The sequence below is a fragment of the Trichocoleus sp. FACHB-46 genome (assembly GCF_014695385.1).
In the GTDB taxonomy this organism is placed as follows: domain Bacteria; phylum Cyanobacteriota; class Cyanobacteriia; order FACHB-46; family FACHB-46; genus Trichocoleus.
On the sequence record NZ_JACJOD010000041.1, the window covers coordinates 1 to 230,686 of the forward strand.

Consider the following 230,686-nt stretch of genomic DNA (forward strand, 5'->3'; position numbering starts at 1 on the left):
TCGCTTACCAGAGCAGCAAAACCATCTATCAAGTCAAGCATGGGATGCTCTCGGACTACTTGATTGCACAACTCAAGCATCCGTCTGTTCAGATGGCTCTTGCGTAAGTCCTGGCTGTCCTAAATTATGTGTGAGATTAGCGGGTTGTGAGGGGCTGCCTCTCACAACCCATATGGGATGGCTATGGTCTTACGGGGTGATGTGAAAGTGGGACAAGGCTCAATTCCACATCACCCTCACCGCAAAATTAACAGGTCATTTGTCTGGGGTAATGAGGCCGACAAGGCGTACCCCAGCAAACCTGACCCTCAGGTAAGCTACTAAAGACACTACTGCGCGCACCCACCACAGCATTAGCTCCCACTTGTACCCCAGGGGCGATAAAACAGTCGGTAGCGACCCAAGCACCGTTGCCAATTGTAATCGGGGCCGTCACTAGCCCAAAGGCCGTGTCTTGAAAGTTGTGGCTACCAGTGCAAAGATACGACTTCTGCGAAATGACAGAGTGCTGACCGACTTGAATGCGATCGAGGCTGTAAAAAACCACATCATCCCCAATCCAGCTATAGTCCCCGATCGCGACCTTCCAAGGGTAAGTAAACCGAGCGGTGGGACGAATCACCACTCCTACCCCAACCTCTGCCCCAAACAGCTTGAGCAAACTCCGGCGTAACCCATTGGCTGGGTGAGGCGTGAGCGGAAAGGCGATCGCCTGCACCAACCACCAGATCAGCACGTACCAGCCCGGACGACCGCGATCGAACCTAGATTGGTCGTAGCGCCGCAGATCCATCCAGGCTTCAGGTTCTTGCGCGGTCGGCTGACTGGTTTCGGCTGGAGGATTGGCGATCGCGTCGTTGAACTGAGGCTCCAGGCCAGGGTTGGGAGTGGAAGTCATAGAGGAGACTGGGTAGGCGCGGCTTCCGGTTGAGGTGCAGGTTGTACAGCTTTGGGCGTGCTGCTCGTGTTGAGCTTGCCACCACAATCGCGTAACTCGTACAACTTGACGCCGATTTGGTACTCATACTGGCTCAATAAGCGCCCGTAGATGTAGCCCGCTTTGCCATCCAAAAAGCCTAGACGGATGATGTAGAACAAAATAAAGCGTAGCAGCGGCTTAAAGGGTAACTGTACCCAAATCTTTTTCAAGAAACGCTTGCGCTGGACTGAGTCGCCGAACAAGTTAGCGCCGATCGTGCCATCCTCACCATTACCCGTAAGCAAGTTGAGGTAAACGCGAGCTTCCCAGTTGGAGTAGCGGTTGTGGCGCTCTAACCAGTGGAATAAGTCGCGGAAGTCTTCGTGCAGCATGTCGTTTTTCAGGTAGCCGACCTTGCCTTCTAAAACCACATGCTCGTGAACTTCATTGTCCCCTGTGTTGCGGATTTCTTCGGTATTGAGGTTCTCGTAGCGGCCTTTTGCGTGTCGGAAGAGCCGCAGGTTCCAGTCGGGATATTTGCCACCATGACGAATCCACTTGCCCAGGAAAAACACCCGGCGATTCAGGTAGTAGCCGTTGCAGTCGGGTTGCTGAATGACAGCCGCAATTTCATCCCATAGCTCAGGTGTAATCCGCTCGTCACAATCGACGATTAGCACCCACTCGTTGCGGAAGGGTAGATTTTCTAAAGACCAGTTTTTCTTTTTGGGCCAGCGACCATTGAAGTGGAATTGCACCACATTCGCGCCCAGGCTTTCGGAAATTTCGATCGAGCGATCGCTACTTTGAGAATCGACCACAAACACTTCGTCGGCTCTAGCAACGCTAGCCAGACAAGCTGGAAGATTTTCCTCTTCGTTTTTAGCCGGAATTAGAACGGAGACTGGAAGCTTGGAGAGCTTGGAGGTCATGGTAACAATGCCCAGGGTGAACGTGACAAAAAACGAGAAAAAGTAAATGGGAGATTAAACGGGGTCTATCAGTGACAGGTCCGATGGCGCTTCTGATGCCACTGCCAAGCGTGAGACAGAATATCATGCAGGCTGGAATATTGGGGTTGCCAATTCAGCAGCGATCGCGCCTTGTCGCCACTGCCAATCAAACTGGGGGGATCACCCGGGCGGCGATCGTGCTCAACGGCGGCAATAGATTTCCCAGTTACCTGTTGAGCAACTTCAATCACCTGTCGCACCGAAAAGCCATTCCCGTTCCCCAAATTAAATACCTCACTGTTACCACCTTGCAGCAGATACTCTAACCCTAAAAGATGAGCTGTAGCCAGATCAGCGACGTGAATGTAGTCGCGAATGCAGGTGCCATCGGGCGTCGGATAATCAGTGCCAAAAATTGACACAGACTCTCGTTGGCCCAAGGCGGTCATGAGGACCAGGGGTAGTAGATGGGTTTCGGGGTTGTGATCTTCTCCCAGTAGGCCACCCGGATCGGCTCCTGCTGCGTTGAAGTAGCGGAAACACACAGACTTGAGACCATAGGCGACATCAAAGTCTGCTAATATCCGCTCCACCATCAGCTTACTCGCCCCATAGGGATTGATCGGCTGCTGCGGGTGATCCTCCGGAATCGGTACCGTTGTAGGAACGCCGTAGGTGGCACAAGTAGAGGAGAAAACAAACTGTTTAATCGAGGCGGCTAGCATCGCTTCTAGCAGCGTCAACGTCCCCATGACATTGTTTTGGTAATACTTGGCTGGGTCTGTGACCGATTCGCCCACATAGGCATAGGCGGCAAAGTGCATCACCGCTGCAATGTTGTGAGTAGCAAAGACTTGGTCTAGGAGGACGCGATCGCTGGTATCTCCCACCACAAGCTCAACTTTTAGCACCTGTTCTACCAAATCACGGTGCCCGTAGACCAAATTGTCTAAAACTACGACTTCGTAGCCCGCTTGCTGGAGCGCTAAAACTGCATGGGAGCCGATGTACCCTGCTCCACCTGTCACCAAAATCGTGGGTTTGGCTTCTGCCACGTGCAATCCCCCTTAATTTCCAGAACTTTGTTACGAGTCAGGTCGCTTAGTGCCTGAAGCACTGAGTTCAGGTTGCTTGCTGTCTGAGGTGGCTAGCATGCCTTGAATGACAGCCTGTAGATAACCAATTTGACAGTAAGCGTAGACAAAATTATCAAAGCGCTGGGCTGGGTCAGCAAAATATTTGAGGGATTTATACAACCCTCGCACTAGACGCTCTCCACCCCGGCGTAGCTGGCCTGCTCCGGTACGGCCTGACACTTTTTCGCGGTAATGCTCACTAATTCCCTGCCACCAGCCTCGATTCAGGAACCAAGCAGCTTTGGTGCGCTCCAAAGAGACATTGTGAGCCACTAGGGCATCGGGAATGTAAGCAACTTGCCAGTCTCGCTTTAAGGCTTGCTCAGTCAGGTAAAGTTCCTCATTGGAGAGGAGGTTTTTGCCTACTCGCCCTAAGTTGACATCAAACCCACCAATTTGATCTAAGAAAGTCCGACGTACCGAGTAATTGAGGCCACGCGGGGTGAGGTTGGGGTTTTGAATTTGGACGATCGCATCACCCAAGTCATAGTCGCCCAAATTTGCCGCCAATCCGGGAGACAACCAGCGCGGAGCCGTGACATTTGGAGGCCAAAGCAACGTCACCTTCCCGCCCGCGATCGCGAGTCTTTCATTGCTTTGGTAAGCTCGATAAAGCGCACTCAGCCATCCTGGGCTAGCTTCCGCATCATCATCTAGATAAGCAATAATGCTACTTCTAGCCACCTTCGCCCCAGTATTGCGGGCGACCGAAAGACCGGGAACTGGCTCGTAAATATATTGCAAGCGGGGATGAGACAAACGCGCTTCCACAATCTCGCGGGTGCGATCGGTAGAGGCGTTATCCACCACAATCACTTCAAAATGGGGGAAATCCTGCTCCAGCAGGCTATCAATTGCTGCACCTAAATATTGCTCCCGGTTATGGGTACAAATTACGGCAGAAATCTGCGGATCAGGCATATAGTCAAGCTCCTGCAAGTCAGCTCCCAACACTTACTGATACTGAGTGATGCACTTGATTCAGTGACAACTCAGCTACAAAGTGGCTGTCTCAGCTATTTCTATTTACCTCATAAACCCGCAGTTACTAAGTCAATTTTTGATGAAGATATTTAAACTAGCGCAAAGATCCGACGAGGCGTCTGGATCAAAACGGGTCTAAGAATAGAGCCAAAGCCTTACGCAGTCAATACTTAGTGCTCTTGTATATGACTGTGAAGCACGATCAGAGTTTTTGCGAGGCGACCTAGACGAGCTTCGAGTTGCCGCTTACGAGCTAAGAGTTGACGGAGGCGTTGATGACGAGCGATCGCTAAACCCACACTAGCAACCTGCTCTGGCGGACAAGGCTTGGACCAAACTTTGCCATCCCCGTCTAGACCACAGAGTTGATAACCGGGTTGAGGAGATTCACAAGTCACGTTAGTTTGCGGCATGTCGCAAAGTTCTGCCACGTAGCTCATCAGCGAGTCTACCTCTGCGGGTTGTACTCCTGCGGTTTCCTCAGAGCCTGCCTCTGGTTTGCGTGGGTGGGACTCTAGCCAACCGTCTACAATTGGCCCTTCAAGGTAAAGCTCTTGGATTTGCTGCACGACTTGATTCAGCGCCGTATACCAACCGGATGCAGTCCCTTCAATTTCCTTGAGCAAGTTCAAGGCCAGCGCGGGATTAGCAGCATGGCGATGACTGGTAAAGTTAGGAACCTTGAGCCGCGGCAAGCTAGGAGTCTTGTCGTGGTCGGCGGGAAAAGGCTGCACCGCGATCGCTGCCTGACCTGGAGCAGCACTTTGGGGCTTGGAGCCGACCGTAAATGAATAGGCACGATTTCCAGAAGAGGCAGGTTGACCCGGTGCAGCAGCGGGGCCTTTTAGCTGATGGAGGGTTGCCTCGATTCGTTGTAGATCTGGGTTCATAATTTCGTTACCTTACTCCTAGAAATCCGCCCTGATGCGTCGCTCAATCTCTCTGCCGAAATTTCTCTGCTTAGGAGTTGAGTTTATCGTAACTTTTTGACTCCGCAAGCTATTTAACCGACATTAACCTTGACGGCATTGTAACTGGTGACGATCGCAGAAAATTATAATTTTCTCTGAGTTCGAGCAATTCTCATCTGACCTCAAACTTTGCCTTCCCACTCCCGCTCCCACTGATTTTCAAGCCTTGCCATGAACTTACTGCCTCATTCCACTTCCTCACTATGCTTAGTCACTGGCCCCGCTCGCTCTGGCAAAAGTGAATGGGCCGAAGCGCTGGCAATCCAGTCAGGCAAAGCCGTGGTTTATGTGGCTACTGCTCAAACAAACCCTAATGACCCAGAGTGGCAAGCCCGGATCGAACGGCATCGCGATCGCCGTCCAGAAACGTGGCAAACGGTTCAAGAGCCTGTTGAGCTAGGCACAGTGATTCAGCAGGCGCAACCAGACCAATGCTTGCTGGTGGACTCGCTAGGAACCTGGCTTGCCAATCTGCTAGAGCAAGACGAAACGGCTTGGGAGCAAACTCAACAAACTCTGCTACACAGCCTGCAACAAACCCAGGGTCAAATTATTTTAGTGGCCGAAGAAACGGGCTGGGGCGTAGTGCCTGCCTACCCGATCGGACGAACTTTCCGCGATCGCCTCGGCACTCTGGTGCGGTACATAGGAGCGATCGCGGGTGCTACTTATCTGGTGACAGGTGGTTACGTGCTCAATTTGACTCAGCTAGGTACTCCACTATCTAAGGCCTTAGCGGAAAGCGCTAAAGGGGACGCTGAAAAGCGCGAGAGATAAATCGTAATTAAATCTAAAGATATTAGTGACTTCAGACTGAAGCTAAGTTGCGAGAATTACAATCAGGTGCAGATAGCAATAGCATGGGACTAATCCTTGCTATATAAAGACTTTGGTACGTCAAGCTCAACCTTAAGTGAGAAGTCTAAATGTTAAAACACGTGCCATAAATTTAAGCAAATCAAATCAATTTATTCAGCAGTACTAACCTCTTCATGACTTGGTAAAACCAAGCGTTGGTTGCACTTATGGCATCGGAACAGCAAGTTAGACAGTATCTGGCCTACTGGTTTCAGTTAGGTAAGAAAGTTGTGATTGATAATGGCCAAACTGCTTTACTACCAGAACCTGTCATTCAAGGCGATCGCTACAGCCAAGAATTTGAAGATTGCTGGCAACTTGTCCGCGCTCCAGCATCAGGAGACTGCCATCTAGAAGGCACCCATCAAACCATTGCCGAATTGCTCTCTCCTGCCTGGGACATTATGGGTTGTGCCCGTTGCTCCATGCCCGTACCTCTACCCATCATTGGCACCCCTGACTTAGAGTGCCCCTGCATTGACTTACCCAACTGGCCGAACATGGAAGTGCCCCTGCCACGGGCACCCATCAGTAGCCAATCTCGCTTGATTGAAATTCGCGATCGCTTAATGAAAAGCCAGCGCCAGCGGGCAACCGCTGAAGATAATGAGTCGAGAGCTAGTTAAAAATCAGCTAGAAATCAGCTAAGGCTCAGGCCTTAGGTTATGAGGTAGAGATTAGCTCTGTAGCCTGCCGTCGTGGGACTTCATAGGTGAAGAAATCGTAGGCCATTTCTGTGTTGGGAAAAATAGCTCGTGCTTCATCTTGCAAATCACTCAGTTGAATGGCATTGCCCGGAGCATAACGGGGGCTAAAGTGCGTCATGATCAACCGCTTTGCCTGAGCTGCTAGTGCGACTTGAGCCGCCATTGTGGAAGTGGAATGTAAGCGTTGATAAGCCAACTCTGCATCCTGATGGGCAAACGTAGCCTCATGGATCACCACATCCGCCTCCTGAGCTAGCTCCACCGCGCCCTCACAAAAAATTGTGTCTGTGCAGTAAGCAATCTTCCGACCCGCTTCTGTGGGGCCACAGAGTTCGGCTCCATTAATTTTGCGGCCATCGGGTAGCGTCACCGTCTCACCCCGCTTCAGCTTGCCGTAGAGCGGCCCTGAAGGAATACCCAGAGCCTTCGCCTTTTCTACATCGAAGCGCCCCACTCGATCCTTCTCCACCACGCGATAGCCAAAACTCGTAATCCGATGCTTTAGCGGCCCACAACTGACCACAAACTCATCATCCTCATAGAGCACTCCCGGCTGCACCGTGTGGACCTTGATCGGATAGGAAAAATGCGTTTGTGAGTAACGCCCGCTGGCTCGCAGGTATTCATCTAGTCCGGGTGGGCCGTAAATATCAATCCGAGTCGGGCTTCCTGCCAATCCACAACTCGCCAATAACCCCATCAAGCCAAAGATATGATCTCCGTGCATATGGGTGATAAAAATGCGGCACAACTGACTAACTTTGAGGTCACTGCGTAGGAACTGGTGTTGAGTGCCCTCCCCACAATCAAACAGCCAAACTTCTGCTCGTTGCGGTAAACGCAGGGCCACGCTCGAAACATTGCGCGATCGCGTGGGGACTCCAGAGCTAGTTCCTAAAAACGTTATCTGCAAAGCCGAGTTAACTCCAATGTTTCTAGTTGTGGCGTTTTGACGGGTGGCGTTTCCACTTCTGGCATGTTCACTTCTAGCAACGTGCCAATTGCTTTTCCAACTATAGCGGAGAATCCTGATGCCACGGCAAAGAGAGCATTTAGGGCAGCGATCGCTGTTTCTCCACCACCGCCTGCCGAAATCCCAGCACCACAAAGATATTCGACAGAGTCAAGAAAAACTCCGCCCCCCCATGTAACCAATCAATATCCGCCAAATTTGCCTCATAAGCCACCTTGGCATAAATCCCTGCCGGAATCGTCACCGCCACAAACAGCAACGTCAAATAAAACCCAATGAGAGCCAACCGAGGCGTTTGCCCAGACCGAGTCAAAAACCAGAGAAACCCCAAGTAGGGAAAGAGCGAAATAGCGAAAAGAGATTCTTTAGACATGGAAGTGTTGAGGAGTTAGGGGTGAGAGGTGAGGAGTGAAATGTGAAGGATGAGGAACGAAAGAGGAGTCATGAGTTGGGGTTACGAATCTGCTTGGATATCGAAACACTCACAAATAGACCCGTCTGGAGGGGGTCTGGGGGACGCAGCCGTCCCTCAGCGGGGGTTTGGGGGCGAGTGCCCCCAAGGTTCGGATTTTAGAGTTGGAACTATGACCGAAATTATTCTGAATCTAGAGGCGTAACCACATCACCCTTCCGGCTCGCCCGCCAAATCCACCACCCCGCCAAGCACAACGTAAAATTCCCTGCCACCGTCATTGCCGCTTGCAGCGTCACCAACCACTCCAACGCAGCCACATTATCAAAAAAGTGCCAAGTACAAGCACACATCGCACTCACCAAAGCAGGCAACATTCCCAAGGAAAGCGATCGCCAAGCTCGATTTTGGCTCACCTCCGCATAAGTCCAAATCAACCAAATTGCCGCCATCCACTCCAGCACACTAGAAATGTGAATAATCCAAGTGGGAATTGAAAGTGCATGCATGTTAGCCACCCATCACCCAAACTGCAAGTTCAGACACAAACTTGTGTCCCTAACTTTTTATGCTACCGCTTCCGGAACTCCGGTATTGTAAGGGTGACAGTACGGGAGTCAGAGGATGGAATCAGTACGGGCGGTCTTGTGTGGCTATTATGGCAAAGGCAATGGGGGAGATGAAGCCCTGCTAGCCTCGCTGCTGCAAATGCTCCCTAACCATGTCACCCCAATCGTGCTGTCCGGCGACTCTGCCCAAACTCAAGCGGCTTACGGCGTAGAAGCCTGCGATCGCAAAACGCCTCAAGTTCTAATTCCCGCCCTCAAGCAAGCCAACGTACTCATTTGGGGCGGTGGTAGCCTGATGCAAGACGTAACCAGCGCCGCCAGCCCAGTTTATTACGGTGGGTTAATGGGACTCGCGCAGCGGTTTGGCCTCAAGACCATTGCTTGGGCGCAAGGTATTGGCCCTCTAAATCGCAGCTTTACCCGCTGGTTAGCTCGTCAAGCCTTTACCAACTGTGATGCCGTAAGCGTGCGGGATCAAGGGTCTGCTGCTCTTTTGTCTGAATGGCAGGTACCATTCCTGCTCGCGCCTGACCCCGTGTGGGCCTTAGAAGCCAAACCTGTTGAAGGACTGTGGGATCTGCCAGCCCCACGAGTGGCTGTGGCGCTGCGATCGCACTCCTCCTTGACCCCAGAGCGACTCGCAATCCTGACCCAAGCTTTGGTGGATTTTCAAAAGTCGACCCAGACTTGTATTTTGCTCGTACCCTTTCAAGCTGCCCAAGACTTAGCGATCGCCGAAACCATTCAGCCTCAACTACCTGGACCCAGCAAAATTCTCAGTTTGAGTGATCCCCAGCAGCTTAAGGGTGTGTTTCGGGGTGTGGAAATGGCGATCGCGATGCGCTACCACGGGCTGATTATGGCCGCAGCCGAGGGGTGCCGCTGTTTTGCCCTCAGCTACGACCCTAAAGTGAGCCAACTGATGAGTGAACTAGATATTCCGGGTTGGGATTTGCTTGGCAACTCGCAGCATGCCCCGATCCCAAGCGATCCCCGCACCATTAGTCAAGCTTGGGTCGAGCATTATGCCAACGGTGCTCCTCTCTCGGCAAATCAAATTCATTCCTTAGTGGATCGGGCTTTAACGCACCGCGACTTGTTGTATCAAGCTCTACAAGGTTTGTAGAGTCTGCCTGAGCAAGCTGACTAAATCAATCTAAAAAATTAGATTGCTGAGGAGTTGCTGCTGAAGTGGGAAATATTTCTTGGATTTGGGCTTCCTAATCAACGTTGGATTTCGGACAATTTTCAACCATTGAGAATGACCTTAATTAATTTAATCTTGAGAAAAATTAATAATAACTTTCAAAATCCCTGATTTGAGGCTAGACCTAGGGCCTTGATTCCGCTAGATTTTTTAATGTTCGGTGTGCTCTCTCTGTTGAAAAACTCCTTAACCCTGAGTCGATCGTCCGTCCTTAACTTTTAGTTTCGGCTAATTTTCAATTTTTAATAATTTCTTGGGCAATACAGCCGTAATGGTTTTCGGATGCTAGCCTACAAGATTAACTAACAATTTCGCCTGTGTTGCAGATACTGAAGTTCTGACTTGGTCGAGCTGAGGTTGCAACGTAGGTCAGGCTATCTATTTAGCTTGTTACGGATTACGGAGAATTGAGTGGCTCCTGCCTGCTAGTCCCGAAAAGGCGGTGCTCAATCTGGACTAGGATTCCTTACCTTTTGGATGAGAGTGATGAGTGAAGCTGACACCCCAACGAATGGCCCAGAGCTACCGAAGCCAACCGATTTCAACGTTGTTGATCCTGCCCCTGCTGAGTTCAGCGCCGAGCCGACGGATTTGCCGCCCCAACGGTCCGAGATGCTAGAAGAAGACTGGCAAACCGTCGATTTCCCGAACGCTATCAGCATTGATGCGATCGCCCATCCTGTCGTTGAAGTTGCATCGGAGAGCCGCGAGCCTGAATCTGAGTTGGAGGAGTCGCTGGTTTCCCTCTCCCTTCCGGAGGTGAATGAAATTGTCACCATCATGCAAGAGCTACAACAGCGCAACGGCTACTTGCTGAGCCGCGTGACTCAGTTGGAAGTAGTTCTAAACGAGTGCCAAATCACGCTGGAAGCTCAAGCCAGCCGCACTCAAGAGCAAGAAACTATTTTGGCGCAGCAAAGCGAGGAACTGACCGCAGCAGATGAGCATATTGCCCGCTTAATGCACGAACTGGAATGTTCTCATCAAGCGGCTCAGCGCCAACAGATTTTAGTAGAAACTATCACGGCTCAACTAGAGAATAGCCAGGAACGAGTAGCTCAGCTAGAGCGCGAATGTGCTTTGACACAACAGCGTTACAACGAGCAAACTCACGCTGTGATGCAAGCAGAAAATATCTGTCGAGACTTGCGATCGCGCCTGCACCGCCAACAGCGCTACACATTGCAATTCAAAGCAGCTTTAGAAAAGTGCTTGGATGTTAGCTCTCCTTGCCATGAAGCGCATCCTGACCTAACGGCTGCTAGTGCGATCCCTAGCCCGACTAAAGCTCGTTCCCCGCAAAAACCTGCTGCTGCCTCAGACCCCGCCTTTTTGCCCAAAGTAGACTCGATTCAGCCCTGGTCAGCGCAACCTTGGCTGCTGGATGCCGATTTGGAGGGGGAGGGAGACTTTGCTGCGTCAGCGTCACCTCTGAGTTCTACCACCGCAGATGCTGTCTCTGATTGGTCAGGAGTTGGGTCTGACTTGTCAGACGATTCTTTGCTAGAACTGCCATCCGCGATCGCGCCTATTTTGCAAGATTTGTTGTCATCTCCTGCTACCGATACCTCAGATCCTGATGATCTCAGTGCCAATCATCCTTTATGGGATCAAGCGATCGCGGATTCCCAGGCTCAGCTTTCGATTAGTTACAACCTCAAAAAGAAAATATCAGAAGCCACTGAGACCGCAGAGCAAGCACTTTCTGAGCAATCCTCGGCTGAAGAGATTGTGACCTCTGAAACCACCGAATCTGAAACCACCGAATCTGAAACCGCTAAGTCTGAAACCATCACATCTGAAGCGGTTGCAGAAGACGAACTCATCATTATCGCTGATGAATTGATCAGTCCTACCATCATCGTTGAGGCTAACCCGGTTGAGGCTAACCCGACAATTGAGGTAGAGGCGATCGCCCCCTTTGATGTAGCAGGTTGGCAAGAGGATTTGCCAGAGGAGCCAGAGGATCTCGTGGAGGCTACATTGCTGGAGCCAACTACAGCTGGAGAAGAGGTCGTCACTCCACTCACGTTCGGTACCAATCTTCCTGAAGAAGAGGAACTTTGGCACGACTTAGCCAAGCTGATTGATGTTGCAGAAGTAGCACCTGCTGCTACACCTAGCGCTACGGCAGAGACCGTCGAGCCACCCACAGACAAGTCGAAGGCGATCGCAGCCCCGGCGGAGTCAACCAGTACAGCCTCTTTTACCTTTTCATCTAGTTGGCCCTCCCCCACCCTGTATCCCCTGCGATCGCACAAAAAACGCGCTTCAATGGCGGCGGTAGAGCTACCCAGCTTTCCTCAGCCTCGTTCTTAATTGAATTGAGACCTAACCCCCAGCCCCTTCCCTACGAGGGAAGGGGAGCAAGATTTTCAGAACTCACGTTATCAACCTTTCTTGCCTGCTAAAGGGCTACTGGTGCCAAGGTGGGCAGATGGGGATATCTCAGGTGGCTCAGACTGAGAGGCAGAGAGGTTGGACAGCGATCGCTTGAGGCTAACTTGAGGACGACCTAGGCCCGCCGTTAGCGCATAGTTCCAGCTCAAAAACCACAACCAAAAGCCAGGGTAGTGCGTCTCTAGCCAAGGTTGGCTCCAGCGGGTCAGTGACGGTAGCCAACTACCCACTAAGCTACTCATTAGGGCAGCAACCGTAAAGTTTACATAGCTACCAATCCAGCGGAAAAAGTCTTTCGGGCCAGCCAGTTGCCAGATCCAGATCAATAGGGCAGGGTTTTGCCATGCGGCTTGGATCGCCATGCGGTTAAATGATACCCAATCAGCTCGGTCCTTAATAAAGGCATCTGCTACCGCCGGAGATTCCGCTGCCAAAATGCCAAAGAAGGTATTCAGCATGGCATTGATGCGCTCTGGCGGCAGGAATCGGTGGGTGGGCACCATCATGCCTTTAGAGAACAGCCAGGTAACGGAGACATTGCTTTGAAACGTATGGATGCGGTTGAGGTGCTTAGCGCTGAGCAAATCATGCTGCAAAGCCGTGTCGAGCAAGTGAGTTAAACGGCCCAGATTCCGTACTAAGGAGCCGAATCCGGTGAAAACCAAGGGAGACTGCAACGAAGCAGCATCCCCGATTGCCACTAACCGATCGAACGCGACTTGGCGATCGCGACTGCCTACCGTGAAGTGACCTGGAATATAACCAAACGTCGGTTTACGCCACACTAGCTGATCCATATCGCAGCGGCGGTACTCAGGCAGAATCGTAAAAAAGTCCTCGTACATCTCTAGCAGCGAGCCAGGATTATCAGGATGTACCTGATGGTAGTGGAATAGATAAATCGTGAGCTCCTCGCCGTGAGCGGGAAACAATTCCCAAATCAGTTGTCGCCCTTTGGAAATGTCGCCATGACTGTTGAGGACATCGCCATACTTGGCATCCCAAACTTCCGGCTCGAAACCACTCGCGATCGCGGCTCCTACCGTGGGGCAAACGCTGTCAAAGGCTCGACCGCCATTCAGTTGCCAAGCGATCGGGGAAGCCGTACCCATTGCATCGACGAGTAAGCGACCCGTGACTTGTTTGGGCGATCGCGTCGGTAAGTGAGTCAGCTTTACCGTCACTTGCTCAGCACTCACATCAGCTCGGACAAACTCAGTTTCATCCCAAACTTCACCCCCTGCCGCTCGGAATTTGTCGCCACAAACTCGCAACAGTTTCTCGGCATCAATTCCCACATTCAAAACGGTCGGCGTGTGCAGAATTGGAGCCTTGGCTTGGGGCGGATTGTTGGCATCAAAAAATTTATGGAATCCGTCGATGTATTCCCTAGCAATCACGGATTCAAAGTCAGCAGGCGTGAACAGCCCTAAATCAATCAAGCTCTGGAATTCATCACGAGAAATATTCCATTCTCGGTTCATACGGCCAAAGGGCAAGCGCTCCACCAACAGCACCCGGTAGCCCAGCCGAGCCATCACCGCGGCATGGATCACCCCCAGCGCGCCACCAATATAGATCAAGTCGTAATCGAAAGTACTGGGGTTTTGCGAATCTGAATTGCTTCCGCCTAATCCTCCCTTGCTCGCTTCTGATCGAAAAATGACCTGTTGCGGTTGCTGAGGATTTCGGACACCCTCACGCCAGCGTTGCTCCCACCAGTAAACGCGAGTTAAGTCATATTCCCCATTCGGCATTTTCTGAAAGAACTTCACCGTTTGGGGATAGCGAGGAGCCAAAGCTTCAAAGATCGATTGCTGCGTTAGGTCGATCGCAGGTGGCACAGGATATTGATTCGGAAACTGCTGCCTAATCTCGGTCGTAAGTTGCTGGAGAAATTTCTGCTCTCCTGGAATTGCGCTCTCTGCCCACCGGAAAATTTTTAAATAGGTTGTTCGCTGTAACGACCAGACAAAAACTGACAGCTCTGGGTCTAGGGCACTCGTTGGATCTGAAATCGTCTTAGATGCCGTTGTAGTCCTGGAGCATCTAATGCGGAAGCCATTGGGCGTCACAATCTTCTCGCCCAGCTCTGAGTGAAAGTCTTGTTGTAGCCACTGACACACAGCTTTTGTGTCTGGGGTAGGAACTTCAAGGTAAAGAATTTCTTTCATCGTGGGGATTATTTGGGGGATTTACTCCAGCAAATTACGTAGCAAGGCAGGGTTGACAGAACCCCAAATTACGTTAAACTTCCGAATACTAAATTACTTAAGAAACTTTACAACATTCTCATATAGCTTCTAGGCGGCGATCGCCTTAATTAACTAGCCATGAATTATCCCATCCCTGTGAATTCTGAAGAAATTGTTGCGCTTCGCCAGGAGCCAGTTGACGAAGAGCTGGTGGCTGCCGCGATCGCGGGTGTGGTCCTGATTACACGCTCTGAAGGTCGTTCTCTAGAAGATTTAACAACAGAGGTCCTTACAGACGACAGCTTGCTCGATGCGGCTCAGCGCCGTTGGCTCAGCGACATCGTGGCTCAAGCCTGGCAAAGCCTACCATAGTTCTGGAACGAGTTCTTTACTTATGCAATTAAGAGCGTTAAAGCGAACCAGCGGCTAATGCAGGATCTGAGTGCCCAAATTATTCGAGCTTGGCGCGATCGCGTCGGCCCTAAACTATTGCCGCTGCTCTCTACAGTGCGACTCGGTGGTTTGGTGCTCGCAGGTTTAGCTCTCTGGGGCTTTGCCGAAATAGCCGATGAGGTTTTAGAAAAAGAAACGCAAGCATTCGATACGACAATTTTGTTGAGTCTGCGGGAGCTACATAACCCCCTGCTCGATCGCCTCATGATCGCAATTACGTTTCTGGGAGAGCCAACAGAACTAACTATTATGAGTTTGGCCCTAGGCGCTTGGCTGCTCTGGCGAGGTCAACGCTCTGAAGCAACTACATTGGCGATCGCGGCAGCAGGGGCAGCGGGACTCAATGTTTTGCTGAAGGATGTGTTTGCGCGTGCCCGTCCCGCGTTGTGGGCCAGGATTGTGGATGTGAAATATTACAGCTTTCCTAGTGGTCACGCCATGCTATCGGTGGTGGTCTATGGGTTGCTGGGTTATTTGCTAGCGACTCACTTTAAGCGGTGGCGTGTTGGAATTCTGATCTCGACAGCAGTTCTAGTTGCCGCGATCGGGTTTAGTCGGCTCTATTTGGGCGTTCACTGGCCCACCGATGTTTTGGCAGGTTATGCAGCGGGTTTGGTCTGGTTACTAACCTGCATCCTCAGCATCGAAATCTGGCGACACCGAGGCACAATACGAACTCAAGAGGCAGCACGCCCGAAGTCAACCAGTACTAAGTGAGTAAAAGCGAAGTAAGAAAAGTGGTCATTCTACCAGCCCTCACCTTAGGCTGGAGAAGAAGAGAGTCTCCACAGCTATTTTGGTTAACCCAGTTAGCAATAGAGCAGTTGCGCGGCCTTGAGGCCCTCTTGAATACAATGGACAGTTCATCTTCCAGTTAATATGCAGAAAATTTTCACAGCTCACGAATCTGACACTCTCTTTGCAGGCAAAACTACGATTGGGGTGCAGACGCTATTTTTAGGTGAGCGGATTGACATCAAAGTCTTAGAAAAAGGCGATCGCTTAGCCGTTTTACCTTTAGTGGTGACCGCAGGAGAGCAAGGTTGTGCAGTGATATTTCGTTATGGAGCTGTGGTGCTCTTTAACTTAACTCCAGAGGAAACTGACGCTTTTCTAGCCAATCTTAAGCCTTCTGTAATTGAGCCGTTTGACAAACCGGAAACGGAAGCCGATCAGATTCAGCTCAGCCCCGCTGATGCCTCTCGGGTTAAAGACGGCATTATTCTCCTGAGCGAGTTTACAGTAGAGCGACTGCAGATTGTAGCTGATGTTTTGGCTAAAAGCGTGGTTCTGTCCCACTACGAAGCCAGCATTTCTGATTTCTTCGATCGCATTGAACCCCTAGCAGCTGACCTACAATACCAAGGCCGAGGCAAACGCCAAGACCGAGAATTGCTGCGCCATATCGGGGGCACGTTGTTGATTCAGCACAAAATGGTGGGACTGGTAGCCTTTGGCGAAAAGCCAGAAACCCTTTGGGAGCGCCCAGAATTAGAGCGCCTCTACCTCCGCATGGAAGATGAATATGAAATTAGCGAACGCAACTTAGCCTTACAACGCAAATTAGAGTTGATTTCGCGCACCGCTGAAACTGTGCTGGATTTACTGCAACGCAATAGTAGCCAGCGAGTAGAGTGGTACATCGTTATTTTGATCGTGGTCGAAATTCTGCTGACCCTGTATGAATTGTTTTTCCGAGGCTAACCACGCGGCTCAAACCGCTTCAACACAGTCAGCACAAAAAGCACCATGAGGGCAGCGATTAAGCTGAGGGCTAGCAAACCACAACCTGCGGCAATCCCTAACCCTGCTGAAACCCAGATTGCCGCAGCAGAAGTCAGCCCTCGGATACGCACTTGCTCAGATTTGTGCTTCGCCTGCTGGAGGATTTCCCCTGCCCCTAAGAAGCCGATTCCGGCGGCTATGCCTTGAATGACGCGACTAAGAGCATCGGCACTGGCTTCGGTTTGCCCTAATTGGATAGGAATGAGCACTAAAAGCGCCGAGCCAAAACTAACGAGCATGTGGGTTCTCAGGCCAGCGGGTTTATGGTGAATCTCCCGCTCAAAGCCAATGACGCCACCAACGAGCAAAGCCAGACTTAGTCTGGCAACGATGTTGACTAAAGCGTCCCAAGTAATTGGATGAATAACAGTCAAGGTTTACCAACAAGCAATCAGGATTGTAGCTCTCCACTGTACTATTCTTTCGAGCCCTCAGGTGAGCTAGCGATCGCCTCTAGAATCGTACATAGCTGAAACCAACGCACTTCTGTAGTAGTTAACATCAGTTCCCTTGCCTATCAACCCAAAGAAGCCTGAATTAATCTCTTGCCAACCTGGAAGAGCACAGGAGGGTGCGGGTGACGCAATTTATACAATCAACTTTATTAATAGTTACTTTCTGAAACATTTGAATAAATTAAAGAAAGTTCATTTTAAGATAGGGCTAATGTTAAAGCTTTTCACTCTAGGGAGTCTCCACTTCCTCCCAGAGATAGAAGCAGTGGAAGAGCATAAACGCTGGTGAGTTGGGTGCATCTCCGTGTCCAGTTGTTTTTCTGCCACCGTCCTCTAAATAACTGCGAAGTTTCCGGGAGGGTCAGTGTCATAGAACAACTTATTAGTTGGCAGGAGTAAATAGTGCACATAGAAACCCAAACGGCAGCAGTAAAAGCAACAGCAAGTTTTGATCAACCATTATTAGACCCTTTTTTTACGCTATCTCTAGATTTGCTTTGTGTGGTGGGTTTCGACGGCTATTTCAAGCGCTGGAATCCAGTTTGCGAAAAAACCTTGGGTTTTCCTGCTGCTGAGCTACTCGCCACTCCTGCAATGCAATTTGTGCACCCTAGCGATCGCGCTTTGACCAAAGCTTATATCCAGCAACTACTGCTGAGTTCAGAACCCATTTGTTTTGAGAATCGCTGCTTGTGCCAAGACGGTTCCTATCGTTGGTTATCTTGGAAAGCTCAAGCGCTGCCAGAGCAAAAATTAATTTATGCCACCGCCCACGACATTACGGAACGTAGGCGATCGGCGAAACAACTGCGCTCCAGTGAGGAAAGATTTCAGCTCCTGGTAGAAAGCGTCAAAGACTATGCCATTTATATGCTCGACTCAGATGGCGTGGTCATTAGTTGGAACACAGGCGCAGAGCGGATCAAAGGCTACAGTGCTGAAGAAGTGATTGGTCGGCATTTCTCTTGTTTTTATCCACCCGAACAAGTCCAAGAAGGCAAACCTGCGTGGGAGCTACAGCAAGCTGCTACCTTGGGCCAGTGCGAAGTAGAAGGTGAGCGGGTCCGCCGAGATGGCTCCAGATTTTGGGTGAATGCGCTCATGATCGCGCTGCGGGATAACCACGGCCAACTCCAAGGCTTTGCGAAAGTGACGCGAGACATTACGGAGCGCAAGCAAACGGAATCGATTCTGCAACGAGCCTTTGATCAACTAGAAAAGCGGGTCCACGAGCGGACTAGCGAGCTATCCCAAGCGAACTTCATGCTCAAGCAAGAAATTGCCGAGCGGGAGCAGATGGAAGCAGCGCTCAGGCAGTCAGAGGCGCAACTGAAGCAGCAAGCTCAACAGCTAGAGTCCACCTTGCATGAGCTACAACGGACTCAATCTCAACTGGTTCAGTCGGAAAAGATGTCCAGTTTGGGCCAGTTGGTCGCAGGGGTGGCGCATGAGATCAATAACCCAGTCAGCTTTATTTACGGCAACGTCAAGTATGCTGACGAATATGTTCAGACAGTGCTGCATTTACTGACGCTCTATCAACAACAATGTCCCGATCCGGTGGATGAGTTGCAAGCGGCCCTGGGAGGAATTGACTTAGAGTTTCTGGCGACAGACCTGCAAAAACTGCTGCAATCGATGAAAGTTGGGGCGGAACGGATTCGCGAAATTGTCTTGTCTCTACGGAACTTCTCACGCTTGGATGAAGCGGAAATGAAAGCAGTAGACATTCATGAAGGTCTCGACAACACGCTTTTGATTCTGAAAAATCGGCTCAAAGCCCATGCGGGTCATCCTGGAATTACGGTGCTGCCAGAATATGGCGATCTCCCCCTCGTGGAGTGTTACGCCGGACAGCTCAACCAAGTCTTCATGAATATTCTGAGTAACGCGATCGATGTTTTGGAGGACTCCCAAGACCAGTCTGCTAAGCAACCAGGGGTGATCCATGTTTGCACGACTGTGCAGGCCGATCAGTGGGTAGTCATTCGTATTGCTGACAACGGGCCTGGCATCAGTGAAACGGTGCAGCGGCGACTCTTTGATCCCTTTTTTACCACCAAACCAGTCGGGCGTGGGGTGGGATTAGGCTTGTCCATCAGCTACCAAATTGTGGTGGAGAAGCATGGAGGTCGCTTAAAGTGTCACTCCATTCCGGGTCAAGGCACAGAATTTGTGATTGAAATTCCTAGCTCGGCAGCTCTCAGGTCCAGCCCACCTCTGGCTGAACCAGTGCAACTCCAGCCGCGATCGCGAGACAAACAATCCGTCCTAAACCCCCTGCCCTCTAAGCAATGTGTGTAGTGCTGAGCCTGGTGGAGGATTTGTCCTAAAATTGGACAACGAGCAGGTCAGTTAGGGAAGTAGCGGTCATGGGTGTGTCTATTGAGGTTAGTAGCGACAACTTTGCCGCTGAGGTCGTGCAAAAGTCCTACGAAAAGCCAGTCGTAGTCGATTTTTTTGCTCAGTGGTGCGGCCCCTGCCAGATGCTGAAGCCAATCTTAGAGAAGTTGGTGCAGGAGTACGATTTCGTCTTAGCCAAGGTTGACATTGACCAAAGCCCAGATTTAGCCAATACCTACGGTGTGGAAGGGGTGCCAGATGTCAAAATCTGGATGCAAGGTGAAATGCGAGATGGCTTTGTTGGTGTTTTACCAGAACCCAAGCTGCGATCGCTGCTCTCAGAGTTAAGCCTAAAGTCTGAGCTAGAGCAAGGGTTAGAAACGCTACAGACTGCGATTCAAACGGGGGACGTAGCTACAGCTAAGCAACTGCTGCAAGCCTTGAGCGAGGAATATCCTGAAGATCGCCGCTTAATTTTGGCGGGTGCCAAGTTTCTAGTTAGCCAAAATAAGTTCGAATCAGCGACCAAGTTATTGACTGCAATTCAAGCCGATGACAAAGAGTATTTCGCTCAAGCCCAGGCCATAAAGGCCTTAGTTCAGTTTCAGCAAATAGTGACAGAATCCGCCGCTGAAAATGAACTAGATGAACTGTTTTTTAAGGCGATTCGCCTGACTTTAAATGAAGATTATGCCGCAGCCTTAAATCTATTTTTAGAGGTAGTCGGTCGAAACCGGAATTATCGGGGGGATGGTGCCCGAAAAGCCATGATCATGATCTTTGACCTATTGGGGGATGCTCATCCTTTAACAAAGGAGTATCGTAAGCAATTACTGTTGGTCTTGTACTAGTTGAGCTGGCCCTGGATGAGACAATGGCGAAGCCATTCAAGTGATAGATATTCTAGAAGTTTGTGGTTTTACGGTTGAGGGATTCGCCACCAAAAACTTCAGGATGAGCAAGCTAAGTTGCTTGAGCTAAAATTTATCAGTTTTAACTGTTACTTCTAGCGGCTGGCTTTAACAGTTAGCTTCATTAATAAATATTGTTAATTTAATGAGATGACTCAACTTTAGGTTTGAGCAGATGTTGATCGAATAGGCTTGAGCGCAAGTGGAATAGTCAGTGAAATGAAAACTAAGCGATCGCTGAATTGCAGACTCAGCTTGCATTAGATAGGTTCTTCTTCGCGTACAAATTTTCTAATATTTCTATCCGCACAACGATGAAACTTTGCCAGTAGAATTGAGAAAAAGTTCCTCAAAAACACCGAGAAAAACTTTTAAATAGTATAAAATTGTTGTTTAAAATTGGGTTTACTACAAGTGGAATCATCTTTTTTTACGGTTTACCAAACCCAGTCAGGGATTGAACTGCGACCAGGCTGTGATGATTCAACAGCCGAAGCTCGTTTGATTTGTACCTGTAAAAACTACGAAGCTGCCTACGAAACGGCTCAGTCAATTGCTCATACTCGGAGCTTGCCGTTAATAGATTGTGTCTACGCTAACCCGATGTCCTGATATTCATTAACCTAAACTTCATTCCAGCCGCTCCTAAAAGTAGCCCGATGGCTTGTGTCCAGTAACTCCAGCCAGACGGATTAATGCCACTGGGTATAGTGAAGCTATCTAACCCATAAGTTGCCTGCTGGATAAACCACCAGAACAAGTAAACCCATACAGGTAACTCAAGCGGCACAAAAACGACTACCAAGGGCAGAATAGAGTCAATTTTGGCTTTGGGAAAACCAACTAAGTAAGCGCCCAAAACTGCGGCGATCGCACCATTGGCACCAATAAATGGAGCCTGTAGGGTTGGGTTAATCAAGACTTGTAAGCTACTAGTCATGATCCCGGCCATCACAAAAAAAGCTAGAAATGCTCCATGTCCCAGCGTGGCTTCAACTTGGGCTCCAAAAACTCTAAAAAAAAGTAAATTTCCCAGCAGTTGGGCAAAGCCTTGATGCAAAAATAAACTCGCTACGAGGGAAGCAACAAGCAAGGGTAGCGCCAACCATTGACCCGCGATCGCGTCTTGACTCAGAGCAGCTATCCGCGCTGGCACCACGCCCCAAGTCTGTAAAAAATCATTTAAGGCGGGCGAACCTAACTGCAACTCCCACAAAAATAAACCAACACTAAGTCCAATCAAGCCATAGGTCACAATCGGGTGAGAGCGCCGGGGTAAGTTATCACCGATGGGAATCATGGCGAGAGCAGACTCAAGGTTTCAACTAGCCTACTCTAGGTCTGCAAATAGGTCAGCTAAAACTTGGTTGGAAAACAGAAAGCCTTCTGGATCGCTGAGCTTGATCCGAGCTTCTGGCGGTAGCGCTTCTAAAGGTAGCTGGGCGATCGCTTCCCATTCCACTCCGACGACTTCTACCCAGCCTTGTGCATAATGCGACTGCAAAGAATGGCAGATTTTATCTAAGCTAAGTTTGCCAAATTGCTGAGCTAACTCCACCAAACTTAAACCTTCGGCAAGACGGAAACCCAGCATCAATGTGTCGAGGAGAAGGTCTTGGAAGGATGCGGAAGGAGGAGAGCTAGAGAGGTTGGATTTTTGGGCTTTGACCCATTCATAGTATTCGCGGGTTTTGCGGGGGCGGGTGAAGCGTTGCCCTTGTAGGTAACTAGCGGCTCCCATACCAAAACCATAAAAAGGCTGGTTTTTCCAGTAAACGCGATTGTGACGACACTGGAACCCCGGTTGCGCGTAGTTGGAAACTTCGTAGTGTTCGTATCCCGCAGTGCTGAGCAGTTGTTGGGCTAAGCGATACATTTCAGCCGCAGATGTATCGGAGGGTAGCGGCTGGTCTCCGGGTTGATATTGCCGACCAAAGGCTGTGACAGGCTCTACAATCAGGTCGTAGCAGGAAAGATGCTTGGGAGCTAAAGCGATCGCGGCTTCTATGGAGGCTTGCCACTGATCTAGGGTCTGATGCGGTAACCCCGAAATTAAATCTAAACTAAAGTTAACCATCGGCGCTTGGTGGATTAGTTCCACCGCCGCATAAACATCTGCCACCGAATGGGTGCGACCACAGAGCGTTAATAATTCCGGTTGGAATGCCTGCACACCTAAGCTAACTCGATTGATTCCAGCCGCTCGATAGCCTTGAATTTGAGCCAGATCAAAGGTGCCTGGGTCGATCTCAATCGAGATTTCGGCATTCGCAGCGATACCAAACTTATGCTCTAACGTTTGCAGAATGCGATCGAGCTGGGCTACAGAAAGTAGAGACGGAGTCCCACCCCCAAAAAAAATGGTTTCTAAAGGCTGAATAGGAACGGCTTTATCTAATATAGGTAGCTCTACAGGCAGCTCAATTTCTTGGCAGAGCACTTCCACATACTGGGTGATCGCCCCAGAATTCTCACCCCGAGCCTGATCCCCCACCACAGATACTGGAAAATCACAGTAATAACAGCGCCGCCGACAAAAAGGGATATGCAGATAAGCCGCTTTCGGGCGATCGCGATCGAGGGTTGGAGTCAAAGAATTTGTGTTGTCTAACAGCAATTTAATGAATGATTTAGGACTGTTGTTTTAACCAAAAATCTAATGAAATCAATACATTCACGATTAAGCGTTATCCTGCCAAACTAAAACCGCTGAGATAAAGCAAGCAGAAAAGTTATTTCATGAAGTGCAATTTCATCAAAAGCTCGAACAACAGCTATTACAAAGTTAAGGAAGTCGAAGATATAAAATAGAGCCATGTAAATTTTTAGTAGCTGAGTGAGTTCAAGTCGCTGCTGAAGCCCTTCCAAATATTGAAAGTGAATTCAATCGGCTTAACACGGCGCTCACCGATCGCTTAACTCTCTTCTAGTCCCTCCCAGAGCTTGTCTATTGGGACTAGACATTCATCCCATCCATCCCAATGGGCTATACATATGCTCGATGCACTGATCATCTTTTCATTCATACTAGCAGGGGGGGGGATCGGCTTCTTCAGCGTTGATCTCCTACCCAACACAGCCTTAGCCCAAGTCAGCAATCGTGAAGGTTTGAGCTTGGTCACCGCTGGCTTCGGAGCCTTGATTGGCATGGCTTTTGGCCTTGCGGCTCAGACTGCCTATCGGCGGCTAGAAAAACAAGTTCGGCAAATGCCCGTTGATATTTTGCTCAGTCGTTCTGTCGGGCTAGTCTTGGGGCTTTTGGTCGCCAACCTGATGCTAGCGCCCATTTTCTTGCTACCGATCCCCTGGGAATTTGCTTTTATTAAGCCATTAGCAGCCGTACTTGGCAGCATTTTGTTTGCGTTCTCTGGGATGTCCTTGGCCGATACTCACGGTCGAGCCTTGCTACGGCTGATCAATCCCCACTCTGTAGAAACTATGTTGCTGGCAGAAGGCACCTTGAAACCTGCCGCCACTAAAGTTTTGGATACTAGCTGCATCATTGACGGACGTATTGAAGAACTTCTTGGTACCGGGTTTCTAGAAGGCCAGATTTTGATCCCGCAGTTTATTTTGCTGGAACTGCAACAAGTGGCTGATGCCTCTAGCGATCAGAAACGGGTGCGTGGACGCCGGGGTTTAGACATCCTCAATCGCATGAAGGAATCTTATCCTGAACGACTGGTGATTCATTCGGCAGACTACGATGATGTCTCGACTGTCGATGCGAAGCTGGTGCGGTTGGCCCAGGAAATTAACGCCACTTTGCTCACCAATGACTACAACTTAAATAAAGTCGCTAGCCTCCAGCGTGTGCCAGTCTTAAACATCAACGAATTGGCCCAATCGCTACGACCTGCTTATTTGCCAGGAGATTACCTAGATTTGAAGATCCTCAAAGAAGGCAAAGAACCTGCTCAGGGTGTGGGCTACCTGAACGACGGCACAATGGTAGTGGTGGAAGAAGGGGGCAACCGGATCGGGGATGAACTGCAAGTGGTGGTCACGGGAGCCTTACAAACCTCGGCGGGTCGAATGATTTTTGCTCGACCCAAGTCTTCAATTGTGGCTTAACTGATGGCAAGAGCCACCAGAGTCAAGCTGTGCGATCGCTGTGCTAATTCTGCGGCTGTGCTCTACCGCGTCAAGCTAGATGAGTCTGAGCAATGGCGGTTTGTCTGCGATCGCTGCTGGCCTGAAGTCAGCCAAGGCAATCCATCTTATGTCTATGGCGGCACTTGGAAAGCCCAAAAGCGTCGGTAGAAACCATTTTCTTTTATTCTGATGCCAGGGCATCTCCATAAGTTCGAGATCAGTTTGAGGAATCAGGGATGGGCGATCGCTCGTCCCTTTTTGCTAGAGGCTAACTGTGACGTGGAAATCGGGAGTTACGTGGAAATTGGGAGTAGGAGCGTTGAGTAACCCAGCGGGTCAGGATTCTAAGTGGCTCAATTCAGATTTAGGTTGGAGCTTGGGGCTACTAGTTGCGGCTTGTGGTCTATGGGGGATCAACTTGGGTGGGGTGCCGCTGCGAGACTGGGACGAAGGTACTTATGCAGCGATCGCCAAAGCTATGTACCGCACTGGCAATTGGCTCTACCCCATGATCAACGGTAGTCCTTATCTCAACAAGCCACCGCTGCTGGAATGGTTGATTGCCAGTAGTTACCAGCTATTTGGGGTGAGTGACTTTACGACTCGGTTACCCGCTGCGCTTCTGGGTGCATGCGCCGTACCGCTGTTGTATTGGGTTGGGCGACAAGTGTTTAGCCAGCGCCTACCAGCTCTGTTCTCGGCTGCCGTATATCTCACTCTGTTGCCTGTGGTGCGGCATGGACGACTGGCGATGCGTGATGGCATCAGTGTCACCTTCTTGCTGCTGTTATTGGGATGTCTACTGAAAGCGCGACAGGATCGCCGTTGGGCTTTAGGAGTGGGCATTGCACTAGGCTTGTTGGCTCTGACCAAAGGAATTTTGGCGCTATTGCTGGGAGCGATCGCGTTCAGTTTTCTGGTCGTAGATCGGCAGTATGCTTTGCTTCGGAGTCCCTATTTGTGGTCTGGAATTGCTTTGGGATCAGTGCCCGTCTTCGCTTGGTATGCGGCTCAAGTGCAGCACTACGGCTCTGTTTTTCTACAAGTGCATTTCCTGGCGCAATCGGTAAATCGGGTTTGGAAATCGGTCAACAGCAACACTGGCCCTGTTTGGTATTACCTTTTAGAATTGTTGAAATACACTTGGCCTTGGCTGATCTTCTTACCCAGTGGATTGATTTTGGCGTGGCAGAAGCGGCAACTGACTTGGAGCCGTTTGATTTTAGTAGGAATCGGGATCTACCTGAGTGCTGTTTCAGTCATGACGACCAAATTGCCTTGGTACGTGCTCCCGCTCTATCCCTTCGTGTCTTTAGCCTTGGGGGCACAACTGGAGCAGCTTTGGCACCGCGATCGCCTTTATTCCAAAGTAGCCGCAGGATTCTTAGGACTTTTAGCGATCGCTGGTTTCGCGGGGGGAGCTTATGGCAGTTGGGCTGATTCTCAACCTGTTTTGTTGGCGATCGGTGTAACGGTCGGTGTGAGCTTTGGTTGGGCTGCTTGGTGGATTCTACGGCAGCAGCGGCAGTTCATCACAGTGTTGCTGGTGGGCTGCTACCTCAGCCTAGGACTGCTGATGAGTTCACCGCTTTGGCTGTGGGAGCTGAACGAGGCTTATCCGGTGCAGCCAGTCGCAGCCTTAATTGCCACTCATACCCCACCGGGAACGACTGTTTACACCTCATTTCCCAATCATCGTCCCAGCCTGAATTTCTACAGCGATCGCCTAGTGTTGCCTGCGGGGCTACCAGATTTGCAGCGGCTCCAAGCCACCCAGCATTATCTGTTGCTAGATACCGCGGTGCTCAATAGCTTGCAGATTTCTAGCCAACGAGTTTTAGGCAATGCTGAGGGGTTTGCCTTAGTTGCGCCTTCCACTGCTCCAACTCCTTAAGAAGTCAGTTGCCAGATTTTAATCGTGTTGTCCCAACTGCCACTGGCAAACAACTGCCCGCCCGCACTCACCGCGATCGCACTGACGGGGTTGGAGTGGTCGGTTAAGTTGCAGATTAAGTCTCCGGTGCCAATACTCCAGATTTTGATTGTCTTGTCGCTACTGCCACTAATCAGCATGCGGCCATCCGGGGTAATGGCGATCGCGTTCACCATATCGGAGTGGCCTGTGAGCGTGCGGACCAACTCCCCTGTACTCAGATTCCACAAGCGAATGCTTTTATCTTTGCTGCCACTCGCCAAGATTTGTCCATCCGGGGTAATCGCCACCGAATTGACCGAGTTGAAGTGTCCATAGAGCGTACGAGTCAACTCCCCGCTGCCTAAATGCCACAGCTTAATTTGGTTGTCTAGCCCGCCACTGGCCAACAACAAGCTATTGGGACTGATCGCAACCGACTTCACCATGCCCGCAGTTCCAGATAAGGTGCGGAGCAGCTCTCCCGTTCGCACCTTCCACAACCGCACTGTTCTGTCTTCACTGCCACTTGCTAAAAGCAAACCGTTGGGGGTGATCATGACAGAGTTGACATCTCTAGAATGTCCGACCAGATTGTTGAGCAGATCACCAGTCTGGAGGTTCCAAATCTTGACCGTCGTATCGTCACTACCACTGACCAGCAGTTGTCCGTCCGGGCTAATCGCCACAGAATTGACTGCCTTGAGGTGACCTGGTAAGGTGCGGATCAAGCTGCCCGTTTGCAGATTCCAGACCTTGATTGTGTCATCCAAGCTGCCGCTCGCAAGGATTTGTTTGCGAGAACTCATAGCTAGTGACATCACCCAAGAAGAGTGCCCTGTCAACGTACCAACACACCGCCACAGAGCTGCTTGGGACTGGCGTGGCCCCGAAAAAGTGCGCCCCGCAGAGGGGTTTGCAGTTATAGGTTGAGAAACTGGCTGGGAAACTGGCGTGGACGAGCTTGGTCCAGAAGTGAAACTAGAAATAGAGTAGCCAGAAGGCCGTGATGTAGGTGGCTGGGAAGTTAGAGGTCGCGATCGCGGTGGTTGCGAAGTGGGAGGAATACTGGATAGTGGTGGGTTAGATGGTTTCGGTGCCGAGTCCGGTAGGGGAGCGGCCACAGCTTGTAAATCTTGCAGCACTTCGTCCACCGCCTGATAGCGATCGCTAACTAAATCCTTGAGCAGCTTGTCCAGAATTTGTCCTAATTGTTGGCTGATATTGGTCCCTTTCTTAGCCAGGTAATCCCGCCACAGCCATCGTCCTTGTAAAGGATCGTAGAGATCCTCTGGCTTCACGCGGGTCATTAAGTAAAGACAGGTCGCACCCAAGCTGTACAAATCACTGGCTGGGTAGGCTTTGCCGCTCCGCAGTTGCTCAATCGGTGAATAGCCCTCGGTGCCAATTTTGGTGCCTGGTTGTGCCAAGGTGACATCTCTCAGCAGCTTGGCTACGCCAAAGTCAATCAGCACCAATTTATGGTCTAACTTGCGCCGCACGATATTGGAAGGTGTGATGTCTCGGTGAACGACCTGACACTCATGCACAAACCGCAAAACGGGCAGGAGGTCAGCCAAAACATCCCGAATTTTTTGTTCGCTAAACCTGCCTTGTTGCTGAAGTTCCTGGCTTAAATTCAGCCCCTCAATAAATTGCTGCACTAAGTACAAGCGCTGCTCTTGCTCAAAGTAAGCTAACAAAGCTGGAATTTGAGGATGCTCACCCAGCTCATGCAGCCGTACTGCTTCTTGATCAAACAAACGAATTGCTTTATCTAACGAGCGGGCACTTTGCACCTGAGGCGAAAACTGCTTCACCACGCAACGAGTCTTGAGACGGTCTTCATCGATCGCCAAATAAGTACGCCCAAAACCGCCTTGCCCAATCGGCTGCAAAATCCGGTAGCGATCTCTGAGTAAGGGAATCAACTTTGTCTCACAGCTCTGGCAGACAGCGGCACTATCAGAATTTTGGGGTTGCTTACAGTTCGGATTCAGGCAACAAATCATACTCAGACGGCACCCAACGGATCTGCATTGATCTTCATTGTCCCAGGGGGATTCTCACGCTGACTTAAAATGTAACGAAATAGTACGAGGCAGCGTGATAAAACCAGATTTCACGAAAAAACCCCTGAGCGTAAAGCTGCAAGGGTTAAATTATTCTATATTTCTGCTGGGAGTACCGCTAATTTCAATCTAACGGCAAGCTGCGATCGCTCAAACTCAACCACCTGCGATCGCTGGAATGATGCTCACTTCGTCGCCATCGCTCAGTGGAGTCTTTTGCCCATCCAAGAACCGGATGTCTTCGTTATTGACGTAGAAGTTGACAAAGCGGCGCAACTCACCTTGGTCATCACAAAGACGAGCTTTGATGCCAGGGCAGCTTTGCTCTAAAGACTCCAAGAGTTCACTAATGTTAGTACCCGCACACTCAACAGTGGCTTGGTTATTGGTCAGCTTTTGCAGAGGAGTCGGAATCAGAACTTTAACGGACATAGGACAAATTGAAAGGATGAAAAAGGATGAGATAGGGAAAGAATAGAAAGACGCTAGCGTCTTTCTATTCTTTCTAGACTAATACTTGTTGCCACTCTAGGCGATCGAGGGTGCGGGAGCGCTCTAAAGCTCGCTCGAAGCTGTCGAGTTTGGGTTCGATAGTCAGGGGTTCGTTAATGCAGCCTTGTAACGCTTCTTGAGTCTTGAGGCCATTACCCGTAATGTAAACAACGGTGGTTTCATCAGGGTTGATCTTACCTGCTTCTACTAGCTTCTTCAGCACTGCGATCGTGGTGCCACCTGCGGTTTCGGTGAAGATGCCTTCAGTTTCAGCCAGCAGTTTGATCCCTTCAATAATCTCTGTGTCGTTGACCGACTCGATATTGCCGTTGGTTTTCTTCGCCACGTCTACCGCATAGACACCATCAGCAGGGTTACCGATCGCGATCGACTTAGCGATCGTGTTTGGCTTGACAGGAGAGATAAAGTCACGACCTTCGCGGAAAGCCTGAGCAATAGGAGAGCAGCCTTCAGCCTGAGCGCCACTGAAGCGCACTGGCTTCTCATCTACTAAACCAACTTTGACGAATTCTTGGAAGCCTTTGTAGATCTTGGTAAACAGAGATCCAGAAGCCAAAGGAGCGACCACATGATCGGGCAGTTCCCAACCGAGTTGCTCAGCAACTTCGTAACCGAGGGTTTTGGAACCTTCGGAGTAGTAAGGACGCAGGTTGATGTTGACGAAGCCCCAACCGTGGGTGTTGGCAACTTCCGAGCAGAGGCGATTCACTTGGTCGTAGTTACCTTGCACTGCCATCACCGTCGGGCCGTAGATCAAGGTACCCAGGACTTTTCCTGCTTCTAGGTCAGAGGGGATGAAGACGCAGCAATCCAGACCTGCATGAGCCGCGATCGCAGCCGTGGAGTTAGCCAAGTTGCCTGTGCTAGCACAAGAGACAGTGGTGAAACCCAGCTCACGAGCACGAGTCAGAGCGACAGAAACAACCCGATCCTTGAAACTCAAGGTGGGCATGTTGACAGCATCATTCTTGATATAGAGCTTTTTGAGACCGAGGCGACGCGCCAAGCGATTGGCTTGGACAAGAGGAGTCATGCCAGTGCCGACATCAATGGGGTTGTCGGTGGCTACGGGTAGGAAGGGCCGATAGCGCCAAATGGAGTTGGGGCCAGCTTGAATACTGGCGCGAGAGACTTGCCGTTGGATAGCGCTGTAGTCGTAGGCAACTTCCAACGGCCCAAAACAAAACTCACAAACGTGGGTGGCTTTAAGTTCGTACTCTTCGCCACATTCTTTACACTTCAATGCCCTGAAGGTGGCAGCAGTGGATAGGGTGGGTGTGTGAGTTGCCTGGGTCATGGTCACAGCTCTCTTGTAATCAAGAATTACGGTCTTTGAAGTTCTGTCGCGTCGGCAGTGGTTCAGATAGTAACACGCCTTTTAAAACAGCGTCAAATATATCCGACTTATTTTGTCGGGATTAAGCTAACTCCCTATGGCCTAAGGCTTTTAGCCAATTCCATCAGGATTTGGCCTATACTTTACTCGCAATTGACTAAGTAATGCAGAGAAATTTTTGTGAGCGATCGCTCATATTGCTGTTAAAAACCGCAACGCAATTCATCACCCACCGCTGACAGGCGGAATTAGCACCACTTCATCACCCGTTTGCAATGGTGTATTGGGTTCGACAAATTGCAAATTCACACCGAAGCGAGTTAAGTCACGCCAGCGCTCTAGTTCTGGATGCTCTTGGATCAGGCGATCGCGCACCTCAGCCACCGTTGCCCCGGTTGGCAGCTCTAAAGCCAGTTCTGGTAATCCGTAGGCTTCCTGGTAAGCCGCGAATAGTTTTACAGTCACAGTCACCGTTGCTTCAGCCATAGCCACTTATCTGTCAGATCTCATTACATTTACAGTAAGTCGCGATCGTGACATCCAACTCGTTTATGGAATTTGCTGAATTACTCTGAGCGTAGAGCTTTTACTGGATCGAGTTGACTGGCGCGTAAAGCAGGAGGCAAACCAGCCCCAATTCCCACTAAAACCGCTGAGCCTAACGCCAAAGCTGCGGTGCCAGATTCAAACTGGTAGGGCAACTTAAAAGTTTTTGCCACCGTTGCCGTCAGGCCATGCACCATCCCTAAAGCCACAACACCACCTACCACGCTGAGCACTGCCGCTTCCAAGACAAATTGCAGCAGGATGTCCTGCTGAGTCGCTCCAATCGCCCGACGTAAGCCAATCTCAGCCGTTCGCTCTGTCACTGAGGCGATCATAATGTTGGCGATGCCTACACCACCAACCAGTAACGAGATCAGTCCTACCACAGCGAGTGCCTGCGAAGCGAGTTCCAGGGTTTGCTGCTGCTCCACAATATCCTCGACATTGTTCCAAGCCCAGAACTTCTTACCGGGGAATTTCTGCATCAGTAGTTGCTCGGCTTGCTTACCTAGATTCTCTAAGTTTTGAATTTCGTCAGGGCGAAGCCGCAAACCACCAACGTCCTGGCTGCCTGTCAGCGCACTGTGCAGCGCGATCGAAATCCATATTTCCCCTTCTGGTGGTTCCTCGCTCTCTGTTCGAGTTGGCACTACTCCTACCACAATGTAAGGACGACTATCCACATAAATCCGTTGACCGATCGCGTCTTGGGCCGCAAATAGCTTTTCGGACAGAAACTGATCGATCACCACAACTGGACGATAATTGGCAAAATCTGCTGCCGTAAAAAAGCGACCTGCCACCAAATTGCGTCCAGAGGTCAGCAGAAATTCTTGAGATACCGCAGTCATAAAAGGATTTGCTTCTCGGTCTTGAAACAGCACTTGAGCTGGGCCTGACCAATCCGCGGCGCTAATTGCCTGTAAGTGGGTCAAGCGCGATCGCAAAAATTCCATGTCTTCAGCTTTTAACTGGGCAGGTGCATCACCTCTACTGTTCCAGCTAGGATATAGCGTGATTTGAGGGGCATCTCGCTTTGCCAATTCTGCTGCAATGATCGCTCTGCTAATGTTGCCGACTTGCAATGTGGCATAAACCGCGCCAACACCCATAAATACTCCTAGCAGGGTCAGAGCAGAGCGTAGTGGATTTCCAGCTAAAGAACGGCAGGTTAATTTCAACAAATCAGCTAAAGCAAGACTCATGACACCACCTGCATTTCATGGTCAAATTTGCGATCGCGCTCCATCATGACTAGGGCGAAGCTGGAGTAACACTGGGTTTAGCCTCGGTTTGCGGTGTGACCTGCATTCCTGGTTCTAGCGGTGGTTCTGGGGGTGGCAAAATGACTTTCTCGCCCGGTTGCAATCCTGATTTCACCTCGACCGTGACTAGACCCTCCAAACCCAAATCAACCGATCGCTTTTCAGCTTTGCCCTCAGCGTCTCGAATCCAAACAAACGGGGTCGCTCCAGTGCGCTGAATTGCCTCGGTGTTGAGCGCTACCACATTGGGACGCTCTTCAATTACCAGTTCCACATTCACCTGACTGCCTGGAATTAAACTGCGGGTGGGTCGATCTAGGCGAACCGTCGCGGGAACCGTGGATTGGTTCGACTGGCTAGAACCACGACGGCTGTTTTGTTCTTGGGTGTCAGGAGCGATCGCTTGGGGATACAAACTTTGCACCCGTCCGGTAAATACCTGTTTATCTGGCCCAATCACGGTAATTCGGGCGGGTTGATTCACCTTTACTCGCACAGCATTTAGCGTGGAAAGTTGCAGCGTTACCAGCTCTTGACTCGGATCACCTAAGGTCAGCAAGTCGGTGCGTAACTCCACACCATCCCCATCTTTAACTTTCACGTCCAGAATCAGGCCATCAATTGGTGCAGTCACCACCGTATCCCGCAACTGCTGCTGAATCCGCTGTTTCTCTAGCTGTAGACTTTCCAGTTCCAAGGCTCCTGTGCGGATACCCGATTCTGTATTGCGTAGCGTGGTTCGCAGTTCTCGCACCTGAGTTACTTGCTCTTGCACTCTTTGCTGAGCCAGTGCTCCTTGTTTTGATAAGTTTTCGAGTTTTTGCTGTTCGCGTTCTTCGTCCGCGAGTTGTTCTTGCAGTTCTAAAATCTTTTGGCGATCGCGTTCTAGGGTCAGGGTTTGCTTCTGAATCTTGACTTGTTGGTTGGCTAAAGCCGTTTGGCGTTCGGGGTACCGCAGCACCACCAGTGTTTGACCTGCTTTTACAGTGTCTCCCGGTTGCACCAGCACTTGCTCGACCGCGCCTTCTGTAGGTGATTTTAAGGTTTGTTGCGATCGCAGTTCTACAGTGCCACTTTCGTTAATCGTGGTTTCGATCGTGTCTCGCTCTACCGTCACTAAAGGTGCTACGACAGGCTTGGCTGCTTGGCTCCAAAATTGGCTATAAACCAGCCAACTTCCTATACCCGCGATCGCTAAAATCCCTGAAACGGCAAGCGATCGTATACCCCGCCTAAGCTCTTTTTGACTTCGTTCCGCAATCATCAGCACCCCACCTCTGGCCTACGTCTAGGCACTGGAGATTGCACTATAGCTTAGTGAAGCTTGAATAATTTCACATCACCTAAATAGGTTAAGGTTTAACCGCTCAACAGCTTTAAAGCATCTGTTCTATGCGGCGAAAATCGCGTTCTACTTCGGCCCAGAGCGATCGGTTGTGAGGATCTGTCCGGAGAGCTTTTTTTAGGTAAATTCTGGCTTTATCTAGCTGCTTTTGGCTGACCAAGTGCCGACCCAAGCGTTGATACACGATCGCCTGCCACTGTCGCACTTCTGGGTCTTGGGGGATGCGTTGGGCTAACCCTTCTACAATTGTGACAGCCTTGGGAAAGCGCTGATCCCTCAGTAATTGCTGGAGCTGTTCGTAAACTCTCTGCTTAAGTTTTTGTTCTGTTTCCGAAAGCTGCGGATTAAACTCAACTCCAGGTTGCTTCTTGGTTACCTTAACCTGAGTTTCCGATGTGGCTCGTTTCACCGTCACTTTTGGCGTGGGAGGCGGAGACTTAGTGGAAGGAGAAGTTGCGGCGGCATTGCTAGCAGTCCCTTGGCTCTGACTGGCTTGTCCCTCTGAGGACTTCACTGTAGTCAAGAGGAGTTTGTAAGCTGCCGTCAGCTCAATAAACTTTTCCTTAGCACGCTGATCTCCTGGATTCACGTCAGGATGATACTGCCGCGCTAGACGGCGGTAAGAAGCTTTGATTTCGGCAAAGGAAGCACCGGAGCGCAGTCCTAGAAGACGGTAGCAATCTGCAACGTTCATCGAAATGAAAAAATGGCAGAATTATCAGATTCTGCCATTACTAAAGATAGATTGACATCTCAGCAAGAATCAAGAAATCCGTGCAGGCTTCACAGGTGCTTGATTCCTACTGGGTAGTTAAGGGGTGCGATCGTCTAGGACGCGATCAACCAAGCCGTATTCTTTGGCTTCGTGGGCTGACATGAAAAAGTCCCGATCCATGTCTTTCTCGATCTTCTGCAAGGTTTGGCCCGTCTTGTCAGCGTAGATTTGGTTAAGCTGACGACGAATCCGCAAAATTTCTCGTGCTTCAATCTCAATGTCGGTAGCTTGACCACGGGTACCACCAGAAGGCTGGTGAATCATGATCCGCGAGTGGGGCAGGGCTAAACGCTTCCCTTTCGTTCCGGCGGCTAGCAGGAAGGAACCCATAGAGGCCGCTAGACCCACACAGATGGTCACTACATCGGATTTAATGTGCTGCATGGTGTCGTAAATCGCCATGCCAGACGTAACCATCCCACCAGGGGAGTTGATGTAAAGGTAAATATCTTTGCCAGGATCTTCTGAATCCAGGTACAGCATCACCGCAATGATCTGGTTGGCAATCTCATCATCCACATCCCGCCCTAGGAAAATAATCCGTTCGCGATAGAGGCGGTTGTAGATGTCGATCCACTGGGTAAATTGTTCCCCCGGCATCCGGTAGGGAACCTTAGGAACGCCAATAGGCATAGTATGCTCCGTCAGTCAATGAGGTGAGAGGTGGGCAAGTGAGGGGTGAGCAAGTGAGCGGATGAGTAAGCGAGGGGGTCAATAAGTTCTTAACACCTCATTCCTCTCTCCTAACTCCTCACAGTCTAGATAACGCCTGCGGGCAGAGGAGGATGAGCGAGGTCTTCTTTTTCTAAAACTCGATCAATCAAGCCGTAGGGGACAGCTTCCTGAGGAGTGATATAGAAGATCCGATCCATGTCCTTGATAATTTTTTCGGGAGATTGGCCAGTATTTTCTGCCAAAATATCGACCATCGTTCTTTTGTTAGCAAGCACCTCTTTCGCCCGAATTTGAATATCGGTCGCTTGGCCGCGAGCATAGCTCTTGGGTTGATGCAGCACGATTGTGGCATTGGGTAAGCTAGCTCGGCAGCCTTTGGTCCCAGCAGACAAAAGCATGGCCGCCATCCCCATTGCTGAACCCAAGCAGATGGTGTGAATGGGAGGCTTGATGTACTTCATGGTGTCGCAGATGGCGAAAGCTTCGGTTTCAAAGCCGACGGGTTCGCCATTGTAGCTAGAAGTCCCAGTGGAGTTGATATAGATTTTGATGGGTTTTTCTGGGTCTTCGTACTGTAAGTACAACAATTCCGCAATGATTAACTCAGTTACGGCGGGAACTAGCGGCATCCCTAGATAAACGATCCGCTCCTTGAGCAACAAGGAAGGTAAATCGGGTGGGGGGGTCCGAGAGAACGCATCTCCGTAGTAGGGAGATTGAACGGCTTGGATCGGTAAGTTCATAGCCTGTGCGTGTCTTTGCCTGTAATAATGGCGCTATTTTTAACAATAGTAGCGTGCCCTTGAGTCTGAACGCCGGACTGCTGCTTTTCGAGCCGAAATGGCGCGGTTCGAGCTCGATTTATGCAGCGAATCACCTCCTGATTCCGTAGCGTTGGCTGTGGATGGTGAGGTTACTACTACCCTCCTCTATTTGCCTGCCCAGGAGCCTCGGTTATGAAAGTCAGCTTGCAACCTGTTCTCAACGATCGCCATCTAGATGCGACGCAACCGAGTAGCCAGCGGCAATTGGCGATTTCGGTGTCGGCCATTCCAGAGGCTAGCGATCGCACAGTGCCTCTCAATTTGTGCTTGATCTTGGATCACAGCGGCTCGATGAATGGGCGGCCTCTAGAAACGGTGAAGCAGGCGGCGCAACAACTGATTGATCAATTGTCTCCGGGCGATCGCATTTCGGTGGTTGTGTTTGACCACAAGGCCAAAGTGCTAGTTGCCAATCAGGTGATCGACGATCCGGTGGGCATTAAGGGCAAAATTGCTCAACTCAAAGCTGGAGGTGGTACGGCGATTGATGAAGGGATGCGCTTGGGCATTGAGGAATTAGCCAAGGGCAAAAAAGACACGGTTTCTCAAGCTTTTGTCCTGACTGACGGCGAAAACGAGCACGGGGACAATCAGCGCTGTCTCAAGTTGGCCGAATTAGCTACTAGCTACAATCTGACTTTGAATAGCTTGGGCTTTGGCGATCACTGGAACCAGGACATTTTAGAAAAAATTGCTGATGCTGCCGGGGGCAGTTTGTCGTACATCCAGCATCCCGGCGAGGCAGTGGAGGTCTTTGGTCGCTTGTTTAGTCGGGCGCAAGCGGTGGGCCTAACTAATGCTTATTTGCAATTGTTTTTAGAGCCGCACGTACGGTTGGCCGATTTGAAGCCGATCGCGCAAGTGGCTCCCGATACGGTGGAGTTACCTGTGCAGCAGGAGGGAGCTTGGTGTACGGTGCGCTTGGGCGATTTAATGACCGATGTGCCCCGAGTGATTTTGGCGAATTTGTATGTGGGTGCTTTGCCTGAGGGGCAGCATGCGATCGCGCGGGTGCAGGTGCGCTATGACGACCCAATGCAAGGGCAAGAGGGACTGGTTTCGGAAATGGTTCCCGTGGAAGCGGCGGCCTTGAGTGTGTTTCAGCCTGCGGTGGATACGGAGGTGCAGCATCACATTTTGGCGTTAGCGAAGTATCGGCAAACTCAGATTGCGGAGGCGAAGTTGCAGCAGGGCGATCGCGTGGGGGCGGCAACGATGTTGCAAACGGCGGCGAAAACGGCTCTACAAATGGGCGATCAGGGGGCAGCAACGATTTTGCAGACGAGTGCGACGCGGTTGCAGTCGGGTGAGGAGTTGTCGGAGGCGGATCGGAAGAAGACTCGAATTGTTTCTAAGACGATTTTGCAAGCTTGATTTTTGGGTGTTTTGGTATTTGGGAACCGAGCCTTGGGGGCACTCGCCCCCAAACCCCCGCTGAGGGACGGCTGCGTCCCCCAGGCCCTCTCCAGAAAGGTTTAGAACTCACGCATTTACCCTCTTAGATTTTTCTTTTTAGATGTCAGATTCGCTCTGATTTTCCAAACTTGGGGCTAGGGGCTGTCCAGAAAAACCATCCTGCATCAACTTAGTCGCCCTATTGCCCAGTGTCCAGGGCGTTATGGCTTGGGCTTAACGCTAGGTAGTGGCGAAGTTAGGTTGAACGATATCTGCTATTTCTACCAAAGGATACTGGTGTCACCACAATTTCGGTTAGATATACTACTAAGTAGATGCACAACGACTTCTAATCGTCAAAGTTTAGTACTCTTCAGGCTCCTCAACGGTAGTCGTGGTCTAGGTTGCCGCTACTGAGTTGCCACTTATAGATAGAAGCAAAATTATTTGTCGCTGAAATTGGCTTCTTGCACAACCGCTGCTAATGGCACAGTGAAGGTAGGTGAGAGAGGCTAACTTTAAGTCAGCGGAATGCCGTTCTGGCAGAACTTTGCCAAGGATAGGTATCTTTTAGCTACCTAGCTATAAGCTTCCAGTAACTTAACCATGCATCCTAAAACCACAACGATATCAAAACGTTTGTGGAGCATTGTGATGAGACATATTGAAGGGAAGTTCAAGGGATTTGGTGGGCTTGATCTCTATTACCAAAGCTGGCATCCAGAAGGGCAGGTTCAGGCTGTAGTCGTCATGGTACATGGCTTAGGAGCACATAGCAGTCTGTTCGGCCAGGTTGTGCAGTATTTGGTTAGACAGGAATATGAGGTTTATGCCTTTGATCTGCGGGGTCATGGACGTTCCCCTGGGCAGCGAGGACACATTGGCGCTTGGGCTGAGTTTCGGGAAGACCTTCAGGCATTTCTTCAACATATTCAGACCCTACGCGCCAGTTGCCCTTGTCCTTATTTTCTTTGGGGCCATAGTTTGGGTGGCACGATCGCGCTGGATTATGCCTTGCGATCGCCAAATTCCTTGCAGGGATTGATTGTATCTGCACCAGCTCTAGGAAGAGTCTCTGTATCTCGCTGCAAGCTGATCGTGGGGCGGCTCCTATCAGGAGTGTTTCCCCGCTTTAGTTTACGACTAGGGATTCCTTCAGACCTAGGGTCCCGTGACCCAACGCTTCTCTCAATTTACACCCAAGATCCACTGCGGCATGAGTATGGCAGTGCCCGATTAGCCACAGAGTTTTTTGCGACCGTAGATTGGATCTACAAACATGCCTCGGATTTGCAAATTCCTCTATTACTGCTGCATGGCAGTGCGGATCAAGTGATCCACCCAGAGAGTAGCCGAGTTTTCTTTCAGCAAGTTATGTTTTCTGATAAAGAACATCATGAATACCCAGGGTGTTATCACGATCTTTATGTGGATGTTGATTACCAAAAGGTATTTACTGATTTAGAGAACTGGCTAGAACGACATCTGGCAGGAAGTCCATCCTGTGAGGCTTTAGGGCTGTGTGTGGTGCGCTACTAATTTACCGTTGGCTGAAGTGGGCGTTTGAGCTCGCCTAAACTCTAGTAGGTTCGCTTGGTAGATTCGTCTATCAAACCCTTCAGAAAATCCTTGAACTTCATGATTTTTCAGGTGATGTTGCGCTGAGAAACTATCACCTGAAAATCTATGAAGGAAGATAATTACTCTGGCTTAACTGGTCTTGCACCTTATATGTAAACTGTTTTTAAGCTTAGGATTAAAGTTTAATTACAAAGAAAATGCGATCGCTAAATCTTAGAGTTCTAAGAGGTAGACCTAGTGATATACATAATTTGTTTGTCTAGTTACCAGCTCAATCGGAACAGAAAAAACGCACTTACTTGCCGTTTTGAGTCTCTCTTTTGGAGGATAAGCTATTGGGGATCAAGAAGAAAGGCTATATATAGCCCTTAGCTTTAACTTTGTAAAAGGTTGATTTGCTTTTGGCTTTGTTCAAGAAATGTATAAAAATCAGCGAATTGATGTTCTTGTAGCTACACTAAATATTATCTGAAAATCTATTGCTGTCAGTTTGTTAGGTATGGTACTGCCCAGACTGAAGCTGTATAGAAACTACTGCTAATTACTACCAAGTTATAAGGAGACACTGGGAATTGACTAAGACTCCGGCCTTAGAAGTCGCATTCTTTATTTTCTAATGGGTCTGCATCTAGCATCTCTGAAGCGTTGTTGAATCCTTGACGATTAAACCTCGATCAATTGTTTAACTTTTAGGATAGTTTAAGAAACTTGTAGCGCACTGTTCTCGTTGCATCCTTTGCGCTCCCAAATTTCTCTTCTAGAACTATTGCTTTGGAGAGCTGAAACATATCATTCGTGAGGAGAAGGGTTTTTACTCTTCGAGGAGATCTCCCACATGGATAAGACTTACCAGGCTCCTCCTAGCTCTGGCAGGGTCGTTCTGGGACGCACAATCCCCTCATTACTTGATGAGGCTTGTGCCCAAGCCCCAAATGCTCAAGCTTTGAACCAATGGACTGGCACAAATTGGCAATCCCTTTCCAATCACGGCTTTCGGGCAGCTGCTGAAGCCTGTACGTTGGGTTTGCTAAGGTTAGGGTTAGAGAGCGGCGATCGCGTCGCTTTATTGATGTATAGCGATGTCAAATTTGGCTTGGCTGATATGGGTTGCCTATGGGCAGGGTTGGTTGATGTACCCATCGATCTCACTCATACCCTAGAGCAAATTATTTTTGTTCTCCAACACAGTGAAGCTAAGGCTTTAGTCATTGCTGACCTAGAGCTGTTGGTCCAAGTCACGCCACATTTAGGAGATACTCCTCACTTACGGCATATTATCGTGGCGGATGCCCCTGAGGATTGGGCAGAGCAGCGATCGCAGTGGCTCCAATCGTTTCCCGTTTCACTGATGTCTCTGGGTGAGTTGCAAAGTACCCAACCCATCCTAGAGACAAGTGAGGCAACGCCAGCTCTACAGGCGAATTCAAAACCTGAGGATTTGGCCACAATCATCTATATCCCGGATGAGGCGGGGCAACTGCAAGGGGTCATGCTAACCCATGAAAACCTCTCTATGAACGCTTTTGCCGCTTTCTCAGGCATTACTACACTAGGCAAAGGTGATGAGGAAACAGTGCTTTCCTTTCTGCCGTTAAACCATGTGTTAGCGCGGACGATGCTCTATGGACATATCCTTTATGGACACAGCATCTACTTCTCCAGTGCTAGCCGTCTCACCAAACATCTCCAGGAGGTTCAACCCACCATCTTAGTGACTGTACCCATTGTGTTGGAAAAGACATATAGCAAGATTGTTGAGAGGGGGAGTAAAGCTGGTTCTCTATTCACTCGTCTGATCTTTCTCTGGGCGCTAGGTTTAGCCAAACGTTATGAAATTGGCCGCCAACCTAACCTTCTATATGCTCTACTGCTCAGGGTAGCCGATTGGCTGGTGCTGTCAAAATGGCGATCGCTCTTGGGGGGTCGCCTTAAATATGTGATCTGTGGCGGAGCAGCGCTGAAGGCAGAATTAGCCAATGTCTTTGCCGCCGCTGGCATCCCGATTCTACATGGGTATGGTCTCACCCAAGCCAGTGCGGTGGTGTGCTGTAATTGTGGTTCCTTTAACCGAGCGGGAACGGTGGGACTACCGATCGCAGGGATAGAGGTGGCGATCGCGGAGGATCATGAGGTTTTGGTGCGTGGGCCTTGTATTACTTCCGGGTATTACAAAAATCCAGAAGCCACACAGAAACTCGTTGATCAGCAAGGCTGGTTGCATACAGGGGATTTGGGCGCGTTTACAGAAGACGGCTTTCTAAAAATTACAGGTCTGAAGAAGTCTCTGTTTAAACTCGCAACGGGCAAATATATTGCACCACAACCGATTGAGCAGCGATTGCAACAGTTTCCCTTGGTGGCTCAAGCGATCGCCGTGGGTTCCGCCCAAAAATTCTGTGCTGCCTTAATTGTTCCAGACTCACAGGCTCTCCATAGCTATGCCTTGGGAGTGGGGATTGATCTCCCACCCGATGCTCTCCTCACACATCCTCACGTCATAGCGCTTTACCAAGCTTTGGTCGATACCGCCAACTGTCATTTACCTTACTGGGCGATCGTCAAGCGCTTTCAACTGATCAACAATCCATTTACCGTAGAAAACGGCTTATTAACTCCAACCGGGCAACTGAACCGTACCCAGATCAATAAAACCTTTAGCAAAGAAATTGATGCTTTGTACGGGGAATCAGAGCCAAGCCGTGGGAAAGATCAGGATAAGCAGAAAGCAGCCTCTATATCTCCTCAAGCTTCTGAGACTGACCTGTCGAACGTGTATCCGTCTGTTTCACCTGCTGCTTGCCCTGCCTTTGCCCAATCCCTACCTCGGATTAATCGTTTAATTACGTTCATCCTTTGGACGAGTTTGACTGCGCCTCATTCACTCACAAAATTGCCAATCTATTAGCTCATAACCCTCAATGCAAGGGCCTCAACGCAAGGGAGAGTTTCTCAATGTTTAAGCCATTTCGAACCGCCGCCGTCCTGGGTGCAGGTGTAATGGGAAGCCAGATTGCTGCTCACCTCGCCAATATCGGTCTGACTGTGCATCTATTGGATCTGCCTGCCAAGACAGGGAATAAAAATGATTTGGTAGAAGGCGCGTTTAAGAAAGCCCGCAAGCTATCTCCACCGATCTTCTTTACGGATAAGGTGGCTCATCGCGTCATCCTGGGTAACTTTGAAGAACATTTTGATCGTCTAGCCAATGTAGATTGGGTCATTGAGGCTGTTGTTGAGAATCTAGACATCAAGCAACAACTGATGCAACGGCTGGAAGCGGTCATGCGGTCAGATGCTGTAATTTCTACTAATACCAGCGGATTGCCGATTCATGCGATCGCGGAAGGTCGAGCAGAATCCTTCCGCCAACGCTTTTTAGGCACCCATTTCTTCAATCCACCCCGCTATCTAAAATTGCTGGAAATCATCCCGACTCCGGAAACAGATCCGCAAGTAGTCGCACGCATGCGCTGGTTTGGAGAGACCCGCTTAGGCAAAGGTGTGGTGATTGCCAAAGACACACCCAACTTCATCGCCAACCGCATTGGCATGTATGCCACGATGCAAGGCTTACGAGCATGGACGGAGCAAGGATACACCATTGAGGAGGTCGATACTCTCACCGGGACTCTGGTAGGACGACCCAAATCAGCCACCTTTCGCACCGCTGACTTGGTGGGTTTAGATACCCTGATGTATGTGACAAAAAACCTTTATCCTGCCATTCCCCACGATGAAAACCGCGAGATGTTCCGGGTGCCAGAAGTGCTGCACAAACTCGTCATGGCAGGGGCGATCGGAGCCAAAGGGGGACAAGGATTTTACAAGAAACAGAAGGGTGAAATTCTTTCAGTTAATCCCGAAACCATGAGCTACGAGCCTGCCAAGCCAATGGATTTGGGCGAGGTAGAGAAGTTGGGTAAGGTTTCAGGTTTGAGCGATCGCTTGCAAGCTCTGTACAAAGATCCTGGTCGTGCAGGGCAGTTCTTCCGCACCACCACACTGGACTTACTCGGATATAGCGTCCGTCGTATCCCTGAAATTGCTGATAGCCCTGCTGATATCGACCGAGCTATGTGCTGGGGGTTTGGCTGGGATGTTGGCCCCTTTGAGATTTGGGAGATGCTAGGCTTTGAAACCGTACTGGCAGATATGAAAGCAGCCAATATCTCGGTGCCCGAATGGGTAGAGGCCATGCAGAGTAGGGGCGAAGCATTCGGGCAATACTCTTTGCAACCAACTACTAAGCCTACTTCCGAATGCTTCGCCCCTACAGTGGAGAAAATTGATTTAGAAGCTATTAAAACAGACCCACAAAAAACATTGTGGCAGAATGCTGAAGCCGCTTTGCTGGATTTGGGTGATGGTGTAGCGCTGTATGAATTCCGCTCTAAAGGCAATACCCTCAGCTTCAAAGTAGTAGAAGGGTTAGCTGAGGTTCTAGATATCTTAGAAGAGCGGGACGACCTAAAAGGCATGGTGATTGGCAACGGTAGCGCTCATTTCTCTGGCGGTGCAAACCTCGCTGAAATGGGAATGACCGCCCAATCGGGCAACTTGCAAGCATTGGATGACCTGATTGTGGAGTTCCAGTCAGTTCTCCAGCGCATCCGCTATGCCCCCAAACCTGTAGTCATTGCCCTGCAAGGGCGAGCCTTGGGAGGTGGTTGTGAGCTAGTGATGGCTTGTCCTCATGTCGTTGCTGCCGCTGAAACCTATATTGGCTTGGTAGAGGTAGGCGTGGGTCTAATTCCAGGGGCAGGCGGCATCATGAGGACTGTGGCACGAGTGGCAGAACGAGCCGCTAGCGACTCTCCCAGCGACATTCAACCGTTCCTCAAGGCCGCTTTTGAAACGATTGCGATGGCTAAGGTTTCTACCAGTGCCTACGAAGCCCAACAGATGGGATACCTCCCTTGTGATGCCCGCATTTTGATCACTGGAGAGAATCGCCTAGAAGTGGCTAAAGCTGAGGTTATCCATCTCGATCGCGCTGGGTATGCACCACCGCCAGAACAAACCGCCATTATGGTCCTGGGCCGTCCCGCCAGAGCCATGCTAGAACATATCGCTTATGTTTTCCAACAAGGTGGTTTTGCTAGCGAATACGATCGCTACCTAGCAGGAAAGTTGGCTTATGTGATGACAGGGGGCGAACTCTCCGCTCCCGCTCTAGTGCATGAAGATTACCTGTTGCGTCTAGAACGGGAGAATTTCTTGCCGCTCCTCAGCCAACCCAAAACCCAAGAGCGGATCACCCACATGTTGAAGACGAAGAAGCCACTGCGGAACTAAGGAGAAACGACCATGCAAGATGCATATATTGTGAGCAGCGTTCGGACGGCAGTGGGCAAAGCGCCTCGCGGTACCCTCCGCAACATGCGTCCTGACGATATGGGGGCGATCGCAGTCAAGGGAGCGATCGCCAGGGTAGAAGGACTAGAACCCAAACAGATTGACGATATCATCATCGGTTGCTCCTTCCCGGAAGCTGAACAAGGATTTAACTTGGGACGGGTGATTGCTCAACGGGCGGGATTACCCGACACCGTCGCAGGCTGCACCGTGAATCGCTTCTGTGCTTCGGGATTACAGACGATCGCGATGGCGACTCAAGCCGTGATGACAGGACAAGCGGACGTAATGGTGGCAGGTGGTGCAGAAACCATGAGCCTGATTCCGATGGGAGGTCACGCGATGGTTCCCAACCCAGACCTGATGACTTCAACGCCGCAAGTCTACTGCACAATGGGGTTAACGGCTGAAAATGTGGTGCAGCAGTATCACGTTTCGCGTGAAGATCAAGATGCCTTTGCTCTGCGATCGCACCAGCGAGCTTTGGCCGCCATTCAAGCAGGGAAATTTGAGGAAGAAACGATTCCGCTCCCCATTCACGAAACGCTATATGTAGATGGCGAAGCCAAAACAGTAGATACGATCTTTCAAGTAGATGAAGGTCCACGTGCGGATACGAGTATGGAAGCTTTAGCCAAACTGCCTTCTGTGTTTCGCATGGGCGGTAGTGTCACGGCTGGCAATTCCTCGCAAATGTCCGATGGGGCTGCTGCCACAATCATCATGAGCCAACGCAAGATGGATGAGCTAGGCGTGAAACCAATGGGACGATTGTTAGGTTTCAGTGTGGCTGGCGTACCTCCGGAAGTGATGGGGATTGGGCCTGTAGAAGCAATTCCCAGGGTACTCAAGCAAGTCGGTTTAACCCTAGATGACATTGGCTTAATTGAACTCAATGAAGCCTTTGCCGCTCAATCTCTAGCTGTGATCCGTAAACTGGGTCTCAACGAGGAGATCATCAATGTCAATGGTGGCGCGATCGCTCTAGGACATCCTTTAGGTATGACTGGAGCTAAACTCACCGCTACAATTCTTCACGAGATGAAACGACGCGGTGTGCGCTACGGCTTGGTGACGATGTGTGTCGGTGGCGGCATGGGCGCTGCTGGCGTGATTGAAAACTTGATGCTTTAGCAATTAAACAGACCCCTCCCTAACCCTCCCCCACGAGGAGAGGGAACCGAATTAATTGATATACCCCTCACCGATACGGAGAGGGGGCGGGGGAGGGGTTATTAGAGGTAATCGAATCGCATCTTTATCTAAATCGATTTGGTGAAGGTCATGCTTCCTATTCCTTTGGCGATTGCCCTCTCTCTTTCCCTTGTTCTCTTTCTGATTCTCGGTTATATAGGAGTACCTCTCTGGGCTTGGTCTCTCTATACGGCGGGTGTTTTAGCCGTTTTTCAAGCTTCTATCTGGTTATGGATCGGGTTCGGGATTATAGCCCTAGTGCTGAATCTCCCTCTGCTGCGGCGATCGCTCCTTACAGTTCCCTTGATGCAAGCAATTCAAACGCTGAAGCTATTACCCAGTATTTCTGAAACCGAGAAAGCCGCGATCGAGGCAGGAACAGTTTGGGTCGATGGAGAATTTTTCTCTGGTGCACCTGACCTGAAACGGATGAACAGTGAGCCCTATCCAGAACTGTCAACCGAAAGTCAAGCATTCCTAGATGGGCCTGTAGAGCAAGTTTGCCGGATGGCGACGGATTGGGAGATCAATCGCCGTAAAGACTTGCCGCCAGAAGTGTGGCATTATCTCAAACAAGAGCGCTTCTTCGGCATGATGATTCCGCAAGAATACGGCGGGTTGGGTTTCTCCAACTTGGCCTACAGTGCGGTGATGGTGAAATTAGCATCGCGATCGTTTATTCATACAGCCACCGTTGGAGTCACCAATTCTCTTGGCCCCGCGAAACTGCTACTGAATTACGGCACCCCAGAGCAAAAAGATTATTATCTCCCTCGATTAGCTAAGGGCGAAGAGATGCCTTGTTTTGCCCTCACTGAACCTACTGCTGGTTCTGATGCTGCCAGTATCACCTCAGAAGGCATTGTGTTCCGGGGTGGAGACGAAAAACTGTATCTGCTGTTGAACTTCCGCAAGCGATATATCACATTAGGAGCGATCGCCACCCTAATCGGCTTGGCCTTCAAACTCCGTGACCCCGAAAATCTCCTGGGTAAGGGTGAGAATGTCGGTATTACCTGCGCCTTGATTCCAGCGGATACTCCCGGTCTAGTACTGGGTAAACGCCACGATCCTATGGGAGTACCGTTTTACAACTCTCCGGTAGAAGGGCAGAATGTGGTCGTTTCCATTGACCAAATTATCGGTGGCAGTGAACAGGCAGGCCAAGGCTGGAAGATGTTGATGCAAAGCTTGGCGGCAGGCCGAGGCATTAGTTTCCCTGCCTCTTGTACCGGAATTGCCAAATTGGTCACGCGAGTTACTAGTGCCCACGCGGTAGTTAGACGTCAGTTTGGTTTATCCATTGGCCGCTTTGAAGGCGTGGAGGAACCCCTAGCCCGGATTGCTGGGCTGACCTACCTGATGGAAGCTGCTCGCATCTACACCTGCGCCGCCGTGGACAATGGAGAAAAGCCAGCTGTGGTTTCCGCGATCGCCAAATATCAATTTACCGAGTTATCCCGTAAGTTAGTCAATGATGGCATGGATATTCTGGGTGGTTCAGGGATTTGCAAAGGCCCGCGAAACCTTTTAGCCAACGTCTACACCGCTATGCCCATCCCGATTACAGTAGAGGGCGCAAATATCCTCACTCGCACCTTGATGATTTTTGGACAGGGAGCAATTCGTTGCCATCCTTACATTTATCAAGAAGTTACGGCTTTGAATGAGGGAGATGCGATCGCCTTTGATCATGCGCTTTGGCATCACATCGGCTTGATGGTCCGCAATACCATCCGGTCGATTGTGCTCAGTCTTTCCCGTGGAACATTGGCTCAATCTCCCGTATCTGGCCCCACGGCACAGTATTATCGCAAACTGGCTTGGGCATCTGCCACCTTTGCTACCCTCACAGACATCGCTCTGATTGCTTTTGGCGGTTCCTTGAAGCGACAGGAGAAGCTGACGGGGCGTTTTGCCGATGTGCTCTCCTGGATGTATCTAGGTATGGCTACCTTACGCCGCTTTGAGGCAGAGGGACGCAACCCAGAAGATCTCCCTCTGGTGCATTGGTCAATGCAGTATGCTTTTGCGCAAATTCAACTGGCATTTGAAGGATTATTTGCCAATCTATCAATCCCTATCCTTGGCCCAGTACTCCGAGGGCCAATTCTTTGGTGGTCTCGACTCAATCCCATCGGCACCCTGCCAACAGATGAACTCGGCGGCACACTGGCTCAAGCGGTGGAGATACCCGAAGGAGTACGCGATCGCTTAACCACCAATATCTACGTTCCCTCGCATCCGGATGAAGCGCTAGGACGATTGGAGCAAGCCTTCCAGCTATCTATCCAAGCCGAAGCTATCCTCAAAACCATTAAAGCGGCTATCCGCGATGGCAAACTCCCACCTGCTAAGCCCGAAAAGTTGATCGATGCCGCTTTGGAAGCTGGAGTGATTACAGCAGCAGAAGCCACTCTAATCCGAGAAGCCGAATCTGCACGTAATGAAGCTATTCAAGTAGATGCCTTCTCATTGGAGGAATACCAGCAAGGTGCACAACTCACCGCTTGGCCCACCAAAGAACTGATGCACCACGCATAATTCGCACTTTCTAAAAACTCGTAGGGACAAAGCATCCAGCCAGCAGTGTAAACCACCGACTGTAAACTCTGATCTGAATGCTTTGTCCAGTGCAAAGTTGAGCTAACTCAATAGTCTCGATCTGTCCTCAAGGACATAGCATTTGGAATAACACTCAATTGTTTTCCCTTTTAATCACTGTCCAAATGCTACGCCCCTACAAGGGAGGTTTAAGGTGCTATGTCTTCTGCCATCAATGCCACGCATGATCCAAATTTGCGGAGTTGGGTGGAGTCCGCTAACCAACCCAATACAGACTTTCCCATTCAAAACCTACCGTTGGGGGTGTTTCACAGACGCAATAGCACTGAATATCCTCGTCTGGGTGTGGCGATCGGCGATCAAATTTTAGATCTCCTCCAGTGTCATGAACGTGGGCTTCTAGAAGGGCTGCCTGAAGATCTGCAAGCAGCTTGTGTAGACTCTAATCTCAATGCTCTAATGGCTTTGGGTAATTTAGCAGCATCGGTATTGCGGCAGCGCTTGAGTGAGCTGTTGCGATCGCCTCAGCAGGATGCTTCTATGAACCCCAATCTTCTCTTGCCCATGTCGGAAGCGGAGATGCTATTACCTGCCGCAATCGCTGACTACACAGACTTTTATGCGTCTATTTTTCATGCAACCAACGTCGGCAAGCTGTTCCGTCCTGACAATCCTTTGCTGCCTAATTACAAATATGTACCGATCGCTTATCACGGACGCGCTTCTTCCATTATGGTCAGCGGTACAAACATCAAGCGCCCCAACGGTCAACGCAAACCACCAGAAGCTACAGCGCCGAGCTTTGGCCCCAGTCAAATGTTGGACTACGAGCTGGAAATCGGAGCTTTCATAGGAGTTGGCAATGAATTAGGGGAGGCGATCGCCATCGATCAGGCTGAGGATTATCTCTTTGGACTGTGCTTAGTTAATGATTGGTCTGCTAGAGATATTCAAGCTTGGGAATACCAACCTTTAGGCCCATTTCTAGCTAAGAACTTCGCCACTACCATTTCTCCGTGGGTCGTGACTACGGAAGCCCTAGCTCCTTTTCGCTGTCCTGCATTTCAACGCGCCGCAGGAGATCCAGAGCCTCTACCTTATTTATCTTCTGAGCGCGATCGCCAACAGGGAGGCATTGCCATCACTGTCGAAGTATCTCTATGTTCTGCTCAAATGCGAGAGGCAGGCATTGCACCCTTGCGGCTTAGTCAGGGTTCGTTTCAGCAAATGTATTGGACCTTGGCTCAGATGCTCACTCATCATGCCAGCAATGGTTGTAATCTCCGTCCTGCTGATTTGCTTGCTAGTGGCACTATCTCTGGAGCAGAGCCCGGTTCTCAAGGATGCTTGCTAGAGATTACTCAACGCGGCTCCCAACCCATCGAACTACCCACTGGAGAACAGCGATCGTTCCTAGTGGATGGAGATGAGGTAATTCTACGGGGTTACTGTGAGAAATCTGGATATGCTCGCATTGGTTTCGGCAATTGCCAAGGGAGAGTAACAGGATGATGTTTAAGGGCAACCACAAGGGATTGCCCCTACAGCTTTCAGGGTCATATTGTGCAAGGCATTTTTCCGAATTAACCAGGAGAATCGGTTACGCTGCTACCTGGATTGCGGGCTCTTCAGAAGAAGCTTCGGTGGGAGCACCATCTTGCACTAAGGAAGGCATCTGACCGCTTTTCTGTACCAGGCTACCGACCATTGCCAATAAAGCATTGACTTTGCGCGATCGCCATTCATCCACAAGTTCAGCCACTTGAGCAGCAGGTAAGCGACGCTCTAGCGCTTCATACAGATAGGCGGCATGTCCAGTTTCATCCTTGGCGATACTGAACATCCCTTTCTTCAGGCTGGCACTCCGTAGATCATCGTCAGGGAGAACTTGAGCCATCCGGGCAAAGTCTTTGCTGGCATCGAGTTCCAGAATATAAGTACTAGCCATGAATACAGTCCAATCTATATTTTCTGGCTTGAGGTCAGCCTGAGCATAGCCCTCAAAATAGGCAGCAAAGAAAGGACTGCGGCGCTCTTCAGGTTTGCGATCTTCGGATTGCTTCGCCAGTTGTTTGAAATCGATCACTTGCTTGTTGAGCTGCTTCAACGCTTGAGCAAAGATTTGCCCATGTCGCCGTTCATCTGCGGCATGACGGCCTAGTTTCTCCGCTAACCAGGTATCTCCTTCGGCAGCAGCGCGATCGCGTAATGCTTCTAGAAACGGCACAGAGCCCGACTCAGCCAGTTGAAATCCCGCAACAATATTAGGTCGTGTCAGAGGATCGCGAATTTGTCGAGCGTAGACATAAGCCGTAGCCGCAGATCCGACTAAATGGAGAGCGTAAGTAAAAATATTCATTCTGGAGTTCACATTAAACAGCTGCCATCTCTTCCTGCTCGTGCTCAATCTTGGTGCCGAGGGCTTTGAGAAACTCAGCCAACCAGCGCGGATGAGCGGGCCAAGCAGGAGCTGAGATCAAATTGCCATCAGCGATCGCGTCATGCACAGCAATTTCTACATATTCTCCTCCAGCCCGATTCACGTCGGGGGCGCAGGTAGGATAAGCCGCACAACGCTTACCCGCCAACACACCAGCCGCTACCAAGACTTGCGGGCCATGACAAATAACCGCGATCGGTTTGTTGTGGCCCGCAAAATGACGTACAATCTCAATCACCCGCGAGTTGAGGCGAATATACTCTGGCGCTCGTCCCCCTGGGATCACCAAGGCATCATAATTGGCTTCGTCAATGTAGTCGAAGGTGGCGTTGAGTTCAAAGTTGTGCCCAGGTTTCTCGCTGTAGGTTTGGTCACCTTCAAAGTCGTGAATCGCGGTTCGGATTTTGTCGCCTGCTTCTTTGTGGGGACAAATTGCGTGCACGGTATGCCCAACCATTTGTAACGCTTGGAAAGGCACCATCACTTCATAATCTTCGACGTAATCGCCCACCAACATCAAAATTTGCTTGCTTGCCATCGTGATTAACTCCTGCCAGATGCCCTGAATGCTTGCAGCTCTAAATTATTGTCTAATCTAATCGGTTTGCTGCGTTATAGATGACATTGGTTAAAACTTGTATCGTTGCGCTACTCATTCATGCTAGCTTGCGATCGCATCCATAACCACCCAACCCTTAAAGGTGCTAGCGGTGCCGCTTGTGAGTGTCCCAGTCATGGAAAGTTAGGTACAAGACCCGCCTCTACCAAACCCGCCAAACTTTTAGCAACGTCAACCCAACGATTGGTTAGAACCCGCACAATTTTTGCAGTTCGACTCAGTTAACTTGGTAGCAGAAATCTCAGTAGTTGGCTTGGCAGAAAAGGAAGCGAGAGTTTGTTCGATAAAGTTTAGGCGCTGGCGATGCTGCAACCAAATGCGGCAAGCTTCTTCAGTCAGTTGAGCTTCTTCAGGGGGCAAGGATTCTTCGAACTGATTCTGGGCTAGAACCTTGGCTACCCGACTTGCTTGTTGATACTCTACCCCTGCTTTAACCAGCTCCGCATGGAATAGCCGTGTTTTTTCTTCAACGGATACAAAAAATCTAGTTGACATGAACAACTGGCGCGATCGCGGTTAGGAGGGGGCAACTACTACACAGTTTCGCTACTAGTTGACACGATTCGCATCCGCCTAAAGATTAACTTCGGACCCACATCAAAATCTACTCGTTATAGCCCTCTCATGGTTGCCCTAGATCTCGCCTAGATCTCATAGTGCCAAACTTCTTCTTCTTGCAGCACAATGCGCTGGAGGGATAGGCGACGAATCAAGCCCTGTTGCTCTAGCTGATTGAGAGTGCGGGTAATGGTGACGCGAGTGGAGCCGAGCATGTCAGCAATATCTTGGTGGGTGAGGCGCAGATCGATCAGTTGTCCTTGCTCAACTTGACGACCAAACTTTTTGCCTAACCAATTCAGTAGCTTCAGCAGCATCATATCAACGCGACGATGGCTGCGAATTAGCGTCAACTCTCCAGCTTGTTGAATATGAGCCAGCAAAGCGGATTGAGTTTGCAGCCAGTTGTCGGTTTCCAGTCGAGTTGCCTCTACTTTTGTCAAACACTCCAATTGATAGGGGTCGATTTGGGCTAACGCTTTGCCCACAATTTCTCCTGCTCCCCACAAGCCTAGCGTGACGACAGTGCCATCCTCTAACCAGCTCAAGGCTCTAACTACACCCGTCTCAATCTTCCAGCAGCTCTCCGTTTCCAAAGGCAACAGCGATCGCGGCGCAAAATGCCGGGAATTCGTTGATGAGGCTTGAGTTCGAGGTAGCACGGAGATAGACATAGCCTTCAAAAATACTATATCCCGATAGACTAACCGGGGTTTAGGTAAATGTCAATTTTTTGATAGCAAATTTGAATGAGTTTATTCAAGTTTTTTATCTCTAGCTTGAGAACCTAGCTTCAGAAGACAGCTACAAAAGCTAGATGCCCGCCCCATTGAGAAATTCTTCAATCATCAAGTCAGAGTTGGCTTTCTCACTTGACACCCCTACTTCGCTTGAGGCAGGAAGTGAAGTAGCAGACGATTGCAACTGCTCGATCTGTTGTTCTAAGAATTTAACTCGCTCAAACAATAGCTGAATTACTTCCGCTTCCACATCTCGTAAGCCGCTATTGCCTGGGATTCCAGCACTTGTGCGATCTTGAGGAATTACCCGCCCAGGAATACCCACGACAGTACTGTAGCTAGGAACATTTCGCAGCACCACTGAGCCTGCACCAATCCGGGTGTGATGACCAATTTGGATATTGCCTAACACCTTGGCTCCCGCACCAACCACAACATGCTCTCCTACGGTTGGGTGCCGCTTCCCGGTTTCCTTGCCCGTTCCGCCTAAGGTAACTCCTTGATAAATCAAGGCATAGTCGCCCACTATGGCTGTTTCCCCAATCACCACCCCCATCCCGTGGTCAATAAAGACTCCCTTGCCAATCTCGGCTCCCGGATGGATTTCGATTCCAGTTAGAAAACGGCTGAGTTGAGAAATGAGTCGAGGTACCAAAGGCACTTTCAGACCATATAACCAATGGGCTAAGCGGTGGAACTGTAGAGCTTGAAGTCCGGGATAGCAAAACAAGATTTCCAGCCAATTGCGGGCCGCTGGATCTCGCTCATAAATTGTCCGAAAATCCGCTAACACCATAGTTGCTCGACCTCTCAAAAGCTCAGGTAGTTTTTCCTGGAGACTAAGAACCAGCTAAACCCGCATAAAATAAAATATACGGTAACTCTATCAAGTTATAGTATTTTAGATCAATGGCATCCTATCATGCCTTGCAGTTATAGAGCGAGCTGGCCTAGAAAACCAGTGATTGTGGAGAGTGATTGTGGAAAGCGATCGCCCCTCCTCTTCCACCAAACAACCGTCATTCTTCAGATTTAGCTTCTGTAGAATGAAAAATTCCTGACTTTATTTAGAGCTTGTATTTAGCGATACAACATCCAGCTAGATAGAGCATTTCTATAGAAGAAATATATTGACTCAATCGTTTTGTTTATCGATATCAAGCGTTTGCAGATTGATTTGTTAGCGGAATTGCTTGAAAGCTATACATTTGCGGTTTTCCTGTCAGTAAATTTAACTGAGTTCGCAGCTTGAACTACCTGCTTGAACTTTGGTTTTGCCCATGGCATTGTCTTAATTAATCACTAACTACAAAAAGCCTATCGATTAACCGTAGTTTTAAGGTATACTGCCTAAGATTCTACTGGAGAGGGTCCTGTTAGTGCCTACATTCATCGCTCTGGGGCAGTTGGCAATCAAGTGCAGCAGGTAAGCTCCTGTACTGCTAGAGCCACTGAATCATTGCTCAAAACTTAGTTCTTGCTGTGAATTATGGACTCAATTGTTCGGAGAAGTGCTGTTTCCTGCTTAATTACAGTGTCCTTACTGTTTAGTAGTGGCTGTTCCAAAGAAGCTACTAATAGTTCGGGTGCTGATACAGGAAAAAAAGTAGTTCGTATTTCTATTGGCACTCAAGATCAAACCATCAATACAGTGACAGGTGGCTCGGTAATTCGTGAAGGAAAACTGCTAGAGAAATACTTACCTAAAACCGGAAAGTACGCCAATACAGAATACAAAATTGAGTGGTCTAGCTATACTTCTGCGCCACCTCTCACCAACAAAATGTTGGCGAACCAAATTGATATTGGGATGATGGCAGACTTCCCTTCTACCATTAACATCACTACATTTCAAAAGAAGGGAAATGGGGTCAAAACTAAATACATTGCTACCCTCGCTTACAGTCCCAACGGCGCGGGTAACGCGGTAGTGGTCCCCAAAGACAGCCCTTACAAAACACTGCAAGATCTGAAGGGTAAAATGATTTCTGTACCATTCGGTTCTTCGGCCCACGGCATGATCCTGAAGTCACTCAAAGATGCAGGAATTGACCCGCAAAAAGATGTCACCTTAGTCAGCCAGTCGCCTGAAGTGGGAGGCAGCAGTTTACAGAAAAGCCAGATTGATGCCCATGCGGACTTTGTGCCTTACGGCGAGTTGTTTCCATTTCGCGGTTTCGCCCGCAAGATTTTGGATGGTGCCCAAGCAGGCACACCCACTTTTCACGGGGTAGTGGTACGTTCAGATTTTGCTGAAGCCAACCCAGAAATTGTGGTGGCGTATCTGAAGGCGGTGCTGGAAGCAAACAAACTCTTCCGCGAGCAACCAGAAGTTGTTGCTAGCAACATTCAGAAATGGTCTGGGATTGAAAAAGAAGTGGTTTACATGTTTCTGGGGCCTTCCGGCATTCAAAAGCTTGATCCCAGAATTCAGTCTTACCAGTTGACAGCGCTCAAAAATAGCGTCACCACCCTCAAGCAAATTGGCAAGTTAGATGCCAGTGTCAATCCAGATGATGTCGCAACTTGGGCGGATGACAGCTATCTGAAACAGGCAACTAAAGAACTGGGCGTGAGTGAGGCGGAACTTGGCACTCTTGCTGATCAGAATGTGATCGGTGGTAAAGATGCGCTGACCCAAGAGCCGATTACAGAGCCTAAGTTAGCTGCTCAAGTCTGGGTCAAAGGCGAAGATAAGGTAGTTAACTTTGCCTCGATTAAAAACATGGTGACGGCATTGGATAAGCTCAAAAAAGAGGGTAAAACTCCTAGTGTCGTGTTTGTCCACGATCGCACCAATGGCTGGAAGTTGTTTGCCGAAAAGTCCTTCTACGTGCAGAACGGTGATGAAGTAACGGCTTTCCTGTTAGAACCCGATGCCCAAGCCTTTGCCGAGAAAGCAGGAACTAAGGTCGCTGACTTTAATGGCCTACAGACGCTCTATGCTCAAAGTGCTCAGCCCGCCGCGATCGCTGCTAAATAAATCGTATTTATCCTGAAACATCACACTTTGTCTATTTTGGGTATTGCCTGAGTTCCTTTCACGGAAAGATGTCGCATGTCTAGCTCCTCTTCTTCTAAGCGTTCTAGCAAAACTACCTGGCTCAGCAGCTTAAGTGGCTTTGTAAGCCAACTTCGAAGCCAATCTCAACGTAGTCAGCGGTCTGCTCGTTTGTCCTTTCCTACAGGTAAAGTACTCAGGCAATGCCTTTCTCTGGTTCTCTTTTTTGGGATTTGGCAATTGCTCTGTATGGCGAAGTTTAATTTCTTTGTCAGCTTTGAGTTTTTGCCATCTCCATTAGAAGTCTTTCATGCAACTGTGGAATTCTTCACGGGCAACGCAATGGTGCATATTCAGGCCAGCGCAATTCGAGTGTTAGTTGGCTTTAGTGTTGCCACTATATTAGGGGTGAGCTTAGGAATCTTAATCGGCTGGTTCCAGAAACTAGAAGATTTAATCTTTCTACCTCTAGAAATCTTGCGGCCTATCCCAGCCGTTGCCTGGATTCCCTTAGCAATTTTGATGTTTCCTACGTCCGAAGCAGGGATGATCTACATCACCTTTTTAGGAGCCTTCTTTCCTATCCTCATTAGTACAATTCGGGGGGTGGAGGGAACCGATGTGATTTTGCTCCGAGTGGGGCAATGTCTAGGAGCCAAGCAATGGCAAATCTTTAAGGATATTGTGGTTCCTGGTGCCATGCCTTGTATTGCTAGCGGTCTGGTAATTGGCATGGGAAATTCCTGGTTTTGTTTAGTGACGGCTGAAATCTTGGCAGGTCGCTACGGTGTGGGTTATATCACTTGGGAGTCTTATGTCACTTCCAACTATCCCCCCATTGTCATGGGTATGTTGTTGATTGGTTTGATGGGATTGTTTAGTACTTACTTAGTCGATCGCTTGACTGGCTTACTCATGCCCTGGCGGATCACTCAGAAACAACGAACTTAGCTTCATAGCGCTAGGGATTGCTAATGAATTCGTGAGTGTGGAGAGATGGCAGAACTATGACAAAGTTAGTAGAAAGAACGAGCAAGCCTTCAGTCAAAGGGCTAGTAGAAGTTGAACAGTTGTCAGTTTCTTTCAAGCGTCAGGGACATCATATTCCGGTTCTGGAATCGATCGATTTAAAGATTAATCCTGGTGAATTTGTCTGTTTACTCGGCCCCTCTGGTTGTGGCAAGTCAACGATTTTGAACTCTATTGCTGGTTTTATTCGACCTAATCGAGGTTATATCTCGGTTGATCAACGCTTAGTCGATCAACCTGGAGCCGACCGAGGCTTTGTCTTTCAGCAATATTCACTATTACCTTGGAAAACGACCTTTCAGAATATCGAGTTTGGCTTAAAGATTCGCGGCTTATCTAAGACAGAACGCGAAGCACTGGTACATGAATATCTAAATCGAGTTGGGCTTTATAAGCATCGCCATTCTTATCCCCACCAGTTGTCCGGCGGAATGCAGCAAAGAGCCAGTATTGTGCGAGCCTTAGTGAATTCTCCTTCTGTGTTGCTGATGGATGAACCATTTGCGGCACTAGATGCCCAAACTCGACATATGATGCAGGAGCTACTGCTCAGCATTTGGAACGACTTAAAGACAACTGTTATTTTCGTAACTCATGATATTGAAGAAGCGATTTTTCTGAGCGATCGCATCTTTGTCATGGGTGTAAATCCAGGCCGTATTAAGACTACCTTGACGGTGCCATTACCTCGCCCTCGCCACACTGATGACATCTTATCTCCCGAATTTGTGCAACTCAACCGTCAGATCTTTGATCTGATTCGAGAAGAAACGTTGAAGAGTATGGATATTTAGAAGGAGGAAGGTAGTTTAGAGCTGAGCTTTGGCGGTTTGGAGGAGGTCTGATTGAACCCATTGGTTGAGATCGATCGCTTTTAGGCTCTCATTTCCTGGAATCAAGCTAAGTTGAGCGATATGTTGGGCGATCCAATCAGGCCGAATGGTCATTTCTGAAAAGAAACGGTTTGGCAGTTGCTTCTGGAAGGTACTGCTGAGCAGTTGCACAATAATTTCGGTCTCAAGTTGGGTCCAACGACTAATCAAGGGTAAAGCCGCAGAGGTGTTAGCGCACCAATATTGAGCCGCTTGCAAGGCTTTCAAGTAAGCAATCACGATCTCTGGATGTTGTTCTGCTAGAACTTCGCTCACTACGACAGCATGAAACGCCGGCAGACCGCTTAAGTCATCGTCCAACAGATAGCGGAACTTTCCTTGCTGGCAAGCGATCGCGTGGAAGGGAGCAAAGTGAGCATAACCATCGGCGAGTTTGGTTGGGTGTTGGAAAGGACGATTTAAGTTTGCTTGATCGAGTGCGGCAATGGTTACGTCTGATAAAAGGTTGGCCGTTTGGAGCGATCGCATCACCATGCCGTGAGCGGAGGAACTGAAGGGAACCGCAATCACTCGCCCCCGCAAATCTTCTACACTCTGCAATTTAGATTCATGCGGCACAATCACAGCATTGCAAGAGCCATCTGGATTAGCTGAGACAAAACTGACCAAGCGAGTTTTAGAGACTGGATGAGGAGAGTCTGAGGGAGACGTGGCACTGAGCAGGGAAGGATAATCACCCAATAAGCCAATATCTAGTTGCCCTGACTGTAACCCTTGAATAATGGGGGCACCCAAAGAGAAATCTTGCCACTGAATTTGATATTGAGTAGAACTGTAGCGACCGCTCCTGGGTAAGAAATGTTCTAGCAAGCCCAAGCGCTGAATTACTAAACCTCCTGTCACCGTGGGAATCGTGGCATTCTGTATCCCAATTCGAATGGTGATCGTTTCAGGATGGTGAGTTTGATGAGATCGCGTAATTAAACTGGGCGATCGCAGGCGCACTGAGGGTTCAGTTGCAGGAGACGCAGCCGCTAACTGAGAGGTAGAAGTTTGAGCGGGTTGAACGAGAGCCACAAACTTTTGGATCGGATTTAAGCTTGGAGATTTACGACTGGGGCGATCGCTGGGTGGTATAACTGACTGACTTAAGCGCTGGGGTAGTAACAGAAACACATTCCCTGGCACAGGAAATTCTTGGAGCGGAATGCTCGTCAAAATACGGGATTGTCGCTCAGACTTGAATTCTAAATCTGAAGCAAATCCTACATAGTTTCCTTGGGTTAAATAAGTCCGTACCAAGCTTAAAGTATCAACGGTTTCAATTTGAGGAAAGTCAGCGAGCAACAGCCCCAATTCGGTTAGCCGAGATTCCAAAACTAGACGATTTGCAGAACTAGCAGGTAGTACCACCCATCTTTGCTTTTGCAACTCCTTTAAACTTAACCATTTCTGTTTGGTTAGAGGATGGTTTGTTGCCACAATCAAAGCATAGTGAATGGGGGCGATCGCTGTAGCCGAGATTTCAGAAAAATCACCCAAATCAATTTCTGAAACACCTAGATCAATTTGGTTGCTCGTTAAAGCTCGATGCAGACTTTCGGCTGAATTAAACACAACACACTGAGTTTGAATATCAGGATACTGCTGACGATAGCGAAAGAGTACCTCTGGGAGCCAGTGTTCCGCGATCGCAGTAGTGCAGCCAACCTTCAGTTGACCTAATTTTCCTTGTTTAATTTCCTCAATCGTCTTGAGTAGATGGTTCTCTAGATCAATCAGCTTTTGGCCTTCGGCAAATAGAAATTGACCCACTTCTGTAAGCTGAACCTTGCGACCTAAACGATGAAAAAGTGAAGTGCCAATTTCTGACTCTAAAGATTTAATTTTGGCGCTTACCGCAGGCTGAGTTAAGTTCAGAGTATCTGCCGCCTCAGTAAAACTTAAATATCGAGCAACTTCCAGAAAAACTCGAACTTGATAAACCTCCACAGCCCTACAACCCTTATTTGAAAATTTCTTGATTTTGCCGATATCAAAGTATTCTATCAGTCAATAAAAGATGTGGATAGAGGAACAGTGATTCTTGATTCAAAATAAAAACATGAGTTTTAGTTTTTTCGTGTTTGAGATTCAGTAAGATTTAGCTCAAAGATATTCTCGCTAACAATTTTTACTGTTGAAGTAATAGATTATCGCTACTAGAGGGATAGGTTGAGTGGATACTCAATGGCTGAAGACGGATATTCTAGTGATTGGCGGCGGTACGGCTGGAACGATGGCTGCGATCAAGGCTAAGCAAGCAAACCCGGAAGGAGATGTGTTAGTCCTGGAAAAGGCTAACATCCGTCGTAGTGGGGCGATCGCGATGGGGATGGATGGCGTCAATACCGCTGTGATTCCTGGTCACTCTACACCTGAGCAATATGTGCGAGAAGTTACGATCGCCAATGATGGTATTCTCGACCAAAAGGCAGTCTACCAAACTGGGAAGCTGGGCTACGAGACGATTCAAGAGCTAGAAAGCTGGGGCGTAAAATTCCAAAAGGATGCTCAAGGCAACTATGACTTGAAACAAGTGCATCGGGTGGGTAAATATGTGCTACCAATGCCCGAAGGGAAGGATTTAAAGACGATTTTAGCTCGGCAAGTGAAGCGCCACAAAGCCAGAGTCACCAATCGCGTCATGGCTACGCGGATTTTAGTCAAAGACGGTCGGGCGATCGGAGCCGTTGGGTTTGATGTCCGCAATGGTGATTTTGTGGTGATTCAAGCCAAGGCTGTCATTCTCTGTACTGGAGCTTGTGGGCGCTTGGGCTTACCTGCTTCTGGTTATCTCTACGGCACTTACGAGAACCCTACCAATGCAGGAGATGGCTACTCAATGGCCTACCATGCAGGTGCCGAGCTATCCAACATCGAATGTTTTCAGATCAATCCTTTGATGAAGGATTACAACGGTCCCGCCTGCGCTTATGTAGCTAGTCCGTTTGGGGCTTATACTGCCAATGCAGAAGGACATCGCTTCATTAGCTGTGACTACTGGAGTGGCCAGATGATGCTGGAGGTTTGGAAGGAACTGAACTCTGGTAAAGGCCCTGTGCAACTCAAGATGACTCACTTAGATGAGGACACAATTTCTGAGATTGAGTCGGTTCTTTGGGCGAATGAGCGTCCTAGCCGAGGGAGATTTCACGAGGGGCGAGGTGAAAACTACCGTACCCACGGAGTCGAAATGAACATCTCCGAGATTGGTTTGTGCAGCGGCCATAGTGCTTCTGGGGTCCGGGTAAATGAAAAAGCTGAAACCACGGTGCCTGGCCTTTATGCGGCGGGAGACATGGCGAGCGTACCTCACAATTACATGATTGGAGCCTTTGTCTTTGGTCGCTTAGCAGGTACCCATGCAGTGGAATACGGCCAAGATTTAGAGCATGTTGAGCCTGACCAAGAGTTTCTGGAAGCAGAGAAACAGCGTATCTATGCTCCTTTGAGCCGTCCTGACGGTATCCCGCATACGCAGGTAGAGTTTAAGCTACGCCGCTTGGTGAATGATTATCTGCAACCTCCGAAGGTGGATCACAAAATGGAGATTGGTCTCAGACATTTTGTGCGTTATCACGAAGCCCTAGACCAAATGGGAGCCCGCGATCCCCATGAACTAATGCGCTGTATGGAGGTTCATTTTATCCGCGACTGTGCGGAGATGGCGGCAAGAGCTTCTTTGTATCGTCGAGAAAGCCGCTGGGGTCTGTATCACTATCGCGTAGATTGCCCAGAAAAGAACAATGAAGAGTGGTTCTGCCATGTCATTGTGCAGCAAGATGAGACAGGGGAGATGAATCTGTTCAAGCGGCCTGTAGAACCTTATATGGTGCAGGTAGATTTGGAACGAGAAGTTTATGATGTGGCGGTTCGTTGAAACCGAAGCCTCGGGGCACTTGCCCCCAAACCCCCGTCGAGGGACGGTTGCATCCCTAAAACTCCCTTCAAAAGGGCTTTGACAGCGTAAGTGAAGCATAGAAAAGGTGGCTACTTAAGAGCTGTAGCAACAAGTAGAGAAATGGAATATAAGTTTGGAGAGTATATATGGCGTTAGCAACGCAGCGAGTAGATGTACCTGTGATTGTAGATGAGTCGAAGTGCTTGGAAAAGTGTACAGCTTGTATTGAAGTATGTCCACTAGATGTCTTGGCGAAAAACCCTGACACGGGGAAAGCCTATATGAAATATGACGAGTGTTGGTTCTGCTTACCCTGCGAGAAGGAGTGCCCTACCAATGCGATCACTGTGAAAATTCCATTCTTGTTGAGGTAAGGAAGAGAGATGTCTGTGGAGACGAATCAAGAACTAGAACCGTGGTTGGAGATGTTGCGATCGCCTGAGGTAAGCGATCGCTTGGTCGCTGTCAAAACTCTGCAACATTTAGGGGATGAGGCAGCTCTCACTCCACTTATGACAGCCTTGCAAGATGAAAGTACTGTAGTGCAAAAGTTGGCGGTGACAGCGCTTTGGGAGTTGGCGAACCCAGCCGCAGTGCCAGCACTAATCAGTTGTTTGGCTTCTCCTGATGAGGAAATTCGCGAGGAGGCGCAATCAGCTTTAGGTGAGTTGGTTTCTCCCGACCATCTACTGTTGTTACTGGATGCTTTGCAGCAAAAGGATACTAACCTACAGTTCCATGCGCTGGTGCTGCTGCGCAAAATTCATGATGTGCAATCTCTTCCTTATGTGTTGCCATTTTTTGCTGCCGAGCTACCAGAACTACGGGAAGCGGCAATTACGACCTTGCGCTACCTAAACCAAGTCGATCGGTGCCAGCCTGCTTTGGCACTCCTACAAGATGCATCAGAAACGGTACGACGAGCGGCGGCTTTGACCTTAGGGCATTTGACCGATGCAGAAGTCGTGCCTTTGTTGAGCCAAGCTCTGACGACTGACGCTGATTGGCAGGTACGCCGGAATGCAGCTAAGTCTCTTGCAATTCATGCAGCACCAGCCGCCATTCCGACGCTTCAACAAGCCTTGAGCGATGAGCATTGGCAGGTACGAAAGGCTGTGGCCCAAGCACTTCAGCAGACACCTGATCAACAGGTGATGCCTGACTTAGTCAGAGCTTTAGCCGATGAGTATTCTGATGTGCGGCGAGAAGCGGCGATCGCTCTGGGCAACTTATTGCATCCTGCGGCCATCAATCCCTTGAAACAGGCGCTAGATGATCCAGACAGAGATGTATGCATCTACGCCCAACGAGCCATCCAAAAAATTCAGAACTCCCTCAACACGACTCCTAATGTCTAGCCACTCTTCTCCTTTCCGTTCTCCTAGTCTCGCCGAAGCACCCTCTGAAGCTGCTCCTGATCCATCATTGCTGGTACGTCAATCAGAGGTAGTGGCTCGCCTCAAACAGATAGTAGAACCTGTTTTACAGAATGACATTGTCAGCCTGGGTATGGTACGCAATCTCCGCATTGTGGAAGATTATGTTTATCTGCGGCTGTATGTTGGGACTCATCAACAGGAACTAGAAGCCGAAGTGCGATCGCGCTTGTCTGATTTAACTTGGTGCAAAAAGCTCTATATTCAGCTCTGCACGATTCCAGGTGTTAAAACCACGTTGGCGATTTCTAGTGGCAAAGGAGGTGTGGGTAAATCAACAGTGTCGGTAAATTTGGCAGCAGCACTGGCCCAACAAGGAGCAAAGGTTGGAATTTTGGATGCTGATGTCTACGGTCCTAATATTCCGCAGATGTTGGGGCTAAACCAGACAGAAGTACAGATTGTGGGGACTCCAGCAGGGCAGCGATTTATCCCTCTAGAAGCCCACGGCATCAAAGTAATGTCAGTAGGGCTATTAGCAGAACCCGATCATCCCTTGGCTTGGCGCGGGCCTGTGCTCCACAAAATCATCACTCAATTTATCCAAGAGGTAGAGTGGGGCGAGTTAGATTATTTATTGATCGATCTCCCCCCTGGCACTGGAGATGCCCAAATCACGATTATTCAGGAGAGCCCAATTCGGGGTGTCTTGTTGGTTACGACTCCCCAGCAAGTTGCAGTTGCGGATGTCCGCCGGAGTATCCATATGTTTCGACGGGTGGGAGTTCCGGTGTTGGGCATTATCGAGAACATGAGTTATTTGGTTTGTGGTAGTTGTGGCGATCGCACCCCTATTTTTGGCAGTGGCGGCGGCCAGCAGTTAGCAACTGAGTTGCAAGCGCCTTTACTCGGAGAAGTGCCGATCGCGGCTCCTATTTGTCAAGGCGGAGATGCAGGCCAACCGATTGCGATCGCAGACCCCAACGCCTTGGCGAGTCAGGTATTTCAACAGATTGCAGCTGGCATTCACCAAACTTTCCAACTTCCGGGGATGGGTAACTAATGGGGAACGGTAGCTGTGGGAGTTGTGTCTACTTCTACAACTCTCCTCTTACCCCCAGGCTCACAGCATGCCTCGTTGGTTCCAATTCTGGCTCTCCCTCAGTGTCCTCACGATCACCATTGCCGAAAATCTTGTCCTCCCTAGCTACCAGGCGATCGCTCAACTGCCCCCAGTCGCAGCCTGTAATTTGGAAGTGCCACGAGACAACGAAGTCTTGACGCTTCTGGATCAAGCCCGCATTGAGTTAGACAACAAAAACATAGAAGCTGCAACTCGCTACTTGCAAGCAGCCTTCCCTAATGCCCTTCAACTGAGCAATGCTCACAAAACGGAACTGATTCAGCAGTGGCTTTTAGATCCCTACGAAGGACATTCGATTTCACGGTTACAGCGGTTGATGCAGCAAGCGGAGATGCAAAAGTCATCGGCTTCCATGCGACCTCTGCTAGACCAGCTCTTGCAGCTCACCAATCGCCTCACCGCCAGCCATAGTTTCGTCAAAACTAGCGCTCTCGCCGCGATCGCCCATCATTATGTAACGCTGGGTCAACCTCAACAGGCAAAATTGGCACTCAGCCAAGCACAGCAGGCAGCCCGCTCGATTCAAGGCCCCATTTTTACAGCCCAAGCCCTTACGGATGTATCAGCAGGCTATGCGACGCTGAGTTCAGGCAGTGCTGCCAGTAAAAACCAAGCCCAAACGGCTCAGGCAGTCTTAGCTCAAGTTGAGCAAGCGATGAAGCAGATTCCACCTAAAACGTCTGAGTCTTTGCAAGCCGCACTTTGGCCTCGATTAGCAGCCATCTACGCTCAGATTGGCGACTATGCGAAAGCCAATCAAGCCGTTGCTAGATTGCCTAAAAATTCTGAGTCCCAATCTTTTGCTCAGCGTGGCGTGGTAGAAGCTTACACTACCGCTCAAAACCTTAGCACCGCCGAACAACTGGCTCAAACGATCGCCACACCTGTCCAGAAAGGATTGGCTCTGGGAAAACTCGCCGTTGGTTATAGCCAAGCTAAACAACCTCAAAAAGCCACTCAACTGCTGCGTCAAGCGGTGCAACTCGCACAATCGCCCACGGTGGCACGCGATTCGATTGCCCAGGAAGCCTTGCTAAAAGCGCTTGTAGAATCCTATTTGCAAGTAGGACAGCGAGATGAAGCTTTCCAGTTAGCCAAAACTGCGCTGAAAGGGTCTCAGACTGAAGCTATTAGAGCTGTGGCGATCGCCTACGCCCAAGCTGGGCAAACCAACTCAGTGCGGCAACTCTTATCTGAGCGGCTCCGCACCATTCAAGCGATGCCGCCAAGTTGGGATCGGCAGTTGGTGTCACCGAGCTTGCTGCAGCTGGTGATGGATACGCAACAGTTTGACTGGGTTCGTCAGGAATGGCCTCGCCTTGCCGCCCTGGATTACGGTCTACAAGATGATCGGGTAGTAAAAATGGCCACTGCTTACGCCCAGTCAGGACAGCACCGTCAAGCCCTTCAGTGGGCGAAGCAGTTGCCCATCAGCGATCGCCCTTTATTACAGGTTAAGCTAATGACCGCGATCGCCCGTGAGGCTCACCGTCAAGGTGAAACCCAATGGGCAAATGAATTACTCCAGCAAACTTTACAAAGTCTCGACCCATTGCTGCGAGCCTACGACGAGCGAATTAAACGCGAAGGAGGCGATCTCCTCGAACGCGATCGCTTCAAACCCCAATCTTTAGCGCTGATTGCCCTCGTCTACGCTCAGAGCAACCAAGCAGAACCCACTCGCAGATTGCTTCAGCAAGTCAGCCAACTGGATGTCAATATGAGCGATCCAGCGATCGCACCTCCAGACCCCAATCCCTTCGCCCTCTTTATGGCAACCGAGCAATATGTCGGCGCTTTACAATTGGCTCAAGCGACTAAAAACCCAGAAATTCGGGTCGCCCGATTACAAGGCAGCGCTACTGCATTACTGAAACAGAATCGGTTTGATTTGGTGTTGCCAGTGGTAGATCAAATCACCGCTGCCGATCGCAAAACTCAAATGCTGCTGGCGATCGCCCAACGCTACGGTGAACTTCAACAAGTAGACAAAGCCTTGCCAATTCTGGCGCAAGCCTTCCGTGTCGCCCAAACTATTCCTGGTGAGGAATCACGGGTGGATCGCTTCGGAACCGATGGCGCAACTGTCATGGAGGCATCCGATGACCGGGGCAGTATGCTAACGGCGATCGCAGTGCAGTATGCTCGCTTCCAGCAACCCACCCAAGCCCTGAAAGTTGCCAACACTTTGCAAGCCAAAGAAACTCGTGAGCAAGCCCTTCAAGCCGTAAAGTGTGCTTCTAGTCTCAAGGTTTGATCCAACTTGTAACCATCGTGCTGTATCAACTTTGCCCCACAACTGCTTAGAAATCGGGTTAGAGCGATCGCGAAGCTACAAACAGCAGAGTGCGCTCAAATTCCAGTGCTGCGCCTCAGACCAGAATTCGATATTGCTTAGACTGCCTAATCTCAGCAATCAGTCATTAGCTGGAAAATTGATGGACTTAAGAATTGCTTAAATCTCCCTATGTATCAATACTTTCATCCGTTTAAGTGTTCACAATAAAGGTGAAGTAATGGGACGAAGGGATCTACGTGAACGGGGACGAGTTTATTGAACAGATTCACGATGTGCAGCAACGAGTAGCAGAACTCCAAGAGGATGCTACCCAACTGCCATCGCTGCAAAAAAGCCGATTGACAGAATCCCTGGAGAGGCTGACCGCAGCTTTAAGAGATTTGCAAGTTGCTGAGGAAGCCATTCGGCTGCTGCTGTCTGCTGTACAGCAATCGCGCGACTCCATCATCATTACCACGGCCCATGTCGATCCGCCAGGGCCAGAAATCGTCTATGTTAATCCAGCCTTCAGCGAGATGACTGGCTATGCCAGCGAGGAAGTGCTTGGCAAAACTCCTCGGTTACTCCAAGGCCCTGATACCGATCGCGAGCTGCTTCGAGACTTACGCCAGCATTTGATTGATGGAGAACCTTTTCACGGTGAGGCAATCAACTACCGAAAGGATGGAACCGAATATTATGTGGAGTGGAACCTCACGCCGATTCGGGATGTTCAGCAAACCATTACCCACTTTGTCGCAATTCAACGAGATATTAGCGATCGCAAACGCTTAGAACAAGAACGAGAGCATTTATTACAGCAAGAGCAAGCTGCGCGGAATGAAGCAGAAGCAGCGAATCGGACCAAGGATGAATTCTTAGCGATGCTCTCTCATGAACTAAGAACTCCCCTGACACCCATTTTGGGTTGGGCTAAGATGTTGAGAACTAAGCAGCTGTCAGAAGCCAAGCGCCAAGAGGCGTTAGATGCGATCGAGCAAAGTGCGAAACGCCAATCTCAAGTCGTAGACGACCTGCTCGATCTCTCTCGGATTGTCCAAGGTAAATTAACTCTCAATCTCACTTCAGTATCATTGGCAACCCCCATTACTGCGGCGTTAGAAACGGTGCGTTTGTCTGCGGAAGCGAAATCTATTCGCATAGAGACAAAACTAGATCCAACGGTTGAGCCAGCCATTGGTGATACAGGCAGACTGCAACAAGTGTTTTGGAATCTGCTTTCAAATGCCATCAAATTCACCCCTTACAAAGGTCACATTCAGTTAGAACTGAAGCAAGTTGAGCAATATGCTCAAATCACGATTACCGATAGTGGGCAGGGAATTCATCCGGAGTTCTTACCGTTTGTATTTAATCGGTTTCGTCAGCAAGACAGCTCAATTACACGGCAATTTGGTGGCTTGGGGCTGGGCCTGTCCATCTCGCGGCAGTTGGTAGAAGCGCATGGGGGCACCATTACAGTCAATAGCGCTGGAGAAGGCAAAGGGGCAACTTTTACAGTGCGGCTTCCCCTCATACCGCACACTTCCCCAACGGAGGCTCCTAACTCATCAACCGACCGAGCGCAGAGTTTGGCAGGCACCCAGGTTTTGGTCATAGATGATGAACCTTTTACGCTAAAGTTCATCACTTTTGCCCTAGAAGAAGCAGGTGCAGCCGTTACTGCTGTCACTTCTGGGCAAGCAGCCCTGCAAGCTCTGAGCCAATCTAATTTTGATGTATTGCTGAGTGATATTGGGATGCAGGAGATGGATGGCTATGCTTTAATTCGGCAGATTCGTTCTTCTCGGCCAAATCGAGATCTGCCAGCGATCGCCCTCACCGCTTATGCGACTGAAGACAACTGCCAAAAAGTATTGTCGGCTGGCTTTCAACAACATTTGGCTAAACCCGTCGAGCCAGAAACTTTAATTGCAGCGATTGCGTTGGCCTTGGAACAAACGTCAACTCTATCGCGGAATAGTTAGGGCTGTCTTGAGAATATCTTTGGGGGAATCTCGAAGCGATCGCCGGAGGTGGGATACCCGGCGACTGAAGAAGTATGAGCTCCCAAGGTTAGAATTAGCAGTAGACGGTTAACACCATGAGAAGTACCTATGTTCGGCCATGACATCATTGTGATTGGTACATCGGCGGGTGGGCTGAAGGCACTAAGCAAAATTGTGGGTAACCTACCTGCTGACCTCAATGCTGTCATCTTTATTGTTCAACATATTGCCCCAGATAAGCCTAGTTTGCTGCCCAGCATCCTAGAAGATGTTTGTGATTTTCCAGTTACGCATCCTCAAGATGGGGAGAAGTTTCAAAAAGGGCGAATTTACATTGCCCCACCCGATCATCATTTGTTGGTGTATCAAGGGCAAATGCGAGTGGTGCGGGGACCGCAAGAGAATCGATTTAGACCCGCGATCGATGCCTTATTCCGCTCAGCGGCGCGTGCCTATGGCCCTAGAGTTGTAGGCGTGGTGCTCACAGGCTATCTGGATGATGGCACTGTAGGTCTCCAAGCAGTTAAAAAGCGGGGCGGAGTTGCTATAGTGCAAGATCCTCACGAGGCACAGTATTCTAGCATGCCTAACAGCGCCTTGAGGTATGCCTCAGTAGACCACTGCCTATGCTTGGCGGAGATTGCAGAATTATTGGTGTCTTTGACGAAGGAACCCGCAGCGGAGGAGAAAACGTACCCAGTCACTCAAGAAATAGAGTTTGAATCTAATATTGCTGAACAGCAGATGAATACGCAGCAGTTTCTAGAGAATGTTGAGAAGATTGGACAGCGTACAACCTATAGCTGTCCTGAGTGTAACGGCAGTATTTGGCAAATTGGTGATGGGGATTTACTGCGGTTTCGCTGCCATATAGGGCACGCTTTTACAGCGAATATCTTTCTGTCTGAGCAGACTAAGAATATAGAAAATACTTTATGGTCGGCTGTGCGAGCTTTGGAGGAGAAAGTGACGCTCTCACGCCAAATGGCTCAACGGATGAAAAATATCAATTTGTCTACCGTAGCAACAAAATACGAAAATAACGCGCAAAAAATAGATGAAGAGGTGTCAGCGCTGCGGAACTTGATTCTTACGGGCTTTGCCACAAAACAAAATATATTCTTCAAAGATGAGGAGTTAGAGGAGGGACTGTAACCTGGCAATCGCCCTCTATCCTTCAGTATCTCTCCCTAAATCCCTCTCCGTTTGGAAAGGGGTTATGAATTCTTATCTAACCCTCGCGCTAGAGATACTTTGTTGGTTGGAGATGTCTAATAGGAGAGCACAAAAGGAAAGTTGGCGATCGCCAAGCTAGCCGAATCGATTGAAACTCATGTTGTTAATTGGCACCAGTGGTTGGGTCTATAAACATTGGATGGGATTGTTCTACCCAGCGCAGATGCCTGGTGAGCAGCAGTTACCTTTCTATGCAGAGCAATTTCCTAGCGTAGAAGTCAATTTCTCCTTTTATCGTTTACCAGAGCGATCGGTGTTTGAGCATTGGCGGGCGCAAACTCCGGATAAGTTTCTATTTGCCGTTAAGGGTAGCCGCTATCTCACTCACATGAAGAAGCTGAAAGATCCTGAAGAGCCCTTAGAGCGACTAATGGAGCGAGCTAGCGGTCTGCAAGAAAAGCTGGGGCCGATTTTGTTCCAGTTTCCTCACACCTGGCATCTCAACCTCGATCGCCTGCAACCATTTTTAGACTTGCTCCAGAATTATCCGCAACAGCAGTACACATTAGAGTTTCGCCATACTAGTTGGCTGATTCCAGAAGTTTACCAACGATTAGAGAAGGCACGAGTAGCGCTGTGTCTCCCTGTTAGTCCCACTGTTCCCTTAGACATTTGCCTCACTGCTCCCTGGACTTACATTCGGATGCACTCTGGTCAGGAGGGTACAGGCTACAGCGATGCGGAATTGCTAACTTGGGCGGCCCAAATTCGTTCGTTCTTGGCGCAGGACATTAATGTCTATGTCTATTTCAATAATGATCCAGAAGGCCACGCCATCTACGATGCCCAACGCCTCAAGATATTGATTGATTCCGATGCCAAACAATGAGCGATCGCCCCACAGTATCTATTATCTATTCCCCTTCCCGGCGAGGGAAGGGGCTAGGGGTTAGGTCTACGCTCTCTGGCAAAGATACCGATCGATCGCGTCATCTAGAGATGGCAACAAGATACCGCGTTCACTGCTGAGGGCACTGTAAACGGGTCGAGAAGCAGCCCAGCCCAAATCTTTAGTAGGACGAGCTTCGATCACCGCTGTATCTAATCCAGCGAGATTTGCCACAGTTTGGGCTAACTCGGACCAAGCGATCGCGCCTGAGTTCGCCAAGTGCCAAATACCGCATTCTCCATCAATCAGGAGATCTAGCGTGTTATTGACGAGATCGGGGACATAGGTGGGGGATACCACTGAATCTTCCGCTGCGATAAAAGGCTGACCGGAAGCTAGAGTTCGCAGGGCGATCGCCAGAAAGTTATGTTCATCCCAAGGACCGAAAAAGGCGCTAGTGCGAATCACTAAGGAACAGGGATGGTTGGCAAGTACCCGTTGTTCGGCGATCGCTTTGCTGTGTCCATATACATTTAGAGGTGCCACTTCACAACTTTCGACATAAGGTTCCGCTCGGTTGCCATCGAACACTAAATCCGAAGAGAAGGTGACGAAGGCAGCCCCATGATTTGCACAGGTCTCCGCTAAAATTGCCGCTCCATCTGTATTAATGAACCGACATAGGTCTGGTTCTCGTTCTGCATCATCAACCCGGACATAGCCTGCTGTATTGACCACCGCCCAAGGTTTTAGCTCTGCGATGACGTGATCGACAGAATCTGGATTGGTGATGTCCATATCCTGACGAGACAGCAACTGGTAAGGAATGCCACGGACTTCACAAAGGCGGGCAAAAGCCTTTCCGAGCGTCCCAGTTGCACCCGTGATCAAAAGCGGTGGCGTTGAGGCAGCAGAAGTTTCAGCACCCCGTAATACTTGGCTTCCAACGCTTGACTTCCAATGCTTGGCTTCTGACTCCTGCTTATTGGCTCCAGGCTCCTGATTCTTACCTTCTAGCTGCTGATCTCCTGGTTCTCCGGTGTAGTTCACAGGCGGATATAGCAACCGTTCTGGGCGTTGCCACCAGCCGGGAACAGCGAGCAAAGGATGATGAAATTCGTTGCCTTCAGCTAGCTGACGTAGCATCTGAGCTAAGGCAGTAGGCCGAGGCTGAGGTGATCTGAGGTCAAATACACCGGGTTCGTAGTAGCCGTCCGATCGCGTTAGTAGGCTATTCCAGTCGTAAGCTCCTAGCAGCGACCAAGCAGTAACGGCTCGGATATCTACACCGTCAGTTCGCAGTTGTTGGGCTGCTTCCCAGATTTCCTTGAGCCAGCGCAACTGTTCTTCTCTGGTGCAACCCAAATGTACCTCTGTCACCGCGATCGGTAACTGGTAGCGCTCCCAAACCTCTTTGAGTAGGGTCTGGGCATCGCAAATTCCCTCTACACAAACCCGGACCGCTTCTACATCAGCATACTGATGTTTGCCGTTGCCTCCGTGGGTATGAGCAGGATAACGTTCTAGCCGCTCATCTAAAAAGCGATCACTCGTGAGATAGCGGTTAATGCCCATAATGTCCGGTGGGCAAGGATGGTCCACAAACCAAGTGAGTTCGGCTTCGCCAATCCCAACTAGCTCTCGCAGATATTCCCAAAGTGGATGCTCGTGATTGACTCGACCGCAGAGTAGATCAAGACTGAGCCAGCGGCGATTGTTCTCGAATTCTGCCTGGTAAGCCAGCAGAGGAGTGCTGAATATCTTGCCTAAATCTTCGGTTTGTACCAGTTGGGCGCTCGGATTAATTTGCCGAACTGCCTGCATCGAAAGCACAACGGCGCGGCATTGATTGAGTAGTGCCTGGATAAAAGCCAGCCCATCCCGCTTGTGAGGGTACCAGTGGCCGTAGAGAGCACTGAAGCGAGCTGTGGTCAGGGGTTCATTCACCGGAGTGTAATGAGTGATCCAGGGATAGCGAGTTGCGACCGCGTGAGCAAATTCCGCTAGCTTTTCCGGAAAAGCGGGATCAAGCAAGCTGGTATCCTTGGGACCACTACCATGATGCACAAGCCCCAGAATGGGCCGAATACCTAGATCATCCAATCGCGCTAATCGCTGGTCTAACCAAGACCAATCTGCTTGCGCTAATCCATTGGGAGCAATTCGTTCCCAGAGGGCAGGATAGCGGATGGCTGTAATGCCTAAAGAATCGAATAGATCTAGATCTTCGATCCGATTAAGGTGACCGTTACGTTCTAGTTGATCGAAGTATTGGTCGCCGATACGATTTACGGTGCATTCAATACCAGCCCACAATTCCAGGTTGGCGGCTGAATTTGCGCTATTGGCTACTGAGTTACTAGACGCAACATTAACTGGAGAAGACTGCTCCTCACTCCTCGTATTCGCTATCATGCTTGTTTATTCTGGGCCATGCTAGAAAAGTGCATTAAAGGTCAATTAGCAGGTGGATCTTTCGTTGATGACTGATGAAAGACCCACCGCTAAAGTAGGCGTTCTAGTCTGCCTTAGTAGATAAGGATTTGCTGGAACCATTCTTCTCTATGTTTTTAGCAGGAGATGAATTGGCAGCATGGGTGAGGGAAGTTTGATCCAAGTTGATTTCGGATCTGCGATCGCTGCTAGGAGATTTAGCCGATACGCGAGCGGCAACGCTCTCTTCGGGGTGCCAACTGGGTCGCTCTGTGATTTTGGCGTAGACGGATAGGGCTTGAGCGACTACTTGATCCATGTTGTAGTACTTGTAGGTAGCCAATCGCCCCACGAAATGTACTCCAGGTGTTGAGTCGGCTAGTGCTTTGTACTGCTTGTAAAGCTCCGCATTCTCAGGGCGGGGGACTGGGTAGTAAGGATCTCCCTCTGCCTTGGGATATTCATACACTAGGCTGGTCTTAGTATGCTCCTGACCCGTGAGATATTTGAACTCAGTGACACGAGTGTAGAGATGTTCGTTGGGATAGTTGACTACAGCGGCAGGCTGATGCACAGATTCATTCAGCGTCTCATGCTTGAAGTCGAGGGATCGGTAAGGTAGCTTACCGTAGCGATAATCAAAAAACTCATCCACGGGGCCAGAGTAGATCATTTCCTTGAAAGGAATCATCTTTTGAATTTCCCGGTAGTCCACATTCAACATCACTTTGATGTTGGGGTGAGACAGCATGTTTTCAAACATGCGAGTGAAGCCGTGCAATGGCATTGCTTGGTAGGTATCGGTAAAGTAGCGATCGTCTCTGTTGGTGCGAGTCGGAACGCGAGCTGTGACCGACTTATCGAGTTCCGAGGGATCGATGCCCCATTGCTTGATCGTGTAGTTGCGGAAGAACTTCTCGTACAGTTCCCGTCCTACTTTGCTAACTACTACATCTTCGGAGGTGCGGATAGATTCTTTAGGTTCCGCAACTGAGGCAAAGAAATCATTCAGTTCAAAGGAAGTGAGATTTAAGCCATACAGCTTATTAATGGTGTCCAAGTTAATGGGCATGGGCACCAATTGACCATCAACACTAGCTAGAACTCGGTGCTCGTAACGCCGCCACTCGGTGAAGTTGGACAGATACTCAAAGACATCACGCGAGTTGGTGTGAAAGATGTGAGGGCCATACTTGTGTACTAGAATGCCCGCATCGTTGTAATGGTCGTAAGCATTGCCACCAATATGATTGCGGCGATCGCAAACCAGTACCTTTTTGCCTAACTGGCTTGCCAAGCGCTCCGCCAGAACGCTACCTGAGAATCCTGCACCCACAATTAGGTAGTCGAACATTGAAATACCTCTCTTTTAGTAAATGGTTGGAGCTTTCGTTGCCATCTTGGTTATCGCTGAAAGCTCTAGTTTCGGCATCTGAGTCATTCGTCTTCACAGTGCCTGTCGGCACCTATGACTCATCACCGCAGGTTTGTAAATGTCTGTATTTGTCTTATGTCTTAAATCGCTGGCATCTAGTCATCTAAAGCTTGAAGACTAGTAACGAACTGGGCTAGCTAGACACTCGAAACAGATTCTGAGAGAACGGCTGTCGGCTTGGGCGTTGACTCGACCTGCTTGCTCGCGATCGCTGACTCAATCAGTTGCAACATTGCTGCCCAAGTTTTATCCCAAGAAGTCTGGGCCAAAAAGGCATCCACTTGATGCCGCCATTCTGTATCTTGCTGAGCCTGTTGCATGGCTGCTTCGGTGGCTGTCACAAACTCAGATGCTGTGTCAGCGATATGAACTAAGCCCTGCTCCCCGTAAGGTCGCACCACATCTCGAATCGAGGTAGAAACCACAGGCTTGCCAGCAGCGAGATATTCTGGAGTTTTGGTAGGGCTGATAAAGCGTGTCGATTCATTCAACGCAAAAGGCAACATAGCGACATCCCATCCCGCTAGATATTGCGGTAGCTCTGGATAGGATTTGCCCCCTAAATAGTGAATGTTAGGGTGGCGGGGCAGAGTCTCTGGATCGATTTTGACTACAGGACCAATAATCACTAAATGCCAATCAGGTCTGGCTTGAGCAATGCCATCTATTAGGTCCAGGTTCATTCGTTCGTCTATAACACCATAGAAACCTAGACGAGGATGAGGAATAGCTGCTTGGTCGGCTGGATCTGTGGCGATCGCTCTGGCTTGGGCAAAGTGTTCTGCTTCAATGCTGCTAGGGAAGGCGTAGGCATGAGGATGCTGATGGCGTTTCGCTTCGTACAGGCTTTGGCCACCTGTAAATACCAAATTAGCTCGTTGGAATAGTTGGTCTTCAAACTCTCTGAGTTCCGGGGGGGCTCCCTTAAAGGCAGCTAGTTCATCCATACAGTCATAAACGACTGCTGCGGCCTGCAAATGACTGGTGAACGCCAAGGCCATCGGCGTGTAGTACCAGAGAATCGGGTTGGCGATCGCATACTCAGCAAACAGATCATCTATCAAGCTCTGTTGCATGGCAGTGACCATCTCTGCTTTCAAGCCACTGGGGAGATGGGGCACAACTACTGACACGCCACACTCCCGTTTGCCGACTTCCAGCCACCAATCATCTCCTGCTTCAAAGATGGGTTCCTCAACAAAAAAGACTCTACGTCCCTGAGCACAACGACTTAAAAGATGTTGCGGTCGCTGATAAACAAAATCCCACCGTAAGTGGGACAAACAAACCAAATCAGATGTACCTGGGAAGAACCATTCAACATCTGAAAGAGAAAAGCTAGCAGTCTGCGATTCTGATGTTGATGTATCTTGCAAAGATAACTTTCTTATAGGTCTCATCTTAGTACTATTACTGATTGATGCGGGGTCAGGTGGAGTCATGATTCAACCTAGTTTTATTTAGGTGGAAAGCTCTAATCTTAATTCACAATAATTCCTTATTACTTTTAAAAGCTTCTATTCAACGGTAGATGTGAAATCTATCTTCAGACAGAGATAAGTATTAAAATAACTTGTAGCTTCGAGTCTTTATAGGCGCTAAAGTGATTTAATATCAGTGTTTTTGGCTTTTTATCTAGTTTTGTTGCAATATCTACAATTAGGGACACCCAGATTTACGTCATTAGTAGGATATGAAGCTTTTGAGAAATCTGAGTTAATTGCCAAATTGGATGCCAAGTTAAATGTCAATTACTAGATTGATGCAAGTAATTAGATTTGGCTTTGAATTTTGTATTGACTCATTTTCAATCTAAGGATTTGCATGTTATTGATTGATATAAAAATTTTATTTTAGAATTAAGACAAATTAAGTTTTTAATTCTGAAGCGTTTCTTAAATAGAAATACCCAAAGAGATCCACATCCTATCTATCAAGGCACACCAATCTCATGATTTTAGTAACCGGGGGAGCAGGGTATATTGGCTCCCATGCTGTTATGGAGTTACAACGAGCAGGTTATGAGGTGATGGTTTTAGATAACCTCTCTTATGGCCATCGGGAAATTGTTGAGGAAGTCTTACAAGTAAAACTAGTAGTAGGGGATATTAGCGATCGCGCCCTACTCGATCAACTATTCTCTACCTATCCTATTACCGCAGTTATGCACTTTGCGGCCTACATCGCTGTAGGTGAGTCTGTTACAGATCCCGCTAAGTATTACCGCAACAACGTTACAGGCACTCTAACGCTCTTGGAAGCGATGATCGCAGCGTCTGTAAAGCAGTTTGTGTTTTCTTCAACCTGTGCGCTGTATGGCATTCCTAAGTTTGTGCCAATCACAGAAGAGCATCCGCAAGACCCCATCAGTCCCTATGCCACCACAAAACAGACTGTGGAGCACATTCTCTCGGATTTTGATGTAGCTTATGGTCTGAAGTCAGTTCGCTTCCGGTACTTCAACGCGGCTGGAGCGCATCCCAATGGTCAACTCGGTGAGGACCATGCGCCTGAAACCCACTTAATTCCTCTTGTGTTGATGGCTGCCTTAGGTAAATTACCCGCCATCCAGATTCTAGGGACCGATTACCCTACACCAGATGGCACTTGCGTCCGTGACTACATTCACGTCAGCGACCTGGCTCAAGCTCACGTTCAAGGATTGCAGTATCTGGAAAACGGTGGGGCCAGTGACGTGTTCAACTTGGGTAATGGCCTAGGATTCTCAGTCCGCGAAGTGATTGAAGCCGCTCGCGAAGTCACTGGCCGAGAAATTCCTGTAGTAGAGCGCGATCGCCGCCCTGGAGACCCTCCGGTTTTAGTAGGTAGCAGCGACAAAGCCAGCAATGTGTTGGGTTGGAAACCCGAATACGCTGACTTGAAACAAATTTTGACTCACGCTTGGCAATGGCACCAACAACGGCACGGTCAGCATACGCCTGTGCCACAGTAGCCACAATGTGAAGCTTATGAAGCTTTGAAAGCAAGCTCAAGTCCTAGCAAGACCTAACCACCAGCCCCTCTCCACATCGGAGAGGGGCCTTAGTTCTATATGGCTCCCCTACCCTATCAGGGAAGGGGCTGGGGGTTAGGTCTCACAGTTTTTAAGATTCTGGAACAGAAGGATATCTCACAGTCAGCACTGTAGAGTCTTCCTCTGCCAGCCAACCATGAGAGAGACCGGGCAACCACAGGGCGTAATCCCCTTCTTGAGCCAGCACTACCTCGCGATCGGGGAACTGCAAGCGAAAGCGACCCTTGATCAAAATTGAAAGCGTCGTCGCTTGGTGATTGACCCCCCATTCTTGCCTACTGTCCCCAGCGGAGTGAGTCCCCCACTTAACCTCCACAGCCGACGTAGCGCGGGGATCATCGGCTGGCGTCACAAAGTACCCCATAAACCAACCGCGACGGGTTTTTCCTTCGGTGTAACTATTGCCAACAATAATTTGTGGTGAATCAGCCATTTCTTTAAAAATTTTCAATAACAATTTGGTGAATTATAGCTTTGAGAATCGTCAAGTTTTGTGTTGATAGTTAGTAGTGATTGTCACAGTATTTATTCAGATTCAATTCAAAAACGTACTATAAGTATTCTTAATTTCTTGCTAAAAGGATTTTGGTTTGGTAATCAAAGGTAGTTTTGAACCTGAATTCAGGCTTCTATCTCAGGAATGATTGTAATTAGGTATGATTTAAATAGGTAGTTTGACTAGACCTTGATAAAAGCGGTTTATGTCAGGGAATGCAGTAATTCGCTCGGACACAAGAGTAGGGTTACTGTTGATGAATTTTCACTGCTCTGAAGTTCCCCTAATTAAAAATTCCTTCCCGAAGAAATAAAGGCTCGAAAAATTTTTAGTTTCGAAGCTGATAAATAGATAAATCAGGGGTAGCAAAGGGCATTCTTCGTTAAGTAGCTAGGGTTCAAGTTTGATGAAATTACTCGGCAGAAGCCTCGAAATCAATGCCCCCTCTGATTCCAGCGCGATCGCGATGTTTCGCCAGCTTGAAACGGGGTATCCTCGTCCACAGTTACAGCGAGCTAACTGGCTCAACCTCAATGGAGCCTGGAAATTTGCCTTCAATAATGAAAGCAACTGGGTCCAGCCCACCGATGTCGCCGAGTGGACCCACACAATTGAAGTTCCCTTCGCGCCAGAATCACAACGCAGTGGTATCGGTGACACAGGGTTTCACCCCAACTGCTGGTACGAGCGCGACTTTGAATTAAGCCCAACTCAAAGCGCTCATCCTGCTCGTGTGTTGCTACATTTTGGTGCAGTTGATTACCACGCTCGCGTTTGGGTCAACGGTCAGTTCATTGGAGAACATGAAGGTGGTCACACTTCCTTCAGTTTTGACATCACCCCAGCTTTGCGCCCTGAAGGCCCTCAGCGAGTCACTGTTTGGGCCCAAGATGACCCCCAAGACCTCGCCAAGCCCAGAGGTAAGCAAGACTGGTTGCTAGAAGCTCACAGCATTTGGTACCCCCGCACCAGTGGTATTTGGCAGACTGTCTGGATTGAGACGGTGCCAGAAACTTACTTAGAAAAAATTCGCTGGACTCCCCACTTTGAGCGCTGGGAAATTGGCTTTGAAGCGCTGATTGCTGGCAACACCTGCGATGATTTGCGCCTCAGTGTCCGGTTGACAGTAGATAGCCGCTTACTCGTGAACGATGTTTACGAAGTGATCAATGGTGAAATTCATCGGCGGATTGCCCTGTCTGACCCTGGCATTGATGATTACCGCAACGCTCTACTTTGGAGCCCCGAAAAACCAACTCTGATTGATGCTCAGGTACAGCTCTGGCGTCACGGTGAGTTGTTAGATGAAGTCAAGTCCTACACGGCGATGCGGACTGTCTCAATTCAGCGCGATCGCTTCATGCTCAACGGGCACCCTTATTATCTACGTCTGGTGCTGGATCAGGGCTACTGGACTGATACGCTCATGACGCCGCCCTCGGATGAAGCACTGCGCCAAGATATTGAGCTGACCAAGCTCATGGGCTTTAATGGCGTCCGCAAGCACCAAAAAGTTGAAGATCCTCGCTTCCTCTACTGGGCCGATGCGATGGGCCTACTAGTTTGGGAAGAAATGCCTAGTGCCTATCGCTTTACGCCTAAAGCCGTAGAACGGATCACAAAAGAGTGGACAGAGGTGATCGAGCGGGACGCTAGCCACCCTTGTATTGTGGCTTGGGTTCCTTTCAACGAATCTTGGGGTGTGCCTAACCTCACTGAAACTCGGGCACATCAACACTATGTCCAGGCACTTTATTACTTGACCAAAACCTTAGACCCCAGTCGCCCGGTTATTGGCAATGATGGCTGGGAAAGCACTACTACTGATATTCTGGCGATTCACGATTACGACAACAACCCGCAAAGATTAGCCAAGCGCTATGGCCCAGAAATCAAGATTTCTGATTTGCTGCACAATCAGCGACCCGGAGGACGTGTCTTAACGCTGGACTGCTATCCTCACCAAGGCCAGCCGATTATGCTGACCGAGTTTGGTGGCATTGCTTATACCCGTCCCGCTGATACGGAAGCTTACAAAGCTTGGGGTTATGCCCGCTCATCAGACACCTCGGAACTGCAACAGCAATACAGCGCTTTGCTTTCAACTGTGAATCGGGTTCAGATGTTTAGTGGTTTCTGCTATACCCAGTTGACAGATACATTCCAGGAAGCCAATGGTCTTCTGTACGCCGATCGCACGCCGAAGTTTCCGCTAGAGGCGATCGCATCTGCAACTCTAGGTAGGGACAATCCAGAAGTGGAGAGATCTATACTGCCACCATCAGTTACAACCCCGTGGTCCAGTGCAGAAAATGTACCTCCAGGAACTCCTCAAGCCGGATGGTCGCAAGCTCACCCTGTACAGCAGATGCCCCATTGCAGCGGGCATCCAGGCTCCCAGTCCTGGTAACGAGCCGATTCAGGCAAATCCTCATCTCCGTTGGCATCCATTGCGGGGTGAGTGGGTGGCTTATGCCAGCCATCGTCAGGGGCGAACTTTTATGCCACCCCCTGAGTACAACCCACTCGCCCCCACAACAAACCCCGAATTTCCTACAGAACTTCCGCAAGGCCAGTACGACATTGCGGTATTTGAAAATCGTTTTCCATCAATGGCAGTCCAGGCCCACGATCCACCGCATCTTATTGTGGATACCCTGCCTGCTAATGGTGCTTGCGAAGTGGTGGTCTTTACCCAAGACCCGAGTAAATCGCTCTCTAATTTAGAACTGGATCACCTCGATTTGCTGCTGCAAGTCTGGGGCGATCGCACGCGAGCTTTGGGCGATCAAGCTCAAATTCAATATGTACTCCCCTTCGAGAATAAAGGGGTTGAAGTTGGCGTGACGCTGCACCACCCACACGGGCAGATCTACGCTTATCCTTTTGTGCCCCCGGTGCCTGCCCGGATGCTAGAACAGCAGCAAGCTTATTACCAGCAGCATCAGCGGGGCCTCCTACAAGATTTAATTCAGCAAGAGATTGCCGACGATCAGCGGATTCTTTATCGAGATGAGTGGGCGATCGCTTTTGTGCCGATCTGTGCGCGTTATCCCTATGAAGTGTGGGTGGCTCCGATTCAACCTGTGCCGACTTTGGGCGAGCTGACTCAGGAACAACGGAGGAGTTTAGCGAAGGCGCTGAAGACCGTTACTCTAAAATTCGACGGTTTATGGAATCGGCCTTTTCCTTACTTAATGGCTTGGTATCAAGCTCCTACTGACGGTCAACTCCACCCAGAATCGCATCTACACGCGGAGTTTTATCCGCCCTACCGCACTGCTGATCGACTCAAATATCTGGCGGGTACAGAACTGGCGGCTGGAATGTTTGCTAATGATGCCCTTCCAGAGGAAAAGGCTAAAGATCTCCAAGCCGTGGTGGTGAATTTGGCAGAGTCAGCCTACGCCTAGCCTGACAGCTGGGTAATTTGGCTTAGTCCTGCCGCTTAGTCCTGCCAAGGGCTGATGTTGTAGATGCAAGTTGCAGCTATCTCAGTAATTAAAGAACCTCAACAACCCATCAACCATGGTCATGCAACCAGGAACGGAAATTTCTGAGAAGCTTACGAGCATTCGAGATACTTTAGAGGAAACTGGAGCGGCTGGAGTTCGCTTACGTGGCACGGATTGGTTTGCTTGGGCAACGGGAGGTGCGTCTAACACCGTGTTGTTAGCGGCTGAGTCTGGGGTGGCTGAAGTTTTGGTGACTCCCGATGGGGCTTGGGTGCTCACGGATGAAATTGAAGCCCAGCGTTTTCGAGATGAGGAGTTAACAGGCGATCGCGGTGAATTTTATCAGTTACAGGTCGCCCCCTGGGCAGAATCGACCAAGCGCGAAGCTTTTGTAGCGGAGGTGACTAGAGAGGGGAAAGTTCTGAGCGATCGACCTGTGAGTTTATTGCCTCATAGCCCTGAAATGCTTTTACCCACTGCTTTGGTACAGCAGAAACGCACTCTTCTACCTAGTGAACTCGATCGCTACCGTCAAGTAGGACGTTTAGCTAGTGAAGCGATGACAGAAGCGCTCACTCAAGCCAAACCTGACTGGACTGAACACCAACTGGCAGGAGTAGGAGCCGCTGCGCTATGGAAGCGAGGGTTACATCCCGCTCTAACTTTGGCTGCTGGAGAACGCCGTCTGCCGCTTTATCGCCATCCTACTGCTAGCGCCGCACCGATTGGTCAAGTGGCAATGATGGTGTTTTGTGCTCGCGGCTTTGGACTCTATGCCAATCTGACTCGGTTTATTTGCTTCGGTTCTCTAGCGGCTGAGCAAAAGGAACTGCATCGGCAGGTTCGAGAGATTGAGGCGGCTGCTTTAGAGCAGTGCCGTAGAGGTACGCCCCTCAATCAGGTTTATACCAGCTTGCAACAGGCTTACAAACAGCAAGGGTATCCTCAAGCGATTTACGAGCATCATCAAGGGGGAACGACGGGTTATCTGGCGCGTGAGGTGGTGGCTAATCCAGCTACCACTGATTGTCTTATGGCAAATATGGCGATCGCTTGGAATCCCAGTCTGCGGGGAGGCAAAATTGAAGATACTTTTGTGCTGCACCCGGATGGCAGTTTAGAGGATCTTACCTTTGACCCGAACTGGCCTAGTGTTGAGGTAGAAGGGCGATCGAGACCTGTTCCGTTAGAACTTTAAATTCTCAACTATAAGCTTTCATATGGACTTTCAACAGATCTTTAATGCTGCGCCCAAAGTTGAAGCGAGTGCGCCGGGACGAGTTAACCTGCTAGGCGAACATACCGACTATAACGACGGCTTTGTATTGCCAACCGCTATCCCGCAAAAAACCACTGTTTATCTTGGCCTAAGCCCTGACGATCAACATCACTTCTATTCGCAGGAGCTAGAAGAACAGATCGATGTGAAAACTTCTGATCCTGTCCCGGAAAGCTTTGCTAGCTATATCTTTGGTTGCATTGGCGTACTGGAGAAACAGGGAATTACGGTGCCACCGCTCAATGTCTATGTCACCTCGTCTGTGCCAATGGGGTCAGGACTTTCGAGCAGTGCAGCTTTAGAAGTGGCGATGTTGAGAGGGCTGCGATCGCTGCTACAGCTTGATCTTGATGATGTTCGCATTGCTCAACTAGGACAGGAAGCCGAGCGACAGTATGCAGGGGTGCAGTGCGGCATTATGGATCAGATGGCCTCTAGCCTTGCGGATACAAATCATCTCCTGTTTCTGGATACTCGCACCCTCGATCGCGAACTTCTTCCTTTTCCGTCAGGGGCCGAGATTTTAGTGATCGACAGTGGTATCCCTCGCACATTGGCAGGCAGTGGCTATAACCAACGGCGGGAAGAATGCGAAGAGGCTGCGAAACAATTAGGAGTTGGGGCATTGAGGGATATCAGTGATGTCGAGGCGATCGCCCATCTTCCTGAACTCCTCAAGCGGCGATCGCGTCATGTGATTACAGAAGATAACCGCGTGCTAGAAGCTCGGAAGGGTGTATCAGCCGAGCGCTTTGGCGAACTAATGAACGATTCCCACGCGAGCTTAAGGGATGATTATGAGGTCTCCATTGCAGGGTTAGATCATCTAGTTGAAATTTTGCAGAAAACCCCTGGTGTATTTGGTGCCAGGCTGACAGGAGCAGGGTTTGGGGGAGCTTGTGTTGCCTTGACGGTGGCAGGAAAAGCCAAGGCGATCGCGCAACAAGTTTTGGAACAGTATAATCGCGCAGAACAAATAGGTCGTGTTTTAGTTCCCTAGCCTGGATGGCTCTCAATCATTACATTAAGAATGGTACAAGGGCTTTCTTTAAGGCAAGCAGTGTGATAGTGAATACAGCATCCTGTAAAAGAGATCCTATCTTTGTCTAGACGACATTTGAAGAGGAGTACAGCATACTTTATAACAACAGCATTTGTGGTGTGAGGTGTATCGCTGATGAGAGCCTATGGATGATTGCCAACCCAGACTATTAAGATCAATCGTTTGATCAAATCTTTTAGTAAGAACTCAGAACTACAAACATAAATAAGTTGGTAAAACATTATGCAGCTCCAAATTGAACCGAATAAGTTTCCCTCCAAAAGCAGTCTTTGTCAGCTCTGCGGGCAATCGTTTGCCATGAAAGAAGCGCAAGTGATTGTCTGTAACGAACAAGGCAAGAGTCAAGGCCAGGTTTGTTCAAGTTGTATTGGCAGGGGATTTAACTGGATTCAGCAACAATTTGAACTGCTACAGTAAGCTTCAAATACAGAACTTTAACTTTTTCAGAACAGTATCCCAACTTAACTGAATACCATGCCGTTCAGCATGATGTTTACTCGGTTGGCGAATTCACATCCTACAATTTCCCTTTAGATCCTTTCAAATTAGGATTTAAGGGGAAATTGCTATGTGGATTGACTTAAGCCATTGCCACGCTTTTCCAAAGTTTGGATCCTTTGAAAATAGCTGTAAGCTAGTCGGTGAAAAGAGATCAGTCGTGGAGCCGAGAAAAATGGTAGAAGCAACAACCACAATCACTGGATTCCACGCTCACATCTACTATGGTCCTAAAACTCGTGATGTTGCAGCGCGGGTACGGGAGGGACTGGCTGCTTTTGAGGTGCGTTTGGGACGGTGGCACGATCGCCCGATTGGCCCTCATCCTCAAGCGATGTACCAGATAGCTTTCCTACCCGATCAGTTCGTAAGGGTTGTTCCTTGGCTGATGCTACATCGCGAGGGGTTGGATGTTTTGGTGCATCCGGAGACAGGCGATGATGTCTTGGACCACACAAACCATGCTCTATGGCTAGGCAATAAATTAGAACTGAATATTGAAATTCTGCGTCAAACTAGCAGCGCCTAAGCGCAGCCTCCAACTTCTAGATTGCTCAATTCCTGTAAAAACATAATTTCTATAGAAGCAACCGCTACCTTTGATCTACCTTTGGATAGGCGACTATAGCTTAATGGGCCAAAAACCTCAGTGTTTACATTGAATTATTAATTAAATAATCGCTTGGCGCTACACATTTGGTTAGTCAACTGTATTTAGACAGAGAATCCAATCAATTAAATTTATCAACTCAAGAACTATATATATTTGCTTCTATCTTCTTTAGAAACTAGCTTATAAATATAAACAATTCAGTATGACAAGTTGCTATGGATACACATCCTATCGCTAATGAGATTGATTGGAATCCGATTCTGCTACGCTTGCAAATGAAGGAATCACGGCCTACACCAGCTTACCCAGGAGATTTGAAGGCGGCATTACTGAATCACGCAGGTCTCTTTAATCACCCCAAGGGTGAAGCAGCATACCAAATGGCAGTAGAAATTGCTCGGCTTACGACCTGCTGCGATCCAGAAGTCGTTTATTGGTTCTCACGCATTGTATCGTTGATGGATGCTTAGGCAGTTAGCCTAACTGGTGACCCCATCTGTGTCTCATCAAGTTTAGAGATACAGATAGGGCAACGCTTACGATGATTGATGCCTCGTCTCAGGCTTGCTGATTAACGATAGGCGAGTTAATCAGGCCACAGCAGCGAATTCAGCTTTGACAGCGACGTAGGCCCAGTCAAGCCAGGGTAGGAGAGCTTCGATGTCGGAAGTTTCTACCGTGGCTCCGCCCCAGATCCGCAGTCCTGGAGGTGCAGCCCGATAGGGAGCAACATCATAAGCAACACCTTGCTTTTCTAAAGTTTTCGCCCATTTCTTGGCAAAAGTCGCTTGGTCTTCCGCACTGAGATTTGTGAACCAAGGGTCAGCTACTTTTAGGCAGATCGAGGTGCAAGAGCGAGTTTCTGGTTTTTCAGCCAAGAAGTCTACCCAATCGCGTTGCTCTACCCAACGAGCGATCGCGCTGAGGTTGGCTTCACTGCGCTGAATCAAACCAGATAAGCCACCCACACTCTCGACCCAATTCAAACTGTCGATCGCGTCCTCTACACACAGCATCGAAGGTGTGTTGATGGTGTCACCTTTGAAGATGCCTTCAATCAACTTACCTTTTTGGCTGAGCCGGAAAATTTTCGGGATTGGCCAGGTGGGTTGATAGCTCTCTAGGCGCTCGACAGCACGAGGAGAAAGAACGACTACGCCATGTTGAGCTTCGCCACCCAAGACTTTCTGCCAGGAGTAAGTCAGGACATCGATTTTGTCCCAGGGGATGTCCATTGCGAATACTGCGGAGGTGGCATCGCAAATGGTCAAGCCTTGGCGATCGCTGGGAATCCAGTCACCATTGGGCACTCTCACGCCTGAAGTAGTGCCATTCCAGAGGAACACTACATCGTGGCTAAAATCCACTTGGCCCAAGTCGGGCAGACTGCCGTAGGGAGCTTTGATCAGGTTGACATTTGGTAATTTCAGCTCATCTAAAACATCTTTTACCCATTCCTGACCAAAACTTTCCCACGCTAAAATATCGACGGGGCGCGGTCCTAGCAGTGACCACAGGGCCATTTCGACCGCACCTGTGTCGGAAGCAGGCACAATGCCCAGCCGATAATCTGCGGGAACACCCAAGATTTTTTTAGAGCGATCGATGACTTCTGCAAGTTTAGCTTTGCCGTCAGCAGAGCGATGGGAGCGACCCACACAAGCATTTTTCAAATTGGTCACACTCCAGCCAGGGCGCTTGGCACAAGGACCAGAGGAAAAATAAGGGACGGTGGGTTTGGTGGTTGGAGGAGTAGGATGTTCTGACATGGGTGCTGAATGCAGCATTCATTAGGGTAGGTAGTCATTATATATATTTCTTTTGCACCTCCAACATCCGGTGTTGCACTGGCTTAGCGAAATCACAAAAACTTCTGACCTTCTACACTAGAAATCAGTGTTCAGTGGGGGGATATAGGCACAGTCATGAAAGAAATTACGCGGCGTCAGTTTATTACGACTGCTGCCTTGGCAACTGGCTTTGCCTTAGCAGTAGAACCTATTTCGGCCAAAGTTATTCGGACAGACGCGAAGGGATTGATTGCGGGTGCCGTAAAAATTCCGGTCAAAGATGGCAACATTCCCGCTTACAGAGCCATGCCTGCCAGAGGCCAAAATTTTCCTGTTATTTTGGTAATCCAAGAAATCTTTGGCGTGCATGAGCATATCCAAGATGTCTGCCGTCGCTTTGCTCAGTTGGGATATGTGGCGATCGCTCCGGAATTATTTGTGCGGCAAGGCAATGTCCTGACGCTAAGCAGCGTGGACGAGATCCGGAAGGTAGTGGCAAAAGTGCCAGATGCTCAAGTGCTGTCTGATCTCGATGCCACGGTGAATTGGGCGGTGAAGTCTGCTAAGGGCAATAGTAAGCGTTTGGGGATTACGGGCTTTTGCTGGGCGGTCGCATGACTTGGCTCTATGCCGCACATAATCCGCAAGTGAAAGCAGGCGTGGCTTGGTATGGCCGCTTGGTAGGCGATCGCAGCCCTCTTACACCCAGACATGCGGTTGATATTGCGCCCCAACTGAAAACCCCAGTTTTAGGACTTTATGGTGGAGAGGATACCGGAATTTCTCTAGAGACAGTGGAGGAGATGCGCGATCGCCTGAAATTGGGTCGCAGCAAATCCCAAATCATTGTTTATCCTGATGCACCTCATGCCTTTTTTGCCGATTACCGTCCCTCTTATCGCGAAAGAGACGCGAAGGATGGTTGGAAACGGCTTCAGGCTTGGTTTAAGCAATATGGTGTGTAATTTTCCCAAGCAATATTAGGAGACAGCATCATGATTGAGCTTTATTACTGGACGACTCCAAACGGACACAAAATCACTTTGTTTCTAGAGGAAACAAATCTGCCCTATGAGTTGGTGCCGATTAACATTGGTGCAGGCGATCAGTTCAAGCCCGAATTCCTCCAGATTGCTCCTAACAACCGGATTCCCGCGATCGTCGATCGTGAGCCTGTGGGAGGTGGTGATCCAATTTCTGTGTTTGAGTCTGGAGCGATTCTGTTGTATTTAGCGGAAAAAACTGGCCAGTTCATTCCTGCCGATCTCCGAGGTCGTGTCGAAACGTTGCAGTGGTTGTTTTGGCAAATGGGTGGATTAGGGCCAATGGCAGGTCAGAACCACCACTTTAACCAATATGCGCCAGAGAAAATTCCTTATGCGATTAATCGCTATGTAAATGAAACTGCTCGTCTGTATGCAGTACTCAATAAACAATTAAGCGATCGCGAATTTGTTGCAGGAGAATATTCGATCGCGGATATGGCAATTTATCCCTGGATCGTGCCCTACGAGATGCAAGGCCAAAAGCTAGAAGACTTTCCCAATATCGAACGCTGGTTTAAAGCGATTAAAGCGCGCCCAGCTACGATCCGAGCCTATGAAAAAGCGGCAGCTTTCAAAGACCAAGCACTCAATATTGAGCGATCGCGGGATCTATTGTTTAATCAGTCTGCCAACACAGTGCAATAGATTTTCTAGCCTGTGATCCCATAATCTTCATCTCCGCTCTTTAGACAGAGGGTTGCTTAGATAGCAGTCGTTACTCTGCTTATGGGGCGGTCGTTTTTTATAACTTCAAATTCAAACGGTCGAGCTGGTTCAATTTACTCTTCACATCTAGGTTTAAGCGCCATGAAAAGACTCAACTACTTTAATAAAGCTACTACTCTTGTGGGAGCAGCAGCCCTCACATCACTGATCAGTTTTCCAGTGCTGGCGCAGATGACTCCTCGGCCTAGCACCCCAGCTAATCGATCTGCTCAAAGCACAACAAATCAACAACGGGGCGCTGCAACTGCACCCACCGCTTTAGACCGCGAATTTGTCCTGATGGCAGCTCGCGGAAATAATGCTGAGATTCAAACCTCTCAGCTAGCCTTGCAAAAGTCATCTAATCAGATGGTGAGAACCTACGCGCAGCAGATGATCCGGGAGCATACTCAGGCAAACCAACGCCTGTCTCAAGTCGCAGCCCAACATCGGATCACGCTACCCACTGATCCTGGTCCCCTCAATGCAGCGATCGCCCAGCAACTGGCCCTGCTCTCTGGCACAAACTTCGATCGCGCCTATATGGGTGTCCAAGAAAATCTGCACATGCAAGCGATCGCTTTGTACCGGACAGAAATTCAGCACGGAAAAGCGGCTGATGTGAAACAGTACGCCTCGGCCCTGCTGCCCAACATCAACAATCACTATCAAATGGCTAGTCGTGCCATGACGGCAAATAGACCAGGAAACACTGGCCGACCTCTCCAATAATCGTCCCATCTACTTGTAACTGGGAGAAGCTGAGGGATGCCTTGGCTTCTCTTTTTTGTATTGCCTGAGATTGCCGTGTGATATAGGCTTCCAATCAACTTTGCAATCCCGCAGACCCTTTCATTCCCTAGATAGAACGCGATGTTTCTAGAGCAAGCCCTTTAGCCAGAGGTCAGCAATCTTTTCGCTACTTAGGATGAATGCAATCGTTAGCAGTTCATCTGCGGGTAGGGCTTCAGCCATGCTAGAAAAATCGATCGCCGAACTAGCTGATGTAGTACGCCAATGCGCCCATCCTCTCTCAGGTTCTGCTTCAGATTACGACCCGTTGATGGATCTAGGTGGGAATGCTCGGTTTGTCTTAATTGGCGAGGCGACACATGGCACCCATGAGTTCTATGAGCAGCGGGCTGAAATTACCAAGCGGTTGATTCAAGAAAGAGGCTTTGCAGCAGTTGCAGTAGAAGCTGACTGGCCTGATGCTTACCGAGTTAACCGCTTTGTCCAAGGCATGAGTGAGGATGCCACCAGTAACGAAGCACTGGGTAACTTTCATCGCTTCCCGACTTGGATGTGGCGAAATACAGACGTGCTGAATTTCGTTAACTGGCTGCATCAATATAATGCAGCTTTGCCGCCAGAGAGGACTAAAGTTGGTTTCTATGGTCTTGATCTTTACAGCCTCTACAGTTCCATTGAAGCAGTGCTGAAGTATCTCGACCAAATTGATCCAGAAGCATCTCAGAGAGCGCGTTCTCGCTATGCTTGTTTCGAGCATTTCGAGGAGGATTCTCAGAGTTACGGATATGCGACTAGCTCTGGCATGGCAGAATCCTGTGAAGGTGGAGCGGTAGATCAACTTTTAGAGTTGCAAAGACAGGCGAGTGAGTATACGCGCAGAGATGGCCCCTTAGCCGAGGATGAGTTCTTCTATGCGGAGCAGAATGCTCGACTGGTCAAGAATGCTGAGGAGTACTACCGCTCCATGTTCCGAGGGCGAGTGTCTTCTTGGAATTTGCGCGATCGCCATATGGCAGAAATACTTGACCACTTATCGGCCCATCTAGAGAAACAGCAGCAACCCGCCAAGATCGTGGTTTGGGCACATAACTCTCACTTAGGCGATGCTAGAGCTACCGATATGGGGGAAGCGGGTGAATGGAATGTCGGTCAACTGGTGCGAGAGCGTTACGGTGAAGATGCCGTGTTGGTTGGCTTCAGCACCTATACTGGCACCGTCACAGCAGCGACCGATTGGGATGGCCCTGCTGAACTCAAGCAAGTCAGACCTGCACTGCCCAATAGCTACGAAGCGCTCTTCCACGAGACTGGATTACCCCGCTTTTGGTTGAATCTCCGCCAAGATAATCTGGCGATCGCCCAGCTACGAAAACCCCGCTTAGAGAGGGCGATCGGCGTGATTTACCGTCCTCACTCCGAGCGGCTAAGCCACTATTTCCACACCCAGTTACCCAGCCAGTTTGATGCCATCATTCATATTGATGACACCCGTGCGGTCGAACCGCTAGACCGCGATGAGCCTGTCGAGGATAATGAAGTGCCCGACACTTATCCCTCAGCGCTCTGAACAAACCAGTAAAAATTTCAATTCAAATTCTAGCGATCGCCCTTCGACACGTTTCCAAATCTTGTGTTTGTCGAAATTCTGAATAAGCGCATAGACTGTGGGCTAGCGATATCTCTTTGTATCATGAGCTTAGTCAGCTAGCGCCTAGATTCACCGGTGCCGCATGATCAAACTGAGGTCATTAGGCAAGCTCCGCGGCGCAGTGTCGGGTGCAATCGCTAGTTAGACGCTGTCTGGGGAACGGGCCAGCTTAACTCCGCCAAAGGTAAAGAACACGAGCGTTGGTTCGTTGGAACCGCGGTATGCATCCTGCGCATTGCTCAGCTTTGCAGCAATTGCAGTATTTGCCAGGCGTCTATTTCAGTTCCTTCCCAAACGGGCTTGGTAAGCTCAGCGATTGCATACTGCTTGCCGCATTTGCGAACTACCAACGCATCGTGACAAGAGTCTGGCACGGTGGACGGATTGTCCCATTGCCCACACCCATGTTTGGCTGCTCGTGTTGAAGGTTCCAACGGTCTGTGCTGGTTAATGCGCCTCAATGCCATCCTCAAATTCGGAGATCAGCAAGCCAGTGTCCTGAGCAAAATGCCAAGCCTCCTCTGCACCGAAGCGCCAGACCCTCTGGTGCCTAGACGTCTTGCTCCCCAGTTCATTCCATCTCAACTGTTTCAACTCTTCGTAAGTCACGGTGTCTCCTAACTCAGCTATCAACTTGCGGTGAGGTGCCTAACGCCCGGCATCACCCGCCCGCGCAACATACGTGAGAGGCATTGTGATACGAGTCGGGTGCATGTGGTTGTTATGCCTCGCCGTAGGGGATTACCGCCCCCGGTAAACGCTCCTCCGCCTAGACTTCGCCTTGGCTCAGGGTTGAATGGTGGATGACCCAATACAGGCCGGCCACGAAGACACCACCGAGCAGGGTGGCGAACACCCACACCATCGGTCCCACCAGAGCCGTCCTACGTCTGCGGCGCTGAAGTACACCGACATCGTGGCCAACTCCGACTGCGAACAGGACGTTGAGTCCGACTGCGAACAGGACGTTGAGGATGACGTGCAGCAACATCACCGGTGTGGCTAGCGCCGAAAATAACTCCCAGCTTTCAGTGTCCATATTCCTCCACAAAATACAAAAAAGGCATAACTATTACTAGGTGTACTTTTTCACCTAAGATCTCCTATGAGGTGATCAGATGACCTGTCTCTCCATAATTAGCTTTTGAGGTTATTATGCGGAAAGTTTTCCGCATAATAACCCTGAACAGTACGCTTCGGTAGAAAGGCGAAGTAAATGTTTCGCCTTTTTAGCTCCTGAACTCAGCCTAAGATCCCATAACAGCTAATTAGCCTGACTCGAGGAGAAATTTGTGGAGTAATAGGATAAAAATCAAGTGATTATATTCAAGTTAAGGCATAGAGCGATCGCCCTTCCAACCACAAAACTCACCACTCTTGACTAGCAAGTCAAGTGTTGTAGCTAACAGCAGGAGTGCTTTAGTTCTAACCTTGACTTTGCAGAGCTTGCAGCTTGGCTCGAACTGTTTCAATGCGTTTGCGGTTAACCCCTAAATCCGATTTGCCCAAGCGCGAGGCCGATCGCACGTGAATCACTTGCTGAACTTCATCCAGGTAAAATTCCACGTCATCCACATAGCCCATCAAAGCGCTTTTGAATTCTGCGTACAAGTAGTTAGGCCTTTCCGTAACGATGGTTGTACGCTCCAGATTTTGGATCACCGTTTTGAGGTCAGCGATCGCTTGGGTTGCTGTGGAGGTGTAAGTCAAAGGGGCAATCTGACAAGTTGGGCTTGTACTTTGGCTATTGACACAGTTAGGGGTATTTGGGCAGGGTGCTAAGCTACCATTTTGAACGCCAAGATTAGTGGGCCGTTTGCCAGCAAACACAGTTCTTCCTCCAATGCATTAACCAAGACCTTTGTGAGCTTACCATCCCTAGCCCTTGCCTCTGCTAAACTTCCCAACAGGTACCCATGATTTGCTCATAATTTGATAGAGGAGATTTGGTTATGGCTGATCCATTAACCCCTAGTATTAGCGATCGCATTTGCAAACATATGAACGAAGACCATGCCGAGGCGATCGTGCTTTATGCCAAAGCCTATGCTGGAGCGACCAGTGCCACTGCGGCGGAGATGGTTTCGATTGATGCCCAAGGGATGAACTTGATGGCTCAGGTTGAGGGAGCGATAACCCCACTTCGGGTTGAGTTTGACCACGAACTGCAAGACTCGGAAGATGCTCACCAAACTTTGATTGCCATGGTAAGACAAGCTCGGACCCAGCCCCAGTAGCACGTTCGACAACTGCCGCAGTCCTAGGCTGCAACACATTAAGATTGAAGAGAAGACTTTAGTACAGATGTACGTTTATGGTTCAGTATACGCTAGCGCAAAGCCCTGAAATTATTCTGACTGTATCTGGCAAAGATTCTGCCAAAGCCCGTGAAAAGGCAATGGATCAGCTGATGGAGCTGATGGATTCAGGCAAGTTACCGACCGATTTGGCAGAAGGATTTGGCCCTCAACAATTTATTGAAGTGAAAGAACCAAGCTCAACGGTCTCCGCCGACGAAGATGCTGTCACCCAGGCAGTGCAAATTCTCAGCAACTTGGCTACGCTCAAGCTGAAGGTGCAAGAATTGCGTTCTGAAGCAGTCAAAGTGCGAGAGCAGGTCGATATTCTGTTTACAGATGAGTCGGTGAGCGAGGAGGCGATCGCCAACCTCAAAGAAGGCTTCAAAACCTTGAAGACTTTTGCTCAAACCAACCTCCGTTACCGAGAAGCTAGAGCCCAAGCAGAAGAGGCGCGGACTGTACTGGACCAAGCGCTCCAATCGCCGGACTCTAAAGCTTCATCGGACCCTAAAACAGATAAACCGAGTGACGCCAAAGCGAGTGACAAAACTACTGACACTAAGGCCGAGAAATCTGGCAAATAGTGTGCTCAGATCGTTCCTTGTGCTTTAGCCGCTCCGGGTAGTTGCCACCAAGCTAGCTGCGGGTACTCATGGTGCTCCTCGTGATAGCCAAAGTGATAGCAGGTAATGAAAGACCAGAAAACTGGAAGGGGGTTACTTTGGGCCCGATGGTGATTTTTGTATCCTCCTTCTGGTTCTCGGTGCGGCAGGTAGGTGCCAAAGAAAAACAGTTGTACCGAGCTGGAGATCGAAGGAATGACCCAAAACAGCGTCATGTTTTCTGCTGGCAAAGCCAGCGTCAAGCGAATGGTGTGAAAGAGCGCAACTAAGGCCAATATTCTGACCCAGCTCCAGTGGGATTTCATGAACTGAAAGTACCAAGCAAAAAAATTCTGATGCTTGCCATTATGAGAATCTGGGTCTCGTTCGCTCACTGGATGCTGATGATGTTGCCAATGTTTTTGCTTTAGCTTCTCGAAAGAAAACAGGGCATAGCAAGATAAAGCAATCGCTCCCATTCCATCATTAATCTTGGAGTTTTTGGGATATACCGCTCCATGCATCGCATCATGCGCGACGATGAATAGCCCTGTGTAGAGAAACATTTGCCAAACCATCAGCGGCAGTTTCCACAACAAGGGCCACGCGGAGATATCTAAGCTCAACAAGCAAGCTAAACTCGTCGCCCAAAGGCTTAACATGCCTATTGCAGTGATCAGGCTACGGTTTGCTTCTTTCGCGGGGTCAGCGATCGTTACCTCTTCTTTTAATGGGGCAGCGGGTGGGGATACTTGCTCAGAGGAAATCAAATCTTCAGCTCCAGATAACGATTGACTTAAGTAGGCAGATACAAAGCTAAGCAGCCACCGCTCAGCGTGGGTAAACAATTTCTATGAAGAATATTTACTTTAATCCCGTCTGCCTCCTAAACCAAGGCTTTCTGGCAGAACTAATGCAAAAAGTGGAGTTGGATGTGTCGATTTTCCAACTTAACCATTCCGAGACTCTAGATGAATAGGACATTGGGCCATAGCAAAACCTTGTGGTCAGACTGGCAACTTAAGCTGAGTTAAGGCCACCAGTCTAACGACAAGGTTGGATGCTTATGACTTATTCAGTGATTAACAGTCAGTTACTAACGAGCCAGTGACTAACGAGCGATGTACTGGGGTAAGAAGTGCAGCACGTCACGCAATACACTGTAACCGTTCAAATCCCACAACAGATATGCCAAGAAACCAATCATGGCTAGACGACCGTTCCATAGCTCGGCTTGGGGATTCCAACCAAACAAAAAGGCGTTCCGATCTTTGCCGTTATAAGCGTTAGCAACAGTGGGTAGATCAGCAGAAGGACGAGATTCCATATTTACATTCCTCAACGAACTTGTTAACAAACTTGTTATGTCCCTATAGTATCGAGTTGCCTCTAAGCCGCAGTCTGCCTAGGGTGCGAAACTATAGGCCCTCCTTCTGACCGATGTAAAGAAACTTTAAGCTAAAACGGCTCTAACTAAAGATGAGTACAGGCAAGTACAAGCCCGAACTCTACAATTCGACAGAGGCTGAGTCGGCAAAGGCAGGTGCGTTAAAATGGCTCAACTTTAAGGATTGGGGTTTAAGAATCGAGGGCTGATTGAGCCAAGATTTACTTTGCTGCACGCGATCGCTTGAGAGAGCCATGACAGAAAACACCACCGCAGAAGCTCAACGGCTAGAAGCAACTCGTCAAAGACAGGCGCATTGGCGCAGATGGGGACCGTATCTCAGCGATCGCCAGTGGGGAACTGTCCGGGAAGACTACAGTGCTAGCGGGGCAGCCTGGGACTATTTCACCCATGACCAAGCGCGATCGCGGGCTTACCGTTGGGGAGAAGATGGCATCGCAGGCATTTCGGACAATCATCAACGGCTTTGTTTTGCGATCGCCCTTTGGAATGGCAATGACACAATTCTCAAAGAACGGCTGTTTGGCTTGACTGGGAAAGAAGGCAATCACGGTGAGGACGTTAAAGAATACTATTTCTACCTCGACAACACGCCGACGCATTCCTACATGAAATGCCTCTATAAATATCCACACCAGGCATTTCCTTACGAGCAATTGGTGGCCGAGAATGCTTGTCGGGGTCGCGATCAACTAGAGTTTGAGCTATTGGAGACAGGCATTTTTGACGAAGAACGCTATTTTGATGTCTTGGTTGAATATGCTAAAGCGGCTCCAGAAGACATTTTGATTCGCATCAAGGTCAGCAATCGCGGGCCAGAAGCTCAAACCTTACATTTATTGCCGACGCTGTGGTTTCGTAACACTTGGTCTTGGAGTACGGGGTCTGGGAGTGAGAAGCAAGCTTGTCCCTCCCTTCCCAACTCCGACAAGCCCTTACTGTCTAAAGCGAAATCTAAGGACAAGGACAATTACAGCGTCATTGCCGCCTCCCATTCCAGCTTGGGTGACTACTGGTTGTATTGCGACCCACCGACAGAGCTGCTATTTACCGAAAATGAAACCAATACGGAGCGTATTTTTGGGACGCCTAACGTTTCGGCTTATCTCAAGGATGGCATCAACAACTATGTAGTTCAGGACGAGCACACTGCTGTCAATCCTGAATTGGTTGGCACCAAAGCCGCAGCACACTATATCTTGCAGGTACAGGCAGGCGAGACGCAAACTATTCAACTCAGATTAAATCAAGTGGCTCCAGCGCTTGTCACCGCTTCTCCCTTGGGAGCTGAGTTTGAGCGGGTTTTTAGCGATCGCCAGCGGGAAGCTGATGAATTTTACCAACGGGTTTGCTGTTTCACGCGATCGCCCGATTTGCAAAACATCCAGCGTCAAGCTTTTGCGGGCCTATTGTGGAGCAAGCAGTTTTACTACTACGTGGTGGATGAATGGTTGAAAAACGTGCCTGCTGAGCCATCCGTATCCCCGGAGCGGCTGAAAGGGAGAAACTCTGAGTGGATTCATTTATTTAATGATGACATTCTCTCCATGCCCGACAAGTGGGAATATCCCTGGTTTGCGGCCTGGGATCTGGCCTTTCATGTGATTCCCATTGCCATGATTGATCCAGAACTGGCTAAATACCAACTGGATCGCCTGACGCGAGAATGGTACATGCATCCCAACGGCCAACTGCCTGCTTATGAATGGGCGTTTGGGGATGTGAATCCTCCTGTCCATGCTTGGGCAGCGTGGCGGATTTACAAGATTGAACAGAAACTATACGGTCGGGCCGATAGTGTTTTTTTAGAGCGAGTATTCCAAAAGCTACTGCTCAACTTTACTTGGTGGGTGAACCGCAAAGATGCAGCGGGCAATAATGTCTTTCAAGGCGGCTTCCTCGGTCTAGACAATATTGGCGTATTCGATCGCAGTTCCGAACTGCCTACCGGAGGTCGCATTGACCAATCGGATGGCACCAGTTGGATGGGCATGTATAGCTTGCATATGCTAGCGATCGCCTTAGAGCTATCAAAAGCCAATCCCATCTACGAAGATATTGCCAGCAAGTTCTTTGAGCACTTCCTCTACATTGCGGAGGCTATGAACCGCATGGGCCGAGAAGAAGCCTCCCTCTGGGATGAAGCAGACGGCTTCTATTATGATGTGCTCCATTTCCCAGACGGGCATCAAGTGCGCTTGAAAGTTCGCTCCATTGTTGGCCTGATTCCTCTGTTTGCAGTGGAGGCGATCGAAGCGGAACTCCTAGAGCAGTTTCCTGGTTTCTGGAAGCGAACGGAGTGGTTTATTCGCAATCGTCCCGATCTGACACAAAATATTGCTTGTATGAAACGGCAGGGGGTCGGCGATCGCAGGCTTTTGGCGATCGTTTATCGCGATAAACTGCGGCGGATTCTAGAGAAAATGCTAGACGAAAAGGAATTCCTCAGTCCCTATGGCATTCGGGCTCTGTCCCGTTATCACGCCGAGCATCCTTACATTTTTGAAGCGCAAGGCCAGGAACACCGCGTTGATTATGAGCCAGCGGAATCCACTAGTGCCTTGTTTGGGGGCAATTCTAACTGGCGTGGCCCGATTTGGTTTCCCATCAACTTCTTGCTAATCGAATCGCTGCAAAAGTTTCATCATTACTTAGGTGATGACTTTAAAGTGGAATGCCCGACAGGTTCTGGGCAATGGATGAACTTGTGGGAAGTCGCCAGCGAAATCTCCCAACGACTCATAAAGATTTTTACCCAAGATGCCGCCGGTCGTCGCCCCGTCTATGGAGACACAGAAAAATTTCAAACCCACCCACACTGGCAAGATTTGATTTTGTTCTACGAATACTTCCACGGTGACAATGGTGCTGGAATCGGTGCGAGTCACCAAACTGGCTGGACTGCTTTGATTGCTAAATTAATCCAGCAGGTGGAAGAGCACGAAGATTAGGGCATAGCCTTCAATCTAGAGGTAATTCTTCCTGCAACTCCGCCCGATACTCAGGCTTGAGCAACAAGCCCCACTGGGCGTTGTAAGGATGCACTTTGGTCGTAGGCTGCTCGGCTTGCCAGAGCGGTCGTGCTTCGTTGGCCCACTGAAAAATGCTGCCTTCCAAGTCATAAACCTGCGTGAAGCCTGCTTGCGCCAACTGAGCCGCAACTTTCGCACTGCGATACCCGATCGAGCAGTAGACAACTAGGGGTGTAGCCTGATCAATCTGGCCTAGAGCGGCCAAGTCAGGCGCAATCGGATCGATTTGCTGAGCAGTTGCCAAATGGCTGACTGCATACTCAGCCTGAGTTCGAGCATCTAATAGGAGCGGTTGCGATCGGACAGGATTGCTGAGCCATTGAGCGAGTTCTGCGGTCGTGATCCACCGAACCTGCGGAAATTGCATTGCAATCGAACGCCTGATTAGCTTGAAGATGAGCGATCGCCCCATGCCCATGATTTAGATTCTGGCCTCTGGCAACACCAGCATGGCATCCCCAAATGAATAGAAACGGTACTGTTCCGCGATCGCCTCTTGGTACAACGCCATCAAGCGCGGACGACTTACCAACGCACTCACCAGCATCAGCAAACTGGAGCAAGGCAAATGGAAATTGGTAATTAATCCCTCCACGACGCGCCATTGATAACCAGGGTAAATAAATAGATTCACCTTGCCTTGGTAGGGCTGCAATTCACCAAACTGGTTGCCATTCTGCTCAGCTTGCTGCGCCACTCCTTCCAGGGTGCGGACGACCGTCGTACCCACAGCAATCACGCGCCCGCCTTGGGCTCTGGTCCGCTGAATTTTGGCGACTGTCTCGGCTGGAACTTCTACCCACTCGCTATGCATAGCATGTTGGGTAATATCCTCCGCTTCGACGGGCCGAAAGGTGCCGACTCCCACATGTAAGGTAACGAAGGCTTGGTCAATGCCTTGAGCTTGTAACTTAGCCAGCAACTCAGGGGTAAAGTGCAAGCCTGCGGTTGGGGCTGCGACAGCTCCAGGTTGCGCGGCATAAACCGTTTGGTAGCGTTCTGGCTCTGCTTCCGATTGGGTAATGTAGGGTGGCAAAGGTACTTGGCCGAGTTCGTGTAGGCGTGTTTGCAATGACTCCCCATCGGGCACCTCGAACTGCAAAATCCTCCCTCCCGTGGGCGCATCCGTCGCTAAGACCGTGGCCTTTAAGCTCGGTGGCTCAGTTGGGTCTGGACCAAACTCAATTGCCGCTCCGGGTTTCAGCCGCCGACCGGGTTTGACTAGAGCCAGCCAGCAATTAGGTTGGGGTTGGGGTTCTAGGAGCAAAACTTCGATCGCGGCACCCCCTGGCTTACGACCGTACAACCTGGCGGGAATCACACGGGTATTGTTGAGCACTAGTAAATCTCCCGACCGGAGGAGATCTGGCAAGTCTCGAAAGATGCGGTGGCTATGCTGAGTTGGGGAATCGAGGACGAGCAACCGTGCCTGATCCCTTGGCTCTACGGGGTTTTGAGAAATCCTTTCTTCTGGTAACTCGTAGTCATAGGCGCTCAGTAATTGGTCGGAGGTAGGCTCGGACGCGATCGCCGGAGTGACAGGCTGATCTGAGGAACTAAAATTGTGAGGTTTGGCCGTGAAGTTCATACCAGCGTAAGGCTGCGACAAGCAATGAAGGGCAAAACTTATAACAACATTGGGTGGAACCCCCCATAGGAGGTCGGGGGCTTCTCCCCTATTGGCTTCAGCAAATCCCCGTAAGAATAGAAATGTAGCATTCGCTGGGTCCGAAGAAACATGGAATATCTCTACTACCTTGGCAATGCCAGCCTCACCCTAAGAGTCGTCGAACACCTACATGGCACCACGCTAATGCCTGTTCGATTCATGACTGTAATTCATCAGATTGATGGCTGGGTCGTCAAGGTCAAGATGAATCGCTACTTGAGCCCACAAGAAGATGGAGATTTCCGAGCTTTCTTGAATGAGCTAGGCATTCCCTACGAGCCAGAAATTCGTATTCAAATGGCTTTGTGGAGCCTGGAAACGGGTCAGTCTGCCATTGATGTGATGCGGCGCTATCAAGTAGCGGTGGTTTCTCACGGTAGCCCCGATCGCGGTGAAATTGAAGAGTTCCGTAAGCAGTTTGTTCTAGGACTGGGCTATTGTCCTGAGACGCTAGCTTAAGCTGCAACACGTGGCAATTTCTTCTGGCTGGCTATCATCTCCCAGCAGGTGTTGGAGTAGCCTGATAACGGCAAATTAAGTGAAAGCCGCTTGGATATAATCTTTTAAGCTTAGTTGATAACCTTCGATCGCAATAGGTTGCCCTTGGGCGATCGCTGCTTGACTCTGGTTAACCACATGATTCATTGCTAATATCGCAGCCTGAACTTGATCGACACCAAGCTTTTCAGGTTGCGATCGCGCTTTTGATTCAGTTTGATACGCCACCAGCGCCACATCAAAGCGGCAAGGTAGTTTTGCAAGTTCTGGATAATTGGACAAAAATAATTCTGCTGTCTGCCAAAGCTTGGCTTGCTTTTGGGTCGTGATCGCTAGCAAGCCGTCCGTATCCCAATTGTTGTCGCTACGAGTTTTAACTTCCACAAATACAAGCGTGGCTGAACGCGATCGCATCTGGTCAGGTGATATAGGTCTAGATGCTATGGATTGTTGGACCGCAGGTTGTTGGGCAATTAGGTCAATTTCGCCCCAACGACAATGCCAGCGTTGATGCAGCAGTCCCCAACCTTGAGCTTGCAACCATGCTGCAATAAAGGCTTCTCCTAGCAACCCGATTTCGCTCTTAGATTGAGACGAGCGGCGCGATCGCGAGGGTCTAGGCGTGTCAGAATTCATGCACTTTACTTAAATTTGCTTGCAGGAAGAAGCAGTCAGACTTTAACCTTCGTTACGAGTCTAGTGCTTTTTCACCAAGGAGACCGACAGCTTCGGGTAGGATCAGGGATGGGACCGCTCAGGTCAGTCTAGGCTGCGCTTAGCGCTAGCCTATAGATTGATGTGGCTCCCAGACTCACTGATTCGTCACAGTCACTTAGTAAAGTACGCGAGATGGACAGAAGGTACGGTTTCCCATTGCTTCAGCACCCAATTCAGAAACCAGTGAAAACAGCCTGGTATCAACGCCTAGCCACTGCTTGTTTCAGCTTATGCTGGATGACTCTGGCGGGGTTGCTGGTTTGGGGGGCGATCGCGGCTCCTGCTTTGGCTGAGGACTATAACAAAGCTTTCTTGGTGGGGGCCGACTTTTCGGGCCGTGTTTTAGTAGACTCCAGCTTTACTAAGGCCAATATGCGCGGCATCAATCTCAGTCAGAGTGATTTGCGCGGAGTGAGCTTTTTTGGGGCTAATCTGGAAGCTGCCAATTTGGCAGGGGCAAACCTCAGCAACGCCACGCTAGATACGGCTCGCCTGTCAGATGCAAATTTAACCAATGCGATTCTAGAAGGAGCCTTTGCCTTCAACGCCAAGTTTGAAGGAGCCGTGATTGACGGCGCAGACTTCACCGACGTGGAGTTTCGACAAGATGCCCAAACTTTGCTCTGCAAGGTGGCGAAGGGCACTAACCCAGCGACAGGACGCAACACCCGCGACACGCTCTATTGCAACTAACCCAACTGCGGCACTTCTAGTAGATCGGCTGGGGTGACGCAGCGTTGGCGATCGAGTTCTTGCAGGTAGCGTCTTTCGTCGTAGAACAGCTTCTGAAACCGCAAGGCTTCGACATCGAAGGCCGCATCTAGGCTTTGTTCTAAAGAATCTAGGATTTGTACTTGGTTGGGGTCAGCCAAGATCGCTTGCGTGGCTTCTTCCCACATCTTCAGCAAGTGACGGCAACGTTTCTCGCACATAATCCGCTCTAGGCTAGCAGTGGCAGTGCGAATCGCTAGACTCGGACGGAGAATATCTAACTTTGCTGTTTCATCGAGTTGCAGAATGTGCAGAACTCGCTTAATTTCCTCTGGCGACTCAGTGCAGCGGTCTTGCAGGGCCGTGAGTAAGTCAACTTCTGTGTGCTCCTCCCAACTGGCGTAAGACTGAGGCAGTTCGGTCTGAGGCTCTTGATTTTCTGTTTCTTCAATGTCTAGGATCTGCCGCCACAGAAAGCGGTAATGAGACAAGCTAAACTCCAGTTCACGCTCTTTAAGGGCGTTATGCACTTCTGGACGATGAGCGGGGCAATGAATGTAGATACGGAGCAGTTGGGCTTCTGCTGCTTCTCGCAAGCTGTAATCGGTGGGTTTTTCCCATTTTTGCGATCGCCCGTGCCAACGCTGCCCCCGAACTTGGGTGCGGAGGTTTTCTTCCAGTTGCAGCGCAAACCTGGCATCGCCTTGACTCAAAAACCCCGCACACTGATGAATATAGTGGGTTCGTAAAGGGGTATTGGGTAAATTGCCTAGGAGCTTGACGATCGCCTGAATCGACTGCTGGAACTGATCAGCTTGCTTCAGGTCTTGGCCTTGGAGCGCTTGTTGAATTTGCCAATCTAACCACAGGGGCGCTCTTTCCAGGAGGCTGAGGTAATGCTCTGAAGAATGCGTGTGCAAGAACTCATCCGGGTCTTTGCCTTCGGGAATGTTGAGGACTCGCAACTGCACCTGACCTTGGTAAGCCAAATCAGCCACTTCCCCGATTGCCCGTTCTGCCGCTTTCACCCCCGCCGCATCGGCGTCAAAGTTGAACACAACTTGCTTTGACTCGCTATAGCGCAGTAATTGTTTGACTTGGGCCACACTCAATGCGGTACCCAAAGACGCGACGGCGTTGGTAATCCCGGCGGCATGCAGGGCAATTACATCAAAATAACCTTCTACGACTACCGCTTGGTCTTGCTTGGCGATCGCAGCGCGGGCCTTGTCTAACCCAAACAGGGTTTTGCCTTTGTCAAATAGATCCGTATCGGGGGAGTTGAGGTATTTGGGTTGCTCATCGCTCAGGGTGCGGCCCCCAAACCCAATCACACGACCTTGAATATCCAGAATCGGGATCATCAAGCGATCGCGGAAACGGTCGTAGTAACCACCCCCAGATTTGCGCGGCAAAATTAATCCAGCTTGGTCTACCAACTCCACCGGGTAGTGTTTCTGCTCTACCAAATAGCCGTACAGCGTTTCCCAACCCGCCGGAGCGTAACCGAGTTGAAACTGCTGAATCGTTTCTTGGCTCAGGTGCCGAGAGTTTTGTAGGTAATCTAAAGCGACCTTTCCTTGAGGTTGTCGCAGTGCATGCTCGTAAAATTTGGCCGTCAGCGACAAAATCTCGTACAACTGCTCCCGCACCGAAAGCTGCCGTTGCAACTCTTGGCGCTGTTCTGGAGCCAAAGTTTTGACATTTACTTGGTAGCGGCGAGCCAGATCCAGCACGACATCGCTGAAGGAGTTTTTACCCAACTCCATCAGAAACTTGATCGTGTTGCCACCCGCTCCACAGCTAAAGCAATAGTAAAACTGCTTGCTGGGACTGACGCTGAAGCTCGGAGACTTGTCATCGTGGAACGGGCAGAGCCCGACAAAGTCTTTGCCCTGTTTCCGCAGCACGACATGCTCAGAAACTATATCGACAATGTCAGCTTTTTGCTTGACTTGCTCAATAGTGTCAGGATGCAGCCGAGGAATGTCCATTGACGCTGTGCCGAAAAGTAGAACTCACTTACTATTGTCACCGCTCTCTCAGTTTCAGCCAAGCCGTTGTGCTTTGAGAAAAGCCGTGCTGTGACTTCATTTGCCTAAACCCGTTGGTACAAAAGGCTGAAGTTCGAGTATTATCACGGTGATCTCGCCTGGAAGCTGTATTCTGGCTTTGGGTTGGGCATAATCAATTCGTTAAGGGTAATTTCATTTATTCAGAGTCATGGGTAGAGGGCCGTTCTAGAGGTCAAGCTACAGCAGTTTTATTAAACAGAAACTAAATATCAATAATTTTTAGCTCTAGAGGAAACAGCGCAGATGGGACGAATCTTTATTTCGGCAGGTCATGGTGGAAACGAGAACGGCAGAATCGATCCAGGCGCGATCGCGGGCGGCACCACAGAAGCCAGAGAATTGATTCTGCTGCGGGATTTGATCGTCGCCGAACTGCGATCGCGAGCGTTTGAAGTTTTGGCCGTACCCGATGACCTCAGCCTAGCGGGGACCATTGCCTGGATCAACAGTCGCGGGCGCGTGGGTGACGTAGCCCTAGAAATTCACGCTGATGCCTTCTCTGACCCCTCTGTGAGGGGAGCCAGTGTTTTCTATATTGCCAATAATGACGAGCGCAAAGCTCACTCAGAGCTGTTGTTGCTGGCGCTGCTGCGTCGAGTGCCCCAACTGCCAAGCCGAGGAGCTAGACCCGACACTGCTACCGGAGTGGGCAGCCTAGCTTTTTGCCGCCAAATCATTCCTGCTTCTCTGTTAATGGAAGTGGGTTTCTTAACCAATCCAGACGATCGCTTTTTGATTCAAAACCGTCGCCGCGATATTGCGTTGGGTCTGGCTGACGGCTTAGCAGCTTGGAGCCGAGCGGTAAGTGGAACAACTCCTACGCCAACTCCCACACCAACCCCTACGCCTACGCCCACTCCCACGCCCACACCTTTGCCGACTGGCACCTATACTCCCGCCAACATCAATATTAATGGCTCTATTTATGGTGAACAGGGCATTGTGGTCAATGGCAATGCTTACATTCCAATTGACTTGGCCGATCGCCTGCGGGTAGATTTGACCAAAGCCCCTAATATCCGCCGGATCAACTACCGCAACATTGTCTACATCCGAGCGGTCGATCTGCGGGAGGTTAATATTTCTGTGGGTTGGGATAGCGTCAGCCGGACAGTGATTTTGCGATCGATCCTTTCAATTTGTCCCGGTCAACTCGATCGCATCATTAGCAACGGCAACACTTCGGAAGTCCAGCTAATGATGTTCCTCAAATCTAACAATGAGAATGCTTTAGCTCAGTTTCCCGACTTACCGAAGCTGTACCGAGAAGAAGCCAGCGTGGAAGGCGTAAATTACGATATTGCTTTCTGCCAAATGTGTGTGGAGACGGGCTTTTTACGCTTTGGTAGTGAAATCAAACCTTCGCAGAACAACTTTGCTGGCTTGGGAACAGTCGGTGGTGCTGAGGTGGGTGCGTCTTTCCCCAGTGCCCGCATTGGAGTTCGGGCGCATGTGCAGCACCTCAAAGCCTATGCCAGCACCGAGCCTTTAGTTCAGGATGTGGTTGACCCGCGCTTCCGCTTTGTCACTCGCGGTATTGCCCCTTTGGTGGATCAACTGAGTGGTCGCTGGACTGCTGACTTACAGTACGGCACTAAAATTACCGCTACCCTGAGAAGGCTCTACGAAACCGCAGGATTACTGTAAGGCTCGTTGAATTTACTAGTTGCGATCGCGCTCAACTGTTTCTAACGCAAGATATCGAGTTTGCAACACTCGAGACTGAGCGGCCAATACCTGAGATTGAGTTCGCAGCCTTTGAAATTGTGCTTTTAGCGCTAGAGATCGGGCTTTAAGGCGGTCGTGGTCATCCTTAAATGCGATCGCTTGTTTGGATAAAGGGTAGGTGTTATCTGTGCCAGAAATACGAGGCTGCGGAGATGTCCATCTCCGCAGCCTTCCCAGATCTCTAGGGCTACCATCTCGGCCATAAATTAGTTGAAGCAACCTGGCTAGAGCCTCTCTGATAGGCTCATCCTCATTGAAAATTTTTTTCGCGATCGCTTGATTATAAGAAACTCGATCGGAGTTTAAGGCCTGACATAGTTCTTGATTGGTATGCTGCAATTCCTGATAGCAGGATTTCAACTCCTTAGCCTGGCTCCACAACTGCTGATACAGAACCTTCTTTTGTGCTTTCAGTTGTGTTGCTTCTGCTTCTAGCTGCTTGACCTTTTCCTCAATTTGTTGAATAAAAAGGTTTAGATAGTCCTCAAAGTTGGACTCTTTACTATTTAAAGGCTCATCTTGCAGCTGCTGAATTTGGGCTTTTAGTTCCCTCACCGCCATTAAAATGTCAACTTGGATTTGGCCCTTAGTGGGTTGTGTTTGGTTATCCATACTTCTAGCGATCGCTAGATTTAAACTAGCAAAAGAATACTGATGCTCACAAATTTAGAACTCATTACAAAAACTTGATTCGTCCTTTTGGACGAATCAAGTTTTTGTGTTTATGGCTACTAGCATTTTCTACTTAGTAGCTGAACTCTTCAGACGAGTTGAAATATTTTTAGTTGATTCCACTAAAATCACACCTACTGTCCCGCTGGATATTGGTTGACAAACTGAGTCAAAGGTCAATGGCGATCGCGCAACTTGCCCAACCATCGTTAATCTCTCCCTAGGTTTATGGGAGTCCTGGCAAATTTGATTTGATGAGTTGAAGTCTACTGGAGGGGTTCTGTTACCCAAGTAGATTCAGCTTCTGTATCTGATTTGCTAAGCTGAGCTAGCTTCCAACTTTTCTGGTCAGGTTGCTGTTGCAGGTAGACCTCGAACGGATTTTTTTCCTGAGTGACTTGGCGGCTAGGAAACTTTAAGGTGAGGTCGTAAGTTCCTTGGAGATGGTAAGCAGATAAGCCTTGAATCTTTAGCGAGTCTTGCTTAGCGATCGCGACTTGCTTCACTTCTACTTTGGGGGGCTTTTTGAGCCGGAGTTGTTGGGCGAGGGTTTGCTGGGTTTGGCCGACTTGTAGAGCGATCGCTTGTTGAACGACTCGGTCACTCAGCCCCGGAATGCCGTTGCCACAAGCCGTTAATAGTCCTACCAGAACTACTGCCAAAATCGCTCGGATCATAAACTCCACTCTCCTCTGAGTTCCAATTACAGCAAATCACCCTCAATATAGTAATTTTGTAGCTGCATTTTTAAGCAAAACATTCCTATGTCTAATAAAACACTGGATTTGACGAATCAACTGTATGACTATCTGTTGTCCAACTCTTTGCGTGAACCGGAGCTTTTAGCGCAACTGCGACAAAAGACCGCTGAACATCCGATGGCTCAGATGCAGATTGCTCCAGAGCAAGGGCAGTTTATGGCGCTGTTGGTGCAGCTAATGGGGGCTAAGAAAACGCTGGAAGTGGGAGTATTTACAGGTTACAGTTCCTTAGCGGTGGCGCTGGCTTTACCCGCTGATGGCAAAATCATTGCTTGCGACGTGAGCGAAGAATATACCGCGATCGCCCGTCGTTATTGGCAAGCCGCAGGGGTGGCTAACAAAATTGAGCTGCGGATTGGCCCAGCCGTAGACACCCTAGACCAGCTTTTAGCCGCTGGTGAGGCCGAAACCTTTGATTTTGCTTTTATTGACGCTGACAAGAGCAATTACTGGAACTATTACGAGCGATCGCTGCAACTCGTGCGTCCGGGTGGGTTGATCGCGATCGATAATGTGCTTTGGTCTGGACGGGTGGCAGACCCGAAAGTGCAAGACAACCGCACCGAGTCGATCCGCGCCTTTAATGCCAAGCTACACCAAGACCAACGCATCACGCTCAGCCTGGTTCCGATCGCGGATGGCTTAACCTTGGCTCTAAAGCAGTAGCCGAACCAGCATTAACTAAACAAGAACCAAACCCCTGCCCAAGCGACCAAGACGCCTAAAATGGCCTGTCTGCTGACCACCTCACCCATTGCGATCGCGATTGGCAAAATGAACAGGGGACTGGTGGAACTGAGGGCTTGGGCTACCCCAACTGCCGTAAATTTGAGCGAAGTTTGTTGCAGCCAGATGCCCAAGTAGGTGCTGAAAAAAGAGGTAATGGCGATCGCGCCTAGCCAAGACATTCCCTTCCGGCGATCGCGCTCAAATTCTAGGGTTTGCATCACCAATCCTGCTTGCCGTCGCACTAGTAGCCACACCAGCATCACCAACACCCCGGTGGCTAAACGGACTAGGGTGCTCCACAAGGGGCTGATAGTGCTCTGAGTTAAAGCAGCACGAGATAGCACCGCCCCTCCTGCTTGGCCCAAGGCTGCTAGTAAACCGTAACCAACTCCTAGTAGAGGATGCGTTGGTTTGCCTGTCGCTGAATTGGCTGTTTCGGTAGGCGATCGCTCACTCACCACCCAAGTCACACCGACAATGGTAAGAAAAATCCCCAACCAATTGCTCAGTTTTAGGGTTTCTTGCAAAAACAGTAAGGCGAGGAAAGCGGAGAGCGGGGGTGCTAAAGCCTCCAGTAGCAGAGTTCGCCTTGGCCCCAGTAAATTCAGTGCGGCAAAGTAATAAGTGTCGCCAAAGCCAATCCCTACCACTCCACTCAGGATCAATAGTCCCAAAGCTGTGCCGTTGATGTCGGGTAAGCCGCTGCCTTGAAGCCAGAGGGTAATGGCGAGGAAGGCGATCGCAATCACGCCTTTCAAAGAGTTCAAAACCAAGGGAGGCACCCGCTGCCCAATGCGAGTGTAGATGACAGACGCGATCGCCCACAAAAATGCCGCACTCAGCGCGGCTAGTTCGCCCTTAAATTGGGTGAGCCAAATTAGCATGGGATTTGTGGAGCTGATGAATCCCTATAATCTCCCAACCTTGAGGTCTTGGAGAATTTCGTTAGCGGCTTGGATGCCAGATAGCGCTGCCCCTTCCATAAAGCCCTGCCATTCGTAAAAAGAGTTGGCATGTTCTCCGGCGAAATGGAGATTACCGACGGGTTTGCCTTCGTTGCCCGCAATGCTGGTAAATTGTCCGGGCGTGTAGCAGGTGTAGCTGCCTTTGGTCAATGGGTTAGAGGGCCAAGGCTCTAGGTGAACGCGGTATTGACCATTGATTTTAGTAGCGACTGCTTTTGACCCCGGATACACTCGATTGAGATCCGTAAGGAAGCGATCGGCCTCGGCTTGCACATTGCTGACTTTGAGACGCAGAGCGCGATCGCCACTAGAGTAGTCGGTGAGAATCGCCTGAGTACTGGTGGCTTTAACGGGGTTGGTTTCCCAGGTGGATTGATGATTGGGTAAGTCGGAGTAAGAGCTGCCGTTGCTGCTAGGGAGCCAAGGCCGACCGTTGAAGCCGAGCATCATCTTGGCATTGTTACCATAACCCAGCTGTTGGATGGCTTGAACCTTCCAGGCAGGCAGACCCAGGCTTGGATCCAACTCGACTTGACGTAGTGTCGTGAAGGGAATGGCCAAAACGACCGCATTATAAGTAGCGGTTGTAGTGCGGGAGCCACTCTGGAAGGTGAGTTCAATCTGATTGGTGCCCGTTTTCCGCACCCGCAGCAGTTTCATACCCAGTTTGACTGGACTTTGTAGGCGATCGCGCAACCCTTGAGTGATTTTGTCGTTGCCCTCCACCACGTGATAGCGTTCATCACTAAAGACACCAAAAGGCGTGAATTTAGAGCGGCGATCGGCATGGATAAACAGGAGGAAGTTTAAGCAGCTTTGTTGAGCGATCGGTAAGCCATATTCCGCTTCATAGGCGGCTTTGATCGCTGCCTTCACCACATTACCCGCTTGGCGGCTGTCCAGATAGGCTTGTAAGCTGGTGCGATCGAGTCTCACATCTGCCTCGGTGTGGCTATCAGCGCTAGGCTCACCGGAGAGCGTCCGTAAGTCTGCTTGCATAGCCGACACCAAAGCTCGAAACTCATCCACTACGACTGATTCTGGGTAGCGCTGGCCGTTGAAGTAGTAGAAAACTTCTCCTGGTTGTTTGTTGACATCTTCCAGCGTCAAACCAAATTCGCGAGCATAGCCGATCAGGGTTTTGTGCAAGTTATCAATAAACTCACCTCCCCGCTCTGCCACCTGCCCAGGAAAGAAGTTGTTATCCAATGAATAGCAACGGCCCCCGACGCGATCGCTGGCTTCATGGAGGGTGGCAAGAATGCCGTTACGTTGGAGTTCGTAGGCACAAGTCAATCCCGCAAATCCTGCGCCGACAATCCCTACAGTGGCACTTGATTTTGGTTTGGGTGCGGCACTGACCTGACCCATGTGACCCACAATCGCGCCTGCAATTCCCAAACCGCCTAACGCTAACAACTCCCGGCGATGCAGCCGTTGGCGATCGGCAGCTTCCTCAATCGCGGCGAACCACTCTAAACCTTGGCTAGTCGAAATCTGCTGCCGATCGCAAAATAAAGCAACCCGGATAGCCCGCGCCAAATTGTCGAAGAGAGGGGAGTGACTCATAAGCTTCCTTAACAGCAGTTTTCTTAATAGCGAGTGAGGGAAATAGTCCCTAACTGGAGTTTGTTAGATCTGCTACACGTTAGCCAAAAACTGAAGCGACTGTCATCGTGAAGGAGCCATAATTCTCCTGCTAAGAACCCCGTAAAGTTATTTTTGCTCGTATGGCTTAGCGCCTTTTTGCTTTAATAAAGCAGCAATCTCTGGCTGGTTTGTGGCGATCGCGTGATCCAGAACAGAGTAATAGCCATATCTCAACCGATGAGGTTCCACAAAAGTTTCGCGACTCGCTGCATCAACTCTTGCCCCCTGTGCTAGTAGAAGTTTCACGATCGGTAATGAGCCTCGCCGCACTGCAAACATCAACGGAGTCCGCCCTAAGTGATGGGTAGGATTGACATTGACTTTTTCAGACAGCAGTCGTTGCACGATCGCCGGATTACCCCGCCAAGCGGCATAGTGTAATGCGTTCTCTCCATAGGCATTAGCTGCTTTTGCATTCGCACCTTGTTGCAGTAACAGTTCCACCAGTTTTTCATTGCCGTGCCCTGCGGCGACCATTAGCACTGTTGTTCCATTGCTGCGATCGCGGTCGTTTGGATTGGCTCCTCCTTGAAGGATTAAGCGGATTGTTTCTATACCCTGATCGCTGACTTGAGGAAACCGATCTATGTGGCTAGTCCAATCTAGAAAGCTAATGTATGAGTTGCTGAATAAGGCTTCTTGCAAAATAGAATCTGTATTCCCATCTTGCTGATTCGGGTCTGCACTGTGCTTCAACAACAATCGAACCAGCGGATCATTTCCTGTACGTACAGCTTGTCGCAGGGGTGAAACACCGTCATTAGCATTAGGGTCTGCGCCCCGCTTAAGCATGAGTTGAATCAGCTCTGGCTGATTGCTCTGAACAGCTCTCAGCATTAATTCAGAGCGCTCAATGTCTTGAGCCGATACAGACTTTAATAACCGTTTGGCTTGGGCAAAATCTTTGTTGAAGAAAGCGGCCTCTAACGCTTCTACTGGGGTCAGAGTAGGCTGTAGTTTCAATTGTGAAATAGGTTTTGGTTGACCGGGTGGAGTAAAGGAAACTCGATAGCCACAAGCCGTGAGTAGAATCGCTAGGGCGATCGCTGCACCATTCTTGCCAAGACATCGATTTATCTTTTTTCTGGGAATTCTATCTGTCATAAACATCGTTCTCAGGCTGCATGAAAATTAGCCAGTCGCCTCAAGACCTGATCATTCATCATCGACAACCAGGGAGATGGATGATCGCGATCGCTTGTTTGGCAGTTGGTGTGGCAGCAGCCCTTAAAACCAGCATTATTTCAGAGATCTCCTGTCAACGAACTGCAACACTATCAAACTGTACTCTTACCTATCGCTCATTGAACGGGCTTACTTCAGAAAGCGGTATTCAAGTCAAATCCGTTTATAAATCGCCTATCTGTGTACCTCCTCAGCTTGGCTGGACAGGCTGCTTTGGCGAAGTAAATGTATTAGAAACTCAGCGGAGTAAAGTTTATGTTTTGGGGATGGAAGCTGATCTCCTAGCTGAGGTTGTAGATCAATTTATTCGCCAGTCCAATTTGTCTCCATTACAGCTTGAGGTTTATGGTTGGTCGTTGAACCATCCTCCTTATAATCTTGTATTTTTTATTCTGCCCTTTGTCATGTTTATTCTGCTGTCCGATTGTTTAAGGCAGGAAAAAATTTACAGGTGCCAGTTTAATAAATCGAGCGGTTGGGTGACGATTGCCTGCACACAGTTCTACGGCACAAAGGTAGTCATCACAGAGCTTCCCATCGCAGACATTGAAACAGTTCATTTACGTTGGTTTATCCCTAATTGCCTGATCCTAAAACTAAAATCAGGCAAACAGGTGCGAGTTGCGGAATTTCTTTGGATACCCTTTCAGACAAAGCGATCGCTCGAAAAAGGCCGCCAGGTAATCACGGAGTTCCTTCAGTGAGAATTTTGAAACAAACCTATCAAGAACTTGTGCTCTGCCATCGGCAAACAGGTCGCTGGTTGGCCGCAGGTAGCTGGCTGTTACTCTGCTTAGGGGCGATCGTCGGGTTTAGTTTTAAGCCAAAAATTGTTTGTCCAGGTGGCACCCAAACTCCAAGCTGTAGATTAACGTACCGCTCGTTTACAGGTTTAGCACTAGAACGAGACATTCAGCTAAAAGCGGCTCGCTCCGAAAGCATCTGTGGGTTTAGCCGCACGCAAAAATCGAGTTGTAATGGCTTTACCGTAATCTTGACGACTGATGCAGGAGACATCTCTTTTCCAGATGGCTATCTCCGCTTTAACGAGAAAAGAGCGAATCAATTCATTCAAAATCCCAGCAAGATCTCATTTCAGATTCAGTCAGGAGTTTTGCCCGTCATAGATCGGCCATTTCTCTTTGTGCTTGGGTGTATGGTTATTGTTGTAATATTGCGGGCGGTAGATACGTCACTGGCAAAAGAAGAAATTTATACTGTGAGATTTGATAAGACGAAAGATTGGGTTACGGTGACGCGCAGACAGCACTCTGGTAACCCCCCAATTGCAGTGGCTGAGTTTCCAATCTCGGCGATCGCATCTGTGAATGCAGGTCGAGATTATCTTGCTCTAACGCTAAAATCTGGGCGAGAAGTTCGGCTTGCTGCTGCAATTTGGGGCAAAAAAACTATGATAGAGCCTATCGGTGGATCTCCGGTAGAAGTGAATCAAGCTTTTAACGAAACTCAGAAGGAGATCTCTGCCTTTCTACAAAATTGAGTAGGGGCAGGCGATCGCCCGAAATGCGCCTAAAGCTCTAAAGCCAATCAAAGATAACGGGCAACTTGAACTGTGATTTCATTTAGAGGCTTTTGGGGCAATCGATTCGCCTTCAAGACACGGCTGAAGTTGACTGATGCTCCAGCTTGTAATGCCCCAGGAATTTCCAGCGGCAAAATTCCTTTGTAGAGAACCTCCTGGCTTTGCTGATCTACCAGTTTGTATTCCACTAAAACCAGAGGGATAGGCTGATTATTGCGATTCGTCACGCTACCTGACACGGCAACCAAGCCATTGCCTGTAGGCTCAACCCGCAAATTGGAGAACATCAGTGGTGTCAGCCTAGATACGACAGGCGATCGCGGGCAAACTGAGCCATTTAAGTCAATCACTGCTCCTGCGGAGTTCAGCATCCAGCAGCCCTCATACTCTTGAGCGATCGCTGGTTGGCTAAACCAGCCAAGTTCCACTAACAGTAAAGCTAAGACAAGGAACAAACGTAAAAAAATCAGCATGGCAGGATTTCAATAGTCGCGATCGCAGCTCACTACTACAGTGGCAACTTTAATCTAACCTGGATCGCAACTGAGCTTGCGGATGGAAAGATTCTGTGCTGCTAAATGGAAGGCGGCATAGGATTCAAGAGCATATTCGAGTAAATGAAAGAAAAGTAGCATTTCTGGGTATTTTAGTAGCAGTAAGTTGCCCCCTTCGACAGGTTCGCTAGTTTAAGACCCATAGGGAGACACTTCCAGCTATGCCAGAGACAGATTTATCAATTGTTGATTTGACTGACATTCAAGGAATTGTTGCTCAAGCCAGTGAGCTATTTAACCTCATTGACTCTGACAACGCCTTTGGTAGCATTACCTTTCCATCTATCCTGGACCGTGCCAGCAGCATTTCTCAGTTCGTACGCTCTCTAGCAGCAGGTCAAAAAGATACAACAGGTGCATCATTTGAGGAGCAGCTTGAATCTGCTGAAACTATTCTGACAGCACTTCAGTCTAGTTTAGGTGGCATAGTTGACCTTAACAAACTTGCTGATTTGCTCAAAGGCATAGACAGTGCTAACTCGAAGATCAACATTCCCATCGAGAACGCTGGCTTTGAAGACCCAGCTCAGGAAGACTTTACCTTTACCGTTGAGCCACCGCCTGGTTGGGACGTTTACGACCCCAATGACATTATTCCTGATGTAACAACTGACGACTCTTCGGCAACGGGTGTCTTTAACCCCTCCCTCAACAATTACCCTGGTGGCGTTCCAGAGGGAGATAATGTTGGCTATAGCTTCTTAGTTGATCCTGTGGGGAGTGGAGAGGCAGGTTTAAGCCAAACTCTCGATACGCTGCTTGCTCCCAACACTCGTTATACTCTTTCGGTTGCGGTTGGTAATCCCACTGGTGATGATCCAGTTCCAGGAATTTCCTTCCCAGGCTTCTCAGGCTACCGCGTTGAGCTGCTGGCAGGTGGGCAAGTTTTGGCAGTGGATGACAATTCTCTGCATATTCCAGAAGGGGAATTCAAAACTTCTAAGATTACTTACACCTCTTCTGCCACTGATATGGTAATCGGTCAATCCTTAGAAATTCGCCTGATCAACTTATTGCAGGGACCAGGGATTGAGGTTGATTTTGACGATGTGCAATTGACGGCCAAAGCGCTTCCTGTAGGCAGTAAAAGCTCCCACAACTTGAGCGAGGAACATGGCAGCCTCCTCAATCCGCTGCATCCGTCCTCTAACTTGACCCTCCCTTTAGGAGCCGTTGATAGTTCTAGTTTGCTTGGCTAATTCTGCTTGAGATGAGCGATCGCATCTCTCTCATCTCTTTTTGCTAGAGAATTAGAGATACCTGTAGGGGCGAACGGTGGTTCGCCCTCATAACTCTTAGAGCCGTAGTTGATCCAGCAATGTCTTGACTTGGTGGGGGAAGACGAGAGTATTGGCACATAAAATCCCGGAAGCGGCAACTGCGGGGACACCAATTCCTGGACTCGTGCTGTCTCCTACCCGATACAAGCCTGCGATCGGAGTTTGGGGTCCAGGAAACATGCCTTGTCCAGCGGCGATCGCGGGGCCATAGGTGCCTTGGTAACGGCGCAAGTAACGGGCATGGGTGAGAGGAGTACCAATTAGTTCAACCACAATGCGATCGCGTAGATCTGGAATGACCCGTTCTAGGGCATGAAAGAGAGTTTGAGCTTTCTCTTTTTTGCGCTCCTCGTAGTCTTCATCTCGCTGCCAGCCTGGAAAGGGTTCTAATGTGTAGGCATGAACCACATGATGACCTGCTGGAGCCAGATCAGCATCCCACACGGATGGAACTGAAATCATGCAGGTGTTGCCCGGAACGGTGATATCTTGCTCAGAGCTATGCACCACCACATGATGTCCGGTGAGAGCGTCCAAACCATCGGCTCGGATACCGAGATGTAAGTGCATGAAGCTTTCTACTGTTGGTGTGGCGATCGCTTCCTCACGATAGGCCGTAGGCAAATCCTCCAGCTTGAGTAGCTTGGTGTAGGTATCCCAAAGCGTGGCGTTAGAAATCACAACCGGAGCTTTCAAGCTTTCACCGTTACGCAGTTGCACTCCTACGGCTTTGCCGTTCTCAACCAAAATTTGCTCCACGTGAGTTTTGAGCCGCAGTTTGCCGCCCCATCGCTCTAAGCCTCGAATCAGCGCTTGGACGATCGCCCCACTGCCACCGACTGGGTAATCAATCACCGATCGCGATCGCTCTCCCAACATAAAGGCTACTTCTGGGGCGATCGTGCCTGCTGCTTTCAGTCCTGACAGCAAAAAACACTCCAAATCAATTGACCGCCGCACCCAAGGATCTCGCACCGTTTGATCCATAATTTTGCCGACTGAACTTTGAATCATGCCTAGCTGCGGCAATAGCTTGATCAAAGCGGGAAGGTAACGGGTGGCTAGGATGGGTCCAATTTGCCAATCAGCTCGCAGCGCGATCGCTGGAATGCCCCGCAAGGCTTCGTAAAGAGCTAACAATCTGCGTTCAAATTGGGCAAGTTCTTGAGCGCCTTGAGGAGTAATGTGGGCCACAGCGGCTCGATAGCGTTCAGGATTGCAATACGCCGGAAATGTGCCTTCAGGGAAGTGGTAGTGACCCAGCGGATCATAAGCGATCGCCTCTATACTCTCTTCCAAAACATCCAAAACTTGGCGTAATGGGTTCAAACTGTTGGGGTCGCTCAATCCTGCATAAAATGATGGACCAGCATCAAAATGAAAGCTTTGGTAGGTAAAGCTCTGAGCCGCTCCTCCAGGTAGGTTATGGCTTTCGCAAACCAGCACTCGCTTGCCATAGCGTGCCAAAAGAGCCGCAGCAGTCAGGCCACCAATCCCACTGCCAATCACAATTACATCAAAATCTTGAGCTTCAGAACCTTGCATGGAATTTTCTTGAGAGAACAGACATCAACCAGTAGAGAGACGAGCTAAGCGCGATCGCTGGGCTAAGGTTAGGCACCGTAGCACTCTGACAGAGATTTGATGATTGAGGAATCAGGAGATTTCGCGACCACCCATCAAAGCTTCTGTGAGCAATTACTAGCAAGAGAACGCATATAGGACCCGACTTGCTATGAACATATTATCGACTGAAGAATTAAAAACCTTGGTAGAACAAACCCAAGGTGTTTGTGTTTCGCTATACATGCCGATGGTTCGCCTCGGTTCTGAAACTCAGCAAAACCCAATTCGCTTTAAAAACTTGATTCGGCAAGCAGAGAAACAACTGGCTAACCAGGGTATGCGCTCTACCGAAGCTGTAGATCTGCTCAAACCCGCTCATGACCTTGATCACGAGGACTTTTGGCAGCACCAAAGCGACGGATTAGCTATTTTTATCGCCAATGGTGTGTTTCGGTACTATCGTCTACCGACTAGCTTTAATGAGTTGGTAGTCGTCACCGATCGCTTCCACATCAAACCCCTACTGCCATTCTTGACAGGCGATGGGAAATTCTATTTGCTGACCCTGAGCCAAGAAGATGAAGTGAAATTCTTTGAGGGCAGCCGTTTCAGCCTTCAAGAGCTTGAGGTAGAAAACATGCCCAAAACCTTGAATGAGGCGCTGCATTACGATGGGCTAGATCAGGGAATTGAGCAGCGAATCGCGACTTCTCGGGGCGGCACCAACAACTCATTCCAGCAACCGGGTACTTTCCACGGTCAGGGCAATGATGGCGCAAAGCAAAATGATATTCTGCAATTTTTCCATCGCTTAGATGAAAGCTTGCATGACATATTGCGCAACCAAAAAGCGCCCTTGGTTTTAGCAGGGGTGGAATATCTCCTGCCGCTCTATCGCGAAGCCAATACCTACCCTCACTTGCTGGAAGAAGGGATTAATGGCAACCAAAAAATCTCTCACTCCGAAGAACTCCATGCCGCTGCTTGGCAGATTGTGGAACCTCTCTTTCAGCAAGCCCAACAGCAAGCAGTGGAGCACTACCGGGAGCTGAACGGCACTGGCAAGAATTCTCACGATCTGAAAGAGGCAGTTTCTGCGGCTTACTATGGGCGGGTGGAACAACTGTTTGTCGCCGTGGGTGTGCAACAGTGGGGCACCTTTGACCCTGATGCCAACCAGATCCAAGTTCACACTGATGCCCAACCCGGAGATGAAGATTTGCTAGATTCTGCGGCAATCCAGACCCTCCTAAATGGTGGGATAGTCTACGCCGTTGAACCAGATCAAGTCCCTGGAGAAGCACCTTTAGCCGCTGTCTTCCGCTATTAATTAGCAGGAACTCACGAGCTTTAGAACGAACTACAATCTGCCTCTAGAATTTGTCAGTCTCCCAGGGAAGCCTTAGCATGAGGAGTCTTGGGAGACGTATGATATAACCGCAGATGATCGTTACAGCTATTGTCATCCACAAATCAACCATAGGCACCTGTGGGCAAAAATCCTAAGAGTCGCTTTAGGCGTGGATCTGCTTCTTCATAGCAATGACTGGGCATCTGATAATTCATGAATGACCCATACTTGTGTCCGATTAAGCGCTTGGCATAAGTCACTTGTGTAATGTAGCGAGTCACTGCTGAGGAGTTCCGCGAACCACGATGCCAAACTTGGTTATTGAAGCACACCGCGGATCCCATCGCTCCTAAGCAATGCTGGATAGAACCTTCGTAGCCCGTAATATCACCATTGCAAAACTTACCAAATAGATGAGAACCGGGAATGACTTGAGTAGGTCCGTTTTCTGGAGAAAGCACATCTGTCAGGTAGTAATTAACGGTGAATGCCAAAACATTCAAACGGATGTTAGTCAAGGGTTTGCCATCTAGAGAGAGCATATGCGGCGTATCATCTTGATGCCACACATTGTTTCCTAAACCATCTGTTCCAGCAGGGATTTTGAACGAGTTGTTGTGAATGACATGGACAGTATTGGCATTAGGAATACCATCACTAATTGAGTAACCTGGCCCATTCGCCCCACCGATGAGATGTTCAGCAAAGGTTGCAATTGGTTCCAGAGCAAATAGATCGAGGTTAGCTTTGGATTGCTCAAACATCCGCATCATAATCGTTCTAGAGCATTGATAGTTGTCTCCCTCCGCTTGTTTCAGAGCCGTATCCAAATCACTCCTCAGTAACCTACATTGCTCTGGCGATAGGACATTGGGAATGACTAGAAAGCCATTGGTATGAAAATAATCGACCCACTGCTCTAGCTGCGCTGCGGTGGGCTGCCCCATCGTCAAATATTCCGCCATTGCCTTAAACCTTCCCACAAAGTCTGATTTTGCTCATTGGTGCCGATTGTGATCCGCAGCTTATCCTTTAGGCCAGGCTGATGGAAGTAACGTATCCAAATGTCTTGTTCCCTTAGCGCTAGAAAAATCTGCTCAGCGTTTTTCTGAGGCGGCTCTACCAGTAAGAAATTAGTTTGGGAATTCCACACCCGGAAGGCTAAGTGCTGCAAATCTTGAGCAAGCTTGGTTCGGGATGCTTTGACTTTAGCGACACAAGTATCTTTATAAGTTTGGTCTCGCATCGCTGCCGCACCCACTAGTGCAGCGATCGCGTCAATATTGTAGGTATCTTTCACCTTCAGTAATCCCTGCAACAGTTGAGGCTGAGCAATGCCAAAGCCAAGCCGCAGCCCTGCTAAAGAGTATCCCTTAGAAAGGGTACGGAGGATAATCACATTCTCAAACTCTTGTACCAGGGGCAATGCTGTCTCTTCAGCAAAGTCTACATAGGCTTCGTCAATTACCAATACCCCGGTTAATCTCGCGGCTAACTCCCGCAGCTCGGCGATCGCTACTCCATGCCCAAAGGGACTATTGGGTGCAGTAATGAAGGTTACGGCTCCATTAGCTGCGACCAGTGACTCAATCGGCAAATGCCCATCTGCTGGATCAGCAACTTCAATGCGATCGGCGGGTTGGATCTCCGTCAACAGGGGATACAGCATGTAGGTGGGCGTAGGGTAAACCACTTGGCGTTTGCCCTCAGCGCAAGCTCGCGCGACTACATGCAGGAGTTCGTCACAGCCGTTGCCCACAATGATCCAGTCAAGGGGAATCTGGAGTACTGCTGCGATCGCTTGCCGCAACTCATTGGCATTAGCATCCGGGTAACGCCGCAAGTACTCCAAATCTAGGTTTTGCAGAACGGCACGAATGGTGGGTGAAGGGGGATAAGGATTTTCGTTGCTATTGAGTTTAATGCTGGGGCTGCCAGGTTTAAGGTAGTGGCTAGGGGTATGGCCTTTCATGGCCTCAACATTCGGGCGGAAATAACTAGACATGGCTGGGCAGCATGTAGACTGGTCGCAAATAGGACACCCTCAAGTTTAGATGTTCCAGTTGCCCAACTGTCTGCCAATGAATCTGCCAATGAATCTGCCAATGAAAAACCCCTGGGCGTCTTTCCGTGTTTCGACTCCAGGGGTTCTTCAGTTCTGACTTTGCTCCTCACACATTTATATCATCGTGCTAAATCGGTAGAAACGGTATCTGCCTTATGACAGATTTCAAACTGGCTCACTACACAGTTCGTTCTAAAGTCATCCTATCAATCGCTCAGCTCGCCTGGAGCAGGACAGACAAAGCTGATAAGCTGCTGGGTTTGAGGATGGGTAAAGGCCAGTTGATAAGCATGAAGATGATAGCCACAATCTCCGGGTACGGGTAATTTCTCGGTCTCTGTTGCGGGTGGGCATTGTGGAACACCTCCCACATCGTAAAGCGGATCGCCTACCAACGGATAACCGACAGACGCAAGGTGAATCCGGATTTGGTGAGGTCGTCCAGTCTGAATAGTTACTTCCAGCAGCGTGCTGGCGGCGTTGCGTTTAATCACTCGACAGTCACTATGAGCAAATAGTCCATCTGGCGTGGCCCCATAGATGTACCCTAAAACCGGATGCGGAATTTTGCCGATGGGTTGGGTAATGGTGAAGTGAGGCTCTAGATTTGGAGCAGGGCCAATCAAAGCTCGATAAACTTTATGAATTTGGCGATCGCGCATTTGCTGGCTCAAATTAGCTCTAGCCAAGGGCGATCGCGCAATTAGCATTAAACCTGAAGTGCCTCGGCCCAAACGATGAATGGGGACGGGTTCTATTTGGAGATAGCGTTGTTGTAGTTGCCATAGCAAGGTATGTTCTAAAAAGCCGCCGCCCGGTAACACGGGCAGACCAGAAGGCTTTGCGACAATCAGCAAATCTGAATCTTCGTGCAGCACCTCAAAATTCAGCGGCACCTCAGGTTCTTCCCAAGGGGGGCGGTGATAGGCCAAAGATTGTCCGAGTCGTAACTGGGTATTAGCTTCAACCTGTTTGCCGTCTAGCAAAACTTGCCCAGCGGCAATCCGTTCCTGCCATTCTGCTTGACTAGAGTGGCGATAGTGTTGGGTGTAGTACTGCAAAACGCTCAAGCCAGCTTTGGTGCGACTCACTTGTTCTCGATAAACCCAACCCCGATTCATAACCGTTTGGCCTGAGGCTTCCATAAACCAGTCCACCTTAGACTGTACTTCTGACTGTAACAGGCATCAATCACTAGGCGTTATTAGGTATTAGTAGGCATTAGAGCGATCGCAAATGAAATCAACCGATTTGCAGCGAACCGTTTCTCCCACAGACAGTAGACTGCTGACAAGATAGACAGGTAACGTTGGACTCAGCAGTCTAGTCAAGGCAGGGTAGAGCAATGGTGCGATTACAGTTGTGGCAGTGGGTCGTATTAGCACTTCCGATCGTCAGCATTGTTGGTTTTCTGCTCATCGCCGCAGGCGTGCAAATCCACGAATGGCATCTGAACTGGATTTGGGCTGTATTTACCCTCGGTTTGGTCGCTTGGCGGTGGCTACTGGTGCAGTGGACTCGACCTGCGATCGCCCAGCTAGAAGCAGTGATGGCGGAGATGAGCGCCGAACTAGAATCTTCCTCAGATGTAGCTACTCAGTTGCCTGGGGGTAAAGAAACTGCCAGTACAGCAGAGGCAGCTTTCCAAGAAGTTCTGCAAGCTGCCCAAAGCGATCGCCCCATTTGGGAAGATTGGCAAACCTTCTGGAACCGCTGTCAGGATTTGGTGGCCGCGATCGCTCACATCTACTACCCAGATGTAAAATATCCCCTACTCAACATCTACGTGCCCCAAGCCTACAGCTTAATTCGGGGTACGGTGGATGACCTCGATCAGTGGATGCAGAAGCTCTCACCAGCCTTGAATCAGGTAACGGTGGGCCAAGCTTACCAAGCCTACGAGGTGTATCGAAAACTGGAACCTTCGGCTCGGAAGCTATGGCAAGTTTTAGGCTGGGCCCAATGGTTTTTGAATCCTGCTGCTGCCTTGGCGAAACAGGCCAGCCAACGCTCTAATAACCAAGCTACCCAGGAACTCCTGGTGAATTTAAGTCAGATGCTCCGGGAAGCAGCGCTACGAAACTTATGTCGGCAGGCGATCGCGCTTTACAGTGGCGACACCTTACCCACTGCAACCTTCTCTACCGCTACCCCAACCCTTCCCCAAGCCAAAACCCAAACTCTCCGTGATATCCTCTCCCAAACTGAATCGCCGGAAGTGGTGGCACAAAAACCCGTCAATATGTTGTTGGTCGGGCGCACCGGAGCGGGCAAGAGCAGCTTAATCAATACGCTATTTCAAGCTGAGCTAGCCGAAGTAGATGTTTTGCCCAGCACTGATCAAATTCAGAACTACCATTGGCAAGCCCAAACAGGTGAAACTCTAACGCTGTGGGATACACCAGGATATGAGCAGATTAATCGGGCTGAGCTACGCGAGCAAGTACTGGACTATGCCACGACAGCGGATCTACTCCTGCTGATTACGCCTGCTCTCGATCCAGCTTTGCAAATGGATGTGGACTTCCTGAAGGAGATCAAAACAGAGATCGCAGACTTACCTGTGATTGTGATTGTCTCCCAAGTCGATCGCCTACGTCCAATGCGTGAGTGGACACCACCCTACGACTGGCAATGGGGAGAACGCCCTAAGGAAAAGGCGATCCGAGAAGCCACGCAGTATCGCTCTGAGCTATTAGGAGAGTTTTGCGATCGGGTGCTTCCGGTTGTAACTAAAGATAGCAAAACCAATAGAAATCCTTGGAATGTTGATGCGCTCTCAATGGGATTGGTGGAAGCGATCGCTCCTGCGAAGCAACTGCGTTTGGCTCGTTTTCTGCGCGATCGCGAAGCTCGTACAGTGGCAGCAGCCAAAATTATTGACCAGTACACCTTCCAAATGGCAACGACTCAAGGACTCACCGCATTACTCAAAAGTCCAGTTCTCCAGTTTGTCTCCACCATGACCACTGGATCTCCAGCCTTAGCCCAGTTGCTCATGCAAAAGATTCCAGTTGAGCAGTTGCCTGTAGTAATCGGCAAGTTACAGATGGCTTATGATTTATTCTCGCTATTGGGCACAGGAGACACCAAAACTCGCAATTTTGACTTGCTTACTCTCTGGCCTTTATTACTAGACAATCCTGCGTCTCCAGAGCGAAACGCTTGGGCTTTTGGTCACGCCTTAGTGGAGTACTGGGCCCAGCATCTCACTGTAGAACAGCTCCGAGAGCGCCTTGAATTCTATCTGCAACAGATTTGAACTGGCTGCATCAATGATTAAGCGGTGCGTTGCGCTTCGCTTCACACACCCTCTACAATCTTACTTCTGGAGGGGGTCTGGGGGACGCAGCCGTCCCTCAGCGGGGGTTTGGGGGCAGGTGCCCCCAAAGGTTCGGCATCTAACTCAAAAAAGGATTACCAGAGACCCGGAACACCAGCGCTACCGTCATCAGTTGTCGCACCTGTAGTAGGGCTAGACTGCTCAGCATCTTGAGTGACACCAGGAGAAGTTTGGCTTGGCTGAGTAGTAGTAGAGCGCTGAATTTGAGTTTCGCTCTCGGTAGTACGCCGAATCGTGGTGCCAGACTCGCCTGTGGTCTCTGCACCGGAACCACCAGGAGATTGCATTTGCTCCATTGTGGAGCCACCTGTAGGCTCATCGGTAGGAGTTGCTTCTTGGGTATTCACCGAGCCGCCAGTTGAGTTATTAGACTCGCCTGTGGTCTCTGTACCGGAACCACCAGGAGATTGCATTTGCTCCATTGTGGAGCCACCTGTAGGCTCATCAGTGGGAGTTGCTTCCTGGGTATTCACCGAACCGCCAGTTGAACCACCAGTAGACTGACCCACAGAAGGAGCGCTGCGATTGTAGGGAGCCTCGTTAAAAATACTAGGGCTAGGGTTAACTTGGGCAGCAGCAGGGAAACCCACTAAAGCAGTCGCACCAACCACACCTGTCAGAATTGCGAGAGTTTTGCTCAAATACTTGTGTCCGTTCATCTGTATCTCCTCTACCTTTGTACTAAAAAGTGAATTAGGACTTAATTGCTTTTGAATGGATGTTTTGGTTTTCTGGTGCCAATGCAGCTTATGGCGACCCCAGTATTTACGAAGTGTAAATAGCTTGTGACGACTGTTTGTCTCCCTTCAGACTGATGTTGCTCTCTCTCAAGGTTGAGCTTGTTGACAAGAGGTTGAAAACCCGTTAGCTTTTGGCAGAAAATCACGAAAACTTGACTTAAGCTTCCTACCGCTTTAGGGCATAACTTTGACAGGGGTACCTAAGCTTACTTTTTGGAAAATTTCTTCGACATCTTGGTTGTACATGCGTACACAACCATGCGAAGCTGCCTGACCGACTGATTTTGGATTAGGGGTGCCGTGGAAACCAATCCAATTCTTACCATTGGTCCAAAAGCCAATCCAGTGCCGACCTAAAGGGTTATCCGGATCTCCTCCCTTCACTGCTTCACCCGTAAAAGGATGAATCCAAATCGGATTCCGCAGCTTTTGCTGTACTCGCCAGGTTCCGAGGGGAGTTTCCCAACCAGGCTTTCCGACCGCGATCGCATAACTTTTAACGGCAACATCTCCTTGATAAAGCGTCACTCGTCGTTTACTGCGGCTAATTTCTAAACGGATGGGTTGCTCAACCGAGGGATTGGCTGGAATGGTGCTTGGGGTTAAGGCTGGTGTTGATGGTGAGGTTGGAGTTAGGGCGGGTGTTGGCGTTGGCGTTGGCGTTGATGTTTTTGGTGTTGGTGCTGGTTCTAGGCTTGAAGCTGGTAAGGGGGAAGTTATGACATCAGCAGCTTGAGATATTTGAGGGATAGAGATAGGAGCTAGTAAGCTCAACAGCAAGGACAAGATAGCTGGGCGAGTTAAGTACTTCAACATTGTGCAAAACAAAAGTGGCAGAGAGTTTCCATCGATTTTTCTGTAATATTTTTCTATAAGTAATGAGATCAGCGATCGCGACCTTTCTGACTGCATCTCTGAGGTACGGTCAAGTACTGCTGTAGATAGAAGCAGGCTGGAAAGTAAATCCGCATCCCCCACAAGCAAGAAATCCCCAGCCTTGCCTCCTGCTTGACTGGGGATTTCTTGTTAATTCAAACGATTTAGAAATTAGCCGAGCGATCGCTCTACCATAATCACATAATCACTGAAGTCTCTTTTCTCTCTTTCCAATCTCTAGGATGGCAGCACAATTATTGGTAATTATTCAGGATTAAGCGATACTTCCAACAAGTGAAAGGGAGGATGGTCAGGATTGGCTTTTTTCAAGAGAGGGAGAGAGACATTGTAGACCGGAATATTGCTACTGGTGTGCCCCTGCAAATGACCGTTGTGGGCGTGACCATGAAAAGCCGCTGTGACTGAGTAACGAGTTAGAGGCTCCTCCAAACGACTAGAACCTAAGAAGGGAAAGATTTCCGGTGGTTCTCCCTCGATAGTCTCTTGAATTGGGGCGTAGTGCAGAATAGCGACTCGGTGGGGCGTTTCTAAGCGAGCTAAGGCCGCTTCCAGCTTCAATGCTTCATCCACTGCTTCATGCACAAACCGCTTGATGCTTGCTTCTCCCCAAGCTCCTAAGGCTTTAGAACCAAAGCCACCACCAAACCCTTTAACCCCAGCAAAACCAACTCCTTCAATCTCGCAGGCTTCCCCATCTAGAACTTTCACTCCAGCCTGTTCCAAGATCTCCCTGACTTCATCTTGCTGGCCTGACTCATAGTCATGATTGCCAAATACGGCGATCGCGGGGATTCTAGCTCCGGTCAATTCCTTAACCAAAACGTGAGCTTCCTCAGGCAGGCCGTAATCCGTCAAGTCACCACATAGCAATAGGATGTCTGCCTGCTCACTGGCTTGGGCAAATAGTGGGTACAACTCTCCCTGAGAGGTTTTGGTGCAGTGAATATCTCCTACGGCGGCTATCCGCACAGTCTGTTTTGCGACAGTATTTTCTGCGATCGCCATCCGTTCCTCTCACTTCAAATCTCTACAGCTTCTGCCCCCGATTATGTCGTGGGTCAGCCAGAGTTACCTATTTCTTCAGGCGCATTTTTCGAGTTGCCAGGAGTGATATCACAGGATTCCGTAGGAGATCATTTCGCTCTCCGGATTGAGGTCATTATTTCGTACTTACGTCAGGGTAGAAAATACTACTGAAATCGCCTAGAATTTTACCTTATTTATGTTTAGGTATGTAGGTGGTAGCTATTTATAATTTCTATTTCTAGAGAACCACAATGCCGTCCCACGCCCTGCACCTAGCTGACCTCGATCCGCATGTCCGCGACTTTTACTGTCGTTCGCTCCGAGTCTTGCAACAAGCTCAAGTGCCCTTTTTAATTGGCGGCGCTTATGCTTTTGAGCGCTATACAGGCATCGCGCGACCGACGAAAGATTTAGATTTGTTTGTGCATCCGCGAGATGTGCAGCGAACTTTTGAGGTGTTTGGAGCGGCGGGATACGAAACAGAACTGTCAGTACGTCATTGGTTAGGCAAAGCCTTCTGTGGTGATAACTTCGTGGACCTGATCTTCAGCTCCGCCAATGGCTGTGCGCCAGTCGATGACGCTTGGTTTGAGCATGCCATCACCGAAGAAGTGTTGGGAATGACGGTACAAATTTGTCCCATTGAGGAAACGATCTGGTCTAAGGCTTATGTAATGGCCCGCGATCGCTTTGATGATGCGGATATTGCCCATCTATTGCTAGCTTGTGGCGATGAAATCAACTGGTCACGCTTGTTGTCTCGGTTTGGTGACCATTGGCGAGTGCTGTTTAGTCACTTAGTTCTATTCGGGTTTATTTATCCCGGAGAGCGATCGCGAGTGCCAGAGGGAGTGATGAATCAGCTCACCCAGCAGTTGCAGCAAGAAACGAACGCCGCACCAATCTCGACTAAGCTATGTCAGGGAACACTATTAGCCCCGTTGCAATATCGACCTGATGTTGAAGAATGGGGCTATAAAGATGCTCGGCTTCATCCTCCCAGCAATCTCTCCCAAGCTGATGTTGAACAGTGGACAGAGCACTTAATTCAAGAGAAAGAAGCTTAGGTGGCCTAATGCAGCCTAATGCAGCAGTTGGGCCTGGATCTGGGCGACAGCAGCCTCAGTTAAATCAATACATTGCTGATCCCGGCTGTGAGCTTCAGACCGGAAAAAGACTAAGACAACTTGCAACTGCTCGATGATCACAGGCAAACCTAAGCCTGCCTTGGCACCGAAAGCTTTGGCAATTTGGTGTCGCAGAAAGTAGGATTCTGACTCGGCAGAAACATCTACCATCCACTCTGGAGTTTGAGAGGCCCAAACTCGACCAGGCAATCCTTCCGCAGCATGCAAGACAAACTTTTGGCTACAGGCGTGAAAAGACTCCCAATCCAGTTTGCGATCGCGGCTCAACCGAGTCTGAGTTTGCCAGGTTGAACTGATCTGGAGCACTTTGTCATCGATCGCTATCCAAGCCTCGCCATACTCCCAGTTCATCGTTTCACAAGCCGTTTCGAGCATCGCCGCCAGAACAAAATCAAACTCTGATGAATTAGCCCTTGGAGAAGTAGCCAGTGAGGGTGGACAAGCTTCGAGAACGGGTTTTGGCTCGGTCATGGATTAAGGTTTCGCCTCAAGGGTGGAATCAGGACTGCCGCTCTAGGGAATGAATTCTAGTGGGACATCTGTGCTGCCTTATTGTCAGAAATTGACTCAAGATTTTCGGTAGCGAGGCCGACTGTTTGAGAGCAGGTTAGATTAGCGATAGTATTGCTTGCGTGGCTGCGATGCTTAGATCTAGGGTTTTGAAATCATTCTGGCCTGGTAATCTCTAGGACACTGGGCCTGATTTTGATTAACCTTGAGAAAATAAGCGATCGCCCACCCCGACTCACAGACAAGGACGAGACCAATGAAGCGCCAAAATCAAGACATTTTTGCCCTGGTACCGCGTGGCGGTATTGCCCTCTCTATCCTCCTACTGTCTGTTGGTGTCGCCAATGCTCAACCCACGCGCTCCAAAACATTACTCCCCCTGGACTCCAGCGTAATTGCTCAGCAGTTGGGTATCCCACAGTCGGGCGAACTCATGGCGCAGGTGCCGTCCAACGAAGTCGTCGCAGAGCAGGTGCAGGCGGAAGTCAACCGCACTTTGGGACGGGCACTTACTTTATTTAATGTCTTGTTGACTGTTCTGATTGTGCTGCTCGGAACCGCGATCGCCACACTCTGGTTTCTGCGCCGCGCTGTGATTAACGAAATCGCCATCCGCGCCAAAGAGCAAATCGAAGAACTGGGCACCTTGGAAGTCCAAGTCACCAAGGCCACTGAAGATGCCAGAGATGTCTTAGATGCGGCAGAAGCGATCGCTGAGCGAGTGGAGCATGAAACTAAGAATCTGCAAAAACGCATGGCCCAAGAAAAAGGGAACCTTGCTGATCTTGCCACCGATTTGACCGAAACTAAATCGCAACTACTAAACGAGCTACAAGCTCAACTGCAAACCGCAAAGCAACGATTAGCTGAATTTGAGTCAGACTTTACGACGCATATTGCCGAGCTGCAATCGGGCAGTCAAGAGCGTCAGGCTCGCACTCTAGAGACTTTTGCCACCGCAGAACGCGATTTTGCGGGCCAACTCACCCAACTGCAAGCGATCGCCCAACAGCACAAAGACGCGATCGTGGCTGATTTAGAAGCCGTCAAAGCCGAATTTACACCCCAAGTCACCGAGCTGCATACGGTAGCCCAGCACCAGCAAGCAGAAGTGCTGAAAAAACTGCACCAATCTGAGCAACACTTCGTTGGGCAACAAGCAGAGGTGCTAGAAAAATTGCATCAGTCGGAGCAGCAGTTCAGTGGGCAATTGGCACAGTTTGTCGCCACCGCTCAACAACGCCGAGATGTGACGCTGCAAGACCTAGAAGCAGTCAAAACCGAACTTACCCCGCAACTCACCGAGCTACACGCCATCGCTCAACGGCAACAAGAACAAGTTTTGCAAGACTTGCAGCGATCGGCCCAAGGTTTTACGGCTCAGCTCACCGACTTGAAAAATACAATCCACCAGCAAAAAGAGCAAGGCTTGGGCAATCTGGAAACCGTCCGAGCTGATTTTGCCGCTCACTTGGCGCAATTGCAGACAGCAGCGCAACAACAACAAGAGCAAGTGCTTCAAAAACTCCAGCAGTGGCAGCAAGACTTTGCCATGCAACTCACCGATTTACAGGTCAGCTTGCAGCAGCAGCGTGACCAAGGCGTAGGCGACTTAGAAACCGTCCGGGCTGACTTTGCGGCGCAATTGGTACAGTTGCAAACTGGGGCACAGCAACACAAAGACACGATTCTGCAAGATCTGGAGCAGCTCAAATCTGGATTCGGACCTCACTTGGCGGAACTTGAAGCTGCCACCCGCCACGAGCAGGAACAAGTGTTGCAACAATTGCAGCGATCGCAACAGGACTTTGCCGTGCAATTGGCAGCACTTCAAGCCGCGGTGCAACAACAGAAAGATCAAGGCTTGGGCGACCTAGACCGCGTCCGCTCAGACTTTGCGGCTGATTTAGCCCAACTGCAAACCAGTGCCCAGCAGCACAAAGAAACGGTATTCCAAAGTCTGGAGCAACAGAAAACCGATTTTGCCCCGCGTCTGGAACTGCTCTACACCAATGCCCAACGGCAGCAGGAGCAACTGCTACAACAACTTCAAAAGTCGCAGCAGGACTTCGCCAATCAACTGGCAGGGCTGCAAACTGCGGTGCAACAGCAGAAAGATCAAGGCTTAGGCAATCTAGAGCAAGTGCGGGCCGACTTTGCTGCGCGATTGGCTCAGTTACAGCAAGATGCTCAGACCCAAGCGCAACAAAAGAGCGTCCAAATTTTGGGCAACTTGGACCGAGCCGAAACCGAATTTGCTACCCAGTTGGCACGACTCCAAGCTGACAGTGGCAATCATAAAGACGCTACTGTCCAGAATCTAGAGCAGTTAAAGTCAGAATTTGCCGCCCGCCTAACCGAATTGCAAACTGGGGCGCAGGCTCAGAAAAACCAAATCTTGCAGCAACTCGCAGAGATCTCGCCGCAACAGATCGCGGAAGGTTTCATGTCAGATATGCAGCAAAAATTGCAAAGCCTGAGCGAACAGATTGCCACTGTGACAGCCGCGCAATCGCAGCTCCAAACCCTCCGCGACCAAATTACTGCTTTAGAATCTGCGACTCAGCCGCAATTACAGGCTTTCGCCGAGCAAATTACAACCCAAATTACGACGGTACAATCCGAAATCCAACCCCAGTTGCAAACTCTAGCTGAGCAACTCATCACCCTCCAGACCAACCGCCCAGAGCTATTCTTGCGGCCTGATGAATTTGTGGAGCAGGGCAATCGCGCCTTTGAAGCCGAGCGGTATGAAGAAGCGATCGCCGCCTTTGATAAAGTCTTGGAACTCAATCCTAACCATACAGGTGCAATTTACCAGCGCGGTCTAGCTCTGAAGGAATTGCAGCAGTACGATGCCGCCTTTGCCGCCTTTGAGAAAGTGGTGCAAACGGAACCCAACAACTACAAAGCCTGGTTGAGCCGTGGCTTAACGTTGGGCCGCTTGAAGCGTTATGAAAACGCGATCGCCTCCTTTGACCATGCCTTAGAGCTAAAGCCCGACTATCACGAAGCCTGGGTCAACCGAGGGGTGGCGCTGGGCACCTTGCAGCAACCCAAAGAAGCGTTCAAGTCCTTCGACAAAGCGGTGCAGTACCAACCGGATGACGCTGTAGCTTGGATGAACCGCGGCTTGGCGCTACTGGAAGTGCAACAGTACGAGGAAGCGATCGCCTCGTTCGATAAGGTGATTGAGCTGAAACCAGAGTCCCCCAAAGCTTGGGATAAGCGTGGTTATGCCTTGGTGCAGTTAGGCCGCGATCCCGAAGCTCTGGAAAGCCTAGACAAAGCTCTGAACCTGCAACCCGACTATGCCAGTGCGGTCTACAACAAAGCCAACTGCTACGCGCTGCAAGGGGAGGTAGACCCAGCCCTCAAACACTTGCAACGCGCGATTGAGCTTGACTCGAAGTACCGCGAAGAAGCCAAGACCGATATCGCCTTCGATCGCCTCTGGGAAGATGAATGGTTCCGCCAGTTGATTGAGGCTTAGATATGACTCAGCAATTACAAACCCTCAACACAACTGCCACCACTACAGAAATTGGCGGCACTGTGCAACAGTATCTGTGGAATTATCAAGGTCAAGAATTTGCGATCGCCTACGAAACCCTAGGGCAAGGCGCTCCTATTTTACTACTGCCTGCATTCAGCACCGTCTCCACGCGGGCAGAAATGGCGGGATTAGCCAAACGCTTAGCTTCCGAGTTTCAAGTCGTGGCGATCGATTGGCTGGGGTTTGGGGAATCGGCTCGTCCGCCAATCAACTACGAACCCGCTGTCTATCACCAGTTACTCCAAGAATTCGTCGGGGCCATATTTCAGCAACCTGTTGCAGTTGTAGCCGCAGGACATGCCGCAGGCTACGCGATGAAGCTGGCCCAGCGGCCTGGAGTTTTGTCTCGTGTAGCACTAGTCGCCCCGACTTGGCGTGGTCCGCTCCCGACGATGGGCGTGCAGCCCAAAGGCGCAGGTGTGGTGAGAGGAACAGTGCGATCGCCCCTCTTGGGTCAAGCATTGTACAAACTCAACACCACCCCGTCTTTTTTGGCGTTGATGTATCGCCGTCACGTCTATGCTGACCCCGCCAACGTCACCCCAGATTTGGTCGATCGCCGTTGGCACAGCACTCAGCAACCCGGAGCCCGTTTCGCCCCTGCCGCCTTTGTCACCGGAGCCTTAGATCCCGTCCGCGATCGCGCTGATTTCCTAGCTTGGTGCCAACCTCTGCCCACACCGCTGATGGTGGTAATCGGAGAGCAAGCGCCGCCTAAATCCAAAGCAGAAATGGAAGCGATCGCCGCCCTACCTGGAGTCCAAACCCAAAAACTAACAGGCTCGCTGGGTTTACATGAGGAATATCCTGCTCCACTCGCCGAAGCAATTTTGCCGTTTTTGCGATCGCCTGATTGATACCAAAAGCAATCGTTATTTGGACGAAAAGCCTCCAACAATGGATGGGCTTGGCGACTATAATCAGATTTTGTTCTTGACCTGTTGAGCTAGCTGTGGCGAACAGGTGCACCTAACCCATTGTTAGCTTGGCCGTTACTGATTAACCTATGTCTTCTGAGCAGTCCCGACCCGAAAATCAAGCCAATTCTACCCTAGAAGAAATTCGTGCCAACCGCCTGCAAAAGGTGGAGCAACTGAAACAAGCGGGACTGACTCCCTATGCCTACCGTTGGGAAGTTACCCATCACGCTGCCGACCTCCAAGCCAAATTCGCTAACTTGCCTGATGGCGCGGAAGATCCGTTAGAAGTCGCGATCGCCGGACGAATTTTGGCGCGACGGGTGTTTGGTAAGCTAGCCTTCTTCGCCTTGCAAGACGAAACTGGCACCATCCAGCTTTATTTAGACAAAAAGAAAATTCAGTCAGGCATGCCAGAAACGCCGGATGCCTTCAACTTGCTGAAACAACTCACCGATGTAGGCGACATCATTGGCGTGCGCGGCAACATTAAGCGGACCGAAAAAGGTGAGCTGTCTATCTACGTGAGCGAATACGCCATTCTCACCAAGTCACTCTTACCGTTGCCTGACAAGTGGCACGGTTTGACTGATATTGCTAAACGCTATCGCCAGCGCTACGTAGACTTGATCGTTAACCCAGAGGTACGCGAAACCTTTCGGCGACGGGCGTTGATTACCGCAGCCATGCGACGCTATTTGGATCAACAAGGCTTTATTGAAATCGAAACTCCGGTGCTTCAGAGTGAGGCGGGCGGTGCAGAGGCGCGGCCTTTTGTCACCTACCACAACACCTTGGAGATGGACCTGTACCTGCGGATCGCCACTGAGTTGCACCTGAAGCGGCTGATTGTGGGTGGCTTTGAGAAGGTGTTTGAGTTGGGTCGAGTGTTCCGTAATGAAGGGATTTCCACACGGCACAACCCCGAATTCACTACGATCGAGATTTACCAAGCCTACGTTGACTACAACGACATGATGGCGCTGACCGAGGCGTTAATCACTTATGCGGCTCAGTCCGCTTTAGGCACACTCCAGATTACCTACCAAGGTGAGGCGATCGATCTGACTCCACCTTGGCGACGGGCAACAATGCACGAGTTAGTACAAGAGAAAACAGGCATTGATTTCAGTCAATTCCAAACCTTAGACGAAGCTAAAGCAGCAGCACGTCAAGCCAAGATTGGCGGAGTTGATGAGTGTGAATCCATTGGCCACATCCTCAACGAAGCTTTTGAGCAAAAGGTGGAAGCGACGTTGATTCAACCAACGTTTGTGCTCGACTACCCCGTAGAGATTTCACCGCTCGCCAAGCCGCATCGCTCCAAGCCCGGATTAGTTGAGCGCTTTGAGTTGTTTATTGTGGGTCGAGAAACAGGCAATAGCTTCTCGGAGTTAACTGATCCGATCGATCAACGGCAAAGGCTGGAAGCGCAGGCGGCTCGCAAAGCAGCAGGCGATCTGGAAGCCAATGATGTGGATGAAGACTTCTTGACGGCGCTGGAGTATGGCATGCCCCCCACGGGTGGTCTAGGAATCGGCATCGATCGCCTGGTGATGCTGCTGACCGATAGCCCTAGCATTCGAGACGCGATCGCTTTTCCACTCCTCAAGCCCGAAAGCAGCCTGATTGAAGGGCACAAGTACGATACCAAGACTCAAACGCTAGAGATCGTTCTGCGTGGCCTTGCTTACAAGTACCATGACGTACCCGCAGTGGTGTATCAAGGCTTGGAGACCGCCACCTCTAAGGGGCAATACTTTAACGAGCACATCAAGCCCAAATATACCTGCGAAAAAGTAGGTTAGCCGAAGATACCTAACCCCCAGCCCCTTCCCTACTAGGGAAGGGGAGCTAAAGTTAAAGTCCCGCTCCGCCCTGGAGAGGGGTTGGGGGAGAGGGATTAATTCGAGACTTCTGCCAGCTCGATCACGCGGCCTTCCCAGTCCTTGACTAAGAAGTTCAGGGGTTTTTCGCGGCGAATTTTGTGCTTAATGCCTCGCGTTTGCACTCGCATCAGCACTTGCTCTAAACAGTCGCGATCGAAGCAGACGTGGCGTTGGCGATCTTTTTGACCGAGGCTGGCTCCAGAGATCACATGCACCTGGGTGTTTTTCTTGAGTTGGTACCAGAGGCCATCGGTGCCATTGAAGTTGCGAGTTGCAGTCGCCGGTCCCCCTAAACCTGGAGACATATAGAGTGGGTCAACGCTGGTTGCGCCCAGACTTTGCTCATAGTTGTAGTAGTAGTGCAATGGCACCTCAGCAGCAGCCAAGCCCAGCACTCCTTCATAGAACTGACGACCGGACTCCAAGTCGGACACCATTATGGTGTGCACCTTTGGGGCACTGGTAAGAAACATCCACATCGCTCCGGCATAAGCTGCCAAGAGCAAAACCATAATTCCTTGCGTTGACAAGAGGCTGTCTAACGGCAGGGCTGGGAAAAAAGCTCCCAAAGTTAGAGGCTGAGACAGGAAGGGCATCACACTCAATGCTAGAACCATGAATTAAGTGAGGGACTTAAGCCAGTTGAACAGAATTCTAGAGATGGTGGCTGACACACATCGCTAGTGATCTTAGTCTATCAAGGCTAAACCTACCTCATCCAAACTTCAAAAAAGGCTCACTTGTGGCGGATTGAGAATTGAACACCAACTGTTGCTTAGTTGCCACGGCCTCGTTTTCAGAAAAAGAGTTTTAATTGGGGAAAAGCGTAGATTATAGTAAGAGTCAATTCCGATTAGAGACTCAGCCAGTCAGTGACTGAAAATCGTGCAAATTCCTACGTTTCCTGAAAGCAATCATCCGATTGTCCAATCGCTCTTTCATCATAGCGATCAGGAGTTGTTGACGCTGTTTCAGCGCCATCCTGATTCGGGGCGATATTTTACGGCTATTTTTTGTCGCTACAGCCCGATTGTTTACACTCTAATTCGGCACTCAGCGCGATCGCCCGTGCAGGCTGACTACCTCTTTGCCATTACTTGGCGGCACGTCTTTCATGAGCTAGGTGGGTTAGATTTGCGATCGAGCCAGCTCTCGAATATTGAGAACCTGACGTTGCAAAATTGGCTGATTAATATGACAGCTTTTTGCATCAACCAAGCCGAATTACCTCCGGTCGAATCGGTGCATTACTCTTTGCAAGGCGCTTCACCGCCGCTGTGGTGCTACGTCGAGCAAGCGTTAGACCAGTTGCCTCCAGTGCTGCGGCTGATGATTTTGATGGCTCAAACCTTTCACTGGAGCGAAACTCGAATTTCGGCTTACTTGCAGGCGGAGGGGGAAGCAATTTCGCCCGCAGAAGTTAAGGTGCGGTTGCAAGAAGGCTACCAACTCCTAGAAGAAGCTCTCCCAGAAGATATTTGTGAAATTTATTTAGGTGGGAATACTAGGGATCGGACCGATGGGTTCGACTTTAGTTCGATCACGTTGGAACCTAGTGTTGAATAAAAACCGTTCGTCGAATTTAGCTGAATCGAGTCAGCTTTACGGCGCTGGGTGCCTGTGATTCCATCAAGCTTGGTTGTGAGGAAATTGTCATGAGTCGCCGTTTATTAGCAGTCGTCCTTGCGTCCGCATCACTGTTGACAGCTACAGGTACAGTTTGCCTGTTCAACTTGAGCGAGGCTAACGCTGCCAGCTTAAATGAACAGTTAAATATTCCTGTCAATAACGGCACTCAGGGTGAGCTGCGAGATGAAGCCGATCGCTTGGTTCGCCTAGGCGGGCAGTACGAACAACAAGGCTCACTTGAAAAGGCAATCGCCTCTTGGCAACAAGCGGTGAAGCTCTACCAACGCATTGGCGATGTCTCGGCCACTGGCCTGACCTACGACTTTATTGGCCTGACCTATGCTCAACTCGGCAGAATCCGGGAAGCAGAAGACGCCCTGCGTCGACGTTTAGCGATCGCCCGTGACAACCGCGACTTTAGAGGCCAAATTTACGGCCTAAATAATGTGGGGACTGTTTTGTTGCGTCGTGGAGCCCCACAAGCCGCTGCCAGTGCCTTTAACGAAGCACTAACGATCGCGCAGAATATCAATAGCTTGGAAGGTCAGGGCTTGTCTTTGAGCAACCTGGGCTTGGCAGCTGTAGCGACCGGAAACTACAACCAAGGGATTAAACAACTAGAATCAGCCCTGACTTACCGACGTCAGGCAGGCGATCCTAGTGGTGAGGCCAGCACCTATAACAATTTGGGTGATGCTTACCGAGGAGCGCAACGGTATCAAGATGCAGCCAATGCCTATGGTGTGGCCCTACGGTTGGCTCGCACTAGTCGCGATCGCCCCAATCACCTTCGGGCCATTGATGGCTTAGTCGCGTCCTATCGCCCCTTGGGTAACTACACCCGCGCCTTAGAGGTTCTCGATCAGCGTCTTGCTTTAACCCAAGAGCAGAGCAACCTGCGTCAACAGCTCGCAACATTGCGATCGCTAGCCGAAATTTATCAAGCCTCAGGGAACCGGGAAACGGCCCGTAATTTCTATCAAAGAGCGATCGTAGTGGCACGGGCGCTAGAAGATACCAGAAGCGAATCTTTGCTCCTCGATCAACTCCGCCGTCTTTAGCGCTCCCCCAAGTTCTTAGTGGGCGATTCTCCTTGAGGGATGCTTCGCGATCGCCTGCTGAGGAGAAGCCCCGGTGATTTAACAGTGCATGGCCTTGTTAGCTTATGTCTTCCGTAATGAAGTACTAGCGGTTTTATAATTACGAGATGCAAAAGCTTACGATAACCCGACCTGACGACTGGCATCTGCATCTCCGCGACGGTGCCGCGCTGAAAGCAGTTCTGCCCCATACAGTGCGTCAGTTTGCCCGTGCGATCATTATGCCGAACCTGAAGCCTCCAGTGCGCTCCGTGGCTGATGCTGCTGCCTATCGCGATCGCATTCTTGCCGCTATTCCGACTGGTAAACAGTTTGAGCCGCTGATGACACTCTATCTCACTGACAACACCAGCCCTGAAGAAATTATCGCGGCCAAAGCCTCCCAGTTTGTCAAAGCGGTCAAGTACTACCCAGCGGGCGCAACGACCAATTCAGACTTCGGTGTGACGGACATTGGTAAGTGCGATCGCGTTTTTGAAGCGATGCAGCAGGTAGACATGCCTTTACTCCTGCATGGGGAAGTAACCGATCAAGATGTTGATATGTTCGATCGCGAGAGAGTGTTCGTCGAGCGACATTTGATCCCCCTCAAGCAGCGATTTCCTCACTTGCGCGTGGTGCTTGAGCACGTTACCACCTCAGATGCTGTGCAGTATGTCCTGTCTGCCAACAATGTCGCTGCAACGATCACGCCACAACATCTGTTATTTAACCGCAATATCCTATTTCAAGGTGGCATTCGCCCCCATTTCTACTGCCTACCAGTTTTGAAACGTGAGGAGCATCGCTTAGCACTTTTGCAAGCGGCAACCTCTGGCAATCCTAAGTTTTTTCTTGGCACCGATAGCGCCCCCCATCCTCGTGATAGCAAAGAAAGTTCCTGTGGCTGCGCGGGTTGCTATTCGGCTCTGCACGCGATGGAGTTGTATGCAGAGGCGTTTGAGAGTGCTGATGCACTGGATAAGCTTGAAGCGTTCGCTAGCTTCTATGGACCAGATTTTTATCAACTCCCGCGCAATAGCGAACAGATTACTTTGACTAGAACGACTTGGCGCGTTCCCGACGAGGTTCCATTTACTGAATCTGGGCTTGTACCTTTACGGGCAGGCCAAGAGATGACGTGGCAAATGGCGTAACAGAAGCATGATCCCTACTTCTCGACCAACTTTCCGCCGTCTCTTTCTCAAGTTCCTAGAAGTGAGCGATTCTTCTTAAGGGATGCTTCGCCGATCGCCTGTTTATGCAAAACTCAGCGATCGCTTCTATTCCCCACAACGAAACAACTTGGTCGTGGTCGAAGCTCCTCCTCAACTAGAGGCATAAAACCTGCATGATGACTTGATTAAACGTGTGGTTGATCTACCAGGAGATGTGGTGCAAATTCGTGATGGAGAAACCCTTATCAAGGGCAAAATCATTGCAGAACCTTGTATCAAGGAAGCTACCTACAACTACGGACCTGTAACGGTTTCTCAGCGTCATTGACCTTGCTTGCCCGCCGCTAGTAACCTCTCATATACAATCTGAAGTCTTCGGTCGGTGTGCAACGGGATTGTTAGGCAGTATGAGGCACTACTCCTACCCACTGAGGAGAGCTACGTGACATGAATTCAACATGCATGTCCCCCTTCCCTCCTCTGCGGAGAAGCAAGCTAGGTAGGGAAGGGGTTTGGGGTTGGGTGCAAAAAGAATTAGTTGACGAGAACTTGGCCGTTATTTTGGATGCGGATGGCTTCTTGGTCGCTACCCAGTCGAGTGGTCTCATCTAGAGCAAAGCCGATCGCGCCTGCTTGAGCACCAACGATCGGGGCGATCTGTACTAAGCCTCGGTCAGGACGAAGGGTGGTGATCGTCACGGGAACAGGTAAATCTTGCAGCATGACTTCAGCGCCACCTGCGAGCGATCGCGGCTGTGTATGACCAATCACTTCATAGGTGATTGTAGTACCCGTCTTGTTTCTCAGCATCACATCGACTCTGCCGTTGATCGGAAGCACCGTGGCGATCGCATTTCCGAGGCTTTCGGGGAGAGGGGGTTGAGCAGGAGCTGTTGTGCCGACTCTGCCAGAGGAAGTTCCAGGTAAAGTGGTGGATGGGTTAATTCGATATAGCTGGTTGTTAATGCTGCCTGTTGCATTGCCCGTCACGTTACTAGTCGTGCTACCAGTAGTATTGGCACTCTGGGTAAAAGCATTAGCTTGACAACCGGAGGGAACCAGCCGAGTGCTGTTGTAGGGTTCTTCGTAATAGATGCGAGGGCAAGGATTCACCGATGAGCGGGATGAGCGGGTTTGAGCCGTGACTTGATTGATTAGCGGCAAACCTACTAATAAGCCTCCCACAACCACCCCCACGGCTCCTAGGGGGAGTTTTTTGACGGGATTAAGTTGAATCATGGTTTTCTTCTACAAGCCATCGAGTTAAAGATTGAATTTAAAGCTGTTTAAGTCAGCAATTGATGATCCAATTTCTTTGATCATGAAAGGCATATTGTCGATTGATCAGCTATCTATTGGCTGATCAATCAACTTCAAAGTAGGTAAAAAAAAGATCGCCCTCCCTAAATTGAGAGCGATCGCAGACAAAATATTAACTCTGAAGAATCAGGCTGAATTTTGCTTAAGCGTGATCCCACATTTGGCGAATTTTGCCAGGCAAGAACTCAGCGATCTCTTTGATCCGATCTTCCGAAAGCTCATCTTTGGCTGCGGAAAAGACTGCTTTAAGAACGGTGTCTACATCAGTTTCCTGTGGGATGCCTGCTTCTTGGCGAATCCGGAACAGAAAGGTATCTTCTTTGATGATCAGGGGAGGACGAACTCGACTGAGGAAGCGCACCAAAGGATTTGTGTCGATCCACAAGTCAGCTACTTCATTTTGCAGCGCTTTCTCGTCTGTTGGCTCCATCGGTTCATGCAGCTCTTCAGCCACACGATCGACCGCTTCATTGGTCATCATGTCGCGCATGGTGCGGAACACGACTTCAGTAATGTCTCTGGCGTCGTATAGGTCAGTCAAATTGGCCTTGACCATGACCCGCTCTAGGAAAGGCGAGTCTTTGTCAGCGATCGGAACTGCTGGACCACTCTCCAGTGCTTTCGGTGGGTCTGCGTTCATTTCGTCCAACATTTGCCGACCTTTTTCGGTCAACTCTGCTTTCTTGAAGGAAATGAGATGAGGTAGAGGACCGTCAGCAGCCCCAAAGCTGTTAGCAATTCTGAAATCGAACTCTTTAGGAGCAACTGCATCAGGAACATCTTCCTGGTTGCCGTAGGCATTGCCTGTAAACTCAGCGTTAATGTACTGCCGTTGGTTTAAATAATCTAAGTGACCGAGCACATCTTTCGGGGTGATTTTCAAACCCGCAAAGTCCGTCTCGGAGAAATTTACTTCGTCGGGACCAGGACCGCGATCGCACTCATCAATTTTTTTCAACATGATGTAAACTACATCATCTCGGATGTCAATTGGCATAAAATTCTTCCATACTTCAATAGGGTTCAACGGCTGAAGCATTGATCTCTATTGATTTAGGCTTGTTAAACCCAGTTTTTATCAAAGCAGACTCAGAAAAAGCTCTGAACAACCCTGCCAAGAATTTCATCAGATTGAATTGCTACAGCCATCGCTATTGAAATTAGTAGGAGAAGGACAACTCTTTCATCTGCCACAGGAAACATTCACTAGGAGGAAATCTGCTAACCTGACGCAGAGCCGCTCCTAAAATAATTAATGTTAATTGATGTCTCTAATTCGTTTCCTTCTCAAGAGAGAGGAAGATCCTCCAAAAAGAGGAAGCTTTGGAGTTAAAGGTTATGTAGGACTATCGTTTAAGTCATGAATAGCTTATTGCAGGGGTTGCAGTAAGATTCGGTTCAAGTTAGTCCTTTGTGATTTTGACTTGTGCAACATGTTACTGAAGGGCAGCCTAAGCTCTAAATTATCGGGTCACTCTTTGAGCCTAGCGAAATTATTCTAACGATATTATTGCGATCGCTACCCATAAGCCGTAGTAGTCTACGCTACTTTTGTAGGCTAGCAGTATCTTTATTGAGTCCTTAAGAAGGTACTTCACCAGCGAAATTAATGTTGTGCAATTGCATGGTAAGTGGCAATTGTCATCAAGATGCAAGAGTACCCTGAGGGGTACTGCGGTACCTTAACTAACTTTTCCAGAATAGGAGGTAGTTCAGTCAATATTCTCTTACGTGAAGCAGGAATTTATTATGACTAGAAGAGTTGCAGGCGTTGTTGTGATTGACGGCACTGATGATGAGAGCTGGCCATTCAGTGATGAACGTGGACATCTAGAGCAGGGGGTTGATGTCATTTTGGATGAGGGCCAGCCAGCAGGAATCGTTCAGGTGCCTCACTTACGCTGGGGCGGTGAGTGCCGAGTTGAAGTCGAGCTACGGGCTCAGGTAGTTCAAAAGAATGCGGTTCAGGTCACGGGGACCGCCAAATTATTTGAAGGAACTTCCGAGAATACAGATGACTTGGAAGACCAGCAGCAAGTGAATTTCACCGTTCCTAAAGGTGGCACTCCCACACGTCGCCAGATTAACTTGAGGAGTAGTGGGATTGGGGGTGGCGATCACGCTGAGATCTACCTAACTCTCACTAACTCAATTTATGAAACTCCCGACTAAAAACGAAGAAAAAGGACAAATTTTCGAAGAGTCTGCACTTTTAGAATAACTGCGTGAAAGTGCCAATTGAGACCTTCAATAGCTGAGCATCATTTAATCCGAACGAATCGTGACGTAAAGTTTGAGAAACGATCGCTCTTCTGAATCAGCGGAGGAGCGATCGTTTTTATTTGGATCGTTTTATTTGAACGGAGGTTAAATCCTATGAGCAAGCGAGTTACTTTGCCTGTTGCAATTTCGCAGCACGAGTTTAAGCTATGACCGCTTCTTCCAAAGAAGCAGAAGCAGCCGTAGGCAGATTTCTTAAGCCAACCCAAACCTTGTATTCATTTCTCATGCAGGTAATACAAACTTGAGCACCGTGTTCCGACAAACCTATTGCTAATCCAAAAGCTTTTTGCCTATCTTCAGCCTTATAGGTCGTGCAGAGACGGTACAGCTCGTTGCCAGAGTACATTCCCTCACGGATCTCGTTGTGATGCCAAAACTTAAAGGGATGTACTAGCTCATGGGACAAGACTAAAGGCAACATGAAACCCTAACCAAGCTTCAAACGATTCTCTTCTTTGATAGATCAAGAATGGGAAGTATACATCTATACAAAGAGGGAGTTACTGAGAAGCCCTCGTATGCTCTTGTCTAAAATAGCACTAGCCATAGGGAATACTCGGTACTAGCTTAGTGGCGATCGCAGCCTAGGGAATCGGAGCAACAGAATACGAAATCTCTTGACTCTGGCTTGTTTTAGTAGAGGGTAAGGTTGGCTAGATAGAGCTTGCAGTAGTTTGCCTTCCCCTTAACTAAATCCGTGTGCTTGACTCATGATCTTTTTCAACTTAGTTCTTTGGATATCAGCGATCGTACTGTTAGGGCTGAGTTTAGTAACTGCTTGGTGGTACAAATTTTGGCTACTTGAGATTTTAGGGACGGGGTACTTGTGGTTTGCTGGGGCCACTCTGTTGCTATGGATCAGTCTGCTGCTGATCAAACCCTTACGACCCAAGCGGGGGCTACAAATTGTGCTAGCGATCGCGCTGATCTTTTATGCTCAATTTACACTGAGTTGGTATATTCCTAGACTTCAGGACATGAAGTCAGGCGGGGCACCTGTGACTGTCATGACTTATAACGTTAACTATCAGTTATGGGATACCACAGCTACCGAAAAATTGATCAGAGCTTATCCTGCGGATATTTTTAGCTTAGTTGAGCCGACTAAAGAGCAAGCGACCGAGCTATGGAATGAAGTTAAAGATCTATATCCTCACTACTACCGAGCCACAGGTGGCAACCTCAGCTTGTTTAGCCGCTATCCCATTCAGGCTGCAAAGACAGACAACCTCCAATCAGCCCATCAAAGTCTTTTTGCTACTCTAGAAATTTCGGGTAAAACCATTCAAGTCGTTGCGGTTCGACCACCTGCGCCTCAAAATAAAAACTATTTTAATCGTCGTAACCAAGTTCTACGGACCTTGGCAGCTTATACGAAACAACAGAAAACACCATTGATTGTGATGGGAGATTTCAATACAACGGCGTGGTCATTTTATTTGCATGAGTTTACTCAGCGATCGGGACTGCGTAATGCTTCTGTGGGGCATGGTCTGCATCCCACCTGGTATTATGCCACCTCTGGGAAGGCGACTCCCTCAACCCACAAGTTTTTCCAATTCATCAAGGTTCCTCTCGATCATATCTTTGTCAGCCCTGGCATACGAGTTGATCAGGTGATGACAGTACCTCCCGGCGTTTCGGATCACCGTCCCCTGATTGCTAAACTTAGAGTTTGATGTGCAATGGCTGGGAGGGCTGGCAGGAACAGAAGGTATGCTACTTTCCGGGCCACCAGTGATATCGCACGAGTGATTGCCCAATTAAAGGTTCGCAGCCAATCTGATTATTGTTTGGATCAAGTCCATAGGGATCAGGCGACAGTACCTGGAAATTGCGATGCGGTATGTCATTACAAGTCAAGCTTGATAATTTTGGTGAAAGACAGATATCAGGATATGCAGGACTGCAATCAGCTTGTGATTGGCTCTGAGCACACAATTGAGTCAGATTAACAATCTGCCCCGCTTCTGTCTGGGCGTAGCAAGTTAAAGAAGCCAAGTTTGCAGGTTCTAGAGGATATTCGGTATTCTCAAAGAGAGAGCGACCAGAAGCAGCTTCAGGGCAGGCTAGGAGTGCGATCGCGTATAAGCTAGTAGCCAAGCTTAAATATTTCAGCATTGTATCTACCTAGTTTTAAGGCAGCGTCATATAGTTTTTCAAGAAGTTACGAGCTGATTCTGTATCGAGTCGATAAGTGACATTCGTAGCTCGGCAGACGGAGTCTCCAGAGACGGTTATCGCAGCAACAACATTTGTAGCACCTAGGAAATTAGGTCCACCGGAGTCGCCAAAACAAGCACCACCATCCCCTGTAGCAGGATTTTGTGACATGCGTAGTACCGTGGGGTTAATGGCACTGAAGCTGGAAGTAGAAACCATGCGTAAATTGCTGCGGCCAAAACTCGGCTGCCCACCTCCTACTTGCCGCTCTAGCGAACCGTAACCTACTGCCGTAAATTTCTTATCCTTTAAACCATTCTTGGCAGCTTCTTGGTCAAAGAAACCTGCTGTCGGTAATTGAGCAGGGGTGATTCCAGTAACTGGTTGATCTAGCTCAATAACTCCAATATCCCCCGTATCCGATTGGCTCTTGTTGTAGCCCGGATTGATATGCATTTTCCCTGGAAAACGAGTGGCACCTTCCGTCAGATCGGAGTCAAAGGAGACAAATGCTTGAGTGATGCCACGGGACTCAGCTGCTTCAATACAGTGCGCTGCGGTTAAAAAAATCTTGGGAGAAATGAGGGTTCCTGAGCAAATTGCACGGAGTCCTCTTCCCGCGTCTACCATCATGGCACCTACATTCGGATGTCCGTTGCCATCTGGTTCACCGTAGGTGATTGCTTGGGCTGGGGCGATCGCAAGCAATAAAATTCCTAAAGTCTGGGCGCAGATAAGCATGTTTCTTGGCACAGGATTTCCTCAAAATTGATGAAGTGACTCAATGCTCTTTAGCTTTTCAGCCGGGGAGCTGGGCTTGCAGATTGCATCTATCTCGTTGAGTTTATTATCACGATGCTAGTTGAGCGATTGCCTCCTCCAACTGCATGAGAGATTTTTCATCCTGTAAGGTTAATTACTTCTGGGTGACATGACGCTTTAGAGTAATAGAGGGAAACAGGCTAATTTCTCTTTCCTCAGGAGGCAGTAGCTTTAGCACCAGATATGGCGGTTTTGCATAGACTCTCGGATTTTATTGACAACAATGTTGCGATCGGTGATGTCATTCCCAGCTATTGGTATGAGGGGCGTTGTCCTCAAAGTGGTACTTGGTTGAGATTACCTCGTACCTCCTTGGCAGAAGCGATCGCTTGTGGTCTGATGCAACAGCTAGCTAAGGATACGGTTTACTCGCATGAGGGCAAAATGTATGGGGTGCTATTGGTAGAACTGCCATCTAGAGAACAGCGAGTTCTGAAAGCTTTTTCTGGGTTGCTGAACGGTCAAGGTCAAGTTGAAGGATGGGTGCCTCCAATTCCTGGGCGTGATCAAGTAGCAATGGTAGAAGTTCAGACAGTGAGGGAGCTAGATACCCTGAAACAAGAGATCATCACTCTGCAAGAATTACCAGAACGGAAACAGTACCAACAGTTATGTCAGGACTGGGAACAACGCTTCAAGAGGATGAGCGATCGCCATCAAAAACGCAAACAACAACGGAAAGAGAAACGCCAAATTCTCTCAGAGACGCTGATTGGCAAAGATCTCGCGATCGCGCTGCAACAACTCGATGAAGCCAGTCGCCAAGATGGGATAGAACGACGACAGCTTAAACGGGAAAGAGATATGGCGTTGCGATCGCTGCAACAGGTAATGTCAACAGCAGACAGCAAAATAGGAGAACTAAAACAACAGCGTAAAGCTCTATCTCATCAACTGCAAACCCAAATGCAGCAGGCTTATTATTTGACCAATTTTGCTGGGCAATCTCTCTCCTTAGAACAATTGGTGTTGGGGTCTGCTCCGATGGGGACCGGAGACTGCTGTGCGCCTAAGTTACTGCATTATGCAGCCACTCACAATCTCAAGCCTTTAGCGATGGCGGAGTTTTGGTGGGGGCCAGCGTCGGTTAGCGGAGATAAAGTTCAGGGAGAGTTCTATGGTGCTTGTGCAGAGCGATGTCAGCCATTAATGGGATTTCTTCTTGCCGGATCTACTATAAGCCCCCCTAGCCTTCTAATAGTGGAGGGAACAAAACAGCTAATTTTCCCCAGTATTGAAGGGGTAGGGGAGCCGAATGCAGAGAGGTTAACTATTCTCTACGAAGATCAGTGGCTAATTGTTGTTGATAAACCTGCGGGACTGCTCTCTGTACCTGGACGCTATCGCGATCGCCAGGATAGTGTGCTCAGTCGCTTACGGTATCTCCTGCCGGATGGTACGGCTCTTTTGCCTGTGCATCGGTTGGATCAGGACACTTCAGGCATTTTGGTGCTGGCTCGCGACCCAGAAACGCATCGACAACTAAGCCAGCAGTTTCAAGCGCGGCAAGTGCAGAAGGTTTATGAGGCAGTCTTAGCGGGTCTCGTTACCAGGGAGCCGGGTGTGATTGAGCTGTCGTTGTGGGGAGATCCTAGCGATCGCCCTTATCAAAAAGTAGATTGGCAGCAGGGTAAACTGAGCATCACCCGCTTTCGCGTTATAGCGAGAGAAGGAGATTATACTCGTCTAGAGTTTTTTCCAGTGACAGGACGGACCCATCAGCTCAGGGTGCATGCGGCTAATTTACAAGGATTGGGGATACCAATATTGGGCGATCGCCTATATGGATGTAACGCAGATTCTAGTCGGTTACATCTCCACGCCAGAAAGCTCCGCTTCCAGCATCCCCAATCTGGTAAAACGCTACATCTAAAATCTGAAACTCCTTTTTAGAGGGTTTGTCGTTGTTCACAGAGCCGCTGATGAGCCGCAGTGAAATCGTCGGTTGTGATTTGAATGCGAGTGGGGTCAGTCAGACCTTGCTTGCGATAGCGACGGATGGCTTCTAAAGCGGCTTGGTTGCTCAATAAAGTTAGATCAGCACCGTTCCAGCCTTCGGTTTGAGCTGCCCAGTGGGCTAGATCGACTGCGGCTAGAGGGCGATCGCTATTGTGAACTTGCAAGATGGCGAGACGGCTAGCCTGATCGGGTAAATCAACTTTCAGTTGCAAGTCTAGGCGGCCCGATCGTAATAAGGCAGGGTCTAAAGCTTCTGGACGATTCGTGGCTCCGATCAGCAGAACATTGGGGCATTCGTGCAGACCGTCTAGTTCCGTGAGGAGTTGACCAACGACGCGATCGCTGACGCCTGAATCTCCAAAACTGCCTCTGGCTGGGGCTAGTGTGTCAATCTCATCAATAAAGACCACACAGGGAGCGGCTTGTCGGGCTTTGGTGAACAGTTCCCGCACTGCTTGTTCGGAAGCACCGACCCACTTGCTCAGCAGTTCCGGGCCGTTAACTGCAATAAAGTTAGCACGGGCTTGAGAGGCCACTGCTTTAGCCAGCATGGTCTTACCTGTGCCTGGAGGCCCCCAGAGCAGGATGCCGCGTGGCGCTTTGGCTTTGGTGCGTTGATAGAGTTCGGGATAGAGCAGCGCTCCCTCAACCGATTCTTGTAGGGTTTGCTTCAGGCTCTCCAACCCACCGATCGCATCCCAGGAGACGTTGGGTGCTTCTACCTCCACCGATCGCAAGACCGCTGGCTTGATCTCCTTAATCGCCTGGAGAAAATCTGCTTGGGATACCGTCAAACTATTAGAAATAGGACCATCTAAAGCAGGCGCATGCCGTCGCAGAGCAGTATAAGCAGCTTTTTGGCATAACGCTTTCAGGTCTGCGCCCACCATGCCTACAGAGAGATCCGCGATCGCCACCAAATCTACGGAACGCTCTAGCGGCATAGTCTGACTCAAAATCTTGAGAATCTCTAATCGTCCTACTCGGTTGGGCACCCGGAACTGCACTTCCCGATCAAAGCGTCCTGGACGGCGCAGAGCGGGATCAAGATGATCGGGGCGATTGGTGGCAGCGAGAACAATCACGCCTTTGCTCTTGGCAAAACCATCCATCAAGCTCAGCAGTTGGGCAACTACCCGCTTTTCCACCTCTCCTTCTACCTTGGCGCGATCGGGAGCGAGGGTGTCAATCTCGTCAATGAAGACGATGCAGGGGGCCGATCGAGCAGCTTTCAAGAAAATGCTCCGCAGGCGTGCCTCGGCTTCTCCATAGTACTTGCCCATCACTTCCGGGCCGACGATCGCGATGTAGTTCACCTCTAGCTCTTGCGCCAGGGCGCGGGCTGTCAGCGTTTTACCTGTGCCAGGAGGGCCTGCAAGCAGCACTCCCTTAGGCGGCTCCAATCCCAATGAAGTGAGTAAATCTGGACGTTTCAGCGGTAGCTCAACTAGCTCTCGCAGTTCTCTAATCACCTCAGACAACCCGCCCACACCTGCCAGAGAGACAGGGGCAACGCTACCAGCTGGGGGAGGTGTAATAATGACTTCGTCCGTCGTCGAAGATGGCGGAGGTGAAGTAGGTCTGGACTGGACTCGACTCGCAGAAGTAGAGTTTTGACGCTCAGCCGGGGCTTCTTTGCCACTTTCCGAGGGGGGGCTTTTGGTAGAGCTACGCCGCACCTCTGCCTGGAACTCTTCTGGCTCAGCTCTGCCTTCCAGCGTTCTGACAATCTCTAACAGACCCTCAAATCCTTGATCTAAGAGGTCTTCAAATTCTTTGAGTAGGTCATCCATAAATTTTTGTCCGCATCGCGGGCGGGGGCTGGCTGGAAAGTGGCTGGAGAAAGTGGGCAATTGCTTCCCACCCGCTCGGTGTTCTCAGGGGTGCTTCCAGTATAGACATCCCAGTTCGGAGCAGATTGACGAGTGTGTAGGGGTCGTTACACTCAAGCGTGGTGCCCTAAACTCAGCGACCTGAACACTTGATAAAGCAGGGTGAGAATAATAGGAATGAGGATAGGGATGGCGACCAGCAGCCCTTGCTTGCCAAAGTGGATTTCTTGGCCATCGGCTTTGAGCACAGCCACAACAGCCACAATGCCCATGATTACCCAGACAAAACCAAACGCAATAAAGAAGGTGAATGGAATATCCTGCATACTCTGCTCCTATGTTTTTTGGTTCACTTCTCTAGCGATTTACTTCTAGGCTAGCTTTGAGACTAAGGTTTGCCCTCTTTCCTTCGATACGCTAGCTTCGCTCATAGATTTTCTGACCTAGAGGGGTGATCGCCTGAGCTCAAATTTAGGAGAGAACTAGTAGAAAATCCGTCGAATGGTGATTCAGGATTAATCTAAATCAGCAGAAAATTTTCAAAGGCATCATTCAACAAAAGCTGCCTGAAGCAATAGTCAAGGAGTTCTATTGGCGCGCTCACCAGACTTTCGAGAACCCTCATTGCCGCACCCGCTCCAGCGAGTCCTGGGCAGTTTAAGTGCTTACCGCTGGACTGCGATCGGTGCTTTGTTCAGCACCCTACTCCTGACCGCTGCCTACGCGGTGACGCCTCAACTATTTCGTTGGGGCATTGATGCAGGGATTGCTCAGAGAAATTTGCGGGTAGTTCTCTATAGTGCGGGCTGGATGGTGGGGGCCGCGATCGCCAGAGGTTTATTCAACTTTGGTCAAAGCTTTTGGGCGGAGGCAGCATCCCAAGGAGTGGCCTATGATTTGCGGAATAAAATTTTTAGTAAGATTCAAAACCTCAGTTTTAGCTACCACGACCAATCGCAAACCTCACAACTACTGACTCGCGTCACCAGCGATATCGAGCAAATTCGCACGTTTTTAAGCACCAGCTTGATGCAGGTCATTAGTGCGATCGTGACATTAGTGAGCGTCGCTGTAATTTTGCTGCTGATGAATTGGCGATTGGCACTGATTACGCTGACTGTGGTGCCGATGGCGGGATGGCTGATGGCCCAATTCCTCAGCAAAACGAGTAGCTTATTTGGGCAAGTGCAACAGCAACTCGGTGATTTGAATGCAGTATTGCAGGAGAACTTGTTTGGCGTGCGAGTGGTGAAAGCGTTTGTGCGCGAGTCTACCGAAACGGCACGCTACACAACGCTGAATGACGCTTTGGTCAAGACCAACATGAAGACCATTCGCGCCATTCACGACACGTTTCCTTTTATCTTTTTGCTGAGTAATTTAGTCACCGTAGTTGTCGTGGGCTACGGCGGTGCAGCGGTGATTGGCGGGCGCTTCTCGATTGGAGAACTAGTCGCGTTCAACTCCTACTTGCTCCTGATTCTGCAACCGATTCTGTTGATTGGTTTTGCCGCCCCTGCGATCGCCCAAGCTGCTGCCTCGGCGGAACGAGTGTATGAGGTAGTAGATGCCAGAATTGAGATTCGCGATCGCCCCCATGCCAGCTTGTTTGACAGTTGCGTGGGCAGAATCACCTTTGAGCATGTTTTCTTCCGCTATCCCGGAGCTACAACCGAAGCCCTAAAAGGCGTTTCTTTTGAAACCAAACCCAAAGAACTGATTGCAATTTTGGGCATGACGGGTTCTGGCAAAAGCACCATCATGAACCTGTTACCGCGTTTCTATGATGTAACCTCTGGCTCAATCCGGATTGATGGTCGAGATGTGCGAGACTTCACCCTAGAAAGTCTGCGATCGCACATTGGCATTGTCTTCCAAGAAACCACACTATTCTCTGGCACTCTCTACAAAAACATTGCCTATGCCAAACCAGATGCAACTCTAGAAGAAGTGATTGAGGTGGCAAAAACCGCCCAAATGCACGACTTTATCACCAGCCTGCCGGATGGTTACGAAACCATTGTGGGAGAACGTGGCGTAGGCTTATCGGGAGGCCAAAAACAACGGATTGCGATCGCCCGAACTCTCCTGACTGACTACAAAATCCTCATCCTAGATGACAGCACCTCTGCCGTCGATGCCAAAACTGCCGCCCAGATCCAAACGGAACTTGATAACCTGATGCGCCAAAAAGCTTGCACAACTTTTGTGATTGCCCAACGCATTAGTACTGTCCAGAACGCCGATCGCATTTTACTCATGGATAAAGGCAGATTAGTCGCCCAAGGAACTCATGAGGAGCTGATGTTCAATAGTCCCCTCTACGGAGCAATTTTAGAGTCTCAGGTTAAGCAAAAGGAGAGAGTATGACAAGTGCAGGGCCAGTTGTCGCAGCGGAGCAAAAGGCGAGCCGTCAGCTCTCAACCTTGCAGCGCTTTCTGCAGTATCTTCGACCTTATAAAAAAGAGGTTCCGATCGCTCTCCTTTTAGTAGCGATCGGCGCTGCAACTCAGTCTATTGGCCCGTTCCTCATTGGTTGGTCAATCGACAACCTCATCATCCAAGGAAATCTATCAGGATTGCTGTTGATGCTAGCATTGCTAGCGTTAATTTATATCCTGGGCATCACAGCGATCCGAGGTCAGATCTTGCGGGTGGGCTGGATTATGCAGCGATTGCTGGGTCAACTTCGCCAAGATATTTTCACCAAGATTCAGAGTCTCCCGATCAGCTTTTTCGATCGCAGTGAAGCGGGCGATTTGATGAGCCGTCTGCTAAATGATGTGAACACCGTGAATCAGGCATTTGGCCAGACGATCGCGCAAATGCTGGGTAACACATTCAGCTTGTTCGGCATCATTATTGCCATGTTCTCGATCAACTTCAAGTTAGGGTTATTGAGCAATCTAGCAGTGCCCCTGATGATCTTTACCACTAGCTTTTTTGCGCGCTGGGCCAGAGCTAGGTTCCGCGTCACCCGCCAGACCATTGGCGATCTCTCTGCCAAGTTAGAAGAAGGCATCACCAGTGTCCGAGAAGCCCAAGCCTTTAACCGTGTAGAGCTGAATATTGCAGAGTTTGATTTGGTAAATGCGGCTAACCGGGATGCCAATGTCCAAGCGGTCGCGATTACTGCGGCGTTTCTCCCCTCCATCGATTTTCTCAATACATTGGCGACGGCTGCGGTATTGGCTTATGGCGGTTACTTAGCAGTAACTGGAGCTGCCACTGTGGGAGTCGTTACGGCTTTCTTGCTGTATGTGCAACAGTTCTTTCGCCCTATTCAAATTCTCAGCCAGTTTTATACTCAAGCACAATCAGCCCTAGCAGGTTTGGAGCGGATCTTTTTGCTACTCGATGAACCCTCCCAACTCCAGGACGCTCCTGACGCTACAGAAATGCCACCGATTCAGGGAGAAGTGGCTTTTGAAAATGTCGCCTTCGGTTATAGCCCCAGTCAATTAGTGCTAAAGGAAGTCCATCTCTGTGCCAAACCAGGCCAAATGATTGCTTTGGTGGGGCCAACGGGAGCAGGGAAGAGTACAATTATTAACTTGATTCTGCGCTTCTATGATGTGACGGGTGGGGCAGTCAAAATTGATGGAGTAGATATCCGTAGTGTCACCCAAGCCAGCCTGCGCCGCCAGATTGGCATCGTTTTGCAAGACAATATTCTCTTCAGCGGCACTGTGGCAGAGAACATTGCTTTTGGTTCTCCTCATGCGACTCAAGCAGATATTGAAGCTGCTGCTCAACTCGCGAATGTGCATGAGTTTGTCATCTCCCTACCCCAGGGATACTCAACCCAATTAGGAGAGCGAGGAGCACCCCTCAGCCAAGGACAACGGCAACTAGTCAGTATTGCTCGTGCTGTCTTGATCAACCCCCGAATTCTAATTCTCGATGAAGCCACCAGCAGCATTGACACCCGCACTGAAGCTTTAGTCCAAGATGCGATCGCCCGTCTCCTAAAGGGTCGTACCAGTTTCGTGATCGCCCATCGCCTCAGCACTGTCACCCAAGCCGATCAAGTTCTAGTGATTCAGCAGGGACAAATTGTAGAATCTGGCACTCATGCCGAACTAATCGCTCAACAAGGTATCTACGCCAACCTCTACGCCCTCCAACTCGGTGCACCCGCAGCAGCCTGATTAATGCTGATCAATGTATTGATCTAAGCTGCATAATTTAAGTAGCGATCAGGAACGGTGCTGCCATGCCGATTGATCTCAACCGCATTGATGCCATTCAAGACTACGACGAGGCGATCGCGGTCTTAGAAGCATTTGTTGCAGAGCTGACCAGAGAATTTGCTAGGTCTAGGGTGTGGTAACAAACCAATCAATCAGCTTACGAGCAATGCTTGGCTTGGACGGAACTGGAGGCAAGTTGCGTTTATGAAACCAAGCGGCATCAGTTAACTCTTCTGGTTGCACGACGATCTCGCCACTGACGTAGGTAGCCGTGAAGCCAATCATCAAGGAGTTGGGGAAGGGCCAAGGCTGCGATCCAAAATAACGGATATCCTTGATCTCAATGCCTACTTCTTCTCGTACTTCACGCGCTACAGTCTCTTCCAATGACTCTCCTGGTTCTACAAATCCAGCTAGCACACTGTACATGTTGGATGGAAAGCGAGGAGCCCGCGCTAGTAATACTTCCTCATCCCGCGAGATCAGGACGATCACGGCGGGAGAGAGACGCGGGTAATTCGTTAAACTGCATTTAGGGCAACGCTTTACTCGCTCGGTAGGTAGTTGAGTCGTGGGAGTGCCACAGCAACCACAATACTGATGGGTCCGATCCCACTCCATGATCTGGATTGCCCGACTGCTCACGCTATATAGCTCTTCGCCTAAAGCACCATATAGCTCGCGGAGCCCTCGCACAGCCATATTCTCTGGGATTGCTGTCTCTTGGGGAAGTTCTGCGGAGTAGCAAGGTTGACCGTCTAGGGTGCCGAGAAACTGAGTCCGCACAGGCACTAAGCCGATCGCCGCCAAGTTGATCAGGTGGGGGATTGTGGTGTGAGTACCATTGATCTGAACCAGTAATTTGTTACCCAGAAACGCAAACCACCAAGCAGGGCTAGATTGAACTTCGGGGGCAGCAGTGCCAGGAATAAACGTTCGATGCATAACAGGAGCACATCACGGCCTCTATCCTATCACTGCGATCGCGATGACCTAGCACTCTGAACTAACACGCTACTATGAACTACTATGAATTGGATGAATTGGGCTGTCGTTGCACCACCGCAGTCACAATGCCAATCCCGAACGCTGCGAGGAGAGCAAAACCTAAAAGTAATTGGCTATCCTCGAAGATACCTGCGCCCGCTGCCACCCAAAGCGGTTTAGCGACGAGAATGCTGAAGACTAAAGCCAGCAAATAGCTGTGCCAGCGCACTTGAGTCAGGCCAACGCCGTAGGCAGCAAAATCAAATAAGCCAGTCATAAGAAAACCCGTCATCAGGAAAAAGTTGCGCTCTAAATGGCGTTGAGCCAGACGATCGACTTTCTCCATAAATTGCTGCCCGACAAATCGCTCCACCAAGCTGCGTCCATAACGACGGGCAATGTAGAAATTGAAGGTACAAGAAGCTAAATCTGCTAAGGCTACAATCAGCAGCCCTTCAGCAAAGCCAAACAGGCCGCCTGCCAAAATGGCGTAGGCCGTTCCCGGCAGCACTGGCAAGATGATGCTAGTAAAGCGCAGTGCAAATACGATCGCAGGTGCCCAAACTCCAAATTGATCCACCTGCTGACGAATTCGCTCAATTCCCACTTGGTTGAGTAGGCCGATCGCTAAAACAATCAGAACTCCGATTAGCACCCAGCGCAGTAGGTTGATCCATTTGTTCTTCATACAGCGTTCCCTTCTCAGACTTTACATGGTGGCATAAAAGCACCCTGGATCGGACTGAAAGCGCGATCGCTAAGATGAGCCGCTCGGAGGATTTATGAGAAAGGGTAAGCCGCCTATGTTGATTTGTGACATCTGCAACAGAAAGTTGATGCGACATCGGAAATCATGTTAATTATAAAGAAAATCTTAAGGGGTGGAGGATGCAATGATGACTCCCAAAATGATGCGTCAGCTCTGGAGCTTAGTGGACACGACACAAGTCAGCACTCTGCTGCAATTTGATGATTCTGCCTTGGCGCAGTTACTCCTCAAGCAACTCACCGCAGAGCAGCCCATTGATGCTCAAACCGCCCGCAGCCTCAATACTTACATTCAAGCGAAGTTGCCTTTAATTCGTGATACCGCTGAAAGCCGCCTCTGTGCTCGGTAAAGTCATCCATTGGCGTTTGCGACAACAGCACCGATTATCCAGCCCCTTTGCGGACTTCATTTAAATAAATATATTTATGCATTCCTGGTTCGGCGTCGCTTTGGTAGCGTATTTGATCGGAGCCGCGATCGAAGGAATTACTACTGCCAACCAGCTCTCCCATTTGGTTCCAGAACTCTTAAAAGGCACACAAGAGAAGCCCGCAGAGTGTCCTGAAACACCTGTAGAAGTTTTACAAGTTTTTTTAGTCATTACCGCTGTCAGTGTGGGTGGAGCCTTTTTCTGGCCCTGTCGCTTGTTGCACCGCTCTATCAAAGAACAACATCACAGCTAGGCCCGCCCATACTGGGTTGGAGTAGAAACATGCTGGGCTCATGCTGGGCTAGAAACGGTAAGGCTCAACTCAAGATTTACCCAAAACATAGGGCAGAAAAGCCCGTCGAACTTCCGAAGCTCCCCGTAAACTTGGCTCGATGGTGGCGGTGAACCATGAGGGGTCACCCGTCAAAAAGTGAGCATGGATGTCTACTAACTGCCCATAGCGCGTCGCAATTTCTTGGATAGCTGTGTTGATACGTCGAAGATTAGTGCGGGCGATCGCCGGATCAACTCCTGAAAAGTTGCGCTGATCATCTCCTAGAGTGGGGTCGTACACATTACCTAACAAAATCGGACGAATCGGCAACTGTTGCACAAAGGTGTCAAGGTCATTAGCAAATGTGGTGATCCCTGGACCCGAATCACGAATTAGTCCTCCTAGCAAATCATTGCCACCAATGGTAATCAACGCGATCGCCTGACCTTCAACCTGTAATCCCTGCACTTGAGATGGTAGCCATCTGACGGTTGCCCCATCCTGCGCCCGATGCTCTAGGCGAGCTGTTCCTTGTGACTGCAAATCCTGACCTTGGAATTCGGGAAACAGGCGATCGTCATTACGCACTAGCAGTTGCCCTGGATGCACTCCGTACTCGTTGTACCGCCCACAATCTAAAATCGAATCGCCAAAGGTGTAGAGAGTTACCATTGCTTGCTCACGCCTAACACAACCAAGAAGAGCCAGAACTCCTGCCTCTCCAGCGATCGTCCGGATAAACTGTCGTCGCGTCGATCGAAATGGAGTCATCATAGTCTCCTCCAGACTGACATTAACATGGGAGGTAAAAGAGGAGATTGATCAGAAGATAGATTTATCCGCGTCACGCCCAATGATGATCACACTGGATGCTTAGAGAAGTGAGCATCTATCTTCATCCACCCCGACTCGCGCAGGAATCTAGCAAGGTCCTTAAGAAATCCGCATCACGTCCATTATCTGTTTTAGTGTATTGGGCGGGATCAGGATTCACTAAAACTTCAGCGGTCGCTATACCTGCTGGCGCTGGTTCAAAACGAACCTTAAAGACACAAAGACAAGTCCAACTAAGATGCAGATAGAGCCAGGGAGATTCATAGAAAACAAACTATTTATTCTCCATCGCCTCTGGAATTACCCCACCGATAAGCTTACCGAACTCATCTTGTGAGTAAATCTTTTCGCCTGAAAGGGATGCAGATACAGCGGGCATAGATTGAATTGTTCAATCCTCTCGCTTAGCAGTTCTCATAGTCTTAATTTGGTTCCTTGTACTCAATATATTAACTCAAGTACTTGAAAATTCTTGCTTAGTAAGACAAGTCGCAGTAAAGGGTTTAACACTTACTATTTTAATCACATTGAATGTATTTAAAGATTTTGCAGAAATTAATACGTTTTAGTTGTCGGTAAGACATTACTTTAGAGTTCTCTATGGGATGTTTGGCCTTAGATGTCTTCAGTCGGGTTCATTTTTGAATCGTAGGTTGAAGACATTGGAATAGTTGCGAAGAGTTTGTCAAAAACACCTACTCCAGCAGCTTTCTCCGTTTTTCAATAATTAGCTGACTGCTATATGCGCAGCTAATGTTGCAAATCAGTAAGAGTGCCCCCAATCATCCTTAAAAGTAATGTCAAAAGAGCAGCATCTATCAATTGACCATTTCCAGAAAGACTCAACTTCCCAAGTTCTTCCAAGCTTACCTCTCTTGAGTAGCCATAAGTCTGGATGGAACAATGTTTGTCTAGCGCAATACTGCGAACCAGCTTGGGAACTACCGGAAATGTGTAGCTCTCAACATATGATTATTATTTATGCTCCGAAAAAGACGACCAATGTAGAATTTTCTACTGAAGGCTGTTTGACGAAGCTACAGTATCACCCAAGTGATCATATAAAGGGCTGTGTTGGGAGCGTACCTGCAAGCCTACCTTTCAAACTTGCTTGGGATCAGGAAATTTCAAGTACTCATCTTTATCTTGAGCCTACATTTGTTTCTCATGTAGCTCATGAAACAGTTAATCCCGATCGCGTTGAGATTTTGTTTGAAGCAAAGAGACCTGATCTTTTAATCTACCACATTGGTCAGGCACTGACAGCCGCACTGGAATTTGATGGTAGTAGAAGTGGCTTCTATGCAGATTCGATGGCAATTGCACTATCAGCTCATTTACTTCAACACTACTCAACTCGCAAGCCTAAGCTGCGAGAATATGAAGATGGTTTATCTACATACAAATTAAACCAAGCGATCGCTTATATGAATGATCATTTAAGTGAAAAAGTGTCTCTGGCGGCGATCGCGGCTGAATTGAATATGAGCCAGTATTATTTCTGCCATCTCTTTAAACAGTCCGCTGGTATGAGCCCCTATCACTATCTGACGCAACAACGAATAGAACGAGCAAAGCAGTTGTTAAAAGAACCAAGATGGACAATTACGGAGGTGGCGCTAGAATGCGGATTTACTACTCAAAGCCAGTTGGCTAAGAATTTTCGTCAATATACGGGGGTTTCACCTAAACAGTTTCGAAAAAAATAACAAGATTGTGCTCAAAACCGCAAGAAAATGTTTGACCTCCAATGCCGAGACTGACTACCTTTATTCTAGCGTCTGGTCAACTTGCTTCATTGAAATTCATTGCAGCTGCTAAGGATCTTAAAGATATGAAGTTTAGACAAGTACCTTTCTTTCTTGATTGGAGAAATAAACTAGGTGAAAAGATCAGGTTAGTTGTAGGAATAATTCTAGTGATTCTTACTATGAGCTTCATGATGACACTTAACAGTTTCAACATGGCTGTTGCTCAGGATCAAGATTATCAAAAGCTATGTAGTGGTTTTGTTGATGGTAACTACCGCGATAGCATTTCAGTTCCTTTTACTTGGAAAATCCCTGCTTGCCAGAGGTATGCAGAAAGCATAGGTGCAGATTACTATCAACTGGGTTGTCTTAGCCCTAACGGGTTTTCTTGGGGGGAACCGAACGGTGGTCCTCCAGGCAGAAATAGGTGTGAGTGGTCCTACTAAAGACTAGTGGGTGGGGCGTTCAAAATGATGAGAGCATTTTACTTTTGCAGCCCAAATCTCTATCCTGTGATTCTTCTCCTGGCTCGCGATAAGAAAGATCGTTAATAACATTAGGGTCAAAAGATTAACGTTAGTAAGAATAAATTACAGTCCTCTCTATTGGCGGCGTATTCAGTGTTTAACTTCAGCACACTCCATAAGAATTTGAGGCCTAGTATAGGTAAGCCAGTAGCTTTTCTTCTACTTGTCATTGCTACTATCTTCACCCTTCTGATCTTAAATAGTGCCCCCCTAACAGCTCAATCTTCTCATTATAATTTTATTCCTCAAGGAGAGAGTGACGAGCTAATAGCTCAGTTGGCTCTACCTGCCTCCCTGATAGTAGGTAGTGTTATCTCTGCGCCTGCGCCATTAAGGGGTCAAAAGAATCGTTCAAGTGGAAATTTTAGTGTTGCATCTACTAGTGGTAAGCTCTACTGGGCGGTTCTTGAGAATGGAATTCCAAATCCTATGATCTCCTTCAATGTAATGCAAGACCGATCGATGGCAAGAGATCCTGTTCTCTATAGAGGTCTGCATGATACTGCAACGACAGGACCACTTCCAACCCGCTCCATTTACATTGCTAACCCAAGTGGAGCCAGAAGAAATTTTCAAGTCCTAGTGTATAAAGGCTTGCGCTAGTCCGTTAGTTAAAGACACAGTGCAAATCCCTGAGCCAAAAGTACAACGCTGATCTCATGGATTAATTCTAACTTTATATGTAGGGGTTTTACATGTTCTACTTTAGGTTGCTTTGTAACAACTGGAAACATAATGCACCAAGTTTAGTAGTCGCCTTTTTGGCCTTGATTACTGTTCCTACTCTGCTTATGCTTCTTGGTAACACACTGGTAGCTATGTCTGCTCAACCTAATCTGTACAACACCGCTTTCCTAGAAGGAAGTGAAAAATTGCTGGCTCAGTCAGTACCCATAGCTGCTGTGGTTTCTGCTCCTAGACCTCTACGTTTTCAGAAAAATCGTTCAAGTGCAAATTTTAGTGTTGTATCTCCTAGAGGTAGTCGCCTACGATGGGTAGTCCTTGAGAACGGCGTTCCAAATCGCAATATCCGTTTTAGTTTGAAGGAAGACCGATCCGTTGCAACTGATCCTGTCATTTATATAGGTGTGCGTCATGGTTCCATCACACGAAGTATTTTAGTTCGCTCCATCTACATAGCTGATCCAACTGGAGCTAGGGGTAATTTTCAAGTTGCAGTTTACGAGATTCCTTAATACTTTGATTTTGAACAGAGAGTGATTTGTTCCAGCAGGCTTATAGATTGTAGAACTAGGCCCAAGAACTAACACATACGGAGTGTTAGAGTTTGTGCCTTAGCTCAAGTTGTTAAGAGTCACGATTGCTTTGTCTCAGTGAAGAGGCAATCGCAAACCCTCACAATTTTTTGCTAGAACAGAATAGCAGGCCCATTTTTCAGGTTCCATGACTGCCACAGGCATCAACCCTTATCTAGCTGACAACTTTGCCCCGATCCGTAGCGAAATTACCGTCGAAGACCTCCCAGTGCTGGGAGAACTTCCGACTGACCTCAACGGCATGTTTGTCCGCAATGGTCCCAACCCGCAATTTCCGCCCCTCGGTCGCTACCATTGGTTCGATGGGGATGGGATGTTGCATGGGGTACAGATTCAAAATGGCAAAGCCAGCTACCGCAACCGCTACATCCGCACGATGGGATATGAAGCCGAGCGAGCAGCAGGCAAAGCCTTGTGGGGTGGCATGTTGGAACCCACACCTCCCAACAATCCCTATGGCCCTGTCAAGAACGCTGCTAATACTGCCCTAGTCTGGCATCGCGATCGCCTACTCGCCACTTGGGAAGGAGGCGCACCCCACGCCGTTACGGTACCTGAGCTAGACACCATTGGCCCCCATACCTACCAGGGTAAGCTTACTTCTGCCTGCACAGCTCACCCCAAAGTAGACCCCGTAACGGGTGAGATGTTGTTCTTTGGCTACTCTCTATTTCAACCGCCCTATTTGAAATACAGTGTTGTTTCTCCTGAAGGCGAGCTGGTTCGTACTGTTCCTATCGACTTGCCTGTGGGTGTGATGATGCATGACTTTGCCATCACTGAGCACTACACGATTTTTCTTGATTTACCCATGGAGTTCCGTCTGGAACGGATGCAGCAGGGACAACCTCCCTTGGTATTTCGGCGCGATCGCCCTAGTCGCTTTGGCATCCTGCCCCGTCATGGAGACAACAGTTCTATTCGTTGGTTTGAAGCTCCCAGCTGCTATATCTTCCACACGCTCAATGCTTATGAATCCGGCAATGAAGTGATTTTACTGGCCTGTCGGATGAGCGAGGTAGATGTCCTCGGTGCTGCCGATTCACCTATGCATGACGAGAGTGACCTCTCTCAGGATGATTCTGCTGCTCCTTGTCTGTATCGTTGGCGCTTCAACCCCAAAACAGGTGAGGTTCATGAGGAGAAAGTGAGCGAGCTCCCTGGCGAATTTCCTCGGATTAACGAGCACTATACAGGTCGCCCAAACCGCTATGGTTATTTAGCGAAAAGCGCTCAGGGTTCTATGCCCCGGTTCGATGGTTTCATTAAATATGACTTCACGACTGGAGCGACCCAAGTTCATGAATTTGGCAGAGGACGTTATGGCGGTGAAGGTGTTTTTGTACCCCGACCTAACGCTACGGCTGAGGATGATGGCTGGCTGATGACCTATGTGCATGACCAGACCACAGACACCTCCGAATTAGTGATGATTAACGCTCAGGATTTCGCTGGAGAAACTGTTGCCCGTATCCCTCTACCGCAGCGAGTTCCCTACGGGTTTCATGGCATTTGGGTTCCATAAACTCATTAGATCTGGCTTCATTCAGGCTGCGATTGCCATGAGGATGACATTGACTGAAAGTTAGACCTAAAATGAGGCATCACTTTAATCAAAGTTGATTTAACAGGATTTAATGCAAAAAGTATCATCTCCGCCCTCCACTTTAATCGCTGCTGGTTTTCATGCTCTTTCCGATCCGCTGCGTCTCCAGGTTTTGGATTTGCTCAGAAGTCAAGAGCTTTGCGTTTGCGATCTCTGTGAGGCTTTAGCAGTCAGCCAATCCAAGCTGTCTTTTCATCTAAAGGCGTTGAAGGAGGCGCAACTTGTCCAAGCCAGGCAGGAGGGACGCTGGATTTATTACAGTCTCAACTTGCCTCAGTTCGTAGTTTTAGAACAATATCTATCCGAGTTTCGTCGTTTCAGCCCGATCTTACCTGCTCGCAGTTGTCGAGATAACGCTTAACTCCTATCGAACTTACTTTGAGCCATATCGTTGCAAGTCTATCAGTAACAAAACCTGCTTGACATATCAATTTTTATTGAAATAATGGATATAGTTTCGGTATTAAGTTGGGCATGCGGGCAGCAAAGACTGTGTCAAAGCCAAGGCAATGGAAAACAAAGCACTTGACACTTTTTGCCTGTCGGCGGGAAGCGATCGCGGAAGCGGTAGGGACGTTTATTCTGGTGTTTGCGGGCACTGGAGCTGTCATGGTGAACCAGATCAGCGATGGTGCCGTGACTCACCTCGGCGTTAGTTTTGTCTTTGGTGCCGTTGTCGCTGCCTTGATCTATACGCTGGGGCACATTAGTGGAGCGCACTTTAACCCCGCCGTCACGCTAGCATTCTGGGCCAGCGGCTTCTTCCCCCGCAAGCATGTCATAGCTTATATTCTGGCTCAGTCTTTCGGTGCCGTGGTTGCCTCAGTCGCACTGCTAGCCTCCTTGGGGCCAGTCGCTAACTTAGGAGCAACACTCCCCTTAAACGACAATTGGCTGCAATCGTTAGTGCTGGAAACGATTTTGACCTTTATTCTCATGTTCGTGATTCTGGGGTCTGGTCTTGATCGCCGGGCTCCCATTGGTTTTGCGGGAGTAGCTATTGGACTAACGGTGGGACTAGAAGCCGCCTTTATGGGACCGATTACAGGAGCCAGCATGAACCCAGTGCGATCGCTTGGCCCCGCTTTGGTTTCGGGTCTATGGCAACATCATTGGTTGTATTGGGTGGCTCCCATCTTGGGCGCACAATTGGCTGTCTTAATCTACCGTCAGTTGTCTAACAACTTTCAAGACATCATTCGAGATATTACCTAGTGCTTCGCTCCATCAGATTTGTGGTGTTGGGCGGGCGAAGCCCGCCCAACACCAACCAGCAAAATTAATGTGGTGACTTCCTAAAAACACTATTGAATTGGAGCAACTTGCGATGAAACGTGTGATGTTTGTGTGCAAAAAGAACTCTGCCCGTTCTCAAATGGCTGAAGGCTTTGCCAAAAATTTAGGTCAGGGAGTCCTAGAAGTGACGAGTTCAGGGTTAGAGGCCAGCCAAGTACGGCCAGAGGCGATCGCAACAATGCAAGAGATTGGGATTGATATTAGCGATCAAACTTCTGATGCTTTAAGTGACTTCAATCCAAATAATTTTGATGTGGTGATCTCCCTCTGTGGTTGTGGTGTGAACTTGCCACCTGAATGGGTAACAAGGGAAGTCTTCGAAGACTGGCAGCTAGATGACCCAGCCGAGCAGCCTGAGATCTTCCCAAGAGTCCGAGATGAAATTAAAGTACGGGTGACTCAGCTAGTCGCATCCCTGAAGGAAGCAACTGCACCTCTTGGATAGTGATTTACCTAACTATTTCGTCTTTATTTAGAACAGCCACATCTCTATGACATCCTTCGATCATCCCCCTAGAATCTTGTTCTTGTATGGTTCCTTGCGCGATCGCTCCTATAGCCGCTTGTTAGCAGAAGAGGCCGCTCGGATTATTCAAGAATTTGGGGCTGAGGTAAAATTTTTCGATCCGCGAGAACTCCCTATTTATGGCAGCGTGCCGGATACCCACCCCAAAGTGCAGGAATTGCGAGAGTTGAGCCAGTGGTCGGAAGGCCAAGTTTGGTCTAGCCCAGAGATGCACGGTCAGATTACGGGCATTCTGAAAAACCAAATTGACTGGATTCCCCTCAGTATTGGAGCCGTTCGCCCCACCCAAGGGAGAACTTTGGCGGTGATGCAGGTGAGTGGTGGGTCTCAATCTTTCAACGCTGTTAATACGATGCGGCTGCTTGGTCGCTGGATGCGGATGTTCACCATTCCCAATCAGTCTTCAGTTGCCAAAGCCTATCAGGAATTCAATGAAGATGGCACCATGAAAGATTCGCCCTACCGCGATCGCGTGGTGGATGTGATGGAAGAACTTTATAAGTTCACTCTACTACTACGACATCAGGTAGATTACCTCACCGATCGCTACAGTGAGCGCAAGGAAAAAGCTGCTAAGCAAGTCGCTGAAGTGGCGAACCAAGCCTTAGAAGCGACTCGTTAGGATAAGTTGCGTCGGTATAGCCACCGCGATCTCTCAGCAAATTTCTAGTTGAATCAAACTCTATAAATCTCGTAAAGCCTTCCGCTATCTTGGTTGGGCAGGCTTAGGTGGTCTTGAGGCTCTCGTTAAATTTCTGAGAGCCTCATTTTGTTGTGTAACAACTTAGATTCTTTATTAATAAATGTTGCAGCTCTTTGATCCCATTGCTAGCTTGTGAAAGTTCTGTTTCTCACCGAGGTTCCTCTCGTATTTCAAGACTTGCCGAGAAGATAACTTTAGGGAGTTATTTGGTTCGGTATCAGCTCACAACAAGACCTCAATTTTGGAGGCTTTGGTTATGGATATTCAAGGAAAAACAGCCCTTGTGACTGGGGCTTCTCGCGGGATTGGTCGTGCGATCGCTTTGGAACTCGCTCAGCAAGGGATCAAACGATTGCTCCTAGTGGCCCGTGATCAACAACGGTTAGCAGCGATCGCCACAGAGATTGAAGCGCTGGATGTAGAAGTTGTAACTTTGGCTCTAGATCTATCTCAACCTGTAGCAGTCAGCATTGCGATCGCTCAAGCTTGGCGAGATCATGGCCCGATTCATCTGTTGGTCAACTGTGCTGGCATTGCCCATCAAGTGCCTTTTTTGCAGTCGAAGCTAGCAAATGTCCAGGACGAGATCGCTGTCAATCTAGTGGGGATGTATACCATTACTCGTCTGATTGCCCGACGCATGGCCGCCCAGCGACAAGGACAAATTGTGAATGTTTCTAGCTTGATGGGCAAGGTCGCGGCCCCAACAATGGCTACCTATTCCGCCACCAAGTTTGCAATTTTAGGATTCACTCAAGCCTTAAGGGGTGAGTTAATGGCTTACAACGTTCAGGTAGCAGCCTTGTTACCCTCTCTGACGGAAACAGACATGGTCCGAGACCTCCACTGGTTCCGCTGGGCCGTTCCCATGACTCCCCAGCAAGTAGCGCGGTCATTGGTGACTGGGCTTCGTAAGGAATCTGCTGAGATCTTAGTCGGATGGCAAGGTCATTTAGTCGCCTGGTGCCAACGGATTGCGCCTGGATTATTAGAGAAGATTCTGCTAATCTCGGCTCCATTGCCGCGCCGGGGATATCCCATGCAACATATCCCTGCTACGGATAGTTCAGCAGAACTCTAATCTCTAAGCTAGCCCCAAGTGCTAGGAAATGTATCCTAATGCTTGGGGCTAGCTATGCTCTAGACAGAAGCTTCGTACAAGGCAAAAGTCTTGGCTGGAATCTCGGCTGACTCATGAGCTGTCAGCTTTTCTGGCAGAGTCGAACTAGATCCTAGCCATTTGGGTTCAGAGCTATCGAGAATCTTTCGCCAGTTTTGGCTATGTGGATCTGCCTCAAAGCTAGCAGCGCGATCGCCAAAGTTGATTACATAAAAAACTTGGCTCCCCTCTGCATAGCGATGCATCAGGATCAACTTATCAGTTTCGCGGCTAGAAACTTCTAAGCAATGTTTATCAAGCTGCTTCAGCGCAGGAATGGTGCGGCGTAGGGTGATTAAATGGTGATGGAACTCCCACAACACCTGATGTTTCCCTGTATATTGCTGTTCCCAATTCAGCTTGCTTTTTTGAAATGGTTCTGGAGACTGCGGATCGTAAGGATCTCCAGCCATTCCTACTTTCTCAAACTCTTCTTCCTTCGATCGCTGCACCATCTGAATTAGTTCTGGGTCAGAATGACTGATGAAGTAGAAGAAGGGCGCTTCCTCGCCATATTCTTCGCCCATGAACAACATCGGGAGATAAGGAGAGAGCAGAATTGTCCCTGCTGCTAACTTTAGCCCCTCAAAAGAGGTGAGTTTTGGCAATCTTTCAGCCAATATTCGATTGCCTACTTGATCATGACTTTGGATATAGACAATAAACTTCTCAGCAAGTTCAGCCGCCGATGAATTGCCGTGGCGACGCTTACGGTGGGGTGCGTACTGTCCGGAATAAACAAAGCCTTCCCGCAAAGATTTTTCTAAATCCTGACATCGGCCAAAATCCTGGTAATAGTGCTGCTGCTCCCCCGTTAACAGGGTATGTAGGGAATGGTGAAAGTCATCACACCACTGAGCATCAAGTGCGTAACCACCTTGTTCTTTGGAGCGAATAATCCGTACGTCGTTCAAGTCACTCTCGGCAATTAAAAAGAGTCTTCTTCCCTGTTGCTGAGAGAGAACTTCGACGCGATCGCTCAATTCATCCAAGAAGGGTTTAGCACCGAGATCAAAAATGCCCTGGACTGCATCTAAGCGCAAGCCATCAATGTGAAATGTCTCCAACCAATACAAAGCATTGTCGAGGAAGTAATCAGTGACACCATCGCTGTAAGCGCCGTCAAAGTTGAGGGCTTCTCCCCAATCTCCGCCATATTTTTTCGTGAAGTAAGGGCCGAAGTCACCCAAGTAGTTCCCTTCTGGTCCCACATGGTTATAGACTACATCCAATATCACGGCTAACCCTGCTTGATGGCAGGCATCGACTAAGTGCTTGAAGCCCTCTGGCCCACCGTAGGAATTTTGCACTGCGTAAGGATATACCCCGTCATAACCCCAATTTCGCTCACCGGGGAATTGCGCCACGGGCATGATCTCAATCGCGGTAATGCCGAGTTCTTTTAAGCGAGGAAGATGGGCGATCGCGGCTTCAAAGGTACCTTCAGGCGTGAAGGTGCCGATATGTAGCTCATAGATGATCAAGTCTTCCTGAGCGATTCCTGTCCAACCTCCGTCGGTCCAAGCAAAGGCAGACTGTTCTATCACCGCTGATGGACCGTGCACTCCTTCGGGTTGGAAATAAGAGGCTGGATCAGGGCGATCGCTCTCACCATCCAATTGATAGACATAGCGTGTTCCTGGTGTGACTCCTTCAGCCACTACCTGCCAGTAACCGTATTCCAGCGGCTGCATGGGTAGCACTTGCTCGTTAGGAGACCAAATCTTTACAGCAACTTTTTCGCGCAACGGTGCCCAAACGGTAAACTGACACCGAGCGTCATTTAGGTAATGAGCGCCTACTTTCACAATGAGGGATTTCCTGTATTGATGTTTCTGATTATGATTCGCGTCCAGAAGACCAAGTATCGCGCCACTTCACGGTGCCTTCGCTGGCAATGACCCAACGGCGTGAGACAATGTTTTCCCGGATGGGTGACTGGCCTTCGCGTAGCAAAACATATTTGTAATTAATCAGCTTGCCAGCACTTTCATCAAACGGAATTTCGCCAAACCAGGTGTTGGTGTTGATGTACTCCAAGGGATAGGCTTTCGCAATATCCCAGTTACCCAGTTCTGGGCAGTCACCAATTACGGCAATTCGCTCACCCAGCTTGGTTTGTACACCGTTGAGTTGCGCCCGCACAATGGTTTGTCCCTTCACTCGCTCGCCCACATGACTCAATACGATGACATCACGAGGTTCTAGTTCTAAATTGATTAGTTTGCCATCTACTACCTCAAACTTGCGTCGGGTCAGAATGCAGGTATGTTCACCATCGGGTAAATCGGTGATGACCTCTGGCACTTGGCTGGTTTCACCCCGATTCATCGCTACGAAACAAACAGAATCACGGTAACGCCGGATATAACAATAAACATTGGGTGTGAGATATCTTTGCCACTGCCCCCCCATTGACACCGCAGGGTTGAGGCGACGCAAACCAGACAGCAAACGGATATCCCGATATAGCGGTGTATCGGTATCCCACTGGCTCATCATGGGACGGTTGTAAGGATCATCGCCACCATTGGTATCATCATGTAGATACTGCTCAGTGCCGTAGTAGATGCAAGGAATTCCCCGACAAGTCATGATTAGAGCGATCGCCACCCTCACCAGATCTGGATCTGAATTAAGGCTTTGAAAGCGTGGCATGTCGTGATTATCAATAAAGGTAATCAGTTCATTTGCACCCTTATAGCGATGATCAAGGTCAAAAATAGTTTGAATCTCTTGAAACCCTAGATCTGATCCCTGTGCCAAGGTGGAGCGAATGGCTAGACAGAGGCCAAAGTCCAGCATGGTCATGCCAGATTCGTTGGCAAACTCAACCGAGCGATCGCTGAATGGACTGCTGAAAATCCACTCGCCAAAGATAAACACATCCGGTTTGTGGCTCAGAATATCGGCGTTGAACTCCTGCCAAAACCAAATGGGCATGTGCTTAACTGTGTCTACCCGTAAAGCATCTACACCTCGATCGAGCCACTGCTTAATCGCTGATTTGATGTAGTTACGGTATTGGATATTGTTTTCATTGAAGGTCGCCAAACCGGATAACTCGCAGTTTTGCACCTGCCATTCATCTTCCCAATTGGTTACTTCACCATAATGGTGATACCAATTGTCTTTATCATCATTGAAGTCGGCAATCTTGATTCCGTCGTCATACAGTTCTCCTTTCTTGCCGCTGAAGTCAGGATTGCTGTGGTTACAGACAATATCGAGCACTAACTTCATTCGGCGCTTGTGCATCTCCTCAATCAAGCGATCGAAGGTAGTATTTCTCGTCTCCTGCGTGTTGTTTAGGGAAGGGTCTTCGCCCTCCGCAATAAAACGAGGGTTGATGCGCTTAAAGTCTTTAGTCCAGTAACCGTGAATTGCTGCTTGTGCTACAAACAGTTCTTCTACCTGCTCAAATAACGGTGTGAGCCAAATTGCCGTCACACCTAGATTTTTCAGATAATCGAGTTTATCAATTACACCCTGAAGATCTCCGCCCCAGTACTTGCCCCAATCTTGCCGTTCTGGATCGTATAGTTCGGCATTGGGACCCTCGCTGTTGTCAGGATCGCCATCATGAAAGCGATCGACCACGATGAAGTAAATAGTTTCCTGGCGGAACTCAATATCCCTGGTGTAGAGAAACTCTAAATCAATTTCACTATCGGGTTTAGGAGCCGCTACTACCAGCGATTCAACTTTCTCCTGAGCATCTGTAACCTCATACTGTTCGGTAGAGAGTTGAGAGGGAGGCGTTGTGACCATAAGATTTTTTATACTTTTATAGATTTTTAATGAATTTTAGCGTCACTAGTCTGTAGAGAATGTAACGAATCAAGTCTCTATTTGTATATCTACCTATGGGTAGGCGATAGATAGAGCTTCTATTAGTAACGATCGCTGCTAAGCAATTTTTGGCTCCCTTATTCTTAGTAGCTCTTAAGGTGGACGTTCACCTAAATCAGAGACAGCTATCCTTCTGAGCATGGCTTGACAAGATCTCTTTTTTGAATGACCAAGGACAGTTATGGTTACGGAAAATCCCATTCAACTACAAAAGCATCTGAAAGGAGTTGACTATTCTGTTATTAAGGAAGACCTAGTAGGCGATCTTGAGTAGGCAACCTCGCATGAACGATATTCAGCGAGTTGGTGACTTGGAGATTGTCCAAGACTTGGAGTTTCAGCGCCGCGCTTGGGCGATACAACGTCTTAGCTGGATTGGGTGGGGGCTAATTGCGGTAGGAGCACTAGCGGGCTTATTCGGCTCAGGTCCCCTTAGTCGAGGTAATGTTAGTAGTCCAAGCGATTCGCTACAGTTGGAGTACGACCGTTTCGGACGCTTCCACGCCCCAGCCAAGCTGAAAATCATCTTGGGAGCAGGCAGTGAACAGAACGGTAAGGTGAAGGTCTGGTTGAGCCGCTCTTACTTGGAGTCAACCGAAGTGCAACAGGTGACTCCGCAGCCAGAGTGGGTGGAAGCAAGCCCCGATCGCCTGACTTATGTTTTTCGCACGACTGCTCTCGATCGCCCTACAGCCGTGACATTTTACTTACAGCCAGATCAAGTAGGTCTGCAAACTGGTCAGGTTGGAGTCGTTACAGGACCAACCCTTAGATTTAATCAATTAATATATCCCTAAATAATGAACTCGGTGCTACGGGCTGTTGTGCTCTACGTTATTTTGATGCTGCTCTTTCGCCTCAGTGGGAAGCGTTCTCTGGCCCAGATTACAACTTTTGATTTTGTGCTGGTATTAATTGTAGGAGAGGCCACGCAGCAAGCACTCTTGGGCGAAGATTTCTCTCTCACCAACGCCTTCTTAGTAATCTTAACTTTGGTTGGTCTGGATACCGTTATGTCCCTCTGGAAACAGCGATCGCCTCAAGTTGAGAAATGGATTGATGGGGTTCCTGTCATCATCGTTGCGGAAGGAAAGCTATTACAGGACCGGATGAAGCAGGCACGAGTAGATGCCGATGACATCCTAGCAGCCGCGCGAGAATTGCATGGATTAGAGCGCATGGATCAAATTAAATATGCCGTTTTAGAACGGAGTGGGGGAATTTCAATTATTCCTAAACCCTAATTTTATGAACTTGGAGATGCTACCGAACTGGAGACAGAGAGGGGTTTGGGGGTCATGCCTAGACGCTGCAACATCTGCTCATCATGGTTATGGTCTGGGTTGGGAGTCGTCAACAAAACTGGTCCTGTAAAGATGGAGTTGGCACCTGCAAAGAAGCAAAGTGCTTGCAACTCATCGCTCATTTGTAAGCGTCCTGCTGAGAGACGCACCATTGCTTGAGGAAACAGAATCCGAGTCGTGGCGATCGTTCTAACTAACTCGATTGAATCTACAGGTGTGGTGTCTTCAAGCGGAGTCCCAGACACCGGAACTAAACAGTTAATCGGGATAGATTCTGGAGTGGGTTCTAGGCCACAAAGCGCCTCTAACAATTCCAGGCGATCGCTCACAGATTCGCCCATACCCAATATGCCACCGCAGCACACAGAAATCCCCGCTTCACTTACCGCCCGAATCGTCTCTAATCGGTCCTGATAAGTACGGGTGGTAATTACTTGCGAATAATAGGAAGGGGAAGTATCCAAATTGTGATTGTACGCAGTCAAACCTGCTGCCTTAAGTTGTTGCGCTTGGTGTGGCTTCAGCATGCCTAAGGTGCAACAAACTTCTATATCCAGGTCGGCAACTTGGCGGACCATCTCTAACACGCGATCGAACAAGGGGCCATCTTTCACTTCTCGCCAAGCAGCACCCATGCAAAAGCGAGTAGCACCATTTGCCTTAGCCACGCGAGCTTCAGCTAGTACCTCTTCAACATTCATGAGGGCTTGAGGTTTGAGATCGGTTTGATTGTGAACGCTCTGGGAGCAGTAAGCACAATCTTCTGGGCACAAACCAGTTTTGATATTGCTGAGCGTGCATAGCTGAACTGCATGCGGATCGTGATGCTCTCGGTGAACCCGTTGGGCCTCAAAGAGGAGATCTGGTAACGGCTGTTGGTAAATCTGGGTAATCCGATCAAGAGTTGCAGACATGGCACACGTCGTAGCGAGATAGTTTCAGAGAGTTGAAGTAATTCACACCCCTAGTAGAGATTATCAGTCTCGATCCAATTTGAGCTACTGAGTGTTGGAGCAGGTTAAATCAGTTCACGGTAGGAGCAGCCACCCAAAGTTAACTTTAGTTAAAAATATCTACCCCAATCTACATGATATTACGCAGAAAACAGGTAATCAGCTAAAATACAATCACATTATTTTTGTGTAATCACAGAAAATATACTGAGATGTACCTGCTCACTAGCGACTGATGGAAGCAATGACAAGCTTACATTGACCTTAATTTACTTGCTGTTGGCGAGCGGCGCTTAAAAACCACAGCTCAACCCTCAATTCAGGTTGACAGGATACTTTTTACCGTGAACAAACCCAATAAATTGAGATTAAGGATTGGAACTTAGCTAGAAATTCTAATCAGGTAGAGCAGTGTGGGGTTTAACCAGAGGCATGAGTTAACTTTCAGGTTTTCGATAACTTGATTTAGCAGGTCGCCGTGAAAACTAAGGTTTTGACAGTTTTAAGCGCAACAGTAGCATCAATCAAATCAGGTCCAGGCTGGAGCTTAGTTGATTGCCCAGAGCCTAGCTCCAACCCTCGCTTGCCAGCAAATCTAGCTGCTAGCAGTTCTACAGGTTCAGCGCTGCTCGTGCGATCGCAGAAAACGGCACAGCCTACTTGCTATGAACTTGAGAAACAATGGTTGTTAGTCCAGAAATATAACGCCTGGCAACCGCGCTGCGTCAGCGGGACCTTTCCTAATCAGCAAGAGTTAGGGATGCGTCTGGCGGCTGAACAGAACTTACGAGTAGAGACAACTAGCTCTCTAACTTACCATCCCGCCTTTGACTGGCAGCTAACAGCATGGCCGACCGATAGCCATACCAGCTTGTCGGATACAGATAGCCTAACGCCTTGTTTAGTTTTAGATCAGGCTGGACAGTACAAAATTCGGTTTGTCGTTGCCGCTCCTGATAACCATCCCCAGCCCGCCCCTACTACTGAAAGAGCCGATCCAGTCATTGTGGGTGATTTCACGATCACAGCTTGCGACGAAGGGATTACCGCAAGTGCGATCGCGCTTGCCAACTTTACAGTCAACGGCACTCCCACACAAACGGCTCAGGAACCATATTTATTTTTGGTAGCCGTTTATGCGGGGTTAGCTTGTTTATGAGGGATGGGTTGCGTTACCGCTCTTGGCCGAGCTTGGGGGCTTCGTTCTGAGCATCTAGAGGAGTATTGCTGCGAGCAAGCCGCCACTTAGAACCATAGTGCTTGGAATAAACCTGGGTAAACTCCGCCCCAAACAACAGAATTTGGGCTGAGTAATAAACCCAAACTAAAACCACTACGAAAGAACCCGCTGCCCCATAGGGAGAGGCAACACCACTATTGCCTAGATAAAGGCCGAGCAGCCACTTACCTACAGTAAACAGTAAAGAAGTGACAATGGCACCATGCCACACATCACCCCAAGGCACTCTGACATCTGGTAGCACTCGGTAAATCAAGCCAAAGAGGAGAGTGATAACCCCGAAGGAAATCACAAAATTGACGAGCTGCCAGAGGATGGCGAGACCAGGGATCAAATGGCCAAAGAAGTTGCCAATCCCTGCCAGCGCCGCACTCGCTACCAAAGAAACTAGTAGCAAAAAGCCAATCACCAGCACCATAGCAAAAGAGGTGGCACGGGCTTTCACCATACCTTTAACACCTTCCTTAGAAGGTGGAATTTCCCAGATGGTATTTAGCGCATCTTGTAGCTGGGCAAAAACGCCGGAAGCTCCCAAAAGCAGTGTCACTACACTGATTACCGTGGCAACGATGCCAGAGGAAGGGTGGGAGGCACTCTGGATCATGGTTTGAATGGCCTCAGCACCTTGTCGGCCAACTAGACCTTGAATTTGTTCGTCTAGTTGGTTACGAGCAGCCTCAGGACCGAAAACGAAGCCCGCGATCGCAATCACAATGACGAGCAGGGGCGCGAGAGAAAACACCGTGTAATATGCCAACGCTGCCGCTAACAAGGGCACTTTATCTGCTTGCCATTCAGTTACCGTATCTTTTAGCAGCGTCCAAACTGCCTTGAGGTTCATCGATGTCACTCCTAAAATTTATTCGCTTTGGTTTCTACTTAGATTTCTTAGATTTCTAAATATTTAACTGCGATCGCAGTGAATAATAGTTATTGGTAAGCAATTAAATAAGGTAAGGGCGCAACGTTGCGCCCCTGGGAAAGTTATCTGATGCTTAGTCAGGCTTGCGATGCCAATTGCCGTCATCGCCCTTCTCGTAGTCTCGCTTCACAGCTGCCCAAGCCACCCGGAAAGCCCGTTCTTCCTCGCCTTCGTATTCGTCAAAAGCGTGGTTAAACGCTGCTAGGAAGATTTCCTGGGCATGGTGAGGCAGGTGATGCTTAACTGCATCGGGTAACTCCTTCACTTCGGTGTAGGGCATAAAATCCCTCCTACATTTCACAAAGTAGATTAAAGTGAGCGCCTCATGTCCCTACGAAAGGAAGCCTAGCGCCAAATACGCTCGCCGTTTTCGTCTACCCGCGCTTGGCGAATCACATCAGAAATTTCTTCAGCATCCTTCACATGATGCAGGGGCTTTTGCGTCCCATCGGGTTCATCCACTACAAAGTAGGTAGGAACGACAATGTGATCCCCAGTGATGTCTGGCGCATCTACTGCAACTTGCTGCGCTTTTTCTTGCAGACTCTTAGAATCATCAATGCGATCGCCAGGGTTAGCCGTTAGATTACCCTTACCTACGCGATCCATTTCCTCTTTCTGCTCTCGCTTTTGTTGCGGATCGACTTCCTCAGGAGTCATCGGTTGATTGATACCTGAAGGATCGGGATAAGATGCAGAATCTTTATTCATATTAAAAATTCCAAAATTTCAAAACTGCAATTAAATGCCTATCCGTAGATTAAAAAAATAGCAGCGCGATCGCCTCCAACCAACGGGATAGCTTATCTGAGTAACAGGGAAGAGATTAGAGAAAGGAGGAGAGAGGAAGGATGAAGGAGCAGGAATGAGGAAGTAGAAGCCAGAGAATAAAAGAGAACGTAGGCTATAGACGTGTCTAAGCTCTCGAAACACTGACAACAAAACTCGTTTGGAGGGGGTCTGGGGGACGCAACCGTCCCTCAGCGGGGGTTTGGGGGCGAGTGCCCCCAAGGCTCGGATTTAGTTAAACCAAAGCATCAACTAAACATCTCAACTACAAATCCCGCCCTAACCTTGTCGCAAAATCCCAAACACAGACGTATAACCGTGTAGAAACGTGCTGCCACCAATCGGCCCAATTTCCCCATTACAAAAGAAACCACTCAAAGGTATATTGCCAAAATAGCGGCTGAATAAATGCGAGTCGAAATTGGCTTCTCCATAAAGCCCCTCACCTCGACCCAAACAAGAAAACATTAAAGCCGCCTCAGAAGTTGGGCTGTCGGAATTTTGTTGGCAATAACGCTCCAGCAAATTGCGGAGATCGTCCGCCGAAGCTTCAGCATCGCGTAAATGAAACCGAATCCGTTGACCAGGCCGTACCCGATCGCCGATCGCGATCGCTCCTACCCTTGGATCAACCCCCAGCACCTGCCGGATCAAAAAATCCCCCTGCTCCAGCGTTTGCTTAAAGGCATTGCGAGCCACCCCCACAAACAACGAATGCTGTGCCAGCGATCGGTCCTCTTCGCTCATCTCTTGGATCAGCTCTTGCAGCACCGTTAGAGGAGTACGGCCTTGACCATTGCTTGCCCCTAGGTCCTCCTCGGTTTGAGCTTCGAGCCCTAGTAAGATATTGCGCTCCCCTTCCGTCACCCGGTAGGTAGGGCCAATGGGCCGACAGCCTTGAGCTACAATCGTTTCCACCACAATTTTGCCGCTGAGAGCGACTCCTACAATGCCCTCTCGTAGGAGTTCGTAATTGCAAAACAGACCGTTGTTACCGCCCATCGCATTGGCACTGGCAAGACCGCCAACCTTAATCGAGCCAGGGTAAGCAAAATCTAGCCCCTGCAACAAATCATTGAGCTTAGAAGACATCGGGTCAACCAACAGAATGAAATGAGGCTGATCCTCTGGCAAGACCCCAATCACTTTTACCCAAGCATCCGGCGAACTATCCAGATCCGGCAATTCCTCCGCTGTCACATGAAAAGCCTGAATCTTCACCTCTGGCAAGTAAGCCAGACTCAAGCTCAGAGCAGGCTCCATCTCCACTTCTTGAGCCTCTCCACTGGAATCAACTCCAATAATGCCACCCCCACTACAGCCGATGAGGGTAGGCACCGACAAACGTTCCTTCAGGAGAGGCATCAGGCGGGAATACTCACTGGCAAAGGCGGCTGAGATGAACAAAATGCCAAAATTCGCTGCAACGCCTAACTGCTCCTGTGCTCGTTCCACCACTTCCTCAATTGCCGCCTCCAAAGAAGAACGAGTTGACAAGGCATTTGCCCATTTCATCCGATCGGCTGTGGGTGCTTCTACCATGACAATTTCCCCTTCTCCAGTGCAGCATCCTTTCCAAAGTTTAGACCGCCACGAGTAGAGGCGATCGCACCTATTTAGCAGGTGTTGGCATCAGGACTTCACCTAATCCCTGTCAACTAGGATACAGGTCTAAGAACGACGAATATTCAGACAACACCAATCCTGCCGCCGCCACAACGTCGCCACAATCCAATCATTTTGCTCCAGCGTATCGGCGATCGGCTTCACCTGGTCCAGCAAAATACCGCTGAGAATCCCCCAAGTAGTCGCTTTAGCCAAAGCCGCCATATCAGGGATCATATCCAAGATGACCTCAGCCAGAATATTACACGTAAAGCCATCCACAGGCCCCTGAGTCATTTGAATCAAGCGATCGAGACTGCCTGTTTCAACCAACAGTCGGTCCGGATCAACCTGATTTAACTCCACATTTTCGTGAACCGAGCGAACCGCTAGCGGATCAATGTCAACCGCGTAAGCTTTCCGCGCTCCCAACAACACTGCCCCGACCGAAAGAATGCCAGAGCCACAACCAATATCCGCCACAACTACATCTGTCGCCCCTGGCCCCATCCGCATCTCTAATGCTTCCAGGCAAAGCTGAGTCGTTGGGTGCGCCCCTGTTCCAAACGCCACCCCAGGATCTAGACGTAGAAGCAAACGATCTTCCAGAGTTGCCTCATCCGGTAGTGGCAGCCAGGCTGGATAGATTAAGAAGCGATCGCCAATCTTCTGCGGTTGCCAGTGCTGCTTCCAGCTACTAGACCAATCCTCCTCATCAATAATTTCCCATTGCACCGCTGGAACAGGCATCCCCACAGCCAGCGCATCTTGACGCAGCAACAAAGCCAACGCTGCCAAATCCAACAGGTGAGCTTGCTCCTGAGGCAAATACGCCTTCACCAAACAAGCATGGCCTCTAATTTCACTAGACGTACCTTTACAGCCAAAATCCTCTAGCCGCCAAAAAGCTAAATCGTCCAGCGCCGGATCGCAAAGAACCTGAATTTCCCACCAGCTATTTGCCAAGATTGCCGCCCCAGATCAAAGTTATGCTCAATCAACCCATCCACTCGGAAGTATTGTACGCGCCAAAGCAACTGTAACAATCTCCGTCAACTATCTTCTCAAAAGATCGAGATTGACGCAGAAAGAATCTCTACAGCCACAAATTTTTCAGAGCCATATTTCAGATCTATAACTGATATCATCCACATCACCGACTTCAAATTCCACCATCTCGAAACACCTATAACCAGACTCGTCTGGAGGGGGTCTGGGGGACGCAAATCTCTCAGCGGGAGTTTGAGGGCAGGTGCCCTCAAGGCTCGGATTCTACTCAGGTTCAAACATAAAAAAGGCAGTGAGAACCAAAATTGATCCCCACTGCCCCATCTAAATCACTAAACGTCTAAGCGATCGCTTTACAGCGTAACGAAACCTACAACGTCACCGTGTAAGCATCCCGAATCCCCGGCACCTTCAGGATCTCAGCCAAAATCCCATCTGGTAGTGGATCATCAATACTTAGCACCATCACCGCATCACCGCGCACAATCTTGCGGCCTACCTGCATACTCGCGATGTTGACATTGAAGCTGCCCAAGAGAGAGCCAATCTTGCCAATAATCCCTGGCATATCACGGTGCAACGTAAACAGCATGTAACGGTTAGGTGGCACGTTGACTGGAAACTCGTCTACATTCGTAATCCGAATTTCATCACCGCCCAATAGCGCCCCTGTCACCGAATGCTCACCGAGCGATCCCTTAGCAGAGACCACCAAAGAGCCTGTATAGTCCTTCACCGACGCATCACGAGTTTCCACCACCCGAATGCCGCGTTCCTTGGCCTCAATGCTGGCGTTCACATAGTTGACCCGCTCTTGCAACGCATGCGAGAGTAAACCCTTCAGCGCCGCAATCACAATGGGTTGCGTATCACTGCTAGCAACCTCGCCTTGTAAACGGATATTCAGGCTTTCCACCCGACCGCCAGCCAACTGAGCCACCAAATTGCCTAAGGTTTCAGCTAGTTGCAAATAAGGACGCAGTTTCTCTAGAACTTCTGGGCGCAAACCGGGGATGTTAACCGCAGAACGAGCGGGTAGACCTAAAAGCACATCGCGGATTTGCTCAGCCACATCGATCGCCACGTTGACTTGAGCTTCTTCAGTCGAAGCACCCAAGTGAGGCGTCAAGATCAGATCCTTACCTGCCGATCGCAGAGAGGATTCTCCCAAAGGCTCAGCTTCGAATACGTCTATGGCTGCACCCGCAATTTTGCCAGTTTTAACGGCCTCCACTAAAGCGTCTTCATCAATGATGCCGCCACGGGCACAGTTGACGATGCGGGCGGTGGGCTTCATTTTTGCCAACGACTCTGCATTGATCAAGTGAGTCGTTTCTGGCGTTTTGGGTAAATGCAGCGTAATGTAGTCGGCCTCGCGTAGTAGCAAATCGATTTCTACCAGGCGGCAACCTAGCTGTTCTGCCCGTTCTGTCGAAACGAAAGGATCGTAAGCGAGCAGTTTCATGCCCATCGCTCTGGCAACTGTGGCAACATGCGCCCCAATTTTGCCTAAGCCCACAATCCCCAAGGTTTTCTTGTAGACTTCTACGCCTACATAGGTCTTACGGTCCCATTGACCGCTTTTGATCGATTGATTAGCGTCAGGAATATAGCGAGACAGAGACAGCATCATTGCTAGCGTGTGCTCTGCCGCTGCGATCGTGTTGCCTTCGGGCGAGTTTACCACCAAAATCCCACGACGGGTGGCAGCAGGCACATCCACGTTGTCTACACCAACGCCAGCGCGACCAATAATCTTGAGTTGCGTGCCAGCTTCAATAATTTCTTGCGTGACCCGCGTACCAGAGCGGATCATTAAGGCATCGTACTCCGGGATAATCCGGATCAGTTCTTCGGGGGGTAAGCCAGTTTTGACATCAACTTGGGCTACCTGGGAGAGAATATCAATTCCAACTTGGTCGATGGGATCGGAGACGAGAACCTTTGACATGGTAGGCAGATTTAACGCGAAAGGGAGAACTTGCCCCACTGAACAAGTCAGCAGCAATTGAGCGGCAGCGTTGTAACGGCTTACTATAAAGACGATTTGCCACAATAGGCCATTGTAGAACTAAAGCGTCTCACCGCTGCTGATCCCCCAAAAGTTTTTTGATCTTGATCAATACTCTTGAGAGAGATTTCCCAGAACTGGGGTAATAGAACGCCTCTGGCTTCCGACTTCCGGCTCCTGACTTCTCTGCGTTCTGCTATTACTAGATCCGGTGATGAAATTCTCAACCAAGTTATGAACTACCTTGTTGCTGTACTGAGCGATCGCATTCAAGCTGAAGCAGCTTACTCAGCTTTAGAAAAAGAAGGACTCAAGCCTAATCAAGTGGCGATTTTGGGCAAAGGGTATCAGAGTGCCGACGAGTACGGCTTGTTAGACCCCAACGCAGACGCTCGCAAGCAAGCCATGCTAATGATTCTGTGGTTGGCTCCCTTTGGGTTTGCAGCAGGTTATGTCTTTAACTTCATTACAGGCATCGAATTATTTAGCTGGGCTGGAAGCCTGGGTAACCATCTAATCGGTGGTGTCCTAGGTGCCATTTCTGGGGCAATGGGCGGGGCGGTGATCGGAGGCGGAGGAGGTTTGCTGATTGGGGGTGGCGATACCTTGCCTTACCGCGATCGCCTCGATGCTGGAAAGTATTTAGTAGTTGTGCGCGGCTCTAGCGCTTTACTCAACCGGGCCACTCGCACTCTCCGCAACTTCCCCACTGAGAATCTGCAAGCTTATACCGAGCCAGGCGTGGAATGAGGAGCATCGAATCCAGCTTTTTATAGATTGCTTCCGTCCTATGAGCGCGTTAGCCTACCACTAGACTGCTGAGATTGATTTGCAAGCTGAAAGCTGGATCAGCTTGTTGTCAAAGTTTGTCGTCAAAAAGAAGCTGGTAAAAGCGAGGCTAAAAGTACATGAGCTTTGACTATGACTTGTTGATCATGGGCGGTGGGTCAGCAGGACTTGCAGCCTCAAAACGAGCCGCAGCTTATGGAGCGCGGGTGGCGATCGCAGAGCAAAGCGCAATGGGAGGAACCTGCGTCAACCGGGGTTGCGTGCCCAAAAAGCTAATGGTCTACGCGGCTGATTTTCCGCAGTTGTTCCAGGATGCGGTCGGGTACGGCTGGCAATCAGTCCAACCCCAGTTCGAGTGGTCGAAGCTGATGCAAGCGATCCGGCAAGAACTGCAACACATCCAACAGTCACACCAACAAGCGCTAGCCAAGGCAGGGGTAGAGGTACTTACAGGTCGCGCCACCTTTGTAGACCCCCACACGTTGGCAGTTGGCGATCGCCAAGTCACGGCAGACAAAATTCTGATTGCGGTGGGGGGCAGACCTACCAAGCCCAACTTTCCGGGAGCCGAGCACGCCCTAACTTCTGACGAGATGTTTCAACTGTCTCGGTTGCCTCAGCAGATTGCCATTATTGGGGGTGGCTACATTGGCGTAGAGTTTGCCAGCATGCTGCGAAATTTCGGCTCAGAAGTCACCTTAGTCGATAATGCTGAGCAAGTCTTGTCTGGGTTTGACTCAGATCTGCGTAACGAAGTGCAAGCAGGATTGATTCATCGTGGCATCAAGTTTTGCGGCAATAGCACCGCCAAAGAAATTACATCGGAAGCCGCAGGGTTGTGTCTGCAACTTGCAGGCGATTGTTCTGAGTCGCTGACGGTAGATACAGTACTGTGCGCTGTAGGACGCACGCCAAACACAAAAAACTTAGGTTTAGAACAAGTAGGAATTACCACTGACCCTAAGGGCGCGATCGCGGTGAATGAATATAGCCGCACGCATCAACCTAATATTTTTGCTGTGGGGGATTGTACTAATCGCCTAGCGCTGACCCCGGTTGCCAAGATGGAAGCGATCGCCTTTGTGGAAACTGAATTTGGCGGGCAACCCCAGCCAGTCAACTATGATTGTGTGCCGACAGCCGTATTTGCACGTCCAGAGGCGGCATCTGTAGGCTTAACTGAAACGAAAGCCCGGGAGCAGTTTGGGGATGCGGTGCGTTGTGAGTCCAGCCGATTTCCACCCTTATATGTCAGCTTGACGGGGCGACCGGAAAAAAGCTTGGTGAAGTTAGTCCTAGATAGCCGCTCCGATCGCGTCTTAGGAGCGCATATGGTGGGTGAGGCCGCTGCCGAAATTATTCAAACCTTGGCGATCGCGATCAGAATGGGAGCAACCAAACGGGATTTCGACCAGGCGATCGGTATCCATCCTTCCAGCGCGGAAGAATTTCTCACCCTTTGATTTTTCCCTTTAATTTTTGAACTGGTCAAAAAAAGTCCCCAGATTAGAAACTAGGGACTCATAGGAGTACGGAGCACTGAGTTACACTTGCCCTCGGACATCAAGCCCTTAAGACTTCAAGCCAGGAGGGAACTGTTGTTACTTAACTTAACGTTGCCATCTTGTTTCCCCCTCTATCAAGGGAAAGGGGCTGCTGTTAAAGCATTATGTGGGTAAGAACACAAGTTGCTAGACCTAGCTAAAGGAGAGATGCTAGGCCATCAGACGATTCAACCGTAGAGGGAGTGCAGATTGAGTTGTGACTTGCATTATCCAATGTAAGTCATCAATAGGAGGCGACCATGACAGGAATAGAATACGGTCTGGTCATCGTACTGCTACTAGCCGTATTTCCGTTTTCAATGGCTCAGATGGGCGTTGCTTTAGACCAGGAAGATATTGAGAGCTTCTTTGCCTGGACTTGCATTGCATCTTCGATCGCGGGATTACCTGCTGTAGCAATGTTATTGGCTTGAGGGAGGCAGCGATGCTGACTTGCCTCTATTTACTAAGTTGGTTTCTCTTTTTGGGCGTTGCTTCTTGGTGGAGCCGACAATCTCGCGCGAACGGTTCCAACCGCTAGGCACAAGAGTTGCGACCTACCGTTTGCTGTACAGCGATCGCTCTGGCTCGTTCTGCCATTTTGCTAAGGTCGAGATTGTTTTGCTCGTCAATTAGATTCTCACGTTGCAATAGCTCAAAGATAATGTGCGAGAGCATCATCTCCACTTGTGCGGCTTGCGCACTTAGCCAGTCATGAGTTGAAGCGTCCTGAGGCGAGGTCTGAATGCACTCGTGCGTGTAGCGATGAAATTCTTTCACTTCTTTTAATAAATGAACTAAGTAGCTAGGGCATTGGCAAGCAATGACATCGGCTGCTTCACAAATGGCGAGTAACTGCTCATCAGAAAATTGCTGTGACACTTGGATGGTTTGGCTAGGCTGAGTCATGGTGGCAAGTAACAGGGATGGTGTTTACAGGAACGAACCGAATTGTGACGAAATCTATCGATGAGGAATCATCGGGCTTGCCAAAGCTGAATGAGACGTGAAGCTGAGACAAAAAGCTTGCCTGTGGAGCTACGGCAGCTACTAAATCTAATTAAAAGACTGAAAAAATTAAATATGCCAGTCCTAAATAATTGATGAAATTGGCGCATTGTCAGATTTATAGCGCTCAAATGGTCCTTTCACATATCAATTGAATTTGATATTAGGAACTAACAGAAGCTAAATGAGCAGTTGGTAAATTTTAAGATTTAAATGAAGGAAAATTAAAGGTAGGCCAGTAGCTCAAATATATCCAAATCCCCAAAGAGCTAGAAGATTTATTAATGAGCTTGCATCAATGCTTGTTACTAGATTTAAGTTTTGCCAAAGATTTCGCTCAGGTCAAAACCTAACCTAATATATCAGTTTTTAAGCTCGTTTTACCCGAGCTGCACCATCAAATTTTTAGTAATCTAAGCTACTAAGGAAGCTAGCGATTCTAGCTTTTACCTTACTTCCACCCTTAGGTAGACTTTAACGTAACGTAACTATGTAACTGCCTATACAGGCATCTGTTCAAGCCATGTTTTGTAAGGGTTTTAGCGTTTTCTATGCTTCGGCGATCGCCCCCGATTTAATGTTTTTTGTAACTTATGCGACGCAAAATTCCTCTTAGCTTACGGTAAAACCTAAATGTTTAAAGATTTTGCAAAACAACTTATTGCAACACCGTAAACTTTTGAATAATTCATCTTCTATTCTTAAGGTAACTAACGTAGATTTAAGTACTTTTGCAGTAGCTTTTGCCTACAGTTTCACTTTTTTGTAATTTAGCCCTAGTCCTGATTCAATTCGCCTTCATGACAGCCCAACCGCCTCCTATCGGTAAAGACTTGGACCTCAACAACGTGACGCTAGAAAAGTTGCTGCGCCACATGACCGGAATGAACGGGCGGCTGAGTCGTCTTTATGAAGCCGCTAATGTCTCTCCTGCCATCCCTATAGAGCTAGTGCCTACTGCTTTCAAGGAAGTGGGCATGGCTTCAGAGGAATTACAAGTTGCCATTGAAGAGTTGCAGCGGCAAAACAATGAGTTGGTAGGCCTACAACAGCAACTCGTTCAAGAGCGCGATCGCTACCGAGAACTGTTTGAGCTAGCTCCTGATGCTTACTTAATCACTACAACAGACGGCGTCGTTCGCGAAGCCAATCGAGCAGCGGCTTCCTTACTCAATGTGGCCCAGCGTTTTCTTATTGGCAAACCATTTCTGAGCTTTATTCCCCTAGAACAGCGGCTCCCGTGGCAGCGGAAAATGATGCAATTGCGGTCAATGGAGCGATCGCAAGACTGGGAATTACCCCTCCAGCCCCGCGAGGATAGCTGTGTCACAGTCAAAGCCACTGTTTCTGTTGTGCCCAATCTCGGACCCAGCCCAGAGGCCGAACCTTATTGCCTGCAATGGCTGATTCGTAGCCTACCAGCGGAACGCAATCCTGTTAAATCTCTCTTGGCAGGGCAAAGTCGTGGCTCCGTCGGGGATGCCTCCGTGCATAAGTACGTCAAAGGGGAACTTATTCCTTGTAAGGCAGATGCCATTTGGCAGGTTCAAGAAGGATTGGTGAAGTTAAGTACCTTCTCAGAAAATGGTGAAGAAGTGCTACTTGGCATAGCAGGCCCTTCAATGACTTTTGGCTCTGGCTTAACCTCGCTTCATGTCTACCAAGTAACAGCGCTTACAGATGAAGTGCAGTTAGGAGCGATTACTTGGCAGGAGATTGCTACCAAACCAGAACTCGCCCAATCTTTGCTCTCTGACATCAGCCAACGCCTACAACAAAGCGAAGCATTTTTAGCCGTAGCAGGACGGCGACGGGTCCAAGACCGCTTGGGTAGTTTTCTGCTTTTGTTGAAACAAGAAATAGGCCAGCCTGTGTCTAATGGAGTACGGATTCCAGTTCGGTTAACCCATGAAGACTTAGCCAATGCTTGCTGCACCACCCGCGTCACGGTAACGCGATTGCTAGGAAAACTACAACAACAAGGCAAAATCACTCTAGATCCAAAGCACTACATTATTTTGCACGACTAAAACTTCTAAGCTTCATTAGCTGACTTGATATATAGCTCATGTTTGGCGGCTGTTTCAGGCGGTTTTGAGGTAGGTTGCTTAGCGATGTAAATTTCGTCACTCCAGTAAATTATCTCTGTAGATATAAACCCCCAAGGGTCTAATCAGACCTCTTGGAGGAACACACCGAGTATCAGTTGCGGCTACAAACAAAGTATGCTCCTTTTCGTTACAGGATGTCAGGAGCAAATTGCCCAGGTTGTCGCTCAGTAAGTAGTTCTCTTCTACATAGCTAATTTGCAAGGAGAAGTTTATGCCAGGTCAAATATGTTGGTTATCCCTCACAGGTGGAGATGGGGAGAAAGTACTGCATTTACGCACCCATCCCAGCCAACCTTGGAAGCCTTATACTGCTTGTCCAGGTCTTGCAGTTAGTGACTACAACATTCCTGGTGGCTCTAAGGGCTGGGCGACTTACCAAAAACTGTTACGAGCAGGCTGGACTTTAGTCCCATCGGCGCAAGCAACGCAACAACTAGTGCCAGCTCAGTAAGATTTCAGCTTAAGACTAAGTTTTAGCTCATGCCTGATGTGCTGAAGATAACTTAGACAAATTGATCGAGCTATATGCGATCGCCCTATATTCACCCTATCACTCACACTCCTATCATCCACACTCCTATCACCCACAATCACTATTGAGTGTGGCTGCTGAATAATACCAACCTCAACCATAGAAAAACGGAGACGTTTATGACTGGTCGTCACTCCTCAATTTCAGGACGAGCGGAAGAGTCCGCAGGGGATTCTGGCCAAAAGCCAGTGGGGGCTTATACGAAGGAGCAGTACTTACAGAATTGCTCCGTGTTTGATCGCACTTGGGAGCAGGCGATCGCTAACTCGGTTGGTTTGCCTGATACAGGAGTCGGCTCAGCAGTTACGCAACCTCGATTTCACCTTAGTCAGCAAGTCTACTTTGTGGGTGGGCAAGGAACGGTGAAATATTGCCAACCTTATGCCCAGACTTGGGCCTACTTAGTAGAGATGGAACTTGGCCCCGAACCAGAGATGGGTCGGATTGGCAGCGAAGCAACGATTTTGCTGAATGAGGCAGAAATTTATGCTTCGGTGGATCTGTGTCTGGTCGTAAGTTAGATTATGCCTCCTTTCGTCTCTCTGTCGTGGTGTAGATACATGCACCGAAGACAATGGCCTAGAGTGAGGTCGAACAGTTCGAATTTTTTAAAGCAGCACTTAATATGCCAGATCTCGGAGAACAAGCCATCAGTAAGGTGGCAGAAGTAGGAATTTCTAGCCAGCTTGATGAAGTAGAAGAGATTAATGTTGATATCCGCACTGACCCCCTGAAGATGATGCAGGGGCAGGTGGATTCAGTGGCGATCGACGGCAAAGGGATGGTAATGCAGGAAGATCTGCGCATGGAAGAAATGCAGATCACCACTGGTAGCATTTCTATCAATCCTTTGAGTGCTGCTTTTGGCAAAATTGAATTACAGCGACCGACGGAAGCAGATGTTCATGTCGTTCTCACCGCAGAAGACATGAACCGCGCTTTTAACTCAGACTTTATTCGAGAGAAACTGCAAAACTTGCCCGTGACCATTGATGGTCAGCAAACGACCGTAAATGCTGAGCAAGTAGGATTTTGCATGCCGAGTGCTGGTAAATTTGCCATCAGTGCCAACGTGAAAGTAGCAAGCTCTGGTGAGAGCAAGCAAGTTGCTTTTACGGCCACTCCTAAGGTTGCGGATGGAGGCCAACGAATTGCTCTAGAAGATGTGGAGTACTCGGAAGGGGAAGGTTTATCTCCAGAACTCACCACTGCCTTGTTAGAGCAAGCAACCTCTTTATTAGATTTACGCAATTTTGCGTTAGAAGGCATGTCCCTGCGGTTAAAGCAGCTGAATGTGCAAGAGGGCCGCTTAACGCTAGAAGCCAATGCTCTTGTAGAGCAGTTTCCCTCCGGAGAGAGTTAAATAACCGAACTTGGCTAAACATCGCATCGTCTTCATTTTGGAGTCATGGGATGTTTAGCTGTTTTTACTAGTTGGATCATGTCTAAATTGTAAAAACAGTAAGATTTGAGTTATTAGTAGTTGAAACCTAAGGAGACCAATTATGGTTCAGACCCCCAATATTCCACCTATTATTGAAAGCGAAGAAAGCGACTATCGTGATAATGGCATCGTCAGTACTGTGGCGATCGCGGGCCATCCTTTGCATCCATTAATCGTAACTTTTCCGATCGCAGTTTTGGTTTTAGCCGCAGGCACAGATTTCGCCTACTGGCTGACCCAGGATGCTTTTTGGGCTAGAGCTTCTTTTTGGTTATTAGCCGTTGGTTTGGTCTCAGGTGTGGTAGCTGCAATCACCGGGATGCTGGACTTCCTGAAGATCGAGCGCGTTCGCAAGCGCACAGCAGGTTGGGCGCATATGTCTTTGAATGTGGCAGTGCTGTTACTCTCGATCGCTAACTTTGCATTGCGCTGGGGCAATACCACAGGTGCAATTTTACCAACGGGGATCATTATTTCAACGATTGTCGCAACGCTCTTAGGTCTTTCTGGTTGGTATGGAGCTGAACTCGTTTACCGCCATAAAATTGCTGTCATTGGTTATACTGATAGACAAAGCAGCACTTAGAATTGATTGAAGCTTTTTAAGCAGCTTAAAGTTTTCGTGGTAGGTAATATCGTAAGACGAGGGATAGGTTTTTACCTGTCCCTTTTTTGTGTTTTCTAATCATGTTTTACGTGGCTTTTCAGGTTATCTTTAAATGTTTTGCAAAGGAAATTTGAGATAAGCCTTCTATTTCCAATGATTTGAAAGTCTCTGCTTTAAGACTGAAAATCAAATTTCGGGATCTTATTATGATTGGGTGTATTAAATAATTTAGAAGCTAGTTGGCGTTTTGCTTGATTAATTCTTGTGGTTTCAGTAAACTACATGGCACTTGTATAAGTATTTCTCTCTACTAGCCGCCAGTTCTTTAAACTCAACTCTCTTTAAAAATAAATCCATTTTTTACCAAGGATCACATGAATGCCAAGTGCAACGAGAGCATGTTGGCTCAGCGACTTGAAGTAGTAACCCAACACGCTGAGAAACTAGTTGATAAGGCTCAGAACCTACTCGAGCAGCATCCAGAGATCCTGATCGAGTGTTTAACAGAACTCCAACTGGCTCTAGAAGAACTGCGCGTGGCCGAGGAGGAGTTGTGCCAGCAAAATGAAGAACTTCAGATAGCTCGGGCAGTCATAGAAATTGAGCGACAACGCTATCTAGACCTGTTTGAGTCTGCGCCCGATGGCTACTTGGTGACTGATCTCTATGGAGTTGTGCAAGAAGCCAATCAAGCCGCAGCTCGCCTACTCAATATTGACCCGATGTATCTGGTTGGTAAGCCGATTGCAAGTTTTGTCCCAGAAGAGGCTCGGCGTGGGTTTCGCTCTGTGGTTAATCAGCTACCCCAAATTAGCCGGGTGCAGGAGTGGGAAGTACAGCTGCAGGGCTGGAGGGGCGATCGCTTTGATGCAGCCTTGACCGTGGAAGCAGCTCGTTGCCCCTCTGATGGCAAAGCGATCGCCCTACGGTGGCTGGTGCGGGACATTACCAGCCGCAAGCAAGCTGAAGCAAAAATTCAGCAGTTACAAATGCAAAATCTCCACCTCGTCGAGGCTGATCGCCTAAAATCGCAGTTTATGGCGACGATGTCTCACGAACTCCGCACTCCGATGAATGCGATTCTGGGGTTTTCCGATTTGCTCTTGCGTCAGTTTGACCCAGGGCAACAGGGACAGCAACGAGCCATGCTGGAGTGCATTTTTAGAAATGGCAAACATCTGTTGGGCATGATTGAGGAAATCTTGGACTTCTCCAAGCTTGAAGAAAACCATTTAAAACTCAAGCTAGAAGTCCTAGATTTAGCTCAACTGGTACAGGCTACCGCAGCAGAAATGTCTGCTCTAGCTGAGGAAAAGCATCTGAAGTTCAAACTGCATGTGGCCCAACCCAATATTGCGATCGTCAACGACTCAGGCCGACTGCGGCAGATTTTAATCAATTTGGTTTCCAACGCAATTAAGTTCACTGACAGTGGCAGTGTCTATTTAGAAGTGCACGAGTTGTCGAGAGAGCGAATCGTGATTACCGTCAGTGATACGGGCATGGGCATTGATCCCGTCAACCAGGCGCATATTTTTGAAGCTTTTCGCCAATTAGATCAGTCGATCGCTCGACGACATAACGGCACAGGTTTGGGCCTCTCGATCACCAATGCTCTAGTGCAACTAATGCAAGGCAAAATTACAGTCGAGAGTCAGCTCGGGCGAGGCTCAACCTTTCGCGTAGAACTGCCGCGCCGCCTCAGCCTAGGCTAAAGCTGCCTGTAGGGGGACGAGCTTCTAGATATATTTTGATACTTTCGAAGTACCCCCTCATTTCAACTTACTTTGACTCAGGCTGCTAACCACAATGCTGATAGTAGTAAAGATCTAGCTATACCGTTTGCGATTGTGATCGGTGCCTCGGCGGGTGGGGTGGAAGCGCTTGTGCGACTGGTCAAAAAACTACCTGCAAATCTCTCAGCGGCAGTTTTTATAGTGGTGCACTTCCCGCCTTACGGTAAGAGTGTTTTACCTCAAATTCTCAACCGTTCTGGATCTTTGCGGGCTAAACATGCCGAAGATGGAGATGGCATTTTGCCAGGGCACATCTACGTTGCGCCCCCAGGCTACCATTTGCTACTCAGGCAAAATTCTATGTTTCTGAGTCATGGCCCCCGTGAGAACGGCCACCGACCTGCCATTGATCTGTTATTTCGCTCAGCCGCTAAAGCTTACCAATCGCGTGCCATTGGCGTAGTGCTATCCGGAGCTTTGGACGATGGCACCGTAGGTTTGGAGCTGATTAAATCCAAAGGTGGCATTGCGATCGCTCAAGACCCAAATGAAGCCGTATTCGATAGCATGCCTCGTAGTGCGATCGCGAATGTAGAGATAGATTATGTGTTGCCTGCTACCGATATCGCCTCCATTTTAACTAAGTTAGTGTCTAGCCCTCTGACAGAGAAACCTATGCCCCCCGATGAAACTCAGATCGAACAAGAAGCGGAGGTGGTTGCCGCAGATAAAGCTGCTTCAGAGCAGGGTGAGAATGCTAACAGAGCTTCAGCTGTCACTTGCCCGGAGTGTGGAGGTGTGCTTTGGGAAATCCGCAACGATAATTTGGTGCGCTTCCGCTGCCACGTGGGGCATGCTTACTCCCTGGATAGCTTAATCTCAGAGCAAGCCGATATGGTAGAACAAGCTCTCTGGGCCGCAGTTCGAGCCTTAGAAGAAAAAGCAGCCTTGGCGCGGCGGATGTCCTCTCATGCTCGCCAACAAAATTATGCTCACACCGAAAATCAGTTTCAGGAGCGGGCCCATGAGGCTGAGAAAAGCGCTAATTTATTGCGTCAAATTTTATTTCAAAGCTCCAGAAATTCAGAAGCCAACCAAGCCAGCTAAACGATAACCCGCTAGCTCGGCCCTCTTTCCTGCTTCATCCCTCCTGCTTTATCCTGCCTCTTTCCCTAATTCCCCCTCCTGCTTCCTGGCCATACAAACTCAGCGTCTGCTGCATCTCTCCCCAGATCTGCTCCTGCTCTTGCATGGCTTGTCGCACCTTTTCTTCTGCTTGGTAGGCTGTTTCCGCTGCATGTCTAGCTGCTTCTGCTGCTTCGCGTGCCACTTCGGCAGCTTGCCTCGCCTGTTCAGATGTTTTTCGTAAAGCTTCGGTCATTTGCCTTAGCTCTTCAGCCGTCTGCCGCAGTTCTTCATTAGTTTTCCGAGCCAGTTCCGCTTCTTGGCGTAAGGCTTCTCGGGCTTGCCTAACCACCTCTGCTTGATTGCGCCACTCTTCTACAGTTAATCGGTTGGTCTCATTCGCTTCGCGCTGTTCTTCTTGAGACTGCCGCAGTTCTTCATTAATCTGTCGCTGGTCTTCGGCAGTGTCTTGCGGGCCAGTTTGGGCTCGCCATCCCTGCTCTTTGCCAGCGGGCCATCCTGCTGCCAAGGAGTCTGCGCTGGTTGGCTCTTGTTGCATTGCGATCGCTGCTCCTCGCTGGGTGAGATCTCGCTCCACTGCCTGAGTTGCTTAGCAGGACTTCGGCACTATCTGTCAAAATTAGAAGCAGTAGGCTAAGCAGTAACGGTTAACTTGCAGACTTCGGTCTTACTTCCTTTATGATGCTGTGAACCATGCCAACTCAAAAAATTTGCCTTCAACAGCATCTTTCTTCGTGCTTCCATCTTAAGCCATGAACTATTCCAGCGAAAACTCAGAGTTTGAAGCGTTACTACAGTACATAAAGCAGAGCCGAGGCTTCGACTTTACAGGCTATAAACGCTCCAGCTTAATGCGCCGAGTAAGTAAGCGGATGCAAACGGTGGGCATTGAGAAGTACGACGATTATCTGGATTATTTAGAAGTCCATCCAGATGAGTTTAATTCGCTTTTTAATACGCTGTTGATCAACGTCACCTCATTCTTTCGCGATCGCCCGACTTGGGACTATATCGGCAGCACCATTATCCCTCGCATCCTGGCTGACAAAAAATCTGGCGACCCGATTCGGATTTGGAGCGCTGCTTGTGCTTCAGGTCAAGAAGCTTATACGATCGCGATCGTCATTGCCCAACTGATTGGGATAGAGCAATTTCGGGAGCGGGTAAAGATTTACGCCACCGATGTCGATGAGGAAGCGCTGAGCCAAGCTCGCCAAGCAATTTATCCAAAACGAGATTTGGAGGGCTTATCTCCAGAAGAGATCGAGCTGTTTTTTGAGCCCGTGGGCAACTTTTACGGTTTTCGGAAAGAATTACGGCGATCGGTCATTTTTGGCCGCCACGATTTAACCCAGGACGCTCCCATTTCTCGGGTTGATTTACTCATCTGCCGCAACGCCTTGATGTATTTTAATGCCGACACGCAGGCTCGAATTATTACTCGCTTTCACTTCGCCCTCCGAGATCACGCATTTTTGTGTTTGGGCAAAGCAGAAATGCTCCTTACCTATGCCAATACCTTCGCTCCAGTCGAACTGAAACGCCGGATCTTTACAAAAGTACCCAGATTAAATTCACGCGATCAGCTCCTGCCCATGAAAACAGGAAATAGTAGTACGAGTAGTGAGCCTGACAATAGCTATCACATTCAAAACGTCGCTTTCGATCGCGGTCCCCTAGCTTCTTTAGTCGTGAATGCTGAAGGTTTATTAACCTTGGTGAATGAACAAGCGCGGGTGCTATTTAACCTCACAACTCGTGATATTGGTCGGCCTTTACAAGACCTAGAAGTCTCTTACCGTCCCCTTGAGTTACGCTCTTGTATCAACCAAGTGTATAGTGAGCGTCGCCCCTTCAGCTTCAGAGACGTAGAATGGTTGGCTGCTCAAGGAGAAAAGGTATTTCTAGATGTCCGAATAGAACCCCTGCTAGATCAAGAAACCTACATCTTGGGCGTTAGCATTACCTTCACAGATGTCTCCCGCTACAAACGACTGCAAGGGGAGCTAGAGCATTCCAACCAAGAGTTAGAGACGGCCTATGAAGAGCTGCAATGTGCTAATGAAGAGCTAGAAACGACGAACGAGGAATTGCAATCCAGCAACGAAGAATTGGAAACGACGAACGAGGAATTGCAAGCCACCAACGAAGAGTTGGAGACCATGAATGAAGAGTTGCAAGCCACCAACGAAGAACTCTATACCGTCAATGACGAACTGCACCGCCGCGGCGATGAGCTGAATCAAGCAAATGCTTTTTTAGAATCTATTTTGAGCAGCTTGAAGGGCGGTGTGGTAGTGGTAGACCGAGACTTACATATTCAAATTTGGAACTATAGATCTGAGGACTTGTGGGGGTTACGCACTGGAGAAGCCTTGGGCCAAAACTTTTTGAATCTAGATATTGGTCTGCCTGTGGAGCAATTGAGACAATCAATGCGGGCTTGTCTCACAGCTGACACGACTAGCGCTACTGAAATCACGCTGGATGCCATCAATCGTCGTGGCAGACAGATTAAATGTCAGGTGAGCTGCGCCCCTTTATTGGGTATCACGAGCGAAGTTCAAGGCGTGATTTTGCTAATGGAAGACCGCAGCGAAGGAGAGTTGTAAACGGTTTCAGCCGTCAAACCTGCTAAGGCTGGCTTCGTCAGCGGTAAGACAAACCAGAACTTAGCACCTGTGCCAGGTACACTCTCCACCCCAACTCGGCCTCCATGAGCCGTAATAATTTGCCGACAAAGATAAAGTCCCAAACCGATTCCGGTCAAATGAGGATTGTCTAACCCCCGGACATAGAGCTTAAAGAGGCGATCGCAAACCTCTGGTCCCATGCCTACGCCGTTGTCCTCAACACTACAACGAATTTGTTGGTCTTCTACCGTCGCCTTCAAGGTCAGCTGCAAGCCAGGAGCATTGTGCTTTAGCGCATTAGTAATCAGGTTTTTGAAGACTTGCTCCAATTGTTGCGGGTCAGCAATCAGTGGCGGCAAATTGGCTGGCAAGAGATTGCAAACGGTTGCTTGGTTTCGCACCAACAACGGCTCCAAGTCTTCTAAAATGCCTTGCACCAAACCATCTAAGCGCACCGCCTCATAGGATAAAGCCATTGGTTGACTTTCACTCGTTTGGTCTTCCAGCAAGGAGTTGATCAAATTCAATTGGCGTTCGTTGCTTTGCACCATGCGATCCACCATCGATCGCATCACTGGCACTGAGTCTCCTGGCTTGTTCTGCAAGTTCTTCAAAATCAACGACATGCCCATAATCGAAGTGCGGACATCGTGAGAGAAAGCATGCAAGAAAATATCCTTGAAGTGGTTTAAGTCTTGCAGCTCCTGCATTTTTTGTTGCAGTTGAGCGGTGCGTTCTTCAACTTGAGACTCTAGGTTGGTGTTGAGCGCTTGTACTTGTTGGTAAAGCTGACCTTGCTGGATGGCGATCGCCACCTGAATCGCCAATTGTTCTAGCAAATTCACTTCAAAGGGTTGCCACTGGCGAGGATGCTCGCACTGATTCGCCACCAACACCCACACTTCATCGCCCAAAATAATCGGCACACCCAAGCTCGCTTTCACCTGATACTGCTGGTAAAAAGCAGCAATTTTCGGCGTTGACTGGCTCAGAGCTACATCATTGACCACACGGCTACAGCCTGAGGCAAATAAAGCTCGGAATTCTTGCACGCCTTCCTCGTCGTATTCCAAACACATCACCGAAGGCCAAGCATCACACACCGATTCCGCCAAAACATAGCCCTGCGCCTGATTGTCCAGATGACCAATATAAACACGGTCTGCCTGAAGAAAGTGCCGTACCTCAGTAACGGTGGTGTTGAGCACCTGATCTAGCTCGAGCGATCGCCTAATTTTGAGGGCAATTTCCGTCAGTAACTGAGTACTGCGGAGGGCTTCATGGACCTGCTCCGAAGCCGCTTGCAGTTGAATTTCTGTTTGTTTGCGCTCGGTAATGTCTTGGACCGTTCCCGTGACACTGTGGTCCGAAAAGGCGAGTTTCTCACACACCAGGCGCTCTGTGCCATCGGGGTACAAAATTCGATAATCAATTCGGCAGGGTTGGCGCTCCACCATTGCTTGTGCCAACGCTTGCTCAACACGATCGCGATCGTCAGGATGGATAGCTTGTAGCGCCTGATCCGGATCGGGAGGAAAGGTTTTGGGCACAAACCCCAGAATGCGATATAGCTCGTCGGACCACCGTAATTGCTGCTGGCCCCAATCTAAGTCCCAGTTACCGAGTTGAGCAATCCGCTGGGCATTGGCTAAGCTGGCTTCACTTTTCTGCAACAGCTCAGCAGTGGTTTGGCGCTCGCCCACAGCCCCAGCCAAAACCAAAGCGGTAGTCGTCACCACTCCCATAAAAGCTTGCAAAAACAGCACGGCTTGAGTCAGGTGCTCGGCCTTAGCGAAGAAAGGCCCATGCCCGTGAAACGCCTCAAAAATTGCAATGCCAGAGACCACCAAGCTAGCTAATACTGCCCCCGGCGGCCCAAAGCGCAGCGCCCCCCATACCACTAGAGGAAACGGTAAATATTCCAGCGGATAATGAGCGATCGCTGCTTGGGGCTCGGAGCCAAAAACAACCCAACTCACGACACACAAGAGACTTAACCAGACTGCTCCCTCAACCCGCTGCCCAGGCTTCTGAAACAAAGCTGGCCACTGGCGACAAATCAGCAATGCGGGTGTAGCGACCAAAATGCCCATACAGTCGCCCAACCAGAGCGTCCACCCGTTTTCCCAGGCTTGACTCCACTGCATCCAGCCCAGTGAACCCTCAATCAGGGTACTCCAAGTCGCATTAATCAGTGGGGCACACAGCGCAGCAACAATTAAGCCCCAGACATCTTGCAAACGGTCTAAGCTAGGCCGAAATCCTAAACGCCGCAGGGCGATCGCCGCTACCACTGCTTCTGCCACACTGCCCCAAGACGAAACAAAAGAATGACCCGCAGAGCCGCCCAAGGACTGCACCAGCAAGAAATCCCCTAGAATCACGCCTGGCCATAGCCATGATCCCCGTAATAAAAACGCAGCTAAGGCAATGCCTGCGGGAGGCCAGAGCGGTGTTGCATTGGCATTCAGCCCGATCATAGAAATCGAGATTTTAGCCGTGGCAAAGTATGCGATCGCCAATAGAGCGACCGAACACAAATATTGCAGAACTTGAGGACGCTTTAAGCGCATAGGTGCCAGCCAAAAAGCAAAGATAACGGGCAGGAGGTTGGTATCGTCTAACTACGCTCTAAGCCAGGAACTCAGGGCCACACCAAGTGAGAAGGCGAATAGAAGCAAATGCAGTGCTATCCCACCTCTGGCCGAGCAGCCAGTCACTTCCTCTCTAGATTGACCCACTTACGAGCAATTTCACTTCCTCCAGTAGGATGAGCCAACCCGAATCACCAAAACGGGTGTTGTACGTCCGGCGATCGCCCTCCATTGTTTGTAAAGATTATGCTATGGGTCGCATCCTTTTATGGATGAGTCAGCTTGAAGCTGATTTAATCGATTTATTCAACCACATCACCCTGTCAGCCACACCACCCGACACTGTGATTTTTTTGTTTGTCCTTAAACCTTTATGAATGTGTCCTCCAATTCTGCTGCCTTACGAATCCTGCTTGTCGAAGACGATCCCATGATGCAGTTGGGGTTGGAGCAAGCCTTGGCTGACTACCCCGAATTTGCAGTCGTGGGTCAAGCGGATGATGGTTACCTGGGCGTGGAAGCAGCAATCCGACTCAAGCCAGACTTAGTGGTCATGGATATTGGATTGCCTCGATTAGATGGCATTGCCGCAACTCAACAAATTAAAGCAGCCTTACCAGAAGTCCGGGTGGTGGTGCTGACCTCCCACACCACTGAAACTGAAATCGTGGCAGCCCTCTCTAGTGGAGCCGATGCCTACTGTATTAAAGGTTCTAGCGTCGATCGCCTGCTGACCGCGATTAAAGCCGCCCAAGAAGGAGCTACTTACCTCGACCCGCAAATTGCCCGTCGAGTCATTGAGCATCTTAAGCCTCCTGTCTCATCAAGCCACTTGGGGCAATTGTCGCAACGAGAACTAGACGTACTGCGGCTGATGGTAGACGGTAAAACGAATCCCGAAATTGCTGAAGCTCTGTACCTCAGTCCTAACACGATCAAAACTCACATTCGCGGCATCATGAATAAGCTGGCAGTAGACGATCGCGTGCAAGCTGCGGTAGTTGCCTTACGCTCTGGCTTGGTCTAGCCCCTTTATCATCTTTTTAAGCTTCAAATGCCTGCTACAAGCAAACAACATGTCCCGGAATGGGAACTTTGAGAAAAAGCGCACAGAATAGTTATAGATGGCTGTTCTCACACAATTAATGCGCGGCTCAGTGGCAGGAGATTAGAAGCAATCGCATGGCTGGCACTCATAACTTTGGCTTAGTGGCACTTTCAGTCGCGATCGCTGCCGTGTCGGCCACCCTATGGCTGACAGTACAGGCAAAAAAGCCATTCTCATCTCTAAGACAAAAGCTAACTATAGCTTTACGCAACTGGCTTGCTGACTCGTCTTCTAGCCATCTAGGGATACAGCAGCAAGCCCTACCAGCAACTGAACTACAGCCAGCGGCAACAGCCCTCAAGATCAACCAAGGTTTTCTAGACCAAATCTTCGACCGAGCTGCTGATCCGATTTTTGTCAAAGATCAACAGCATCGTTGGATCCTCGTCAACGACGCCTTTTGCCAAATCATGGGCTATCCCCGTGAGGGCTTGCTTGGCAAATCTGACTATGACTTCCTGGCTCAAGCAGAAGCAGGGCGGATTTGGGATGATGACAACTTAGTGTTGACCACAGGCCTAGAACACGAAACCGAAGAAACCTTAACCGACCGCGCTGGAATCGTCCGAACTCTATTAACGAAAAAAATTTCCTTTACCGATGCTGCGGGCAATCCAGCCTTGCTCGGCATCATGCGAGATATCACTGAGCGCAAACAGATGGAGTTAGCACTGCAACAAACCGTCGAGCGGGAGCAAGCTGGTGCTAGAGTGATTCAGCGCATGCGCCAAACGTTGGATTTGGCTAACATCTTCAATGCCACAACCCAAGAGCTACGACAGGTAGTCAACTGCGATCGCACCCTTGTCTACCGCTTTAAACCGGACTGGAGCGGAGAACTTGTTTCTGAATCGGTTGCTGCGGGATGGCGGACTCTATTACTGGCTCAAACCTTCGAGCCCGAACTCACGAAGGCCGCAGTGATTAACCCTAACTGCCATGCCAGAGACCTCGGCAACGACACTAGCCTCATTCAGGACAGCTACTTACAGTCCAGTCAAGGCGGCGTTTATCGCCGGGGTACTAGTCATCTTGCGGTTTCAGATGTTTACACAGCTGGGTTTGACACCTGCTATCTCGACCTACTGGAGAGCTTTCAAGCTCGCGCCTACGTGATTGTGCCAATTTTTTGCCATAGCCAGCTCTGGGGTTTACTCGCAGCCTATCAAAACTCAGGCCCAAGGCATTGGGAAACCGCTGAAATCCAAATGGTAGTTCAGATTGGGATTCAACTAGGAGTGGCAATTCAGCAAGCCGAACTCCTAGCCCAAACTCAGCAACAGTCAAAAGAATTGCAGGCGGCGAAAGAAGCAGCAGATAAAGCGAACCAAGCTAAAAGTGACTTTCTCGCCAACATGAGCCATGAGCTACGCACTCCTCTCAATGCCATTCTCGGTTTCGCGCAATTGATGCATCATGCCAAGGGGATCACTTCTGAGTACCAACAATACTTAGACATCATTAGTCGGAGTGGCGAACATCTCCTGGAATTGATCAATGACATCTTAGAGATGGCAAAAATTGAAGCGGGTCGGAGTACACTTCATGAAACTAGCTTCGATCTACACCGCTTGCTTGACAACTTGACGGAAATGCTTCAGTTGAAGGCGCGATCCAAAGGATTACAGCTTACTTGCATCCGTACCACAGATGTCCCCCAACTGGTTAAAACTGATGCCAGCAAGTTACGTCAAGTCCTGATCAACTTGCTGGGGAATGCGATCAAGTTTACCGATCGCGGCCAAGTCACCCTCCGAGTCAGTCTGAATCAGAGCCACCTCACCACAGATTTCACTTCTCAATTGACCGACTCTAAATCGTCCAGTAAGACTCGCCTCATTTTTGAGGTAGAGGATACGGGACCTGGGATCGCCCCCGATGAGCTTAATCAACTGTTTGAAGCATTTTGCCAAACAGCAGCAGGCTTAAAAATTGCTGGTGGTACTGGTTTGGGTTTGCCGATCAGTCAAAAGTTTGTGCAGCTCATGGGAGGTGAGATCACGGTCGAAAGTCAGCTAAGCCGTGGCAGTCTCTTCCACTTTGATATTCAAGTAGAAGCAGAGAATAGCCCTCCGATGGCAACAGAATCCTCGGCTAGGCAGCAAATCAGTGGCTTAGCTTTGGGGCAACCCCTCTATCGGATTTTGGTTGTGGAAGATAGCTCTACCAATCGATTTTTGCTTGTGCGGCTCCTCAGCCAAGTGGGGTTTGCGGTTGAAGCGGTAGAAAATGGTCAGGAGGCGCTAGCAGTGTGGCAACATTGGCAGCCCCATCTCATTTTTATGGATATGCAAATGCCAGTAATGGATGGTTATGAGGCGACCAAACGAATTAAACAGTCGCTGTCGGGACCCAAAACCGTTGTGGTGGCTCTGACTGCCAGTGCTTTTGAGGAGCAACGCCAAGATGTTTTCTTAGCAGGCTGTGATGATTTCGTTCGCAAACCTTTCCGCAAAGAAGCCCTCCTCGCAACCATTAGCCAGCATTTAGGCGTGCAGTATCTCTACGAAGAACTACCAGCGCTAGTAAACAATAGTGCTGCCAAAGCGGCGCAGATTGCTACACAGAAGGTTGATGTTAGCCAACAACTTGCCGCCATGCCGACAAATTGGGTGGCTCAATTGCATTATGCTGCTTCTCAATGCAGCGATCGCTTGATTACTGAACTCCTACAAGAAATTCCGACTGAATTTACCGCCCTAGCGCTGACCCTAACTGAATTATCTGAAAATTTTCGATTTGACCAAATTACCACCCTGACCCAGTCACAGGAGCAGTAGTACTTCATCAAATTGGGTTTGTGGGGTTGTGGTGCACAATTCGCTCAACCCACACAAATTTCACGTTGGAATACTACTATAGGAGGAATGGAATATCCGCAACAAGACTGTCTAGAAAAAGGCTGCGAGTCAATCTGAGCCTAGCGATCGCCCAATTTCTACCCTTGGCTCAGTTCTGAATTAGATTAGCTTTGGGCATACTAAAAAATAATTCAATTTTTTTTGAACTTAATTGTATTAATCGAAAAATCAAAAAGTAATCGCAAGTTAATGAACTTAGTATGATCACAACCTTTAAATTTGCTTGAATCTAGATTAAACGTTTCTAGAATTTATGAATGAAATTACGAAGAAGCACTGTGATGATTGCTAATCACGGCACCGCTTATAGCAGCTAATCAAGCTAATCAAAGGGAAGTGAGAAGGCAAAAATCGTAATGAATGCTACCCAGACTGAGCCTATTCCAGCAGACATTCTTGTTGTAGACGATACCCCAGAGAATCTACGCCTTCTTGCCACTATTTTAGCTAAGGAAGGATATAACGTTCGCAAGGCCCTTAACGGTTCAATGGCGCTCACGGCTGTACAAACTGTGCAACCAGACTTAATTTTGCTGGACATCATGATGCCCGGAATAGATGGGTATGAAGTCTGTTATCGCTTGAAAAGCAATCCACAGACAGCCAGAATTCCCATTATTTTCCTAAGTGCCTTGAGTGACGGTCTTGACAAGGCTAAAGCGTTTGATGGTGGCGGTGCAGACTACATTACTAAACCCTTTCAAGTCCAAGAAGTTTTGGCAAGGGTGCAGAATCAACTGACCTTAAAAGCTGTTGAACGCAAGAATGAGGAACTACAGGCTCAATTGGAAGCTAGGGTCAAAGAGCGCACTCACCAACTAGAAACGGCGAATCAAGAACTACAGCGAGAGGTCCAAGAGCGACAACAGCTCCAAGCAGAACTGCTAAAAATGGCCCTCAATGATGTGCTGACAGGTTTACCTAATCGGGCTTTGTTTATGAAGCGACTGGAGAAAGCCCTCCATCAAGCCCAGACAGATGTAGCGTATCAATTTGCGGTTTTGTTTCTTGACTGCGATCGCTTCAAAGTAGTCAATGATTCTCTTGGGCACTTCGTGGGGGATGAGTTGCTAGTCGCGATCGCCCGTCGCTTAGAGCAATCCCTGAGTTCCCAGCACACACTGGCTCGCTTAGGCGGAGACGAGTTTGCTGTACTTCTGACAGAGGTAGACGACCTCAATAGTGCAACTCAAGTAGCCGATCAGATCTTGGCTGCTTTAGCTCAACCGTTCCAACTAGCTCGGCATGAGGTGTTTATCAATGCCAGTATTGGCATTACCCTCCACCAACCCGGATATGAGAAACCTGAGCACTTGCTGCGTGACGCAGACACGGCTATGTATCGAGCCAAAGCGCTAGGCAGAGGACAACATCAAGTTTTTGATCCGGTCATGCATACGAGGGCGCTCCAGCTTTTGCAGCTAGAAACAGACTTGCGCCGTGCCATTCAACAGCAAGAGTTTGTGGTCCACTACCAACCCATTGTCGAACTTAACCATAACCAACTGGTGGGGTTTGAGGCGTTAGTTCGTTGGCATCATCCTCAGCACGGCTTACTGTCGCCGGCAATTTTTATTCCAGTTGCTGAAGAAACAGGCTTGATTACTCAGATTGGTCATTGGGTGTTGGGAGAAGCTTGCCAACAACTTTGTAAGTGGCAACAAGGTAATCTGGATGGTCCTAATCTCTCGATCAGCGTTAATTTATCGGCACGGCAAGTCGCTCAACTCGACTTAGTCAAGCAAATAGATCAAGTCTTGGCCGATACTCAAGTCAATCCTCAGGCGTTGAAACTGGAGATTACTGAAAGTGTGATTATGGAGAACCCTCAATCTGCCAGTGTGATGTTTCAAGAACTGCGGGAACGACAGATTCAACTCAGCATTGATGACTTTGGCACTGGGTATTCTTCTCTGAGTTACCTACACTCTTTTCCTCTGAATATTCTTAAAGTCGATCGCTCGTTTGTGCAGCGGATGACAGATAGCTCTGAAGGCTCAGGGTTGGTGCCTCTGATCATCAACATTGCCCATTCCCTAGGACTCACTGTAGTCGCGGAAGGCATTGAGACGGCTCAACAACTGGCTCAGCTTAAAGCGCTCAATTGTGATTGTGGTCAGGGTTATTTGTTCTCTAAGCCTTTGACGGTGGAACAAGCAACTGAGCTAATTGTTAAAACGCCTCCCTGGTTAGACTCGAACCTCAATTCAGTGCCTTTAGCTGAAATTATTTAGTCAGTTGAGCAGCATAAAAAAGTCCCTGATTCTAGAACCAGGGACTAAGTGAAAACTGAGCCTAAAGAGGTTTTATGCGATCGCTTCAGCTAAAGCGGGTGCTTCTGTCTGACTGACTTGCACTTGGCCGTCTTCGTCAACATCGACTAAGGCGATCGCGCCACTATAGATACGGCCTGAGAGAATCGCTTCGGCCAAGGCATCTTCTAGTAGACGAGTGATGGTTCGACGTAGCGATCGCGCGCCATAGGCAGGGTTGTAGCCTTCTGCCACTAAGCGATCTTTCATCCGCTCCGTGATTTGTAGGGTAATGCCCTGCTCCTCAGTGAGGCGATTCGAGAGTTCGCGCACCATCAGATCCGAAATTTGCTTCACTTCTTCACGAATGAGTTGACGGAAGACAATGATCTCATCCAGACGGTTGAGCAGTTCCGGACGGAAGTATTGCTTCAGTTCCTCGTTGAGGAGAGATCGCACGCGGTTGTACTGCGCTTCGGCTTGAGTCTCGGTTGTGAGATCGAAGCCAAGACCACCGCCACCTTTCTCGATCACACGAGAACCAATGTTCGAGGTCAAGATCAGCAGGGTGTTCTTGAAGTCTACGGTGCGGCCTTGAGAATCAGTCAGGCGACCATCTTCGAGGATTTGCAACAGTAAGTTGAAGACATCGGGATGCGCTTTCTCGATTTCGTCAAACAGCACAACGGTGTAAGGCCGACGGCGCACTGCTTCGGTGAGCTGACCACCTTCGTCATAACCGACGTAGCCCGGAGGCGAGCCCACCAGTTTGGAGACGGTATGGCGCTCCATGTACTCAGACATGTCGAGGCGAATCATCGCGTCTTCGGAGCCGAAGAAGTAGGCAGCTAGAGCCTTGGTCAGTTCTGTCTTACCAACTCCGGTAGGGCCAGAGAAGATAAAGCTCGCGATCGGACGATTGGGATCTTTCAAACCTACCCGTGCTCGACGGATGGCGCGAGAAACCGCCGTTACCGCTTCTTCTTGACCAATCAGGCGTTGATGCAGCGTATCTTCTAAGTGCAGCAACAACTCGGATTCTGACTCAGTGAGCTTGTTGACAGGCACCCCGGTCCAAGAAGCCACAATCTGGGCGATGTCTTCCTCATCGACCACAGGGCGGCTAGAGAGCGCATTATTGACTTGCTTCTCAGCTTCCGTGACCGATTGAATCTCAGCTTCCAAAGCGAGTTCGCGATCGCGCAGTTGACCCGCTTGGTCAAAGTCTTGAGCCGCCACCGCTGCATTCTTGTCCTGAGTCACTTGCCGCAACTCTTGCTTCAGCGCTTTGGTGGCTGAAGTCTTGGAGTGGCTCAAGCGGACTCGTGAACCTGCCTCGTCAATCAGGTCAATGGCTTTGTCGGGCAAGAAGCGATCGGAGATGTAGCGATCGGCAAGCTTCGCAGCTGCTTCTAGTGCCAAATCGGCAATAGCGACTTTGTGGTGTTGCTCATAGCGATCGCGCAGTCCGTGCAAAATCTCGATAGTTTCGTCAACAGACGGCTCACCGACCATAATCGGCTGGAAACGACGCTCTAACGCAGCATCTTTCTCAATGTGCTTACGATACTCATCTAGGGTGGTGGCACCAATGCACTGGAACTCACCCCGAGCTAGGGCAGGCTTGAGCAAGTTGGCCGCATCCATGCCGCCTTCCACGCTACCCGCACCCACCAAGGTATGAATTTCGTCAATCACGAGAATGACGTTACCCGCTTGCCGCACTTCCTCGACAATGTTCTTGAGGCGTTCTTCAAAATCTCCGCGATAACGAGTGCCAGAGACTAAAGAACCCATACTCAAGCTGATCACCTGCTTACCAAACAGAGTATCAGGCACAGCATGATCAGAAATCCGTTGAGCTAGACCTTCGGCGATCGCGGTTTTACCGACACCGGGTTCCCCGATTAGAACGGGGTTGTTCTTGGTGCGACGACCCAAAATTTGCACTGCCCGCTCAAGTTCTTTCTGGCGGCCAACCATCGGGTCAAGCTTGCCATCAATCGCCATTTGAGTCAGGTTGGTACCAAACTCTTCCAAGGTGCGGAGCTTGCTGGGACGCTTGTCAAAACCGTTTTCTTGGGGACGAGTTGCCGCTACAGCAGGAGTATTGCCAATCGCTTCTAAAACCCGCGATCGCACTTCATCTTTGTCAATGCTCAACCGCTCCAGAACCTTAACCGCAACTCCTTCGCCATCACGGATTAAGCCCAGCAATAAGTGTTCCGGGCCGATGTAGTTGTGCCCTAACTGACGAGCTTCTGCCAGAGCAGCTTCAAAAACTCGCTTGACTTTGGGGGTGAATGGCAGTTCAGCAGGTACAAAGCCAGACCCCCGACCAATAATCTTTTCAACTTCAGCCCGAGCGTCTTTGAGGCTAACACCCAGGTGTAGCAGGACTTTAGCGGCAATTCCCGTTTTTTCGCCAATCAGTCCTAGGAGAATTTGCTCGGTTCCCACGAGGTTGTGTCCCAGACGACGTGCTTCTTCCTGGGATAACATGACTGCCTTAATGGCCTTTTCTGTAAAAAGTTCGAACATGGTGAGTTTCCCTTACCGAGCGATTTCGGCTGCAAATAAAACGGCTGCACCGAGCAGTCCAGTAGATGGTTTAGCAGGGCTAGAAATGGTCAACATCAAGATCTGCATCTACTAACGCCCCAGTCACTCAGCCAGTAATCCAACAGGCAATCACCTCCAAGGAAAAGTAGCCTGTATGAAGTTTTGTTGATTTCCTTAGACTTACTGTAACGCTCCCTTACCCCTTTCGTGGTGAGGAGAACCGAAGGTGTAACCGGGTAGTTGCCGCCTATGGTCACTACTCCAACCCGACCCAGAGGACGTTATACTCAGCGATCGCGCCTCATCATCTCTAAAGAACCTTGGAAGCAACGGATCGCTGTTGATTTAGCCGACAATAGAAAGATGCTCGAATTACATTGTCATACCACTTTCTCCGACGGTACGCTTACCCCTACAGAGCTAGTGGAGCTAGCCGCCAAAACGGGAGTCCAAGCGTTAGCCATCACTGACCACGATACTTTAGGCGGTTGGGACGAAGCCTTGGCTGCTGCCCCCATCCATGACTTAGAAATTGTGCCTGGGCTAGAACTCAGTACTGTGCATTGCGACCGCTCTCTACACATCTTAGGCTTCTACCCTGATCGCGACAAATTAGCAGCACCTTTAGCAGAGCGCTTAGCGGGTCGCAAGCGGCGGGCCGAGAAAATGGTAGCTAAGCTCGCCGAAGTAGGCTACCCGATTCAGTTACCCCACCTGGGAGAAGGCATGGCTCCGGGTCGCCCCCATATTGCCGCAGCCTTAGTACAAGCTGGGCATGCTTCCTCTGTGCGGGAAGCGTTCGATCGCTGGTTGGGAGATGACAAGCCCGCCTATGAGCATTACGAGAAATTCTCCGCGATCGATGGCATTCAGTTATTACGCATGTGTGATGCCGTTCCGGTGTGGGCACATCCTTATCTATTCCGAGGTGGAGAGGTAGAAGAAACGCTCCCCGGATTAGTCGCAGCAGGTCTAATGGGCATAGAAGTCTATCATCCGAACCACAGCCTGAAGCAATCGCGGAAGCTAGAGAAGCTTTGTATTCAGTATGGGTTACTGATGAGCGGTGGCAGTGACTTTCATGGCCCCCACCCCGACAGCAAGAATTCAAACAATACATCCTTAAATAGTTTGCGGATCTCCCTCTCTCTACTTCAACCCATCAAGCAAGCTGCATCAAACCTCCGGCAGCAAAAGAGCTGAAGCGGAGTGGAGCGATCGCCCTCATCCAATCTCTTTATTGGGTTCGAGCTGCATTAGCGGCTAGGCGATCGACTAAGTTGGGTGCGACTAACTTCAGCCATTGCCCCACTTTGCCTTTCAGCGTCATCACCTCTTCTCGCTGTCGTCGCTTCATCGCGCGGATAATTTGCTGCACGCATTCCTCTACAGGCATCGTATCTTTCCCCTCGTCCCTGGGACTATGTCCTAAAGGTTGGCCATCTGCACCTAAAGCCCGTTCGCGGATATCCGTAGCAACAAATCCTGGAGACACAATCAAGACATCTACGCCTGTTTCTTGCAGTTCGATGCGAAGCGTGTCAAAGAAGCCTTGCATGGCATGTTTACTCGCCACATATCCCGATCGCGTGGGTACTCCTTGCTTGCCGCATAGAGAAGAGATCGCCACCAACAATCCTTTGCTGGTCTTTAGGCAAGGGAGAGCATGGTAGGTACAGTAGACGGCACCTAAATAATTAACTCGCATTACTTGCTCAAAAATAGAGAGGTCTGTAACCTCCTCGAACCGAGCGATCGCGCCGATACCAGCATTATTCACAAGGATGTCAATTCCGCCAAACTGCTGAACGGATTCATCAATTAAACGTTTGCAAGCATCCGGGTCAGTTACGTCTATTGGAACTGCGATCGCGCGTCCTCCTTGTTGTTTGCAGGCTTCTACAGTTTCTGTCAGAGCTACCTCATTCCGAGCAGCTAAGACTAAGTTGGCTTGCTGTTGGGCCAGCGTAATTGCGAGTGCTCGGCCAATTCCATCTGAAGCACCTGTAAGGATAACTGTTTTGTGATTAAAGCGCATAAGTAAGGGTGCATTTCAAAAAGATCTAAAGGCATCCTACCGCGCAAAATCTAGCTCGGTTAAGTTTTGTATCCAGAGGCAATGGCCCGAAAGGGTTTTATTGAAATCAAAATAGTAGAATTACTGGCTTTAGATTTTGAAGATAGGGTCAGCAGCCTTCAAAGAGATGAAAATACTTAAATCCGATTGTTTGTATAGCCTGCAAGTTAATAACAAATTAACAGTCATAGTAGCTTTGCTATTTATTTCTTAAGCTGTTTCATCTCGATTAAAAAATCCTTATTTACACTGATTTTGATTCATAAAGCCTATGCACTGAGAGAGTCTTAACTACTTTAAGAGCTTTGCATATTGTGCTGAGAAGACATACGCTATTCTGCTGAGTCGTTTTTTTGATTTACAGCGAATACTAGTTTTTAAGGTTCCTAGAGCAGAAAGCTTTAAGTTGATGATTGTACTTAAAATTTCAGGTTATCTCTTTGAAGTTGGCGCGAATTACTGATACTTAAAGCCTAGTATTTTGGCTAACTGTTAATAACATCTCTGCTCAAGCTTGTAGTCAAGAGAATAAGAATTCTAGCTTTCAAAGGTTCCCGCAGTCTTCCACATCCTGGTCAAAAGGATTAGTCAAAGTAATACAAGAGGCATTATCCAGTGAAAAGAGTGAAGTCGAACAATAGAACTAGCGTCAAGCCTAAATTTAATTACCGCTCCCTAGTTGCAGGATTGTTTATTGCAGGTGGTGTGTTTCAACTGGTTACTCCGGTTCTAGCAGCTCCCGCAGCAAACACAACGATCAGCAACACAGCAACTGCGAGCTATACAGATCCAAGCACTGGCACGACTCTCAGCGCTACCTCCAACACTGTTACCGTGACAGTAGCCGAGGTTGCAGGTATTGACGTCAGCGCTTTAAACACTCCTGGTTCTGCTCAACCTGGTGGCACGCTTAACTACGACTTCAAAATCACCAACACTGGTAATGACCCCACTCGGTTCGTATTACCTAGTACTGCAAGCATCACTGGTACAGGTGCAGCAGGCGCATCTATCAGCCAGATCATCACTGCTGGCGCTGACGGCGTATTGGGCAACGCAGATGACCAAACTATCGCAGTTGGTGGTGCTCCATTACTGACTGGTTCAATCGCGGCTAACGGGATTATTAATGTCCGAGTTGTCCTCGCGATCGCCGCTAACGCTGCTCCTGGAACGGTTACGGTGGAATACGGTAAATCTGTCGATCCTGCCAGCACCAACCAAGTGTATGCAGCTAATGGAGCTTTAGACATCTACACCAATGACAACACTGATCCGAGCACTGTGCCTGGTGAAGTAGCAGGTGCTCCTGTCAATGGCACTCGCGAAGATAGCGCCACTCTAGATGGTGTGATCGGTAACGTCGCTGGTGTCCTGAATGGAACTAATGGCAATGCGGCTGCTACAGGTGATGGCACCAATAACAACACTGACTTCACCAACAAAGCTGTAGCACCGACCGATAGCAAACCCGGTAGCACTGCTAACGATCCAGGTGTAGTCACCTTCACCAATACGCTCAGCAACACTGGTAATGCTCCTGCTACCTTCTTGTTACGCCCTGATGCACCGGGTAGCACTGTACCTGCTGGAACCACGGCAACTATTACTGCGGGAGGTACAACTGGAACCTTCACTTGGAATGGTACTGCTTGGACTGGTACACCAGTTACTGTAAGCGTCGCTCCTGGAACGCCTGTTAACTACACAGTTACTGTAGATTTACCTGCTGGCACGAAGCTCTCAACTGATCTCACAACTCCAGGTGATCTCACAAGCCCGACTGCTGCTGTGGTTGGTGGCTATGCAATGCCTATCCTCGCCTTTGTAGATAGCAACAATGATGGAATTGCTCAGGTAACAGAGCCTCAAAACCTCACGATTGAGCGCACTTATCTAGGTTATGTAGCAATGTACAAAGAAGCTCAAATCCTAGAGGCTGATGGTACCACCGTTGTTCAGGCTTTCACCACAGATGCTACTGCTTTAACAGGCAAACTCACGCCAGGACGTATTGTCGAGTACCGGATTTCCTACAAGAACATTTCCGAGACTGCTGCGGCCACCACGGGTAGTTCCATTCTCAATGCCACCAATCTCCAAATTGTAGAGGATGGCACCACAGGTGGTAACAACTGGGCGCTCGACCAAGATGGAAATACCATCATGGATACAGTTCACGTTTCTGGTATTGATGCTGGTGGAACAATTGTTACGACTGGTACTGATCCCAACATCACCAAGTATGTAGACACTATTTCTTCCTTAGCACCTGGTGCATCTGGCAAACTCGACATTCGTCGCAAGATGAGCAACTAAGCTCCGTTAGTCAAGATTGGGGCACTTTAAGTGGAGTGTCCCAATCACCTCTCCCTTCCCCCATCTCCCAACAAGTCCCTCACACTACTGCGAGAATTAATTATGAAACGCTCCTCTCTCATCGGTTTAAGTGCGATCGCCCTCGTTGCTTCCATTCCCTTCGTTAACGAACTACCTGTATCCGCTAGTTGGCTAAATCCTGGTACTAAGATTGCTCAAAACAATCAACGTCAAGCTCAGATGCAATTAGTTCTGAGCGCTGACAAAAAAATTGTGCAAAAAGATCAGCAAGGCAAAGAAAAAGTTACTTGGGAAGCGCTGAAAGGCAATGTAACCGTGCAGCCAGGAGACGTGCTTCGTTACACCTTGACTGGCGAAAACAAGAGCGATCGCCCCATCAAAGACCTCAAGCTAAATCAGCCTGTGCCTCAAGGTATGGCTTATGTCATGAGTTCAGCAGCAATCAGCCCTAACGCTGGAACTCAAATCACCTATAGCATCGACCAAGGCAAGAGCTTTGTGGCTCAACCCAAAGTGTCGGTCAAGCAAGCTGATGGCAAAGTCGTCATGAAGCCCGCTCCCGCTGAAGCTTACACCAACATCCGTTGGACAATTGGCTCAGCAGTAGGTGCCAAGAGCACTCTGAAAGCAACTTACCAAGTCAAAGTTCGCTAAGCAAGCTTGAGGGCGAGCGCTCTACACTTTCAGATTCGCCCTCAAATTCTCTTTTTATCTCTTTTATTTAAAGCTTTCAAGTTATTTTATATGTCCAACAAGCAGTCAGAGAAGTTTAGAACTGACTGCATAGGGATACTTGTGCCTTTGCGATCGCTACCCCTTCTGGGCTGACAAGGAGATCCGTTACTGTGATGCCACTTTCCAAAAAACATATATTTTCAGTTAAAAACTGGAGCCAGCGGGCAGTTGCGATCGCGGTGGCAAGCAGCTTACAACATTCACTTCCTGTTCTGGCTAAAGGCATTACAACGACTCAACTCTCTAACCAAGCCAGCTACACCTATAGCGATTCTGTTACCCAAAAAACCTTTCAAGGAAATTCTGCCCCAGTTAGTACCAGCATTGATCGCTTAGTTGATCCCTTTGGACGTATTCGTGGCTGTGCTGGAGAGATGCTGAACAGTTACAACGGTTTCAGCCTGGGAATTTATGAAACGAACCCTAGCGATCCCACGGGTGCAAGTTTACACGGTTTGGTATCGCTCACCAAAACTGAGCTACCTGATGTTGCCAATAACATTATCCCTGCTGGGATTGCGCCTAATAGTGAAAATAGTAATCCCTTCTTTTTTACTAACAGTGATGAAGGCACCTACAACTTTCTCCTTGACCCGAAGCGCGGTCAGCTAGATGTAGGCAAAGCTTACATTCTCGTGATTAATCCACCCGAGAATGGTGGTTATAACCAACGCCGGATTCGCCTCAGCATTACTGCTCGCACCAACGATACTGTCTCTTACACTGCTACATCACTAGACGGTAAACCCATCAGTAGCACTGATAATCGCTCCTCTGTGAGTGAGACTATTAATATTCAAAATGCTGAAGGTGCAGGTTTAGTCTTAGCGTTGCTCGATGTTGATGTTGACATATGTCAGTCTCAAGGCGTTCAAATTATTAAAACAGGCGATCGCGCGGCAGCAGAGCCAGGAGACACCGTTATCTATCGGCTCTCGATCAAGAATTTGGCGACTGCGGCGATCGACAATGTCGTGATTACAGATACTCTCCCCACTGGGTTCAACTTCCGAGCTGACTCAGTTCGCGCTGAAATTGCCAACCAACCAGTTGCAGTCACAACGAAACAGAATGGCTCAACTGTTACCTTTCAGCCCAATGTTTCCTTAGCGCCTCAAGCTGACAATCAAAGCGCGGTTTTAAACATTGCTTACGCCGCTGTTCTCACGCCTGATGCAGTCCGTGGTACGGGTCTCAACTCTGCGGTTGTCAGTGGCGATCGCGTAGATAATCGCCAAGGGGTGAAAGATGGTCCTGCAACTCACCGTCTTCGTATCCGTTCTGGTATTTTGTCCGATTGCGGTACCATCATTGGTCGTGTCTTTGTAGACAAAAACTTTGATGGCGAACAACAACGAGGTGAACCCGGTGTCCCTAACGCTGTCGTGTTTATGGATGATGGCAACCGCATCACCACCGACCCCAATGGCTTGTTCTCCGTATCTAATGTGATTTCTGGTTATCGTACTGGGGTACTAGACCTCACGAGCGTCTCCGGTTACACCTTTGCCCCCAATCTCTATGTCAAAGAACGCAATAGCCAATCTCGCCTAGTGCATCTACAACCAGGTGGCTTGGTCCGAATGAACTTCGCAGTGACCCCAGCTTCCAGCGAAACCAAAAACCAGTGAATATACTACTGCTCTCACAGGGATAAGTTAAAAGGCTGACAACAGTCCAGTAAAACAGCGCAAGTGTTTAGAAGGCTTAAATCTTATCTTAGGGATATCCAGTTTTTCCTACCGCACATAGCCGAGTTTCCTAGCCTGAAACACTCCTAGTTATCTGCCAGCTCTGTAGGAAATCTTTATTTCACAAACCTCTATCCGCTGTGAGCAAGAGATGACTACGAAGCCTACAGGTTCTAAAATTAACGCCCTAAAGCTTGGTTTGCTCGGAGCTATCACCGGAACTGTAGGTCTAATTGGGTCTCCCTTGGCTGCCCAGGCAAGCACAGAATTTGAGGTTTCCCTTCCAGAGACATCTATACAGCCAGTTACTATTTCTTCAGGCAATGGAGCATTTCACCCTCTAATCTTCTCACCTCAATTATCAGATAACTTAATTACGGCTCAAGCGATCGCTCCTGTTGCAACGACTCCTGATGCCAAGCCAGAGGCTACGGCTACTGAGACTGCCCCACCTTTGCCAGCGACCACGACTCCCAGCGCTGAAGCATTACCAGTTCTAGAAAATATTCCTGAAAGTGCTCCGGTTGATGCCGCTCCTGCGGTTACACCTACCCCTACTGCAACTCCTGAGAATACCAGCCCTGTTGCTCCTACAGAAGTCAAGATTCTCACGCCTACTACCAACACAGTTCTAGATATCCCTGCGACGACAGTAATTCTACAATTTGTGGAAGGTATACAGGTACAACTACAAGCAAATGGAGCTACTGTTAGCACCACCTCAATTGGTCGTACAGAAACAGATACCAAAACTGGTATCATCACCCAAACTTGGTATGGTGTGCCTTTGAAAGAGGGAGACAATACCATCACCGCTCAGCCTACTACCAATGGAGTTTCTGGTACTCCCGTGGCGGTTCAGGTACAAGTTCGGGGTAGCGCCACCCAACTGAGTATACAGACGGTTGAGACTCGTATCCCTGCGGATAGCCGTTCTACCGCTACAGTGCAAGGGCAATTACTAGATGGCAAAGGTAACCGTTCTAATCGAGATGCGATCGTTACCTTAAGTACTAGCGCTGGAGAATTCGTTGGTGCCGATGCGAAAACCGATGAGCCTGGGTTTCAGGTACAAGCCCGTCAAGGCCAGTTTACAGCCAACTTGCGCTCCAGCTTACAAGCTCAAACAGTAACAGTCCGGGCCAATATTGGTGAGTTAGAAGCTTTTACCCAACTTCAATTTGAAACGAATCTGCGTCCCTCGATCGCAACAGGTGTAATTGATGTGCGGTTGGGCAGACGAGGCAGCGACTACTACGGTAGCTTCCGCGATTATCTCCCTCGTGATGGCGATAACTCTACAGAGCTAGATGTGCGCGGGTCTGTATTTGCCACTGGTAAGGTAGGCGATTGGCTGTTTACAGGTGCTTACAACAGCGATCGCAACCTTAACCAAACCTGCGATGCTAACAGCCGCCTATACCGAGATACGCAGTTTTGTGAGCAGAACTATCCCGTATATGGCGACAGTTCTCGTGTTGATAACCTCACGCCTTCTAAAGATAGCCTGTACTTGCGGGTTGAGCGCTCCGCTAAAATTGCGGGTGCCGCTCCTGACTATGCCATGTGGGGCGACTACAACACCAATGAGTTTGCCACCAAATCTCAACAATTTACCGCGTTCACTCGCCAGTTGCATGGTTTCAAAGCCAACTACAACATCGGTGATCTGCAAGTAACTGGCTTCTACGGCAACAACGTCGAAGGCTTCCAAAGAGATACGATCGCACCCGATGGCACCAGTGGTTACTACTTTCTCTCTCGTCGCCTCCTGGTTCCTGGTAGTGAGAATGTTTTTATTGAGCTAGAAGAGCTGAATCGTCCTGGCACAGTGCTCGATCGCCAGTCTCTCAACCGAGGCTCTGACTACGACATCGACTACGATCGCGGTTCTGTCATTTTCCGCAAACCCATCCTCCGGACTGATATTAGTGACGAAGGTGAGGTATTGGTTCGTCGGATTGTCGTTACTTACCAGTATGAAGGTCAAGGTACCAGTAACATCTACGGTGGTCGCGTTCAATATCACCTAGACCGTACCCTCAATCATGAAAGCTGGCTCGGTGCAACTTATCTCAAAGAAAACCAAGGAGTACGGGATTTTGAACTCTACGGAGCAGATGCCCTCATCAATCTAGGTTCTAAGGGACAACTGATTGCAGAATACGCTCATTCTAAAAACGACTCTGAAGTGATGGGCAAGGTGAGCGGTTCAGCTTACCGTTTAGAAGCTCAGGGAGAAATCGCTAAAGGCATTCAAGGCCGAGCTTATTACCGAGCCGCTGACCCAGGATTCGCCAATGATGCCACGATTAGCTTTGTCCCTGGTCAAACTCGCTACGGTGCTCAGGTTACAGGCAAGCTTTCCGCCACCACCAACCTCCGGGCACAGTACGACCATGAAGATAACTATGGCGTTGCGCCCCGTCCCCTCGATACTTTAGAAGATTTGTTTGCGCCTCATTCTACCGCCATTCCTGGTAGCCAGATGGATAACTCTCTCACCACAATCTCAGCTGGTATTCAACAGAAAATTGGCAAATCTGATCTCACAGTAGATTGGATTCACCGCGATCGCGAAGATCGTCTCTATCCTGATCTCAGCGGCACTTCTGATCAGTTGCGTTCTCGCGTGACGGTTCCTCTCGCCAGTAACCTCACCTTCCTAGCCCAAAACGAGATGACTCTTTCAGGCAAGGTAGATAGCGTCTACAACGATCGCACCCTTGTCGGTCTGGATTGGAAGCCGATGCCTGGAGTCGATGTGCGTCTGGCGCAGCAGTTCTTTACTCGGGGTCAATATGCTGGAAATTCTATTACCAGCTTGGATGTCAACAGTTCTTACAAGCTCGGTTCTGATACCACCTTGACCGGACGTTATTCTTTGCTAGGTGGCGCTGACGGCCTGAAGATGCAGGGTGCAGTGGGCCTCAACCAGCGCTGGAACATTGCTCCAGGTCTCCGGATGGATCTGGCTTATGAGCATGTGTTTGGTAATTACTCGCGTCGCACGGCTGCGGGTTCTCAGTTCCTTCAGCCCTTTGCATCAGGCCAGAGTGCTTCTTCTCTGGCATTGGCTTCTGGAGATAGCTACAGTGTTGGTTTAGAATACACTGACAATCCTAAGTTCCAAGCGAGTGCTCGTTACGAACACCGCTCCTCCTCTGAAGGCAGCAATACTGTAATCTCTGCGGCTGCCACAGGTAAAATCACTCCTTCTCTTACCGCTTTAGTTCGCTACCACCAAGCGAGTGCTGCCAACCAAAAGTTATCTGATTTGGGAGATACCAAAGATCTAAAAATTGGTTTGGCTTACCGTGATATCCACAGCGACAAATTCAATGCGCTGTTGCGCTATGAGTATCGCCAGAACCCCTCCACAATCCCAGATTCTCTCTTGCTGGGCAATGGCACTGGTTCTGAGGAGCATCTCTTCGCGGCAGAAGCGATTTATGCACCCAATTGGCGCTGGGAGTTCTATGGCAAATACGCGTTTCGTCATAGCTCCACCTATTTAGCTAAAGATTTAGTGGGTACTAGCAGTGTCTCCCTAGCCCAGCTCCGAGCCACCTACCGTTTAGGCTACAGCTGGGATGTGGTTGGAGAAGCTCGCTGGATCAATCAACCCAACACAGGTTATAGCGAAACTGGGTTCAACATTGAGGCAGGCTACTATATGACTCCCAACTTGCGCCTAGCAGCAGGATATGGATTTGGCCGTGCTAGCGATCGCGATTTCAGTGGTTCTCGCTCAGTGGATGGTCCTTACCTCGGCCTCACAGTGAAACTGAATGAATTGTTTGATGGTTTTGGTTTACAGAAAGCACCTCAGCCTCAGCAACAGCCCCAAACTAAGCCAGTTGCCTCACATTCTTCTAGTCATTTAGCGCATACAACTGCAACCTCGGAAACAACATCTACAACATCCGAATTAGTTCCGGCTGCATCTGCAACTGTTAGTGGTAGTGGGGAATGATAAAGCTATGAAACTTCAACGCTTTCCTAATCTCAAGCTCCTGGCTTCTGCTGCGCTGGCCCTAGCGGGTGCCACTTTAGGGATTGCTAATCCAGCGATCGCCGCTCCCCAACTCACGATTACTCCAATTACCTGGAACGTAATTGGTTTAGATAGCGTTGCCTCTCAAATGCTCGGTGGAGCAGGCCCTGATCAGTTTCTAGAAGGAGCGCGCGTTTGTAATGTCGGTGATGCTACTGCAACCAATGTCACAGCTTCCTTTGTAAAAACTGGAGGCAGTAGCTATATCAGCTTAGTAGGAGCTAGTACACTCTCTATCCCTTCGCTACCCGCAGGCCCTACGTCCCATCCTCCAGGGAATACAGGCCCCACGCCCAGTAACTGCTCTGACTTCTATTTCAACGTAAAAATTGCTCGTGATAGAGCATCCTATTCTACCCTTGCTAACGCTAGCACCAGGCAGCAGTTTTATATTTCGGCCACTGGCACGGGGTTAGGAACTATCACGACACCTCAAAACCGAGAATTGTATGTTGAGAAGCTCGTTTCTCAATCACGAAACGCAGTTGATAGCATTTCTGGCCCCAGCACCGTCTTTGTAGGAGACATTGTTCAATATACAGTCAAGGGACACACAGCTCCTGGTGGTTACGAACAGCTGTCATTCCTACCTGTTTTACCTGGCTTTTTTCAGCTACTTTCCGTTTCTACGACCTACTCATCTCCGTCTGGCTCAACCAATAACGTTGTCTATGCCGATGCTTGCGGTTGGGAAAACAATCCCAGTAGTACTTACTATCACAACAACCTAACCTGTAATAACCCAGCCATTCCCAGTGGATATGTGGGTGAGAAAGTAGGTGATAACGTCACAACCGTTTATACAATTAAAATTTTATCAGCGGGTAGCGGCGCATTAACTAACATTATTTATGACTTCTCTGGAAGTAGTTACCACTACAATGCTGACGTTGGCACAGGCGCAAACTTATTTGCTGTGACTGCCTTTGCACCTTCGACTGGCATTGACTTGATGGTTCAGAAGACCCGTGTTGGCACTTTTGCCAATGGTATTAACGGGCAATACACACTGAACGTCTCAAACGCAGGGACACTCTCTACTACTGGAACCATCACCGTTACAGATGTACTGCCTGCATCTCTAGACTATGTTTCTGCGACTGGCAATGGTTGGACTTGTAACTATGTCTTAGCCAATCGAACATTAACTTGTACCAGCTCTGGTCCTTTAGCTCCTAAAACAAATAGCAACATCACGTTAACCGTTAAGCCGAATACAACAGGCACAATTTCTAACACTGCTACAGTGGCCACAGCCAATGATACGGTTGCTAGTAACAACACATCTAATGACACAACAACCGTTAATGCGCCTGTTAACTTGGCTGTTACTAAAACGGTTGGGATAGCGAGTAGCTCTGGCACCCCGATTACCAGTACTAGCCCTAATAGCAATATCACCTATACAGTTAAAGTTACCAATAACAGTAGTTTTGATGTTATAGGAGCAAAACTCAGCGACATTGTTGACCCAGCCATTACCGTTTCGACTACTTCGGCACCTGTTTGTAACCCTAGTGGGGGCAGTACTTGTACCCTGACTACAACAGGTAATGACGTTAGCGCGCTTCTCAACTTAAAGAGCGGTGGTACTGCCACTATTACTATTACTGGAACTGTGGCATCCTCAGCAACTGGCACCATTCCTAATACAGCTCAGGTTGCTCCACCTGCTGGATACGTGGATCAAAATCTTACAGATAACGCAGCATCCGCAGATGTGAACGTCAACGCTTCGGATTTAACGATCGCCAAAACTCACACTGACAAATTTCTGTTAAACCAAAACAGCAGTTTTCTACTCACTGTTAAAAACATTGGCTTTTCAGCTACATCGGGCACCATCACCGTAACTGATCAGTTACCTACAGGTTTAACTTATCAATCAGCGGCAGGAGCAGGTTGGTCCTGTAGCTTCAATGCCACGAACACTACAGTGACTTGTACCACTAGCAACGTCATTGCTGCTAGCAGTTCTGCTAACCCCATTACCATTACAGTTCGGCGAGATTCATCCGCAGCTACTACCAACACAGCTACTGTTTCTGGAGGTGGAGATAAAAATAACACCAATGATTTTGGTAGTGATGCGATCGCTGGTGTTTCTCAACTACGCTTAGTCAAGCGAATTACCGCAATCAATACTACGAATAGAACAGGTTTTGTAGACGGCACAGGTACAACCGATGACAACGCTACGAACTGGCCTTCCCCAACTAGTACCTCTTTGGCTGGGGTGATTAATGGAGGTGCTGTACGGTCTGGAGATGTAGTAGAATACACCATTTACTTCCTCTCTGATGGTGGAGCGGATGCCCAAAACGTAGTGTTATGTGATCTTGTGCCTCTGAATCAAACTTTGGTGGCAAATGCCTATAGCACTGTAGCGGTAGCCCCAGGCGGAACAGCGGGCGCAACTCGTAGTATTGCGACTTCTGTTAATGGTGCTCAAGTTTCTTACACCGATTTGGTTGATGGAGATGCAGGTGGTTTCTATGTAGTTGGTGCATCAGTCCCCGTCCCAGTAGGTGGGACCAGCCCTCAACCCTGTCCTGCTGCAAATACTAGTGCTAATGGCAATGGAGCAGTTGTGGTTAACCTTGGCACCCTCTTAAGAGCAACCGCTTCAGGCACACCTGCAAGCTCTTATGGCTTTGTGCGCTTTAGAGCGAAGGTGAACTAAACTTAGTTTGAGCGGCTTGAACAGTCACTGGCGGAAGAAAGTGACTAAATCTAGGTTTAAGTTTTCTTACCAGTTATTAGATAAGTCTGCATGGACCCTTTGCCTTTAACCTCAATGATGTCCCGCTTCTCAAAAGTATAGTGAGTTTTTAAGTGATGGTATGTGGCTTCAGTCACCTGCACTCTACCAGGTAGGCCGTGAGACTCCATGCGGCTCGCTATGTTGACGGTATCTCCCCATAGATCGTAGGAGAACTTTTTGGTGCCGATCACACCTGCTATCACAGGACCAGTATTGATGCCAACACATAAATTAAGCTTCGTTCCATGTTTAGTGTTGAATTGGACGATCGCACTCAACATATCCAGTCCCATCTCCGCGATCGCCTCTACATGATGATCAGAAGGGATAGGTAATCCTCCAGCCACCATGTAGGCATCTCCAATCGTTTTAATTTTTTCTAACCCATGTTTTTCAGTAAGTTGGTCAAAAGCAGAAAAAATTTCATTTAAGTAACTAACCAATGCTGTTGGGGTGATTTCGCTGGCCCATTGGGTAAAGTTGACCAGATCGGCAAAGAGAATCGTGACTTCCTCGAAACTATCGGCGATCGTATCTTCTTGAAGTTTGAGGCGCTTGGCGATCGGGCCAGGTAGCGTGTTCGAGAGGAGACGGTCTGCTTGCTCTTGCTGATAGCGCAAAGCTTCTTCCATCACTCGCCGTATTGTGATGTCATGGATAAAAGCAGATAAACCTTCGTAGGATGGAAACGCCCGAACTTCAATCCAACGGCCTAGGGGAGCATAAAACTCTTCAAAATTAACGCTAACCTGCTGAGTTACCGCGTTGTGAAACTCCTCATCGAATTTTGAACCTGCTAAGTCACTTAAAACGTCCCAAATGACTTTTCCTAGCAACTCTTCGGGTGATTTCTGGAGAATTTGACCCGCTTTTTGGTTGACAAAGGTGAAACGCCACTGACGGTCTAAGGCCCAAAAACCATCCGTCATGCCTTCTAGAAGGTCTACGACTTGCTGATCTGAGGCTCTTAGTTGGGCTTCAGCTTGCTGATACCGATTAATTTGGCGCTCTAGCTTTTCAATCTGTAACCGCAGTTCCATTTGGGCAATCACCTGCCGACCTAGCACCTGCAACGCCTTTCGTTGCTCTGGGGTGAGATTGCGGGGAATGCGATCGAGCACACAAAGAGTCCCTAATGGAAAACCATCTGGCGTAACGAGAGGCGTTCCTGCGTAAAAGCGAATACTGGGGTCGTTGGTGACGAGTGGGTTCTCGGCAAAGCGCTCGTCTTCTAGCATGTTGGGGATCACGAACAAGTCATCAGGTTTAGCGATCGCATGGGCGCAGAAGGCTTGCTCTCTCGGAACTTCTACAGCATCTATGCCTACTTTGGACTTAAACCACTGCCGATGCGAGTCTGTTAAGCTAACCAACGAAATGGGGCTACCACAGATTTGAGCCGCCAACTCTGTTAGCTCATCGAATGCCTCCTCTGGCATGCTATCCAAGATGTTATATTGCTTTAGAGCTTCTAGACGCTCGGCTTCATTGCTAGGGATGGGAGGAGCATGCACAGCAGGCTTTGGAGAGATAGGTTGAGGCGATCGCTGTGATTTTTTGTGTTTGCTCACTCTGAAGCGATGGATTATGCGTACCACCCATTTCACTAGCGCAGTGCCCCATTGATTCATGCGACTTAATCGAGCCATCTCAACTGAGGTTATCTCCTAGCCTAGTTTAAAGGTGAAATGAGAGCTGACTCTGACTGTAACGTGAAAGCCGTAATCCTACCATGACTCATTAATTCCCAAAATCTGCCATCTCAGAGTCACATCAAGGCTAAATTGTTAGATTAAGCTTAAGTAATTTGCGTTTACACCGAGTCCAAACAAAATCCGGCGAAAGTGAGAGGGTTTTTAACGTACTGTTACACAAGCTAGTAAGAGTAAAACGATGTTCATGTGCAAATGTTATGGCTCCTACAGCATTAGTTACAGGTAGCTCTGAAGGAATTGGTAAAGCGACAGCTCTGCTTCTAGCCCGCCAAGGTTATGACTTAGTCCTAGCAGCACGTCATAGCGACCGACTCGAAGCGGCGGCCAGTGAGGTGCGATCGCTGGGGCGAGATGTATTACCTGTAGTGACGGATATGAGAGACCCAGTTCAGGTAACCACACTAGTTGAAAAGACTCTGGGGCACTACGGGCATCTTGATGTCCTCGTTAATAATGCTGGAATATATCTCTCTGGCCCGATCGAAGCCTTCTCTTTAGAGGACTGGCACCAAGCGATCGACCTCAACTTGTGGGGCTATATCTATACTATTCAGGCTCTACTCCCACACTTCCTTCAGCGCGGCACTGGCACCATCGTCAATGTTAGTTCCATTGGCGGTAAAGTATCAGTTCCTTATTTAACTCCTTATTGCACGACCAAATTTGCTGTAACTGGTTTGACGGAGTCTTTGCATTCGGAGCTATCTCCTAAAGGCATCCATGTTGCGGGTATTTATCCCAACGTGATCAACAGTGACTTTATGCAGCGGGCTATCTTCCGGGGGAAAGATGAGCCAGATCGGCAGGCTCGTCAAGAACAGCTCGAACAAGTCCTTAAGGTGCCTGTTGTCGAGAAGCCAGAAGATGTAGCTCAGGCAATTTGGGACGCGATCGCCCATAAAAAAGCTGAGGTAATTGTCGGTTCTGCAAATATGTCAATTGCAGCGAGCCGCCTCTTCCCCAGCTTAATGCAGTGGATTTTTAGAAAAACATTTCAGTTAAAAGACCAAACCTAAGCGATCGCCAGGGAGACCAAAAGTGAGATCCAAATTATAGGGCGATCGTTTGGCCTGCTTGCCCACATATTACTCAGGCTAGTTTCTGAGACTAGCTCTATGTAGCTAATGCGAACGATTAAACATCTCACTTCTCTACGGTGGGGTGTTTAATCAAACCAAAGTAATTTATCTATAATTTACCTGGGTAATATATGTTGGCGTGGACCAATCCCAGGGTTAATCATAGCTGCGAGTTCTGCTTCTGAAAGTTGCTCAATTGCCGTATTGAGATCCTCTAGAGTAAATTGATAACCACTTTGGGCCGCAATCTCAATAAAGGTCTGCGGATTAGAAGTTGCTTTCAGCTTGTTCTGTAGGGCTTGGTCTTGTGTAGCCGCTTTAAAGAATTGGGCAGCACCTTGTGTCATGATGTCAGATCCTCTTACAACAGAGTCGAGCGCTGTAGCTAAATGAACTAGCGCTGAGAAACAGCATCACGGTCAGCAGTTAGAAGGTAATCTGGCAATACTCTGCAAAAACAGTCTAAGGCAGTAGGAGTCTACATTTGGGGCTGGTGGAGCGCAGAGTATTGGGGCGTGAATAACAGAATAGAAACTGCTCACTCTGACACTGTCTGAGAAACTTCGACGTGGGAGTTTCTTATCTCTCAGCTTAGAAGAAGAAACAAAAACCGGATCAATTCGACAGCAAAGTTTACTTCATTGCAAACTGAAAACCACAACTTGCTCTTTTTCAGGGGGTTGCAGTGTTTTAGCAGGAATTTAGCTTCACTTGACTAAGATGATATGCTGATAATGTATAAACAATATTCGAGCTTGTAAATGCTTTTCATAGATTTTTCTCTATAAGAGCAACACCACCCGTCTAGGAGTAGTACCTGTGAGACAAATTACGCTGCACCAACTCCAAGTTTTTGAAGCGGCGGCTCGCCATTGTAGTTTCACTCGTGCTGCTGAGGAACTTTTTCTGACTCAGCCTACAATCTCCATGCAGGTCAAGCAGCTTTCTCAAGCGATCGGATTACCGTTATTTGAGCAGGTTGGCAAGCGGCTTTTCTTGACGGATGCTGGGCAAACCCTCCTCGTCACCTGCCGAGAAATTTTTGAACGTCTGTCTATGTTAGAAATGACTGTAGCAGACATGAAAGGGCTAAAGCAGGGCCAACTGCGGCTCGCAGTTATTACAACTGCTAAGTACGTTGTACCGCGATTGTTAGGCCCATTTTGCCAACGATATCCCGGCATTGATGTCTCATTGAAGGTGACCAATCACGAACGGGTAATGGAGCGGATGGCAGCCAACTTGGATGATCTCTATATTGTGAGTCAGCCGCCAGAGCATCTTGACATTCAATCTCATGCCTTTGTAGAAAATCCTTTAGTGGTTTTGGCTCCTCCTAATCATCCCTTAGCTGACGCTAAACATATCTCCCTAGAACAGCTAGCCGGAGAACCGTTTATTATGCGGGAACCTGGGTCCGGAACTAGGAAAGTGGTGCAGGAACTATTCGATCGCTATGAAATTCCTATTAAAGTTAAGCTCGAAATTGGTAGTAATGAAGCCATTAAGCAGGCGATCGCAGGAGGTTTAGGCATCTCTGTGCTTTCACTTCATAGCTTAAATTTAGAAGGAAATAACGGTCAATTCAGTATTTTAAACGTTGAGCATTTCCCGATCTTGCGACACTGGTATGTGGTTCATCCTAGCGGCAAGCAACTCTCTGTGGTAGCTCGAACTTTCTTTGACTATTTACAAGCGGAAGGTAGGCAAATTGCTGACCTCAAGAATGCTTTAGAATGGTCGGCTGAGCTGGCTCATTTCGCTCAGTAGATTACGGCAGTAGGCTATCTGCTGTCCCACTATTACTGACTGAAATATGCGATCGCTTTATTACTGGCTACGAGCTATAGCCCAGATCAGCAGTAAGTGGGTTGGGTAGAAAGTATAAAACCAACGCACTGTCGGTCCTTTTTGTTGGTTTGTGATCAGCAGCAACAACGGAGTCACGACAGCAGGCAGTTGAAACAAGCCAAAATTGCTCGATGCGATCGCCAAAAAGAGATGTAATCCCAGCCAAATTCCCCACCAGTAGTAGTTAGAGCGAAACTGGGATAATAGCCCAACGATCGCAAGCCCGTAAGCACCATATTCAAACTTCAGCAATTCTGCTGCCATCATACTCGCTGCCCAAATCCAATAACGTTGCTCTGGATAGCGACGACACAACCGCAACATAGCTACCCCCAACATCAACGTAAATAGAATATTGAGGAATTCACCCTGCAAAGCCACCACATACAATGGCTGACTAACAATGCCTAACAAAAGCAGCCTGATAAGATAGCGCTCAATGTTGCGGGTATGCTGTTCTCCCTGGGTCAACAGCCACGCAAATAAAGGAAAACTGAGACGACCCACCACCCGGAATGCTAGGACATTGGGAAAGAAAACTACTCCTACATGATCGATCACCATGAAGATTGCAGCCAAAAGCTTGATATGGAAGTTATTGAGCTGCAACTGCATAGGTAGAGTTTTTTTGCGAACAATATTTGCAGTCTAGCTGTTAGTTACCTGAGAGAGCGAGGTTGCCAACCGTACCAGTGGCGGAGGGTGAGCCAAACGACCGACAGTAGTCCTGCCAAACTTAGCGTCAGACCTGTAAAAGGAACCAGTAAGCCAAACACAGGGAGAATGGCTCCGCTAATGGTGGCGATCGCAGCAGCAATGGAAGCCCGTTGATTTCTGCCTAAGCCCCAAGCCAAAATCAGCATTACGGGGGCTAGGATTGCCCAAGCAAAAGGAGCAGGGATGATGCGGCTAAGGTAGGTGAGGGTTAGGAGGCTAGCAAAGAAAATTCCAGAGGCGATCGCCACATCTCGTAGTCTCAATGGCACCGAGAGATAGAGTACCAAGAGCCACCAGAACAGTAGAGCAGGAGCCAGGAGCAGCAGGCGAGGCAGCACACCTGTATTGCGTACCGAAGCGGTGGCAGTAAAGACACCAAAGGGATTCAACACCGAAACATTATCGGCAAACTCCCAAGTGAAGCGAGTCCCACGCCCTTCCGGTTGCATTTTGGTAGGCACAATACCGCTGGCAAACTGTGCCCCGGGGAAATTGGCTAGCGCCGTTAAGCGAAAATTGGAGAGCAACTGCGAGCCTGCGTTGTAGACCCAGCGCGGACCACCTGATGCTTGGTAGGTAATACGAAACTGAGCCGTCTCACCCGCACCCAAGCGTAAGGGGAAGCTATAGTTACTTTGCTGAGAAGACTGTAAACGCTGACCATTTCGCTCTACTCGGTAGTCTTGCAGGAGGGTGTAGCCCGCAGGTGGTTGAGTCTCAAAGAAAAACTCATCAGCAGTCTCTAAAGTATTGACCACTTCATAGTTGCCATCAAAGCCAACCTGATAAAGGAGACGGTTGTTGGCGGGGTCAGTAGTTTGCTGTAGCGTGACATCTACCTGAGTGCGGCTAGGCGTGAGAAAGCGGCTGACTTCTTGGGTGCGTTTCTCCTCCACCACTTGCCCGTTGATCACCGTGGTGGTTGTATAGGGTTCCTGAACGGTATATCGCAATTGCGGAGCGGTATGTTCTAGCCGTTCTCCTGCGACATTACTAGCGATCGCAGCAATCCGAGCTTGCTCCCAGTGGTGATAACGATTAGCCAGGGTAGAACAGAGAAAAAAGCCACTCACCGTGATTAACAAGATTAAGGTGGCATGTTGTACGGTTCGCAGTAGGAGGCCGTACTGAGTCACCCAAGTTTCTGTCCAGAGAATTTTGGTGCGGCGACCCAAGGAGAAATTGAGGAGCGCGATCGCCACTCCCAAAAGACCTGTGAGAACAACAAACAGCAGAAACAACTTCATTCCCTGCTCCCCGAATTGGATCAACTCCTGGGGATGGGTGAGGTCAGGGAGAGAGGGGATTCCCTGAGAGGTTGGATTCATAGTGGTTAAAACTGAAGAGAGAGATGGCTCCCTAGACTACAGATTGCTACATTTAGATTCCGCGATCAGCAAACTCTTCAAATAATGAAACCTAACGCGGTTTGGTTCGAGTCCAACCAGACCTTAGACTTGAGAATATGCCTTGCTTGATGCGCTGAATAACTTTAGAACCGACAATGACATTAACACTTTCCATCAACGACGCTCAGCGGTTGCCACTCGCTCCCCTAGCCGCTCCTACCCGCTTGCTGTTGGGGCCTGGTCCCTCCAATGCTCACCCCGATGTGCTGGCGGCGATGAGCCAAACGCCAGTGGGCCACCTCGATCCAGCTTTTCTGCAATTGATGGACGAGATTCAAGCGCAGTTGCGCTACGTCTGGCAAACCGAAAACCAACTGACGATCGCGGTTAGTGGCACAGGAACGGCAGCTATGGAAGCCACCCTCGCCAACACGGTTGAGCCGGGGGATGTGGTGCTGGTGGGTGTCGCAGGTTACTTTGGCAACCGCTTGGTCGATATGGCTGGACGCTACGGTGCTGATGTTCGCAGCATCACCAAGTCTTGGGGCCAAGTTTTCTCCTTGGAAGAACTCCGTACTGCTCTAGAAACTCACCGTCCTGCAATTCTGGCGTTGGTGCATGCCGAGACTTCTACCGGAGCACGACAACCGCTAGAAGGAGTGGGTGATTTGTGCCGCGAGTTCGACTGCCTGTTGCTGCTCGACACCGTCACCAGTCTGGGTGGTGTGCCCATCTTCTTAGATGAGTGGAAAGTGGACTTGGCTTACAGTTGCAGCCAAAAAGGTCTGGGTTGTTCTCCAGGGGCTTCTCCTTTCACGATGGGACCACGGGCGATCACGAAGATGCAGCAGCGTAAGACCAAGGTAGCGAACTGGTATCTGGATATGAACCTGCTGGGCAAATATTGGGGTAGCGATCGCGTGTATCACCACACCGCACCGATCAACCTCTACTATGGTCTGCGGGAAGCTTTGCGCCTAATTGGTGAGGAAGGATTGGCAAACTGCTGGCAGCGCCACCAAAAGAATGTGGAATACCTCTGGCAAAGCTTAGAAGAGATCGGCCTGACTCCCCACGTCGAGCGCGAGTTCCGCCTCCCCACCCTAACTACGGTGCGGATTCCAGAAGGTGTGGATGGCAAAGCGATCGCCCGTCAACTCCTGAATGAGCACAATATCGAAGTTGGTGGTGGTTTAGGTGAACTGGCAGGCAAGGTGTGGCGCGTGGGTCTCATGGGCTACAATAGCCGCCCCGAAAGTGTCGATCGCCTAGTCGCTGCCCTGAAGCAAGTGTTACCCCAGTAGCTAATTCAGATTGCAGTTGCTTTTGAATTCGTCAATCATTGGGGCATCTCTAGAAGGTGCCCTTACTTTTTAGCGATCGCTGACTAAACTTGAAATTGCTGAAGTAACCAAGCCCCAACCTGAGATTGGTCTGTCTCCCGGCTGCGTTGGAGGGCTGATTCTAAAGTGGCGATCGCTAACCCTGAAAACACTTGCGATTCCTGAATTCGTTTGCTGCCTTGGTCGGCAATGGTGTAAGCCAGAACTTGAGTATTCTGCACATCTACGACCCAATATTCGCTGACACCCAACTCCTCGTACAAAGCACGTTTGGTGCCTAAATCATCGAGTAGGGAGCTTCTGGCAACTTCAATTACTAAGTTGGGTGCAGGATATTGGTTGAGATTGACAATTCCGGTGCCGCTAGGTACTGCCTGAGCTTGGTTGCCGATATAGTAAGCAACATCCGGTTGGCATTCTTGCAGTCCAGTTTTACGAAAGGTTGTGGTGTCTAAGCCTGTGATGGGAATACCTTTGAGAGCTGCAAACAGATTGACTGCAAATATGATCACGACATGATCTTTGCCATGATCAAAGCTGACTGGTGCCCTCTCAATCCTCACATGGCCTTTGTAATAATAACCCTTCGCCTGTTGAACCGGGGAAGCATCAAGTATCTGAACATAATCATCCCAAGATGCTGTCAACCAAATATCATGTGATTGGGTCTGTAGGACGCTTGTAACTGATTGTCTACTATCAGGAATATTCACCTTTCAATCAGCCCTAAGCTATTCAAATCTGAGATTATGACAGAAAATATTTTAATCTGCAAAAGAAATCAATCTGTCACAAGCTGCATCAATTTCTTCACATAACATATTAATCAGATAGCAACTCAAATCAATTCTGTTACTACCAGCCTTTTGGTTGGCAATGAATGACTTTAGCATATGACTTAGGTTTTTTAATCCTTGATAATCATCAGCCAAAAATCGACTAATATTAATAGCTTTATATCTACTAATAATACATCCACGAAAATCTACAATCTCCAAATTTTTTAGTTGAATAATAGCATCGAACAACTCATGAGTGTTGATATACTTAAATAGTGGCGTGTTTGCCTCTGTATTATATTTATAAACTTCCCTGAAGAATTCCTCTGGTTTTTCCTTAAGAAGACTGACAAGTACATTGGCTTCTTTATATAAAATAACTTCATGCTGCTGCTTACTAATATTTAAAATCAGTTCTTTAATTTCGGCATAGAATTTACTTTTTGGCTCATTATGAGATAGCCTAGAATCATTTGCAATATCTTGGTATTCTAGTTTTCCTTCAAGAAACTGGCGTTGGATAGTATGATTAAATATGTTTTTTAGTTCTTCGTCTCTTTCTTCAATTAGACCAACCTCAGAGAAAAACATTAGAGATTTACATAAATTTATTAGCTCTGTTGGTTTATTAATTCTATCCTGCTTTAAATCCTCTATGTACTCTTTACTCGTATTAAAAAAATCACTATCGGATAGAAGAGTATAATTATTAATTAAGTTGTATTTTGAGGTTTTCTCGGTTTTCCGAAGAGATAGAATTTCTTCGGAAAATAACTTCTGATCAAAATATCCACCAACTATGTAGTTGTAAATTGATCTAAATGTTACTTGATATGAAGAATTTACTCCATAATAGCGCCGTATAAATCTAGATAGATATGATTCCGTATCTTCCTCTTTTTTCCGTGCAACGAAAGTTATATCATATCCTTTTTCAATCCAAGCATTTATTTGAGCTAAGTCTAATCTTCCAGCTTTGAACTCTATGTTGATTGCGAAAACAAAGCGCAAAATCTCTCTTTCTACATCTGTGGCTGATTCATCAATATCAAAAAAGCTAGCCAAAACAGTTTTAGCGATACTCAATGAGTTTTTTATTATTCTCAAATTTTTTATTTTTTCTGAGGTCAAAACATCTACAATAAAATTTTTGTGATAAATTATTTTTGTCTTTAAATTATCATCATACTCTTTTATAAAATGCTCTATCGTCTCTTCAAGCGATGAGGAGAACTCGAACGTATAGCCAACTAGCTTTTCTTTCGTGCGTTTGTAATCTAATTGGTTTACTTCTGCTTCATAGCATATTAATACTGTTTTTATTCTACGGTGTTCGACAAATCTATTTATGTGACCCAAAACGGCTTTAATATCAAAATCCACACGCTCTAGATCATCAAAACAAAGAACTGAATTATCAAGACTATCTAGTAATTTATATTTTGTGATCTCCAGGATAAAATCTTTAATTTTACTATCAATTTTTAATAGGCTTGAGGCAGCTTCAAGGGAAGACTTTAGGCCCTTAAAAGAATCTTTCTGATTTTTTAAGTAAGGAATCAGCTCTAATAGTAGCAAATTACCAATTTCGGCTGTACTTTTCAACCCGTACAATGATACATAAACTACTCTTTTCTTTAACTTTTCCAGGTGCGGAACAATTCTAGATTGCCAAAAATACGTTTTTCCGCAGCCCCATTCTCCATTGATCATGATTGCATATTCAGTCTCTCTGTCTTTTAAATAGTTTATAATCGCTGATTCCAGCTCTTTACTACTCATACTTTTATTTCTATTGAGTACGTTCTTTATTATAAAGACTAAAATATGTAAGTGTTTTGCTGACAGATCGATGGAGTTTATACCTCGCTTGTTACACGTTTCAATAGCCCACTACGGATTTGATATATGCATTTCGGCCCTCATAAATCAACGTAAATAAAGAACTTAGGTTTGTTAGTGAAAGATTAAAGACTTTACACCGTTCATTTACTAGTCTTTAAATCGAAACATTCATTCTTTAAGGAGGCAATCTAGCTGTTACATCCTTCTATTGTTCTTCCCTTACAAGGCAAACGCATTTTGATCACTGCTCCGCGCAGTTATGCTGCTCGGTTATCGCAAGCTTTAATTGCTCAAGGGGCATTGCCGATTTTGATGCCTGCGATCGCGACTTGTCATTTAGAGAACTTCACAGAGTTGTATGTCGCGTTAGAGCATCTCGATCAGTATGACTGGATTGCCTTCACCAGTCGGAATGGCATCGAAACATTTTTTGAGCAGATGCAATCGCTAGAGCTATCCTTTTCGCTGATTGGACATTGCAAAATTTGTGCGATCGGTAAGGATGCCGAAAAACTAACTGAATTTGGCCTCAAAGCTGATTTAATCCCTGACGAACCCAGCCCGCAAGGCGTTATTGCAGTGTTAGCCAAAATATCTGATATTGCAGGCCAAGCTATTCTAGTGCCAGTGCCAGAAGTTGTGGGTGTGCCAGAGCCTGATGTAGTTCCCAACTTTGTCACCGACTTGCAACAGTTAGGGATGATTGTGCATCGTGTCCCCACCTACCTGACTCGCGCCGTTGATAAAGCCCTGTATACAGTCGAGTTAGCGCTACTCAAACAAGGCCAGATCGACGCGATCGCCTTTAGCAGCACCGCTGAAGTTAGCAGTTTTTTACAAATGATGGAGTTCGAGGCAGATTGCCAAAATTGTGCGATCGCTTGCTTTGGGCCTTACACCGCCGCTAATGCCGAGAAGCTGGGTTTGCCAGTGCAGATTGTGGCGGCAGACTTCAGCTCCTTTGCTGGGTTTGCTGAAGCGATCGCTAGATTTTTTGTTGATCAAGCCCCAGAAAAGTTCAGTAAGAGCTAGGTTAAGCCAGCACTACTGCTTGCCATAAGCTAATAAAAGCTATGTAGCAGGAGTCGCGTTGATGGCTGGACCCATTATTCCACCCAGGCAGTACCACAAAAACCTCGGTCGCTGGTTACTGAACGACAATCGATCGGGGAAGGAAGGCCGACATTCTAGACACCCTTGGTGGCAAGTCATGTGCCTGACTGGGGTTGATTACTTCTCCACCTTGGGGTACCAGCCCGGTATTGCTGCCCTAGCAGCAGGGTCGCTCTCTCCGTTAGCCACCTTAATTTTGGTGTTGCTGACTCTATTTGGCGCACTGCCCATTTATCGTCGGGTCGCAGCCACGAGTCCTCACGGAGAGGGATCGATTGCCATGCTAGAGCATTTGCTTTCTTGGTGGCAGGGCAAGCTGTTTGTGCTTTGCCTTCTGGGGTTTGTGGCCACTGATTTCATTATTACGATGACGCTTTCGGCAGCGGATGCCACAGCTCATATTGTCGAAAATCCTCTGGTCCCACACTTTTTGCATGGGCAAGCAGTTGGGATTACTCTAGTCTTGATCGCTTTGTTAGGCGCTGTATTCCTCAAAGGATTTCAAGAAGCGATCGGACTGGCTGTTTTCTTGGTCGCGACCTATCTACTGCTGAATTTAGTCACCATTGGCGTTGGGGCGTACCAAATTCTGCAAAACCCAGTGGTCATTACCAACTGGCAAACAGGTTTACTCGCCAACCACGGCAACCCTCTCGCCATGCTGGCAATCTCTGCACTACTGTTTCCCAAGTTAGCCCTAGGATTATCAGGGTTTGAGACGGGTGTAGCCGTTATGCCCTTAGTAAAAGGTAGCGGCAGTGACGCTGAGAATCATCCTAGAGGGCGGATTCGTAACACCCATAAACTGCTGACGACTGCTGCGGTGATTATGAGCTTCTTTTTGATTACGAGTAGCTTAGTGACTACGCTCTTAATCCCTGCGGCAGAATTTCAAGCGGGAGGCAAAGCGAATGGTCGAGCCCTAGCTTATCTCGCCCACTTCTACCTCGGCGACATCTTTGGTACTGTTTACGACCTCAGCACGATCGCAATTCTCTGGTTTGCTGGGTCATCGGCAATGGCAGGGCTGCTCAATATTGTGCCCCGCTATTTGCCGCGCTATGGCATGGCTCCCGACTGGGCTAGAGCATCTCGACCCTTGGTACTGGTTTACACAGCGATCGCCTTTGTCGTCACCATTTTGTTTAAGGCAAACGTGGAGGCTCAGGGAGGCGCTTATGCAACGGGTGTATTGGTGTTGATGAGTTCGGCGGCTTTTGCCGTCACTTTAGCGGCTCATCGGCGGCGATCGCAACGAGGCAGAATCATCTTTGGCACCATCACATTTGTCTTCCTCTATACGACAATCGTTAACATCATTGAGCGCCCTGAAGGGATTCGAATTGCTGGCTTCTTTATTGGCACCATCATTGCCACTTCTTTGATCTCACGAGTTTGGCGCTCTACCGAGTTACGGGTTGAGAAGATTGTGATGGATGACGTTGCTCAAAGCTTGATTGCTCAGGAGAGCCAAGGAACGGTGAGGTTAATTGCCAACCGACCCAGTGAAGGCGACGAGCGCGAGTATTGCTTAAAAGAGCAAGAAGTCCGGGACGATAACCACATTCCACCTGCGGACTCAATCTTGTTTCTCGAAATTCAAGTTTCCGATGCCTCGGAGTTTGTCGAAACGATTTGGGTGCGAGGGGTGCAAGTGGGTGACTATCGCATCCTGCAAGCCAAAGGTGCAGCCATTCCCAATACCATTGCCGCGATCCTTTTATATATCCGTGAGCAAACTGGCCAGTTACCTCATGCCTACTTTGGCTGGGCTGAGGGCAATCCAGTTCAATACTTGTTGCGCTTCATTTTGTTTGGCGAAGGAGATATCGCTGTCGTGACTCGCGAAGTGCTGCGTAAAGCCGAAAAAGATCCGGAGAAACGCCCGTCGATTCATGTGGGTGGTTAAGAATTCAGTTGACAGATGCCATGCAAAAACCTAATGATTTGGCATTTTATGACCTGAGTGCAGACCAGTGGTGGAGTGAAACAGCCAAGATTTATGCGCTTCACCATCTAAATGCCCCTCGCTTTGAGTACTTCGATCGCCATGTTGCCGATTGGCAAGGGCTAACTGTTTTAGATGTAGGTTGTGGGGGCGGATTTTCTTCTGAGTTCTTAGCTAAACGAGGCGCGATGGTATCTGGGATCGACCAATCACGTAACTGTATTGCTAAAGCTCAGGAACATGCGGTTAAGAGTCAATTGGCGATCGCCTACCAACACGGCTATGCCGAAGCGCTCCCCTATGCTGACCATGCTTTTGATGTGGTCGTCTGTGTGGATGTGTTGGAACATGTGGCTGATCTCAATCAGACGATCGCAGAAATTCATCGCGTGCTGAAACCCGGAGGCATCTTCTGTTTCGACACCATCAATCGCACTTTTAAGTCAAAGCTGATCATGATTTGGCTGCTAGAAAACATCTTGCGAGAGATTCCAGCAGGCATTCATGATTGGCGGAAATTTATCCCACCTCAAGAACTCACAACTTTGCTGCGATCGCACCATTTTGAGGAGATCGAGATTAAGGGATTCAATATCTTTGGCGAAACAATGCTGGATAATCTAGCTGCCTATTGGCAATATCGCAAAACCCAGGGCTTCCAGATCAGCATCAATGAAGATACATCGGTTATGTATATTGGCAAAGCGAAAAAGGCGATCGCTACTTAATTCAACTCCTGAGTTGCGATCGTCTTTCAGCGCAAATATCTATATTTATTTGTCAATATCCAGACGAGCTTGGGCTAAGGCGCGAAGATGGACTGTATGTGGAGTTGAATGATGTCCCAGTTTAAAGTCTTAATCACGCGCCCCTTACCTACCACTTTAGAGAAGCTGGAAGCGATTGCGGAGATTGAAGTTTGGCCAGAGCGACAACCACCCGCTTATGACGTGTTGCGAGAGAAGGTACAGGCGATTGATGGGTTGCTTTGTCTCCTGACCGATCAAATTGATCAAGCTTTGATCG

The 230,686-nt window shown here is 49.0% G+C and carries 198 protein-coding genes and 1 pseudogene (1 of these 199 cut by a window edge); 111 read left to right on the forward strand and 88 right to left on the reverse strand.

Annotated elements, in window-relative coordinates; all coding sequences use genetic code 11:
* Positions 1-247: 247 nt before the first annotated feature.
* The 5 genes from hpsU to H6F72_RS23515 all read right to left on the reverse strand — a co-directional run bounded on the left by hpsU (position 248) and on the right by H6F72_RS23515 (position 4,882).
* On the reverse strand, positions 248-898 hold the full coding sequence (gene hpsU, locus H6F72_RS23495; protein ID WP_190441553.1) for a hormogonium polysaccharide biosynthesis acetyltransferase HpsU: 651 nt from the start codon (positions 896-898) through the stop codon (positions 248-250).
* Complete coding sequence (locus H6F72_RS23500; protein ID WP_190441554.1) at positions 895-1,851, reverse strand: glycosyltransferase family 2 protein; 957 nt, start codon at positions 1,849-1,851, stop codon at positions 895-897. Before H6F72_RS23500 ends, hpsU begins: the two co-directional genes overlap by 4 nt.
* Before the next feature lie 68 nt (positions 1,852-1,919).
* Entirely contained in the window at positions 1,920-2,927 is a 1,008-nt protein-coding gene (gene galE, locus H6F72_RS23505; protein WP_190441555.1) for a UDP-glucose 4-epimerase GalE, read from the reverse strand.
* 30 nt (positions 2,928-2,957) lie between these two features.
* On the reverse strand, positions 2,958-3,929 hold the full coding sequence (locus H6F72_RS23510) for a glycosyltransferase family 2 protein (protein WP_190441556.1): 972 nt from the start codon (positions 3,927-3,929) through the stop codon (positions 2,958-2,960).
* A 233-nt stretch (positions 3,930-4,162) separates the two neighbouring features.
* On the reverse strand, positions 4,163-4,882 hold the full coding sequence (locus H6F72_RS23515; RefSeq protein ID WP_190441557.1) for a hypothetical protein: 720 nt from the start codon (positions 4,880-4,882) through the stop codon (positions 4,163-4,165).
* A 252-nt stretch (positions 4,883-5,134) separates the two neighbouring features.
* Between H6F72_RS23515 and cobU the strand changes: the two genes are divergently transcribed.
* Complete coding sequence (gene cobU, locus H6F72_RS23520) at positions 5,135-5,740, forward strand: bifunctional adenosylcobinamide kinase/adenosylcobinamide-phosphate guanylyltransferase (RefSeq protein WP_190441559.1); 606 nt, start codon at positions 5,135-5,137, stop codon at positions 5,738-5,740.
* Positions 5,741-5,988: 248 nt separating this feature from the next.
* Positions 5,989-6,447: a hypothetical protein gene (locus tag H6F72_RS23525; RefSeq protein ID WP_190441561.1), complete on the forward strand. Its 459-nt coding sequence runs from the start codon at positions 5,989-5,991 to the stop codon at positions 6,445-6,447.
* Positions 6,448-6,484: 37 nt separating this feature from the next.
* On the opposite strand, the gene H6F72_RS23530 is transcribed toward H6F72_RS23525, so the two are convergent.
* From H6F72_RS23530 to H6F72_RS23540, 4 genes are all read right to left on the reverse strand, one after another.
* Positions 6,485-7,441 carry a ribonuclease Z gene (locus tag H6F72_RS23530; RefSeq protein ID WP_190441563.1) on the reverse strand — a complete coding sequence of 319 codons (957 nt, stop codon included), beginning with the start codon at positions 7,439-7,441 and terminating at the stop codon, positions 6,485-6,487.
* Positions 7,432-7,566 (reverse strand): hypothetical protein, encoded by a 135-nt coding sequence (locus H6F72_RS30860; protein ID WP_255527369.1) that lies wholly within the window; start codon positions 7,564-7,566, stop codon positions 7,432-7,434. Before H6F72_RS30860 ends, H6F72_RS23530 begins: the two co-directional genes overlap by 10 nt.
* Positions 7,567-7,580: 14 nt before the next feature.
* Positions 7,581-7,874, reverse strand: a complete 294-nt coding sequence (locus H6F72_RS23535; RefSeq protein ID WP_190441565.1) for a DUF3593 domain-containing protein — start codon at positions 7,872-7,874, stop codon at positions 7,581-7,583.
* A 221-nt stretch (positions 7,875-8,095) separates the two neighbouring features.
* Positions 8,096-8,422: a DUF2499 domain-containing protein gene (locus H6F72_RS23540; RefSeq protein WP_190441568.1), complete on the reverse strand. Its 327-nt coding sequence runs from the start codon at positions 8,420-8,422 to the stop codon at positions 8,096-8,098.
* Positions 8,423-8,537: 115 nt separating this feature from the next.
* Between H6F72_RS23540 and csaB the strand changes: the two genes are divergently transcribed.
* Both csaB and H6F72_RS23550 read left to right on the forward strand, forming a co-directional pair.
* Positions 8,538-9,608 carry a polysaccharide pyruvyl transferase CsaB gene (csaB, locus tag H6F72_RS23545; RefSeq protein ID WP_190441569.1) on the forward strand — a complete coding sequence of 357 codons (1,071 nt, stop codon included), beginning with the start codon at positions 8,538-8,540 and terminating at the stop codon, positions 9,606-9,608.
* Between the two features lie 567 nt (positions 9,609-10,175).
* Complete coding sequence (locus H6F72_RS23550) at positions 10,176-12,008, forward strand: hypothetical protein (protein WP_190441571.1); 1,833 nt, start codon at positions 10,176-10,178, stop codon at positions 12,006-12,008.
* A gap of 71 nt (positions 12,009-12,079) precedes the next feature.
* Here H6F72_RS23550 and H6F72_RS23555 read toward each other — a convergent pair whose 3' ends face one another.
* On the reverse strand, positions 12,080-14,263 hold the full coding sequence (locus tag H6F72_RS23555) for an NAD(P)/FAD-dependent oxidoreductase (RefSeq protein ID WP_190441573.1): 2,184 nt from the start codon (positions 14,261-14,263) through the stop codon (positions 12,080-12,082).
* 159 nt (positions 14,264-14,422) lie between these two features.
* On the opposite strand from H6F72_RS23555, the gene H6F72_RS23560 reads away from it, so the two are divergent.
* The 3 genes from H6F72_RS23560 to H6F72_RS23570 all read left to right on the forward strand — a co-directional run bounded on the left by H6F72_RS23560 (position 14,423) and on the right by H6F72_RS23570 (position 16,441).
* Positions 14,423-14,656: a hypothetical protein gene (locus H6F72_RS23560; RefSeq protein WP_190441575.1), complete on the forward strand. Its 234-nt coding sequence runs from the start codon at positions 14,423-14,425 to the stop codon at positions 14,654-14,656.
* Between the two features lie 57 nt (positions 14,657-14,713).
* Positions 14,714-15,454, forward strand: a complete 741-nt coding sequence (locus H6F72_RS23565; protein WP_190441576.1) for a phosphatase PAP2 family protein — start codon at positions 14,714-14,716, stop codon at positions 15,452-15,454.
* A gap of 162 nt (positions 15,455-15,616) precedes the next feature.
* Positions 15,617-16,441 (forward strand): RMD1 family protein, encoded by an 825-nt coding sequence (locus tag H6F72_RS23570; RefSeq protein WP_190441578.1) that lies wholly within the window; start codon positions 15,617-15,619, stop codon positions 16,439-16,441.
* On the opposite strand, the gene H6F72_RS23575 is transcribed toward H6F72_RS23570, so the two are convergent.
* Entirely contained in the window at positions 16,438-16,896 is a 459-nt protein-coding gene (locus H6F72_RS23575; protein WP_190441581.1) for an MgtC/SapB family protein, read from the reverse strand. The two genes, H6F72_RS23570 and H6F72_RS23575, sit on opposite strands and share 4 nt — an antisense overlap.
* 483 nt (positions 16,897-17,379) lie before the next feature.
* Between H6F72_RS23575 and H6F72_RS31220 the strand changes: the two genes are divergently transcribed.
* The 3 genes from H6F72_RS31220 (at position 17,380) to H6F72_RS23590 (ending at position 20,843) form a co-directional block, all read left to right on the forward strand.
* Positions 17,380-19,281 carry a PAS domain S-box protein gene (locus H6F72_RS31220; protein ID WP_199299261.1) on the forward strand — a complete coding sequence of 634 codons (1,902 nt, stop codon included), beginning with the start codon at positions 17,380-17,382 and terminating at the stop codon, positions 19,279-19,281.
* Between the two features lie 68 nt (positions 19,282-19,349).
* The gene (locus H6F72_RS23585; RefSeq protein ID WP_190441583.1) at positions 19,350-20,171 is read left to right on the forward strand and encodes a tetratricopeptide repeat protein; all 822 of its coding nucleotides are present in this window, start codon (positions 19,350-19,352) and stop codon (positions 20,169-20,171) included.
* Positions 20,172-20,645: 474 nt separating this feature from the next.
* Entirely contained in the window at positions 20,646-20,843 is a 198-nt protein-coding gene (locus tag H6F72_RS23590; protein ID WP_190441585.1) for a hypothetical protein, read from the forward strand.
* Here H6F72_RS23590 and H6F72_RS23595 read toward each other — a convergent pair.
* Together H6F72_RS23595 and hemW are read right to left on the reverse strand one after the other, a co-directional pair.
* The gene (locus H6F72_RS23595; RefSeq protein ID WP_190441587.1) at positions 20,827-21,531 is read right to left on the reverse strand and encodes a rhomboid family intramembrane serine protease; all 705 of its coding nucleotides are present in this window, start codon (positions 21,529-21,531) and stop codon (positions 20,827-20,829) included. The two genes, H6F72_RS23590 and H6F72_RS23595, sit on opposite strands and share 17 nt — an antisense overlap.
* A gap of 30 nt (positions 21,532-21,561) precedes the next feature.
* Entirely contained in the window at positions 21,562-22,824 is a 1,263-nt protein-coding gene (gene hemW, locus H6F72_RS23600; protein ID WP_190441588.1) for a radical SAM family heme chaperone HemW, read from the reverse strand.
* A gap of 401 nt (positions 22,825-23,225) precedes the next feature.
* Here hemW and H6F72_RS23605 point away from each other — a divergent pair, with 401 nt between their 5' ends.
* The 3 genes from H6F72_RS23605 to H6F72_RS23615 all read left to right on the forward strand — a co-directional run bounded on the left by H6F72_RS23605 (position 23,226) and on the right by H6F72_RS23615 (position 26,220).
* Positions 23,226-24,305: a PIN/TRAM domain-containing protein gene (locus tag H6F72_RS23605; protein ID WP_190441590.1), complete on the forward strand. Its 1,080-nt coding sequence runs from the start codon at positions 23,226-23,228 to the stop codon at positions 24,303-24,305.
* A 3-nt stretch (positions 24,306-24,308) separates the two neighbouring features.
* Positions 24,309-24,494 (forward strand): hypothetical protein, encoded by a 186-nt coding sequence (locus H6F72_RS23610; protein ID WP_190441592.1) that lies wholly within the window; start codon positions 24,309-24,311, stop codon positions 24,492-24,494.
* Between the two features lie 151 nt (positions 24,495-24,645).
* Positions 24,646-26,220 carry a glycosyltransferase family 39 protein gene (locus tag H6F72_RS23615; RefSeq protein WP_190441594.1) on the forward strand — a complete coding sequence of 525 codons (1,575 nt, stop codon included), beginning with the start codon at positions 24,646-24,648 and terminating at the stop codon, positions 26,218-26,220.
* On the opposite strand, the gene H6F72_RS23620 is transcribed toward H6F72_RS23615, so the two are convergent.
* From H6F72_RS23620 to H6F72_RS23660, 9 genes are all read right to left on the reverse strand, one after another.
* Positions 26,217-28,250, reverse strand: coding sequence for a serine/threonine-protein kinase (locus H6F72_RS23620; RefSeq protein WP_190441596.1), 2,034 nt, complete (start codon positions 28,248-28,250; stop codon positions 26,217-26,219). The genes H6F72_RS23615 and H6F72_RS23620 overlap by 4 nt on opposite strands.
* Before the next feature lie 216 nt (positions 28,251-28,466).
* Entirely contained in the window at positions 28,467-28,742 is a 276-nt protein-coding gene (locus H6F72_RS23625) for a MoaD/ThiS family protein (protein ID WP_190441598.1), read from the reverse strand.
* A 73-nt stretch (positions 28,743-28,815) separates the two neighbouring features.
* Entirely contained in the window at positions 28,816-30,120 is a 1,305-nt protein-coding gene (gene thrC, locus H6F72_RS23630; RefSeq protein WP_190441600.1) for a threonine synthase, read from the reverse strand.
* 264 nt (positions 30,121-30,384) lie between these two features.
* Positions 30,385-30,645: a molybdopterin converting factor subunit 1 gene (moaD, locus tag H6F72_RS23635; protein WP_190441602.1), complete on the reverse strand. Its 261-nt coding sequence runs from the start codon at positions 30,643-30,645 to the stop codon at positions 30,385-30,387.
* Positions 30,646-30,725: 80 nt separating this feature from the next.
* On the reverse strand, positions 30,726-31,910 hold the full coding sequence (locus H6F72_RS23640) for an ABC transporter permease (RefSeq protein ID WP_190441604.1): 1,185 nt from the start codon (positions 31,908-31,910) through the stop codon (positions 30,726-30,728).
* Positions 31,911-31,959: 49 nt separating this feature from the next.
* Entirely contained in the window at positions 31,960-33,234 is a 1,275-nt protein-coding gene (locus H6F72_RS23645; protein ID WP_190441606.1) for an efflux RND transporter periplasmic adaptor subunit, read from the reverse strand.
* Positions 33,235-33,346: 112 nt separating this feature from the next.
* Positions 33,347-34,009, reverse strand: coding sequence for a J domain-containing protein (locus H6F72_RS23650; RefSeq protein ID WP_190441608.1), 663 nt, complete (start codon positions 34,007-34,009; stop codon positions 33,347-33,349).
* Positions 34,010-34,126: 117 nt separating this feature from the next.
* Entirely contained in the window at positions 34,127-34,723 is a 597-nt protein-coding gene (locus H6F72_RS23655) for an ATP-dependent Clp protease proteolytic subunit (RefSeq protein WP_190441610.1), read from the reverse strand.
* A gap of 125 nt (positions 34,724-34,848) precedes the next feature.
* Positions 34,849-35,508 (reverse strand): ATP-dependent Clp protease proteolytic subunit, encoded by a 660-nt coding sequence (locus H6F72_RS23660; protein WP_190441612.1) that lies wholly within the window; start codon positions 35,506-35,508, stop codon positions 34,849-34,851.
* A gap of 213 nt (positions 35,509-35,721) precedes the next feature.
* Between H6F72_RS23660 and H6F72_RS23665 the strand changes: the two genes are divergently transcribed.
* The 7 genes from H6F72_RS23665 (at position 35,722) to fahA (ending at position 49,191) form a co-directional block, all read left to right on the forward strand.
* Positions 35,722-36,963, forward strand: a complete 1,242-nt coding sequence (locus H6F72_RS23665) for a VWA domain-containing protein (RefSeq protein ID WP_190441614.1) — start codon at positions 35,722-35,724, stop codon at positions 36,961-36,963.
* Positions 36,964-37,638: 675 nt separating this feature from the next.
* Entirely contained in the window at positions 37,639-38,523 is an 885-nt protein-coding gene (locus H6F72_RS23670) for an alpha/beta hydrolase (protein ID WP_190441616.1), read from the forward strand.
* Positions 38,524-39,400: 877 nt separating this feature from the next.
* A complete protein-coding gene (locus tag H6F72_RS23675) occupies positions 39,401-41,470 on the forward strand; it encodes a long-chain fatty acid--CoA ligase (protein WP_199299262.1) in 2,070 nt (689 codons plus the stop codon).
* Positions 41,471-41,517: 47 nt separating this feature from the next.
* Positions 41,518-43,860 carry a 3-hydroxyacyl-CoA dehydrogenase/enoyl-CoA hydratase family protein gene (locus H6F72_RS23680; protein WP_190441617.1) on the forward strand — a complete coding sequence of 781 codons (2,343 nt, stop codon included), beginning with the start codon at positions 41,518-41,520 and terminating at the stop codon, positions 43,858-43,860.
* Positions 43,861-43,872: 12 nt separating this feature from the next.
* A complete protein-coding gene (locus H6F72_RS23685; protein WP_190441619.1) occupies positions 43,873-45,054 on the forward strand; it encodes an acetyl-CoA C-acyltransferase in 1,182 nt (393 codons plus the stop codon).
* 150 nt (positions 45,055-45,204) lie between these two features.
* Entirely contained in the window at positions 45,205-47,658 is a 2,454-nt protein-coding gene (locus H6F72_RS23690; protein WP_190441620.1) for an acyl-CoA dehydrogenase, read from the forward strand.
* 219 nt (positions 47,659-47,877) lie between these two features.
* Entirely contained in the window at positions 47,878-49,191 is a 1,314-nt protein-coding gene (fahA, locus tag H6F72_RS23695) for a fumarylacetoacetase (protein ID WP_190441621.1), read from the forward strand.
* Between the two features lie 88 nt (positions 49,192-49,279).
* Here fahA and H6F72_RS23700 read toward each other — a convergent pair whose 3' ends face one another.
* From H6F72_RS23700 to cysE, 5 genes are all read right to left on the reverse strand, one after another.
* Positions 49,280-50,038, reverse strand: coding sequence for a ferritin-like domain-containing protein (locus tag H6F72_RS23700; RefSeq protein WP_190441622.1), 759 nt, complete (start codon positions 50,036-50,038; stop codon positions 49,280-49,282).
* A gap of 13 nt (positions 50,039-50,051) precedes the next feature.
* On the reverse strand, positions 50,052-50,657 hold the full coding sequence (locus H6F72_RS23705) for a DJ-1/PfpI family protein (RefSeq protein ID WP_190441623.1): 606 nt from the start codon (positions 50,655-50,657) through the stop codon (positions 50,052-50,054).
* A 252-nt stretch (positions 50,658-50,909) separates the two neighbouring features.
* Positions 50,910-51,233, reverse strand: a complete 324-nt coding sequence (locus tag H6F72_RS23710; RefSeq protein WP_190441624.1) for a hypothetical protein — start codon at positions 51,231-51,233, stop codon at positions 50,910-50,912.
* A gap of 149 nt (positions 51,234-51,382) precedes the next feature.
* Positions 51,383-51,970, reverse strand: coding sequence for a Crp/Fnr family transcriptional regulator (locus tag H6F72_RS23715; RefSeq protein ID WP_190441625.1), 588 nt, complete (start codon positions 51,968-51,970; stop codon positions 51,383-51,385).
* A 139-nt stretch (positions 51,971-52,109) separates the two neighbouring features.
* Positions 52,110-52,832, reverse strand: coding sequence for a serine O-acetyltransferase (gene cysE, locus H6F72_RS23720; protein ID WP_190441626.1), 723 nt, complete (start codon positions 52,830-52,832; stop codon positions 52,110-52,112).
* A 693-nt stretch (positions 52,833-53,525) separates the two neighbouring features.
* Between cysE and H6F72_RS23725 the strand changes: the two genes are divergently transcribed.
* The 3 genes from H6F72_RS23725 (at position 53,526) to H6F72_RS23735 (ending at position 56,860) form a co-directional block, all read left to right on the forward strand.
* Positions 53,526-55,019 (forward strand): ABC transporter substrate-binding protein, encoded by a 1,494-nt coding sequence (locus H6F72_RS23725; RefSeq protein WP_190441627.1) that lies wholly within the window; start codon positions 53,526-53,528, stop codon positions 55,017-55,019.
* A gap of 267 nt (positions 55,020-55,286) precedes the next feature.
* Positions 55,287-55,988: an ABC transporter permease gene (locus tag H6F72_RS23730; protein WP_242017098.1), complete on the forward strand. Its 702-nt coding sequence runs from the start codon at positions 55,287-55,289 to the stop codon at positions 55,986-55,988.
* 56 nt (positions 55,989-56,044) lie between these two features.
* Complete coding sequence (locus H6F72_RS23735) at positions 56,045-56,860, forward strand: ABC transporter ATP-binding protein (RefSeq protein WP_190441629.1); 816 nt, start codon at positions 56,045-56,047, stop codon at positions 56,858-56,860.
* Positions 56,861-56,875: 15 nt separating this feature from the next.
* Here H6F72_RS23735 and H6F72_RS23740 read toward each other — a convergent pair whose 3' ends face one another.
* On the reverse strand, positions 56,876-58,891 hold the full coding sequence (locus H6F72_RS23740) for a LysR substrate-binding domain-containing protein (RefSeq protein ID WP_190441630.1): 2,016 nt from the start codon (positions 58,889-58,891) through the stop codon (positions 56,876-56,878).
* A 226-nt stretch (positions 58,892-59,117) separates the two neighbouring features.
* On the opposite strand from H6F72_RS23740, the gene H6F72_RS23745 reads away from it, so the two are divergent.
* From H6F72_RS23745 to H6F72_RS23780, 8 genes are all read left to right on the forward strand, one after another.
* The gene (locus H6F72_RS23745) at positions 59,118-60,821 is read left to right on the forward strand and encodes a fumarate reductase/succinate dehydrogenase flavoprotein subunit (protein WP_190441631.1); all 1,704 of its coding nucleotides are present in this window, start codon (positions 59,118-59,120) and stop codon (positions 60,819-60,821) included.
* Positions 60,822-60,988: 167 nt separating this feature from the next.
* Complete coding sequence (locus H6F72_RS23750) at positions 60,989-61,216, forward strand: ferredoxin family protein (protein ID WP_190441632.1); 228 nt, start codon at positions 60,989-60,991, stop codon at positions 61,214-61,216.
* Positions 61,217-61,225: 9 nt separating this feature from the next.
* Positions 61,226-62,200 carry a HEAT repeat domain-containing protein gene (locus H6F72_RS23755; protein ID WP_190441633.1) on the forward strand — a complete coding sequence of 325 codons (975 nt, stop codon included), beginning with the start codon at positions 61,226-61,228 and terminating at the stop codon, positions 62,198-62,200.
* Positions 62,193-63,281 (forward strand): Mrp/NBP35 family ATP-binding protein, encoded by a 1,089-nt coding sequence (locus tag H6F72_RS23760; protein ID WP_190441634.1) that lies wholly within the window; start codon positions 62,193-62,195, stop codon positions 63,279-63,281. Before H6F72_RS23755 ends, H6F72_RS23760 begins: the two co-directional genes overlap by 8 nt.
* A 67-nt stretch (positions 63,282-63,348) precedes the next feature.
* Positions 63,349-65,619, forward strand: a complete 2,271-nt coding sequence (locus tag H6F72_RS23765) for a hypothetical protein (protein WP_190441635.1) — start codon at positions 63,349-63,351, stop codon at positions 65,617-65,619.
* Between the two features lie 278 nt (positions 65,620-65,897).
* Positions 65,898-67,628, forward strand: a complete 1,731-nt coding sequence (locus H6F72_RS23770; RefSeq protein WP_190441637.1) for an ATP-binding protein — start codon at positions 65,898-65,900, stop codon at positions 67,626-67,628.
* A gap of 129 nt (positions 67,629-67,757) precedes the next feature.
* Entirely contained in the window at positions 67,758-68,804 is a 1,047-nt protein-coding gene (locus H6F72_RS23775; RefSeq protein WP_190441639.1) for a chemotaxis protein CheB, read from the forward strand.
* A 178-nt stretch (positions 68,805-68,982) separates the two neighbouring features.
* Positions 68,983-69,714, forward strand: a complete 732-nt coding sequence (locus H6F72_RS23780) for a DUF72 domain-containing protein (protein ID WP_190441875.1) — start codon at positions 68,983-68,985, stop codon at positions 69,712-69,714.
* A gap of 66 nt (positions 69,715-69,780) precedes the next feature.
* On the opposite strand, the gene H6F72_RS23785 is transcribed toward H6F72_RS23780, so the two are convergent.
* The 3 genes from H6F72_RS23785 to H6F72_RS23795 all read right to left on the reverse strand — a co-directional run bounded on the left by H6F72_RS23785 (position 69,781) and on the right by H6F72_RS23795 (position 74,865).
* Entirely contained in the window at positions 69,781-72,129 is a 2,349-nt protein-coding gene (locus H6F72_RS23785) for a family 1 glycosylhydrolase (protein ID WP_190441641.1), read from the reverse strand.
* Between the two features lie 103 nt (positions 72,130-72,232).
* Positions 72,233-73,501 (reverse strand): UDP-galactopyranose mutase, encoded by a 1,269-nt coding sequence (glf, locus tag H6F72_RS23790; protein ID WP_190441643.1) that lies wholly within the window; start codon positions 73,499-73,501, stop codon positions 72,233-72,235.
* Positions 73,502-73,719: 218 nt separating this feature from the next.
* Positions 73,720-74,865: a glycosyltransferase family 1 protein gene (locus H6F72_RS23795; protein WP_242017099.1), complete on the reverse strand. Its 1,146-nt coding sequence runs from the start codon at positions 74,863-74,865 to the stop codon at positions 73,720-73,722.
* Between the two features lie 668 nt (positions 74,866-75,533).
* Between H6F72_RS23795 and galE (H6F72_RS23800) the strand changes: the two genes are divergently transcribed.
* Positions 75,534-76,535, forward strand: coding sequence for a UDP-glucose 4-epimerase GalE (galE, locus tag H6F72_RS23800; protein WP_190441648.1), 1,002 nt, complete (start codon positions 75,534-75,536; stop codon positions 76,533-76,535).
* Positions 76,536-76,686: 151 nt separating this feature from the next.
* Here galE (H6F72_RS23800) and H6F72_RS23805 read toward each other — a convergent pair whose 3' ends face one another.
* A complete protein-coding gene (locus H6F72_RS23805) occupies positions 76,687-77,049 on the reverse strand; it encodes a signal peptidase I (protein WP_190441650.1) in 363 nt (120 codons plus the stop codon).
* Between the two features lie 469 nt (positions 77,050-77,518).
* Between H6F72_RS23805 and H6F72_RS23810 the strand changes: the two genes are divergently transcribed.
* From H6F72_RS23810 to H6F72_RS23840, 7 genes are all read left to right on the forward strand, one after another.
* Complete coding sequence (locus H6F72_RS23810) at positions 77,519-79,522, forward strand: glycoside hydrolase family 2 protein (RefSeq protein ID WP_190441653.1); 2,004 nt, start codon at positions 77,519-77,521, stop codon at positions 79,520-79,522.
* Positions 79,425-80,525, forward strand: coding sequence for a galactose-1-phosphate uridylyltransferase (gene galT / locus H6F72_RS23815; RefSeq protein WP_190441657.1), 1,101 nt, complete (start codon positions 79,425-79,427; stop codon positions 80,523-80,525). Before H6F72_RS23810 ends, galT begins: the two co-directional genes overlap by 98 nt.
* A 121-nt stretch (positions 80,526-80,646) precedes the next feature.
* The gene (locus tag H6F72_RS23820; RefSeq protein ID WP_190441877.1) at positions 80,647-81,765 is read left to right on the forward strand and encodes a Xaa-Pro peptidase family protein; all 1,119 of its coding nucleotides are present in this window, start codon (positions 80,647-80,649) and stop codon (positions 81,763-81,765) included.
* A gap of 22 nt (positions 81,766-81,787) precedes the next feature.
* A complete protein-coding gene (gene galK, locus H6F72_RS23825) occupies positions 81,788-82,846 on the forward strand; it encodes a galactokinase (RefSeq protein ID WP_190441659.1) in 1,059 nt (352 codons plus the stop codon).
* Between the two features lie 285 nt (positions 82,847-83,131).
* Complete coding sequence (locus tag H6F72_RS23830; RefSeq protein WP_190441661.1) at positions 83,132-83,326, forward strand: hypothetical protein; 195 nt, start codon at positions 83,132-83,134, stop codon at positions 83,324-83,326.
* 256 nt (positions 83,327-83,582) lie between these two features.
* Positions 83,583-83,936 (forward strand): DOPA 4,5-dioxygenase family protein, encoded by a 354-nt coding sequence (locus tag H6F72_RS23835; protein WP_190441663.1) that lies wholly within the window; start codon positions 83,583-83,585, stop codon positions 83,934-83,936.
* A 299-nt stretch (positions 83,937-84,235) separates the two neighbouring features.
* Complete coding sequence (locus tag H6F72_RS23840) at positions 84,236-84,490, forward strand: hypothetical protein (protein WP_190441665.1); 255 nt, start codon at positions 84,236-84,238, stop codon at positions 84,488-84,490.
* A gap of 120 nt (positions 84,491-84,610) precedes the next feature.
* Here the strand turns inward: H6F72_RS23840 and H6F72_RS23845 are convergent, their stop codons facing one another.
* On the reverse strand, positions 84,611-85,789 hold the full coding sequence (locus tag H6F72_RS23845) for a phosphoserine transaminase (RefSeq protein ID WP_190441667.1): 1,179 nt from the start codon (positions 85,787-85,789) through the stop codon (positions 84,611-84,613).
* A 327-nt stretch (positions 85,790-86,116) separates the two neighbouring features.
* Here H6F72_RS23845 and H6F72_RS23850 point away from each other — a divergent pair.
* From H6F72_RS23850 to H6F72_RS23865, 4 genes and pseudogenes are all read left to right on the forward strand, one after another.
* Positions 86,117-86,775, forward strand: a pseudogene (locus H6F72_RS23850) (dienelactone hydrolase family protein).
* Between the two features lie 30 nt (positions 86,776-86,805).
* Positions 86,806-87,501, forward strand: coding sequence for a glutathione S-transferase N-terminal domain-containing protein (locus H6F72_RS23855; protein WP_190441669.1), 696 nt, complete (start codon positions 86,806-86,808; stop codon positions 87,499-87,501).
* A gap of 162 nt (positions 87,502-87,663) precedes the next feature.
* Complete coding sequence (locus H6F72_RS23860) at positions 87,664-88,293, forward strand: DUF4142 domain-containing protein (protein WP_190441671.1); 630 nt, start codon at positions 87,664-87,666, stop codon at positions 88,291-88,293.
* A gap of 196 nt (positions 88,294-88,489) precedes the next feature.
* The gene (locus H6F72_RS23865) at positions 88,490-89,881 is read left to right on the forward strand and encodes an erythromycin esterase family protein (RefSeq protein WP_199299266.1); all 1,392 of its coding nucleotides are present in this window, start codon (positions 88,490-88,492) and stop codon (positions 89,879-89,881) included.
* A gap of 320 nt (positions 89,882-90,201) precedes the next feature.
* Here H6F72_RS23865 and H6F72_RS23870 read toward each other — a convergent pair whose 3' ends face one another.
* The 3 genes from H6F72_RS23870 to H6F72_RS23880 all read right to left on the reverse strand — a co-directional run bounded on the left by H6F72_RS23870 (position 90,202) and on the right by H6F72_RS23880 (position 91,792).
* Positions 90,202-90,429, reverse strand: a complete 228-nt coding sequence (locus tag H6F72_RS23870) for a DUF6882 domain-containing protein (protein ID WP_190441673.1) — start codon at positions 90,427-90,429, stop codon at positions 90,202-90,204.
* Positions 90,430-90,731: 302 nt separating this feature from the next.
* Positions 90,732-91,001, reverse strand: coding sequence for a hypothetical protein (locus H6F72_RS23875; RefSeq protein WP_190441676.1), 270 nt, complete (start codon positions 90,999-91,001; stop codon positions 90,732-90,734).
* 386 nt (positions 91,002-91,387) lie between these two features.
* A complete protein-coding gene (locus tag H6F72_RS23880; RefSeq protein WP_190441677.1) occupies positions 91,388-91,792 on the reverse strand; it encodes a DUF1499 domain-containing protein in 405 nt (134 codons plus the stop codon).
* Between the two features lie 122 nt (positions 91,793-91,914).
* On the opposite strand from H6F72_RS23880, the gene H6F72_RS23885 reads away from it, so the two are divergent.
* A complete protein-coding gene (locus H6F72_RS23885; RefSeq protein WP_190441678.1) occupies positions 91,915-92,199 on the forward strand; it encodes a DUF2470 domain-containing protein in 285 nt (94 codons plus the stop codon).
* Positions 92,200-92,276: 77 nt separating this feature from the next.
* Positions 92,277-92,846 carry a hypothetical protein gene (locus tag H6F72_RS23890; RefSeq protein WP_190441679.1) on the forward strand — a complete coding sequence of 190 codons (570 nt, stop codon included), beginning with the start codon at positions 92,277-92,279 and terminating at the stop codon, positions 92,844-92,846.
* 5 nt (positions 92,847-92,851) lie between these two features.
* Here H6F72_RS23890 and crtW read toward each other — a convergent pair whose 3' ends face one another.
* Complete coding sequence (gene crtW / locus H6F72_RS23895; protein WP_190441680.1) at positions 92,852-93,634, reverse strand: beta-carotene ketolase CrtW; 783 nt, start codon at positions 93,632-93,634, stop codon at positions 92,852-92,854.
* Positions 93,635-93,717: 83 nt separating this feature from the next.
* On the opposite strand from crtW, the gene H6F72_RS30875 reads away from it, so the two are divergent.
* Positions 93,718-93,843 (forward strand): hypothetical protein, encoded by a 126-nt coding sequence (locus H6F72_RS30875; protein ID WP_255527370.1) that lies wholly within the window; start codon positions 93,718-93,720, stop codon positions 93,841-93,843.
* A gap of 132 nt (positions 93,844-93,975) precedes the next feature.
* Here H6F72_RS30875 and H6F72_RS23900 read toward each other — a convergent pair whose 3' ends face one another.
* Positions 93,976-94,191, reverse strand: coding sequence for a chlorophyll a/b-binding protein (locus H6F72_RS23900; protein WP_190441681.1), 216 nt, complete (start codon positions 94,189-94,191; stop codon positions 93,976-93,978).
* Positions 94,192-94,372: 181 nt separating this feature from the next.
* Positions 94,373-94,507: a hypothetical protein gene (locus H6F72_RS30880; RefSeq protein ID WP_255527371.1), complete on the reverse strand. Its 135-nt coding sequence runs from the start codon at positions 94,505-94,507 to the stop codon at positions 94,373-94,375.
* Between H6F72_RS30880 and H6F72_RS23905 the strand changes: the two genes are divergently transcribed.
* Entirely contained in the window at positions 94,506-97,223 is a 2,718-nt protein-coding gene (locus tag H6F72_RS23905) for a glucosidase (RefSeq protein ID WP_190441682.1), read from the forward strand. The two genes, H6F72_RS30880 and H6F72_RS23905, sit on opposite strands and share 2 nt — an antisense overlap.
* A gap of 10 nt (positions 97,224-97,233) precedes the next feature.
* On the opposite strand, the gene H6F72_RS23910 is transcribed toward H6F72_RS23905, so the two are convergent.
* Together H6F72_RS23910 and queA are read right to left on the reverse strand one after the other, a co-directional pair.
* Positions 97,234-97,671, reverse strand: coding sequence for a rhodanese-like domain-containing protein (locus H6F72_RS23910; protein ID WP_199299267.1), 438 nt, complete (start codon positions 97,669-97,671; stop codon positions 97,234-97,236).
* Between the two features lie 54 nt (positions 97,672-97,725).
* Complete coding sequence (gene queA, locus H6F72_RS23915) at positions 97,726-98,892, reverse strand: tRNA preQ1(34) S-adenosylmethionine ribosyltransferase-isomerase QueA (protein WP_190441685.1); 1,167 nt, start codon at positions 98,890-98,892, stop codon at positions 97,726-97,728.
* A 150-nt stretch (positions 98,893-99,042) separates the two neighbouring features.
* On the opposite strand from queA, the gene H6F72_RS23920 reads away from it, so the two are divergent.
* Positions 99,043-99,432, forward strand: a complete 390-nt coding sequence (locus tag H6F72_RS23920; RefSeq protein WP_190441687.1) for a hypothetical protein — start codon at positions 99,043-99,045, stop codon at positions 99,430-99,432.
* Between the two features lie 75 nt (positions 99,433-99,507).
* On the opposite strand, the gene H6F72_RS23925 is transcribed toward H6F72_RS23920, so the two are convergent.
* Positions 99,508-100,107 carry a YraN family protein gene (locus tag H6F72_RS23925; RefSeq protein ID WP_190441688.1) on the reverse strand — a complete coding sequence of 200 codons (600 nt, stop codon included), beginning with the start codon at positions 100,105-100,107 and terminating at the stop codon, positions 99,508-99,510.
* A gap of 264 nt (positions 100,108-100,371) precedes the next feature.
* Between H6F72_RS23925 and H6F72_RS23930 the strand changes: the two genes are divergently transcribed.
* The gene (locus tag H6F72_RS23930) at positions 100,372-100,881 is read left to right on the forward strand and encodes a pentapeptide repeat-containing protein (RefSeq protein ID WP_370527559.1); all 510 of its coding nucleotides are present in this window, start codon (positions 100,372-100,374) and stop codon (positions 100,879-100,881) included.
* Here H6F72_RS23930 and dnaG read toward each other — a convergent pair.
* Complete coding sequence (gene dnaG / locus H6F72_RS23935) at positions 100,878-102,893, reverse strand: DNA primase (RefSeq protein WP_190441690.1); 2,016 nt, start codon at positions 102,891-102,893, stop codon at positions 100,878-100,880. The two genes, H6F72_RS23930 and dnaG, sit on opposite strands and share 4 nt — an antisense overlap.
* A gap of 324 nt (positions 102,894-103,217) precedes the next feature.
* On the opposite strand from dnaG, the gene H6F72_RS23940 reads away from it, so the two are divergent.
* Positions 103,218-104,621 (forward strand): N-acetylmuramoyl-L-alanine amidase, encoded by a 1,404-nt coding sequence (locus H6F72_RS23940; RefSeq protein WP_190441692.1) that lies wholly within the window; start codon positions 103,218-103,220, stop codon positions 104,619-104,621.
* Between the two features lie 15 nt (positions 104,622-104,636).
* Here H6F72_RS23940 and H6F72_RS23945 read toward each other — a convergent pair whose 3' ends face one another.
* Both H6F72_RS23945 and H6F72_RS23950 read right to left on the reverse strand, forming a co-directional pair.
* Positions 104,637-105,314, reverse strand: coding sequence for a hypothetical protein (locus H6F72_RS23945; protein WP_190441694.1), 678 nt, complete (start codon positions 105,312-105,314; stop codon positions 104,637-104,639).
* A gap of 326 nt (positions 105,315-105,640) precedes the next feature.
* On the reverse strand, positions 105,641-106,051 hold the full coding sequence (locus H6F72_RS23950; RefSeq protein ID WP_190441696.1) for a hypothetical protein: 411 nt from the start codon (positions 106,049-106,051) through the stop codon (positions 105,641-105,643).
* Between the two features lie 87 nt (positions 106,052-106,138).
* On the opposite strand from H6F72_RS23950, the gene H6F72_RS23955 reads away from it, so the two are divergent.
* Positions 106,139-106,801 (forward strand): class I SAM-dependent methyltransferase, encoded by a 663-nt coding sequence (locus H6F72_RS23955; RefSeq protein WP_190441699.1) that lies wholly within the window; start codon positions 106,139-106,141, stop codon positions 106,799-106,801.
* 11 nt (positions 106,802-106,812) lie between these two features.
* Here the strand turns inward: H6F72_RS23955 and H6F72_RS23960 are convergent, their stop codons facing one another.
* From H6F72_RS23960 to H6F72_RS23970, 3 genes are all read right to left on the reverse strand, one after another.
* Positions 106,813-107,748, reverse strand: coding sequence for a DMT family transporter (locus H6F72_RS23960; protein ID WP_190441702.1), 936 nt, complete (start codon positions 107,746-107,748; stop codon positions 106,813-106,815).
* A gap of 24 nt (positions 107,749-107,772) precedes the next feature.
* Positions 107,773-109,398, reverse strand: a complete 1,626-nt coding sequence (locus H6F72_RS23965; RefSeq protein WP_190441703.1) for an FAD-dependent oxidoreductase — start codon at positions 109,396-109,398, stop codon at positions 107,773-107,775.
* Positions 109,399-109,545: 147 nt separating this feature from the next.
* Complete coding sequence (locus H6F72_RS23970; RefSeq protein ID WP_190441704.1) at positions 109,546-110,583, reverse strand: ankyrin repeat domain-containing protein; 1,038 nt, start codon at positions 110,581-110,583, stop codon at positions 109,546-109,548.
* Positions 110,584-110,603: 20 nt separating this feature from the next.
* On the opposite strand from H6F72_RS23970, the gene H6F72_RS23975 reads away from it, so the two are divergent.
* Both H6F72_RS23975 and H6F72_RS23980 read left to right on the forward strand, forming a co-directional pair.
* A complete protein-coding gene (locus tag H6F72_RS23975) occupies positions 110,604-111,368 on the forward strand; it encodes a hypothetical protein (RefSeq protein WP_190441705.1) in 765 nt (254 codons plus the stop codon).
* A complete protein-coding gene (locus H6F72_RS23980; protein ID WP_190441706.1) occupies positions 111,365-112,165 on the forward strand; it encodes a hypothetical protein in 801 nt (266 codons plus the stop codon). The genes H6F72_RS23975 and H6F72_RS23980 overlap by 4 nt, the downstream gene beginning before the upstream one ends.
* A gap of 47 nt (positions 112,166-112,212) precedes the next feature.
* Here the strand turns inward: H6F72_RS23980 and H6F72_RS23985 are convergent, their stop codons facing one another.
* Positions 112,213-112,680 carry a DUF3426 domain-containing protein gene (locus tag H6F72_RS23985; protein WP_190441707.1) on the reverse strand — a complete coding sequence of 156 codons (468 nt, stop codon included), beginning with the start codon at positions 112,678-112,680 and terminating at the stop codon, positions 112,213-112,215.
* 242 nt (positions 112,681-112,922) lie between these two features.
* Between H6F72_RS23985 and H6F72_RS23990 the strand changes: the two genes are divergently transcribed.
* On the forward strand, positions 112,923-113,960 hold the full coding sequence (locus H6F72_RS23990; protein ID WP_190441708.1) for a hypothetical protein: 1,038 nt from the start codon (positions 112,923-112,925) through the stop codon (positions 113,958-113,960).
* A gap of 96 nt (positions 113,961-114,056) precedes the next feature.
* Here the strand turns inward: H6F72_RS23990 and H6F72_RS23995 are convergent, their stop codons facing one another.
* Entirely contained in the window at positions 114,057-115,586 is a 1,530-nt protein-coding gene (locus tag H6F72_RS23995; protein WP_190441709.1) for an NAD(P)/FAD-dependent oxidoreductase, read from the reverse strand.
* Positions 115,587-115,776: 190 nt separating this feature from the next.
* Here H6F72_RS23995 and H6F72_RS24000 point away from each other — a divergent pair, with 190 nt between their 5' ends.
* Positions 115,777-116,937, forward strand: coding sequence for a hypothetical protein (locus tag H6F72_RS24000; protein ID WP_190441711.1), 1,161 nt, complete (start codon positions 115,777-115,779; stop codon positions 116,935-116,937).
* A 143-nt stretch (positions 116,938-117,080) separates the two neighbouring features.
* Here H6F72_RS24000 and H6F72_RS24005 read toward each other — a convergent pair whose 3' ends face one another.
* The 3 genes from H6F72_RS24005 to H6F72_RS24015 all read right to left on the reverse strand — a co-directional run bounded on the left by H6F72_RS24005 (position 117,081) and on the right by H6F72_RS24015 (position 120,168).
* Complete coding sequence (locus H6F72_RS24005; protein ID WP_190441714.1) at positions 117,081-117,923, reverse strand: phytanoyl-CoA dioxygenase family protein; 843 nt, start codon at positions 117,921-117,923, stop codon at positions 117,081-117,083.
* Positions 117,908-118,963 (reverse strand): histidinol-phosphate transaminase, encoded by a 1,056-nt coding sequence (gene hisC / locus H6F72_RS24010; RefSeq protein WP_190441715.1) that lies wholly within the window; start codon positions 118,961-118,963, stop codon positions 117,908-117,910. Before hisC ends, H6F72_RS24005 begins: the two co-directional genes overlap by 16 nt.
* Positions 118,964-119,229: 266 nt before the next feature.
* Positions 119,230-120,168, reverse strand: coding sequence for an RluA family pseudouridine synthase (locus tag H6F72_RS24015; protein WP_242017100.1), 939 nt, complete (start codon positions 120,166-120,168; stop codon positions 119,230-119,232).
* A gap of 200 nt (positions 120,169-120,368) precedes the next feature.
* Between H6F72_RS24015 and H6F72_RS24020 the strand changes: the two genes are divergently transcribed.
* Positions 120,369-122,285 (forward strand): GTPase family protein, encoded by a 1,917-nt coding sequence (locus H6F72_RS24020; protein ID WP_190441716.1) that lies wholly within the window; start codon positions 120,369-120,371, stop codon positions 122,283-122,285.
* A gap of 155 nt (positions 122,286-122,440) precedes the next feature.
* Here H6F72_RS24020 and H6F72_RS24025 read toward each other — a convergent pair whose 3' ends face one another.
* The 3 genes from H6F72_RS24025 to H6F72_RS24035 form a co-directional block, all read right to left on the reverse strand.
* Positions 122,441-123,025 (reverse strand): hypothetical protein, encoded by a 585-nt coding sequence (locus H6F72_RS24025; RefSeq protein WP_190441717.1) that lies wholly within the window; start codon positions 123,023-123,025, stop codon positions 122,441-122,443.
* 255 nt (positions 123,026-123,280) lie between these two features.
* On the reverse strand, positions 123,281-123,922 hold the full coding sequence (locus tag H6F72_RS24030) for a L,D-transpeptidase (RefSeq protein ID WP_190441718.1): 642 nt from the start codon (positions 123,920-123,922) through the stop codon (positions 123,281-123,283).
* A 324-nt stretch (positions 123,923-124,246) separates the two neighbouring features.
* Positions 124,247-125,008 (reverse strand): metallophosphoesterase, encoded by a 762-nt coding sequence (locus tag H6F72_RS24035; RefSeq protein ID WP_190441719.1) that lies wholly within the window; start codon positions 125,006-125,008, stop codon positions 124,247-124,249.
* Positions 125,009-125,280: 272 nt separating this feature from the next.
* Between H6F72_RS24035 and H6F72_RS24040 the strand changes: the two genes are divergently transcribed.
* The gene (locus H6F72_RS24040; protein ID WP_190441720.1) at positions 125,281-126,096 is read left to right on the forward strand and encodes a nucleotidyltransferase; all 816 of its coding nucleotides are present in this window, start codon (positions 125,281-125,283) and stop codon (positions 126,094-126,096) included.
* A gap of 15 nt (positions 126,097-126,111) precedes the next feature.
* Here H6F72_RS24040 and H6F72_RS24045 read toward each other — a convergent pair whose 3' ends face one another.
* Positions 126,112-126,648 (reverse strand): GAF domain-containing protein, encoded by a 537-nt coding sequence (locus H6F72_RS24045; RefSeq protein WP_242017101.1) that lies wholly within the window; start codon positions 126,646-126,648, stop codon positions 126,112-126,114.
* 295 nt (positions 126,649-126,943) lie between these two features.
* Between H6F72_RS24045 and H6F72_RS24050 the strand changes: the two genes are divergently transcribed.
* From H6F72_RS24050 to lysS, 3 genes are all read left to right on the forward strand, one after another.
* Positions 126,944-130,180, forward strand: a complete 3,237-nt coding sequence (locus tag H6F72_RS24050; protein WP_190441721.1) for a tetratricopeptide repeat protein — start codon at positions 126,944-126,946, stop codon at positions 130,178-130,180.
* 2 nt (positions 130,181-130,182) lie between these two features.
* The gene (locus H6F72_RS24055) at positions 130,183-131,100 is read left to right on the forward strand and encodes an alpha/beta fold hydrolase (protein ID WP_190441723.1); all 918 of its coding nucleotides are present in this window, start codon (positions 130,183-130,185) and stop codon (positions 131,098-131,100) included.
* Between the two features lie 149 nt (positions 131,101-131,249).
* Positions 131,250-132,968 carry a lysine--tRNA ligase gene (lysS, locus tag H6F72_RS24060; RefSeq protein ID WP_190441725.1) on the forward strand — a complete coding sequence of 573 codons (1,719 nt, stop codon included), beginning with the start codon at positions 131,250-131,252 and terminating at the stop codon, positions 132,966-132,968.
* A 95-nt stretch (positions 132,969-133,063) separates the two neighbouring features.
* Here the strand turns inward: lysS and H6F72_RS24065 are convergent, their stop codons facing one another.
* On the reverse strand, positions 133,064-133,666 hold the full coding sequence (locus H6F72_RS24065; RefSeq protein WP_190441727.1) for a glyoxalase-like domain protein: 603 nt from the start codon (positions 133,664-133,666) through the stop codon (positions 133,064-133,066).
* Between the two features lie 268 nt (positions 133,667-133,934).
* Between H6F72_RS24065 and H6F72_RS24070 the strand changes: the two genes are divergently transcribed.
* The 4 genes from H6F72_RS24070 to H6F72_RS24085 all read left to right on the forward strand — a co-directional run bounded on the left by H6F72_RS24070 (position 133,935) and on the right by H6F72_RS24085 (position 137,263).
* Positions 133,935-134,615 (forward strand): RNA polymerase sigma factor, encoded by a 681-nt coding sequence (locus H6F72_RS24070; protein WP_190441728.1) that lies wholly within the window; start codon positions 133,935-133,937, stop codon positions 134,613-134,615.
* A gap of 89 nt (positions 134,616-134,704) precedes the next feature.
* A complete protein-coding gene (locus H6F72_RS24075; RefSeq protein WP_190441729.1) occupies positions 134,705-135,739 on the forward strand; it encodes a tetratricopeptide repeat protein in 1,035 nt (344 codons plus the stop codon).
* A gap of 146 nt (positions 135,740-135,885) precedes the next feature.
* On the forward strand, positions 135,886-136,914 hold the full coding sequence (gene pyrC / locus H6F72_RS24080; RefSeq protein ID WP_190441730.1) for a dihydroorotase: 1,029 nt from the start codon (positions 135,886-135,888) through the stop codon (positions 136,912-136,914).
* Positions 136,915-137,116: 202 nt separating this feature from the next.
* Entirely contained in the window at positions 137,117-137,263 is a 147-nt protein-coding gene (locus H6F72_RS24085) for a S26 family signal peptidase (protein WP_190441731.1), read from the forward strand.
* A gap of 206 nt (positions 137,264-137,469) precedes the next feature.
* Here the strand turns inward: H6F72_RS24085 and H6F72_RS24090 are convergent, their stop codons facing one another.
* Entirely contained in the window at positions 137,470-138,174 is a 705-nt protein-coding gene (locus tag H6F72_RS24090) for a hypothetical protein (protein ID WP_190441732.1), read from the reverse strand.
* A 223-nt stretch (positions 138,175-138,397) separates the two neighbouring features.
* Positions 138,398-139,252, reverse strand: coding sequence for a DUF2267 domain-containing protein (locus tag H6F72_RS24095; protein ID WP_190441733.1), 855 nt, complete (start codon positions 139,250-139,252; stop codon positions 138,398-138,400).
* A gap of 752 nt (positions 139,253-140,004) precedes the next feature.
* On the opposite strand from H6F72_RS24095, the gene H6F72_RS24100 reads away from it, so the two are divergent.
* Positions 140,005-140,427 carry a hypothetical protein gene (locus tag H6F72_RS24100; protein ID WP_190441734.1) on the forward strand — a complete coding sequence of 141 codons (423 nt, stop codon included), beginning with the start codon at positions 140,005-140,007 and terminating at the stop codon, positions 140,425-140,427.
* 250 nt (positions 140,428-140,677) lie between these two features.
* On the opposite strand, the gene H6F72_RS24105 is transcribed toward H6F72_RS24100, so the two are convergent.
* A complete protein-coding gene (locus H6F72_RS24105; RefSeq protein WP_190441736.1) occupies positions 140,678-140,959 on the reverse strand; it encodes a hypothetical protein in 282 nt (93 codons plus the stop codon).
* A 289-nt stretch (positions 140,960-141,248) separates the two neighbouring features.
* Between H6F72_RS24105 and H6F72_RS24110 the strand changes: the two genes are divergently transcribed.
* On the forward strand, positions 141,249-142,217 hold the full coding sequence (locus H6F72_RS24110) for an endonuclease/exonuclease/phosphatase family protein (protein ID WP_190441738.1): 969 nt from the start codon (positions 141,249-141,251) through the stop codon (positions 142,215-142,217).
* A gap of 40 nt (positions 142,218-142,257) precedes the next feature.
* Here the strand turns inward: H6F72_RS24110 and H6F72_RS24115 are convergent, their stop codons facing one another.
* Positions 142,258-142,659 carry a hypothetical protein gene (locus tag H6F72_RS24115; RefSeq protein ID WP_190441741.1) on the reverse strand — a complete coding sequence of 134 codons (402 nt, stop codon included), beginning with the start codon at positions 142,657-142,659 and terminating at the stop codon, positions 142,258-142,260.
* A gap of 15 nt (positions 142,660-142,674) precedes the next feature.
* Positions 142,675-143,454 (reverse strand): trypsin-like serine protease, encoded by a 780-nt coding sequence (locus H6F72_RS24120; RefSeq protein ID WP_199299268.1) that lies wholly within the window; start codon positions 143,452-143,454, stop codon positions 142,675-142,677.
* A gap of 252 nt (positions 143,455-143,706) precedes the next feature.
* On the opposite strand from H6F72_RS24120, the gene H6F72_RS24125 reads away from it, so the two are divergent.
* A complete protein-coding gene (locus H6F72_RS24125) occupies positions 143,707-145,416 on the forward strand; it encodes a pseudouridine synthase (protein WP_190441744.1) in 1,710 nt (569 codons plus the stop codon).
* On the opposite strand, the gene H6F72_RS24130 is transcribed toward H6F72_RS24125, so the two are convergent.
* Together H6F72_RS24130 and H6F72_RS24135 are read right to left on the reverse strand one after the other, a co-directional pair.
* A complete protein-coding gene (locus H6F72_RS24130) occupies positions 145,413-147,275 on the reverse strand; it encodes an AAA family ATPase (protein ID WP_190441746.1) in 1,863 nt (620 codons plus the stop codon). The genes H6F72_RS24125 and H6F72_RS24130 overlap by 4 nt on opposite strands.
* Positions 147,276-147,427: 152 nt before the next feature.
* Entirely contained in the window at positions 147,428-147,640 is a 213-nt protein-coding gene (locus H6F72_RS24135) for a hypothetical protein (protein WP_190441748.1), read from the reverse strand.
* Between the two features lie 265 nt (positions 147,641-147,905).
* Here H6F72_RS24135 and H6F72_RS24140 point away from each other — a divergent pair, with 265 nt between their 5' ends.
* Together H6F72_RS24140 and H6F72_RS24145 are read left to right on the forward strand one after the other, a co-directional pair.
* Positions 147,906-149,684 (forward strand): ABC transporter ATP-binding protein, encoded by a 1,779-nt coding sequence (locus H6F72_RS24140; protein WP_190441750.1) that lies wholly within the window; start codon positions 147,906-147,908, stop codon positions 149,682-149,684.
* Positions 149,681-151,465 carry an ABC transporter ATP-binding protein gene (locus tag H6F72_RS24145; protein WP_190441752.1) on the forward strand — a complete coding sequence of 595 codons (1,785 nt, stop codon included), beginning with the start codon at positions 149,681-149,683 and terminating at the stop codon, positions 151,463-151,465. The genes H6F72_RS24140 and H6F72_RS24145 overlap by 4 nt, the downstream gene beginning before the upstream one ends.
* Positions 151,466-151,633: 168 nt before the next feature.
* Here H6F72_RS24145 and nudC read toward each other — a convergent pair whose 3' ends face one another.
* Complete coding sequence (gene nudC, locus H6F72_RS24150) at positions 151,634-152,452, reverse strand: NAD(+) diphosphatase (RefSeq protein WP_190441754.1); 819 nt, start codon at positions 152,450-152,452, stop codon at positions 151,634-151,636.
* A gap of 82 nt (positions 152,453-152,534) precedes the next feature.
* A complete protein-coding gene (locus H6F72_RS24155; RefSeq protein ID WP_190441757.1) occupies positions 152,535-153,182 on the reverse strand; it encodes a TVP38/TMEM64 family protein in 648 nt (215 codons plus the stop codon).
* A 205-nt stretch (positions 153,183-153,387) separates the two neighbouring features.
* On the opposite strand from H6F72_RS24155, the gene H6F72_RS24160 reads away from it, so the two are divergent.
* Positions 153,388-153,612 (forward strand): hypothetical protein, encoded by a 225-nt coding sequence (locus H6F72_RS24160; RefSeq protein ID WP_190441759.1) that lies wholly within the window; start codon positions 153,388-153,390, stop codon positions 153,610-153,612.
* A 76-nt stretch (positions 153,613-153,688) separates the two neighbouring features.
* Positions 153,689-153,946, forward strand: a complete 258-nt coding sequence (locus H6F72_RS24165; protein WP_190441761.1) for a hypothetical protein — start codon at positions 153,689-153,691, stop codon at positions 153,944-153,946.
* A 69-nt stretch (positions 153,947-154,015) separates the two neighbouring features.
* On the opposite strand, the gene H6F72_RS24170 is transcribed toward H6F72_RS24165, so the two are convergent.
* On the reverse strand, positions 154,016-154,741 hold the full coding sequence (locus H6F72_RS24170; RefSeq protein ID WP_199299269.1) for an SGNH/GDSL hydrolase family protein: 726 nt from the start codon (positions 154,739-154,741) through the stop codon (positions 154,016-154,018).
* Positions 154,742-155,598: 857 nt separating this feature from the next.
* Here H6F72_RS24170 and H6F72_RS24175 point away from each other — a divergent pair.
* The 9 genes from H6F72_RS24175 (at position 155,599) to H6F72_RS24215 (ending at position 163,568) form a co-directional block, all read left to right on the forward strand.
* Positions 155,599-156,510 carry an AraC family transcriptional regulator gene (locus H6F72_RS24175; RefSeq protein ID WP_190441763.1) on the forward strand — a complete coding sequence of 304 codons (912 nt, stop codon included), beginning with the start codon at positions 155,599-155,601 and terminating at the stop codon, positions 156,508-156,510.
* Positions 156,511-156,551: 41 nt separating this feature from the next.
* Complete coding sequence (locus H6F72_RS24180) at positions 156,552-156,998, forward strand: hypothetical protein (RefSeq protein WP_190441765.1); 447 nt, start codon at positions 156,552-156,554, stop codon at positions 156,996-156,998.
* An 899-nt stretch (positions 156,999-157,897) separates the two neighbouring features.
* Complete coding sequence (locus tag H6F72_RS24185) at positions 157,898-158,275, forward strand: DeoR family transcriptional regulator (RefSeq protein ID WP_190441767.1); 378 nt, start codon at positions 157,898-157,900, stop codon at positions 158,273-158,275.
* A gap of 208 nt (positions 158,276-158,483) precedes the next feature.
* Entirely contained in the window at positions 158,484-159,881 is a 1,398-nt protein-coding gene (locus H6F72_RS24190; RefSeq protein ID WP_190441768.1) for a carotenoid oxygenase family protein, read from the forward strand.
* Between the two features lie 112 nt (positions 159,882-159,993).
* Complete coding sequence (locus H6F72_RS24195) at positions 159,994-160,323, forward strand: helix-turn-helix transcriptional regulator (RefSeq protein ID WP_190441771.1); 330 nt, start codon at positions 159,994-159,996, stop codon at positions 160,321-160,323.
* Between the two features lie 164 nt (positions 160,324-160,487).
* A complete protein-coding gene (locus H6F72_RS24200; RefSeq protein ID WP_242017102.1) occupies positions 160,488-161,177 on the forward strand; it encodes an MIP/aquaporin family protein in 690 nt (229 codons plus the stop codon).
* Between the two features lie 112 nt (positions 161,178-161,289).
* Positions 161,290-161,703: an arsenate reductase, glutathione/glutaredoxin type gene (gene arsC / locus H6F72_RS24205; RefSeq protein ID WP_190441775.1), complete on the forward strand. Its 414-nt coding sequence runs from the start codon at positions 161,290-161,292 to the stop codon at positions 161,701-161,703.
* Positions 161,704-161,749: 46 nt separating this feature from the next.
* Positions 161,750-162,406 carry an arsenical resistance protein ArsH gene (arsH, locus tag H6F72_RS24210; protein WP_190441778.1) on the forward strand — a complete coding sequence of 219 codons (657 nt, stop codon included), beginning with the start codon at positions 161,750-161,752 and terminating at the stop codon, positions 162,404-162,406.
* Positions 162,407-162,743: 337 nt separating this feature from the next.
* Positions 162,744-163,568, forward strand: coding sequence for an SDR family oxidoreductase (locus H6F72_RS24215; RefSeq protein ID WP_190441779.1), 825 nt, complete (start codon positions 162,744-162,746; stop codon positions 163,566-163,568).
* 59 nt (positions 163,569-163,627) lie between these two features.
* On the opposite strand, the gene treZ is transcribed toward H6F72_RS24215, so the two are convergent.
* Both treZ and H6F72_RS24225 read right to left on the reverse strand, forming a co-directional pair.
* Positions 163,628-165,454 carry a malto-oligosyltrehalose trehalohydrolase gene (gene treZ, locus H6F72_RS24220; RefSeq protein WP_190441780.1) on the reverse strand — a complete coding sequence of 609 codons (1,827 nt, stop codon included), beginning with the start codon at positions 165,452-165,454 and terminating at the stop codon, positions 163,628-163,630.
* 31 nt (positions 165,455-165,485) lie between these two features.
* On the reverse strand, positions 165,486-167,417 hold the full coding sequence (locus tag H6F72_RS24225) for an alpha-amylase family glycosyl hydrolase (RefSeq protein ID WP_190441781.1): 1,932 nt from the start codon (positions 167,415-167,417) through the stop codon (positions 165,486-165,488).
* A 347-nt stretch (positions 167,418-167,764) separates the two neighbouring features.
* On the opposite strand from H6F72_RS24225, the gene H6F72_RS24230 reads away from it, so the two are divergent.
* Together H6F72_RS24230 and H6F72_RS24235 are read left to right on the forward strand one after the other, a co-directional pair.
* Positions 167,765-168,295, forward strand: coding sequence for a hypothetical protein (locus H6F72_RS24230; protein WP_206755458.1), 531 nt, complete (start codon positions 167,765-167,767; stop codon positions 168,293-168,295).
* A gap of 3 nt (positions 168,296-168,298) precedes the next feature.
* Positions 168,299-168,742: a DUF421 domain-containing protein gene (locus H6F72_RS24235; protein WP_190441783.1), complete on the forward strand. Its 444-nt coding sequence runs from the start codon at positions 168,299-168,301 to the stop codon at positions 168,740-168,742.
* A gap of 2 nt (positions 168,743-168,744) precedes the next feature.
* On the opposite strand, the gene bioB is transcribed toward H6F72_RS24235, so the two are convergent.
* Complete coding sequence (gene bioB / locus H6F72_RS24240; RefSeq protein WP_190441784.1) at positions 168,745-169,716, reverse strand: biotin synthase BioB; 972 nt, start codon at positions 169,714-169,716, stop codon at positions 168,745-168,747.
* Positions 169,717-170,233: 517 nt separating this feature from the next.
* On the opposite strand from bioB, the gene H6F72_RS24245 reads away from it, so the two are divergent.
* Positions 170,234-170,914 carry a hypothetical protein gene (locus H6F72_RS24245; protein WP_190441786.1) on the forward strand — a complete coding sequence of 227 codons (681 nt, stop codon included), beginning with the start codon at positions 170,234-170,236 and terminating at the stop codon, positions 170,912-170,914.
* Positions 170,915-170,927: 13 nt separating this feature from the next.
* Here the strand turns inward: H6F72_RS24245 and H6F72_RS24250 are convergent, their stop codons facing one another.
* The 6 genes from H6F72_RS24250 to serA form a co-directional block, all read right to left on the reverse strand.
* A complete protein-coding gene (locus H6F72_RS24250; RefSeq protein WP_190441787.1) occupies positions 170,928-171,836 on the reverse strand; it encodes a YihY/virulence factor BrkB family protein in 909 nt (302 codons plus the stop codon).
* Positions 171,837-171,990: 154 nt separating this feature from the next.
* Positions 171,991-172,197 carry a ChaB family protein gene (locus H6F72_RS24255; RefSeq protein WP_190441789.1) on the reverse strand — a complete coding sequence of 69 codons (207 nt, stop codon included), beginning with the start codon at positions 172,195-172,197 and terminating at the stop codon, positions 171,991-171,993.
* A gap of 65 nt (positions 172,198-172,262) precedes the next feature.
* Positions 172,263-172,628 carry a hypothetical protein gene (locus tag H6F72_RS24260; RefSeq protein ID WP_190441792.1) on the reverse strand — a complete coding sequence of 122 codons (366 nt, stop codon included), beginning with the start codon at positions 172,626-172,628 and terminating at the stop codon, positions 172,263-172,265.
* A gap of 357 nt (positions 172,629-172,985) precedes the next feature.
* A complete protein-coding gene (locus H6F72_RS24265; protein WP_348252228.1) occupies positions 172,986-174,248 on the reverse strand; it encodes an FIST N-terminal domain-containing protein in 1,263 nt (420 codons plus the stop codon).
* Positions 174,249-174,377: 129 nt separating this feature from the next.
* Positions 174,378-175,277, reverse strand: coding sequence for a 50S ribosomal protein L11 methyltransferase (prmA, locus tag H6F72_RS24270; protein WP_190441794.1), 900 nt, complete (start codon positions 175,275-175,277; stop codon positions 174,378-174,380).
* 412 nt (positions 175,278-175,689) lie between these two features.
* Positions 175,690-177,270, reverse strand: a complete 1,581-nt coding sequence (serA, locus tag H6F72_RS24275) for a phosphoglycerate dehydrogenase (RefSeq protein WP_190441796.1) — start codon at positions 177,268-177,270, stop codon at positions 175,690-175,692.
* Between the two features lie 294 nt (positions 177,271-177,564).
* Here serA and H6F72_RS24280 point away from each other — a divergent pair, with 294 nt between their 5' ends.
* The 3 genes from H6F72_RS24280 to H6F72_RS24290 all read left to right on the forward strand — a co-directional run bounded on the left by H6F72_RS24280 (position 177,565) and on the right by H6F72_RS24290 (position 180,097).
* Positions 177,565-178,080 (forward strand): hypothetical protein, encoded by a 516-nt coding sequence (locus H6F72_RS24280; protein ID WP_190441798.1) that lies wholly within the window; start codon positions 177,565-177,567, stop codon positions 178,078-178,080.
* A 158-nt stretch (positions 178,081-178,238) separates the two neighbouring features.
* Positions 178,239-179,582, forward strand: a complete 1,344-nt coding sequence (gene gorA / locus H6F72_RS24285) for a glutathione-disulfide reductase (RefSeq protein ID WP_190441800.1) — start codon at positions 178,239-178,241, stop codon at positions 179,580-179,582.
* Between the two features lie 341 nt (positions 179,583-179,923).
* Entirely contained in the window at positions 179,924-180,097 is a 174-nt protein-coding gene (locus H6F72_RS24290; RefSeq protein WP_190441802.1) for a hypothetical protein, read from the forward strand.
* 103 nt (positions 180,098-180,200) lie between these two features.
* Here H6F72_RS24290 and H6F72_RS24295 read toward each other — a convergent pair whose 3' ends face one another.
* Positions 180,201-180,572, reverse strand: coding sequence for a hypothetical protein (locus tag H6F72_RS24295; RefSeq protein ID WP_190441804.1), 372 nt, complete (start codon positions 180,570-180,572; stop codon positions 180,201-180,203).
* A gap of 899 nt (positions 180,573-181,471) precedes the next feature.
* On the opposite strand from H6F72_RS24295, the gene H6F72_RS24300 reads away from it, so the two are divergent.
* The 7 genes from H6F72_RS24300 (at position 181,472) to H6F72_RS24330 (ending at position 188,208) form a co-directional block, all read left to right on the forward strand.
* A complete protein-coding gene (locus H6F72_RS24300) occupies positions 181,472-182,701 on the forward strand; it encodes a helix-turn-helix domain-containing protein (protein WP_199299270.1) in 1,230 nt (409 codons plus the stop codon).
* A gap of 292 nt (positions 182,702-182,993) precedes the next feature.
* The gene (locus H6F72_RS24305; RefSeq protein WP_190441807.1) at positions 182,994-183,233 is read left to right on the forward strand and encodes a hypothetical protein; all 240 of its coding nucleotides are present in this window, start codon (positions 182,994-182,996) and stop codon (positions 183,231-183,233) included.
* A gap of 200 nt (positions 183,234-183,433) precedes the next feature.
* Entirely contained in the window at positions 183,434-183,835 is a 402-nt protein-coding gene (locus H6F72_RS30425; protein WP_242017103.1) for a hypothetical protein, read from the forward strand.
* A gap of 104 nt (positions 183,836-183,939) precedes the next feature.
* The gene (locus H6F72_RS24315; RefSeq protein WP_190441809.1) at positions 183,940-184,677 is read left to right on the forward strand and encodes a DUF2993 domain-containing protein; all 738 of its coding nucleotides are present in this window, start codon (positions 183,940-183,942) and stop codon (positions 184,675-184,677) included.
* A 142-nt stretch (positions 184,678-184,819) separates the two neighbouring features.
* Entirely contained in the window at positions 184,820-185,344 is a 525-nt protein-coding gene (locus H6F72_RS24320; RefSeq protein ID WP_190441811.1) for a DUF2231 domain-containing protein, read from the forward strand.
* A gap of 395 nt (positions 185,345-185,739) precedes the next feature.
* The gene (locus H6F72_RS24325; RefSeq protein ID WP_190441812.1) at positions 185,740-187,080 is read left to right on the forward strand and encodes an ATP-binding protein; all 1,341 of its coding nucleotides are present in this window, start codon (positions 185,740-185,742) and stop codon (positions 187,078-187,080) included.
* A 72-nt stretch (positions 187,081-187,152) separates the two neighbouring features.
* Entirely contained in the window at positions 187,153-188,208 is a 1,056-nt protein-coding gene (locus H6F72_RS24330; protein ID WP_199299271.1) for a chemotaxis protein CheB, read from the forward strand.
* A gap of 34 nt (positions 188,209-188,242) precedes the next feature.
* Here the strand turns inward: H6F72_RS24330 and H6F72_RS24335 are convergent, their stop codons facing one another.
* On the reverse strand, positions 188,243-188,824 hold the full coding sequence (locus tag H6F72_RS24335; RefSeq protein WP_190441813.1) for a hypothetical protein: 582 nt from the start codon (positions 188,822-188,824) through the stop codon (positions 188,243-188,245).
* 175 nt (positions 188,825-188,999) lie between these two features.
* Between H6F72_RS24335 and H6F72_RS24340 the strand changes: the two genes are divergently transcribed.
* A complete protein-coding gene (locus H6F72_RS24340) occupies positions 189,000-190,859 on the forward strand; it encodes a CheR family methyltransferase (RefSeq protein ID WP_190441814.1) in 1,860 nt (619 codons plus the stop codon).
* Here the strand turns inward: H6F72_RS24340 and H6F72_RS24345 are convergent.
* On the reverse strand, positions 190,811-193,453 hold the full coding sequence (locus H6F72_RS24345; RefSeq protein ID WP_190441815.1) for an MASE1 domain-containing protein: 2,643 nt from the start codon (positions 193,451-193,453) through the stop codon (positions 190,811-190,813). The two genes, H6F72_RS24340 and H6F72_RS24345, sit on opposite strands and share 49 nt — an antisense overlap.
* Before the next feature lie 197 nt (positions 193,454-193,650).
* Here H6F72_RS24345 and H6F72_RS24350 point away from each other — a divergent pair, with 197 nt between their 5' ends.
* The 4 genes from H6F72_RS24350 (at position 193,651) to H6F72_RS24365 (ending at position 199,677) form a co-directional block, all read left to right on the forward strand.
* On the forward strand, positions 193,651-193,851 hold the full coding sequence (locus H6F72_RS24350; RefSeq protein WP_190441816.1) for a hypothetical protein: 201 nt from the start codon (positions 193,651-193,653) through the stop codon (positions 193,849-193,851).
* Positions 193,848-194,501 carry a response regulator transcription factor gene (locus H6F72_RS24355; RefSeq protein ID WP_190441817.1) on the forward strand — a complete coding sequence of 218 codons (654 nt, stop codon included), beginning with the start codon at positions 193,848-193,850 and terminating at the stop codon, positions 194,499-194,501. Before H6F72_RS24350 ends, H6F72_RS24355 begins: the two co-directional genes overlap by 4 nt.
* A 155-nt stretch (positions 194,502-194,656) precedes the next feature.
* Positions 194,657-197,362 carry a response regulator gene (locus H6F72_RS24360; protein WP_190441819.1) on the forward strand — a complete coding sequence of 902 codons (2,706 nt, stop codon included), beginning with the start codon at positions 194,657-194,659 and terminating at the stop codon, positions 197,360-197,362.
* Between the two features lie 437 nt (positions 197,363-197,799).
* Positions 197,800-199,677, forward strand: coding sequence for a GGDEF domain-containing response regulator (locus tag H6F72_RS24365; protein WP_190441822.1), 1,878 nt, complete (start codon positions 197,800-197,802; stop codon positions 199,675-199,677).
* 72 nt (positions 199,678-199,749) lie between these two features.
* On the opposite strand, the gene H6F72_RS24370 is transcribed toward H6F72_RS24365, so the two are convergent.
* Positions 199,750-202,236 (reverse strand): ATP-dependent Clp protease ATP-binding subunit, encoded by a 2,487-nt coding sequence (locus H6F72_RS24370; protein ID WP_190441823.1) that lies wholly within the window; start codon positions 202,234-202,236, stop codon positions 199,750-199,752.
* A gap of 270 nt (positions 202,237-202,506) precedes the next feature.
* Here H6F72_RS24370 and H6F72_RS24375 point away from each other — a divergent pair, with 270 nt between their 5' ends.
* Complete coding sequence (locus tag H6F72_RS24375) at positions 202,507-203,460, forward strand: PHP domain-containing protein (RefSeq protein WP_304940957.1); 954 nt, start codon at positions 202,507-202,509, stop codon at positions 203,458-203,460.
* A gap of 34 nt (positions 203,461-203,494) precedes the next feature.
* Here H6F72_RS24375 and H6F72_RS24380 read toward each other — a convergent pair whose 3' ends face one another.
* The gene (locus H6F72_RS24380; RefSeq protein ID WP_190441826.1) at positions 203,495-204,295 is read right to left on the reverse strand and encodes an SDR family oxidoreductase; all 801 of its coding nucleotides are present in this window, start codon (positions 204,293-204,295) and stop codon (positions 203,495-203,497) included.
* A 663-nt stretch (positions 204,296-204,958) separates the two neighbouring features.
* Here H6F72_RS24380 and H6F72_RS24385 point away from each other — a divergent pair.
* The 5 genes from H6F72_RS24385 to H6F72_RS24405 all read left to right on the forward strand — a co-directional run bounded on the left by H6F72_RS24385 (position 204,959) and on the right by H6F72_RS24405 (position 215,840).
* The gene (locus H6F72_RS24385; protein ID WP_190441828.1) at positions 204,959-206,653 is read left to right on the forward strand and encodes a hypothetical protein; all 1,695 of its coding nucleotides are present in this window, start codon (positions 204,959-204,961) and stop codon (positions 206,651-206,653) included.
* Positions 206,654-206,755: 102 nt separating this feature from the next.
* Positions 206,756-207,328: a DUF11 domain-containing protein gene (locus tag H6F72_RS24390; RefSeq protein ID WP_190441831.1), complete on the forward strand. Its 573-nt coding sequence runs from the start codon at positions 206,756-206,758 to the stop codon at positions 207,326-207,328.
* Between the two features lie 194 nt (positions 207,329-207,522).
* Positions 207,523-209,040, forward strand: a complete 1,518-nt coding sequence (locus H6F72_RS24395) for an isopeptide-forming domain-containing fimbrial protein (RefSeq protein ID WP_190441833.1) — start codon at positions 207,523-207,525, stop codon at positions 209,038-209,040.
* A 211-nt stretch (positions 209,041-209,251) separates the two neighbouring features.
* On the forward strand, positions 209,252-213,076 hold the full coding sequence (locus tag H6F72_RS24400; RefSeq protein WP_199299272.1) for a TonB-dependent receptor: 3,825 nt from the start codon (positions 209,252-209,254) through the stop codon (positions 213,074-213,076).
* A 7-nt stretch (positions 213,077-213,083) separates the two neighbouring features.
* Positions 213,084-215,840 (forward strand): DUF11 domain-containing protein, encoded by a 2,757-nt coding sequence (locus tag H6F72_RS24405; RefSeq protein WP_190441835.1) that lies wholly within the window; start codon positions 213,084-213,086, stop codon positions 215,838-215,840.
* 56 nt (positions 215,841-215,896) lie between these two features.
* Here the strand turns inward: H6F72_RS24405 and H6F72_RS24410 are convergent, their stop codons facing one another.
* Positions 215,897-217,570 (reverse strand): adenylate/guanylate cyclase domain-containing protein, encoded by a 1,674-nt coding sequence (locus H6F72_RS24410; RefSeq protein WP_199299273.1) that lies wholly within the window; start codon positions 217,568-217,570, stop codon positions 215,897-215,899.
* A 263-nt stretch (positions 217,571-217,833) separates the two neighbouring features.
* Between H6F72_RS24410 and H6F72_RS24415 the strand changes: the two genes are divergently transcribed.
* Positions 217,834-218,652 (forward strand): SDR family oxidoreductase, encoded by an 819-nt coding sequence (locus H6F72_RS24415; protein WP_190441836.1) that lies wholly within the window; start codon positions 217,834-217,836, stop codon positions 218,650-218,652.
* A gap of 179 nt (positions 218,653-218,831) precedes the next feature.
* Here the strand turns inward: H6F72_RS24415 and H6F72_RS24420 are convergent, their stop codons facing one another.
* Complete coding sequence (locus H6F72_RS24420; protein WP_190441838.1) at positions 218,832-219,062, reverse strand: Nif11-like leader peptide family natural product precursor; 231 nt, start codon at positions 219,060-219,062, stop codon at positions 218,832-218,834.
* A gap of 472 nt (positions 219,063-219,534) precedes the next feature.
* Here H6F72_RS24420 and H6F72_RS24425 point away from each other — a divergent pair, with 472 nt between their 5' ends.
* Positions 219,535-220,485, forward strand: a complete 951-nt coding sequence (locus H6F72_RS24425) for a LysR substrate-binding domain-containing protein (protein ID WP_190441840.1) — start codon at positions 219,535-219,537, stop codon at positions 220,483-220,485.
* Positions 220,486-220,545: 60 nt separating this feature from the next.
* Here the strand turns inward: H6F72_RS24425 and H6F72_RS24430 are convergent, their stop codons facing one another.
* Together H6F72_RS24430 and H6F72_RS24435 are read right to left on the reverse strand one after the other, a co-directional pair.
* Positions 220,546-221,181 (reverse strand): TraX family protein, encoded by a 636-nt coding sequence (locus H6F72_RS24430; protein ID WP_199299274.1) that lies wholly within the window; start codon positions 221,179-221,181, stop codon positions 220,546-220,548.
* 44 nt (positions 221,182-221,225) lie between these two features.
* Positions 221,226-222,611 carry a hypothetical protein gene (locus H6F72_RS24435; RefSeq protein ID WP_190441842.1) on the reverse strand — a complete coding sequence of 462 codons (1,386 nt, stop codon included), beginning with the start codon at positions 222,609-222,611 and terminating at the stop codon, positions 221,226-221,228.
* A gap of 176 nt (positions 222,612-222,787) precedes the next feature.
* Here H6F72_RS24435 and H6F72_RS24440 point away from each other — a divergent pair, with 176 nt between their 5' ends.
* A complete protein-coding gene (locus tag H6F72_RS24440) occupies positions 222,788-223,936 on the forward strand; it encodes an alanine--glyoxylate aminotransferase family protein (protein ID WP_190441844.1) in 1,149 nt (382 codons plus the stop codon).
* A gap of 83 nt (positions 223,937-224,019) precedes the next feature.
* Here H6F72_RS24440 and H6F72_RS24445 read toward each other — a convergent pair whose 3' ends face one another.
* Positions 224,020-224,622, reverse strand: coding sequence for a Uma2 family endonuclease (locus tag H6F72_RS24445; protein WP_199299275.1), 603 nt, complete (start codon positions 224,620-224,622; stop codon positions 224,020-224,022).
* 117 nt (positions 224,623-224,739) lie between these two features.
* Positions 224,740-226,536: a P-loop NTPase fold protein gene (locus H6F72_RS24450; RefSeq protein WP_190441846.1), complete on the reverse strand. Its 1,797-nt coding sequence runs from the start codon at positions 226,534-226,536 to the stop codon at positions 224,740-224,742.
* 300 nt (positions 226,537-226,836) lie between these two features.
* Here H6F72_RS24450 and H6F72_RS24455 point away from each other — a divergent pair, with 300 nt between their 5' ends.
* From H6F72_RS24455 to H6F72_RS24470, 4 genes are all read left to right on the forward strand, one after another.
* Positions 226,837-227,631, forward strand: coding sequence for a uroporphyrinogen-III synthase (locus H6F72_RS24455; protein ID WP_242017104.1), 795 nt, complete (start codon positions 226,837-226,839; stop codon positions 227,629-227,631).
* Positions 227,632-227,692: 61 nt separating this feature from the next.
* A complete protein-coding gene (locus tag H6F72_RS24460) occupies positions 227,693-229,621 on the forward strand; it encodes an amino acid transporter (RefSeq protein WP_190441848.1) in 1,929 nt (642 codons plus the stop codon).
* A 20-nt stretch (positions 229,622-229,641) separates the two neighbouring features.
* Positions 229,642-230,388, forward strand: coding sequence for a bifunctional 2-polyprenyl-6-hydroxyphenol methylase/3-demethylubiquinol 3-O-methyltransferase UbiG (gene ubiG, locus H6F72_RS24465; protein WP_190441850.1), 747 nt, complete (start codon positions 229,642-229,644; stop codon positions 230,386-230,388).
* A gap of 108 nt (positions 230,389-230,496) precedes the next feature.
* Positions 230,497-230,686, forward strand: partial view of a D-glycerate dehydrogenase gene (locus tag H6F72_RS24470; RefSeq protein WP_199299276.1) — the beginning only. 791 nt of this gene lie beyond the right edge of the window; 190 of the gene's 981 nt are visible here — the first part of the coding sequence; the start codon lies at positions 230,497-230,499; its stop codon lies off the right edge, out of view.

Excerpts from the sequence above, each read along its gene's own strand:
- hpsU (WP_190441553.1), bottom strand. The coding sequence starts at position 898 with ATGACTTCCACTCCCAACCCTGGCCTGGAGCCTCAGTTCAACGACGCG.
- H6F72_RS23500 (WP_190441554.1), bottom strand. The coding sequence starts at position 1,851 with ATGACCTCCAAGCTCTCCAAGCTTCCAGTCTCCGTTCTAATTCCGGCT.
- H6F72_RS23510 (WP_190441556.1), bottom strand. The coding sequence starts at position 3,929 with ATGCCTGATCCGCAGATTTCTGCCGTAATTTGTACCCATAACCGGGAG.
- H6F72_RS23515 (WP_190441557.1), bottom strand. The coding sequence starts at position 4,882 with ATGAACCCAGATCTACAACGAATCGAGGCAACCCTCCATCAGCTAAAA.
- cobU (WP_190441559.1), top strand. The coding sequence starts at position 5,135 with ATGAACTTACTGCCTCATTCCACTTCCTCACTATGCTTAGTCACTGGC.
- H6F72_RS23525 (WP_190441561.1), top strand. The coding sequence starts at position 5,989 with ATGGCATCGGAACAGCAAGTTAGACAGTATCTGGCCTACTGGTTTCAG.
- H6F72_RS23535 (WP_190441565.1), bottom strand. The coding sequence starts at position 7,874 with ATGTCTAAAGAATCTCTTTTCGCTATTTCGCTCTTTCCCTACTTGGGG.
- H6F72_RS23540 (WP_190441568.1), bottom strand. The coding sequence starts at position 8,422 with ATGCATGCACTTTCAATTCCCACTTGGATTATTCACATTTCTAGTGTG.
- csaB (WP_190441569.1), top strand. The coding sequence starts at position 8,538 with ATGGAATCAGTACGGGCGGTCTTGTGTGGCTATTATGGCAAAGGCAAT.
- H6F72_RS23550 (WP_190441571.1), top strand. The coding sequence starts at position 10,176 with ATGAGTGAAGCTGACACCCCAACGAATGGCCCAGAGCTACCGAAGCCA.
- H6F72_RS23555 (WP_190441573.1), bottom strand. The coding sequence starts at position 14,263 with ATGAAAGAAATTCTTTACCTTGAAGTTCCTACCCCAGACACAAAAGCT.
- H6F72_RS23560 (WP_190441575.1), top strand. The coding sequence starts at position 14,423 with ATGAATTATCCCATCCCTGTGAATTCTGAAGAAATTGTTGCGCTTCGC.
- H6F72_RS23565 (WP_190441576.1), top strand. The coding sequence starts at position 14,714 with ATGCAGGATCTGAGTGCCCAAATTATTCGAGCTTGGCGCGATCGCGTC.
- H6F72_RS23570 (WP_190441578.1), top strand. The coding sequence starts at position 15,617 with ATGCAGAAAATTTTCACAGCTCACGAATCTGACACTCTCTTTGCAGGC.
- H6F72_RS23585 (WP_190441583.1), top strand. The coding sequence starts at position 19,350 with ATGGGTGTGTCTATTGAGGTTAGTAGCGACAACTTTGCCGCTGAGGTC.
- H6F72_RS23595 (WP_190441587.1), bottom strand. The coding sequence starts at position 21,531 with ATGATTCCCATCGGTGATAACTTACCCCGGCGCTCTCACCCGATTGTG.
- H6F72_RS23605 (WP_190441590.1), top strand. The coding sequence starts at position 23,226 with ATGCTCGATGCACTGATCATCTTTTCATTCATACTAGCAGGGGGGGGG.
- H6F72_RS23610 (WP_190441592.1), top strand. The coding sequence starts at position 24,309 with ATGGCAAGAGCCACCAGAGTCAAGCTGTGCGATCGCTGTGCTAATTCT.
- H6F72_RS23620 (WP_190441596.1), bottom strand. The coding sequence starts at position 28,250 with ATGATTTGTTGCCTGAATCCGAACTGTAAGCAACCCCAAAATTCTGAT.
- H6F72_RS23625 (WP_190441598.1), bottom strand. The coding sequence starts at position 28,742 with ATGTCCGTTAAAGTTCTGATTCCGACTCCTCTGCAAAAGCTGACCAAT.
- thrC (WP_190441600.1), bottom strand. The coding sequence starts at position 30,120 with ATGACCCAGGCAACTCACACACCCACCCTATCCACTGCTGCCACCTTC.
- moaD (WP_190441602.1), bottom strand. The coding sequence starts at position 30,645 with ATGGCTGAAGCAACGGTGACTGTGACTGTAAAACTATTCGCGGCTTAC.
- H6F72_RS23640 (WP_190441604.1), bottom strand. The coding sequence starts at position 31,910 with ATGAGTCTTGCTTTAGCTGATTTGTTGAAATTAACCTGCCGTTCTTTA.
- H6F72_RS23645 (WP_190441606.1), bottom strand. The coding sequence starts at position 33,234 with ATGATTGCGGAACGAAGTCAAAAAGAGCTTAGGCGGGGTATACGATCG.
- H6F72_RS23650 (WP_190441608.1), bottom strand. The coding sequence starts at position 34,009 with ATGAACGTTGCAGATTGCTACCGTCTTCTAGGACTGCGCTCCGGTGCT.
- H6F72_RS23655 (WP_190441610.1), bottom strand. The coding sequence starts at position 34,723 with ATGCCTATTGGCGTTCCTAAGGTTCCCTACCGGATGCCGGGGGAACAA.
- H6F72_RS23660 (WP_190441612.1), bottom strand. The coding sequence starts at position 35,508 with ATGAACTTACCGATCCAAGCCGTTCAATCTCCCTACTACGGAGATGCG.
- H6F72_RS23665 (WP_190441614.1), top strand. The coding sequence starts at position 35,722 with ATGAAAGTCAGCTTGCAACCTGTTCTCAACGATCGCCATCTAGATGCG.
- H6F72_RS23670 (WP_190441616.1), top strand. The coding sequence starts at position 37,639 with ATGAGACATATTGAAGGGAAGTTCAAGGGATTTGGTGGGCTTGATCTC.
- H6F72_RS23675 (WP_199299262.1), top strand. The coding sequence starts at position 39,401 with ATGGATAAGACTTACCAGGCTCCTCCTAGCTCTGGCAGGGTCGTTCTG.
- H6F72_RS23680 (WP_190441617.1), top strand. The coding sequence starts at position 41,518 with ATGTTTAAGCCATTTCGAACCGCCGCCGTCCTGGGTGCAGGTGTAATG.
- H6F72_RS23685 (WP_190441619.1), top strand. The coding sequence starts at position 43,873 with ATGCAAGATGCATATATTGTGAGCAGCGTTCGGACGGCAGTGGGCAAA.
- H6F72_RS23690 (WP_190441620.1), top strand. The coding sequence starts at position 45,205 with ATGCTTCCTATTCCTTTGGCGATTGCCCTCTCTCTTTCCCTTGTTCTC.
- fahA (WP_190441621.1), top strand. The coding sequence starts at position 47,878 with ATGTCTTCTGCCATCAATGCCACGCATGATCCAAATTTGCGGAGTTGG.
- H6F72_RS23700 (WP_190441622.1), bottom strand. The coding sequence starts at position 50,038 with ATGAATATTTTTACTTACGCTCTCCATTTAGTCGGATCTGCGGCTACG.
- H6F72_RS23705 (WP_190441623.1), bottom strand. The coding sequence starts at position 50,657 with ATGGCAAGCAAGCAAATTTTGATGTTGGTGGGCGATTACGTCGAAGAT.
- H6F72_RS23710 (WP_190441624.1), bottom strand. The coding sequence starts at position 51,233 with ATGTCAACTAGATTTTTTGTATCCGTTGAAGAAAAAACACGGCTATTC.
- H6F72_RS23715 (WP_190441625.1), bottom strand. The coding sequence starts at position 51,970 with ATGTCTATCTCCGTGCTACCTCGAACTCAAGCCTCATCAACGAATTCC.
- cysE (WP_190441626.1), bottom strand. The coding sequence starts at position 52,832 with ATGGTGTTAGCGGATTTTCGGACAATTTATGAGCGAGATCCAGCGGCC.
- H6F72_RS23725 (WP_190441627.1), top strand. The coding sequence starts at position 53,526 with ATGGACTCAATTGTTCGGAGAAGTGCTGTTTCCTGCTTAATTACAGTG.
- H6F72_RS23730 (WP_242017098.1), top strand. The coding sequence starts at position 55,287 with ATGGCGAAGTTTAATTTCTTTGTCAGCTTTGAGTTTTTGCCATCTCCA.
- H6F72_RS23735 (WP_190441629.1), top strand. The coding sequence starts at position 56,045 with ATGACAAAGTTAGTAGAAAGAACGAGCAAGCCTTCAGTCAAAGGGCTA.
- H6F72_RS23750 (WP_190441632.1), top strand. The coding sequence starts at position 60,989 with ATGGCGTTAGCAACGCAGCGAGTAGATGTACCTGTGATTGTAGATGAG.
- H6F72_RS23755 (WP_190441633.1), top strand. The coding sequence starts at position 61,226 with ATGTCTGTGGAGACGAATCAAGAACTAGAACCGTGGTTGGAGATGTTG.
- H6F72_RS23760 (WP_190441634.1), top strand. The coding sequence starts at position 62,193 with ATGTCTAGCCACTCTTCTCCTTTCCGTTCTCCTAGTCTCGCCGAAGCA.
- H6F72_RS23765 (WP_190441635.1), top strand. The coding sequence starts at position 63,349 with ATGCCTCGTTGGTTCCAATTCTGGCTCTCCCTCAGTGTCCTCACGATC.
- H6F72_RS23775 (WP_190441639.1), top strand. The coding sequence starts at position 67,758 with ATGTTCGGCCATGACATCATTGTGATTGGTACATCGGCGGGTGGGCTG.
- H6F72_RS23780 (WP_190441875.1), top strand. The coding sequence starts at position 68,983 with ATGTTGTTAATTGGCACCAGTGGTTGGGTCTATAAACATTGGATGGGA.
- H6F72_RS23785 (WP_190441641.1), bottom strand. The coding sequence starts at position 72,129 with ATGATAGCGAATACGAGGAGTGAGGAGCAGTCTTCTCCAGTTAATGTT.
- glf (WP_190441643.1), bottom strand. The coding sequence starts at position 73,501 with ATGTTCGACTACCTAATTGTGGGTGCAGGATTCTCAGGTAGCGTTCTG.
- galE (WP_190441648.1), top strand. The coding sequence starts at position 75,534 with ATGATTTTAGTAACCGGGGGAGCAGGGTATATTGGCTCCCATGCTGTT.
- H6F72_RS23805 (WP_190441650.1), bottom strand. The coding sequence starts at position 77,049 with ATGGCTGATTCACCACAAATTATTGTTGGCAATAGTTACACCGAAGGA.
- H6F72_RS23810 (WP_190441653.1), top strand. The coding sequence starts at position 77,519 with ATGAAATTACTCGGCAGAAGCCTCGAAATCAATGCCCCCTCTGATTCC.
- galT (WP_190441657.1), top strand. The coding sequence starts at position 79,425 with ATGTACCTCCAGGAACTCCTCAAGCCGGATGGTCGCAAGCTCACCCTG.
- H6F72_RS23820 (WP_190441877.1), top strand. The coding sequence starts at position 80,647 with ATGCAACCAGGAACGGAAATTTCTGAGAAGCTTACGAGCATTCGAGAT.
- galK (WP_190441659.1), top strand. The coding sequence starts at position 81,788 with ATGGACTTTCAACAGATCTTTAATGCTGCGCCCAAAGTTGAAGCGAGT.
- H6F72_RS23830 (WP_190441661.1), top strand. The coding sequence starts at position 83,132 with ATGCAGCTCCAAATTGAACCGAATAAGTTTCCCTCCAAAAGCAGTCTT.
- H6F72_RS23835 (WP_190441663.1), top strand. The coding sequence starts at position 83,583 with ATGGTAGAAGCAACAACCACAATCACTGGATTCCACGCTCACATCTAC.
- H6F72_RS23840 (WP_190441665.1), top strand. The coding sequence starts at position 84,236 with ATGGATACACATCCTATCGCTAATGAGATTGATTGGAATCCGATTCTG.
- H6F72_RS23845 (WP_190441667.1), bottom strand. The coding sequence starts at position 85,789 with ATGTCAGAACATCCTACTCCTCCAACCACCAAACCCACCGTCCCTTAT.
- H6F72_RS23855 (WP_190441669.1), top strand. The coding sequence starts at position 86,806 with ATGATTGAGCTTTATTACTGGACGACTCCAAACGGACACAAAATCACT.
- H6F72_RS23860 (WP_190441671.1), top strand. The coding sequence starts at position 87,664 with ATGAAAAGACTCAACTACTTTAATAAAGCTACTACTCTTGTGGGAGCA.
- H6F72_RS23865 (WP_199299266.1), top strand. The coding sequence starts at position 88,490 with ATGAATGCAATCGTTAGCAGTTCATCTGCGGGTAGGGCTTCAGCCATG.
- H6F72_RS23870 (WP_190441673.1), bottom strand. The coding sequence starts at position 90,429 with ATGGCATTGAGGCGCATTAACCAGCACAGACCGTTGGAACCTTCAACA.
- H6F72_RS23875 (WP_190441676.1), bottom strand. The coding sequence starts at position 91,001 with ATGGACACTGAAAGCTGGGAGTTATTTTCGGCGCTAGCCACACCGGTG.
- H6F72_RS23885 (WP_190441678.1), top strand. The coding sequence starts at position 91,915 with ATGGCTGATCCATTAACCCCTAGTATTAGCGATCGCATTTGCAAACAT.
- H6F72_RS23890 (WP_190441679.1), top strand. The coding sequence starts at position 92,277 with ATGGTTCAGTATACGCTAGCGCAAAGCCCTGAAATTATTCTGACTGTA.
- H6F72_RS30875 (WP_255527370.1), top strand. The coding sequence starts at position 93,718 with ATGAAGAATATTTACTTTAATCCCGTCTGCCTCCTAAACCAAGGCTTT.
- H6F72_RS23900 (WP_190441681.1), bottom strand. The coding sequence starts at position 94,191 with ATGGAATCTCGTCCTTCTGCTGATCTACCCACTGTTGCTAACGCTTAT.
- H6F72_RS23905 (WP_190441682.1), top strand. The coding sequence starts at position 94,506 with ATGACAGAAAACACCACCGCAGAAGCTCAACGGCTAGAAGCAACTCGT.
- H6F72_RS30880 (WP_255527371.1), bottom strand. The coding sequence starts at position 94,507 with ATGGCTCTCTCAAGCGATCGCGTGCAGCAAAGTAAATCTTGGCTCAAT.
- H6F72_RS23910 (WP_199299267.1), bottom strand. The coding sequence starts at position 97,671 with ATGCAATTTCCGCAGGTTCGGTGGATCACGACCGCAGAACTCGCTCAA.
- queA (WP_190441685.1), bottom strand. The coding sequence starts at position 98,892 with ATGAACTTCACGGCCAAACCTCACAATTTTAGTTCCTCAGATCAGCCT.
- H6F72_RS23920 (WP_190441687.1), top strand. The coding sequence starts at position 99,043 with ATGGAATATCTCTACTACCTTGGCAATGCCAGCCTCACCCTAAGAGTC.
- H6F72_RS23925 (WP_190441688.1), bottom strand. The coding sequence starts at position 100,107 with ATGAATTCTGACACGCCTAGACCCTCGCGATCGCGCCGCTCGTCTCAA.
- dnaG (WP_190441690.1), bottom strand. The coding sequence starts at position 102,893 with ATGGACATTCCTCGGCTGCATCCTGACACTATTGAGCAAGTCAAGCAA.
- H6F72_RS23940 (WP_190441692.1), top strand. The coding sequence starts at position 103,218 with ATGGGACGAATCTTTATTTCGGCAGGTCATGGTGGAAACGAGAACGGC.
- H6F72_RS23945 (WP_190441694.1), bottom strand. The coding sequence starts at position 105,314 with ATGGATAACCAAACACAACCCACTAAGGGCCAAATCCAAGTTGACATT.
- H6F72_RS23950 (WP_190441696.1), bottom strand. The coding sequence starts at position 106,051 with ATGATCCGAGCGATTTTGGCAGTAGTTCTGGTAGGACTATTAACGGCT.
- H6F72_RS23955 (WP_190441699.1), top strand. The coding sequence starts at position 106,139 with ATGTCTAATAAAACACTGGATTTGACGAATCAACTGTATGACTATCTG.
- H6F72_RS23960 (WP_190441702.1), bottom strand. The coding sequence starts at position 107,748 with ATGCTAATTTGGCTCACCCAATTTAAGGGCGAACTAGCCGCGCTGAGT.
- H6F72_RS23965 (WP_190441703.1), bottom strand. The coding sequence starts at position 109,398 with ATGAGTCACTCCCCTCTCTTCGACAATTTGGCGCGGGCTATCCGGGTT.
- H6F72_RS23970 (WP_190441704.1), bottom strand. The coding sequence starts at position 110,583 with ATGACAGATAGAATTCCCAGAAAAAAGATAAATCGATGTCTTGGCAAG.
- H6F72_RS23975 (WP_190441705.1), top strand. The coding sequence starts at position 110,604 with ATGAAAATTAGCCAGTCGCCTCAAGACCTGATCATTCATCATCGACAA.
- H6F72_RS23985 (WP_190441707.1), bottom strand. The coding sequence starts at position 112,680 with ATGCTGATTTTTTTACGTTTGTTCCTTGTCTTAGCTTTACTGTTAGTG.
- H6F72_RS23990 (WP_190441708.1), top strand. The coding sequence starts at position 112,923 with ATGCCAGAGACAGATTTATCAATTGTTGATTTGACTGACATTCAAGGA.
- H6F72_RS23995 (WP_190441709.1), bottom strand. The coding sequence starts at position 115,586 with ATGCAAGGTTCTGAAGCTCAAGATTTTGATGTAATTGTGATTGGCAGT.
- H6F72_RS24000 (WP_190441711.1), top strand. The coding sequence starts at position 115,777 with ATGAACATATTATCGACTGAAGAATTAAAAACCTTGGTAGAACAAACC.
- H6F72_RS24005 (WP_190441714.1), bottom strand. The coding sequence starts at position 117,923 with ATGGCGGAATATTTGACGATGGGGCAGCCCACCGCAGCGCAGCTAGAG.
- hisC (WP_190441715.1), bottom strand. The coding sequence starts at position 118,963 with ATGTCTAGTTATTTCCGCCCGAATGTTGAGGCCATGAAAGGCCATACC.
- H6F72_RS24015 (WP_242017100.1), bottom strand. The coding sequence starts at position 120,168 with ATGGAAGCCTCAGGCCAAACGGTTATGAATCGGGGTTGGGTTTATCGA.
- H6F72_RS24020 (WP_190441716.1), top strand. The coding sequence starts at position 120,369 with ATGGTGCGATTACAGTTGTGGCAGTGGGTCGTATTAGCACTTCCGATC.
- H6F72_RS24025 (WP_190441717.1), bottom strand. The coding sequence starts at position 123,025 with ATGAACGGACACAAGTATTTGAGCAAAACTCTCGCAATTCTGACAGGT.
- H6F72_RS24030 (WP_190441718.1), bottom strand. The coding sequence starts at position 123,922 with ATGTTGAAGTACTTAACTCGCCCAGCTATCTTGTCCTTGCTGTTGAGC.
- H6F72_RS24035 (WP_190441719.1), bottom strand. The coding sequence starts at position 125,008 with ATGGCGATCGCAGAAAATACTGTCGCAAAACAGACTGTGCGGATAGCC.
- H6F72_RS24040 (WP_190441720.1), top strand. The coding sequence starts at position 125,281 with ATGCCGTCCCACGCCCTGCACCTAGCTGACCTCGATCCGCATGTCCGC.
- H6F72_RS24045 (WP_242017101.1), bottom strand. The coding sequence starts at position 126,648 with ATGACCGAGCCAAAACCCGTTCTCGAAGCTTGTCCACCCTCACTGGCT.
- H6F72_RS24050 (WP_190441721.1), top strand. The coding sequence starts at position 126,944 with ATGAAGCGCCAAAATCAAGACATTTTTGCCCTGGTACCGCGTGGCGGT.
- H6F72_RS24055 (WP_190441723.1), top strand. The coding sequence starts at position 130,183 with ATGACTCAGCAATTACAAACCCTCAACACAACTGCCACCACTACAGAA.
- lysS (WP_190441725.1), top strand. The coding sequence starts at position 131,250 with ATGTCTTCTGAGCAGTCCCGACCCGAAAATCAAGCCAATTCTACCCTA.
- H6F72_RS24065 (WP_190441727.1), bottom strand. The coding sequence starts at position 133,666 with ATGGTTCTAGCATTGAGTGTGATGCCCTTCCTGTCTCAGCCTCTAACT.
- H6F72_RS24075 (WP_190441729.1), top strand. The coding sequence starts at position 134,705 with ATGAGTCGCCGTTTATTAGCAGTCGTCCTTGCGTCCGCATCACTGTTG.
- pyrC (WP_190441730.1), top strand. The coding sequence starts at position 135,886 with ATGCAAAAGCTTACGATAACCCGACCTGACGACTGGCATCTGCATCTC.
- H6F72_RS24090 (WP_190441732.1), bottom strand. The coding sequence starts at position 138,174 with ATGATTCAACTTAATCCCGTCAAAAAACTCCCCCTAGGAGCCGTGGGG.
- H6F72_RS24095 (WP_190441733.1), bottom strand. The coding sequence starts at position 139,252 with ATGCCAATTGACATCCGAGATGATGTAGTTTACATCATGTTGAAAAAA.
- H6F72_RS24100 (WP_190441734.1), top strand. The coding sequence starts at position 140,005 with ATGACTAGAAGAGTTGCAGGCGTTGTTGTGATTGACGGCACTGATGAT.
- H6F72_RS24105 (WP_190441736.1), bottom strand. The coding sequence starts at position 140,959 with ATGTTGCCTTTAGTCTTGTCCCATGAGCTAGTACATCCCTTTAAGTTT.
- H6F72_RS24110 (WP_190441738.1), top strand. The coding sequence starts at position 141,249 with ATGATCTTTTTCAACTTAGTTCTTTGGATATCAGCGATCGTACTGTTA.
- H6F72_RS24115 (WP_190441741.1), bottom strand. The coding sequence starts at position 142,659 with ATGCTGAAATATTTAAGCTTGGCTACTAGCTTATACGCGATCGCACTC.
- H6F72_RS24125 (WP_190441744.1), top strand. The coding sequence starts at position 143,707 with ATGGCGGTTTTGCATAGACTCTCGGATTTTATTGACAACAATGTTGCG.
- H6F72_RS24130 (WP_190441746.1), bottom strand. The coding sequence starts at position 147,275 with ATGGATGACCTACTCAAAGAATTTGAAGACCTCTTAGATCAAGGATTT.
- H6F72_RS24135 (WP_190441748.1), bottom strand. The coding sequence starts at position 147,640 with ATGCAGGATATTCCATTCACCTTCTTTATTGCGTTTGGTTTTGTCTGG.
- H6F72_RS24145 (WP_190441752.1), top strand. The coding sequence starts at position 149,681 with ATGACAAGTGCAGGGCCAGTTGTCGCAGCGGAGCAAAAGGCGAGCCGT.
- nudC (WP_190441754.1), bottom strand. The coding sequence starts at position 152,452 with ATGCATCGAACGTTTATTCCTGGCACTGCTGCCCCCGAAGTTCAATCT.
- H6F72_RS24155 (WP_190441757.1), bottom strand. The coding sequence starts at position 153,182 with ATGAAGAACAAATGGATCAACCTACTGCGCTGGGTGCTAATCGGAGTT.
- H6F72_RS24160 (WP_190441759.1), top strand. The coding sequence starts at position 153,388 with ATGATGACTCCCAAAATGATGCGTCAGCTCTGGAGCTTAGTGGACACG.
- H6F72_RS24165 (WP_190441761.1), top strand. The coding sequence starts at position 153,689 with ATGCATTCCTGGTTCGGCGTCGCTTTGGTAGCGTATTTGATCGGAGCC.
- H6F72_RS24170 (WP_199299269.1), bottom strand. The coding sequence starts at position 154,741 with ATGATGACTCCATTTCGATCGACGCGACGACAGTTTATCCGGACGATC.
- H6F72_RS24175 (WP_190441763.1), top strand. The coding sequence starts at position 155,599 with ATGTCAAAAGAGCAGCATCTATCAATTGACCATTTCCAGAAAGACTCA.
- H6F72_RS24180 (WP_190441765.1), top strand. The coding sequence starts at position 156,552 with ATGCCGAGACTGACTACCTTTATTCTAGCGTCTGGTCAACTTGCTTCA.
- H6F72_RS24185 (WP_190441767.1), top strand. The coding sequence starts at position 157,898 with ATGTCTGCTCAACCTAATCTGTACAACACCGCTTTCCTAGAAGGAAGT.
- H6F72_RS24190 (WP_190441768.1), top strand. The coding sequence starts at position 158,484 with ATGACTGCCACAGGCATCAACCCTTATCTAGCTGACAACTTTGCCCCG.
- H6F72_RS24195 (WP_190441771.1), top strand. The coding sequence starts at position 159,994 with ATGCAAAAAGTATCATCTCCGCCCTCCACTTTAATCGCTGCTGGTTTT.
- arsC (WP_190441775.1), top strand. The coding sequence starts at position 161,290 with ATGAAACGTGTGATGTTTGTGTGCAAAAAGAACTCTGCCCGTTCTCAA.
- arsH (WP_190441778.1), top strand. The coding sequence starts at position 161,750 with ATGACATCCTTCGATCATCCCCCTAGAATCTTGTTCTTGTATGGTTCC.
- H6F72_RS24215 (WP_190441779.1), top strand. The coding sequence starts at position 162,744 with ATGGATATTCAAGGAAAAACAGCCCTTGTGACTGGGGCTTCTCGCGGG.
- H6F72_RS24225 (WP_190441781.1), bottom strand. The coding sequence starts at position 167,417 with ATGGTCACAACGCCTCCCTCTCAACTCTCTACCGAACAGTATGAGGTT.
- H6F72_RS24235 (WP_190441783.1), top strand. The coding sequence starts at position 168,299 with ATGAACTCGGTGCTACGGGCTGTTGTGCTCTACGTTATTTTGATGCTG.
- bioB (WP_190441784.1), bottom strand. The coding sequence starts at position 169,716 with ATGTCTGCAACTCTTGATCGGATTACCCAGATTTACCAACAGCCGTTA.
- H6F72_RS24250 (WP_190441787.1), bottom strand. The coding sequence starts at position 171,836 with ATGAACCTCAAGGCAGTTTGGACGCTGCTAAAAGATACGGTAACTGAA.
- H6F72_RS24255 (WP_190441789.1), bottom strand. The coding sequence starts at position 172,197 with ATGCCCTACACCGAAGTGAAGGAGTTACCCGATGCAGTTAAGCATCAC.
- H6F72_RS24260 (WP_190441792.1), bottom strand. The coding sequence starts at position 172,628 with ATGAATAAAGATTCTGCATCTTATCCCGATCCTTCAGGTATCAATCAA.
- H6F72_RS24265 (WP_348252228.1), bottom strand. The coding sequence starts at position 174,248 with ATGGTAGAAGCACCCACAGCCGATCGGATGAAATGGGCAAATGCCTTG.
- serA (WP_190441796.1), bottom strand. The coding sequence starts at position 177,270 with ATGTCAAAGGTTCTCGTCTCCGATCCCATCGACCAAGTTGGAATTGAT.
- H6F72_RS24280 (WP_190441798.1), top strand. The coding sequence starts at position 177,565 with ATGAACTACCTTGTTGCTGTACTGAGCGATCGCATTCAAGCTGAAGCA.
- gorA (WP_190441800.1), top strand. The coding sequence starts at position 178,239 with ATGAGCTTTGACTATGACTTGTTGATCATGGGCGGTGGGTCAGCAGGA.
- H6F72_RS24290 (WP_190441802.1), top strand. The coding sequence starts at position 179,924 with ATGACAGGAATAGAATACGGTCTGGTCATCGTACTGCTACTAGCCGTA.
- H6F72_RS24295 (WP_190441804.1), bottom strand. The coding sequence starts at position 180,572 with ATGACTCAGCCTAGCCAAACCATCCAAGTGTCACAGCAATTTTCTGAT.
- H6F72_RS24300 (WP_199299270.1), top strand. The coding sequence starts at position 181,472 with ATGACAGCCCAACCGCCTCCTATCGGTAAAGACTTGGACCTCAACAAC.
- H6F72_RS24305 (WP_190441807.1), top strand. The coding sequence starts at position 182,994 with ATGCCAGGTCAAATATGTTGGTTATCCCTCACAGGTGGAGATGGGGAG.
- H6F72_RS30425 (WP_242017103.1), top strand. The coding sequence starts at position 183,434 with ATGACTGGTCGTCACTCCTCAATTTCAGGACGAGCGGAAGAGTCCGCA.
- H6F72_RS24315 (WP_190441809.1), top strand. The coding sequence starts at position 183,940 with ATGCCAGATCTCGGAGAACAAGCCATCAGTAAGGTGGCAGAAGTAGGA.
- H6F72_RS24320 (WP_190441811.1), top strand. The coding sequence starts at position 184,820 with ATGGTTCAGACCCCCAATATTCCACCTATTATTGAAAGCGAAGAAAGC.
- H6F72_RS24325 (WP_190441812.1), top strand. The coding sequence starts at position 185,740 with ATGAATGCCAAGTGCAACGAGAGCATGTTGGCTCAGCGACTTGAAGTA.
- H6F72_RS24340 (WP_190441814.1), top strand. The coding sequence starts at position 189,000 with ATGAACTATTCCAGCGAAAACTCAGAGTTTGAAGCGTTACTACAGTAC.
- H6F72_RS24345 (WP_190441815.1), bottom strand. The coding sequence starts at position 193,453 with ATGCGCTTAAAGCGTCCTCAAGTTCTGCAATATTTGTGTTCGGTCGCT.
- H6F72_RS24350 (WP_190441816.1), top strand. The coding sequence starts at position 193,651 with ATGAGCCAACCCGAATCACCAAAACGGGTGTTGTACGTCCGGCGATCG.
- H6F72_RS24355 (WP_190441817.1), top strand. The coding sequence starts at position 193,848 with ATGAATGTGTCCTCCAATTCTGCTGCCTTACGAATCCTGCTTGTCGAA.
- H6F72_RS24360 (WP_190441819.1), top strand. The coding sequence starts at position 194,657 with ATGGCTGGCACTCATAACTTTGGCTTAGTGGCACTTTCAGTCGCGATC.
- H6F72_RS24365 (WP_190441822.1), top strand. The coding sequence starts at position 197,800 with ATGAATGCTACCCAGACTGAGCCTATTCCAGCAGACATTCTTGTTGTA.
- H6F72_RS24370 (WP_190441823.1), bottom strand. The coding sequence starts at position 202,236 with ATGTTCGAACTTTTTACAGAAAAGGCCATTAAGGCAGTCATGTTATCC.
- H6F72_RS24375 (WP_304940957.1), top strand. The coding sequence starts at position 202,507 with ATGGTCACTACTCCAACCCGACCCAGAGGACGTTATACTCAGCGATCG.
- H6F72_RS24380 (WP_190441826.1), bottom strand. The coding sequence starts at position 204,295 with ATGCGCTTTAATCACAAAACAGTTATCCTTACAGGTGCTTCAGATGGA.
- H6F72_RS24390 (WP_190441831.1), top strand. The coding sequence starts at position 206,756 with ATGAAACGCTCCTCTCTCATCGGTTTAAGTGCGATCGCCCTCGTTGCT.
- H6F72_RS24395 (WP_190441833.1), top strand. The coding sequence starts at position 207,523 with ATGCCACTTTCCAAAAAACATATATTTTCAGTTAAAAACTGGAGCCAG.
- H6F72_RS24400 (WP_199299272.1), top strand. The coding sequence starts at position 209,252 with ATGACTACGAAGCCTACAGGTTCTAAAATTAACGCCCTAAAGCTTGGT.
- H6F72_RS24405 (WP_190441835.1), top strand. The coding sequence starts at position 213,084 with ATGAAACTTCAACGCTTTCCTAATCTCAAGCTCCTGGCTTCTGCTGCG.
- H6F72_RS24410 (WP_199299273.1), bottom strand. The coding sequence starts at position 217,570 with ATGGCTCGATTAAGTCGCATGAATCAATGGGGCACTGCGCTAGTGAAA.
- H6F72_RS24415 (WP_190441836.1), top strand. The coding sequence starts at position 217,834 with ATGGCTCCTACAGCATTAGTTACAGGTAGCTCTGAAGGAATTGGTAAA.
- H6F72_RS24420 (WP_190441838.1), bottom strand. The coding sequence starts at position 219,062 with ATGACACAAGGTGCTGCCCAATTCTTTAAAGCGGCTACACAAGACCAA.
- H6F72_RS24430 (WP_199299274.1), bottom strand. The coding sequence starts at position 221,181 with ATGCAGTTGCAGCTCAATAACTTCCATATCAAGCTTTTGGCTGCAATC.
- H6F72_RS24435 (WP_190441842.1), bottom strand. The coding sequence starts at position 222,611 with ATGAATCCAACCTCTCAGGGAATCCCCTCTCTCCCTGACCTCACCCAT.
- H6F72_RS24440 (WP_190441844.1), top strand. The coding sequence starts at position 222,788 with ATGACATTAACACTTTCCATCAACGACGCTCAGCGGTTGCCACTCGCT.
- H6F72_RS24450 (WP_190441846.1), bottom strand. The coding sequence starts at position 226,536 with ATGAGTAGTAAAGAGCTGGAATCAGCGATTATAAACTATTTAAAAGAC.
- H6F72_RS24460 (WP_190441848.1), top strand. The coding sequence starts at position 227,693 with ATGGCTGGACCCATTATTCCACCCAGGCAGTACCACAAAAACCTCGGT.
- ubiG (WP_190441850.1), top strand. The coding sequence starts at position 229,642 with ATGCAAAAACCTAATGATTTGGCATTTTATGACCTGAGTGCAGACCAG.